Annotated in this window: 231 protein-coding genes, 1 tRNA gene, 1 other RNA gene and 1 other annotated feature (1 of these 234 only partly in view); of the genes, 79 read left to right on the forward strand and 154 right to left on the reverse strand. The window is 49.5% G+C overall.

The window, feature by feature from the left end; genetic code table 11:
- The 3 genes from ACFSUF_RS12365 to ACFSUF_RS12375 form a co-directional block, all read right to left on the reverse strand.
- On the reverse strand, window positions 1–31 hold the start of the coding sequence (locus tag ACFSUF_RS12365; protein ID WP_377603220.1) for a 7-carboxy-7-deazaguanine synthase QueE. Its footprint begins 689 nt before the window's first position; only the first 31 of its 720 coding nucleotides appear in the window; its start codon is at window positions 29–31; the stop codon falls past the left edge of the window.
- A 79-nt stretch (window positions 32–110) separates the two neighbouring features.
- On the reverse strand, window positions 111–377 hold the full coding sequence (locus tag ACFSUF_RS12370) for a hypothetical protein (RefSeq protein WP_377603221.1): 267 nt from the start codon (window positions 375–377) through the stop codon (window positions 111–113).
- A gap of 116 nt (window positions 378–493) precedes the next feature.
- A complete protein-coding gene (locus tag ACFSUF_RS12375; protein WP_377603222.1) occupies window positions 494–1,948 on the reverse strand; it encodes a hypothetical protein in 1,455 nt (484 codons plus the stop codon).
- Between the two features lie 125 nt (window positions 1,949–2,073).
- On the opposite strand from ACFSUF_RS12375, the gene ACFSUF_RS12380 reads away from it, so the two are divergent.
- Complete coding sequence (locus ACFSUF_RS12380; RefSeq protein ID WP_377603223.1) at window positions 2,074–2,166, forward strand: YjcZ family sporulation protein; 93 nt, start codon at window positions 2,074–2,076, stop codon at window positions 2,164–2,166.
- A gap of 65 nt (window positions 2,167–2,231) precedes the next feature.
- Here the strand turns inward: ACFSUF_RS12380 and ACFSUF_RS12385 are convergent, their stop codons facing one another.
- The 3 genes from ACFSUF_RS12385 to ACFSUF_RS12395 are packed head-to-tail and all read right to left on the reverse strand — an operon-like array spanning window position 2,232 to window position 5,323.
- Window positions 2,232–3,026, reverse strand: coding sequence for a Cof-type HAD-IIB family hydrolase (locus ACFSUF_RS12385; RefSeq protein ID WP_377603224.1), 795 nt, complete (start codon window positions 3,024–3,026; stop codon window positions 2,232–2,234).
- Window positions 3,027–3,059: 33 nt separating this feature from the next.
- Window positions 3,060–3,800 (reverse strand): pseudouridine synthase, encoded by a 741-nt coding sequence (locus tag ACFSUF_RS12390; protein ID WP_377603225.1) that lies wholly within the window; start codon window positions 3,798–3,800, stop codon window positions 3,060–3,062.
- A 2-nt stretch (window positions 3,801–3,802) separates the two neighbouring features.
- A complete protein-coding gene (locus ACFSUF_RS12395; RefSeq protein ID WP_377603226.1) occupies window positions 3,803–5,323 on the reverse strand; it encodes an RsmF rRNA methyltransferase first C-terminal domain-containing protein in 1,521 nt (506 codons plus the stop codon).
- A 141-nt stretch (window positions 5,324–5,464) separates the two neighbouring features.
- Between ACFSUF_RS12395 and ACFSUF_RS12400 the strand changes: the two genes are divergently transcribed.
- On the forward strand, window positions 5,465–5,953 hold the full coding sequence (locus ACFSUF_RS12400; RefSeq protein WP_377603227.1) for a thioredoxin family protein: 489 nt from the start codon (window positions 5,465–5,467) through the stop codon (window positions 5,951–5,953).
- A 3-nt stretch (window positions 5,954–5,956) separates the two neighbouring features.
- The gene (locus ACFSUF_RS12405; protein ID WP_377603228.1) at window positions 5,957–6,424 is read left to right on the forward strand and encodes a PCYCGC motif-containing (lipo)protein; all 468 of its coding nucleotides are present in this window, start codon (window positions 5,957–5,959) and stop codon (window positions 6,422–6,424) included.
- Between the two features lie 45 nt (window positions 6,425–6,469).
- On the opposite strand, the gene ACFSUF_RS12410 is transcribed toward ACFSUF_RS12405, so the two are convergent.
- The 3 genes from ACFSUF_RS12410 to ACFSUF_RS12420 are packed head-to-tail and all read right to left on the reverse strand — an operon-like array spanning window position 6,470 to window position 8,784.
- Window positions 6,470–6,862 carry a DUF309 domain-containing protein gene (locus ACFSUF_RS12410; protein WP_377603229.1) on the reverse strand — a complete coding sequence of 131 codons (393 nt, stop codon included), beginning with the start codon at window positions 6,860–6,862 and terminating at the stop codon, window positions 6,470–6,472.
- On the reverse strand, window positions 6,862–7,662 hold the full coding sequence (locus tag ACFSUF_RS12415; RefSeq protein WP_377603230.1) for a GTP pyrophosphokinase: 801 nt from the start codon (window positions 7,660–7,662) through the stop codon (window positions 6,862–6,864). Before ACFSUF_RS12415 ends, ACFSUF_RS12410 begins: the two co-directional genes overlap by 1 nt.
- Window positions 7,663–7,692: 30 nt before the next feature.
- On the reverse strand, window positions 7,693–8,784 hold the full coding sequence (locus ACFSUF_RS12420; protein WP_377603231.1) for a quinone-dependent dihydroorotate dehydrogenase: 1,092 nt from the start codon (window positions 8,782–8,784) through the stop codon (window positions 7,693–7,695).
- A gap of 160 nt (window positions 8,785–8,944) precedes the next feature.
- Between ACFSUF_RS12420 and ACFSUF_RS12425 the strand changes: the two genes are divergently transcribed.
- Window positions 8,945–9,079, forward strand: a complete 135-nt coding sequence (locus ACFSUF_RS12425; RefSeq protein WP_377603232.1) for a hypothetical protein — start codon at window positions 8,945–8,947, stop codon at window positions 9,077–9,079.
- A gap of 80 nt (window positions 9,080–9,159) precedes the next feature.
- On the opposite strand, the gene ACFSUF_RS12430 is transcribed toward ACFSUF_RS12425, so the two are convergent.
- The 4 genes from ACFSUF_RS12430 to ACFSUF_RS12445 form a co-directional block, all read right to left on the reverse strand.
- Window positions 9,160–10,755, reverse strand: a complete 1,596-nt coding sequence (locus ACFSUF_RS12430) for a stalk domain-containing protein (RefSeq protein ID WP_377603233.1) — start codon at window positions 10,753–10,755, stop codon at window positions 9,160–9,162.
- Window positions 10,756–10,798: 43 nt separating this feature from the next.
- Complete coding sequence (locus ACFSUF_RS12435; protein WP_377603867.1) at window positions 10,799–12,547, reverse strand: FecR domain-containing protein; 1,749 nt, start codon at window positions 12,545–12,547, stop codon at window positions 10,799–10,801.
- Window positions 12,548–12,766: 219 nt separating this feature from the next.
- The gene (locus ACFSUF_RS12440; protein WP_377603234.1) at window positions 12,767–13,009 is read right to left on the reverse strand and encodes a ferredoxin; all 243 of its coding nucleotides are present in this window, start codon (window positions 13,007–13,009) and stop codon (window positions 12,767–12,769) included.
- A gap of 140 nt (window positions 13,010–13,149) precedes the next feature.
- Window positions 13,150–14,442, reverse strand: a complete 1,293-nt coding sequence (locus tag ACFSUF_RS12445) for a DNA polymerase IV (RefSeq protein WP_377603235.1) — start codon at window positions 14,440–14,442, stop codon at window positions 13,150–13,152.
- Window positions 14,443–14,605: 163 nt separating this feature from the next.
- On the opposite strand from ACFSUF_RS12445, the gene cimA reads away from it, so the two are divergent.
- Window positions 14,606–16,222 carry a citramalate synthase gene (cimA, locus tag ACFSUF_RS12450; protein ID WP_377603236.1) on the forward strand — a complete coding sequence of 539 codons (1,617 nt, stop codon included), beginning with the start codon at window positions 14,606–14,608 and terminating at the stop codon, window positions 16,220–16,222.
- Window positions 16,223–16,269: 47 nt separating this feature from the next.
- Here cimA and ACFSUF_RS12455 read toward each other — a convergent pair whose 3' ends face one another.
- Window positions 16,270–16,803: a redoxin domain-containing protein gene (locus ACFSUF_RS12455; RefSeq protein WP_377603237.1), complete on the reverse strand. Its 534-nt coding sequence runs from the start codon at window positions 16,801–16,803 to the stop codon at window positions 16,270–16,272.
- 178 nt (window positions 16,804–16,981) lie between these two features.
- Here ACFSUF_RS12455 and ACFSUF_RS12460 point away from each other — a divergent pair, with 178 nt between their 5' ends.
- Entirely contained in the window at window positions 16,982–18,286 is a 1,305-nt protein-coding gene (locus tag ACFSUF_RS12460; protein ID WP_377603238.1) for an MFS transporter, read from the forward strand.
- Between the two features lie 36 nt (window positions 18,287–18,322).
- Here the strand turns inward: ACFSUF_RS12460 and ACFSUF_RS12465 are convergent, their stop codons facing one another.
- From ACFSUF_RS12465 to ACFSUF_RS12475, 3 genes are read right to left on the reverse strand one after another with little or no spacing between them, the layout of a single operon-like run.
- The gene (locus ACFSUF_RS12465; RefSeq protein ID WP_377603239.1) at window positions 18,323–19,057 is read right to left on the reverse strand and encodes an exonuclease domain-containing protein; all 735 of its coding nucleotides are present in this window, start codon (window positions 19,055–19,057) and stop codon (window positions 18,323–18,325) included.
- A complete protein-coding gene (locus ACFSUF_RS12470; RefSeq protein WP_377603240.1) occupies window positions 19,054–20,142 on the reverse strand; it encodes a DUF294 nucleotidyltransferase-like domain-containing protein in 1,089 nt (362 codons plus the stop codon). The genes ACFSUF_RS12465 and ACFSUF_RS12470 overlap by 4 nt, the downstream gene beginning before the upstream one ends.
- Window positions 20,143–20,188: 46 nt before the next feature.
- Window positions 20,189–21,538 (reverse strand): ammonium transporter, encoded by a 1,350-nt coding sequence (locus ACFSUF_RS12475; protein WP_377603241.1) that lies wholly within the window; start codon window positions 21,536–21,538, stop codon window positions 20,189–20,191.
- A gap of 317 nt (window positions 21,539–21,855) precedes the next feature.
- Between ACFSUF_RS12475 and ACFSUF_RS12480 the strand changes: the two genes are divergently transcribed.
- On the forward strand, window positions 21,856–22,290 hold the full coding sequence (locus ACFSUF_RS12480) for a MerR family transcriptional regulator (RefSeq protein ID WP_377603242.1): 435 nt from the start codon (window positions 21,856–21,858) through the stop codon (window positions 22,288–22,290).
- A gap of 60 nt (window positions 22,291–22,350) precedes the next feature.
- Window positions 22,351–23,049: a zinc metallopeptidase gene (locus ACFSUF_RS12485; protein WP_377603243.1), complete on the forward strand. Its 699-nt coding sequence runs from the start codon at window positions 22,351–22,353 to the stop codon at window positions 23,047–23,049.
- A gap of 108 nt (window positions 23,050–23,157) precedes the next feature.
- Here ACFSUF_RS12485 and ACFSUF_RS12490 read toward each other — a convergent pair whose 3' ends face one another.
- Window positions 23,158–24,063, reverse strand: a complete 906-nt coding sequence (locus ACFSUF_RS12490) for a LysR family transcriptional regulator (RefSeq protein WP_377603244.1) — start codon at window positions 24,061–24,063, stop codon at window positions 23,158–23,160.
- Between the two features lie 114 nt (window positions 24,064–24,177).
- Between ACFSUF_RS12490 and tpx the strand changes: the two genes are divergently transcribed.
- A complete protein-coding gene (tpx, locus tag ACFSUF_RS12495; protein ID WP_377603245.1) occupies window positions 24,178–24,696 on the forward strand; it encodes a thiol peroxidase in 519 nt (172 codons plus the stop codon).
- A 135-nt stretch (window positions 24,697–24,831) separates the two neighbouring features.
- Here tpx and ACFSUF_RS12500 read toward each other — a convergent pair whose 3' ends face one another.
- The 3 genes from ACFSUF_RS12500 to ACFSUF_RS12510 all read right to left on the reverse strand — a co-directional run bounded on the left by ACFSUF_RS12500 (window position 24,832) and on the right by ACFSUF_RS12510 (window position 26,383).
- Complete coding sequence (locus ACFSUF_RS12500) at window positions 24,832–25,221, reverse strand: DUF1499 domain-containing protein (RefSeq protein ID WP_377603246.1); 390 nt, start codon at window positions 25,219–25,221, stop codon at window positions 24,832–24,834.
- A gap of 160 nt (window positions 25,222–25,381) precedes the next feature.
- Window positions 25,382–25,565: non-coding RNA, 6S RNA (gene ssrS / locus ACFSUF_RS12505), on the reverse strand.
- A gap of 38 nt (window positions 25,566–25,603) precedes the next feature.
- Window positions 25,604–26,383 carry a YesL family protein gene (locus ACFSUF_RS12510; protein ID WP_377603869.1) on the reverse strand — a complete coding sequence of 260 codons (780 nt, stop codon included), beginning with the start codon at window positions 26,381–26,383 and terminating at the stop codon, window positions 25,604–25,606.
- A gap of 188 nt (window positions 26,384–26,571) precedes the next feature.
- Here ACFSUF_RS12510 and ACFSUF_RS12515 point away from each other — a divergent pair, with 188 nt between their 5' ends.
- Complete coding sequence (locus ACFSUF_RS12515; RefSeq protein ID WP_377603247.1) at window positions 26,572–26,667, forward strand: YjcZ family sporulation protein; 96 nt, start codon at window positions 26,572–26,574, stop codon at window positions 26,665–26,667.
- A 157-nt stretch (window positions 26,668–26,824) separates the two neighbouring features.
- Here ACFSUF_RS12515 and ACFSUF_RS12520 read toward each other — a convergent pair whose 3' ends face one another.
- Window positions 26,825–28,384: a DEAD/DEAH box helicase gene (locus ACFSUF_RS12520; RefSeq protein WP_377603248.1), complete on the reverse strand. Its 1,560-nt coding sequence runs from the start codon at window positions 28,382–28,384 to the stop codon at window positions 26,825–26,827.
- A gap of 350 nt (window positions 28,385–28,734) precedes the next feature.
- Between ACFSUF_RS12520 and ACFSUF_RS12525 the strand changes: the two genes are divergently transcribed.
- Together ACFSUF_RS12525 and ACFSUF_RS12530 are read left to right on the forward strand one after the other, a co-directional pair.
- A complete protein-coding gene (locus tag ACFSUF_RS12525) occupies window positions 28,735–29,550 on the forward strand; it encodes a YitT family protein (RefSeq protein ID WP_377603249.1) in 816 nt (271 codons plus the stop codon).
- A 170-nt stretch (window positions 29,551–29,720) separates the two neighbouring features.
- The gene (locus ACFSUF_RS12530; protein WP_377603250.1) at window positions 29,721–29,924 is read left to right on the forward strand and encodes a hypothetical protein; all 204 of its coding nucleotides are present in this window, start codon (window positions 29,721–29,723) and stop codon (window positions 29,922–29,924) included.
- A gap of 66 nt (window positions 29,925–29,990) precedes the next feature.
- Here ACFSUF_RS12530 and ACFSUF_RS12535 read toward each other — a convergent pair whose 3' ends face one another.
- Window positions 29,991–31,148, reverse strand: a complete 1,158-nt coding sequence (locus ACFSUF_RS12535) for an MFS transporter (RefSeq protein WP_377603251.1) — start codon at window positions 31,146–31,148, stop codon at window positions 29,991–29,993.
- Between the two features lie 172 nt (window positions 31,149–31,320).
- Here ACFSUF_RS12535 and ACFSUF_RS12540 point away from each other — a divergent pair, with 172 nt between their 5' ends.
- Together ACFSUF_RS12540 and ACFSUF_RS12545 are read left to right on the forward strand one after the other, a co-directional pair.
- Window positions 31,321–32,475 carry a putative glycoside hydrolase gene (locus ACFSUF_RS12540; RefSeq protein WP_377603252.1) on the forward strand — a complete coding sequence of 385 codons (1,155 nt, stop codon included), beginning with the start codon at window positions 31,321–31,323 and terminating at the stop codon, window positions 32,473–32,475.
- 18 nt (window positions 32,476–32,493) lie between these two features.
- A complete protein-coding gene (locus tag ACFSUF_RS12545; RefSeq protein ID WP_377603253.1) occupies window positions 32,494–32,751 on the forward strand; it encodes a DUF2164 domain-containing protein in 258 nt (85 codons plus the stop codon).
- A 78-nt stretch (window positions 32,752–32,829) separates the two neighbouring features.
- Here ACFSUF_RS12545 and ACFSUF_RS12550 read toward each other — a convergent pair whose 3' ends face one another.
- The 5 genes from ACFSUF_RS12550 to ACFSUF_RS12570 form a co-directional block, all read right to left on the reverse strand.
- Window positions 32,830–33,357: an NADPH-dependent FMN reductase gene (locus tag ACFSUF_RS12550; protein WP_377603254.1), complete on the reverse strand. Its 528-nt coding sequence runs from the start codon at window positions 33,355–33,357 to the stop codon at window positions 32,830–32,832.
- A gap of 93 nt (window positions 33,358–33,450) precedes the next feature.
- A complete protein-coding gene (locus tag ACFSUF_RS12555) occupies window positions 33,451–33,657 on the reverse strand; it encodes a DUF3906 family protein (RefSeq protein ID WP_377603255.1) in 207 nt (68 codons plus the stop codon).
- An 83-nt stretch (window positions 33,658–33,740) separates the two neighbouring features.
- On the reverse strand, window positions 33,741–34,709 hold the full coding sequence (pfkA, locus tag ACFSUF_RS12560; protein WP_377603256.1) for a 6-phosphofructokinase: 969 nt from the start codon (window positions 34,707–34,709) through the stop codon (window positions 33,741–33,743).
- A gap of 52 nt (window positions 34,710–34,761) precedes the next feature.
- Window positions 34,762–35,787 carry a tetraprenyl-beta-curcumene synthase family protein gene (locus ACFSUF_RS12565; RefSeq protein WP_377603872.1) on the reverse strand — a complete coding sequence of 342 codons (1,026 nt, stop codon included), beginning with the start codon at window positions 35,785–35,787 and terminating at the stop codon, window positions 34,762–34,764.
- Window positions 35,788–35,903: 116 nt separating this feature from the next.
- Complete coding sequence (locus tag ACFSUF_RS12570; protein WP_377603257.1) at window positions 35,904–36,218, reverse strand: hypothetical protein; 315 nt, start codon at window positions 36,216–36,218, stop codon at window positions 35,904–35,906.
- Window positions 36,219–36,382: 164 nt separating this feature from the next.
- Between ACFSUF_RS12570 and ACFSUF_RS12575 the strand changes: the two genes are divergently transcribed.
- Window positions 36,383–37,030: a nitroreductase family protein gene (locus ACFSUF_RS12575; protein ID WP_377603258.1), complete on the forward strand. Its 648-nt coding sequence runs from the start codon at window positions 36,383–36,385 to the stop codon at window positions 37,028–37,030.
- A 57-nt stretch (window positions 37,031–37,087) separates the two neighbouring features.
- On the opposite strand, the gene ACFSUF_RS12580 is transcribed toward ACFSUF_RS12575, so the two are convergent.
- From ACFSUF_RS12580 to ACFSUF_RS12590, 3 genes are all read right to left on the reverse strand, one after another.
- Window positions 37,088–38,194 carry a toxic anion resistance protein gene (locus ACFSUF_RS12580; RefSeq protein WP_377603875.1) on the reverse strand — a complete coding sequence of 369 codons (1,107 nt, stop codon included), beginning with the start codon at window positions 38,192–38,194 and terminating at the stop codon, window positions 37,088–37,090.
- 207 nt (window positions 38,195–38,401) lie between these two features.
- Entirely contained in the window at window positions 38,402–38,599 is a 198-nt protein-coding gene (locus ACFSUF_RS12585; protein WP_377603259.1) for a cold shock domain-containing protein, read from the reverse strand.
- 82 nt (window positions 38,600–38,681) lie between these two features.
- Window positions 38,682–39,437: a class I SAM-dependent methyltransferase gene (locus tag ACFSUF_RS12590; protein ID WP_377603260.1), complete on the reverse strand. Its 756-nt coding sequence runs from the start codon at window positions 39,435–39,437 to the stop codon at window positions 38,682–38,684.
- 169 nt (window positions 39,438–39,606) lie between these two features.
- On the opposite strand from ACFSUF_RS12590, the gene ACFSUF_RS12595 reads away from it, so the two are divergent.
- Window positions 39,607–39,840, forward strand: a complete 234-nt coding sequence (locus tag ACFSUF_RS12595; RefSeq protein ID WP_377603261.1) for a hypothetical protein — start codon at window positions 39,607–39,609, stop codon at window positions 39,838–39,840.
- Window positions 39,841–39,902: 62 nt separating this feature from the next.
- Here ACFSUF_RS12595 and ACFSUF_RS12600 read toward each other — a convergent pair whose 3' ends face one another.
- On the reverse strand, window positions 39,903–40,043 hold the full coding sequence (locus ACFSUF_RS12600) for a hypothetical protein (RefSeq protein ID WP_377603262.1): 141 nt from the start codon (window positions 40,041–40,043) through the stop codon (window positions 39,903–39,905).
- A gap of 98 nt (window positions 40,044–40,141) precedes the next feature.
- Here ACFSUF_RS12600 and ACFSUF_RS12605 point away from each other — a divergent pair, with 98 nt between their 5' ends.
- On the forward strand, window positions 40,142–40,348 hold the full coding sequence (locus ACFSUF_RS12605; RefSeq protein ID WP_377603263.1) for a hypothetical protein: 207 nt from the start codon (window positions 40,142–40,144) through the stop codon (window positions 40,346–40,348).
- Between the two features lie 231 nt (window positions 40,349–40,579).
- On the forward strand, window positions 40,580–42,370 hold the full coding sequence (pepF, locus tag ACFSUF_RS12610; protein WP_377603264.1) for an oligoendopeptidase F: 1,791 nt from the start codon (window positions 40,580–40,582) through the stop codon (window positions 42,368–42,370).
- Between the two features lie 66 nt (window positions 42,371–42,436).
- Here pepF and ACFSUF_RS12615 read toward each other — a convergent pair whose 3' ends face one another.
- Window positions 42,437–42,949, reverse strand: a complete 513-nt coding sequence (locus ACFSUF_RS12615; protein WP_377603265.1) for a GNAT family N-acetyltransferase — start codon at window positions 42,947–42,949, stop codon at window positions 42,437–42,439.
- Between the two features lie 115 nt (window positions 42,950–43,064).
- On the opposite strand from ACFSUF_RS12615, the gene ACFSUF_RS12620 reads away from it, so the two are divergent.
- The 5 genes from ACFSUF_RS12620 (at window position 43,065) to ACFSUF_RS12640 (ending at window position 46,387) form a co-directional block, all read left to right on the forward strand.
- Window positions 43,065–43,829 carry an HAD family hydrolase gene (locus ACFSUF_RS12620; protein WP_377603266.1) on the forward strand — a complete coding sequence of 255 codons (765 nt, stop codon included), beginning with the start codon at window positions 43,065–43,067 and terminating at the stop codon, window positions 43,827–43,829.
- 5 nt (window positions 43,830–43,834) lie between these two features.
- Window positions 43,835–44,161: a LapA family protein gene (locus ACFSUF_RS12625; protein WP_377603267.1), complete on the forward strand. Its 327-nt coding sequence runs from the start codon at window positions 43,835–43,837 to the stop codon at window positions 44,159–44,161.
- Window positions 44,162–44,167: 6 nt separating this feature from the next.
- A complete protein-coding gene (locus ACFSUF_RS12630) occupies window positions 44,168–45,208 on the forward strand; it encodes a M42 family metallopeptidase (protein WP_377603268.1) in 1,041 nt (346 codons plus the stop codon).
- Between the two features lie 106 nt (window positions 45,209–45,314).
- Window positions 45,315–46,058 carry a hypothetical protein gene (locus tag ACFSUF_RS12635; protein ID WP_377603269.1) on the forward strand — a complete coding sequence of 248 codons (744 nt, stop codon included), beginning with the start codon at window positions 45,315–45,317 and terminating at the stop codon, window positions 46,056–46,058.
- A gap of 116 nt (window positions 46,059–46,174) precedes the next feature.
- Window positions 46,175–46,387, forward strand: coding sequence for a hypothetical protein (locus tag ACFSUF_RS12640; RefSeq protein WP_377603270.1), 213 nt, complete (start codon window positions 46,175–46,177; stop codon window positions 46,385–46,387).
- Between the two features lie 30 nt (window positions 46,388–46,417).
- On the opposite strand, the gene ACFSUF_RS12645 is transcribed toward ACFSUF_RS12640, so the two are convergent.
- The 5 genes from ACFSUF_RS12645 to ACFSUF_RS12665 all read right to left on the reverse strand — a co-directional run bounded on the left by ACFSUF_RS12645 (window position 46,418) and on the right by ACFSUF_RS12665 (window position 60,186).
- Window positions 46,418–53,350, reverse strand: a complete 6,933-nt coding sequence (locus tag ACFSUF_RS12645) for a pullulanase (protein ID WP_377603271.1) — start codon at window positions 53,348–53,350, stop codon at window positions 46,418–46,420.
- A 510-nt stretch (window positions 53,351–53,860) separates the two neighbouring features.
- A complete protein-coding gene (locus ACFSUF_RS12650) occupies window positions 53,861–55,822 on the reverse strand; it encodes an ABC-F family ATP-binding cassette domain-containing protein (protein WP_377603272.1) in 1,962 nt (653 codons plus the stop codon).
- A 44-nt stretch (window positions 55,823–55,866) separates the two neighbouring features.
- Entirely contained in the window at window positions 55,867–59,466 is a 3,600-nt protein-coding gene (locus ACFSUF_RS12655; protein ID WP_377603273.1) for a chemotaxis protein CheB, read from the reverse strand.
- A 58-nt stretch (window positions 59,467–59,524) separates the two neighbouring features.
- Window positions 59,525–59,884, reverse strand: a complete 360-nt coding sequence (locus ACFSUF_RS12660) for a hypothetical protein (protein ID WP_377603274.1) — start codon at window positions 59,882–59,884, stop codon at window positions 59,525–59,527.
- Window positions 59,881–60,186, reverse strand: coding sequence for an antibiotic biosynthesis monooxygenase family protein (locus tag ACFSUF_RS12665; protein ID WP_377603275.1), 306 nt, complete (start codon window positions 60,184–60,186; stop codon window positions 59,881–59,883). Before ACFSUF_RS12665 ends, ACFSUF_RS12660 begins: the two co-directional genes overlap by 4 nt.
- Window positions 60,187–60,350: 164 nt before the next feature.
- Here ACFSUF_RS12665 and ACFSUF_RS12670 point away from each other — a divergent pair, with 164 nt between their 5' ends.
- Both ACFSUF_RS12670 and ACFSUF_RS12675 read left to right on the forward strand, forming a co-directional pair.
- Window positions 60,351–61,010 carry a cobalamin B12-binding domain-containing protein gene (locus ACFSUF_RS12670; protein WP_377603276.1) on the forward strand — a complete coding sequence of 220 codons (660 nt, stop codon included), beginning with the start codon at window positions 60,351–60,353 and terminating at the stop codon, window positions 61,008–61,010.
- 4 nt (window positions 61,011–61,014) lie between these two features.
- Window positions 61,015–61,656: a hypothetical protein gene (locus ACFSUF_RS12675; protein WP_377603277.1), complete on the forward strand. Its 642-nt coding sequence runs from the start codon at window positions 61,015–61,017 to the stop codon at window positions 61,654–61,656.
- An 18-nt stretch (window positions 61,657–61,674) separates the two neighbouring features.
- Here ACFSUF_RS12675 and ACFSUF_RS12680 read toward each other — a convergent pair whose 3' ends face one another.
- From ACFSUF_RS12680 to ACFSUF_RS12690, 3 genes are all read right to left on the reverse strand, one after another.
- Window positions 61,675–62,247 (reverse strand): TetR/AcrR family transcriptional regulator, encoded by a 573-nt coding sequence (locus ACFSUF_RS12680; protein ID WP_377603278.1) that lies wholly within the window; start codon window positions 62,245–62,247, stop codon window positions 61,675–61,677.
- Window positions 62,248–62,295: 48 nt separating this feature from the next.
- Complete coding sequence (locus ACFSUF_RS12685; RefSeq protein WP_377603279.1) at window positions 62,296–65,346, reverse strand: efflux RND transporter permease subunit; 3,051 nt, start codon at window positions 65,344–65,346, stop codon at window positions 62,296–62,298.
- A gap of 158 nt (window positions 65,347–65,504) precedes the next feature.
- Window positions 65,505–66,290 carry a DUF92 domain-containing protein gene (locus ACFSUF_RS12690; protein WP_377603280.1) on the reverse strand — a complete coding sequence of 262 codons (786 nt, stop codon included), beginning with the start codon at window positions 66,288–66,290 and terminating at the stop codon, window positions 65,505–65,507.
- 130 nt (window positions 66,291–66,420) lie between these two features.
- Here ACFSUF_RS12690 and ACFSUF_RS12695 point away from each other — a divergent pair, with 130 nt between their 5' ends.
- On the forward strand, window positions 66,421–67,578 hold the full coding sequence (locus tag ACFSUF_RS12695; RefSeq protein WP_377603281.1) for an HD domain-containing phosphohydrolase: 1,158 nt from the start codon (window positions 66,421–66,423) through the stop codon (window positions 67,576–67,578).
- On the opposite strand, the gene ACFSUF_RS12700 is transcribed toward ACFSUF_RS12695, so the two are convergent.
- From ACFSUF_RS12700 to argS, 8 genes are all read right to left on the reverse strand, one after another.
- Window positions 67,562–68,200, reverse strand: coding sequence for a fumarylacetoacetate hydrolase family protein (locus ACFSUF_RS12700; protein WP_377603282.1), 639 nt, complete (start codon window positions 68,198–68,200; stop codon window positions 67,562–67,564). The two genes, ACFSUF_RS12695 and ACFSUF_RS12700, sit on opposite strands and share 17 nt — an antisense overlap.
- 52 nt (window positions 68,201–68,252) lie before the next feature.
- Window positions 68,253–68,984, reverse strand: a complete 732-nt coding sequence (locus ACFSUF_RS12705) for a glycerophosphodiester phosphodiesterase (RefSeq protein WP_377603283.1) — start codon at window positions 68,982–68,984, stop codon at window positions 68,253–68,255.
- 25 nt (window positions 68,985–69,009) lie between these two features.
- Complete coding sequence (locus ACFSUF_RS12710; protein WP_377603284.1) at window positions 69,010–70,353, reverse strand: CapA family protein; 1,344 nt, start codon at window positions 70,351–70,353, stop codon at window positions 69,010–69,012.
- Between the two features lie 157 nt (window positions 70,354–70,510).
- Window positions 70,511–71,332 (reverse strand): spore coat protein, encoded by an 822-nt coding sequence (locus ACFSUF_RS12715; RefSeq protein WP_377603285.1) that lies wholly within the window; start codon window positions 71,330–71,332, stop codon window positions 70,511–70,513.
- Between the two features lie 111 nt (window positions 71,333–71,443).
- Window positions 71,444–72,910: a protoporphyrinogen oxidase gene (gene hemG / locus ACFSUF_RS12720; protein ID WP_377603286.1), complete on the reverse strand. Its 1,467-nt coding sequence runs from the start codon at window positions 72,908–72,910 to the stop codon at window positions 71,444–71,446.
- A 1-nt stretch (window position 72,911) separates the two neighbouring features.
- Window positions 72,912–73,853: a ferrochelatase gene (gene hemH / locus ACFSUF_RS12725; RefSeq protein ID WP_377603287.1), complete on the reverse strand. Its 942-nt coding sequence runs from the start codon at window positions 73,851–73,853 to the stop codon at window positions 72,912–72,914.
- Window positions 73,854–73,895: 42 nt separating this feature from the next.
- On the reverse strand, window positions 73,896–74,948 hold the full coding sequence (gene hemE, locus ACFSUF_RS12730) for a uroporphyrinogen decarboxylase (protein ID WP_377603288.1): 1,053 nt from the start codon (window positions 74,946–74,948) through the stop codon (window positions 73,896–73,898).
- Between the two features lie 140 nt (window positions 74,949–75,088).
- Complete coding sequence (argS, locus tag ACFSUF_RS12735; protein ID WP_377603289.1) at window positions 75,089–76,792, reverse strand: arginine--tRNA ligase; 1,704 nt, start codon at window positions 76,790–76,792, stop codon at window positions 75,089–75,091.
- A gap of 64 nt (window positions 76,793–76,856) precedes the next feature.
- Window positions 76,857–77,087: a binding site (T-box leader), on the reverse strand.
- A gap of 79 nt (window positions 77,088–77,166) precedes the next feature.
- Between argS and ACFSUF_RS12740 the strand changes: the two genes are divergently transcribed.
- The 3 genes from ACFSUF_RS12740 (at window position 77,167) to ACFSUF_RS12750 (ending at window position 80,125) form a co-directional block, all read left to right on the forward strand.
- Window positions 77,167–78,357 (forward strand): MFS transporter, encoded by a 1,191-nt coding sequence (locus ACFSUF_RS12740; RefSeq protein WP_377603290.1) that lies wholly within the window; start codon window positions 77,167–77,169, stop codon window positions 78,355–78,357.
- 79 nt (window positions 78,358–78,436) lie between these two features.
- On the forward strand, window positions 78,437–79,651 hold the full coding sequence (locus tag ACFSUF_RS12745) for an MFS transporter (protein ID WP_377603291.1): 1,215 nt from the start codon (window positions 78,437–78,439) through the stop codon (window positions 79,649–79,651).
- Window positions 79,652–79,786: 135 nt separating this feature from the next.
- Window positions 79,787–80,125, forward strand: a complete 339-nt coding sequence (locus ACFSUF_RS12750; RefSeq protein WP_377603292.1) for a L,D-transpeptidase — start codon at window positions 79,787–79,789, stop codon at window positions 80,123–80,125.
- Between the two features lie 10 nt (window positions 80,126–80,135).
- On the opposite strand, the gene ACFSUF_RS12755 is transcribed toward ACFSUF_RS12750, so the two are convergent.
- A complete protein-coding gene (locus tag ACFSUF_RS12755) occupies window positions 80,136–80,768 on the reverse strand; it encodes an O-methyltransferase (protein ID WP_377603293.1) in 633 nt (210 codons plus the stop codon).
- Between the two features lie 126 nt (window positions 80,769–80,894).
- On the opposite strand from ACFSUF_RS12755, the gene ACFSUF_RS12760 reads away from it, so the two are divergent.
- Window positions 80,895–82,055 (forward strand): THUMP domain-containing class I SAM-dependent RNA methyltransferase, encoded by a 1,161-nt coding sequence (locus ACFSUF_RS12760; protein ID WP_377603294.1) that lies wholly within the window; start codon window positions 80,895–80,897, stop codon window positions 82,053–82,055.
- 655 nt (window positions 82,056–82,710) lie between these two features.
- Entirely contained in the window at window positions 82,711–84,690 is a 1,980-nt protein-coding gene (locus ACFSUF_RS12765; RefSeq protein WP_377603295.1) for an LTA synthase family protein, read from the forward strand.
- 45 nt (window positions 84,691–84,735) lie between these two features.
- Here ACFSUF_RS12765 and ACFSUF_RS12770 read toward each other — a convergent pair whose 3' ends face one another.
- The 4 genes from ACFSUF_RS12770 to ACFSUF_RS12785 all read right to left on the reverse strand — a co-directional run bounded on the left by ACFSUF_RS12770 (window position 84,736) and on the right by ACFSUF_RS12785 (window position 90,042).
- Complete coding sequence (locus ACFSUF_RS12770; RefSeq protein WP_377603296.1) at window positions 84,736–85,566, reverse strand: carbohydrate ABC transporter permease; 831 nt, start codon at window positions 85,564–85,566, stop codon at window positions 84,736–84,738.
- 12 nt (window positions 85,567–85,578) lie between these two features.
- Window positions 85,579–86,478, reverse strand: coding sequence for a carbohydrate ABC transporter permease (locus ACFSUF_RS12775; RefSeq protein ID WP_377603297.1), 900 nt, complete (start codon window positions 86,476–86,478; stop codon window positions 85,579–85,581).
- A gap of 73 nt (window positions 86,479–86,551) precedes the next feature.
- Window positions 86,552–87,889: an ABC transporter substrate-binding protein gene (locus ACFSUF_RS12780; protein WP_377603298.1), complete on the reverse strand. Its 1,338-nt coding sequence runs from the start codon at window positions 87,887–87,889 to the stop codon at window positions 86,552–86,554.
- Between the two features lie 26 nt (window positions 87,890–87,915).
- On the reverse strand, window positions 87,916–90,042 hold the full coding sequence (locus tag ACFSUF_RS12785) for an amylo-alpha-1,6-glucosidase (protein WP_377603878.1): 2,127 nt from the start codon (window positions 90,040–90,042) through the stop codon (window positions 87,916–87,918).
- A 287-nt stretch (window positions 90,043–90,329) separates the two neighbouring features.
- Here ACFSUF_RS12785 and ACFSUF_RS12790 point away from each other — a divergent pair, with 287 nt between their 5' ends.
- On the forward strand, window positions 90,330–91,346 hold the full coding sequence (locus ACFSUF_RS12790) for a LacI family DNA-binding transcriptional regulator (RefSeq protein WP_377603299.1): 1,017 nt from the start codon (window positions 90,330–90,332) through the stop codon (window positions 91,344–91,346).
- 76 nt (window positions 91,347–91,422) lie between these two features.
- Here the strand turns inward: ACFSUF_RS12790 and ACFSUF_RS12795 are convergent, their stop codons facing one another.
- A complete protein-coding gene (locus ACFSUF_RS12795; protein ID WP_377603300.1) occupies window positions 91,423–92,250 on the reverse strand; it encodes a DUF2935 domain-containing protein in 828 nt (275 codons plus the stop codon).
- 155 nt (window positions 92,251–92,405) lie between these two features.
- Between ACFSUF_RS12795 and ACFSUF_RS12800 the strand changes: the two genes are divergently transcribed.
- Window positions 92,406–93,305, forward strand: a complete 900-nt coding sequence (locus tag ACFSUF_RS12800; RefSeq protein WP_377603301.1) for an alpha/beta hydrolase — start codon at window positions 92,406–92,408, stop codon at window positions 93,303–93,305.
- Between the two features lie 136 nt (window positions 93,306–93,441).
- Here ACFSUF_RS12800 and ACFSUF_RS12805 read toward each other — a convergent pair whose 3' ends face one another.
- The 5 genes from ACFSUF_RS12805 to racE form a co-directional block, all read right to left on the reverse strand.
- Complete coding sequence (locus ACFSUF_RS12805; RefSeq protein ID WP_377603302.1) at window positions 93,442–93,669, reverse strand: DUF1450 domain-containing protein; 228 nt, start codon at window positions 93,667–93,669, stop codon at window positions 93,442–93,444.
- 27 nt (window positions 93,670–93,696) lie between these two features.
- Window positions 93,697–93,999 (reverse strand): HesB/IscA family protein, encoded by a 303-nt coding sequence (locus tag ACFSUF_RS12810; RefSeq protein ID WP_377603303.1) that lies wholly within the window; start codon window positions 93,997–93,999, stop codon window positions 93,697–93,699.
- A 68-nt stretch (window positions 94,000–94,067) separates the two neighbouring features.
- Window positions 94,068–94,304: a hypothetical protein gene (locus tag ACFSUF_RS12815; protein WP_377603304.1), complete on the reverse strand. Its 237-nt coding sequence runs from the start codon at window positions 94,302–94,304 to the stop codon at window positions 94,068–94,070.
- 135 nt (window positions 94,305–94,439) lie between these two features.
- The gene (locus tag ACFSUF_RS12820) at window positions 94,440–95,333 is read right to left on the reverse strand and encodes a M14 family metallopeptidase (RefSeq protein WP_377603305.1); all 894 of its coding nucleotides are present in this window, start codon (window positions 95,331–95,333) and stop codon (window positions 94,440–94,442) included.
- Window positions 95,334–95,544: 211 nt separating this feature from the next.
- Entirely contained in the window at window positions 95,545–96,354 is an 810-nt protein-coding gene (gene racE, locus ACFSUF_RS12825) for a glutamate racemase (RefSeq protein ID WP_377603306.1), read from the reverse strand.
- Between the two features lie 263 nt (window positions 96,355–96,617).
- Here racE and ACFSUF_RS12830 point away from each other — a divergent pair, with 263 nt between their 5' ends.
- Together ACFSUF_RS12830 and ACFSUF_RS12835 are read left to right on the forward strand one after the other, a co-directional pair.
- Window positions 96,618–96,803 (forward strand): hypothetical protein, encoded by a 186-nt coding sequence (locus ACFSUF_RS12830; protein WP_377603307.1) that lies wholly within the window; start codon window positions 96,618–96,620, stop codon window positions 96,801–96,803.
- A gap of 57 nt (window positions 96,804–96,860) precedes the next feature.
- Window positions 96,861–97,739, forward strand: a complete 879-nt coding sequence (locus ACFSUF_RS12835; RefSeq protein ID WP_377603308.1) for an SDR family oxidoreductase — start codon at window positions 96,861–96,863, stop codon at window positions 97,737–97,739.
- Between the two features lie 73 nt (window positions 97,740–97,812).
- Here ACFSUF_RS12835 and melA read toward each other — a convergent pair whose 3' ends face one another.
- A complete protein-coding gene (melA, locus tag ACFSUF_RS12840) occupies window positions 97,813–99,111 on the reverse strand; it encodes an alpha-glucosidase/alpha-galactosidase (protein WP_377603309.1) in 1,299 nt (432 codons plus the stop codon).
- 143 nt (window positions 99,112–99,254) lie between these two features.
- Between melA and ACFSUF_RS12845 the strand changes: the two genes are divergently transcribed.
- Complete coding sequence (locus ACFSUF_RS12845) at window positions 99,255–100,118, forward strand: AraC family transcriptional regulator (protein WP_377603310.1); 864 nt, start codon at window positions 99,255–99,257, stop codon at window positions 100,116–100,118.
- 27 nt (window positions 100,119–100,145) lie between these two features.
- Here the strand turns inward: ACFSUF_RS12845 and ACFSUF_RS12850 are convergent, their stop codons facing one another.
- Entirely contained in the window at window positions 100,146–100,565 is a 420-nt protein-coding gene (locus ACFSUF_RS12850) for a hypothetical protein (protein ID WP_377603311.1), read from the reverse strand.
- Window positions 100,566–100,699: 134 nt separating this feature from the next.
- Here ACFSUF_RS12850 and ACFSUF_RS12855 point away from each other — a divergent pair, with 134 nt between their 5' ends.
- Complete coding sequence (locus tag ACFSUF_RS12855; protein WP_377603312.1) at window positions 100,700–101,344, forward strand: LytTR family transcriptional regulator DNA-binding domain-containing protein; 645 nt, start codon at window positions 100,700–100,702, stop codon at window positions 101,342–101,344.
- Here the strand turns inward: ACFSUF_RS12855 and ACFSUF_RS12860 are convergent.
- The 4 genes from ACFSUF_RS12860 to ACFSUF_RS12875 form a co-directional block, all read right to left on the reverse strand.
- The gene (locus ACFSUF_RS12860) at window positions 101,341–101,976 is read right to left on the reverse strand and encodes a hypothetical protein (RefSeq protein WP_377603313.1); all 636 of its coding nucleotides are present in this window, start codon (window positions 101,974–101,976) and stop codon (window positions 101,341–101,343) included. The two genes, ACFSUF_RS12855 and ACFSUF_RS12860, sit on opposite strands and share 4 nt — an antisense overlap.
- A gap of 1 nt (window position 101,977) precedes the next feature.
- On the reverse strand, window positions 101,978–102,568 hold the full coding sequence (locus ACFSUF_RS12865) for a hypothetical protein (protein WP_377603314.1): 591 nt from the start codon (window positions 102,566–102,568) through the stop codon (window positions 101,978–101,980).
- Between the two features lie 124 nt (window positions 102,569–102,692).
- Window positions 102,693–103,322, reverse strand: a complete 630-nt coding sequence (locus ACFSUF_RS12870; RefSeq protein ID WP_377603315.1) for a hypothetical protein — start codon at window positions 103,320–103,322, stop codon at window positions 102,693–102,695.
- A gap of 634 nt (window positions 103,323–103,956) precedes the next feature.
- Window positions 103,957–104,544: a CPBP family intramembrane glutamic endopeptidase gene (locus ACFSUF_RS12875; RefSeq protein WP_377603316.1), complete on the reverse strand. Its 588-nt coding sequence runs from the start codon at window positions 104,542–104,544 to the stop codon at window positions 103,957–103,959.
- A 231-nt stretch (window positions 104,545–104,775) separates the two neighbouring features.
- On the opposite strand from ACFSUF_RS12875, the gene ACFSUF_RS12880 reads away from it, so the two are divergent.
- The 5 genes from ACFSUF_RS12880 (at window position 104,776) to ACFSUF_RS12900 (ending at window position 109,320) form a co-directional block, all read left to right on the forward strand.
- Window positions 104,776–105,468 carry a hypothetical protein gene (locus ACFSUF_RS12880; RefSeq protein WP_377603317.1) on the forward strand — a complete coding sequence of 231 codons (693 nt, stop codon included), beginning with the start codon at window positions 104,776–104,778 and terminating at the stop codon, window positions 105,466–105,468.
- Window positions 105,465–106,016, forward strand: a complete 552-nt coding sequence (locus ACFSUF_RS12885) for an accessory gene regulator B family protein (RefSeq protein ID WP_377603318.1) — start codon at window positions 105,465–105,467, stop codon at window positions 106,014–106,016. The genes ACFSUF_RS12880 and ACFSUF_RS12885 overlap by 4 nt, the downstream gene beginning before the upstream one ends.
- A 3-nt stretch (window positions 106,017–106,019) precedes the next feature.
- Window positions 106,020–106,151 carry a cyclic lactone autoinducer peptide gene (locus ACFSUF_RS12890; protein WP_377603319.1) on the forward strand — a complete coding sequence of 44 codons (132 nt, stop codon included), beginning with the start codon at window positions 106,020–106,022 and terminating at the stop codon, window positions 106,149–106,151.
- A gap of 66 nt (window positions 106,152–106,217) precedes the next feature.
- Complete coding sequence (locus ACFSUF_RS12895; protein ID WP_377603320.1) at window positions 106,218–108,029, forward strand: putative bifunctional diguanylate cyclase/phosphodiesterase; 1,812 nt, start codon at window positions 106,218–106,220, stop codon at window positions 108,027–108,029.
- Between the two features lie 112 nt (window positions 108,030–108,141).
- Window positions 108,142–109,320 carry a phosphodiester glycosidase family protein gene (locus ACFSUF_RS12900; protein WP_377603321.1) on the forward strand — a complete coding sequence of 393 codons (1,179 nt, stop codon included), beginning with the start codon at window positions 108,142–108,144 and terminating at the stop codon, window positions 109,318–109,320.
- A gap of 70 nt (window positions 109,321–109,390) precedes the next feature.
- Here ACFSUF_RS12900 and ACFSUF_RS12905 read toward each other — a convergent pair whose 3' ends face one another.
- The 5 genes from ACFSUF_RS12905 to ACFSUF_RS12925 all read right to left on the reverse strand — a co-directional run bounded on the left by ACFSUF_RS12905 (window position 109,391) and on the right by ACFSUF_RS12925 (window position 112,002).
- Window positions 109,391–109,744 (reverse strand): YtxH domain-containing protein, encoded by a 354-nt coding sequence (locus ACFSUF_RS12905; RefSeq protein ID WP_377603322.1) that lies wholly within the window; start codon window positions 109,742–109,744, stop codon window positions 109,391–109,393.
- Entirely contained in the window at window positions 109,737–110,225 is a 489-nt protein-coding gene (locus ACFSUF_RS12910) for a DUF948 domain-containing protein (protein ID WP_377603323.1), read from the reverse strand. The genes ACFSUF_RS12905 and ACFSUF_RS12910 overlap by 8 nt, the downstream gene beginning before the upstream one ends.
- A 147-nt stretch (window positions 110,226–110,372) precedes the next feature.
- The gene (locus ACFSUF_RS12915) at window positions 110,373–111,011 is read right to left on the reverse strand and encodes a helix-turn-helix transcriptional regulator (RefSeq protein WP_377603324.1); all 639 of its coding nucleotides are present in this window, start codon (window positions 111,009–111,011) and stop codon (window positions 110,373–110,375) included.
- Between the two features lie 107 nt (window positions 111,012–111,118).
- Window positions 111,119–111,544, reverse strand: coding sequence for a DUF86 domain-containing protein (locus ACFSUF_RS12920; protein WP_377603325.1), 426 nt, complete (start codon window positions 111,542–111,544; stop codon window positions 111,119–111,121).
- A gap of 170 nt (window positions 111,545–111,714) precedes the next feature.
- Window positions 111,715–112,002, reverse strand: coding sequence for a Dabb family protein (locus ACFSUF_RS12925; protein ID WP_377603326.1), 288 nt, complete (start codon window positions 112,000–112,002; stop codon window positions 111,715–111,717).
- 87 nt (window positions 112,003–112,089) lie between these two features.
- Between ACFSUF_RS12925 and ACFSUF_RS12930 the strand changes: the two genes are divergently transcribed.
- Entirely contained in the window at window positions 112,090–112,353 is a 264-nt protein-coding gene (locus ACFSUF_RS12930; RefSeq protein ID WP_377603327.1) for a hypothetical protein, read from the forward strand.
- Between the two features lie 52 nt (window positions 112,354–112,405).
- Here ACFSUF_RS12930 and ACFSUF_RS12935 read toward each other — a convergent pair whose 3' ends face one another.
- Window positions 112,406–112,780 (reverse strand): cytochrome C oxidase subunit II, encoded by a 375-nt coding sequence (locus ACFSUF_RS12935; protein WP_377603328.1) that lies wholly within the window; start codon window positions 112,778–112,780, stop codon window positions 112,406–112,408.
- A gap of 332 nt (window positions 112,781–113,112) precedes the next feature.
- On the opposite strand from ACFSUF_RS12935, the gene ACFSUF_RS12940 reads away from it, so the two are divergent.
- Entirely contained in the window at window positions 113,113–114,267 is a 1,155-nt protein-coding gene (locus tag ACFSUF_RS12940; protein ID WP_377603329.1) for a mandelate racemase/muconate lactonizing enzyme family protein, read from the forward strand.
- A 103-nt stretch (window positions 114,268–114,370) separates the two neighbouring features.
- Here ACFSUF_RS12940 and msrA read toward each other — a convergent pair whose 3' ends face one another.
- The 3 genes from msrA to ACFSUF_RS12955 form a co-directional block, all read right to left on the reverse strand.
- Window positions 114,371–114,922, reverse strand: a complete 552-nt coding sequence (gene msrA / locus ACFSUF_RS12945) for a peptide-methionine (S)-S-oxide reductase MsrA (RefSeq protein WP_377603330.1) — start codon at window positions 114,920–114,922, stop codon at window positions 114,371–114,373.
- A 105-nt stretch (window positions 114,923–115,027) separates the two neighbouring features.
- Window positions 115,028–116,020 carry a phytanoyl-CoA dioxygenase family protein gene (locus tag ACFSUF_RS12950; protein WP_377603331.1) on the reverse strand — a complete coding sequence of 331 codons (993 nt, stop codon included), beginning with the start codon at window positions 116,018–116,020 and terminating at the stop codon, window positions 115,028–115,030.
- A 119-nt stretch (window positions 116,021–116,139) separates the two neighbouring features.
- Window positions 116,140–117,030 (reverse strand): AraC family transcriptional regulator, encoded by an 891-nt coding sequence (locus tag ACFSUF_RS12955; RefSeq protein ID WP_377603332.1) that lies wholly within the window; start codon window positions 117,028–117,030, stop codon window positions 116,140–116,142.
- A 147-nt stretch (window positions 117,031–117,177) separates the two neighbouring features.
- Between ACFSUF_RS12955 and ACFSUF_RS12960 the strand changes: the two genes are divergently transcribed.
- Both ACFSUF_RS12960 and ACFSUF_RS12965 read left to right on the forward strand, forming a co-directional pair.
- Window positions 117,178–117,250, forward strand: a tRNA-Ala gene (locus tag ACFSUF_RS12960).
- A gap of 1,260 nt (window positions 117,251–118,510) precedes the next feature.
- Window positions 118,511–118,714 carry a DUF1259 domain-containing protein gene (locus tag ACFSUF_RS12965; RefSeq protein ID WP_377603881.1) on the forward strand — a complete coding sequence of 68 codons (204 nt, stop codon included), beginning with the start codon at window positions 118,511–118,513 and terminating at the stop codon, window positions 118,712–118,714.
- Window positions 118,715–118,796: 82 nt separating this feature from the next.
- Here the strand turns inward: ACFSUF_RS12965 and ACFSUF_RS12970 are convergent, their stop codons facing one another.
- The 9 genes from ACFSUF_RS12970 to nrdR all read right to left on the reverse strand — a co-directional run bounded on the left by ACFSUF_RS12970 (window position 118,797) and on the right by nrdR (window position 126,784).
- Window positions 118,797–119,684 (reverse strand): LysR family transcriptional regulator, encoded by an 888-nt coding sequence (locus ACFSUF_RS12970; RefSeq protein ID WP_377603333.1) that lies wholly within the window; start codon window positions 119,682–119,684, stop codon window positions 118,797–118,799.
- A gap of 182 nt (window positions 119,685–119,866) precedes the next feature.
- Window positions 119,867–120,763, reverse strand: coding sequence for a LysR family transcriptional regulator (locus tag ACFSUF_RS12975; protein WP_377603334.1), 897 nt, complete (start codon window positions 120,761–120,763; stop codon window positions 119,867–119,869).
- A gap of 3 nt (window positions 120,764–120,766) precedes the next feature.
- Entirely contained in the window at window positions 120,767–120,892 is a 126-nt protein-coding gene (locus ACFSUF_RS12980; protein ID WP_377603335.1) for a hypothetical protein, read from the reverse strand.
- 57 nt (window positions 120,893–120,949) lie between these two features.
- Window positions 120,950–121,609 (reverse strand): type 1 glutamine amidotransferase domain-containing protein, encoded by a 660-nt coding sequence (locus ACFSUF_RS12985; protein WP_377603336.1) that lies wholly within the window; start codon window positions 121,607–121,609, stop codon window positions 120,950–120,952.
- A gap of 338 nt (window positions 121,610–121,947) precedes the next feature.
- The gene (locus tag ACFSUF_RS12990; protein ID WP_377603337.1) at window positions 121,948–122,721 is read right to left on the reverse strand and encodes an SDR family oxidoreductase; all 774 of its coding nucleotides are present in this window, start codon (window positions 122,719–122,721) and stop codon (window positions 121,948–121,950) included.
- Window positions 122,722–122,727: 6 nt separating this feature from the next.
- Window positions 122,728–124,050, reverse strand: coding sequence for a glucuronate isomerase (locus ACFSUF_RS12995; protein ID WP_377603338.1), 1,323 nt, complete (start codon window positions 124,048–124,050; stop codon window positions 122,728–122,730).
- On the reverse strand, window positions 124,044–125,132 hold the full coding sequence (gene uxuA / locus ACFSUF_RS13000; RefSeq protein WP_377603339.1) for a mannonate dehydratase: 1,089 nt from the start codon (window positions 125,130–125,132) through the stop codon (window positions 124,044–124,046). The genes ACFSUF_RS12995 and uxuA overlap by 7 nt, the downstream gene beginning before the upstream one ends.
- A 205-nt stretch (window positions 125,133–125,337) precedes the next feature.
- The gene (locus ACFSUF_RS13005; RefSeq protein ID WP_377603340.1) at window positions 125,338–126,018 is read right to left on the reverse strand and encodes a glycoside hydrolase family 73 protein; all 681 of its coding nucleotides are present in this window, start codon (window positions 126,016–126,018) and stop codon (window positions 125,338–125,340) included.
- Between the two features lie 289 nt (window positions 126,019–126,307).
- Complete coding sequence (nrdR, locus tag ACFSUF_RS13010) at window positions 126,308–126,784, reverse strand: transcriptional regulator NrdR (RefSeq protein ID WP_377603341.1); 477 nt, start codon at window positions 126,782–126,784, stop codon at window positions 126,308–126,310.
- A 111-nt stretch (window positions 126,785–126,895) separates the two neighbouring features.
- Here nrdR and ACFSUF_RS13015 point away from each other — a divergent pair, with 111 nt between their 5' ends.
- Window positions 126,896–127,117: a small, acid-soluble spore protein, alpha/beta type gene (locus ACFSUF_RS13015; RefSeq protein WP_377603342.1), complete on the forward strand. Its 222-nt coding sequence runs from the start codon at window positions 126,896–126,898 to the stop codon at window positions 127,115–127,117.
- A gap of 68 nt (window positions 127,118–127,185) precedes the next feature.
- On the opposite strand, the gene ACFSUF_RS13020 is transcribed toward ACFSUF_RS13015, so the two are convergent.
- From ACFSUF_RS13020 to polA, 5 genes are all read right to left on the reverse strand, one after another.
- On the reverse strand, window positions 127,186–127,773 hold the full coding sequence (locus ACFSUF_RS13020; protein WP_377603343.1) for a lytic transglycosylase domain-containing protein: 588 nt from the start codon (window positions 127,771–127,773) through the stop codon (window positions 127,186–127,188).
- A 4-nt stretch (window positions 127,774–127,777) separates the two neighbouring features.
- On the reverse strand, window positions 127,778–128,374 hold the full coding sequence (gene coaE, locus ACFSUF_RS13025; protein WP_377603344.1) for a dephospho-CoA kinase: 597 nt from the start codon (window positions 128,372–128,374) through the stop codon (window positions 127,778–127,780).
- A 17-nt stretch (window positions 128,375–128,391) separates the two neighbouring features.
- Complete coding sequence (gene ytaF, locus ACFSUF_RS13030; RefSeq protein WP_377603345.1) at window positions 128,392–129,075, reverse strand: sporulation membrane protein YtaF; 684 nt, start codon at window positions 129,073–129,075, stop codon at window positions 128,392–128,394.
- Window positions 129,076–129,174: 99 nt separating this feature from the next.
- On the reverse strand, window positions 129,175–130,026 hold the full coding sequence (mutM, locus tag ACFSUF_RS13035; RefSeq protein WP_377603346.1) for a DNA-formamidopyrimidine glycosylase: 852 nt from the start codon (window positions 130,024–130,026) through the stop codon (window positions 129,175–129,177).
- 56 nt (window positions 130,027–130,082) lie between these two features.
- The gene (gene polA / locus ACFSUF_RS13040) at window positions 130,083–132,734 is read right to left on the reverse strand and encodes a DNA polymerase I (RefSeq protein WP_377603347.1); all 2,652 of its coding nucleotides are present in this window, start codon (window positions 132,732–132,734) and stop codon (window positions 130,083–130,085) included.
- Between the two features lie 76 nt (window positions 132,735–132,810).
- Between polA and ACFSUF_RS13045 the strand changes: the two genes are divergently transcribed.
- A complete protein-coding gene (locus tag ACFSUF_RS13045) occupies window positions 132,811–133,572 on the forward strand; it encodes an HAD family hydrolase (protein WP_377603348.1) in 762 nt (253 codons plus the stop codon).
- A gap of 71 nt (window positions 133,573–133,643) precedes the next feature.
- On the opposite strand, the gene phoU is transcribed toward ACFSUF_RS13045, so the two are convergent.
- The 5 genes from phoU to ACFSUF_RS13070 form a co-directional block, all read right to left on the reverse strand.
- Complete coding sequence (gene phoU / locus ACFSUF_RS13050) at window positions 133,644–134,306, reverse strand: phosphate signaling complex protein PhoU (RefSeq protein ID WP_377603349.1); 663 nt, start codon at window positions 134,304–134,306, stop codon at window positions 133,644–133,646.
- A 23-nt stretch (window positions 134,307–134,329) separates the two neighbouring features.
- Complete coding sequence (gene pstB / locus ACFSUF_RS13055) at window positions 134,330–135,082, reverse strand: phosphate ABC transporter ATP-binding protein PstB (protein WP_377603350.1); 753 nt, start codon at window positions 135,080–135,082, stop codon at window positions 134,330–134,332.
- 39 nt (window positions 135,083–135,121) lie between these two features.
- Complete coding sequence (gene pstA / locus ACFSUF_RS13060; RefSeq protein ID WP_377603351.1) at window positions 135,122–135,988, reverse strand: phosphate ABC transporter permease PstA; 867 nt, start codon at window positions 135,986–135,988, stop codon at window positions 135,122–135,124.
- Window positions 135,988–136,905, reverse strand: coding sequence for a phosphate ABC transporter permease subunit PstC (gene pstC / locus ACFSUF_RS13065; RefSeq protein ID WP_377603352.1), 918 nt, complete (start codon window positions 136,903–136,905; stop codon window positions 135,988–135,990). The genes pstA and pstC overlap by 1 nt, the downstream gene beginning before the upstream one ends.
- Before the next feature lie 112 nt (window positions 136,906–137,017).
- Window positions 137,018–138,013 carry a PstS family phosphate ABC transporter substrate-binding protein gene (locus ACFSUF_RS13070; protein ID WP_377603353.1) on the reverse strand — a complete coding sequence of 332 codons (996 nt, stop codon included), beginning with the start codon at window positions 138,011–138,013 and terminating at the stop codon, window positions 137,018–137,020.
- 282 nt (window positions 138,014–138,295) lie between these two features.
- On the opposite strand from ACFSUF_RS13070, the gene ACFSUF_RS13075 reads away from it, so the two are divergent.
- Entirely contained in the window at window positions 138,296–140,050 is a 1,755-nt protein-coding gene (locus tag ACFSUF_RS13075) for a methyl-accepting chemotaxis protein (RefSeq protein WP_377603354.1), read from the forward strand.
- A gap of 88 nt (window positions 140,051–140,138) precedes the next feature.
- Here ACFSUF_RS13075 and ACFSUF_RS13080 read toward each other — a convergent pair whose 3' ends face one another.
- The 5 genes from ACFSUF_RS13080 to ACFSUF_RS13100 all read right to left on the reverse strand — a co-directional run bounded on the left by ACFSUF_RS13080 (window position 140,139) and on the right by ACFSUF_RS13100 (window position 142,624).
- Window positions 140,139–140,291 (reverse strand): hypothetical protein, encoded by a 153-nt coding sequence (locus ACFSUF_RS13080; protein ID WP_377603355.1) that lies wholly within the window; start codon window positions 140,289–140,291, stop codon window positions 140,139–140,141.
- Window positions 140,292–140,412: 121 nt separating this feature from the next.
- Complete coding sequence (locus tag ACFSUF_RS13085; RefSeq protein ID WP_377603356.1) at window positions 140,413–141,000, reverse strand: peroxiredoxin; 588 nt, start codon at window positions 140,998–141,000, stop codon at window positions 140,413–140,415.
- Window positions 141,001–141,034: 34 nt separating this feature from the next.
- On the reverse strand, window positions 141,035–141,280 hold the full coding sequence (locus tag ACFSUF_RS13090; RefSeq protein ID WP_377603357.1) for a glutaredoxin family protein: 246 nt from the start codon (window positions 141,278–141,280) through the stop codon (window positions 141,035–141,037).
- A gap of 23 nt (window positions 141,281–141,303) precedes the next feature.
- Window positions 141,304–142,263 (reverse strand): thioredoxin-disulfide reductase, encoded by a 960-nt coding sequence (gene trxB / locus ACFSUF_RS13095; RefSeq protein WP_377603358.1) that lies wholly within the window; start codon window positions 142,261–142,263, stop codon window positions 141,304–141,306.
- A gap of 124 nt (window positions 142,264–142,387) precedes the next feature.
- Window positions 142,388–142,624, reverse strand: a complete 237-nt coding sequence (locus ACFSUF_RS13100; RefSeq protein WP_377603359.1) for a hypothetical protein — start codon at window positions 142,622–142,624, stop codon at window positions 142,388–142,390.
- A gap of 173 nt (window positions 142,625–142,797) precedes the next feature.
- Here ACFSUF_RS13100 and ACFSUF_RS13105 point away from each other — a divergent pair, with 173 nt between their 5' ends.
- Window positions 142,798–143,679, forward strand: coding sequence for an AraC family transcriptional regulator (locus ACFSUF_RS13105; RefSeq protein ID WP_377603360.1), 882 nt, complete (start codon window positions 142,798–142,800; stop codon window positions 143,677–143,679).
- A gap of 25 nt (window positions 143,680–143,704) precedes the next feature.
- On the opposite strand, the gene ACFSUF_RS13110 is transcribed toward ACFSUF_RS13105, so the two are convergent.
- The 9 genes from ACFSUF_RS13110 to ACFSUF_RS13150 all read right to left on the reverse strand — a co-directional run bounded on the left by ACFSUF_RS13110 (window position 143,705) and on the right by ACFSUF_RS13150 (window position 151,835).
- On the reverse strand, window positions 143,705–144,349 hold the full coding sequence (locus ACFSUF_RS13110; RefSeq protein WP_377603361.1) for a DUF2306 domain-containing protein: 645 nt from the start codon (window positions 144,347–144,349) through the stop codon (window positions 143,705–143,707).
- An 88-nt stretch (window positions 144,350–144,437) separates the two neighbouring features.
- Window positions 144,438–145,217 carry an HAD-IIA family hydrolase gene (locus tag ACFSUF_RS13115; RefSeq protein ID WP_377603362.1) on the reverse strand — a complete coding sequence of 260 codons (780 nt, stop codon included), beginning with the start codon at window positions 145,215–145,217 and terminating at the stop codon, window positions 144,438–144,440.
- A gap of 12 nt (window positions 145,218–145,229) precedes the next feature.
- The gene (locus ACFSUF_RS13120; RefSeq protein WP_377603363.1) at window positions 145,230–147,887 is read right to left on the reverse strand and encodes a PAS domain S-box protein; all 2,658 of its coding nucleotides are present in this window, start codon (window positions 147,885–147,887) and stop codon (window positions 145,230–145,232) included.
- A 123-nt stretch (window positions 147,888–148,010) separates the two neighbouring features.
- Window positions 148,011–148,172 carry a hypothetical protein gene (locus ACFSUF_RS13125; protein WP_377603364.1) on the reverse strand — a complete coding sequence of 54 codons (162 nt, stop codon included), beginning with the start codon at window positions 148,170–148,172 and terminating at the stop codon, window positions 148,011–148,013.
- Window positions 148,173–148,211: 39 nt separating this feature from the next.
- Entirely contained in the window at window positions 148,212–148,436 is a 225-nt protein-coding gene (locus ACFSUF_RS13130; protein ID WP_377603365.1) for a hypothetical protein, read from the reverse strand.
- A gap of 110 nt (window positions 148,437–148,546) precedes the next feature.
- Complete coding sequence (locus ACFSUF_RS13135) at window positions 148,547–148,924, reverse strand: hypothetical protein (RefSeq protein WP_377603366.1); 378 nt, start codon at window positions 148,922–148,924, stop codon at window positions 148,547–148,549.
- Between the two features lie 22 nt (window positions 148,925–148,946).
- Window positions 148,947–150,206 carry an MFS transporter gene (locus tag ACFSUF_RS13140; RefSeq protein ID WP_377603367.1) on the reverse strand — a complete coding sequence of 420 codons (1,260 nt, stop codon included), beginning with the start codon at window positions 150,204–150,206 and terminating at the stop codon, window positions 148,947–148,949.
- Between the two features lie 327 nt (window positions 150,207–150,533).
- Window positions 150,534–151,007, reverse strand: a complete 474-nt coding sequence (locus tag ACFSUF_RS13145; protein WP_377603368.1) for a cupin domain-containing protein — start codon at window positions 151,005–151,007, stop codon at window positions 150,534–150,536.
- 234 nt (window positions 151,008–151,241) lie between these two features.
- Window positions 151,242–151,835: a TetR/AcrR family transcriptional regulator gene (locus ACFSUF_RS13150; protein ID WP_377603369.1), complete on the reverse strand. Its 594-nt coding sequence runs from the start codon at window positions 151,833–151,835 to the stop codon at window positions 151,242–151,244.
- Window positions 151,836–151,997: 162 nt separating this feature from the next.
- On the opposite strand from ACFSUF_RS13150, the gene ACFSUF_RS13155 reads away from it, so the two are divergent.
- A complete protein-coding gene (locus ACFSUF_RS13155; protein WP_377603370.1) occupies window positions 151,998–152,750 on the forward strand; it encodes an SDR family NAD(P)-dependent oxidoreductase in 753 nt (250 codons plus the stop codon).
- 163 nt (window positions 152,751–152,913) lie between these two features.
- A complete protein-coding gene (locus ACFSUF_RS13160; protein WP_377603371.1) occupies window positions 152,914–154,089 on the forward strand; it encodes an MFS transporter in 1,176 nt (391 codons plus the stop codon).
- A 241-nt stretch (window positions 154,090–154,330) separates the two neighbouring features.
- Here ACFSUF_RS13160 and bshB2 read toward each other — a convergent pair whose 3' ends face one another.
- From bshB2 to ACFSUF_RS13185, 5 genes are all read right to left on the reverse strand, one after another.
- Window positions 154,331–154,987, reverse strand: coding sequence for a bacillithiol biosynthesis deacetylase BshB2 (bshB2, locus tag ACFSUF_RS13165; RefSeq protein ID WP_377603372.1), 657 nt, complete (start codon window positions 154,985–154,987; stop codon window positions 154,331–154,333).
- A gap of 25 nt (window positions 154,988–155,012) precedes the next feature.
- Complete coding sequence (locus tag ACFSUF_RS13170; RefSeq protein ID WP_377603373.1) at window positions 155,013–155,360, reverse strand: YojF family protein; 348 nt, start codon at window positions 155,358–155,360, stop codon at window positions 155,013–155,015.
- Window positions 155,361–155,364: 4 nt separating this feature from the next.
- Window positions 155,365–155,580: a helix-turn-helix domain-containing protein gene (locus ACFSUF_RS13175; protein ID WP_377603374.1), complete on the reverse strand. Its 216-nt coding sequence runs from the start codon at window positions 155,578–155,580 to the stop codon at window positions 155,365–155,367.
- Between the two features lie 67 nt (window positions 155,581–155,647).
- Complete coding sequence (locus ACFSUF_RS13180; RefSeq protein WP_377603375.1) at window positions 155,648–156,235, reverse strand: M15 family metallopeptidase; 588 nt, start codon at window positions 156,233–156,235, stop codon at window positions 155,648–155,650.
- A 110-nt stretch (window positions 156,236–156,345) separates the two neighbouring features.
- Window positions 156,346–157,539 carry an MFS transporter gene (locus ACFSUF_RS13185; RefSeq protein ID WP_377603376.1) on the reverse strand — a complete coding sequence of 398 codons (1,194 nt, stop codon included), beginning with the start codon at window positions 157,537–157,539 and terminating at the stop codon, window positions 156,346–156,348.
- A gap of 214 nt (window positions 157,540–157,753) precedes the next feature.
- Between ACFSUF_RS13185 and ACFSUF_RS13190 the strand changes: the two genes are divergently transcribed.
- Window positions 157,754–158,932, forward strand: coding sequence for a NupC/NupG family nucleoside CNT transporter (locus ACFSUF_RS13190; RefSeq protein ID WP_377603377.1), 1,179 nt, complete (start codon window positions 157,754–157,756; stop codon window positions 158,930–158,932).
- A 12-nt stretch (window positions 158,933–158,944) separates the two neighbouring features.
- Here ACFSUF_RS13190 and ACFSUF_RS13195 read toward each other — a convergent pair whose 3' ends face one another.
- Window positions 158,945–159,412 carry a hypothetical protein gene (locus tag ACFSUF_RS13195; protein ID WP_377603378.1) on the reverse strand — a complete coding sequence of 156 codons (468 nt, stop codon included), beginning with the start codon at window positions 159,410–159,412 and terminating at the stop codon, window positions 158,945–158,947.
- 180 nt (window positions 159,413–159,592) lie between these two features.
- Here ACFSUF_RS13195 and ACFSUF_RS13200 point away from each other — a divergent pair, with 180 nt between their 5' ends.
- The 3 genes from ACFSUF_RS13200 to ACFSUF_RS13210 all read left to right on the forward strand — a co-directional run bounded on the left by ACFSUF_RS13200 (window position 159,593) and on the right by ACFSUF_RS13210 (window position 162,942).
- Window positions 159,593–161,128: an FAD-dependent oxidoreductase gene (locus tag ACFSUF_RS13200; RefSeq protein WP_377603379.1), complete on the forward strand. Its 1,536-nt coding sequence runs from the start codon at window positions 159,593–159,595 to the stop codon at window positions 161,126–161,128.
- Window positions 161,129–161,305: 177 nt separating this feature from the next.
- The gene (locus tag ACFSUF_RS13205; protein WP_377603380.1) at window positions 161,306–161,905 is read left to right on the forward strand and encodes an ANTAR domain-containing response regulator; all 600 of its coding nucleotides are present in this window, start codon (window positions 161,306–161,308) and stop codon (window positions 161,903–161,905) included.
- Window positions 161,902–162,942, forward strand: a complete 1,041-nt coding sequence (locus ACFSUF_RS13210) for an anthranilate phosphoribosyltransferase (RefSeq protein ID WP_377603381.1) — start codon at window positions 161,902–161,904, stop codon at window positions 162,940–162,942. Before ACFSUF_RS13205 ends, ACFSUF_RS13210 begins: the two co-directional genes overlap by 4 nt.
- On the opposite strand, the gene ACFSUF_RS13215 is transcribed toward ACFSUF_RS13210, so the two are convergent.
- Window positions 162,911–163,039 carry a hypothetical protein gene (locus ACFSUF_RS13215; RefSeq protein WP_377603382.1) on the reverse strand — a complete coding sequence of 43 codons (129 nt, stop codon included), beginning with the start codon at window positions 163,037–163,039 and terminating at the stop codon, window positions 162,911–162,913. The two genes, ACFSUF_RS13210 and ACFSUF_RS13215, sit on opposite strands and share 32 nt — an antisense overlap.
- 150 nt (window positions 163,040–163,189) lie before the next feature.
- Between ACFSUF_RS13215 and ACFSUF_RS13220 the strand changes: the two genes are divergently transcribed.
- The gene (locus tag ACFSUF_RS13220; protein ID WP_377603383.1) at window positions 163,190–163,846 is read left to right on the forward strand and encodes a deoxynucleoside kinase; all 657 of its coding nucleotides are present in this window, start codon (window positions 163,190–163,192) and stop codon (window positions 163,844–163,846) included.
- An 81-nt stretch (window positions 163,847–163,927) separates the two neighbouring features.
- On the opposite strand, the gene ACFSUF_RS13225 is transcribed toward ACFSUF_RS13220, so the two are convergent.
- Window positions 163,928–165,037 (reverse strand): MBL fold metallo-hydrolase, encoded by a 1,110-nt coding sequence (locus tag ACFSUF_RS13225; protein WP_377603384.1) that lies wholly within the window; start codon window positions 165,035–165,037, stop codon window positions 163,928–163,930.
- Window positions 165,038–165,319: 282 nt separating this feature from the next.
- Between ACFSUF_RS13225 and ACFSUF_RS13230 the strand changes: the two genes are divergently transcribed.
- Both ACFSUF_RS13230 and ACFSUF_RS13235 read left to right on the forward strand, forming a co-directional pair.
- Complete coding sequence (locus tag ACFSUF_RS13230) at window positions 165,320–166,456, forward strand: N-acetylmuramoyl-L-alanine amidase (protein ID WP_377603385.1); 1,137 nt, start codon at window positions 165,320–165,322, stop codon at window positions 166,454–166,456.
- A 68-nt stretch (window positions 166,457–166,524) separates the two neighbouring features.
- Window positions 166,525–167,391, forward strand: a complete 867-nt coding sequence (locus ACFSUF_RS13235; RefSeq protein ID WP_377603386.1) for a copper amine oxidase N-terminal domain-containing protein — start codon at window positions 166,525–166,527, stop codon at window positions 167,389–167,391.
- Between the two features lie 87 nt (window positions 167,392–167,478).
- Here the strand turns inward: ACFSUF_RS13235 and rlmN are convergent, their stop codons facing one another.
- Both rlmN and ACFSUF_RS13245 read right to left on the reverse strand, forming a co-directional pair.
- Window positions 167,479–168,543, reverse strand: coding sequence for a 23S rRNA (adenine(2503)-C(2))-methyltransferase RlmN (gene rlmN / locus ACFSUF_RS13240; RefSeq protein ID WP_377603387.1), 1,065 nt, complete (start codon window positions 168,541–168,543; stop codon window positions 167,479–167,481).
- An 89-nt stretch (window positions 168,544–168,632) separates the two neighbouring features.
- Complete coding sequence (locus tag ACFSUF_RS13245) at window positions 168,633–169,574, reverse strand: helix-turn-helix domain-containing protein (protein WP_377603388.1); 942 nt, start codon at window positions 169,572–169,574, stop codon at window positions 168,633–168,635.
- 148 nt (window positions 169,575–169,722) lie between these two features.
- On the opposite strand from ACFSUF_RS13245, the gene ACFSUF_RS13250 reads away from it, so the two are divergent.
- Window positions 169,723–170,559: a phytanoyl-CoA dioxygenase family protein gene (locus ACFSUF_RS13250; RefSeq protein WP_377603389.1), complete on the forward strand. Its 837-nt coding sequence runs from the start codon at window positions 169,723–169,725 to the stop codon at window positions 170,557–170,559.
- A 107-nt stretch (window positions 170,560–170,666) separates the two neighbouring features.
- Here ACFSUF_RS13250 and ACFSUF_RS13255 read toward each other — a convergent pair whose 3' ends face one another.
- From ACFSUF_RS13255 to ACFSUF_RS13270, 4 genes are read right to left on the reverse strand one after another with little or no spacing between them, the layout of a single operon-like run.
- The gene (locus ACFSUF_RS13255; RefSeq protein WP_377603390.1) at window positions 170,667–171,317 is read right to left on the reverse strand and encodes an amino acid ABC transporter permease; all 651 of its coding nucleotides are present in this window, start codon (window positions 171,315–171,317) and stop codon (window positions 170,667–170,669) included.
- Window positions 171,318–171,331: 14 nt separating this feature from the next.
- Complete coding sequence (locus tag ACFSUF_RS13260) at window positions 171,332–171,985, reverse strand: amino acid ABC transporter permease (RefSeq protein WP_377603391.1); 654 nt, start codon at window positions 171,983–171,985, stop codon at window positions 171,332–171,334.
- A gap of 32 nt (window positions 171,986–172,017) precedes the next feature.
- Complete coding sequence (locus tag ACFSUF_RS13265; protein ID WP_377603392.1) at window positions 172,018–172,890, reverse strand: transporter substrate-binding domain-containing protein; 873 nt, start codon at window positions 172,888–172,890, stop codon at window positions 172,018–172,020.
- A gap of 39 nt (window positions 172,891–172,929) precedes the next feature.
- Entirely contained in the window at window positions 172,930–173,658 is a 729-nt protein-coding gene (locus ACFSUF_RS13270) for an amino acid ABC transporter ATP-binding protein (protein WP_377603393.1), read from the reverse strand.
- 171 nt (window positions 173,659–173,829) lie between these two features.
- On the opposite strand from ACFSUF_RS13270, the gene ACFSUF_RS13275 reads away from it, so the two are divergent.
- Window positions 173,830–174,726 carry a YitT family protein gene (locus ACFSUF_RS13275; RefSeq protein ID WP_377603394.1) on the forward strand — a complete coding sequence of 299 codons (897 nt, stop codon included), beginning with the start codon at window positions 173,830–173,832 and terminating at the stop codon, window positions 174,724–174,726.
- A gap of 178 nt (window positions 174,727–174,904) precedes the next feature.
- Here ACFSUF_RS13275 and ACFSUF_RS13280 read toward each other — a convergent pair whose 3' ends face one another.
- The 4 genes from ACFSUF_RS13280 to ACFSUF_RS13295 form a co-directional block, all read right to left on the reverse strand.
- Window positions 174,905–175,138, reverse strand: coding sequence for a hypothetical protein (locus ACFSUF_RS13280; RefSeq protein WP_377603395.1), 234 nt, complete (start codon window positions 175,136–175,138; stop codon window positions 174,905–174,907).
- A 78-nt stretch (window positions 175,139–175,216) separates the two neighbouring features.
- Window positions 175,217–175,780: a hypothetical protein gene (locus ACFSUF_RS13285; protein ID WP_377603396.1), complete on the reverse strand. Its 564-nt coding sequence runs from the start codon at window positions 175,778–175,780 to the stop codon at window positions 175,217–175,219.
- A 152-nt stretch (window positions 175,781–175,932) separates the two neighbouring features.
- Window positions 175,933–177,459, reverse strand: a complete 1,527-nt coding sequence (locus ACFSUF_RS13290) for a glycoside hydrolase family 76 protein (protein ID WP_377603397.1) — start codon at window positions 177,457–177,459, stop codon at window positions 175,933–175,935.
- A gap of 246 nt (window positions 177,460–177,705) precedes the next feature.
- Window positions 177,706–178,545: a phytanoyl-CoA dioxygenase family protein gene (locus tag ACFSUF_RS13295; protein ID WP_377603398.1), complete on the reverse strand. Its 840-nt coding sequence runs from the start codon at window positions 178,543–178,545 to the stop codon at window positions 177,706–177,708.
- 147 nt (window positions 178,546–178,692) lie between these two features.
- On the opposite strand from ACFSUF_RS13295, the gene ACFSUF_RS13300 reads away from it, so the two are divergent.
- The gene (locus ACFSUF_RS13300; protein ID WP_377603399.1) at window positions 178,693–179,544 is read left to right on the forward strand and encodes a helix-turn-helix domain-containing protein; all 852 of its coding nucleotides are present in this window, start codon (window positions 178,693–178,695) and stop codon (window positions 179,542–179,544) included.
- Between the two features lie 13 nt (window positions 179,545–179,557).
- Here the strand turns inward: ACFSUF_RS13300 and ACFSUF_RS13305 are convergent, their stop codons facing one another.
- Entirely contained in the window at window positions 179,558–180,088 is a 531-nt protein-coding gene (locus ACFSUF_RS13305) for a dihydrofolate reductase family protein (RefSeq protein WP_377603400.1), read from the reverse strand.
- A gap of 68 nt (window positions 180,089–180,156) precedes the next feature.
- Here ACFSUF_RS13305 and ACFSUF_RS13310 point away from each other — a divergent pair, with 68 nt between their 5' ends.
- Window positions 180,157–181,068, forward strand: a complete 912-nt coding sequence (locus ACFSUF_RS13310) for a helix-turn-helix transcriptional regulator (RefSeq protein WP_377603401.1) — start codon at window positions 180,157–180,159, stop codon at window positions 181,066–181,068.
- A gap of 97 nt (window positions 181,069–181,165) precedes the next feature.
- Here ACFSUF_RS13310 and ACFSUF_RS13315 read toward each other — a convergent pair whose 3' ends face one another.
- The 3 genes from ACFSUF_RS13315 to ACFSUF_RS13325 form a co-directional block, all read right to left on the reverse strand.
- Complete coding sequence (locus ACFSUF_RS13315) at window positions 181,166–182,263, reverse strand: threonine aldolase family protein (protein WP_377603402.1); 1,098 nt, start codon at window positions 182,261–182,263, stop codon at window positions 181,166–181,168.
- Between the two features lie 102 nt (window positions 182,264–182,365).
- Window positions 182,366–184,249 (reverse strand): molecular chaperone HtpG, encoded by a 1,884-nt coding sequence (gene htpG, locus ACFSUF_RS13320; protein ID WP_377603403.1) that lies wholly within the window; start codon window positions 184,247–184,249, stop codon window positions 182,366–182,368.
- Window positions 184,250–184,366: 117 nt separating this feature from the next.
- Entirely contained in the window at window positions 184,367–185,401 is a 1,035-nt protein-coding gene (locus ACFSUF_RS13325) for a Gfo/Idh/MocA family protein (protein ID WP_377603404.1), read from the reverse strand.
- Window positions 185,402–185,609: 208 nt separating this feature from the next.
- Here ACFSUF_RS13325 and ACFSUF_RS13330 point away from each other — a divergent pair, with 208 nt between their 5' ends.
- Window positions 185,610–186,503 (forward strand): helix-turn-helix transcriptional regulator, encoded by an 894-nt coding sequence (locus ACFSUF_RS13330; RefSeq protein ID WP_377603405.1) that lies wholly within the window; start codon window positions 185,610–185,612, stop codon window positions 186,501–186,503.
- Between the two features lie 23 nt (window positions 186,504–186,526).
- On the opposite strand, the gene ACFSUF_RS13335 is transcribed toward ACFSUF_RS13330, so the two are convergent.
- The 5 genes from ACFSUF_RS13335 to ACFSUF_RS13355 form a co-directional block, all read right to left on the reverse strand.
- Window positions 186,527–187,192 carry a FusB/FusC family EF-G-binding protein gene (locus ACFSUF_RS13335; RefSeq protein WP_377603406.1) on the reverse strand — a complete coding sequence of 222 codons (666 nt, stop codon included), beginning with the start codon at window positions 187,190–187,192 and terminating at the stop codon, window positions 186,527–186,529.
- Window positions 187,193–187,400: 208 nt separating this feature from the next.
- The gene (locus ACFSUF_RS13340; protein ID WP_377603407.1) at window positions 187,401–188,243 is read right to left on the reverse strand and encodes a hypothetical protein; all 843 of its coding nucleotides are present in this window, start codon (window positions 188,241–188,243) and stop codon (window positions 187,401–187,403) included.
- A 19-nt stretch (window positions 188,244–188,262) separates the two neighbouring features.
- Entirely contained in the window at window positions 188,263–190,506 is a 2,244-nt protein-coding gene (locus ACFSUF_RS13345) for a heavy metal translocating P-type ATPase (RefSeq protein WP_377603408.1), read from the reverse strand.
- 25 nt (window positions 190,507–190,531) lie between these two features.
- Window positions 190,532–190,735, reverse strand: a complete 204-nt coding sequence (locus ACFSUF_RS13350) for a copper ion binding protein (RefSeq protein ID WP_377603409.1) — start codon at window positions 190,733–190,735, stop codon at window positions 190,532–190,534.
- A gap of 215 nt (window positions 190,736–190,950) precedes the next feature.
- Window positions 190,951–193,512, reverse strand: coding sequence for a beta-mannosidase (locus ACFSUF_RS13355; RefSeq protein WP_377603410.1), 2,562 nt, complete (start codon window positions 193,510–193,512; stop codon window positions 190,951–190,953).
- A 158-nt stretch (window positions 193,513–193,670) separates the two neighbouring features.
- Between ACFSUF_RS13355 and ACFSUF_RS13360 the strand changes: the two genes are divergently transcribed.
- Entirely contained in the window at window positions 193,671–194,309 is a 639-nt protein-coding gene (locus ACFSUF_RS13360; protein WP_377603411.1) for a hypothetical protein, read from the forward strand.
- A gap of 107 nt (window positions 194,310–194,416) precedes the next feature.
- Here the strand turns inward: ACFSUF_RS13360 and ACFSUF_RS13365 are convergent, their stop codons facing one another.
- Entirely contained in the window at window positions 194,417–194,725 is a 309-nt protein-coding gene (locus tag ACFSUF_RS13365; protein WP_377603412.1) for a hypothetical protein, read from the reverse strand.
- A gap of 151 nt (window positions 194,726–194,876) precedes the next feature.
- Window positions 194,877–195,257 (reverse strand): large-conductance mechanosensitive channel protein MscL, encoded by a 381-nt coding sequence (gene mscL, locus ACFSUF_RS13370; protein WP_377603413.1) that lies wholly within the window; start codon window positions 195,255–195,257, stop codon window positions 194,877–194,879.
- 166 nt (window positions 195,258–195,423) lie between these two features.
- Here mscL and ACFSUF_RS13375 point away from each other — a divergent pair, with 166 nt between their 5' ends.
- From ACFSUF_RS13375 to ACFSUF_RS13390, 4 genes are read left to right on the forward strand one after another with little or no spacing between them, the layout of a single operon-like run.
- On the forward strand, window positions 195,424–196,959 hold the full coding sequence (locus ACFSUF_RS13375) for a spore germination protein (RefSeq protein WP_377603414.1): 1,536 nt from the start codon (window positions 195,424–195,426) through the stop codon (window positions 196,957–196,959).
- Window positions 196,956–198,140, forward strand: a complete 1,185-nt coding sequence (locus tag ACFSUF_RS13380; protein WP_377603415.1) for a Ger(x)C family spore germination protein — start codon at window positions 196,956–196,958, stop codon at window positions 198,138–198,140. Before ACFSUF_RS13375 ends, ACFSUF_RS13380 begins: the two co-directional genes overlap by 4 nt.
- A gap of 39 nt (window positions 198,141–198,179) precedes the next feature.
- Entirely contained in the window at window positions 198,180–198,425 is a 246-nt protein-coding gene (locus ACFSUF_RS13385) for a hypothetical protein (RefSeq protein ID WP_377603416.1), read from the forward strand.
- Between the two features lie 2 nt (window positions 198,426–198,427).
- Window positions 198,428–199,537, forward strand: a complete 1,110-nt coding sequence (locus ACFSUF_RS13390) for a GerAB/ArcD/ProY family transporter (protein WP_377603417.1) — start codon at window positions 198,428–198,430, stop codon at window positions 199,535–199,537.
- Between the two features lie 147 nt (window positions 199,538–199,684).
- On the opposite strand, the gene ACFSUF_RS13395 is transcribed toward ACFSUF_RS13390, so the two are convergent.
- Window positions 199,685–200,545, reverse strand: a complete 861-nt coding sequence (locus ACFSUF_RS13395) for a phytanoyl-CoA dioxygenase family protein (RefSeq protein ID WP_377603418.1) — start codon at window positions 200,543–200,545, stop codon at window positions 199,685–199,687.
- A gap of 117 nt (window positions 200,546–200,662) precedes the next feature.
- On the opposite strand from ACFSUF_RS13395, the gene ACFSUF_RS13400 reads away from it, so the two are divergent.
- The gene (locus ACFSUF_RS13400; RefSeq protein WP_377603419.1) at window positions 200,663–201,424 is read left to right on the forward strand and encodes a helix-turn-helix transcriptional regulator; all 762 of its coding nucleotides are present in this window, start codon (window positions 200,663–200,665) and stop codon (window positions 201,422–201,424) included.
- Between the two features lie 64 nt (window positions 201,425–201,488).
- Here ACFSUF_RS13400 and ACFSUF_RS13405 read toward each other — a convergent pair whose 3' ends face one another.
- From ACFSUF_RS13405 to ACFSUF_RS13425, 5 genes are all read right to left on the reverse strand, one after another.
- A complete protein-coding gene (locus tag ACFSUF_RS13405; protein WP_377603420.1) occupies window positions 201,489–202,877 on the reverse strand; it encodes an MFS transporter in 1,389 nt (462 codons plus the stop codon).
- 87 nt (window positions 202,878–202,964) lie between these two features.
- Entirely contained in the window at window positions 202,965–203,540 is a 576-nt protein-coding gene (locus ACFSUF_RS13410; RefSeq protein WP_377603421.1) for a TetR/AcrR family transcriptional regulator, read from the reverse strand.
- Window positions 203,541–203,751: 211 nt separating this feature from the next.
- Entirely contained in the window at window positions 203,752–204,564 is an 813-nt protein-coding gene (locus ACFSUF_RS13415; RefSeq protein ID WP_377603422.1) for an SDR family NAD(P)-dependent oxidoreductase, read from the reverse strand.
- A 71-nt stretch (window positions 204,565–204,635) separates the two neighbouring features.
- Window positions 204,636–205,214 carry a TetR/AcrR family transcriptional regulator gene (locus ACFSUF_RS13420; RefSeq protein ID WP_377603423.1) on the reverse strand — a complete coding sequence of 193 codons (579 nt, stop codon included), beginning with the start codon at window positions 205,212–205,214 and terminating at the stop codon, window positions 204,636–204,638.
- A gap of 389 nt (window positions 205,215–205,603) precedes the next feature.
- On the reverse strand, window positions 205,604–206,899 hold the full coding sequence (locus ACFSUF_RS13425) for a M14 family metallopeptidase (RefSeq protein WP_377603424.1): 1,296 nt from the start codon (window positions 206,897–206,899) through the stop codon (window positions 205,604–205,606).
- A gap of 127 nt (window positions 206,900–207,026) precedes the next feature.
- On the opposite strand from ACFSUF_RS13425, the gene ACFSUF_RS13430 reads away from it, so the two are divergent.
- Complete coding sequence (locus ACFSUF_RS13430; RefSeq protein ID WP_377603425.1) at window positions 207,027–208,535, forward strand: methyl-accepting chemotaxis protein; 1,509 nt, start codon at window positions 207,027–207,029, stop codon at window positions 208,533–208,535.
- Between the two features lie 92 nt (window positions 208,536–208,627).
- Here the strand turns inward: ACFSUF_RS13430 and ACFSUF_RS13435 are convergent, their stop codons facing one another.
- The 5 genes from ACFSUF_RS13435 to ACFSUF_RS13455 all read right to left on the reverse strand — a co-directional run bounded on the left by ACFSUF_RS13435 (window position 208,628) and on the right by ACFSUF_RS13455 (window position 214,535).
- Window positions 208,628–209,251, reverse strand: coding sequence for a GyrI-like domain-containing protein (locus ACFSUF_RS13435; RefSeq protein ID WP_377603426.1), 624 nt, complete (start codon window positions 209,249–209,251; stop codon window positions 208,628–208,630).
- Between the two features lie 616 nt (window positions 209,252–209,867).
- Window positions 209,868–210,374: an NUDIX domain-containing protein gene (locus tag ACFSUF_RS13440; RefSeq protein ID WP_377603427.1), complete on the reverse strand. Its 507-nt coding sequence runs from the start codon at window positions 210,372–210,374 to the stop codon at window positions 209,868–209,870.
- 863 nt (window positions 210,375–211,237) lie between these two features.
- Complete coding sequence (gene msrB, locus ACFSUF_RS13445) at window positions 211,238–211,708, reverse strand: peptide-methionine (R)-S-oxide reductase MsrB (protein WP_377603428.1); 471 nt, start codon at window positions 211,706–211,708, stop codon at window positions 211,238–211,240.
- Window positions 211,709–212,824: 1,116 nt separating this feature from the next.
- The gene (locus ACFSUF_RS13450) at window positions 212,825–213,400 is read right to left on the reverse strand and encodes a histidine phosphatase family protein (protein ID WP_377603429.1); all 576 of its coding nucleotides are present in this window, start codon (window positions 213,398–213,400) and stop codon (window positions 212,825–212,827) included.
- Between the two features lie 292 nt (window positions 213,401–213,692).
- Window positions 213,693–214,535 (reverse strand): helix-turn-helix transcriptional regulator, encoded by an 843-nt coding sequence (locus ACFSUF_RS13455; RefSeq protein ID WP_377603430.1) that lies wholly within the window; start codon window positions 214,533–214,535, stop codon window positions 213,693–213,695.
- Window positions 214,536–214,681: 146 nt separating this feature from the next.
- Here ACFSUF_RS13455 and fabF point away from each other — a divergent pair, with 146 nt between their 5' ends.
- The gene (fabF, locus tag ACFSUF_RS13460; protein ID WP_377603883.1) at window positions 214,682–215,920 is read left to right on the forward strand and encodes a beta-ketoacyl-ACP synthase II; all 1,239 of its coding nucleotides are present in this window, start codon (window positions 214,682–214,684) and stop codon (window positions 215,918–215,920) included.
- Window positions 215,921–216,003: 83 nt separating this feature from the next.
- Here fabF and ACFSUF_RS13465 read toward each other — a convergent pair whose 3' ends face one another.
- From ACFSUF_RS13465 to ACFSUF_RS13475, 3 genes are all read right to left on the reverse strand, one after another.
- On the reverse strand, window positions 216,004–216,606 hold the full coding sequence (locus tag ACFSUF_RS13465; protein WP_377603431.1) for a YjgB family protein: 603 nt from the start codon (window positions 216,604–216,606) through the stop codon (window positions 216,004–216,006).
- Between the two features lie 329 nt (window positions 216,607–216,935).
- Complete coding sequence (locus tag ACFSUF_RS13470) at window positions 216,936–217,106, reverse strand: hypothetical protein (RefSeq protein WP_377603432.1); 171 nt, start codon at window positions 217,104–217,106, stop codon at window positions 216,936–216,938.
- A 219-nt stretch (window positions 217,107–217,325) separates the two neighbouring features.
- Entirely contained in the window at window positions 217,326–217,907 is a 582-nt protein-coding gene (locus tag ACFSUF_RS13475) for an NAD(P)H-dependent oxidoreductase (protein ID WP_377603433.1), read from the reverse strand.
- A gap of 174 nt (window positions 217,908–218,081) precedes the next feature.
- On the opposite strand from ACFSUF_RS13475, the gene ACFSUF_RS13480 reads away from it, so the two are divergent.
- Complete coding sequence (locus tag ACFSUF_RS13480; protein ID WP_377603434.1) at window positions 218,082–219,098, forward strand: AraC family transcriptional regulator; 1,017 nt, start codon at window positions 218,082–218,084, stop codon at window positions 219,096–219,098.
- A 266-nt stretch (window positions 219,099–219,364) separates the two neighbouring features.
- Here ACFSUF_RS13480 and ACFSUF_RS13485 read toward each other — a convergent pair whose 3' ends face one another.
- On the reverse strand, window positions 219,365–219,856 hold the full coding sequence (locus ACFSUF_RS13485) for an Rrf2 family transcriptional regulator (RefSeq protein ID WP_377603435.1): 492 nt from the start codon (window positions 219,854–219,856) through the stop codon (window positions 219,365–219,367).
- A 181-nt stretch (window positions 219,857–220,037) separates the two neighbouring features.
- Between ACFSUF_RS13485 and ACFSUF_RS13490 the strand changes: the two genes are divergently transcribed.
- Window positions 220,038–220,697 (forward strand): FMN-dependent NADH-azoreductase, encoded by a 660-nt coding sequence (locus ACFSUF_RS13490; protein ID WP_377603436.1) that lies wholly within the window; start codon window positions 220,038–220,040, stop codon window positions 220,695–220,697.
- 164 nt (window positions 220,698–220,861) lie between these two features.
- Here the strand turns inward: ACFSUF_RS13490 and ACFSUF_RS13495 are convergent, their stop codons facing one another.
- Both ACFSUF_RS13495 and ACFSUF_RS13500 read right to left on the reverse strand, forming a co-directional pair.
- Complete coding sequence (locus ACFSUF_RS13495; protein WP_377603885.1) at window positions 220,862–221,212, reverse strand: carbohydrate ABC transporter permease; 351 nt, start codon at window positions 221,210–221,212, stop codon at window positions 220,862–220,864.
- Window positions 221,213–221,215: 3 nt separating this feature from the next.
- Window positions 221,216–221,533: a hypothetical protein gene (locus ACFSUF_RS13500; RefSeq protein ID WP_377603437.1), complete on the reverse strand. Its 318-nt coding sequence runs from the start codon at window positions 221,531–221,533 to the stop codon at window positions 221,216–221,218.
- Window positions 221,534–221,720: 187 nt separating this feature from the next.
- On the opposite strand from ACFSUF_RS13500, the gene ACFSUF_RS13505 reads away from it, so the two are divergent.
- From ACFSUF_RS13505 to ACFSUF_RS13525, 5 genes are all read left to right on the forward strand, one after another.
- A complete protein-coding gene (locus ACFSUF_RS13505; protein ID WP_377603438.1) occupies window positions 221,721–222,398 on the forward strand; it encodes a FadR/GntR family transcriptional regulator in 678 nt (225 codons plus the stop codon).
- A 133-nt stretch (window positions 222,399–222,531) separates the two neighbouring features.
- Window positions 222,532–223,854: an ABC transporter substrate-binding protein gene (locus tag ACFSUF_RS13510; RefSeq protein WP_377603439.1), complete on the forward strand. Its 1,323-nt coding sequence runs from the start codon at window positions 222,532–222,534 to the stop codon at window positions 223,852–223,854.
- 78 nt (window positions 223,855–223,932) lie between these two features.
- A complete protein-coding gene (locus tag ACFSUF_RS13515) occupies window positions 223,933–224,814 on the forward strand; it encodes a carbohydrate ABC transporter permease (RefSeq protein WP_377603440.1) in 882 nt (293 codons plus the stop codon).
- On the forward strand, window positions 224,815–225,642 hold the full coding sequence (locus ACFSUF_RS13520; protein WP_377603441.1) for a carbohydrate ABC transporter permease: 828 nt from the start codon (window positions 224,815–224,817) through the stop codon (window positions 225,640–225,642). It begins immediately after the preceding gene.
- Window positions 225,643–225,676: 34 nt separating this feature from the next.
- Window positions 225,677–226,840 carry a trans-sulfuration enzyme family protein gene (locus ACFSUF_RS13525; RefSeq protein ID WP_377603442.1) on the forward strand — a complete coding sequence of 388 codons (1,164 nt, stop codon included), beginning with the start codon at window positions 225,677–225,679 and terminating at the stop codon, window positions 226,838–226,840.
- The last annotated feature ends 715 nt before the right edge of the window (window positions 226,841–227,555 follow it).

The following is a 227,555-nucleotide window of genomic DNA, read 5'->3' on the forward strand; positions in this document are numbered from 1 at the left end:
CGGAAAGGTGTTGCTGCTCCAATTGTTCCATGTTACACCTCATATCTATAAATACAATACCGTTCATTATATCACGAGACGGATACCGGAGAGAAGCGGTCAACCGGCTTTTATGGTTTTGTGGGCTTTCTGACAAAATGAAGATTCAATTCAATCTCCTGCAGCCTGTCATTTTCCTGCTTCAGCCGCTCTTCAATTTGGGCCGTTAAATGTTCCATCTCCAGGCTTACATCTGTTGGTATTTCCGCTTCCTTCAGTGATTTTACTATGTATAACAACAGTTGGATTGTTTCTTCCATCATGCCGCGCTTATTCCCTTCCAGCACGACTTCCGACAAAAAAACAACATGGCGGAGCTGTTCCTGAGTAACCTGCATGGCATCCCCTTCTTTCCTTCTTCCATTATCGGAGTTTTTGTCGAAATATGGAAGTGTAAATTTACACGGATAGAAAGGAAGGGCCCTCCAAATGGAAGGGCCCGTCTGCCGGCCTGTTAATGATAGTCCACTTCAAACATAACTTCATCAATCGGTTCGTCGTTATACATCATGGTAATGTTGACGGAATCATAATCTCTTTCCTTATCGAGCTCCTGCATCAGCATAGTAGCAATAAATTCGCGGTCATCCCCGTTTCCGGGTTCCCGGAAATCAATGAAGCCTGTGATCTGTTGGGTGCTGATGTCCATAGTTGCCGTACCGATCGGAAGGCCCCCGTAACTTTGCTGATAAATTTCGTAGGTCAGCACATCACCGTCATCACGGGCCATAACTACAGTGTAGTCCTCTTCATCGATCTCAGCCTCGTCATCGGCGTACATAGCGGTCAGTTCATCATCTTCATCGTCCGCATAATAGTCGAGGTCATCGTCCGAATCTCCGATGGTGTAGATTTCTTCCACTTCCTCGTCATCATCATCGTCCGCATAATATGCATAGTCATCGTCATCGTCATCGTCCGCATAATAGAAATCATCGTCATCATCCACATCGTCATCGTCTGCATAATACACGATGATTTCCTCGTCATCATCATCATCCGCGTAATATTCCAACCCGTATTCGTCATCATCGTCTTCGTCATCGTCCAATGCCAAATCCGATATGGTTTCCTGGGCATCCAGCAAATCCTTATGCGTCAATTCTATCGTGTCGATCAGTTCGCCTTCAAATTCTACATCCAATACGAACGTATCGATTTCATTCTCATCAAAATCGGATACGATGAGATCTGCCACCGCATCGATTTCCTCTTCCTCTGGAGGGTACATCCAATTGATTTCGCCTGACACGTCGCTTCCGTAAATTGTCATGAACGCTTCAGCAACGAGAACCTGTGTATCGGAATACACATGGTACTCCACCTGATTCCGGCTTTCTCCTACAATGACGAGTTCAAAATAAACCTCTTCCACGTCGGAATCCTCAGCGTCGTAAGCATACATGTCATCATAATCCGCATCTTCATCTTCATCGTCAAAATAGAGCTCTTCCGTAAGAGCGGCATCATCATCGTCTTCATCGACCCAACGGGAGATCTCGCCGATATTTCTGTCCGTCGCAATAACATGGTCATATCGGCTGTAAGTTACAAGCACATCGCACTCGTCCACATTCAGAGCATCAATCAGGGATTGAACGTAATGCTGGGTAAATTCAATGACAGCTTCCTTTTCCCTTGCAGACATGGACTCTTTATCGAGCTGAATCGATCCGGAAATACGGTCCCCTTCGCGGTATACCAACGTTAATGTGCCGGCATAGCGGCCGTTCAGTACGACATCGTTTACTTCTCCGCCTGAAGTCCTCAGGTCCGGCCTAAGCGAAATATTGAGCATGAATGCGCCTCCCGTCAACTTTGGTGTTGTGCTTTTACTGTAGTAGGTTGTCGCAAGTCCAAGCAAAATATCCATAGCGCCTAAATGTCCGTCATGGGTACAAACGTCCATTACATCAACTTCCAATGCGCATATACTGCAACATACCGGGTGAGCCACCCAGGATCACATGAAACTTAGCCGGAGCAAACAACAGCCCTTTCACCCGGAACTTCACTTCAAAGGGAGGAATTAGAATGTCTGCAGCAGGTTACGGCTTTACTTCTACAGGCGTTATTCTGGTTTTATTCATCCTGTTAGTCATCGTTGCCCGCACTTTCATGTACTAATCGGCACCAATGCAGCGTAAAGAACCGGTTCCGCACGGAACCGGTTCTTTTTCTCATGGTATTGTTCAGTTGAATTGCATATATTTCTCAATCGCTTTGTGCACACCATCCTCATTGTTGGAGGAAGTGACCGCATCGGCCGCAGCTTTAACGGCATCCGGTGAGTTATCCATGGCGATGCCCATTCCTGCAAATTGAATCATCTCGATGTCATTATAATAATTGCCAATGGCAATCACTTCTTCTGAAGAGATGTTTCTCGTACCGGCCAGTGCCTTCAAGGCGCTGCCTTTATTAGCATGGGAATGCATCACATCAATAAAGGCATCACCACTCCGGATAATCCGAAGTTCCGTAGACAACAGCGCCCATTCTTTTTCAATCCGGTCGATGATGTCTCTGGCCGCAAAGCAAGTGAATTTGACAATTGGCGTCTCCAGAGCAAGAACATCCGCGACTACTTTAGGGGTTATATAAAACTGGGCATACATATCCTGTGCTTCCGGTGTCATTTGTTCCACATACATCTCGAATGCCGTGTTTACGTCAAACTGTATTTGATGGTCTCTGCAGTATCGGATTAACGGTTCAATCTCGGCTACGTTATAGGAAAATTCATGGATCACGCTGCGGTCGGCTGAAGCCACCGTCGCGGCACCGTTATGCGTTATCAGCGTACCCGATAAACCCAGCTTTTCCATCACGGGCAGCGTGCTGACCGGACTGCGGCCGGTGCAAAGCACAATGCCGCAGCCTTCCTCGTACACCTTCCGAATCGTGTTCTTTGTATTTTCCGTCAGTTGATGATCATCCGTGAGCAGCGTTCCATCCACGTCAAGCGCAATTAAACGGTATGGCATCTCTATTAACTCCTATCTGTTCCAGCTATAGTTTTATCCTGTATGTTTAATAAGCAATTCCAATTCATCGGCCGTCAATTCCCGATAACTTCCAGTCGGAAGCTGCTGATCCAATGAGAGCGGACCCATGGAAAGCCGTTTAAGAAAGATAACGGTCTTGCCAACGGCTTGAAACATCCGCTTCACCTGATGAAACTTACCTTCTCTAATCGTAAGTTCTATTTCGGAAACCGGCGAGTCACCGTCTTCGGCACGCAATATCGACAAGTCCGCAGGCATTGTCTGATACCCGTCGTCCAGTGTTACTCCTGCGGCAAACGCTTCCCCATCCTCCTCAGTAACGAAGCCCGATATTCTGGCATAGTAGGTTTTGGGAACATGTTTTCTGGGAGAAAGCAGGTTATGAGCCAGCTTGCCGTCGTTCGTCAGCAGCAGCAGCCCTTCCGTATCCTTGTCAAGCCTTCCTACGGGAAAGGGCTCGAAATGCCTGTAGCCGTCGCTCAGCAAATCAATAACCGTCCGGTCACGATGATCTTCCGTCGCTGAAACTACGCCTTGCGGCTTATTCATCATCAAATATATAAATTCCCGATATTTCACTTCTTCCCCGTTGACCTGAATAAGATCGTTTACCGGATCTATTTTCATGCCGGGATCTTTGACCTTTTGGCCATTCACGTTCAGTACGCCCTGTTTCGCCAATTTGCGGATATCGCTTCTGGATCCGATTCCCATATGCGACAGGATTTTATCCAATCGTTCCGTCTTTGCCATCTCTACGTCCACCTCCACCCTGCAGGATACTCATTTTTCAGCATACCGTCCCTCCATTTGCCCCATCCCAAGGGAAACCCGTCAACGCACACAAGACAATAGCCTTTGGTCCAACCCTCCTCATCCGGTTTAGGGTCCAGCGCGGTAAGAATAAGGCTAGCCGATATCTCCAGCGTTTCCCCTTTCAAATAACGGATAGCTTCCGGTTCTGTGGAAGGAAGGTCCACCCTTCTAACCGCCTCGTCCGCTTTCAGTCCGAGAGCCAAAGGATGAGAAGGCTCAAAGCGGTTCTTTTTTAGCGTTCCGATAAACCATCCGGGCCTGATCACCTTAAGCGTGTCCAGCCGGGGGACGCCCGGCGGCTGCAGGTACACATGGCTGCCGTATTTCATCAGCTTCCCCGGAAGAGGCCGGGTGAGGGTGAGCCGCATGAAGCGCTCCACCTGCTCCGCTTCCTCGCGGGTCAGCTCCGTCTCATCGGCGGCCTGCTTCCAGCCGCCGCCTCCCTTGCGCCCGCGCGGCTGCGCCCGCGCCCGGCGCAGCGCCCCGCCTGCGTCCTCATCCGCAGGCGCCGCCTCCCCCGTGCTCCCGCTATGCTCGAGCACGGCAAAGAAATGGCCCTCCCCCTGCATCAGGTGGGGCCAGATGCGGCCTGCGGCCGCCACCTGCGCCGCGCTCTCGGGCGTGTAGCGCCCGCTTGGCGCGAGCCAGTCCGCCCGGCCCGGGGCTAGGCCGAGGCTCGCGGGGATCACCGCCACCCTGAAGTCCGGGTGGCCGCTCAAAAACTCCGCAATCATACCTTCGTTCTCTTCCGGAGAGAACGTGCATGTCGAGTACACGATGCGGCCCCCAGGGGCCAACAGGGCCGCCGCATGGGCTAGAATGTCGCGCTGCATCAGCACGCATTTCTCGACGGAATGCTTCTCCCACTGCTTGGCCATTTCCTCGTCCTTACGGAACATGCCTTCGCCCGAGCAGGGAGCGTCAATCAGGATTTTATCAAAAAACGAAGGGAACGACCTCACCAGCGAAGCAGGCCACTCATTCAGAACGATCGCATTGCTGACTCCGGCCAGTTCGAGATTTTTCGCAAGCGCCTTGACCCGTTCTCCTGCATTATCATTGGCCGCAAGTAGTCCAAGTCCTTGAAGCTTTGAGGCGATTTGCGTAGATTTGCCGCCGGGAGCCGCACACAAATCCAAAACCCGGTCCCCGGGAACGACGCCCAGCAGCTCCACGGGCATCATAGCGCTCGGTTCCTGTATGTAATATAGCCCTGCATGGTAGTAGGGATGTTTGCCGGGTCGATCTTCTTCCTGATAGTAGAAACCTTCAGGGGCCCAGGGAATCGGGCTGAGCGTAAACGGGTTGTATTTGCTGAATGCAGCCAGGCTCACTTTATTCGTATTCACCCGGAGCCCGTAATAACGCGGCTTCTCATAGGAAGCCATAAATGCGGGGTATTCTTCTCCCAGCAGCTGTTGCATTTTATCCAGAAACGCTTCCGGCAGTACCGAACTCATAGCAGCTACACGCTCTTTTCTTAGCCTTACTTCTGTCACAATCCAAGGCGGTTTCTATAGAATTATAGACATAAGATGCAAGTTTGGACAAGGATGTAGTATAATTTATCATATTCTATTTTACTGTATAAGGGGTGTCTTATGAAGAAAATCAGTATCTTTGTGGGTCTTATTATGGCTCTTCTCGTTTTGATTTATTTTCTTAACAATACGACAGCGAACAATGCGTACGGCATCAGCTCCAGCAAACTGCACGCAGAGACTCGCGAACAATTAAAAGATCCGAATTACCAGAATATTATCAAACCCGCGGATCTCGAAAGCAAAATCGCCAGCGGCGACGGGGTATTCGTTTACTTCTACTCCTCCGCCTGCCCGCACTGCAAACGTACCACACCGGTGCTGAATCCCATCGCAGAAGAAGTCGGCGTGGAGCTCGAACAATTCAATCTGCTGGAATTTGACGGCGGATGGCTGAAATACAATATTGAAGGAACACCGACCCTCGTATACTATAAAGGCGGCAAGGAAGTAGATCGTCTGGCGGACGGAATCCGCGAAGAGGGTGCTACGGCGGGGAACACTGAGGAAGATTTCCGGAATTTCCTTACCAAGCATAAAGGGGAGTAATCGATGATCCGAAGAAGGAATCTGTTTTGGATAGCGTTGCTGACGTTTTGCCTGTTCAGTGTCATCATAACGGCATGCGGCAAAGAGGATTCTTCCGCCTCGGGCCAGCATACGAGCCACAACTCGCATGAGACTCTGGTTGAGACCGCATCCGCTAAAGAGCTTCCGGATTTCCTGAGCAAGTATACCCCGCGTACCCGCGAACTTTATGCCAAAGCGGACGAACACGAGGAACTGCTCAAAATGCTGAACTGTTACTGCGGATGCATGGATTATGCAGAAGATGCTCATACGTCTTTATACAGATGCTACATTCAAGGCAAGCAGGACGGAAAGATTACCTGGACTGACCACGCAACACAATGCGGCATCTGCACGAACGAAGTGAAAGATGCAGTCGATATGAAGAACAAAGGGATGTCCAACGAGGACATCGTGAAAGCGATCGATAAAGCTTATAAGGGAATTTAACAAGAAAGCCCCGGACCTAGTGTCCGGGGCTTCGCTTTACGTTGTTTATGCTCGGATCAGCTCTTCCAGCAAAGGATCCGTGATTCGTATCGTTACCTCATATGGAGCCAGGGAGGTTTGTTCCTCAGCCGCCTGTTGTAAACGCATCAGGTATGCTTCGATATCCGACCGGAAGCGAGCCAAGTGAATGCCAAGAATGAGATCAGGATAAAGCCTCAGTTTCGACAATGCTGCCTCCAGGAGCTTAACAGCTCCCCCGTAATTGCCGTTGTCGTGGTGATATAGGCCTACCGCAGCCTGCAGCAACCCCTGAAACAGAGGATTCCGCCCTTCTTCCAGCCAAAGCTCTTCCATCAGATCATGACAGGTATAATAATCCCGTTCTAAATTGAAGCAGCGCAGAAAGCCGATATACAGCCGGTCATAGCCGCCGTCCATCAATTTCCGCCTTTTTTGGCTCTCTGGATCGAGGCTTGGATCTCCCTGTGGACCTCTTTAATTTCGTAGACGTTGTTCTCCTCCCAAGCTTCGTTAAACCGCATTTGAAACTGGACGGCTTCCCTCACCCGGTGGAAGAAATACAACTCCTGAATCCCGTTCAGCACCTTATGGACAATGATCGAACTGTCTTCAAAGCTCTTCTGGGCTTCAACGATGTCCTCACGGATATTTGACATTTCCTTATCCAGAATGAAAGCCGCCTGGGCAGCGTTTCTTAACCGGACCCGCACTTCTTCCGGAAGCTGTTCCTTGTATTTATAGTTCAGAGAATGTTCGATCGTCGCCCAGAAATTCATTGCGAGCGTACGAATCTGAATCTCGGCCAGCACCTTCTTAAGTCCGATCGCCGTCTGAACAGGATATTCCACGATAATATGAAACGAGCGGTAACCGCTGTCTTTAAAATTAGTGATATAGTCCTTCTCATACTTTACGATGAGATCCTGCCGCAGCCGGATTAAATCAGCCACCCTATGAATATCCTCTACGAACTGGCACATAATCCGGATGCCTGCAATATCCTCGATTCCGGTTTCGATCTGTTCCATCGGTACTGATAAACGTTTGGATTTCTCCAGGATGCTGGATATTTTCTTAACCCGCCCTGTAACAAATTCAATGGGAGCGTACTCGTCCCGGGATCTAAGTTCAGAGCGCAGTGTTTTGAATTTTACTTTCAGTTCCTCTACTGCTTGTTCGTAAGGCTGCAGAAATTTCCCCCAGTCCCTAACATCCATTAGCCCCCGCCTCCTTGTTGAATAAGCTTCTTACTCGGTTCCTACCGCTTCGCTTATATGTTTGAAACCGTCTCTCCGCAGCAGCTCCCGCAGGCCTGCATGGATTTCGCGGTTGATACCCGGCCCTTTATAAATCAAGGCTGTGTATATTTCTATCATCGAAGCGCCTGCCTTAATCTTGTCATAGGCATCCTGAGCGTTAAATATACCTCCGGAGCCGATAATCGGCAGCTTTCCGCCTGTTTGCTTATAGATTTTCTTGACCATCGCCGTCGATTTCTCGAACAACGGCCTTCCGCTTAACCCTCCGGCTTCCTTCGCGTGACGATGCTTGAGCCCTTCCCGGTCCAGCGTCGTATTGGTAGCGATAATGCCCGAAACCCCGCTTTTGCTGATCGTATCCGTGATCATTTCCAGTTCGTGATCGTTCAAGTCCGGCGCGATTTTCACCAGAACCGGTTTGACCTTTCCGCCTGCTGTGGCGTGTTGAATCAACATTTCGTCCGTGACCGCAGCAAGCAGCGATTTTAATTCCTGCCCATGCTGAAGGCTTCTTAGATCCGGTGTATTCGGCGAGCTTATATTTACCACAAAAAAGTCCCCGTGTCGGTAGAGTGCCCGGATGCATTTCCGGTAATCCGATTCGGCCTCTTCATTCGGCGTATTTTTGTTTTTGCCGATATTGACGGCTATAGGAATGCTGCGTTTCGAAACCTTCTGCAAATGAAGGGCCATCGTTTCCGCACCCACGTTATTAAACCCCATTCGATTGATTAAACCCTCATCCTCCGGCAGGCGGAACAGCCTTGGTTTCTCATTTCCTGCCTGTGCAACCGGCGTAATGGTGCCAACTTCCGCGAATCCGAAGCCGATGGAAGAGAACCCGGGTACGGCTTCCCCGTTTTTATCCAGCCCTGCTGCCAAACCGATCACATTGGGAAAGTGCAGCCCCCATAAATCCATGCTTAACTCCGGTGTTTCCTTCACTCCATACATAGATTCCAGTAAGGGCAGCATTCCAGGCCATCCGGCCGTCCGCCGCATCCCGTTCACGATCAGATGATGCGCCTTTTCCGGGTCCATTCGAAATAATACAGGTTTTGCTACATTTGTGTACAGCATACTCGACTCTCCACTTCTCAGGAATTGACTCTACCCTTCAGTTTATCGTTTTCAGCCGTAAAAGGGAAGTGTACGGGAGCGGAAACTCCTATGGAAAACGATGAATAAAGCGGTTACAATATAAGTATAGTCTATTGATTCCTATGTAGGGGGAATGTCCGTGTCGAAGCGAAAACCGCCTGTGATCCAGCATAGAAAGAAAGAGGAAGTCAACCGAAAAGCATTATTCTGGAGCCTGCTCAGCATGGGAGTTTTTGTAATCGCGGTAACAGTGCTGCTGGTTTTAGACAAATAACATCGATTCCGCCCGAAACGGAAATAACCCGGTTCTTCCAAATGGAAGCCCGGGTTTTTCATGTTATAGCTGCCTCGCCTTTACTTTAGAACAATACGGTCTCTTAAAATCACTGCCTGATAAGCCGCATTCCACTGCACATCCATATGAACGGCTTCAGCGAAAAATCTAACAGGAACGAATGTTGTTCCATTCTTCGCAAACGGTGCGGCATCGGTCGTTACGGTTTTCGCTTTTCCATTTTCCGTTACGCTCACTTGGGTGCTTCCCAGCTTCAGTTCAATGCTCGAAGTTCCTTTGCTTAACAGGACCTCACCGATTTTGCCATAGGAGACTTTGTATCCCAGAGCCTCGGTCACAGCGCGCAAAGGGATCATGACTCTGGAGCGGACGCTAATAGGGTTGGCATTCTTCCCTATTGCCTTCTGCCCGTATAATACTTTCAGCGGACCGCCCTTAGCAGTTCCCTCAGGGAATTGATAGGGGGCCAATTTCCGGATTTTATGATTGGATGAGTCCGCGATATAAATAACACCGTTGGGACCGGCCGCAACATCCGCAGGACGATCGAGCAGAGCATAAGCCGCAACACCGTCTGCTTCCCCGCGCTCCGCGTCCATGCTTCCAGCTAGAGTGTAAACTTGTCCGTTAAACAAATAACGTACCGCATGATTAAGCATATCGGCTATAAGCAGCCCGCCTTCCGATGTAAGGGCAATACCTGCAGGCCTGTCGAATTTGGCTTGCGGAGCTTTGCCATTGATATAATCTCCTGCAGCATAAAGCTCGTTAGGATTATAGGCAGTACCTTGCAACCCGGCTCCCCCGCCTGCAACGGTAGAGACCGTACCCGCCTTTAGGTCGATATATCGGATCCTCTGATTTCCCGAATCGCTGACATATAAGTTTCCTTTTCCATCGAGGGCAACGGAAGTAGGCTCATTAAACTTGGCGTGCTGCAGCGGTCCGTCCTTGAAGTCCCCTGCAGGGGCTGCTTCCCCGGGAAAGACCTCTACCAGCCTGTCCGATGCTGCATTTAAAGTAGTGACCTTGCCGTTTCTATCGATTTTTCGGATCAGATGATTCAGCGTATCGGCCACGTACAGTATTCCGTCCGGAGCCGCGGCCACATCAGAAGGGTGATGAAAGCCGGCTTCTTTGCCCGCTCCATCCTGCGAACCGAAAACTCCGCTGCCCGCTATGGTACTTACATTTCCATTCCTGTCGATTTTGCGGATTGAATGATTATCATTGTCGGCCACGTAATAATTCCCAAGACCGTCAGCTGAAATGCCTAGAGGCCCATTAAAGAAAGCCTCGTTAGCCGGGCCGTCCCATAATCCGCCCACCGGTAGGTTTTCTGCATCTTTGTTAATATAATTTCCGGCAAGGGTTAACACCTTCCCCCCCTGAATGCGTCGGATTTGCTGGTTCTTCGTATCTGCAATCAGCAGCGTTCCGTCGCTTGCCAATTCCACACCGGACGGCATCCGAAAAGCGGCCTCCATTGCGGGCCCATCCTTTTCGGAAAAATCTCCGCTCCCTGCCGCCGTCGTTACCTCATACATCGCCCGCTGCTTCAAGATCGTACTTTTCTGTCCGGCAGCATCAGCGGCAGCCGTCCCGCCCAACGTAAGCACAGCCGCCAAAACCGGCATCGTAACTTGTTTCCACATAGCTTACTCCCCTTATTTCCCCAAAATGTACAATCTGTTCTATTTATTTATCCAGCGAAAATAAACTTCCGTCGCCTTTTACTGCCTTCGCCTCTACCTCTATATTAATATTAGTCAAATCTGCGGAAGCTTTCATCGGGATTACCGCAAGCACCTGTTCAGAATTTACCGATACGCCCTGTACATTGCCATAATGAGAAATGACGTAAACGAATTCGTTCCGCGCCTCGTTAGCCGACGTTCCTTTCACTTCTTTAAAGCTTTCTACGCTTCTGTCTTTATTGAAAATAGTGCCTGTGCCAAGTTCAGCACCCGCTTGAGCATCGAGTCCGATACCGGGTCCATAGGAGAGGTGAAGTTCCAAGCCGTACAAATCCGTAATGCGGTCAAGAAGCACACTGACTGTAAACGATTCACCCGCTTTGACCGAACTCTTGGAAGGGACGGCCTTTACAATACCCTTTCCGGAAGGAGGATTCGAATTCCCGCTTCCGCTGTTCCCGTTGCTGGGATTCCCTTGGTTATTTTTCTTATTTTCCTTAAACTTTGCCTTCTCGGATTCGGTTAATTGAGCTAAAAATCTCTCCTGGGCATTTTTCAGCTCCGCTTCCAGTTTGGCCCGGTTGGCTTCTTCTAAAGTTTTCTGGGACTCTATCAACTGACGAAGCAGGCGCTCCAGCCTCTCGCGGTTTTCTTTAATCAACTGCTCCTCGTCCAGATAAGCAGGCTTTTCTTTCTTAATCGCTTCTCTCTCTTTCTCCAGCGCCTTATCCAAACCGGCTTGCGGATCCAGCGGTTTCACTTTCGTTACATCGATTTTTTGGGCGGGATTGCCGATTGATTTATTTGCCTCTTCAATCAGCTTGTCCAGTAAATTTTTCTCTATTTTTTTCTGGTTCAAAGCTTCTTTGGCTGCATTACCGATCAGATTGTTCAAATTAGCAGCAATGTTAGACAAGTCATCCTGGCTTGCAAAAACCAAAGCGCTCTTCTCTTCGAGCTTCTTGCCGCCTTGTTCCAGTGTCCGCATCATCTGCTCTATGAAAGCTTCATTCTCTTTTTGAATCGAGGCTGCATTGCTGATCATCGCCTTAATGACATCGGGAGAGCTGTTTCCTATCAATTGGCCGATATTCACCACTTCTACTCTGGCTTCGATCGGACCGGTCCCTGTTCTAGTATCTAACTGGATTTGCTGAGCAGGGTATAAATGTACCGTATTCGATTGCTGTGCATTGCCGGCGCCCGTGCTGATGTTTTGAATGGATGTGCTCTTGACTACCCCCGACATGACAACAGTTGAAACCACGCCGGTCATTGGATTCACCACAACGACAAAATGCGTTCCCCGCACGCCCATTACTGCCGTCGGCGTTTCAATTTGAAACTCGTCATCTCCGTTCAGCTTCGAAACCGAACTGTATACTGATCCTGATATAAGTTTCAGCTTGGATTTCTTGCCTCCGGCGGCTGAATTTTTCAAATCCGACACATAGAATGAACTGTTTTCCGCAAATGTCATCACATCTCCGGTTCTATCGCCAATCTGAAGCGTCAAGCTTGATTTGGCGCCTACCGAGACCTGATCCCCTTGATTCAGCGTCATATTCCGGAAAGCGGAGAAGCCCCGGCTGCCTCCCGCTTTCTTAACTTTCACCGTTCCTGACAACTCCACGATCTTCGCCGCTCTGCTTGTCTTGGCTTCCGCAGCCGGCAGGAGCGTCATGCTCAACATATGTAACAGCAATACCGCTGCAAGCAGCAGCGAGTACGGTCTCGTCCACACCTTCATTCCCACGTTGGTTTACCCCTTCCAATATGTACCTTTCTAGTACTTTCTTCCTCCTATTTTAGATGGCAGATAGGCATTAAGCAATTGGAAGATTGGTAAAATTTTATTATTTTTGACATGGTTATGAGCTGTTTCACCAAATTTCTCCGAGGAGTAAGGAAACCAAGCACAAAAAAAGCCCCCCGTTCCTAAGAACAAGAGGCTTTCCTATATTCGCAATTAACCTTCTTTGTTGAAAGCAGTGTCCGCGATCTTGATAGAATCCGTTGGGCATCCGTCCGCTGCATCCTGCATATCATCGTACAGGTCTTCCGGAATTTCTGTATTTCCGCGGTTCGCATCGGCGCTGTAAATCACTTCAGCCAACCCTTCATCGTCGTAATCGTAAATGTCAGGTGCAGTAGCGCCGCAAGCTCCGCAAGCGATGCATGTGTCTTTCTCTACCCAAGTATACTTAGCCATTATAACAAACCTCCATCGATATGAGCTCAAATGATTAAAACATGCTATCTACAATATAATACATACGCTTTGAAAGTTCAAACGATAACTGTTCTCGTTACACGTTCCGGCCGTTAGTATTTTACCCATCCTTCCCCGCGCTACTCCTCGCTTTCCTTTCTCAATTTCAAATGGTCCATCTGCAGGGAAGTCCCGCGTACACGATGGTTCCGGATCAACGCGGACGGATCGTCTCCGAGCATTCCTGCCGTCAGTACGGCGCTTTCTCCGAACTTATCCCGCAGAAGATCGAGGGTCCGGTTCAATTCCGCTTTCTTCGGTGCCGCTTCATAATTGAATAGATCCAGCTGAATGGCCGCTTCCTCCCTGGCCGTCAGATTTTGAAGAGTGATCCCCAGCAGCCTGATCGGCTTATGGTGCCGCCAATGAAGCTCGAACAGCCTGCAAGCTTCTTTATAGATAACTCCTGCATCCTCGGTGGGCACCTCCAGCGTGGAAGAACGGGTAATCGTTTGCATATCCGGATTCCGGATCGTGATTTGGACTGTCGCCGCTACCAGCTCTTGTTTTCTAAGCCTTCTGGCGACCTGATCCGCAACGTTCAAAAACACCCTGTTCACATCGGCCGTCTCCGTAATATTTTGAGGCAGCGTTGTTGTATGTCCAATGGATTTGCTTTGTTCCCTGTCGGTATTCACCGGTGTGTCGTCCAACCCGTTGGCTGCCCGCTTCAACCAGGAACCGGTTACGCCGAACTCCCTGATCAGCATCCCTTCATCCGCCTTCGCCAATTCGCCCAGGTTATGGATACGTAGATGCTTCAGCTTTTCTGCCGTTTTGCCCCCGATTCCGTACATCGTGGAACAAGGCTTGTCCCAAAGAAGCGATGGAACGTCCCGGATGCGTAGTACGGTTATGCCGCTTGGCTTTTTCATATCGGACCCCATCTTGGCCAGCAGTTTATTCGGACCGATTCCGATCGAGCAGGGCAATCCCAATTCATTCAAGATCCGCTTCTGGATCGTTTCAGCTATCTCCAAAGGCGTGCCGAACTGCTTCGATCCTGTAATATCGACATAGCATTCATCGATGGACGACGCCTCCATGACGGGAGAATATTGATAGATTATATCCATAAAAGCATGCGAGTATCTTCTATATAAATGAAAATCCGGCTGCAGGAGAATTAACCCCGGAACTATTTTCAGCGCTTTCCCCACTTGCATGCCGGTCGTAATGCCAAGCCTCCGCGCAGCATAAGATGAAGTAACGATAATTCCTTTGCGCAGCTCCACGCTACCGGCAACTGCCAACGCCTTGCCGCGGTATTTATCCGGTTCTTCCGCTTCATGCACCGAACAGTAGAATGCATTCATGTCCACGTGGAGGATCACCCTCCCTTTGGAGGGGTAATACTCGTGCACCTTTTTCATACCATGTCCCTTCCAGTACTATTCTTCACTCTCTAGCATACGACTTTGCCGGGATAAGGGTCAATGCCCGTTCCGTCCTGCCAAAAAAGTTGTCTACAACGCTTTACATCGGTGATATAATAATGAATTATATTTGGACGCTTCTAGTTAAGGAGGACATAACATGACGACGCAGATCTCAATCTTCGACACGACCTTGCGCGACGGGACCCAAAGCGAAGGCATCAGCTTGTCCGCTGAAGATAAAATCAAGATTGCACAGAAACTTGACCAGCTGGGTGTTCATTATATTGAAGGCGGCATCCCCGGCAGCAATACGAAGGACATCGAGTTTTTTCAGCGGGCCAAGCAGTTGAACCTGAAGGCCAAGATTACTGCATTCGGCTTTACCCGCCGTAAAGATTCCGTGGCGGAGCACGACCCGAATCTTCACCGCATTCTGGAATCAGGCGCAGCAGCAGCGGCGATTGTCGGCAAGTCGTGGGACTTTCATGTTCACACTGCCCTCCAAACGTCACTTGAAGAAAATCTGGCCATGATCTATGACTCCATACGATATTTAAAGCAGCAGGGCATAGAAGCGATTTTCGATGCGGAGCATTTTTTCGACGGTTACAAGAATAACCCTGAGTATGCTTTAGCTGTGTTGAAGAAGACGGCGGAAGCCGGAGCAGACTGGATTACGCTTTGCGATACGAACGGCGGCACACTGCCCGGCGAAGTGCATGACATCGTTACAAGGGTAGTTCAGGAAATCCAAAGCCCGATTGGAATTCACACTCACAATGACTGCGAATTAGCAGTTGCCAATTCACTGGCTGCCGTCAACGCAGGTGCGCGCCAAGTGCAAGGCACGATCAACGGCTATGGCGAGCGCTGCGGAAACGCGAACCTTTGCTCGATCATTCCGAACCTGCAGGTGAAACAGAATTATAGCTGCATCAGCGACGAGCAGCTAACGCTATTAACCGGCTCTGCCCGATACATCAGTGAAATTGCCAACGTTCATATGCCTGTCTTCCAACCCTATGTCGGAAATGCCGCTTTCGCTCACAAAGGCGGAATCCATGTATCAGCCATTATGAAAGATGCCAAAACCTATGAACATATCCGGCCCGAATTAGTCGGCAACAAACAACGGGTGCTTGTCTCTGAACTTGCAGGCCAAAGCAACGTAATGCTGAAAGCGCAGGAACTGAACCTGGATATGAATTCGAACAGCGAGAAGACCAAGGAAATTATCGACCGGATCAAGAGTTTGGAGCATCACGGATACCAGTTTGAGGGCGCTGACGCCTCATTGGAACTTTTACTTAGAGATGCGTTCGGGCAAACGGAAGAAATTTTCACACTGGAGTCGTTCAAGCTTTTCGTCGAGAAGAACGCCAATCAGGCTGTCGTTTCGGAAGCTTTCGTAAAAATCAAAGTCGGCGAAGAAAAGATCTATACTGCTGCCGAGGGCAACGGTCCTGTAAACGCGTTGGACAACGCCCTGCGGAAAGCTCTCGTCCAATATTATCCGAATATTATGAATATGCATCTGGCTGACTATAAAGTGCGTGTAATCGATGAAAAAGACGCAACGGCAGCGAAAGTACGCGTGCTGATCGAATCGGCCAATACAGACCATTCGTGGAGTACCGTCGGCGTATCTCCAAACTTGATTGAAGCCAGCTGGGAAGCCTTGGTGGATTCTATCCGTTACGCGCTTCTGGGCCAAGTGAAGCAGGAAATTGCTGCCGAGCCGACCTTCGGCAAGATCGGCATTATCAATCATTAACAAATAAGCCGCTCATCCCATGAGCGGCTTCTTCTTATTCATTGAGGTTATCGAGACCATCGGCTGATCTGTTTCTTCAGTTCTTTCGGATCGACCGCCCCGTAAATGACTTCCCGGATAATCCCTTCCTGATCGATCAAATAACTGGTCGGAAATGCCATAATGCTGTATAAATCGGATACTTTACCCTGGGGATCAAGGAAGGACGGAAACGTAAAGCCATACTGTTTTACGAACGCAACTGCGTCTTCCTGTTTGTCGGACATGGTGCTGTTTACAGCATAGACATCAAGCCGGTCCTGATTCTGATCGTAAAATGCTTTCAGCTCAGGCGCTTCCTCCTTGCAAGGACCGCACCAGGAAGCCCAGAAATTCAATAGCAGCATTTTATCCCGGGTTCCCCCTACTTGATAAGACCCTCCATCCATACTCTTCAGGGAGAAGCTTGGCGCCATATGATTCTTCTTCGGTGCCTGCTCCATAGTTACTGCAGAAGCTTCCTTGGAAGCGTTGAATTGATATCCGATTAATCCCGCTACAATGAAAGCTGCCGTAATTACGATCCATTTCCTGTAATTCATCACTTGTCTGCGCCACCTTTGTTCCATCTATCGTTATTATAACCCTTCTGCAATAGTTTTACCAAGCGAAGCGTATCCACTACTCACCTTACTTAGACTGGCAGGTTTTGAAAGGTATGACTCCCCTATGTCCCGGGCATCTTATCGGTAACAATGATTAACGGAGGAGCCATTCCCTATGGAGCATACCAAGAATAAGAAGCTTTTGGACATCTCATTCGAAAGTGAAATGGACTTCCATGACGAAAAGGATGAGAAAAAGTCTTCCGGCAGCAAAGGAAAGTCTTCCGGTAAAGGACTTCTATGGCAATTTATCGCTATCGCCTCCATTCCTCTTGTTATGGTGCTTGGCAATTCCATGCTTGTGCCTATTTTGCCCGATTTGGAACGGGAGCTGGGGGTCAGCCAGTTTCAAAGCAGCCTGGTTATTACCTTATTTTCGGTGACGGCAGGACTGTTTATACCGATTGCAGGTTATTTGTCTGACAGGTTCAGCCGGAAAGCCGTCATTATCCCTTCCCTCATTGTTTATGGGGCGGCAGGAATCCTTGCAGGTTTCGGGGCGGTATGGAATTCCTACACCATCCTGATCATAGCGAGAGCGGTTCAAGGGTTGGGGGCGGCAGGCACGGCTCCGATTGCGATGGCGCTAGTCGGGGATCTATATAAAGGCGGTACGGAAAGTAAAGCACTGGGACTTACTGAAGCCTCTAACGGGACAGGGAAGGTTCTAAGTCCGATTATCGGTTCTCTGTTCGCCATGATTGTCTGGTACGCCCCATTTTTTGCCTTTCCGGTATTCTGTGTTCTTTCCCTTTTAGCCGTTATCTTTATCATTAAAGAACCGAAAAAAGAAAAACCGATGACCGGCCTGAAGAAATATTTGCATACGATCGGGGATATTTTTCAAAAGAATGGCAAATGGCTCGTCCCGTCCTTTTTCGCCGGTTCCCTCGCCTTGTTTATATTGTTTGGCGTGCTGTTTTACCTGTCGGATATTCTGGAAAAAGATCCTTACAACATTGACGGTGTCCTTAAAGGGGCGATTCTGGCGATCCCGCTTCTGGGTCTCGTGGTCACATCGTATACTACCGGAAGTATCATCAAAAAGAACGGCATACTGATGCGCAAGCTGATGAACATTGGCTTGGTAATCATGAGCGTGTCATTGGCTCTTACGATTTTCTTTCTGGACAGGATCTATATTTTCATTGGGCTCCTCACGTTAAGCAGTGTCGGCACAGGCCTGTTAGTTCCTTGTCTGAACACCATGATCACCGGCTCTGTGTCCAAAGGGGAACGCGGGATGATTACATCCCTTTACAGCTCTCTCCGCTTTCTCGGAGTGGCCGCCGGGCCTCCTTTATTCGGCTGGATGATGGAAAAATCACACAAGTTGATTTTTATCTCCGTATCCATCTTATCTGCCGTCACCCTGGCCTTGGTATTTTTTCTAATTAAGCCGGACAAAAAAGTAAGCTGACCGTTTCGGTCAGCTTTTGTCATGTGCGGTATATTATTAGTGCCTGCTTAAGTAAGCATACAAATCACCTAGTGTCGCCACTTGGCGAGATTCGATTTCTCCCATAAACTTCACCCATAACCGGGCTGTCATCAAGGCATCTTCCAAAGCTTGATGCCTTACCGTTACAGGTATCCGGTAGCTTTCAAGCAATTCGTCCAACCCGTAGGAAGGTCTCTTAGGATCCAGCCATTTGGCGATCATCATCGTATCGAGCAGCCTGTGGGTTAAGTTTACTTTCGAGGTTTTCCATAAGGCCGCATTGAGAAATTGTTTATCGTGACCGCTGGCATGGGCTACTAAGAGCCTTTTATCGATAAACTCCATGAAATTATGAAGGACCTCCATCAGTTCGGGAGCACTCTCCGCCATCTCATTCGTAATCCCCGTAAGTAACTCGATGTGTTCAGGCACTCTCCTTTTCGGGTTGACAAGGCTGTAAAACGTCTTATTCTCCTGAATTTGGCTTCCGAGTACAACCACCCCTCCGAAGGACAAAATTTCGTCGCCGCTGTTCGGATAAAATCCGGTTGTCTCCAGATCAAAAACGACAATTTCCAATTCTTTGAGCGGTAGGTCGTACAGTGAGTGTTTGCGCTGCTCTTTCATCATAGAGCGGATGAATGCCATCTGCTGCGCATTGCGGGGATTGTACATGGATGTTATTGCAGGTGTAAGGCCGCCCATTTTGTATAAGTTCCATAGCCCGCCTGTACGCTTGTCATTGCTCATCTGGACCCACCGCCCTTCGCGGCAAAGGCTGCTGCGGTTTTTTGAACTGTGCGCTGTAACCCTTTGCCGTCCCGGAGCGAAGAACGCAGCCGTTCCGTCACCTCTTTAGTCAACAGCTTAACCTTCAGCTTTCCGCTTGTTGTAAACATCCCTGATTCAAGCTTATGGGACGCCGTTGATCTCAGCATCATAATAAATACGAAGGACTCTGCCCAGCGCTCCAGAGTTTCCGCCTGCAGGCTGCCTTTGCGCTTTAACTCCGCGAGCCTGGCTAATGTGGATGTCTCGGTGATACCTGAACAGACAGATAACAGCCTGATCCCGTTGACAAAAGGAATGTAAGCTCCATATTTAATATCGATGCTGCCGGCATCTTCACCGTATTGTTCCTTCAGAAAATTGCCGAATACACCAAGCAAAATTTTGTGCCGAAGCGTGTTGTTCAGCATAGATTCGGCAACCTGCGGTGTGTTCCTGAACGTTTCAGCATAAAATTGTGCGGCTTGTTCCGCAATTTCCGGATTGCCGTAAACGCATCGCGCATCCGCTACGATCAGCAAATGCCTGATCTGCTCCCAGGTGCCGGCTGTCATCCAGCTGTAAATCATTTGGTTCCACTCGGTGATGCTCTTGCGCCATTGTGCATTCATGGCAGTCACATTGCCCTCGCAAGGAGGATACCCCACTGTTTGGAGATTAAAGACGATCAGATCGGATAAAGCTTCAAAATAACTGGAGGCCGTTTCCGCAGTTTCAACGCTCGGATCAGCGTAGATTAAACCGTTGTCCTGATCACTCCATAACGTCTGCTCCCTCCTGCCTCCGCTGCCAAACAAGACGAACGCGTAGGAAACAGGAGGAGGACCCATCCCGTCGCCGGCCAAACGCTGCTCCGACAATTGAATAGTCCTCCTGATCAAGGCATCGTGTATCAAATTTATCTCTTGGACATAAGTTTCATTCTGAGATTCCGGAACCGGAGGACCACACCGTTCATGAAACTTATCACGAACGGCACGAAGCTCCTTGACATCCCTTGAGTGACGAATACTGTCCAGCACATGCGTTATGATCTCTGCTTGCATGGGCCTCCCCCCGCAATATGAAGCTATAATAGAGTGCTGCTTTCTATTATGCCGTAATCGTTCCTTCTTTCTTCATTTGTTCCGGATAACCGTATGCGCCATGTTCACTCAAATCCAGACCGATGATTTCTTCCTCTTCCGTTACGCGAAGGCCGTTCAGCGCCTTAATTACACCAAGAAGTACGAAGGACACTGCAAATGCGAAAGCACCGCAGGCAACAATACTTAATGCTTGAACACCCAACTGTTCAAAGCCGCCGCCGTACAACAATCCGGCTTTTCCGATACCTACCTTCTCCACCAGATCAGGTGTTGCAAAGAATCCATTCGCCAGCGTTCCCCAGATTCCTGCCGCTCCGTGGACGGAAAGCGCATAAATCGGATCGTCGACCTTGATTTTCTCAAAAAACTTGGTGCTTCCGAATACGAGCAGTCCGGCAACTAAACCAATCACAATGGCTGCCCAAGGATCTACATAGGCACAAGATGCAGTTATTGCTACCAGACCGGCAAGAGCGCCGTTCAGCATTGTAGAAATATCGGCCTTACCCATGACTACCCAGGAGATCAGCAGCGCGGCTACAGCGCCGCCTGCGGCGCCAAGCTGGGTATTAAATGCTACAAAACCGAAGAATCCGTCCCCAACGGACACCGTGGAACCTGCGTTGAATCCGAACCAGCCGACCCACAATAAAAGTACCGAGAGAGCTGTGTACACTTGGTTGTGTCCTAAAATTTCATTGGCAGAGCCGTCTCTGTTAAATTTGCCGATCCGAGGCTTGAGCAGGATCGTTGCAGCCAGAGCTGCAGCGGCCCCCGTCAAGTGAACGACAGTGGATCCTGCAAAGTCCTGGGCACCGTCCTTGGCAAGCCAGCCGTCCGCGTTCCAAATCCAGTGTGCAATCACAGGGTAAACTATAGAGGAGAACAGGATTGCAAAAATCAAATAAACCGACAGCTTCGCTCTTTCAGCGAATCCTCCCCAGGCAATGGAGAGAGAAACGCCTGCGAAAGCAAGTTGGAATAAGAAAAATACGGAGCTTCCATACATACCCTCAATAGTAAAAGAAGGATTAAAGAAGAAGTCCGCCAATCCCAAAATCGGGTTGCCGCCGCTGCCGAAGGCGATTCCATACCCTACCGCCCAGAAAATCAGGGAACATAGTCCAAACGTAAAGATCGTTTTACCTGCCACATGTCCTGCGTTCTTCATTCGGGTAGAACCGGTTTCCAATAGAATAAATCCGCCCTGCATCAAAATGACCAGAATAGCCCCAAGCATAACCCATACCGAATCCAGACCGATCGTCGTTGCCGGAGCAGGGTCTTCCGCGAATGCCAGCGTCGGGAACATAAGCAGCATTGCACCTAAAGCGATTAATGATTTCTTTACCATTTCAACCACTCCCCTTAAATAATGTCATATAATATAACATTACGTGATAAACTTAATGTCATTATAGTCTGTTATTCCTATTTTGACAATATATATTTGTGTAAATATTCATAAAAAACGTAGGTTACTTGTCTTCTTGTATAAGATAATTCGTTTTTCAGATGCACATGTCACTATAGTTAACGTACATTCGGCATAACTTCCCCGACTTAGGTCTGTTTCAAAGCATTACGTTTGACTGTATAGTTTAGATTGAAGTATCATTATTTTAGTTATGACGGGCATTTATCGCACAACAAGTAAAGAGGTGAGCTGAAGTGAGCCAATTATACCGGATCGGAGAACTCGCCCGACTCTCCGAAGTCAGCCAGAGAACGATCGATTACTACACGACACTGGGGCTTATCCAGCCGGAGAAACGTTCAGATAAGAACTACCGGCTTTACAGCGACGAGACACTGACTCGGCTAAAACGTATTGAGATGATGAAAAAAGAGAAGTATACGTTAGAAGAAATAAGAACTTCTTTGCGCAGTTGGAACAAAGTATCCAATGAAGAAGCGTTAGCGGAGAGGTTTACCGCTCTGCAGATGCATATGCAACAGCTGGAGCGTGAAGTCAAGGAACTTAGTCCGATCATCGAGAAGTTGAAACCAAATCAGCTTCAGAACGTATTTAAGAATTTAACACCGCAAAGCGCAGCCGTTATCGAGTCACTGCTGCTGCTTCTTGGCAAGGGGCCGCTGATGTAAGCTCTTATGACACAACTCCCCGGCCAGCGGGCATATTTCATTCAACGGAGGGAGAATTGTATGTTTTATCCATACGGGTTTCATTTTATGGACTTCTTCATTTTCGCCGCTTTCGGCTTATCGATTTGGGCCCAGTTTCGTGTGAAGGGCACCTTTAACAAATGGTCCCAGGTACCTGTCTCTACCGGTTTGACAGGCTACGAAGCAGCCAGAAGAATGCTGGATGCCAACGGACTCCGGGATGTACCGATTGAACCGGTGCGGGGAAGGCTTACTGATCACTACGATCCGATTCACCGCGTTGTCCGTCTATCCGAACCGGTCTATTATGAACAGTCCATTGCTGCGGTTTCCGTAGCCTGCCATGAGATCGGCCATGCCATTCAGCACAAGATGAGCTATCCTATGCTGACGCTGCGTCACAGGATGTTCCCGGCCGTGAGCTTCGCATCCGGGACGGCACCGTTTTTAATCATTGCCGGTCTTATTTTTCAACAGTTTAACTTCCTGCTTGGCCTGGGAATCATCTTCTTCTCGGCAGCCGTCCTGTTTCAAGTCGTTACGCTTCCCGTGGAGTTTAACGCCAGCAGCAGGGCCCGGAACCAGATGATCGCAGAAGGTTTCATCAGCAACGATGAAGAGCGGGGGGCAGCCAAGGTTCTGAATGCCGCCGCACTTACCTATGTTGCGGCAGCGTTGATCTCTGTCCTTGAGCTTCTGAAATATATCCTCATTTTCACAGGCCGGAACGAAGACTAAAAGGAAAAGGGGTTGAGCCCGAATGGCTCAACCCCTCTCTTATATAAGAAGATACTTCAACCGCTAAACGAAGCCGCTCATCCCCAGAGGTCTCGTGCAGCGGTTCTTTTATTTGCCTTTCCCGATGGAACCGGCAAAATAGCTCAGTAAAAATTTATAAAATACTTCCGCCACCAGCGGAAGCTCTTCATTGGAGCGCCGAATCAGCCCGATGGTCCGTGTTACATCCGGTTCACTTACTTTGACTTTCACCGGCTGAAGCAAGCTTGTCTCGAACAAAGCCATCCCGGGAAGCAGGCTTACGCCCATCCCCGCCGCCACCAGTCCGCGGATCGTATCCGTTTCTTCTCCTTCAAAACCGATCGACGGGGTGAATCCCGCTTTCAAACATGCATTCCAAACGATCGGCCTTAGAGAATACCCTTCTCTGAAGAGTACAAAGGACTCGTCCTTCAGCTCTGCCAGTTTAATGGACTCACAACCCGACAGCGGATGATTAGGCGGGAGAATGGCGTACAGCTCTTCTGTGAGCAACGGTTCGCTTATAACCTGATCGTGCTTCTCCGGACTTGGCGAAATAAAGGCCAAGTCCACTTCTCCTTCAGCCACATCCTTAATCAAAGAGTTATACATCCCCTGCTTGAACCGGAATTTAACATTCGGATGCTCTTTACGGAATTGGGAGACTACAGAAGGAATCAGTTGAATACCTAGGCTATGGGGGAAGCCTAGCCGGATTTCCCCAAGTTCGGGATCCAGAAACTCATGAACTTCATTTACAGCCCGATGTAAATCGCCCAGAATCGTTTCCACCCTGGCCAGAAACAGCTTCCCTACAGAAGTCAGCTGAAGGTTCCTTCCTTTCTGCAGAAACAAATTCACGCCCAGCTCCTCTTCCAGCTGATGAATCTGCCTGGAGACCGCCGATTGTGCCACATGCAGCTCTTCCGCCGCCTGTGTTACATGCTGCTTCCGCGCCACTTTTACAAAATACTGAAGCTGTCTTAACTCCACCTGAATCTCTCCGTTTCCGCATCAAGTTCCGCATTGGACAATGTTGAATTTAAACGTTTATAATGAGTACGTTGGTAAACTTAACCTTACCTAATTTAAAGGAGGAACATAATCATGTCCCAAGAACGTACTGGCGCAGCCACATTCAAGAGCAACCCGATCACCCTGATTGGTCCCGAAATCAAAGTAGGAGATAAAGCTCCTGATTTCCATGTCAACAAGAACCTGCTTGAGGAAGTAACGCTGGCTACATACGCTAACAAAATTAAACTGATCAGTGTTGTTCCTTCCCTGGATACCGGCGTATGCGATATGCAGACCCGCCGATTCAACGAAGAAGCGGCTAACTTGGGAGACAACGTAGTAGTTCTTACGATTTCCGTGGATCTGCCGTTTGCACAAGCCCGCTGGTGCGGAGCTGCCGGAGTGGACAAACTTGTAACTCTGTCCGACTACAAGACGAAATCCTTCGGTACGGCATATGGCGTACTGATCAAGGAATTCCAACTGGACATGAGGTCTATCTTCGTAGTGGATGCTAACGATGTTGTCCAATACGTAGAATACTTACCGGAAATGACAGAACACCCTAACTATGATCAAGCGATTGCCGCTGTGAAAGCACTGCTGTAATCCGGACATCTCATATCGCATAACCGCATGACAAAAGCGAGGAAGGACTCCCCTTCTCTCGCTTTTTGGGTTGCTGACCTATTTCATCGAAGCCAGGCATCTTAGTGCCTGTAGGATGCGGCTCACAGCCAGTCCTTATTCAGATGCTTTATAATCCTTTAATTTCCTGTCTAAAGCCGAATGGATGTCAAGAATGGTCCGGTAATTTGATCCCAAGTCCCCCAGCGAACCGCGGGAAGCGGAATAAACATCAATTGCCGACTTATTAGGGTTAATTTTCACAAGCGTCAAAGTAATGTCCTGAATCCGTCCCGTAAAGGTCTTCTTCTCCAGTACGATCTCTCCAACGCTCTTCACTTCGTGCAAAACTTTATATCCGGGCATCTTCTTAACGGCGGAAAGTACTTCCTCCCAGAAGTCGTCGGCTGCCATCCGGTAATATCTTGTCTTCAGCAGCGGATCCTTGGCTTTCTCTCCTGTCTGCTCATGGCTGCGGATTAATCCGGTTAATACTCTCTTTAACAAAAGTGTTGTACCCCCTATTCAAGTCCGTTGCTACTTTGTGTTATACACTATCTTACCATTGTTGTTCCTGAAAGATCAATAAGGGCCGTGAACTTGTCTGCTTTTGCAGGTTAATCCTTATAAACAAAAAAAGACCCGTAAAGGGTCTGTTTATGTAATAATGGGTCCCGCTTATGCCGTCCGGTTCCTGTGTTTCAGAACCCGCTCTCGCAGGTGGGTGTCCTCAGCAGCGTTTTTGAAGTCCCCGTTCGTGGGGCAGTTCAGCCGCGCTGTCTTATTGAACTCCCGTGAAACAGTCATTGGTTCAAAACAACTGAGAACCGTTACGTACATCGCAGGATGATGTTTCTTATTATAGTGATTTTGCCGGCCAAAGGCAAGTTTAAGAATTTTCCTTGGTTTCCACTGCTTCCGAAGCCTTTCGTTCCTCTTCTGCTGCTTCTTCCGCGGCAAGCGCCTCTTGTTCCAGCTTTAACTGGGATTTAGTGAAGATCCGGTGGAACTGAAAGAAGGACATATAGGCAATGATACTGCCCATAAAGAACGGAATGAGAAACGTGAACCGGAAGAAGCTGATGTAAAGAACGAACAGATTTACAACCAGTAGCAGAACTGTAGTAACAGGACGCCCGATCGTGATCAGCAGCGCATTCTTCAGCACCTGCAAAAACTTCATATGAAAATGTACCATCACGGAAAAGAAATGAAACATAGAAGCAAATAAGAAAGCGGACAAAGCAATAAACAGATAACCTACCAGCTGGAAGCTGCCGTTCTGCCCTTGATAAAAAACGAAGTTGACATAAAATACGACACTGATCAGCGTATAGACCAACCCGCCCAGAAAGCTTTGCTTGTAATTTTCTTTATATCCGCGGAAAAATGTCTTGAACAATGGCACATCTTCATCGCCTGTCACCCATTTGCGTGCCACTGTAAACATGGCCCCCGTAGCAGGGAAGAACGTCAAGGAGCCTACAATCCCGATCAGCAAATAACCGACTACAAGCCCGGACGTATCAGGAGCAGCGGCAAATCCTTGCAGGAAACCGATGACTACAAAAATAAACGGGACGGAACAGATGACCCAAAGCAAATTAATAACGGAAAGCCTCATGATCCACTCAGAGATCTTATAAAAGCCCCCCATCAAACCTCTCATTTCCACTGACGTTGCCTCCTCAAATCTATAGCGTTTACACAATTATAACCTAACTATAATATACATTCGACAAATTCTCCAGTGCCCATTTTCCCCTTGTCTGGGTAGACGTCTAATCGGTTCAGCTTTGCCGGCATATCTTATAATTGTTACCAGATATCCTATGATTACAAAGGAGGCACTCATATATGACAGCAGCAGGTTACGGCGGCTTCACTTCCACAGGAGCGATTCTGGTTCTATTCATTCTTTTGGTAATTATCAGCATGACTTTCATGTACTAATCCATCTTCAGAAGCAGTGAAAGTCAATATGACTATGAATCGAAAAAGAAAGACGAAGGACCCGGGTCCTTCGTCTTTTCGTTATTTCATTAGACTCTGTTCTGATATTTCTCCGGAATGAAACGATCTATCCGCCTAAAGGACGGCGTCAGCCGTTTCACCTTGTTTCTGCAAAATTGCTGCGGGGCTTGCGGGGACCATCGGATTTCGGACGGCTGTCTTTCGAATAGCTTCTGCCCGTTCCGCCGTCACGGCGTTCCCCTTCTTTCCAACCGCCTTCACGACGTCCGCCGGTGCGGGGGCCGGAACTTCTTTGTCCGCCGCCGGATCCGTAGGAGCTGCCGCCAAAGCGTCTGTTGCCGCCAAACTTGCTGTCGCCAAAGCGCTTCTTCTTCGCACGAAGCGGCTCTTCCGGCGTAAGCTCAACGTTCACATCTTTGCGTTCGCCTGTAAGAAGCTTCATAGCTGCAGCAAGCAGGTTCACGGAGTCATACTGTTCCAGCAATTGGATCGCAATGCCCTTAAACTCATTGGATTCCTCGTTGTTCAAAACCTCGATTAATTTCTCAGCCGTCAGCTTCTGTTTTCCTTCGATCGCTTCAGCTAAACTTGGCAAAGGCTTCTTCGTGATTTTGTGGCGCGTAATCTTTTCGATGAAATGCAGGTGATCGATCTCCCGCGGAGAAACGAACGTCCAGGCAGTACCCTCTCTCCCTGCACGGCCCGTACGACCGATCCGGTGAACATAGCTTTCCGGATCCTGCGGCAGGTCAAAGTTAATAACGTGAGACACACCGGAGACATCCAGACCGCGAGCTGCAACATCTGTCGCAACCAATACGTCAATACTGCCGTCGCGGAACTTGCGCATAACGGCATCACGCTGGTTCTGCGAAAGATCCCCGTGCAGGCCGTCAGCCGTGTAACCGCGCTTTTGCAGAGCTTCGGCCAACTCGTCAACCCGGCGCTTCGTCCGCCCGAAGATAATAGCCAATTCAGGAGCTTCCATGTCCAACAAACGGCTTAACGCATCGAATTTCTGGCGCTCGTGAATTTCCACATAAAATTGAGCAATCAAAGGCGCGCTGACTTGTTTCGGGATGACCGAAACATGCTCAGGGTTCTTCAGAAACTGATCCGCCAGCTTGCGGATGTTTGCAGGCATCGTTGCGGAGAACAACATCGTCTGGCGCTCTTCCGGAACCAGGCTCAGGATGGAAGTGATGTCTTCCATGAAGCCCATATCCAGCATTTCATCGGCTTCATCAAGGATAACCGTCTCAACGGAATCCAGCTTGATGGTCTTGCGGTTAATGTGGTCAAGCAAACGTCCCGGTGTTCCGATAATAACCTGCGGCTTCTTCTTCAGAGCGCGAATTTGTTTACCGATATCCTGTCCGCCGTAGATCGGAAGCGTACGGATTCCTTTGAACTTAGCCAGCTTCTCAATTTCTTCAGCAACCTGAATAGCCAATTCCCGCGTAGGCGCCATAATTAAAGCTACGATCTTGTCTTCGGAAGTTGAGATCTTGTTAATCAGCGGAATACCGAATGCTGCTGTCTTTCCCGTACCGGTTTGCGCTTGACCGATCAAGTCTCTTCCTGTAATTGCGACCGGAATGGACTTTGCTTGAATCGGTGTAGCTTCTTCAAAGCCCATTTCGCTGATGGATTGCATGACCTTTGGCTCCAGGCCAAGTTCACTAAATGTAATCAATAGATTTCAAACTCCTTTTCGTGAGGACGTACTCGTCCTTCTATGTCTGTACTCTTAAGTTCGACTCAGCACTTATTTTAGTATCCCTACGAACTTCATTTTTAACATGGCGGTCCGATTTCATTCCAGCCTTGAACCACCCAAAAAAACAAATTCCTCTGCCCGGAGGAAAAATTTAGCCGCCCTTAAGAATATCCAACATATTATATCACAATGTTCACCATGATTGCCAACTTTATGCGGGAAATAGGCAATCCTCATCAGAAAAGCTGTTTTCCTTCGTCCCTTTTGCCTATATAATGAATGATGTTGTCAGAACAAACCATACTACTTACTGAGGTGACTATCGTTTGAAACAGGTTTGGAACATACTGATTCTTGCCCTTGGGGCGGCTTTTATCGCTGCCGGGTTTAACCTATTCCTGATTCCGCTAAGCTTGCTCAGCGGGGGAATATCCGGTATCTCAATGCTTATCGGTTACTTTTTCGGCGGGAACATCGGTTTTATCTATTTGCTTCTGAATATACCTATCGCTATTTGGGGTTACTTCGTCCTTGGAAAGCGCTTTGTCGGCTACAGCGCAGTTTCCATTCTGGTTACGACCTGGTTCATGCAGATTTTGCCTACTTCCGGCGTTCCTTCCGATCAATTGCTGGGTGCCGTATTCGGCGGCGTATTAATCGGGATCGGCACAGGAATTTCTTTACGGGTTGGCGGATCCAGCGGCGGCTTTGATATCGTAGGGGCCATTTTCACCAGAAACCGGGATTTCCCCCTAGGTTCACTGCTGTTCGCGTTGAACGGCCTGGTAATCTTGGCGCTCGGGTTTAAAGAGAATTGGGATCTCGCGCTATTCTCTATGATTTCTATCTTTGTGACGGGAAAAATTATCGATATCATACATATTAAGCACGTTAAAGTTACCGCCATGATCGTTACCAGCCAGACCGATACCCTGCTCGATAAGCTGATGAAGCTTAATAGAGGGGTTACGATTATAAGAACCCGAGGGGGCTACACGCACTTGGACCGCGAAATGCTGATGACCGTCACGACCCGGTACGAATTAGTGGAACTTCAGAGGATCATTAAGGAAACCGATCCTAAGGCTTTTGTTAACATCGTTGAAACCGTTGCTGTATGGGGAGAATTCCGGCGTACCTAGAGCTCACCTTGTCCGGTTACACACCCATGTATTTATTGATCTAGATATGCTATAATGATTCCGAAAGTCCCGTTCCTCCGAAAATTTCATACAGTTCTGGTCGACCCCGGTTTACCTGGTTTCACGGAAAGGATGCTTTTTCTGATACGAATACAAATTCGATTGGAAGGGTGATTTTTGTGGAAATGGAAACAGTGAAGTTATCCAGTATTGTAGAGAAATTAACACCCGAGATGTATCCTTACTTGACGCAGGAGGAGCTCAATTCCTACATCGTTCTGCGGGATGGACTTGGGGTATTGCAGAAGCAGGATGCACTGGAGATTATCCAGTACAGTATTTGTGAACAACAGAAAGACGCCTTGATCCATTAAGGCGTCTTTTTTTATTTCGCTGTTCATGCCTTGGAATGAGAAGGATACTTAACAACTTGAAATTACTTACTCCTGAACACTTTGGTTGTACTTTGAAGCCCTAGTGTACAAAAACATCGCACAGGCGGCAGCGGCCAGGACAGCTCCAAATAAATACATGCCTGTTCCTCCATACTCTCCGCGAATCCAACCGCCTACAGAGCCGCCCGTGATGCCGGCAAGCCCCAGGAATACCGCAGCCAGAAAGGACTGCCCTGTTGACCGCAGATGCTCCGGAACAAGGCGAACCGCATAGCTGACGGCAGTGACCCAAAATACTCCGAATGTAAAAGCAGCGGTGCATTGAAGGAACATCAGTGCGGCCGGATCGGTCACATACGCATAAACGACCCAGCGTATCGCATAAAGACCAGCAGCAATGCCCAGAACAGCAAGCTCGTTTAACCTGTGCATGTACCTGCCGAGAATGGCGAACGCCGGAACTTCGCCGAAGGCAGCAATCGCCCAAGCCCAGCCTACCATCGTTTCCGAAGCGCCAAGCGAGCTTAGGTGAAGACCATATAAACTGTCATTCATCCGGTGAGGAATCATCAACAGGAATACCATCAGCAGGAAAATCAGAAAGCTGCGGTTGGAGAAAATCGACCGAACCGAACGGAGCGTGACCGGGCTTCCGGCAGCCGGAACGTCTTTCACCATAAATAAGAAGACAAACGCTGGAATCCATACAGCCCAGTAAATATATTTAATGTTTTGAATTCCGCCGATCTGGTCCAAAATATACGGGGAAAGGATGGCAACAGCCGTAAAGCCGATCGACCCCCACATACGTATAGAGCCGTAAGAAATGTTAGCTCTCACTGCAGAACTGATCGTCAGGCCGTCCAGCAGCGGCGAGGAAGGCATCATGAAGAAATAAAGCAGCAGTGAGCATACAAAAGAAACTGCAAAACTTTGAGCCGTAAATAAAACGATGCTTGATAACAGGGTAAAGCTCCATAGCAGAAATACAATTTTTTTTACCGTCTGCAGCCTGTCGCTTATATAACCCCACATCGGCTGGGCAAATACGGCGACGAACGGACCGATCATCATAAGAAGGCCTACTTGAAAGGAATCATAGCCCTGTTCGGCAAAATAAAGCGGCAAAAACGGAAGCAAGACCGCCTGCATCGCATAGTAACTGAAAATAAGTGCACGTAGCTTAACGATTTGATTATTCATCTCCGGGTCTCTTTTCTCTTTGTAGTAGTCCATTTCTATCGTTACATATGGTAACCCAGTTACCCGGAAAACACAAAAGGAATTTAAATTATTTCCCGGGCTATGACTCTGGATTAGAGTCCATTATAATGGGGTAAGAGGCAATAGGCTCAACTTGGGAGGAGTTTACATCATGGATTTTTTATTGGCAGCTATGTTATTACTTGGGAACCACGGAAATACCGAACACGACCTTACAACGGAAAAACTGCTGCTGGCATCCCTTCATCAGCAATCCGCTGCCCGCCCTGTTTCAGCTTCCGGAAGCACACAACCGACAGCGGTAAAAACAGATCCTCAGAAAGACGCTCCTGTCGTTAAGGGCGTCTATGCAACTGCCCACAGTGTGGCAGGCTCCAGAATGCAATCGCTACTGAAACTTCTGGACCAGACCGAACTGAATGCGATGGTCATCGATATTAAAGACGATTGGGGTTACGTTACATACAACAGCCAAAATCCGCAGATAACCGGCAAAGGCACTACCAAACCGATTATTAAGGATATTAAAAAACTGATGTCCACCCTAGAGCAGCACAAAATCTACCCGATCGCCCGGATTGTAGTCTTCAAAGATTCCGTATTGGCCAAACAGAAGCCGAACCTTTCCTTCGTAAAGAAAGACGGCACCGTCTGGAAGAACGGAAAAGGCGACAGCTTTGTGAACCCTTATGTAAAAGAAGTATGGGATTATAACATCGCCATTGCCAAGGAATCGGCCAAAGCAGGATTTAAAGAAATCCAGTTTGATTATGTCAGGTTTCCGGAAGGTTTTGAGAAAAAAGCGGACTCTTTAACCTTCTTTAAAGACCAGCGCAAACGTACCGAAGCAGTAGAGCAATTCGTTAAGTATGCCAGAGAGCAGCTTAATCCTCTGGGCGTAAGAGTGTCCGTCGATATATTCGGTTATGCCGCCTCTGTTCCGGCTGCGGAAGGCATCGGCCAAGATTTTCTGAAAATCTCCAAAAATGTGGACGTCATCTGCCCTATGATCTATCCTTCGCATTATACTGAGGGATGGTTTGGAGCGAAAGTACCGGATGCCGCACCCTACAAAACCATTGACGGCGCGACGAAAGATACCCATAAAAAGCTGGCCTCTATAGGTTCCATGAAGCCGGTAATCCGTCCTTGGATTCAGGATTTCACGGCCAGTTGGGTACCAGGGCATATCAAATACGGAAAAAAGGAAGTGGACGCGCAAATCAAAGCACTCCACGACAACGGTGTCGAAGAATTCCTGCTTTGGAATTCCGGCAACCGGTATACTGCAAATGCGGAATATTAAGAAACGCGAGGGCCTGAAATGAAAGGATTGAAGCTCCCAAAGGAACAAAAATTGCAACTCGTTATGAAGCTGCAAATCTATATGCAGGAACAATTGGACCAGGAGATTGGGGCATTACCTGCTGAACTGCTGCTTGACTTTGTTCTCCAAGAATGTGCACCACACGCATATAATCAGGCTATCGAGGATGCCGCTTCGCTCGTGACGGACCGCATGTCAGCAATGGAAGAAGATTTATTTGCCCTAAAACAGCAGATTAAACTGGCTCAAAGGTAAACCGCCGAGAATCTTACCTACGATAAGAGGCTGTCACCCCGGGATACTACATTCCGGGAAGACAGCCTCTTTCTATTGTTACAGTTTCTGAGCCATATTCAAAAAATACGTTACCGCGCGTAATACTCTTTGCTTCACTTTGTCATTAGCAGGCTCTCCATCCGGCCCGAACTCCTGGTCGGCTCCTCCGATGGAAATCCATTCCGGGCAGTTGATACCATGAAGATTACGAACGACCGCCTGAATTTGAAGCAGTGAGGATGTCCCTACGGCTCCGCCTGCAGAACTTACCGCGAGAACTGCTTTGCTGTCGAACTGCTCCGCGCTCACGAAATCAAGCGCATTCTTCAACACGCCAGTCATACCGCCGTGGTATTCAGGAGTTCCAAGCACGATTGCATCCGCCTCTTTCAACAGATTGCGAAGATGAATCACTTGTTCGTGATCCGATGGTTCATCATTACTGTAGAAAGGGACAGGAGTTGCTTGAAGATTGAACAGATCAGCCTCATGGCCATGATCGCGGATTGTTTGGGCAATAAATTGCATTAATTTCGCAGTGGAAGACTCTTTTCGGGCGGCGCCGGACAATAACGCTATTTTCATTTCATCACACTCCGGTATAAGATGATTGCTGTCTAACTTAATATACATAATAGTATGTAAAGTTTAATCAGTCAACCCTTATTCTGGAAATGTTTATTTTACGGTTTCAATGACATAACCGGAGCCTTTTTCGATCCGTTTCTTTTCAACAATAGCGACACTTTTCATTTCCGGTGTGGCAATATAATACTTCGCGGATACAGGCTCTATATAATCGAACGCCTTCTCATCATTCTCGGCGACCACGATGAGGTAAATCATCTGATCGGGTAACTCCACTTCCAATTTATACAAGTACATTATTCTTCCTCCTTTCCCCAAATGAAAAGCCCCGTCCCTTCTTCCGGAAGGAAGCAAGGTCCGGGACCGTTATCGTCCGTTTCTTATTGGGATAATCTCAAAGCCAGATCATACATTTCCCTGTTGAAAGGTTTCTTCGTGTTTACTACTTTATCGATATCCGTCGCTACCAATTCTCCATTGACAATGCCCAGCGCTTTGCCGGAATCGCCTGCCATTAGCTGGCGGACTGCGAAATCACCCAGGCGGCTGGCAAGAATCCGGTCGTTATGTGTTGGAGATCCACCGCGCTGAATGTGGCCAAGGACCGTCACACGTGGCTCAATGCCGTTACGCTCTGTAATTTGGCGGGAAATATCCTCACCGCTGCCTACGCCTTCAGCAACTACGATAATACTGTGGCGTTTCCCGTGCTGGAAGTTGTCGGACATGCGAGCCGCGACGTCATCCAAATCATAAGGAACTTCCGGCACCAAAATAGCTTCAGCCCCGCTTGCAAGCCCCGCAAACAAAGCGATGTCGCCGCAGTGGCGTCCCATTACTTCCACAACGGAAGAACGTTCATGGGATGTCATCGTATCGCGAAGCTTGTTGATCGCATCCACAACGATGCTCACTGCCGTATCGAAACCGATCGTGTAATCCGTGAACGGAATGTCGTTATCTATGGTTCCCGGCAGCCCCATTGTTCGGATTCCGAGCTTGGACAATTTATTTGCACCTTGGTAGGAACCGTCTCCGCCAATGACTACCAGCCCGTCGATTCCGCGTTTACGCAGGTTCTCCGCACCTAGCTGCTGCCCTTCCGGCGTCAAAAACTCTTTGCAGCGTGCCGTTTGCAAAATGGTTCCGCCGCGCTGAATAATATCACCAACACTGCGCAAATCCATCGGACGAATATCGTCCTTGATCAAACCTTGATATCCCCTTTGAACAGCGTAAACTTCCAAGCCGTGAAACAATGCGCTCCGCACTACTGCGCGTACCGCCGCGTTCATCCCTTGGGAGTCCCCCCCGCTGGTTAATACTGCTATTGATTTGACTGCTGCCATCTGATTTCCTCCTAGAAATAAAACTTAGCTTTCTCTATAGGTTGTTTCCGGTTTACCCTGTCTTTCGGATCCACATGCTGTTTACCCAGAAAAATAGCCTGGACATAGGACTGTTCTTCATCAGTTTGCGGGTTACGGCCTTTACTTCGGCTTGTCCGTTCACTTTGGGATCCGATAAATATAAGGCCAGTAAGCCTTCAATAATCATCCGGTGAAATGCCGGGCAATGCAGCCGGGTAATATCCTCTCGGGCTTGTTCCACGATAACGGCGATGCGTTCAGCCGTTGCTTCCCGGCTATCGTAGTAATTGCAGAAGTTCAGATCCCCTCCTGCAATATCCTCTTCCTGGTCAATTAGATAATCCAGAAGAATGTGGAGTCCGCATACATGCGGGAAGTAGGCACTACGGATATTTGCCGCTTTATCAGCTGTCATTCCTGGAACGGCCGCCTCCTGAAATAACGTAAACATCCCCAGCGTGGAACCCGTGGCGGCCGCGAACTCGTTCCAGCTTAACTGCGGATAATTATTACGGTGCCGCTCCCACCAGCGGAGCAGCTCTTCCTCCCGGAGATCATGCCGGATGTGCTTGTATACTTGAAGATCGCAGTAATAGCTCACCAATTCGATGACCTGTTCTTTAACGGCGGCATAGGAAGGGAGTTTAGCACAGCAGTCTCTGCAAGTCTGTACCAGTGCCCTTAGATAGCCCCCGTCATCCTTCTCGCTGCGGAATTCATAATAATCCTGCAATGGCAGTTCCGGTGTGACTGCATCCAGCATGGATTGATGCAGCCTGCGAAAATCGTCCGCGTCCAAGGATGTGCTCCGGTCGCACAGATTATCCAGATAATCGCTGATCGTCTGCAAAGCAACGATCAGCGGGATTAATACATGCCTCATGCCAAGGTTAGCCGCTGCATAAACCGCGCCCCCTTGGCAGTGGAATTCCTTATCTGCAATACTCGCCAGCGCCTGTCTCCTTAGTTCCTCGTCCGGAATTAGGCCCGCTTTGGCTCTCCAACCGTTCAGTTCCGTCCGGACCTCAGGAAGTATATATTTATAGACTCGGTACATTAAACGTATCGGGCCTTGGGGTACACTGTGATTAGTAGTTGTCTCCAACCTTCCGGCCTCCAAGTATGTCGTCCTGACTATTATATAATAGGATGGAGCCTACGTAAAATTCCAGTTTATCCGTGCATGCGGCTTTGGACTTCCTGATTCACCCTGTACCACAAATGAAGATCATTAATACGGCTCGCCAAGTCCGCTATTTCCCAATTCAACTCGCAGGACCGGGTAAAATCCGCCTCGTCATAAAGCTGGTTCTGTCTCGCAATGATACACTGTTCCAATTCCATAATACGGCTCGGTATACGCCCGCGGATATCCTCCCATTCAGCAAGTATGCTGTGGCGTTCCGTTTCGCTGTACTCTTCCCATTCCATATCTAATACGGGCAGACGGATTCCCATCCGCTCGTTCCAGATAAAACGGTAATTCATAGCTGAACCGCCTCTGATCCTTTAAGAATTCCATATGTTAATGTACCATCTTAAACGCTCTAAATCCAGCATTTTAGTCAACTCCTGCTTGGCATTCCATCCAAGGGGGGTTATAATTAGCATTAGCTATTAGTACCAAGTAATAAAACAAAGGACGGTACCTTATGGATTACTTAGAATTAAAGCAAGTGATACACGAACGCCGCAGTGTGCGCAAGTTTACAGACCAGGAAGTTACCGTAGAACAAATCCGTGAAATTATCGATTGTGCGCGCTACGCTCCGAGCGATACCAATTCCCAGACATGGGAGTTTATTGCGGTCGTCAACAAAGAGAAGATCAAGGAAATCGAAGCCATCACATGGGAGCAGCTCCATCTTCGCGCAGCACAAGCGGAAGAGAATGGACTGAACAAGGAAGCACGCCTGCTCACCAAATCGTTCGGACCTTATGCTACAGCCTTCTCCCAAGCGCCAGCTCTCATTATCTGTCTGGCCACTCCTTACCAGTCCAAGTTCCGGGAAAGAATTTTTGACCCGATTGCGCTGGTAGATAACGAAGTTTGGAGGGAAGAAGGCATCAAGAGTTCCTGCCTTGCAGCTCAGAATCTCATGTTGGCCGCCCACAGCATGGGACTCGGCACTTGCCCGATGACAGGACCTGTACTGCTTGCCGAACACCAGCTGAAAGAGTATTTGAATATTGGAGAAGACCGCCAGGTGAATATGGTGATCTCGCTAGGTTATCCGTCCGAAACACCGGGAAAGCTGCCGCGTAAAGAGATCGATGAGATCTTAACCGTAATCAATTAAATAGATGGCACCAAAAAAAGACAGCTCCCAGAGCTGTCTTTTCATGATTAACACGCGTTATTTCCCTGCCAGTTCCCCGATTTTATTCTTCAATTCAGCCTCAAGCCGGGCAATATCCGTTTCCGCCTGTTTCCGTTGGGCGCTTCCTTCCTTTTGAATCCGGATGGTGTCTTCCAAGGTGGCAATCAGGTTGGCATGCACTCGTTTCAGCGTATCCACCTCAACTACCCCCTTCTCATTTTCGCGGACGATGTCGGCATTGTTCGATTTCAACAGCTCCGAATTTTGTAGCAGCAGCTCATTGGTTGCGTTGGTAACCTCGCGCTGCAATTCAAGGGCTTTGCCCTGTCTGAAGAGCGAAACGGCTATTGCAATCTGATTTTTCCAAAGGGGAATGGTTGTCAATATCGAGCTTTGAATCTTCTCGGCAAGCATCTGGTTGTTATTCTGGATCAGCCGAAGCTGAGGAGCCGTCTGGATCGCGATGGTCCTGCTTACGATGAGTTCATGCACTTTTTTCTCAAATCTTCCCGTACATTGGATCATATCACTCAGTTCCTGAGCCTTTACCGGGTCTGTTGTATTCGACGCCTCCTGCTGCAGCTCCGGAATTACCCGCTCTTTCAGCTCCTGAAGCTTCAACTGGCCCGCCGCTATGTATAGTGCCAGCTGTTTGAAATGAGCCACGTTCTTCTTATAAAACGTATCCAGCATGACGTTATCCTTCATCAACTGCATCCTCGCCTCATCCAATCGGGCGGTGATCTCTTCCAATTGTACGCCTACCTTTTGATATTGGGCCAGCACCCTCTTTGCACGGTCGAATAAGGTACCGAAAACCGGCAGCTTGGAGGCAAATCCCTTCTTGGAAGATAATGTCTCTATGTTTACTTCTTTAATCTTCAGCATAAGTTCGGACAGCATTTGTCCGGCATATCCGCCGTCCTTAGTTCGGATATAGGAAAGAACCTGATCGGAAAAGGAGGAAATTTCCTCTTGCGTTTCATACCCGAAGACGGCCACAGACGCGCTGTCCATAATATCGAGATGGGCAGCAAGTGTCTGCGCCTGAGCGCGTTCTTCCTCCGTAAGGGTTTGCAGCCATGCCTGATCGTCTGCCGGCCGCGGTGCCCCCGTATGTTCTTTGGCGATATCGGAATCCATTGTCACGCTACATCCCTCCGTTCCCTGTGTAACCGTTAGTACGTTTTTGCGGCAAACAGGTTCCCTTTTCCATATCATGACGGATTTTGGAAGGATTGTAAACGATGGATATAAAGAAAAAGCAGCCCCTAGGGGCTGCTTCTCGTACACGATTTCAATGCTATGGCACTATTTATAAGTTAGAAAGTCTCCGATTGGAGCCTGATCTTATAATTTAGTTACGTTAGCTGCTTGAGGACCGCGGTTTCCTTCAGTGATTTCGAACTCAACTTCTTGACCTTCGTCAAGAGTCTTGAATCCTTCGCCTTGGATTGCGGAGAAGTGAACGAATACATCTTCGCCACCGTCAACAGAGATGAAACCGTAGCCTTTTTCTGCGTTAAACCATTTAACTGTACCTTTCAAGTGAACAACCTCCTAAAAATATCGTCTATAGACGAGTAACAAAATTATACTACAAGCCCGACGCCATATCAACCTGTATATTTCAAAACCGTTTTATTTTGGATATACAGAGATACTGATCAGACCCCGGAATAAAAGGCAAACGGGACATTCTTTGCTGAACGCTGACGCCGTCACGATTTACTTCCTGTAATACTATACCCAGATCAGGGTAAGGTTGAAACAATAAATTTACTAATGGATATATTTTTAAATCGCCGCCCCTCCGGCAAACCCTCAACAGCTCTTTCAGGGCCTGGCGGTGAAACTCCGCATCTAGCTGGGTACCGTATAAAAATAAAAAATGGCTGCACAGCACCAAATCGAAACTTTCATCTTCAAACGGCAGCGTCGGAAGCGAAGCCGCAATATAGCGGTCAGGCCGATGTTGAAAATCATCTGCAAACCGTTCTAAAGCAAGCTCCCTTCTATCCTTGTGCATGCTTGGATTCCCATAGAATGTCCAATCGAATTGGCCCGCCGTACGTTCAATTTTGGCAGTTGAGACTTTGATCTCCTCCCGGCCTCTTAGCACCAACTCCTGTGCCGTTCCGCCATACAGCGGGTCGGCCGCCACGCTGCGTACCCCTCTCTGACACGCTTCAGCCGTAAAGGAAGAGGCGCCAGCCGCTATGTCCAACACATCGGCGCCTTGCAACGCGCTTTCGTCGAGATCGAACATTCTCACATACTCATCATAAGATCTGCAGGTCATTGCGTATCCTGCCTGTTCGTACCCGATAGGTGATCCCATCATCTTGGATTGAGGTTCCAGTCCGTCTTCGTTCCTGTGATTCATCTCATCTCTCCTCTTCTATTCTCAGCTCGGCTCTCGTGATCCGCAAATAAGTTGCCACTTGCGGCTTCCCCTAATTTTACCACGGCTATTGCTTTCCGGCACCCCATCCGATATCATTTTTAGGAAAAGCTATCATTGTAGTAATTTGCAGCGAATGGAGTGACATCTTATGTTCAAAAAGCACCTTATTTATAAAAAAGATAACTGGAATATGCTGACCGTAGAGGTCCAGGGCAAAACGCTTATTCTCCGCGAAATCTCCGATCAATGGGGCGAAGAAGCCCACACGTTCATTTCCCGGCCCGAAATGATGCACTGGGCGAATAACCGGTTCAAGCGGGAACAGTTCGCAGGCAACGAAGAGGAATACGAAGCCATTATGGCGGCGTTTAAGGAAGTTTAACCGCAGCGCAAGAAGGCTGTCCCCCTCGGGACAGCCTTCTTCTTGAAACGGACGCTGCTTCGTTAATTGGACGGGCGGCTCGGTTCATGAAAGCCTGATTCGCTCGGCGATTTGGTATTGGCTTTGCTTTTGGAAGCATTGTTCGAAAGATCTGCCGCGCTTTGATTAGCCTGCTGCATCGACTGATTTTTGCCTTTGCTCATACGTACACCCCCTGTGGACATGATCCGGTTAGGATTGCCGCCCGCACTTCTTTCCATTCTCAAACGCAGCCTATTCTAAAATAAATGGAGCTGAACCTATGTTCTCCGAAACGAATTTGATTTTTATTATCGTCGCTTTCGCCTTTGCCGCCGTGCTGATCATGAGCCGGAATTCGATCGCGCCTCCATTCCGCCGGGGATTGGCCCTAATTGCGCTGGTCATGGTGGTATTTGCTTTTTTTCTTATCGTTTACAGCTTTCTTCATCTAGGCGATCAGCCCCAATCCCTTGAACAGCTATACTGAGGATAGGATCGAATGTTTCAACTTGGTTTTCTTTTCCTGAATCCTTATAATTGAATTGTGGTAAATGACGGGAGGAAAGGCCATACTAGGAAAAAATCGACAGTCAGGAGCGTTCCGGCCATGCGATGGATTCCTATACTTATGGCCGCAGGTCTGCTAAGCAGCCTTCTTCTTCCGGGACCCGCGGCATCACAGCACCAGAAACCCAAAACCCCAATCAGGAGGGATACGATGAGTCAAGTGGCCAAACGAACCGAGGTACCGGCGGAGCATCAATGGAAGCTGGAGGATTTATTCGAAAGCCAGGAAGCCTGGGACAAAGAATATCAGACGGTTAAAGAGCAATCGAAGCAAATCGCGGAATTCCAAGGGAAGCTGACGGATGCCGGAGCCGTAAAACAATGCTTTGAAATGGAAGACCAACTCTCCTTACATACGGAACGGCTATATGTGTATGCCAACATGAGGCATCATGAAGACACGGCGGAGCCTAAGTATCAGGCGTTATCCGATAAAGCCAACAAATTAAGCGTCGAAGTGAATGAATCCCTATCTTTTATTACGCCTGAAATTTTGTCCTTATCCGACGACAAGCTTTCCTCCTTCATCGCGGACCCTGAGCTGGCAAAGTTTAAAAAGACGTTGGAAGAAATGCGCCGCCAAAAGCCCCACGTGCTGTCCAAAAACGAGGAAGCCCTTCTCGCTCAAGCCGGTACGATCGCTCAGGCGCCGGGGAAAATTTTTAACCTATTGAATAATGCGGATCTGAAGTTCCCTAAGGTGAAGAATGAAAAAGGCGAAGAAACTGAGCTGACTCACGGCAGTTACATCCAGTTTTTGGAGAGCAAAAACCGGGAAGTAAGGAAGAACGCCTTTGAAGCGGTATATGCCACTTACAGCAAACAGAAGAACACGCTGGCCGCAACATTGAGCGCGAATGTGAATAAGAACGTATTCTATGCCAAGGCCCGCAAGTACCCGTCCGTTCTGGAAATGTCCCTGTTCGGCGACAATATTCCTAAGGAAGTGTACACGAACCTGATTGACACGATCCATGAGTATCTTCCTTTGATGCACCGTTATATGAATCTCCGGAAGAAACTGCTGAAAGTGGATGAACTGCATATGTACGATCTGTTTGCGCCTTTGGTGGAAGAGTTCGATATGGACATTCCTTATGAAGAGGCCAAAAAGAAAGTGTCGGAAAGCTTGAAGCCGCTTGGCGGGGATTATTTGAAAGTGCTTCAGGAAGGCTTCGACAACCGGTGGATCGACATTTACGAGAATGAAGGCAAGCGGAGCGGCGCATACAGCTGGGGCGCTTATGGCACCCATCCGTACGTTCTTTTGAACCATAACGATAACTTGAACTCCATGTTTACACTTACGCATGAAATGGGCCACGCGCTGCATTCCTACTACTCGGATACCACCCAGGATTACCGGGATGCGCAGTATACAATTTTCTTGGCAGAGGTAGCTTCTACGCTGAATGAAGCCTTGCTAATGGATTATTTATTGAAGCGGACCGAAGATCCGAAGGAAAAAATGTACCTATTGACGTACTATGCAGATCAGTTCCGTACGACCGTGTTCCGCCAGACGATGTTCGCCGAGTTTGAGAAGATCATTCACGAGAAAGCGGAAGCCGGCGAATCCTTAACTCCTCAGGAGCTGTCCAAAGTGTACTATGACCTGAACCTGCAATACTATGGGGATGACATGGTTGTTGACAAGGACATCGAGATGGAATGGGCACGAATCCCGCATTTCTACAACAGTTTCTATGTATTTAAATACGCTACCGGCTTTTCGGCGGCAACCAGCTTCTCCAAGCAGATTCTGGAGGAAGGCAAGCCGGCCGTCGACCGGTACTTAGGCTTCCTGAAAAGCGGCGGCAGCGACTATTCCATCAATATCCTCAAAAAAGCCGGCGTAGATATGTCTTCTCCTCAACCGGTGAAGGATGCGATGAGCGTATTCAAAGATTTGATCGAGCAGATGGAGCAATTGACGAAATAACCCTGTGACGATAAAAGCCGTTCCCCTTTGTAAAACTGGGGAACGGCTTTTTTGGGTGATAGGTGGTTACGGCTGCACTCTTTTGCCCAATATGATCAGGTCTCTCTCGATTCCGTCCAGCTCCGCGATTTGAGGCATATGCGCCCAAGTTTCGAACCCGTATTTACGGAATAGGCGCAGGCTTGGCTCGTTATGTCCGAAGATAAAGCCGAGCAGCGTCTTGAGACCGAGTTTAGGACACGCTGCAAAAGCTTGTTCCATCAGGATCTTCCCAATCCCCTTGCCCCTGTATTGCTCATGGACATAAATGCTGACCTCCGCGGTTCCATTGTAAGCGGGCCGGCCATAAAAGGACTGGAAGCTGAGCCAGCCGCAAATTACGCCTTCGGAACGCATTACCCATAAAGGGCGGAAGTCCGGCGAATGCTCATGAAACCATTTCATGCGGCTCTCCACACTCACAGGCTCCGTATCGGCCGTTACCATTCTTCCGGCTACCGTAGAATTGTAAATCTCCACAATAGCTGGCATGTCCGTTTCAGCGGCATCAGTGATCTCATAAGGGAACAGTTCTTTCATGTCAGGACTCCTTTTGCTTCGGCGATGATTTATCCGTTTTATTGTCGGGGTTACTTCTGATAAGATGATACTATGGAACATTGGAGAATGGAAAGACCGGAAAGGAAAAAGTGCTATGAATAAGGGCGTCAGGGCCATTCCATGGAAGCTGCTGGTTTTGGATATGGACGGTACTTTATTGAATGGGGCCGGTCGTATTTCCGAGCAAAATCAAATGTGGATCGAACATGCACGGCGTGCCGGAATGGAAATTGCCTTAGCGAGCGGGCGTCATATCCATTATGTGAAAGAGGCGGCGGAGCAGCTGCGGATTACATTTCCCATAGTGACGAATAACGGTTGTGAAGTATGGGATCCAAGCGGGGAACTGATCCGCCGGACCGGAATGAGCAGCGGGCAGATCGAATGGCTGTATCGGCTTGCCCTGGAACAACATATGCCGTTTCGCGTCTATGCGGCGGACGCCGATTTCGAAAGCAATGTGTTTCATGAAGCCTTGTTGGATCAGCATTCCTGGCTGATGTTTATGTTTCGGATCCGGGAAGAAACAGGTAAGCTTACCCTATGGGAAAAGCTCCTGGCTAAAGGCGGATTTGAGCTTAGCATGGCAAGCCCGTCCAAACTGGATGTCAATCCGGCCGGAATCAGTAAAGGACATGCCGTAGAAGCGATTTGCCGCGCTCGGGGGATTCCTTTGAAACAGGTTGCCGCTATAGGGGACGGCTTGAATGACGAGTCGCTGCTTCGCCGGGCCGGCTTAGGGATCGCTATGGGGAATGCGGTAGATGAAGTGAAAGCTGCGGCAGACTGGGTTACGGCTGATTGTGACAGCGATGGCGTAGCTAAAGCTATACAATACATTTTAGCTCAGGGGGAGTAAAATTTATGAAAACGCAATGGCTGCTGATTTCCGTACTGCTGTTCGCTCTGATCATCGCTGCGTTCGCCGTAATGAACGTCGAACCGGTAAGGATCCAATATGCTTTCGGTGAAGCGCAAATCCCATTGATCCTGGTGATCCTTGGGTCTGCTCTGCTCGGCGGGCTAACGGTAGGGTTTTTCGGCATCGTAAAACAGTATAAACTGCAGCGCCGGATCCGGGAGCTTACCACTCAATTGAATCAACAAAAGCCGTTGGAAGACAGCGGGGATTCCGTGCCCAAAGAGACAGTACAACAAGGAACACTTATAGAGAAGAAACAAGGAGAATAATTACTTATGAAAAACCGAATTGATGCTGAATATGTAAAACAAATGCTGCAAACGATCCTGTCGATTCCAAGCCCCAGCGGGTTTACCCATCAAGTGATGGAAGCTGTTTCTAAGGAAGTTCGGCGGCTTGGTTACCCGTATGAATCCATTCCAAAAGGCGGCGGTATCATTACCGTTCAAGGGAAATCAGATGAAAAAGTGATCGGACTGTCGGCCCATGTCGACACCTTGGGCGCTATGGTCCGCGCGGTGAAGGATAACGGCACGCTGCGTCTCACCCCGGTCGGCGGGTATATGATGCACTCCATAGAGAACGAGTATTGCCGGATACATACGAGGGACGGGCGGACATATACGGGGACGATTCTTACGACCCGCCCATCCGTCCATGTTTATACCGATGCCCGGGACTTTAAACGGGAAGAAGCCCATATGGAAGTGCGGATCGATGAAAAAGTAGACTCAAAAGCCGATGTACTGGCACTTGGCATCGCCGCGGGCGATTTCATTTCGTTCGACCCCCGGACACAGCTGCTGGAGAACGGCTATGTGAAATCCCGCCATCTGGATGACAAAGCCAGTGTTGCCGCTTTGTTCGGTTTACTGGAGCTGTTCCGCAGGGAGAACATCATTCCGGAATACACGTTGAAGCTGCTGATTTCCAATTACGAAGAAGTTGGTCACGGCTCGGCTTACATTCCAGGCGACATTTCCGAATTTATAGCCGTCGATATGGGCGCTATGGGTGACGATCTTACCTGCACGGAGCTGGATGTGTCTATCTGCGCGAAGGACTCCTCCGGTCCTTACGATTATGAGATGACATCGAAAATGATTGAACTGGCGAAAAGAGACGGTATTTCCTTTGCTGTCGACATCTATCCGCATTATGGCTCGGATGCGTCTGCTGCGCTCCATGGAGGAAGCAATATTAAAGCTGCGCTGATCGGTCCGGGCGTGCATGCGTCCCATGGCATGGAGCGTACGCATATGGATGCGATCCTGGGCACCACAGCGCTGCTGGCCGCTTATGTTACTACGGCATAGAGACGGAGATTCGCCGTCTACCGGCAAAGGCACGTTGGGGTGGGCGGTCCGCCGTGTTGGAGCAGCTCCTTCAAGGCGGACCGCCCTAGTGTTGGGGGCCGCGGCGGTGCTGATCGCCGCCTTGGCCTTTAGTCTGCCCGGCTTCCGGACCGGGGAGCCGGCTCCGCCCTTCCCGGATCCTCCCACGGCGTACACGTACCGGGAGGTCCGGGCCTCTAACGGCGTCGTCCTTCATACGATGAAGACGTCGCCTCGTAATGTCCGCCTGGAGGCCGTCAGCACCAACGTCCTGGAGACGCGGCGGTACGGCATCAATGGCGGGTTCTTTTATAACGGCGATCTGCTTTCGATCGCCGTGCAGAATGACCGCCCCGTGACGCGTGAGCGGGGCGCTTTCGGGTCCGGCTGGACGAACGTCAAGTACAGCCGGGGGACCCTGGTTTGGGACGGGGCGGCGCGCGCCTGGTCCGTCCAGCAGGCCGCCTCGGCCGGGGAGCTTGCGGTCAGCGACCGCAGCGAGTATTGGGCCCAGGGCGGCATTTCTATGAGCCTGCGCGATGAAGCGCGATGGGCGGAGCAGGCCGCGAAGGAGGCGATGCCGTTCGCGGCGGACCGCAGAATGCGGACTGGGCTTGTGTACAACACGGGCTTGAACGTGTGGTTCATCGTCTCCCCGGTGCCTTGTACGGCGGCCGAATTCCGCTCCGCGATTCTAGAGACGGTCGGGTCGGGGACGCTCGTCGACGGCATTTTCCTCGACGGCGACGGGTCCTCCCAAATGCAGTGCACCGAGGTGCAGCTGCCTGGGGATTCTCGCAGTGTCTATCAAATGCTGACGTTGATTAATTAACAGTAATGGTAAAGCCCTTTCGCTTCCCGACGGGAGACGAAAGGGCTTTGTTTATGTTCCTTATGTTGGGGAATGCTGATACAAACCCCAATTGACTAGGAAAGGAAGACTGCAAAGTGAACCAACAACAGGACCCGAAAAAACAGCTGGAGCTTGCGCAAGCCAAAGATTCAACCGATGAAGGGCGGAACGGCGCCATGATGACCAAGGACTCTTGGAATCAAGACGGAAACCCTGCTGCCGCTCACGACCCCTTCGGTCCGGAAATGAATCAGGAAGCTCCGCCCACAGTGAACGGAAAGCCGTCATCATCGGGTTTGGGCTCTTGATCACTTTAGAGACAGACCTCTTGTTACTTTTTACTTCATGGACATTAGGTTGTTTGCAACAACAGCGATTTCCGCACGAGTGGCTAAGCCTTTCGGCGAGAACTCGTTCCAGCTTCCGCTCATCAGCTTCAATGCAGCGGCTGCTTCCACTTTCTCTTTAGCCCAGGCGCTTACTTGTTTCATGTCGCTGAAGGCTGCTGCGGCTTGCGATGCTTTCTTGCCAGTTCTCAGCTCATAAGCACGGACAACCATGACAGCGATCTCCTCGCGGGTCAACCACGCAGCCGGAGCAAAACGGTCAGCAGATACGCCTTGGACCAGACCCGCTGCATAAGCTGCTGATACCGTGGAAGTGAACCATTTGCCCGGCGCAGCGTCTGTGAACGGATGGCTTCCTTGGCTCTTCAGTGCAAGCGCTCTTGCCAGCACAGATGCGAATTCAGCACGGGTTACTTGACGGTCCGGCGCAAATGAACTGCCGGAAACTCCAGTCATAACATGCTTTGCCGCAGCGGAGCTTACGGCCCCGAACGCCCAGTGTGCTTCTGGCACATCTGCAAATGTTTGGCTGAACTCCAGTACGGCATACTTGCTAAAATGGGTAACCGATGCTTCCATTCCCTTTTCTGTCAGCTTGCCGGCTATATACTCCAGCTGTCCATTGTCAGCAACATAGTAAACCCCTAACAAATGACGTTTCACGTTACCTTGAACCGGAAGGTTCAAGATGATCGGTTGAGCGAACGTTGTAATCATGTTTGCCTTACCGTCTTTATCCACTACTTCCAGAGTAAAATCGTAAACGCCGCCTGCTGCTTTCACCTGCTGGGACGTTAGCGAACCGTTGGCTTTCTCCAACAGTGCCTTAACCTCAGCTGTTTTTAATGATTCTGCGTTGAAACGCAATTCTGCCCCTTGCGGGTTCGACGCGGCGATGATTTTCTGTACTTCTTTCAGCACATCCACCGGCAAGGTTGCTGTCAATTCGCCAAGCTTAATGCTTATTTCTTTGGTACCGCCCGCAAGCTTGCCGACTAGATCCGTTGGAATCGCAACGCCTTTGCTGTTGCCTTCCAATACGATGCTGCCGTCTGCTTTTGGCTTCAAATCATTTTCGCTTATTTGCTTTGGTTTATCTTTAGTGTCCGTACTAGGAATCGGTTGAGTTCCTGGGTCTGGCTGAATGGCTTGCTCTTTGCTCAAAATAACCGTTCCGCCATCGTTCATACCTGGCAGCTCTACCGCTGCTTTTTGATCACTTGATACAGTATACGTTTTGCCGCTGTATTGATCGATAAGCTTACTTCCGGCTTCAAAACTTACAGGCACTGTGATTTGCATAGCTTCAGGTTTCACGCTGATCATAGTAACCACGTTCTGTCCCTGATATTCTTTATTGAAAGCTAAGAAGCCTTCTTGATCTGATCCGGCAAGCTTCGTTCTGGTTCCTTTGGAAAACACCTTTGAGAACTTTGCGCGGATTTGCAGCAGTTTTGCATAATGATCATGAAGCGATTTCTCTGTTTCCAGCTGATTCCAAGGCATATCGGAGCGATTTTCGCTGAATTCGCCTTTGCCCATATCCCGGGCATTCGGGCCCGACCGGCCAAGCTCTTCACCATAGTAAATAACCGGCTGCCCTTTGGCTGTAATTTGCAAAGCCGCGGCTGCTTTCAGCTTTCCTTTATCGCCATTGACATAGTTGGATAGGAATCCATCTTCATCATGACTGCTTAAAAATTGTCCAAACGTCCGCGTATTATCCATTTTGGATTCGCGGTGCTGCAAATAGGCATCGACCTCTTCAATCCGTCCTTCCACGAAAGCTTTCGCACGGTTTTTAAACTCGAAGTCCAGCAAACTATCCATTTGACCGCTTTGCAATGTGCCTCCGTCTCCATTCACGCTTGCACCGAAGTACTCACCGATCAGTTTAAAGTCCGGATTGATCTCAGTCAGAGCGTTTTTGAACGCTTTCCATGTGGTGCTGTCTACATGTTTCACTGTATCAACTCGGAAATAATCGATCGTATCACCTCTTGTCGTTTTTGCACGGCTTAGCCAATCTGTTTGCCATTTTACAATTTGTTCGCGTACTGCCGGAATTTCTGTCTTCAAATCCGGAAGCTGTGCCAGTTCTCCTTTTACCGGATCCGTATCCGAAGTTACACCTTCAGTCCGAAGCATATCTTTAAAACGGTCTTTATCCTCCTGTGTGATGCCCGGTCTGTTATCCTCCGGCTTCAACCCGTAGCCTGTATGGTTTAGAACGACATCGACCATGATTTTCATGCCTTTGTCATGTGCCTTGTCGATCAATTCCTTAAAGGTATTCAGATCCCCGAGATGCTCGTCAAGCTGTGTAAAGTCCTTAGCCCAGTAGCCATGATAACCGTATTGCTTGCCTCCGAAATCAACGCCTTTGTTAAAATCGATATTGTCCACAATCGGAGTGATCCATAGCGTATTTACGCCCAGTTGCTGCAAATAGTCAAGTTTGTCGATCAGTCCTTTGAAATCTCCGCCATGGTAGGCTTCTAAGTGGGACTTATCCACGTTCCGATTGTTATTTGGATCCCCATCAAGGAATCGGTCAGTCAAGGCGAAATAAATGCGGGCTTCATCCCAGTCAAAGTCATTGCCTTCCGATACCTGCTGTGCTTTCACCAGGACCTGGGCTGAAGACTTGTGGGAATTGCCGTATTGGTCAATCAATGTGATTCCAATGGTTTTAGAGCCTGCTGTTACACTGTCTTTGACAGCAATCGTCTGTTTCATCAGATGCGTGTCGAACGGCACGCTGGCCGGGCCGCCTAGAGCAGTTAGATCCAGGGAACCGAATTTATACTGGACTTCATCCTCCGAGTGGGCAGTCACCGTTAGCACTGCATTTTCATCGGACGAAATCGCCCCCGGATTCGTTGCGGAAGTGATGCTTACTTTCGGTTTGAAATAAGTGACTTCCGATTTCCCGTTTTCCGTATGTTTAGGGTCGGAAATTTCCGTTGTCACCCCGTCCTTAGTAATGACAAACGAATACGGATACGTCCCGTTTTCCAAATCCGACACGGAAAAAGTAAACCATTCCTTAGCTGCATCAAATGTCATTTCATGAGTTTCGTTACCGATGTTCAACTTTACAGAGGAGATACGTTCCCATTCTCCCGATTTGAATAACGCATCATCGCGGTACATGAAGTGAATAGTACCGTCCTTAAGCTCCGGACCGGTAACGCTTGGAATGATATCAATCTCATTCACCATGCTGGTTACATTCACTTTAGTGATGGCCTCGCCTGGAGTCAACGGAACACTCCGGTCATTCGGTATATCCTGCTTAGCCGTATCCCAGTTTGTGCCTTTACGCAATACAAATCCCATGTTGGTTGCGTTTTTTGCAATTTCAATCCATACTGACGCTTTGCCGTTTTCAAACGTTGTGAAATCGATCTGGTCGTTTTTGACCCCTGTATTCCACACCCATAGATTCCAGTCCTTGTAGTCTCCGTCAGGACGGATATAGTTGAACTGGATGTAACGCTTCTGATCCACTGCTTCCTTAGTAACAGTTACGTTTACAGTTGCAGTCTTGCCGCCGTAAGTTACAGTAATTAATGCTGTGCCTTCACTTACAGCCTGCACTAAGCCTCCTGCAGTAACTTTGGCCACTTCAGGCTTATCCGATACATAGCTCGCTTGCCGGGTTACCGTGGCTTTGCTGTTATCGTCATATAAAGCGGTAGCTGCCGTTTGATGTGAAGTTCCTTCTTGCAGGGTATAACTTGCTTTATCCAACTGAATCGAAGATAAAACAGCTGCCGGCGCTTCGGTATTAATAATGACAGCCGTAAGCGGATCCAACGTAATGGAATTTGACGTTAAATCGAATCCCGATTTAGTTTGAACTTCCGTAGCTCCGGCTTCGTCGTTATCAGCCAATACTTTACCGGAAGTCAGATCTTCCGAGAGCCCGAGCGTTCTTTCCTCATCATCGCCGTTTACGAATACGTAATAATAGCCGGTACCGTCAGTAGCTTTATTCCGATAAGCAATGACATTGTCAGTTGATTTTAAACCCGGCGAAGATACCATAACTACGTTGGAGTCTACCAAGTCTTTATCGCCTAATCGGAACGCATTTGTGGATTTTCTTAGTGCAGCCAATCCGGATGTATAGGCTTTTGTCACATGATTGACAGGGTAGTTCACTTCGTCCGTTGCTTTTTTCCAATCAAACATATTAACGGCATCCGAAGAATCATAGGAATCATGAATAAAATAACCGAATGTATTCCCTTGGGTATCCTTCATTTCAGTATACTTCTGCCCCGGAACGCCCTGCCCTTTCCATTGCTTCGTGCGCCCGTATTCTTGACCAGCGTGAAGGAAAGCTGTTCCTTGGGAAGTAAAAATCAAAGTGTTACCCAAACGGATGCGTTTATGGATTTCAAGATCATTCGCAGGTAGGGAAGGATCTTTCTTGATGGACTGGGCAATTACGTCGTATAGAGGCAAGTTGTCATGTGCCTCGATATATTGCACCATATCTCCCGGATCATCGGCTGGTGTGTTGCCCGGCTGACCTTTGATATTTTTTAGAATCGTGTTCAGGTCCCTTTCTCCTCCAGTGATAAACCTAGGCTCGCCTTCGGATCCAAAACCTGATTTCAACTCGTTTCTAATTTCGTCAGAGAAGACACCTACGTTGTCGGTCTGGTCCATCCAGTCCTGGTCTGCCCCCTTACCGGCTAACGCAGGATCCGAAGCAGCACCGCCGAAAGTTCTCCAGCCTTCGCCAATGAACAAAGCCTTAGGATTCTCTGCCGCTGCGGCATCATAGGCTTTTTGTACAGCGTCATAAGTGGCATCGCCCATCATGTCAAAGCGCATACCGTCGATCTTATATTCGTTGAACCAATATTTCACCGAATCAACCATCAGCTTTTGGGCCATATTGTGGCTGGTAGCCAAGTTGTTGCCGAAGCCGCCGATATTGTTCCCGTTAGCATCCTGGAATGCATAATAATTCGGTACGATGTCGTTCAGGAAATCGGCTTTGGCCATGTGCGTGTAAACTACGTCCAAGACAACGCCCATTCCTGCATCATGAATCGCTTTAATCAGCTCTTTCAGCTCTTTGATTCTAAGCTGAGGATCTTTAGGATTTAGTGAGTAAGCTCCATCCGGCGAAAAATAACTGTGCGGATCATAGCCCCAATTATATTCGTTGCCGCCGGCAGAATATTGAAGTTCCCGTGTTCCGGCTTTGGTTTCGTCCCCATAGTACCATGCCATCACCGGCAAGAGCTGAACATGCGTTACTCCCAGCGATTTAATGTAATCCAGCTTGTGTTTAAACGCGCTATATGAACCCCATCTGTCTCCGCCAAGATCTCCCTCGATGGAGGGATCTGATGTGAAGTCACGAATATGGGCTTCCCAAATCACAGCATCTTCACGCTGCACATACCCGTCAATAGCAGCATAAGTAAGTCCCGGTACAGCCGTGTCATGTAAATCTACAATTGCGGCTTTCCCTACGTTATCACCATCAGGTCCCGTTTCCCCTTTGGTATTGACGGTAAAGGCAGCCATCGACTTGGCATACGGGTCTAATACTTTGCGGGTTACACCGTCATTTGTTACTTCGTACTGATAGAAGTATCCCTTTAGATCGGTAATGCTGTTGTTTACTTGGCCAGGAGCGATCTCAGCCGACCATACCCCTTTTTCACCTTTCACTAGTTCTGCACTGTACAGCTTAGAGGATGAATCCGTTTTATCGTAAACATTAGCAATAACGGAAGTCGCTTTGGGTGCCCACAGTTTTAGAGTAACACTGCCGCCGCTATGGTAAGTCGCCCCCAGGTCATCTCCTTCGTAAGTGTAAAGCTCATCCACCATTCTCCAGCCGGAGGATGCTGTTACTGTTCTACCTAAATAGGATACAGTCAAAGGAAGCTTATCAAGCTGGAACGGTTGTGTAACCAGCTCCACACTTGTAGCGCTTTTTATTGAAGCAGTTACCACCGTGATTGCGGTACCTGTCTGGTCCTTAACTGAGATAGCGCTTTTCAATTCATCGGCGGTTAAGCCGTCGGTCATTGTAAAACTTAGCAACAATTTCGTTTCAGAGAGAGCCTCAGCAGATAACATCCCTGTAGGTTGTTCTCTAAAAGGGGATACATATACGGCCGGGTCCCCCTGCTTAATCCATAACTGATTGTATCGGTCCAGCAAACTGAATTTACGGTCCGCTTCCTTGTCTCCATCCCCAAGTTCACGGTTAACAACAAAGAAACCGATTTTTTTAGCAGCATCCTTTAACGGGATGTCAACATACGCGCCGTAAGAGTCTACTTGACCCTCAGGGAACGGAGTTCCCTGAGGCCAAGGAGAAGAAGGTGCCGCTACGTCTTCCCAATTCCAGACTCCGTAAGGTGCGTAATTGCCATCTGCACGCTGATAATGAATGCGGACAGTATTGGGCGCGATCGTCACGGGTTCATAAGGAGTAACTTTATCCGAAGCTTGTTGAATCCAAAGCTCATTCGTTTCTGCTGTAGGGATGGTGTAGTTCTTGTCTCCGCCGTCCTTGTCTCCACTTGTCCGGTTCACAACCAGGAAGTTAATGCCTTTGGCCCCGGATTTCACAGGTACATCCAGGTATGTGCCATAACTGTCGGTTTGCCCGGAGACAAACGGCATAGCGCCTGTGGGCCAGCCTGCGGAAGGAGAAGTCACATCTCCCCATAACCACAGACCCAGCCCATCATAGTCTGAGGCCGTCCTCTTATAATGGATCCGGATATGACCATCCGGTACAGGGCTTATGGCATTCATACTAGCTAGATTAGAATTTTCTGCTCGAATCGTAGACGGATAACCGCCGAAAAACGACATGACGAGAGCAATGACCATCAGTAAGGAAAGCCATTTTTTGCTCTTTAAAGCCATTTGCATGAAGTAACCTCCTAATAAGAAATTAGAAATGTGCAAACGGTTTCATAAATTAAGAGAACCCGCTCACCTTAACGAATCAAAAAGACACCAAAAAACCCCGCAAATTTCTAATGAAATCTACGAGGTTGTACCTTACCAGGAAGGTAGCATTGCCTTTAGGTTATAAGAATGTAAGCGTTTGCCATTTCTAATCAAAGTTTACTGGCTAACTACTTTTAAAGCAAATCATCTTTCTGCTGATTTTAACTAAAAACGATCCGAAATGATGGTTTTTCTTCTTTTTTCTTACTGTATCTCTTTAAGATGCAACCGTTTGCATGAACAAGAAAAACGCTTGTCAACCTTGCGAAATAAGGCTGCTCTGATTCGTTACATTTTCTAAACACCGATTTTGAGCGAAATAGCGTGTCTGGAGTTCGTCAGCGCCGCAATCTGCATGAGCAAAGGAGACAGGGAGCTACTTTACGGCCCCTTAGAATGAAAAACCGGACACCCTAGGTGTCCGGTCCCTTACTTTCGCTTCGACTCCTCAATCTGCTCAGCCAGCTCGTTCAAATACGTCCAGCGTTCCATTAGATGGTCCAGCCGCTCCTCTGCTGCCTTCTGCTCTGCAATCAGCTCCTGCAGACGGACCGAGTCGCTACCGGCTTCGTTCATCTGTTCCGCCAGCATCGCAAGACGAGACTCCGCGGCGGCGATATCATCGTCGATTGTTTCAAACTCCCGCTGTTCTTTGTAGGAGAACTTCAAGGCCTTCTCGCGCTCCGGCCGTGTATCGGACGTACCGGCTGCTCCCTCCGCGGTCGCTTTCCCGTTGCATTGAGAACCGGCAGCCGCTGGGGACGAGCTTGCGGATACACTATCCGACAGCCCGAGCTGTTTCCGGTATTCCTGATAATCGGAATAATCACCTACATGCGGTACAATACGGCCTCCGCCTTCAAAAGCAAAAATCTTGTCCACCGTCCGGTCCAGGAAATAACGGTCATGGGATACGGTAACGCACATACCCGGAAATTCGTCCAGATACTGTTCAAGAACCGTCAATGTCTGAATATCCAAGTCATTCGTAGGCTCGTCCAGAAGCAGCACATTCGGCGCCCCCATCAACACCCTTAACAGGAAGAGCCTCCGTTTCTCGCCGCCAGACAGTTTGGAAATCGGCGTCCACTGGGCTGTCGGCGGGAATAGAAACCGCTCCAACATCTGGGAAGCCGTAATAGCTTCTCCCTCCGCCGTATAGATCACTTCAGCGCCTTCCTTGATGTATTCGATGACCCGAAGGCTTTCATCCATTTCCGCGCTTTCCTGAGAGAAGTAGCCCAGCTTCACGGTAGCTCCAAGCTCGACTTGTCCGCTGTCAGGCACAATCCGCCCGGCAATCATGTTTAACAAGGTGGATTTCCCGCTCCCGTTAGGCCCTATAATACCGATCCGGTCATTTCTGACAGCCGTGTAGCTAAAGTCGTCAACCAACTTCCGGCCTTCGTACGACTTGCTGATATGCCCGATCTCCATAATCTTCTTGCCAAGCCTGCTGGACCCCACGGAAATATCCACTTCATCGTTCCGGAAATCAGGATTGGCATCCGACAGCTTCTCAAAACGCTCAATACGCGCCTTTTGTTTCGTTGTCCTCGCCTTTGCTCCCCTGCGGATCCATTCCAGCTCCGAACGCAGCAGATTCTGCCGCTTCTTCTCCGACGCCTGCTCACGCTCCTCCCGCTCTGCCTTGAGCTCAAGAAAGCGGCTGTAATTCGCCGCATAGCTGTACAGCTGCCCCTTATCTAGTTCAAGAATCCGGTTTACGACCCGGTCCAGGAAGTACCGGTCGTGGGTGATCATCAGTAATGCGCCCTTGCGTTTATTTAAATACTGTTCCAGCCAATCAACCGTATCGTTGTCGATGTGGTTCGTCGGCTCATCAAGGATGAGAAGCTCACAAGGCTGAATCAATGCGCTGGCGAGTGCAATCCGCTTTCGTTGACCGCCGGAGAGAGTCCCTACCTTCCTGTCAAAGAAGTCGATGCCAAGACGCGTCAATATCATCTTCGCTTCGCTCTCCAATTGCCAGGCGTCCTGCGAGTCCATATCCTGACTTAACCGGATCAGCTTGCTCTGCAGCCCCTCATCTTCAGGAGACAGCTGTAATTTCTCCAATGTTTCCTGATAATCCCGCAGTGTCCGCATAACCGGCGACTCGCCGCTGTAAATTTGCTGCAATACGGTTGCTTCCGGGTCGAACTCCGGATTTTGTGGCAGATAACGAATGCGTACGCCGCTTCCCGCCGATATTTTGCCCGAGTCAGCGGGCTCGATCCCGCTGACTGCTTTCAAAAACGAGGACTTTCCGGTACCGTTTACGCCGATGAGCCCGATTTTATCGTTCTCGTCGATGCCTAACGTGATTTGGTCGAACAGTACCTTTTCACCGTAGCTCTTCGATAGCTGTTCAATGGATAGAATATTCATTCTGCAACCCCTCATTCTCTCTTTCCTTGCTGCCCTTTACCGCATCATACAAAAGTCGGCAAAAAGATACTTACGGTAGTACCTTCGTTCTCTATGCTGTTTACGGTGATTGTACCCTGATGATTTTCAATAATTTTGTAGCTGACCATTAGGCCGAGTCCTGTCCCCTTATTCTTCGTCGAATAAAAAGGTTCACCGAGCTTTGCGATTAACGCCTTGGGAATGCCGCTGCCTTGATCGGTAATCTCCACCACTACGCCTTCTTGGTTGACTGCGCTGACCCTAACTGTTACTTTCCCGCCCTTTTTCATTGATTCGATGGCATTTTTCAGTACATTCAGAAAAACTTGCTTCAACTGATTTTCCACGCAATGGATCTCCGGAAGGATGTCATCGTAACAGGTCTCAATCTCCACATTGTTCATAATAGCCTGTGTCGCAACCAACATAATGACATCTTCGATGATCGGCGTGATCTCCCTGCTGTTGAACGCAAGGGCCTGCGGTTTGGCAAGAATCAGCAGCTCGCTGACGATCAGTTCGATGCGCTCCAGCTCTGCCGCCATAATCGAAATATAACTGTCGCTGTGCTTTCCGGAGGAAATCAGCTTCGTAAATCCCTTCAGCGCCGTGAGCGGGTTTCGGATTTCATGCGCAATGCCTGCGGCCATCTGGCCTAAAGCGGACAGCATTTCCGATTTTCGGAGAAGTTCCTCGGCATGCTTCTGATCGGTAATATCTTCAGACATGCGCAAATAGTGGATCGTCTCGCCTTTTTTATTCTTGATAGGGAGCATCTTTACAGATTCCCAGTACAGTCTTCCGTCCTTATGCCTGCTCTCGAATTCACCGGTCCAGTCTCCGCCGGCAAGCAGCGAATCTTTCATTTCTTTAAATTTGTTGCTGCCATTCTCCTCGCCGCCGATAAGGAAATGGACGTTCTTGCCCAAGACTTCATCTTGAACATAACCCGTAAGCTGCATAAACGTAGGATTTACATATTCAATCCGGCCGTCCGTATCCGTTATGACAATCGTGCCCGGACTCTGTTGAATCGCATAGGATAGCTTGACCAGCTCCTCATTGACTGTCTTCAGTTCCGTAATATCCACGAACGTCATAACGATGCCCTTAATCTGGTGGTCAAATGTACGATAGGGCAGAATCCGCATGCTGTACCACTTGCCGGTCTTGCTTTGAATCTCCCTTTCCAAAGGCACCAGGGTTTTCAGAACTTTCCGGCAGTCTTTCAGCAAATGCTCATACTTGAAATTATGCGAAAGATGACTGATCGGCCGGCCGTAATCCACATCCATTAAATGAATTTCGCTTGTAATGGCAGGCGTATACCGTCGAATACACATATTCGTATCCAGAAAGATCGTTCCGATCTTCGTGCTGTTTAGGAAGTTGTCCATATCGTTATTCAGATCGGTCAGTTCCTGAATCTTGTATTGAAACTCTGTGTTGACGGTTACTAGTTCCTCATTCACCGATTGAAGTTCTTCGTTCGTGCTTTGCAGTTCTTCATTGGCAGCTACCAATTCTTCGTTGGTAGCTTGCAGCTCCTCATTGGAAGTCTCCAGCTCTTCTACTGTCGCCTGCAGCTTCTCTTCCGCCTTGCGGAGTTCCTCTTCAAGCTCGATCATCCGCTGGTTCAACTGGTTGTCCACATCAAAATCGGCACCACCTGTTAGGGCAGCAGCGTTAACTTTTACGGACTCTTCCAAAGAAACCAGAATGAGCTGCTCGTACGCTTTACTATTCAAAGAGAATGGTTTAATCGTCATATTTAACGGCGCTGCCTCAGGCTCAGACTCCCGTTTCAGGCCGTAGTATGTGATAGGAAGCTTATCCTTCCGAACTTTCTGGGCAGCTGTAGTGATGGCTACGGCCAACTGGGAATCCAGCATTTTGTATATATTCCAGCTGGGTCTCCCTTTGGATACATTCAGGAAAGAACTTACCGAACCGCTCATATGGACAATGTCATGGTTCTCGTCGATGACCAGGCAGGGTTCCATATGTTCGTCCACAAAAGTCATGTAAATATCATCCGTTTTCTTGTTATCCGGCAGATCCGACTTAGCCGAAGTGTTTGATGTTACATGGGGTACGACCATACTCGAATGGTTCGGACCCAGCATCCCGGAGTATTTCCCGTTCGTTTCCCTTTGCTGAAAAATATTCCACTTGCGGTCAAACGGAGCAAAATGGCTCGTAAAACGCCCGATCGTCTCGCTTGGCCCCAAAAATAGAAAACCGTCCTGGTTCAACGCGAAGTGGAACATGGAGATGATCTTTTTCTGCATTTCGGACTGCAGATAGATCAGCATATTCCGGCAGGTAATCAGGTCCAAGTTGCTGAACGGAGGATCTTTCGTAATATTGTGGGGAGCGAACACGATCATTTTCCGGATTTCTTTACGGATCATAAATGTATCGCCGTCACGCGTAAAATAGTTCTCCAGCCGCTCTGGAGGAACAGACTTCGAAATGGTTTCCGGATAGATGCCCTGAGCTGCAAAATCAATAGAGTCCTTTTCCAAATCTGTCGCAAAAATCTTAATCGGATTCGTGTAGCCGTGCAAATCCATGTATTCCCGGAACAGTATGGCAATAGAATAGGCCTCTTCACCTGTGGAACATGCGGCAACCCATACCCGGATCTCAGCATCCGGCTGCTTGGTCTCGCAGATCCTGCTGATCACTTTATCATGCAGCAGCTCAAAAGCTTGCGGGTCCCTGAAAAAATGGGTGACGCCGATCAGCAGATCTTTCCGCAGCTGGTACAGCTCGTTGGTACTTTGTTCTAAGTATTCAACGTATTTTTCAATATCCGCAATATTGCTGAGCTGCATCCTGCGCTCGATTCTGCGGAAAATGCTGTTCTTTTTGTAAAATGAAAAATCAATGCCGCTAACCTGAAGAATCATCCTGTAAATTTTGTCGATCCAAGGTTCCATGGAAGAATCAAATACGAGATGTTCCTCCCCTTCTTCATGCAAAGGGCCTTCGAAGCCCTTTATCTTTACCAGCTCTTCAGCAATCTCCTTAGGATTCAGAACATAATCCGCCGAACCCGTTAACACCGCACTGCGCGGCATGCCGTCAAATTTGGCACTCTGCTCATCCTGCACGAAAACAATGCCCCCAGCCTTCTTAATATCGTGAATCCCTTTCGAACCGTCACTGCCCGTCCCGGAAAGAATGACCGCAATGGCTTTATCGCCAATATCACCCGCCAGGGAACGGAGGAAAATATCAATGGATAGATGCAGGCCGGTGTTAGGAAGCTTCTCGGTTAATTTCAGCAGGCCTGATGAAATCGTCATAATCTGCTTAGGCGGGATCATGTAGACACGATTGGCTTCTACTTTCATGCCGTCTTCCGCTTGGACGATCGACATGCCCGTGTGCTTTGAAAGCAGTTCAACCATAAAACTTTTATAATGTGGAGATAAGTGCTGTACGATGACAAAGCCCATTCCGCTGTCTTTCGGCAGGTAGTCCAGTAAAGCGCCCAACGCCTCCAGACCACCGGCGGATGCCCCTATCCCTACAATGTGCGTCGGCTCTATGAAATGAGAGGCTCCGGTACGGTTCTGCTTCCCACCACCTGTTGGATTCGTTGGTTTGGCCATAGTACCTTCTCCCTCCTTTAAGGGCATTCTCGCACATTAGGTTTCTGCAGGAACGCCGTTATTGCTTTTGAAGAACAGAAATGGCTTGCTCAACCGCTTCCAGATAGAAGGCGCGTTCCTCTTTCTCCCACGTTTCCATCGAAGGGATTACGGCTCGGATCATATTGAAATTGTCGATCAGCAGACTGGTAGACATCCCCCTTGAGGTAAGGATTCCGTTTAACCAGACCGCATATTGGGTCATGATTTCGAAGTTTCGCAGCATATAGGCGGTTTCCAGATGTTTAAAATGGTGCATGTTGTCTTCTTTCGTCCGCTCCACGCCCCGTTCGCCGTATCTGGTCAGCAAGTCAGGGTATTTATCATAAATTTCTTTCACAATTTTCTCTACGGCAGGCTGGAACTTTGCCTCATTCATTCAGCAACCACCTTATATTTACGCACCTTCGGCACAATGCCGGCAAGTTCCTGGTCAGGATACTCTTTTTCCAGCTCATGTACTCTTTTAAAGTCATTACTGGTTACCCACGCCATATAATGTTCTTTGGAGTCCCATGTCATCTGTACGGTTAATTCTTCTGGCTTATTCTCATTCTGCAACAGCTGAAAAGCCCGGAATCCTTCCCATTTGTCTACCAGACGCGACCGCTTCCGGTAAATCCCTATGACCTCTTCCGCCTTATCTGCCGGGACTTCAACGATGGAATGCACGATATACATTAGCCATACTCCCTTACATTTTCATTATATATATTCTGGAGCTATACACCTAGCAGATATTTCTAAAATTGAGAGATTTCGAGGCACCCAACCTGTTCATGTTGTCCATTATAGTATAGAATAAAATAATATCGTTGACAAAAGCGATGGAACTGAGGTGCACCATGAAACTGGAAGCTGAACGTTTCGCCGAACAATTGCTCAGCGGCAATCAGTCCGAAGCGTGGGCTATGATTGCCGGTCTGCATGCGGCAGGCAAGAACAGCTTGTACATCTATGACCGGGTTATAACCTCCGCGTTAAGATATATTGGTGAGCTGTGGGAGCAGAATCAGATCACCGTAGCAGACGAACACTTGGCTACAGCAACCTGTGACCTGATTATTCTTCAATATTCAGCTTTTCTTAATCATACTCCTACTCAAGCCAAGAAAGCGATGATGCTTTGTATAGAGGGAGAACAGCACGATGTAGGCTTGAAGCTGGCCGCGCAGATGTTTAAAGAAGCCGGCTGGGAAACACGATTCTACGGCGCGAATCTCCCGCTCGAACATATCTTAACAAGCGCCATACAATGGCAGCCTCATGTAATCGGCTTATCGGTATCGATCGTTTACCATTTGCCGAGATTATCCGCATATATAACCACGTTCGAGAAAATGTACCATCATCCTACGGTAATGGTTGGAGGCCGTTTAACGGAAACTTATGATTTGCGCTCTTACGGATCGGAGAATACCCTGTTTATGAGAAACCTGTTCGAGATTCAGCAATGGATTTCGGAACACGGGAATACCCAAACGATGCGGAATGTGACGGGGTGATGAGATGAACTGGGATATGCCTAACCTTCCCGTCCCGTATTTCAAGGTCAATCGGTCTTTAGATATTATCAGCCGTTCGGCGCTGGCTAACACCACTTTTGTGGATGCCGTAAATTTGCTGGACATAGCTGACGAAGGGTCCTTTATTAAGCTAATGGAGTTTATAAGACCCGATAAATCTCAAGTTAAGCTCGAGGTAACGCTGAAAACGCGTTTGTCCCCCCTTCAGCTTTATGATCTCGTTCAGAAATGGGATACCAGCGGATATGGACATGTCGTCTGTATAGAGAAATCCAACCAGATGAACGAGGTACAGAATGCTATTAGAAATCTTCAGGAAAGTTTCGAGGCTGCCTCGAGCCAGGGGATGAGCCCCTCCCGCCGCTGGAGCGTTCATTCGCTGCCGCAGAAACGGAAGGAACAGCGGGAGTACACCCTCACAGCCGTTGCAGATTCCGGGACAGAACCGGTGCTCCGGGATGTCTTGAGCCAATTAGGCACAGTCAAGGACATGATGAAGCTGTTAAGACCTAGTTTACTGGAAATCGGGAAAGATCAGTACGCAGACATTATCCTCGAACAAACCGAGCAGTCTTTATATCAAATCAGAGACTTGCTTGCCAGACAGAAAAGGGATGAGCTATAAGCTCATCCCTTTTTTAATTCAATAGGAACCCCGGCAGCCGTTGAGAAACAGGTTGACGGTGAACTCCACGCGATCCTGCAGCTCCTCCTTGCCAAACCCTTCAGCAAACAAAATATCCATTTTGTAGGCTTCGAGGATGCCGGATAATGCTTTGGCCAAGTACAGGGGTTTCTTTAATCCTTCCTGTTCCATCACATCCGAAACAATCTTCATATAGTCCGAAAGAAATTCAGTTAACATGTCCATCATGCCCGGATCGTTATTGCCGCTGTTGAAAAATACCCGCTCATACTTTCTGCGTACGAAGAAGTACTCCATATGATGCTTCGCGATGCAGCTAAGCTTCTCCCGGAACGTAAAGCTACCGCTAAGCTCCGTACGCAAGCCATCCAGGAAGATCGCAAAATCGCGCCTGGACATGGCAAGAAACATCTCTTCCTTCGAACTGAAATACAGGTATAGCGTTCCTTTTGCTATTCCGGCTTCTTCTGCGATTTCCGCCATCTTGGTTTCGTAAAAACCTTTGGTGCCGAAAACACGGTAAGCCGCATCCAGAATAGCGTTCCACTTCTCTTCATGGGGCACACTCATCCGCATGCGGCCTCCTTCATCTGTTCATGTAGCTAATGTAAGAAAAAATTATACGCTCAAACCGCCGGACTTTGCAAGCTTTTGTTCTTTCCGGTGTTCGCGGTTAAAAGCAATCTCATAGATGACAGGCAGGAACACAACCGTCAGTAAAGTAGAAGTCGTTAGTCCCCCCACGACAACCAGTGCAAGACCTCTTGAAATCAAGCCGCCTTCCGGCGTACTGAACGCCAGCGGCAGCAGGGCCGCTATGGTAGCCAATGCCGTCATGAGAATCGGGCGAAGGCGCGTTTTTCCGGATTCAATGATCGCTTCTCGGATCGGCAGTCCCGCCGCCCGGTTCTGGTTGATGCGGTCTACCAATACGATGGCATTGGTTACGACGATACCGATCAGCATCAGGAATCCGATCATCGCGCTCATCGACATCGGTTCTTTGGCGATGATCAGTAAAATCAGCGAACCGATCGGCACAAACAGCAATGATGTCAATATAACGAAAGGCAGCCTTGCTTTGCCGAAGAAGACCAGCATCGTCAAGTATACGAGTCCGATCGCAATCCCCATTGCGACTAACAGGTCTTGAATCGTTTGCGCTGTTTCGTCGCTGCCTCCGCCGCCTTCTAAGGATACGCCGGAAGGAAGATCCAGCTTCTCCACCTCGCTGATGACTTGAGCGGTTACACCGCTAACATCATTGCCGGCCACTTCAGCGGAGACTCTAGCATAGACACGCTCATTCAGCTTCTGAATGGAGGTAACTACCTCGCCTTGTACAACTTCAGCTACATCTTTAAGCTTCACAGGCCCGGCCTTACCGAACAGCGTCAAATTCTCCAGTTCTTCCTTGCCGCTCAGCGGACGGTCATAGCTAAGCCGAATATCCTGTTCGGTTCCGTCAAGCACATACTGGCCCACACTAACCGGTTTCGTCTGGTCTGTAATCAGGCCCAGCACCATAAAGGACGACAAACCTTTCTCCTTCATTTGCTCCGGTTTCAGTTGAACCGTCCATTGGAGCTGTTTTTCCTGCATATTGTTTTTCACGTTTTTAATATCCGTACGCTTCAGCATAAGCTCTTCAACTTGCTTTGAAGCTTTCTCGAGCTCCGTTAAATTATTGGAATACAGGTCCACATCGACGTTATTGTTCGTAGGAGGGCCCCCTGTAGACAATTCGGATACCTTTACGATACTGCCGGGTGCCTGGGCATCGAGTACTCCTTGGATTATGGAAGACACGTCTTTCAGAGCATCCTGCATCTCCACATCTTCGGCCAGTTCAAGGAAATAGGTAGCTTTATTCGTAGATGTCGTTCCCGTCTGGTAGTCGTAATTCCCGATGGACGTAAACACTTTCGGATATTGCTGTTTGGCGCCGTCCAGCAGCTGCTCTAGCTGCAGGGATACGTCATTCGTTGTTTCCAGCGATGTGGCTGCAGGCAGTTCAATATTCGCCTGAACCAGTTTTTGCTTCTCATTCGGGAGAAAAACAAACCCCAGGTTTGACACAGCCAGCAGGCCGAAGGAGCCTACAAGCAGGGCAAATGCTAGAACCACCGTGATTACCTTATGGCGAAGAGCACTGCGCACAAGCTTCTCGTACCATTTTACGTAAAACGGTTCTTTCTCGTGATCATCACCCAGCTTCCGGAAGGAGGAACGGGCAAGGATCGGGATAAGTGTAATCGCTACTACAAGAGAAGCAAGCAAAGCTACAACGATGGTTAGAGCAAACGGAAGGAAAAAGGCGCCGGTAATCCCGCCAACCAGACCGAGAGGAAGGAACACCACGACAGTCGTAATCGTGGATGACAAAATCGCGCTCATCATCTCTTTGGTACCTTCCATGGTCAGTTTGCTGCGATCGCCTGCCGGGTCTTGTTTGATTTTCCTGAAAATATTTTCAATAACAATGATACTGTCATCCACAACACGCCCGACGGAAACCGCCATACCTGCTAAGCTCATCACGTTAAGCGTAAGTCCCCACCATTTGATAAAGATGGCCGCGATCAGCAAAGACAGCGGTATGGAGAGAACGGCAATGATCGTAGCACGGAAATTCCGGAGGAAAATCAGTACAGCCAAAGATGCAAATAATGCGCCGAACAAGCCTTTGGATATGAGCTCATTGATGGAGGATTTGATGCCTTCCGCCTGGTCGAAGCTCATGACGTACTCCATCTTGTCTTTATGTTTGTCAAGGACTTCGATGACGCCGTCAGCCACCTCTACTGTGTTGGCATCCTGCTTTTTGTTGATCAGCAAGGATATGCTCGGCTTCAGGTTGTAACGCGAAATGGCAGTCGTCTGTTCTACGGTTTTCACTTCAGCAAATCCGCTTAACGCGACTTCTTTACCGGTGACAGGGGAAGTAACTGTTACTTTCTTAAGGTCTTCCAGTTTCGTCAATTTCTGATCCACACGGATCGGCACAACGATCGTCTGGTCTTGAACTGTTCCGGCCGGGAATGAGAAATACGATTCCTGAACAGCTTTTTTCACAGCATCCAAAGATAAGCCATACTGCCGGGCTTTCGTCTTATCAACGATAATCTCCAGGTATTTCTCCGGCAATCCGGACAGCGCCACACTATTGATGCCCTTTACCTTATCGAGTTCAGGCTTTAACGTCTCCTTCACCCATGCTTCAAAATCCGGATTGTCCTTGGCGAACAATGCCGCATTCACAATCGGGATCGCCCCAAAGCTGAAACGATCGACTTTGGTTTGCACGCCTTCGGGCAATCCCGCATCCTTGACTGCTTCGTTGACGGATGGGGTGATTTTGTCCATATCGCTTCCAATCGGGAAGGACAATTGGACCCGTGAGACGCTGTCGCCAGACTGGGAGGTCATGCTGTCCAGCCCTTCTATGCCCTTCAGCTTCTCCTCCAGCTTCCTGGTAATCTGTTCGTTGACATCCTCGGAAGAAGCGCCTGGATACACCGCTGTCACGGACAGCTGCGGAAATTCAATGTCCGGAAGCAAATCCGATTTGAGCGAGGAAAAAGAATACGCCCCCAACCCGATCAGCAATACCGAAATAATGAGTACCGCGATTGAGTTTTTCAAACTAAAACGTGTTAGAAACTGCATTCGGTTCTCTCCTCCACCATGTTTATAAAAAGCCTTAGATGTGCTTTCCAGCACAAACCGCAATTATGACTGACCGGTAAGTCATTTTAGTATAAGACTTTGTACAATGTTTGTAAAGTGTTTTGGAAAGGAGTACGGGGGCGCGCAACCCCCGCAGCCTAGAATATGGCGGCGAGCAATAGAGCCGCCAAGGCACCCGACGCCGAGCAGACGAAGTTGACGGCGTCGTTGTTCATCCGCGCCGACCCGCGCACCAGCGCCGTCGGCTGCCCGCAGTGGCGAGCTCGCTCGAGCTCCTCGCCGCATACCCGGCAGGCGTACATCGCCTGCACGGTTGCGCCGAGCAGCGAGTCGGCGAGCGAGCCGGCCAGGCCCGCCAGGCCGCCCAGCGCGGCCAGCGGGAGCAGCTCTCCGCCGCCCAGCACCGCAGCGGCGGCGCCGATGAACAGGCCGCCGGCGAAGCTTGCGGCCGTCCCGGGCAGCGACACGGCGCCGGATGTGCCCTTGGGCACACGGCGGCCGGTACGGATGGATCGCGGTTCCCCGCGGCCGAGCCCGCCCACCTCGGTAGCCCAGGTATCCGCCGTCACCGCAGCCATCGCGCCCACAAACATGGCAAACCAGTAATCATGCGGTGCAACGGCATTCGCAATACACAGGGCGAGACCCAGTCCTCCGTTTGCAAGAACCTGTCCCGCATCCCGCCTGTCGGTCTTTTCGTAGCGCTCTTCACTGGCGGCTTTTCTCTGCTTTTTAAACTTGGACAATAGGGAAGAAGAAACGAAGAAAGCAATCAAAGTGCCATACCAGGCAGCATTCCCCAATCCGAACATCAATGTCCCCATCACAACGGCAGCGGCGAAACCCGACAGCGACAACGACTTGAACCGGTAAGCGGCCCCCGCAATGAAGAAGCTTCCGGCGATTCCGTAAAGCCAAAGCATGTTACCCCTCCCCACTTATCCTAAAATGTAAAACTTTCTGCTTCAGCTAGCAGGATTCGACAGCATAATCAAAGAATAGGTATTTTAACCTAATTTTCAGGAGCGACTGCAGACTCAAGGAGTGAACCTCTTGCATACGGAATACGAATTTTCCGAAGTCAAATGGAAAGAAGATTTAAGTCCGGAACAGCTTTTAAAAGTGATATTCAACTATACTGCCAAAATTGCCAATGAACGAGTGCTGGACAATGTACTGATTCTTATGGCTAACATGGGCCGCGACATGATCGTATCGGACCGCTGCGCCGTATGGCTGATCGACAAAGCCCGCAACGAGCTCTTTACGACCGTAGCGCACGGCGTCAAGGAAATCAGGATTCCGTTCGGATCCGGTGTGGTGGGCCACTCCATCTGCTCAGGGGAGCCGCTGTTTATTGACGACGCTTATCACGATCCCCGCCACAATTCGGAGAATGACGAACGAACCGGGTACCGTACCAAATCCATCATCACCGTCCCCTTTCGCAACAATGAAGGAGAAATCATCGGAGCCTACCAGGCGGTCAACAAATTGACCCCGGCCGGCGTTTTTTCCGCAAAAGACCTGGAACACCTCCAGCTGGCCGCCTCCTATTCGGGCAAGTCACTGGAATCCGTTATGCTGCATGAGGAAATTGTGGAAACACAGAAAGAAATCATTTTTACAATGGGCGAAATCGGGGAAAGCCGTTCCAAGGAGACAGGAAACCATGTGAAACGCGTTGCCGAATACTCTTATATTCTGGCCTTGGGTTTAGGGATGAGCGAAGAGGAAGCGGCTCTGCTTCGCACGGCCTCTCCAATGCATGACATCGGGAAAGTGGCTATACCGGACTCCGTGCTCAAAAAACCGGGAAAACTGACCGAAGAAGAGTTTCAGATTATGAAAAACCATACGCAAATCGGCTATAACCTGCTGCGCAATTCAAACCGGCAAATCCTGAAAACCGCGGCTGTCGTAGCTTCCCAACACCATGAAAAATGGAACGGGAGAGGCTACCCGAACGGGCTCAAAGGTGAAGAAATTCACATATACGGCCGCATTACGGCAATTGCCGATGTGTTCGATGCGCTGGGCAGTGACCGGGTCTACAAAAAAGCGTGGGAGCTGTACCGCATTCTCAACTTATTCCATGAGGAACGGGGGCTGCACTTCGACCCCCGCGTAGTAGATGTGTTTATGGAACAGCTGCCGCGTATCATCGAGGTCCGCGACAGGCTGTCGGACGAAATCAGCGAAGAACAATAACGGCTTCGCCTAACGTCCGCTCTCCCCACTTCAGTGCAATCCGGTCGCCGCCTGCGACCGGTCCCACCCCTGAAGGCGTACCTGTATAAATGAGATCTCCCTCTCCCAGTCCGTAATGCTCATCAATAAACCGGATAACCGTTTCCAGCGAAAATATCATATCCCGCACGTTCCCCCGCTGGGTCTCCACCCCGTTCTTTTCCAGAACAAAATCCGTTTCCGACAACTCCTGTTCCCCCGGAAAAGGCAAGAACTCCGTTAACGCGGCTGAATTGCGGAATCCTTTGGCCGCCAGCCAAGGGTGCCCTTTCTTTTTGAGCTCATTCTGGACATCCCGCAATGTGAAATCGATCCCCAGCGCAATCCCGTCCACAAGGTCATGCAAGGACGCCCCATCGAAATAGGGCCTGAAAATGCGAACGACCAGTTCCCCTTCAAAATGAACCTCTCCCGCTTTCCCGGTCAACACCAGTTCGGATCCGTCCAGCTGCACCGCAGCGTGCGTCGGTTTAGTGAAAATCATCGGCGCATCCGGCACAGCATTGCCCAGCTCGGCAGCATGAAGGCGGTAATTACGTCCTACACAATAAATGTTGCGAATGTTGCGAATCTCATTTCCCATCCGTCTCGTCCCCTAATCTGTTGTTTATATGGAGTTTAATTCTATGTCCTGCTCATCCGTTCGGGAGCATCACCTGCTTGAACCGGTCAGGCTCATTTGTGCAGATGATGATCTCCGGATGCATTTTCGTTACTCTGTATAGATCCCTTACTTCATTGACCGTCCAGGCCATCACTGTAAACCCGGAACGGATCGCTTCCTCTGCGAACTCCGCCGTGAGCACTTTATAAGAAATGGAAAGAAAATCGGCCCCGTACTCTCTAAGCCTCTGCAGCAGGTCGGAAGGACGCGAATCGATAATCAGTCCGGTAGGCATCTCCGGATGAATACGTCTTACTTCTCTAATTGTCTTCACATCAAAAGAAGTGATAACCGTATCGCATTCCATCCCATGCGCCAAAATCAGCTCCGCCACCTTGCTCTCTATACCCGGATACAGCCCTGCCCTATTCTTCAGCTCAATATTCAGCTTACACCTGCCTTTGGCGAGAGTCAGCACTTCCTCCAAGGTGGGAACCCGCTCACCGGCAAATTCCCGGCTGTACCAGCTGCCGGCATCCAATGCGCGGATGTCTGCAAGCGTCTTATCTTTCACTCTGCCCCGTCCGTTCGTAGTGCGGTTGACTGTGAAATCATGTATGACAACGGGTACCCCGTCTTTCGTCAGCTGGACATCCAGCTCCATCCAGTCCACGTAATATTCTCCGAGCGCCAGGCGCATTGCCGCCAATGTATTCTCAGGCGCTTTGCCCGACCATCCGCGGTGTGCTGCACAAGAATTCATAGAGTTCCGCCTCCGTATTCATGGTTTATTCGGCATGTACCTTTCCGTCTGTTCCAATCGAAGCGCCGATCGATAATCCGGAAATCCGGCGAAGCAAGGCGGCTCCCTCCGCCGCAGCCATCGGTTTAGGCTGTCCCCCTTTGGTCAGCACAGGCACCATCTCGAGGCTGCACTTGCCTTCTGCACTGCATTCGGCTTCCAAAATAGCGGAGTCCCATGTTTTCGGATTCGAGTTTGTAGTAAAAATAAAATTGCCTAAGCTGTATGCGATCCATTTGCCTTTATAGAGCTCCACCCCCTGGAGCACATGAGGGTGCCCGCCGACCACCAGATCGGCTCCGGCGTCGATATACGCTCTTGCCAGCTCCGTTTGTTCTTTGACAGGCCGGTCCTGTCTCTCTTTACCCCAGTGAACGACGACTACCACCAGATCGGCCGCCTTCTTTGCGGCTTGAATTTCCGCCGCAGGGCGCGTTACATCATAAGTTTCCGCTACGCCCGGCGAGGAAGGACCGGCTTTCCATGAGCCGTCGGGAACGACTCTGCTCAAGCCGACGAACGCCACTTTGATCCCGTTTTTGGTTACGATCACAGGTTTATAGGCTTCGTCGGCATTTTTACCCGCCCCGATCCTCAGGAAACCCGCCTTGTCCGCAAATTTCATCGTATCCAGCAATCCTCGGGTTCCGTGGTCCATAATATGGTTATTCGCCAGATTCAGCACATCAAAACCAGCTTCTTTCAAGGCAGGGAGCGTCTCGGGTGCACTCTTGAACACATAGCTCTTCGACTGCGGCTCCTCATGTTCGGTTACCGGCGTCTCCAGGTTGCCCACGGTAAGGTCTGCCTGTTCGAAGTAAGTGGAAACATACCGGTACGGATAATCATAGCCGTCTTTCTTCATTCTTTCGCCCACGCTGGCTGCCAGCAGAATATCGCCGACAAAATTCATATGTATTGTTGAATCGCCGCTCTGCGGTTCGGGGGGATTTCCCTCTACAGCTGTACCGCCTGAACCGGAGTTTCCGTTACTTCCTGTATCTTCGCTGCCGGAAACTGCATCAGGCTGCTCGGCATGGTCGGTTCCTGTTTCACCGGAAGGCTTCTCATTTCCCGCAGCCTCTCCCTGCGAATTGGCTGGATCCGAATGTTCTTTACCCGGGGATCCAGCTTGATCCGCCGCCTGTTCTGTTGCTGAAGCAACGGGCTTGTCGCTTGAATTGCCTGTTCCGCCTGTGAAATTCCAAATCGTATAACCTAGCACTCCGGCTGAAAGCAGCAGAATGCCGTTGATCATGATCATTCTGCGCAGCCGGCCGCTCTTCTTGCGCCGCTGCCTGCGCCTTGTTTCCGCTCTGCTTTCTCTCATGCTGCACTCCTTTAATCTTCTAAGTATATGGGTTTACATCTTTTCCATTATACCATTAAGAAGAAAAGACTGTCGCCGTCTGTTCTGCGCAAACGCAAAACATCCGTCCCTGCGCAGGAAGGCAGAGACGGATGTTTTGGATAAAAACGCTTTTTGATTAGTGATTTTTAGGCTGCGATTGAATTTGATTCTGGGTGTTGAGAACCTGCTGGTTCAACAAGGCATGATCTACCGCTTCCACCATGCCCGGGGAGCCGCCTCTTAAGAACGAGTCCCGGGATTGTTGAATTCGTTCGTTAATTGTCGGAGGACGGCTGTTGGAACCCATGTTGGACATGCCGGACATCCCTTGGGAATATCCTTGCGCTGCTGAATAGCCGCTTTGGCCCTGGTTCTGGCCTTGAGTTTGAGCAGTTCCTGACATCATCCCCGCCTGGTTAGAAGGCTGGAATGTGTGCAGGTACGTTTTTGCCGTATGGTCTTTCATAGTCGGAACCTGGTACTGGCCCTGTTCGTTCATGAACAGAAATACCTCATAAGCTTGATCGGTACACTGTACTGCCCCGTTCACCAGCATTTGGCGAAGGTTCGGATCCGCGCATTCCAGGGCTTTGGCCATATGGTTTTTGGCGGAATTTTTGTGGCAGGACAGCATGGCCGCCAAAATTTGCTGATCGTTAAACTCCGCTCCGCCCTGCGGACTTACCGGTGAAGGCTGATTCAGGCCATATTGGATTTGCTGCACCGGCGTTTCTGTGACATGATGCATTTTATTGCTTGTCTGCGGCTCAACGTAGTCGTGCGTATAGTTGACCAGCTGATCGTATGAAACCATGGCGGACTGCAGGTGACGATCGATCATCTGGCTCACTTGCGGGGACTGGGCCTGTGTAGCGTAAAGGCCGAAGTGATTCATCATATTGACTTTTTCATTCAAAATTTCATGGACTTCCAATGTTTCATGAGCGCCGAACGGCATAAAAAAACAACTCCCTTGTCTTTAGATCTGAATCTTAAGCACAAAGGATACTGTTTCCTGTTCTGGTGAAAAATATGCGGTGTTTGCCGGGCGAAAAGGATGCTGCCGGGACTACCGTCCTGCCGTGAAAGCTACCGCGTCGCGAGCGGCCGTCCGGCCCATGTGCACGCAGTCGGGCAGGCCGACCCCCTCGTAGGCGGCGCCGGCCGTAAAGACGCCCGGCAGCTGCGCGGCAACGCCTTCGCGAACCTGCCGGATCAGTTCGGGATGCCCGACCGGATATTGGGGCATCGACTTCGGCAGCCGCGTAATCTCGTGGAACAGGGGCTCGGCATCGATGCCCATCAGGTCGCGCACGTCGCGGCGCACTTTGGCGAGAATCGACGCATCGTCCTCGTCGACGATCGCCTCTTCGCCGGAACGTCCGACATAGCAGCGCAGCAGCACTTTGTCGGACGGGCTCGAGTGCAGCCACTTGGACGATGTCCAAGTGCAGGCCGTGATCGTGCGCCCTTCGCTGCGCGGCACGACAAACCCTGAGCCGTCCAGCGGATGGGCGATTTGCGACCGCTCGAACGCCAAGACCACATTGGCCACGGATACATAGTTGATCCGTGTCAGCTCGCGGGCTGCCGGCACTTCGGCCAGCAGCTCCGCTTGGGCGGCCGCCGGCGTCGTCACGATGACGCGGTCGGCCTGCAGCGCTTCGCCTGTGCTCAGGCGAAGCTCATACCCGTCTGAACTGCGGCGGAGCGACTCCACGCCGCAGTTCAGACGGACGTCCGCCGACGCAGCCAGCGAGGCCGCGAGGGCGTCAATCAGGGTGTTCAGACCTCCCTTGTAGGTCAGGAACACCGAGTTTTTCGCCGCCGCCGGAAGCTGGGCGTCCGGCGCGGCTGTGTCGCCGGGGACGCTGCGCTGCGGCGCCCCGGGCTTCTTGCGGCTGGCCATCATCCCGCGGATGAGGCTGCCGTGCTCTTGCTCGAGCGCGCGGAACTGCGGGAACGTCGCCGCCAGGCTCAGGTTGCGCGGGTCCCCCGCATAAATGCCTGCCAGCAGCGGCTCCGCCATGTACTCGCGCACCTCGCTCCCCAGACGCCGCTCGAGGAAATGCCCGAGCGACTCATCTCCCGGTTCCTTCTTAGCCGGAAGGAACCAGTCCAGGGCCGCTCTCATCTTGCCCTTGGTCGAGATTAGACCTGTGGTCAAAAACGGCTTGAACTGCGTAGGAATACCGAGCACCAGTCCCGGCGGCATCCGGTGCAGCTTCCCTGCACGCAGGATGTAACTCTTCTTCGCTGCCGGATTGGTTGGAGTCAGCTCGCCCTCCAGTCCGAGATCGCGGGCAAGCTCCACCATCGGCAGCTTCCGGGCCAGAAAGGAATCCGGTCCCCGTTCAATGACGAAACCGTCCCGGGTCAGCGTATTAATTCTGCCGCCCAGCCGTCCCCCTTGCTCCAGTAAGGTGACCTGGGCATCGATTCCCTGTTCCCGGGCATACTTCTGTGCATAAAATGCCGCGCTCAAGCCGGTTACGCCTCCGCCGATAACAGCGATCCGGATTCGTTGGCCGCCCATGTTACACGCCTTCTTTCCACTTGCTTACTACAACGTCCGCCAATGTTTCCATATAGCGCGGGTCTGTGTTCAGGCTCGGCGTACGCTCTAGATGCAATCCAAGCTCACGGGCCACATTCTGTGCTTCAATATCCAGATCGTACAGCACTTCCAGATGATCCGACACAAAACCGATCGGGCATACGAGCACATTGCGTACCCCTTCGTCTTTCAACGCTTTTAAGGTATCCAGAATATCCGGTCCCAGCCATGGCATTGCCGTCTGTCCGGCGCTCTGCCAGGAAAACTGCCAGCTGCTAATCCCCGCTTTTGCCGCTATGGCCTCGGAAGTTTCCATCATTTGCTGCGGATACGGATCCCGCATTTCCAGAATTTTCTCAGGCAGGCTGTGCGCAGAGAACAGGACACGAACCGGGTTTGCTTCGCGGTCGGGAAACTTCTCCAGCATGTTTACGACCCGCTCCGTCAGAGCTTCAATCAGGGAAGGATGCAGATGATAACTTTTCACATAAGAAATCGGAAGTCCAACGGAATCCGCCGTCTCCTGCGCACGTTTCATATAACCGCCTACGCTCATCACGGAATAATGCGGAGCCAGCACAACGCCAACCGCCTGCCGGATGCCGTCCTCAGCCATTTGGCGCACACCGTCTTCCACATATGGCGCCGCATGCTTCAAACCTTGATAGCAGACGAATTCGTGCTCGGGATATAACCGGTTCAGCGTTTCTTCCAGCGCCTGCACTTGTCTGTTCGTATTTTCACGCAGCGGGAAAAACCCGCCGACAATCGCCTCATAACGGTCAGTCAGTTCTTTCAGCTGCTCGGGGCTTGGCGGGCTGCCTCTGCGGATATGCGTATAATAAGCCTCAACCTGATCCAGGCTTTCGGGTGTTCCATAAGACATGACTAGTACGCCTATTTTCTGTTTCTGATGATCCATCAGCAAAACCTTCTTTCTACTCTATCAAGGTTACGTTGCAGCTCAGGCACGCGCTTTGGAAAGAACGGAGGAAGAGTACTCATGAATATATGAGGTCAAGTCTCTCAGCTTATCAAGGGATGCTTCCGGGAACAGGCCGTGTCCGAGGTTAAACACGAACCCCGGGCGCTCCATACCTTGATCCATAATCTCCTTGGCATACTTCTCAATGACGGACATCGGCCCCATTAATACCGTTGGATCCAGATTGCCCTGAACGGCAAACTTATCTCCTACCCTGCGTCTGCCTTCTGCGATGGATACTCTCCAGTCCAGCCCGATAACGTCCGCTTTCAGATCGTGCAAGGCCGGAAGCAGTTCGCCGGAAGAGACGCCCGGGAAGTAGATTTTCGGCTGATCCAGATCGGAGATGCCTTCAAAAATCCGTTGAATAGTAGGCAGCACAAACGTCCGGAAATCCGCCGGCGAAAGGGCTCCTACCCAGCTGTCGAACAACTGGACGGCCTTCGCTCCCGCACCGATCTGGGCGCGCAGGTAAGTCGTTACCATATCGCCAAGCTTCGCCATCAGCGAATGCCACAGTTCCGGTTCGCTGTACATCATTTCTTTTGTGCGCAAATAATTTTTGGAAGGACGGCCTTCAATCAGGTAACTGGCAATGGTAAATGGCGCGCCGGCAAACGTGATTAATGGACGGTCCAGTTCGCGGTCGAGGATCCGGATCGTTTCCATAATATGCGGAAGATCCCCTTCTACGTCGATCGGGCGAAGGCGTTCCACATCCGCTGCGGTCCGAATCGGGTTGTGAATAACCGGACCGATATTTTTGACAATATCAAAATCAATACCGATAGAAGCCACCGGATTCATAATATCGGAATATAAAATAGCTGCGTCCACATCCAGCTTCTTCACCGGCATTAAGGTAACTTCTGCTGCCAGCTCGGGTTGTTTGCAGATCTCCAGCAGCGAATAGTTTTCTTTAATTTTGCGGTAATCCGGGTCATAACGGCCCGCTTGCCGCATATACCAAACCGGCAGCCTGTCAACTTCCTGTTTACGGCAGGCACGGATAAAATCGTCACGATAGTTCATAGTAGAGCAGCTCCTTGTTTCTCGCAATTTCTGATACCTAACATTATGCCCTTTTTGAAAGGGGGAAACAACTGAGCGAATTTTTATAGTTTGACAAATGTTTGACAGTTCACAGCAGATCCGTTGCGGCTTTCCGTCTTCTACATACGGGCAGGCGTTTTCAATCCCAGCAAATCCATGCCATGTGCAAGCACATGAGCTGTGGCCCGGACCAAAAGAAGCTTCGTTTCCTTCTCCGCCTCAAGTTCGGACAGAATCCGCTCGTTTGCATAGAATCTATTGAACGCATGGGCTGTGTCGATAAGATATTTGGCTAAAAGAGAAGGATCGTTCGTTTCTACGGCCCGTTCGATTTGGTCCGGGTAGTAATGCAGCGTCTTCAGCAAGTGCCATGTGTGATCGCCAGCCAAATAAGCAGGGTCCGCAGCCATATCTCCCGCGCCGGCTCCATGTCCCTCCTTTTCCAAAAGACTCCGGGTCCGCACATACGTATACTGAAGATAGGGTCCCGTTTCCCCGTCGAAGTTCAGGGCGTCTTGCATGGAGAAATCAATCTCGTTCAACCTGTAATTTTTCAGGTCGGCAAAAATGATCGCACCGATCCCGATGGCCTCCGCCGTTTCCGCCTTGTTTTCTAGATCCGGGCGTTTGTGTTCCAATATTTCAAGGGCATGCTGAACCGCTTCTTTAAGTACATCTTCCAGAAAAATAACTCTTCCGCGGCGTGTCGACATCTTTTTCCCTTCGAATTTCATCAGCCCGAACGCGACATGGCGGCAGTCCCGCGCCCAAGTATGTCCCATCCGCTTTAATACTTCAAATACTTGTGTAAAATGAAGAGATTGCTCAGAGCCCACTACATAAAGCAGCAAATCTCCTTTCATCGTCTCGCGGCGGTAGATGGCCGTGGCCAGATCCCGGGCAGGGTAGATTGTCGTTCCGTCCGATTTCAAAATAAGGCATGGCGGGATATTCTCCCTAAGCCTGACTACCATCGCCCCGTCGCTTTCCTCCAGCAGCTGTTTGTCTTTAAGATTCTGGATGACGGCACCTATTTTGTCATTATAGAAGCTTTCTCCCAGGTATTCGTCAAACTCTACCCCGAGCACTTTGTACATCCTCTTAAATTCCTCGAGACTAAGGTCAACAAAGAAACGCCACAACTGCACAGCTTCTTCATCTCCTTGCTCCAGGCGCCGGAACCAATCCCTCGCTTCCGCTTCAAGAGTGGGGTCATGGTCCGCTTCTTCGTGAAATTTGACATAAAGATCGAGACAATCCTGAATCGTATAGCTTGTAAGGCGTTTCGGATCTCCCCACCGTTGATAGGCTGTAATTTGTTTGCCAAACTGCGTCCCCCAGTCTCCCAGATGGTTTACCCGGACCGCATCATACCCCGCAGCAGTATACAACCTGTACAGCGCGTTCCCGATCATCGTGGACCGGAGATGGCCGATGCCAAACGGTTTGGCGATGTTGGGCGAGGACATATCAATAATGACTCTGCGGCCTTGGCCGGACTGGGAAGACCCGAAGCCCTCCTCGTTCACTCTATGGACCCATTGGGCGGTAAAAGCTTGCCTGTTCAGTCTGAAATTAACATACCCTCCCGCTGTGTCCGCTTTGATTTGGGCATCATTCCAAGCTTCGGCGATCTGCGAAGCGATTAGCTGCGGCGGTTTTTTAAGCTGTTTCGCCAATGAAAAACAAGGGAGCGCCGCATCCCCGAAACCGGTATCCTGCGGCACCTCCAGCAACCGTGCCGTTTCCTCCTGCGTGAAGCCGATAAGGCCGGCCAGTTTTTCAGCAATGGTTTCCAGGACATCTCTGCTTACATATTTCATTTCAATGCCTCCTCTGTTTCATATCAGAACCGCCATCCATCAACAAAAAAAGCCCTCGTCTCAAAAAAGAGACGAGAGCTGTTCCCGCGGTACCACTCTTTGTGATGAACGTATCATGCCGGTAAGAGCAGAACGTTCATCCGCTTAAACGATAACGGTGTCGGCCGGACCGTCCTACTAAGTTCAGACGGCCATCTCCCGGGTGCGGTTCCCTGCGCGGCTCGGGCCGGCTTCCACTCTTCCCGGCTCGCTGTTCCGAATCCATCGCAAGTACTCTCCCGTTCAGCAACGATTCATGATAAGGTTAGGGTACATCATATCACATCATTTTTCCAATAACAACCATATCTATACCTTATTGAGGAGACCTGACTATGGCCCGAAAACATCATCTGCTCTTTATTTTCGTGACGCTGATGTATTGGATTTCCCTTTATATTTATGTGCCGATTCTTTCGCCTTACCTGGAATCTATGCACATATCCTACTTTTACGTTGGTATTGTGCTTGGAAGCTACGGCTTTATGCAGATTCTGATTCGGCTGCCGTTAGGGATCTTATCCGACCGGATGCGCGTGAGGAAGCCCTATATTCTTCTTGGAATGATTACAGTTACACTCAGTTGTATCCTGTTTGCGGCGGGCGCTGATCCCGGCTGGGCACTCGCCGGCAGGGCCATGTCCGGTGTGGCCGCATCGTCCTGGGTTGCCTTCACTGTACTGTATGCGGGCTACTTCGCCAAAGAGCAGACCACACACGCGATGGGAACGATCTCCTTCTTAACGGTAGCAGGCCAATGCGCCGGCATGGTCGCAAGCGGATGGCTGGCCGGTTCCTACGGTTGGAACGCAGCCTTCTGGACAGGAGCTGTCATTGGCCTGATCGGTCTGGCAGCCGCCTTTGGCATTTACGAGCCCCGTGAAGGAGTATACCGGGAACCGATTCGGGCACGCGATCTGACACTAGTCATGAAGGAGCCGGCGCTGCTGAAAGCTTCCGTGCTTTCCATTCTTGCGCACATTGTCCTTTTTGTTACGATGTTCGGCTTTACGCCTTCTTATGCTCTTGGATTGGGTGCTTCCAAAAACGATCTCAGTCTCGTTTCATTCGCGTTCATGGTCCCCCATGCCCTTGCTTCCCTGTATACGGGAAGATGGCTGGCGCCCCGCTTCGGGGTATGGAGAGTACTCCTTATCGGATTTGCCTTAAGCAGCATCTGCACTCTTGCCATCCCATTCACGCGTACGCTCGGTACCCTGATGTTGACGCAGGCTTTGAATGGCTTTGCCCAAGGGCTGCATCTGCCTTTGTTAATGGCATTGGCTATCCGAACAGTCGATCAGGAACAGCGGGCTACCGCTATGGGGTTCTATCAAGCCGTATATGCGCTCGGGATGTTCGGCGGCCCGTTCATTGCCGGCTGGATCAATGAAAGCTTTTCCTTGGCGGGAGGCTTCTATTTTGCCGCCATAGCAGCAACGGCAGCAGTACTTCTCGGCTTCCTATGGAGACGGAGCGGCGCTGCTCCGGAACAGCTCCCCAAGGCAGGTAAGGCTTCCTTCTGATTATTGGGTAAGATCAGGTTATGCTATACTTTAATCTGAACTAACGGACCGGACGACCCAAAGAAAGAAGGATTTGCACATGGCACAATGGAAACTGAACTTGGCTGTATTATGGATCGGCTTGTTTCTGGTAATGGGCGGCATGACGATGATCATCCCTTTCCTGCCGCTGTATCTGCAGGAATTAGGGCTTCATAATAAAGAGGAAATTACGTTTTGGGCGGGAATTATTTTTGCCGGAAATTTTGTGACGTCCTTCCTGTTTCAGCCTCTATGGGGGAAATTATCGGATAAATACGGCCGCAAGGTGATGCTGCTCCGCTCTGGATTCGGCATGGCTATTGTCATGACGCTGATGGGTTTCGCGATGAATGCGTGGCATCTGTTATTTCTCCGCTTGATCAACGGTACGATTTCAGGGTTTAACCCCGCGGCCGTTTCCCTGATGGCTGCTTCCACTCCCAAAGAACACCGGGGGTTTGTGATGGGAACGCTCCAGTCCGGTGCTGTGGCGGGTACGATACTCGGGCCCTTCATCGGAGGCGTGGTGGCGAATGCAGTCGGTTACAGGCCAATCTTTTATATTACGGGAGCTTGTATTTTTGCAGCTTCGCTTCTAGCTATGCTGATCGTCAAAGAAGAATTCAGCCGGGAAGAAGCGAAGGAACATGTTCCGATCTCCGTGTTTCAAGGCTGGCAGGAACTGAAACAAATCCCGCAGCTCCCGGCTTTGTTCGCAGTGACCGTATTGCTTCAATTTTCCATGCAGAACTCGATGCCGCTTGTGCCTTTGTTTGTTCAGGAGCTGCACAGCAACCCTGCGGACGTAGCCTTTTATGCCGGCCTTGTAGGGTCGATGCCCGGTATGTCCAATATGATCGCTTCCCCCCTTCTGGGAAAAGTAAGCGACAAACTCGGCGCGGAAAAGGTGTTAACCCTATCCCTCGTTGGGGCGGCCGTGTTCTTTATCCCGCAGGCGTTCATCGGCACGGTCTGGCAGTTGATGCTTGCCCGATTCCTCTTGGGCATCTGTATGGGAGGCATGCTCCCTTCCATCAATGCGTTGATCGGCAAGTTCACGCCAAAAGGAATGGACAGCCGCGCCTACAGTTTCAACAGCAGCGCAATGAGCCTTGGGAATATGGCCGGCCCGGTAGTGGGCGGGCTGCTGGCGGGTTTCATGGGAATCCGGGGAATTTTTCTGATTTCGGCTGTTTTACTGTTGTTGAACGTGCTATGGGTGTGGAGCACGCTCGTCCGCGGACGAAAGGTGAACAGGAGCTCCCCATCATAAAATAAAATAAATAACCCCCTTCGAAGGGCTCTCTGTGAGCCCTTCGAAGGGGGTTATTGCCTATAAGAGTAACCCTTCCATTTCAGGGCGGATATACATAAGTAACCGCAGCGAATAGGAAGGGAGTCCATCATCATGCCAAAATACAGGATTATCGTGGATTTATCCGACCGCAGACTGTATCTGCTGGACGGAAATATCGTGAAAAGAGCTTTTCCCGTCGGGGTCGGTAAAATACTTAGTGCAACACCGACAGGCGAATATACGATCATCAATAAAGCCCCTAACCCGGGAGGGCCTTACGGCGTGTTCTGGATGGGGCTTTCCCGCAAAGGGTACGGGATCCACGGCACGAACAATCCGTCCTCCATCGGCAAACAGGTATCCAAAGGATGTATCCGGATGTACAACGAAGATGTAACAGCTCTGTCTAAACTGGTCACAATCGGAACCCGGGTGACGATCAGACAATAAAGCCTGCAGGTTATTTCACTCTTGCAAGCGCCAAACCGTCATATGCCGGCAGAATCGTGCTGTCCAGGCGTGGATCTTGAGCCATCCGCTCGTTAAACAGCCGCATTGCCTGCACCGAAGGCCCCTGCTTACCCGGATCGGTCGTACGTCCTCTCAGCAGTACATTGTCCCCGGCGATGACCGCTCCCGGGTTAGACAGTTTGATTGCCCATTCCAGATAATTCGGGTAGTTCTCTTTATCCGCATCGATAAAAAAGAAATCAAACCGCGCGCCTTCCTTTTCCAGCTGCTCCAGACTAGGAAGCGCTTCTCCTACTCTGTACTCCACCTTGTCCCCAAGACCCGCTGCATCCAAATTCGCCTGCGCTGCATCTGCGTAAGGCTGGAGCAGTTCCAAAGAGACGAGCTTGCCGCCTTCGCCGAGCCCTCGCGCCAGGCAAATGCCGCTGTATCCTCCGAGCGCACCGATTTCAAGCACCCGTTTCGATCCTGTCATTTTCACAAGCATCGTCAAAAGCCGCCCGTATCCAGGAGCGATCGAAATTTCAGGCATTCCTAAATCTCTTATTCCTTGGGCAGTCCGTTCTAATTCCTCATCCGGTTTATAAACCGATTCCACATAGTCTTCCGGGGATAAAGTCATCCTATGAATCAACCTCCGTTTGTAACAGTCATTAGTTTCACCTATACTTGATTGTATGATTTCCTTATCCGATAAACAAGTAAACGGCTGCCGCCGACAAGTCTATAATTGGAGTGAATACATAACATGTCAACGTTACAATTAATTGCAACTGCGCCGATGGGGCTTGAAGCCGTGGTTGCCCGCGAGCTCAAGGAGCTGGGGTACGAAGATGTGCGCACTGAGAACGGCCGCGTTACCTTTTCCGGAACCGTACATGATATCGCCCGCGCGAATTTATGGCTGCGTACCTCGGACCGTGTGCTGATCAAAATGGGCGAGTTTCCTGCAACCACCTTTGACGAGCTCTTCGAAGGGGTAAAGGCTATGCCATGGGCGGACTGGATTCCGGAAGACGGGGAATTCCCTGTAGAAGGCAGGTCTCATAAGTCCCAATTGTCCAGCGTGCCTGCCTGTCAGGGGATCGTAAAGAAGGCAGTAGTCGAGAAACTGAAAATGGCTTACGGGACCGAGTGGTTTCAGGAGGACGGCCCCCGTTATGTCATCGAGGTGTGGCTGCTGAACGATATAGCCATGATTACTTTGGATACGACCGGGCCCGGCCTCCACAAGCGCGGATATCGCAGACTCGTAACGGAAGCTCCGCTGAAGGAAACAATGGCTGCTGCCATGGTACAGCTTAGCCGCTGGGGGCCGCACCGCCCATTGTACGACCCGTTCTGCGGATCGGGCACCATCCTGGTCGAAGCCGCGATGATCGCATGGAACATAGCCCCAGGGTTGCGGCGCCGTTTCAATGCAGACCGCTGGCCCGCCATCCCGGAGCAGATATGGGAAGATGCACGGGAGGAAGCGTTTGATGCAGTGACGGACGACATCCCGTTGGAAATTGCCGGCTCGGATATCGATCCGTCCGCGATTGAAGTAGCGATGGCGGCTGCCAAAAGCGCCGGCTTAGCCAAAGAGATCAAGCTGCAGACTCTGCCGGTGTCCAAAATCCGCCCTGAAGGCAAATTCGGATGCATCATTACGAACCCTCCTTACGGAGAGCGTTTGGGGACGGAATCGGAAATGATCAAAGCCGTCCGCGATTTCGGAAAATCGGCGTTGTATCTGGATTCCTGGTCGTTTTTCGCCCTTTCGCCGAACAAGGAATTTGAACAGGATTTCGGGAAAAGAGCGGACAAGAAACGGAAATTGTTTAACGGGCGTATTGAGTGTAACCTGTACCAATTCCTCGGTCCGCTGCCTCCCCGCCCTGCGCGTACCGATTCAAGCACACAATAAGTCACGGCGGAGAAATTTAAACCAAGGGCTAAGCGGGTTTTCCCGTTAGTTCCTTGGTTTTTTTAGCATCCATGGCCGCAAGGGACCGGACCTGGAGCAGCCCCTGTATTCGCCTCTGCCACCAGGTGCAGCACAATATTGAGGGTGTCTCACCGACCGTTTTCGGCTATGGGGACTCCCTCCTTTGTTTATTAAGTAATTAGTGAGCTGGTATGGAATAACCCCATAGTTACCGTGCATACCGCCATCTTTGGTAATGAATTACTTTATTACGCTGTCTAATTTCCTTATTTGTGGCCATATGCCGGTCACCATGCGCACATACGACCCTGAATTTCCATAATTCGTACATGTCATGTCACCATATGGTAATTCATGGATGATTACAAACAGATTGGCTAAAAAATGGTAAAAATAAGGAAAACTCGCGGCGTATTAGCGAAATTGGTTACCAAAACCTAGTGGAATTGACGTGAAATTTGATAAATCGCATACAGTTCGCCTAACTCAGTTAGCGAATGGATGGTGAAAGTTCCCTATCAGGCCAGCTCTTCTTAATGCACGCTTTGATACTTGCCGTTAAATGTTTTATTATTAAGACATTGTAAATAGATAGACTAACCCGTTCGTGGTGGAATTAGAAAGGATTCAACTTATGCAATCGAACTTTACCTATACAGGTGCGGAAGAGCGCAGCCGTTTCGTGCGGGCGGTGAGCAAAATCCGTATTGCGGATTACCTGATCTTTATCGTACTTCTGTTCTGGAAGATCATTTTATTCGATGCTTTCATTAATGTCCCGCAGGTGAAAATGGGCCCGTTGGACTGGCTGATCGGCTTGGGATCGATTCTTCTCCTGTCGTTCTGGGTATTCTTCCTCCCGCTGGCTGGCCGGATTCTTGCCCTATTCTTTCTGAATTTGGCCGTTTCCGTTCTGTTTTTCTCTGACCTTGTGTACTTCCGGTACTTTCAAGATTTCATTTCGATCCCCGTGTTGATGCAATCGAAGCAGGTTGGAGAGCTTGGCGGCACGATCGAAACAATCGTTTATATGAAAGACATCTTTTTCTTCGTGGATCTGGTGCTGCTTATCCCGCTGGGCATCTACGCATACAGGCGTCTAAAACAAAGCGCCTCTTACGGGGCCCAGCGCCCTTTCCCTCGGCGTTTGCTTAGGAAAGTCGCGGCTAATCTCATCATCTTCACCATCGGCTATGCCTGCGTTTTCGCTCCCGTCCACGTGGCCACAAGCACCTGGGCAAAAGGGCTGTTTACCGGCAACTGGTGGAACGTGGCTACCTACAATGTCACGGGTTTGCTTGGTTTTCACGGGCTGGATGTGTACCGCTTCCTGGATACCAAGGTTCTATCCAAAGAGCAGGGTTTAACCGAGAAACAATTATCAGATATCCGGGCATGGTTCTCCAACCATGAAAGGCAGCTCGGACCTGACAACCCCATGTTCGCTAAGTACAAAGGGAAAAATATCATTGTCGTCCAGGCCGAAGCGCTGCAAAACTTCATGATCGGGAAATCGATCGGCGGTAAAGAAATCACGCCGAATATGAATGCATTGCTGAAAGAAACGTTGTACTTCAGCAATTATTATCATCAGACCGGTCAAGGACGTACTTCGGACGCGGATTTCCTATCCAACTGCTCTATGCATCCTCTGCCTACGGGGTCGGTCTTTACGAGGTTTCCCAGCCATACCTACGACTGTCTTCCGCAGCAGCTGAAATCCGCGGGGTATTCAACCGCCGTTTTTCACGCATATGAACCAAGCTTCTGGAACAGATACACGATGTACCCGAAGATGGGATATGACCGCTTCTACAGCAAGCAGGATTTTCAAACTGCAGAAAAGATAGGCTGGTCCATCGGCGACGAGCCGTTCCTGCTGCAGTCGGCCGACTACATGAAACAGATGAAGCAGCCCTTCTACTCCTTTTTAATTACATTGTCGAGCCATCATCCTTTTGCTATACCGAAGGATAAACAGGAACTTGATACCGGAGAATTCGAGGGGACCGTGTTCGGCAACTACCTGCAGTCCGTTCATTACGTCGATCAGTCGGTGGGCGCTTTCGTGGCCAAGCTGAAGCAAGACGGATTATGGGATAATTCCATCTTCCTTCTGTATGGGGATCATGATAATTCCATTACCGATCAGGTGCCGCTTGAGAAATTTTTAGGGCGGGAACTTACGGATGTAGAGTTCCAGAAGCTTCGCGGACAAGTTCCCATGATCCTGCACCTTCCCGGAGATCAGCCGACCGGCGAGTATAAAGAAGTCGCGGGCCAATCGGATATGACGCCGACGCTGCTTAACTTACTTGGCCTTTCGTCTCAGGGCAAATTCTTTATGGGGAATAACCTGTTCGGAACCTCACCGGAGCGATTGATTGTATTCCGGAACCACTCGTTCACGGACGGAAGCATCTATTACTATGCTACCGCGGATCAGATGTTCGAGACCGGGACTTGTACAGATTACGCCACAGGGGAAACTGTGGATCTGGCTAGGTGCAAGCCGGGATATGACGAGGCAGACAAACGCTTAAACTTGTCGGATCAAATCATCATCCACGATGCGATAACAGCCATACGCCATCCCGACAAACAAAAAAGGTAAGCCAGGATAACATCCGGCTTACCTTTTTCATCTATTAAACCGCTCTTATTTACTGCCCGTAAACGTAATCCCCTTAATAAAGAACTTATTAAAATAAGCGTAAATCAACAACGCCGGCAGCGTAAAAATCATTGATGCCGCCATAATATAATTCCAGTAGCTGATATACTGCCCTTTAAACGTGTTCAGGCCCAATGTGAGCGTAAACATCGATTTATCGGACACGAACATCAGAGGCTTCAGAAATTCGTTCCAGGCTCCCATGAATACAAAAATCGTTTGTGCGGCCAGCGCTGGAGCGGCCAAAGGAAGCGCAATCCGGAAGAACGTGCCGAACCGGCTTAAACCGTCCATTTCGGAAGCTTCCTCCAGTTCCTTCGGGAAGTTGATGAAGAACTGCCTCATCATGAACGTAAAGGTGGCATTGGCCATCAATGGAAGCGTCAAGGCTCCGTACGTATTCAGTAAATTCAGGTCCTTCATAATCAGGTAGGCCGGTACGATCGTCAATTGGCCCGGAATCATCTGGATCGCAAGTATGAGGAAGAACATCACTTTATTGCCGAAAAAGTCGATCCTAGCCAAGGCATACCCGGCCATCGAGTTGAACAAAATGTTACACACCGTAGCTACAACGGCGATAAACACACTGTTGAACAGCCAGCGGGAAAACAAAGGTTCTTTCACAAACACGTACAGGTAATTATCGAATGTAAAATGTTTAGGGATGAAGTGGATTCCGCCTGCTACAATTTCCTCCAGCGTTTTGAACGAGGAAGACAAAGCCCATAGAAACGGAGCGACCGTAATGCACGAATAGAGGAAGAGCAGTGCGTAGACGATCCACTTGGCCCATGGTTTCCCTGACGTTGGCATCTTCTCTCCTCCTTAGTTCAATTTTTCTTCCGAAAATAATTTTCTTTGAATCAGCGTTACGAGCATAATTACGACAGCGAGCATAACTGCAAGTGCGGAAGCATAGCCCATATCGAGATTTTTAAACGCATACTGGTAAATCAGCAGGGCCACTGTAAGTGTCGAGTTGTTAGGTCCGCCCGAACCTGCCGAGAAAATATACGATTGGTCAAACAGCTGGAAGGTTCCGATAATACCCATGATCACTGTAAAAAAGGTTGCCGGCTTCAGCAGCGGAAGCGTTATGGAGAAAAACCTTCTCCACCAGCCCGCGCCTTCGAGCATAGCCGACTCATGGAGAGCATCCGGAATATCCTGCAGAGCGGCAAGAAATACCACCATAAAGAACGGAGCCGTAGACCAGACGTTCATCATCATGATCCCTTTTAACGCCACCGCAGGGTCTCCGAGCCAGTTGTAAGTGGGCAATCCAAGCTTGCCCAGAATTTCGTTCAACAGCCCGTTGGAGTTATATATCCACATGAAGATCAATGTGAGTACTGCGGAAGAGGTAACAGTGGGCATGAAAAAAACAACGCGGAACATATTTTTGAATTTAAGCTTCGCATTCAATATGGAGGCTAGAGCCAGAGCCAACACCGTCTGGGCCGGTACGACCAGCAGCACGAAAGAAGCCGTATTCTTTAACGCAATCCAGGCCCGCTCATCATGCGCCATCCTTGTGAAGTTATCGAATCCGATAAACTTATAGCTGACTCCGCCAAGTAGATTTACTTTGTGAAACGATAAATACAAGGAGCTGAATACGGGTAAAAACAGGAAAGTGCCGACCAGCAAAATCGTCGGAAGCAGGAAAAGGTAGCCTGCTGCCGTATTGCGCAGCGCACGTTTCCAAGATGACTTCGGTTTCATCCTTTATCCTCCCTCGAGTCAGATTCGACCCAATGAGAAGAAGGGAGGAAGCTCCTCCCTCCTTTTCATCTGCTTATTGTGCCGCTGCGATTTCATTGTTCGCTGTCTTTTGCGCCTTTTCCATCGCATCTTTCAGAGGGGTTTTGCCTAAGAATGCATCCAGGAATTGGTTGTTAAAGTTTGTATTGATGATTGGGAGATTCACGCCGTCCTGCCAAGGAGTGGCGTAGGAACCGCCTGTTACAAGCGCCGAGCGGACCGGATCCTTATCGAAACCGAGTTCAGCGGCAACAGACTTCCGTGTAGGCAGGGCGAACCCTTTGCTGGTCCATGTTTTCATACCTTCTTTGCCCGTCAGATAGGACAACAGGGTCCATGCCGCTTCTTTCTGTTTGGAAGCTTTGTTCATGACATAAGCAACAGTGAAAGCCATCGTGCCCTTTTTCCCGTTTACTGTAGGAAGCTCCGCTGTACCATAATCCAAAGTTTTGAAATTGTTTTGCAGGTAAGGGATAGCCCAGTTTCCTTCAAATACGATCGAAGCTTTGCCTTGGCCGAACATCTCGCCGCCCCATCCTGCTCCTACTTCTTTAGGTTCTGCGGAGGATTTATCTACGTTGTGCATATCTACTACCAGTTGCAAGCCTTTCAGGGCTTGTTCAGAGGCGAATGATGCCTTACCTTCCTGATCGGTAATCAATCCTTCGAAGGCTTTGGCCATAAACATCTGGCGCGGAAGTTCGGGAGCTACGCCGAAGCCTGCGCGAACCAGTTTGCCGCCTTCCCTCTTGGTCAATTTTTTCGCAGCTTCCTGCAGTTCTTCCCAAGTTGCAGGGGGATTGGCAATGCCGGCATCCGCGAAATCTTTTTTGTTATAGAACATGGCCAGGGTCGAAAAATCTTTAGGGAATCCGTACGTTTTGCCGTCCACTTTAAACGCGTCAAGCAGCGGCTGCTCGAAGTCGTTGACATCGAATTCAGGAGTCACATACCCGTCAAGCGGTTCGATGACATCTTTTGCAATCAGGGCGGGAGCTTCGAAAGCATCCAGGTAGAACACATCCGGGGCTTCACCGCCGATCAGCCTTGTTTTGATTACGTCCATGTACTGGTCCGCAATGACTTCATAGTTGACTTTAATGTTAGGATATTTCTTACTGAATTCAGCCAGTGTCTGATTTAACAGCTCCTGTTCTTCGGGAGAAGAACCCCAGCCGGCCAGTGTAACGGTTACCGGTTCCTCACTCTTTGTTTCTTCTGTTGGTGCATTTGTTCCCGCATCGGTATTGGTAGATCCCGCCGTATTATTTTTGCCTGCGCTGCTGTTATTGCCGTTTCCTCCGGAACATCCTGCAAGAGCCAACACGGATACCATCATAAGGGTAATCAATATAAGTCCTGTCTTTTTCATTCCCCTAAAACCTCCCTTAATCATTGTCATTTATATGAGACAGCGGACAGCATCTCTGGAAAGGAAACGGCAAACCCTGTCGTATTGGACAAAATCTCCGTCTTTGGGCTGCTGCCGTCCCCTTCCCTCGTAATCCGCAAACTCAACGAGCCTTTGCCTGCTTTGATTCCGTTCACAATCAATTCGTTCATTCCAGTCAGCAGCATGGGACGAAGTGAAATCGTACGCTCCATCGCATCGGGACGAATGCCGAGCAGAGCCTGCAGGAATACTACCGGCGTTGCTGCCGCCCATGCCTGCGGCGAGCAGGCGACGGGGTACGGTACGGGGTAGTTCAGCCCTGCCTCATAGCCGCAAAACAGCTCGGGCAGGCGGTGCGCCTCAAAATGGACAGCGGCTTGCATCAGGCCGTCCATCACCATCCTGCTCTCCTCGGCATAGCCGGAGGAACTGAGCCCCATCAAACACAACGAGTTATCGTGCGGCCAAACGCTGCCATTGTGATAACTCATCGGATTGTATCCGGCGGAACCGGTGCTCATCGTCCGGATACCGTAGCCGCTGAACAAATCCGGCGCGGTAAGCCGCTTGGCTACGGCATCGGCGCGCTCCGGCGGGAGAATCCCCGACATTAGAAGATGACCCGGATTAGATGTGACGGAACGGACTTGGCGTTTCTCACGATCCAGGGCGATGGCATAGTACTGCTCCTCCTCCATCCAGAACTCCCGGTTAAACCGGACCTGGAGAACCTTGGTGCTCTGCTCCAGCTCCTCAGCCCATTCCAAATGCCCCATTTTGCGAAGGATCGGGGCGAGCCTGGTTTTTGCCTGGTATACATATCCCTGTACTTCAGACAGAGCAATTGGAGCCCGCGCATAGTCCCCGTTTGCGTGTACGATGGAATCCCCGGAATCTTTCCAGCCCTGATTAGCGATCCCTTTGGAAGATTTCTGATAATACTCGACAAACTGATCCTGATCCTCGTCACCGAACCGTTCGATCCAGGCCAAAGCGTTCTTCAAATTAGGCAAAAGCCGATGGATCAGCTCCTCATCCGCCGTCCAATGGTAATACTCTGCTGCGAGCAGAAGAAAAAGCGGAGTAGCGTCAACGGTTCCATAGTAAGGGGTAAAAGGAATCGCCTTCGTTGCTGCTAATTCGCCGGAACGAAGTTCATGCATGATTTTGCCCGGTTGCTCATCTCTCCACTCGTCTTCCTGTGTGCCTTGGAATGCAGCCATGGTTAGCAGTGTTCCTTTGGCAATTTCGGGGTTGAGGCTCAGCATCTGCAGCGCAGCAATCAGACTATCCCGTCCGAAAGGAACGGCGAACCAGGGAAGCCCGGCCACCGGGAACATGCCGTACCCCACATCGGTGAGCAGAACGCGCAAGTCCTGTTTTCCCCGTTCCCATAGGCTGTTAAACAGGGGGACATCCGTCGCGGCCTCGGTACATTCGCTATTCCAGGCAGCAGCACCTTCCGTGAGCTTAGCAAGAGCCTCCTCTTTAGGGATTATAGGCTTGCTCTCACCGCCAATTCCGGGACTTACGAAGAAGGAGATCTCCTTATACTCTTTCGGGTGAAGGGTCAGCGTAAAATCGACCTTTCCGTCTTTACTCCGGCGTGCCTCCTGCGAATCCCACTGTATTTTGGTCGTCCTCTTGAGTCCGTCCGCTCCGAGATAACCGAGCGTGAAGCTGCACGGCTCATGCACGGTAGGAATTCTGTCCCCCGTCTTGCCGCCGTGATATCCCCTGACAACGAACATATCGGCAAAATCCGCATCAAACATCACGCTGAACTCAAACGTAACGGCTTTCGGATAGTAGTTCGTAAGCCGGCAGGTTTCGTAAAGCACCCCTTGATAGATGAAGCGCTTCCTTATGACTTCGACGGACTCCCTCCATAACAACAGATTCCCGTCCTGTTCCATGTGCGGATTGGTCAGACGGAACGTAAGAACGTCATGGTCATCTGCAGGCGAAGAAAGCAGGATCAGCTTCTTTCCGTTTAACTCTGTTTCCAGCCTGGATAGGAATCGGGTATCCTTCGTATACAAACCATGACCTGCGCTCTGGCCTTTGGGAATATCCCCGCTCTTCTCCGTCATGAGGAACAAATCATTTTCTTTAATTACTCGGTAATCCATCATGCACCTCAAATCTTCTGTTGAAACAGCTTGTATCATAGCTGCGGTTGTCCGAAACGTTTTGGAAAAAGGATAAAAAGAAAATTTGCCCCAAAATCGTATGTATGTAAGCAGGAAGGAGGGCAAAACAGAGGTTTCCGAAACGTTTTCGTTGAACTTGACCTCATTATAGAGCACGATGTAAGCATTTTCAAGCACTTTTTTTATAACAAAATTATCCCATTGCCGTTCCTGTGGATATCCTTTACAATGATGTAAAGCCTGAAAACGTTTCGGAGGAATCCTTTTTGATTACAATAAAAGATATTGCCAAGAGCGCCGGTGTTTCGATCACTACGGTATCCCGTGCCTTAAACGGCTATGATGATGTAAACGAAAATACAAGAAGAAAAATTAAAGAGATTGCCGATCAGTTAGGCTACAGCCCGAATATGGCCGCCAGGTCCCTGATCTCCAAAAAAACGAAGACGCTCGGACTTCTCCTGTCTAATGTGACCCGCGACAGTTCCAAGGATAACATCGCTTTTGAAGTGCTATGCGGTATGAATGACCGTGCCGGCGAGCTTAATTACGATCTGGTCCTATTCAGCACAACCCCGCAGAAGCAGAAGATGAAATCCTATAAGTCGCTATGCCAGGAAAGAGGCGTGGACGGCGTGATTATTATGGGCATCCGGCTGGACGACCCTTATCTGGAGGAAATCGTTGCTTCCCCCATCCCTTGTGTGCTGATTGATATCCCCCTGAAGGGAAAGAATGTCGGGTACGTGACTTCAGATAATATCGGGGGTTCCACTGCGGCCGTGAAGCAGCTGATTGACAGCGGCCATCGGAACATCGGCATGATCAACGGCCATTCGCAAGCGGATGTCAGCATACAGCGGCTGGAAGGGTTTAAGCGGGCGCTGGACGCTGCAGGCATTCCTTTCAATCCGTCCTATGTCATGGACGGCTCCTTCTCGGAGAACGGTGCCAAAGATGCTGCTTACCGGATGGTTTCCCAGCATCCGGAGGTGACCGCGCTGTTCTGCGCCAGCGATCTGATGGCTCTAGGCGTACTGCAGGCATTAAAGAGCCTGGGAAAATCCGTTCCCGGTGATATGTCGGTCATAGGATTCGATAACATCAGTGTTAGTTCCTACTGCTCGCCAACCTTGTCCACCGTCAACCAAAACAAATATGAAATCGGTTATCAAGCCGCTCAAATGCTCATCGATCTGCTGGAAGGCCGAAACGTATCCCGGCATTTGATGCTTTCGACAGAACTGATCCTGCGTGAAAGCACTGGCAGATGGATGAAATAAGTTAAAAGCTGATCCCTGTGACTGTGGTGGGATCAGCTTTTTTTTTGAATCTCAAGAATGTAAGATGTTATACCTTTTACACTTCCACCCGTGGCGCCGTCGGATCACACCCCGGGCTGCTTACTTCCGACACTTGGGACAGCTTCATCAGATAATAACATTCCTCCCGTGCCATATGGTCCGGAAGCAGCGGATTCAGACGGCCGAGGGCTTCCTTCGTAAGCCGCATCTCTTCAATTTCCGAAAGGAATTCCCGAAATAACAGCATCTCCAGCTCTACTTCCTTATTAAATCTGGATAAGGCAGGAAATTGCTGCAGATTGGTCCGCATGTACCCCGCCAGCTCAACAGCTTTCAGATAGTACTGCTGAAATTGCTTTTCAAACTGCATGCTTTTGTTGATTAGAGGCTTCTCCACCGGGTCTAATTCCTGTGCAACGGCGGCTGCATGGCCGGTTGCGTCCGTCAGCCACAACAAATGATGATGAACCGCCTCAAATACGGGCGGAAGCTCCCCGGCCAGGAGATGATACAGAACCCTTAAAAACTCATCCAGCTCGTTTACCATGTGGTTGATGAAAGTGGGCGGAAGACCGATATCAATCTTGCCCGCCAAATGCTCACGCAGCAATTCGAGCTTGAACTCCCGAAACTCCATAGTAAGCTGGTTGACAGTTTGATTGAAAACCGGAAACCGGGCATTTTCAATTCCGTTTCTGGCATCCTCCAAATACTGATCGTAAGATTCCATAAACCGTTTGGCTTTCTCAATCCTTGCCGTTTCTTTCGGAGACAACGCGTTATAAATGAACCTTGCATGATCCCCTAACACCTGCAGCCAAAACTTGTGCTCGAACAGCGCCTGCTCCCGATAGGATGCTCCCGCCGGTTGTTGTTGTACCATAATCGCCCTCCTTAACTAGTTCCTGCCTGTTTGAGTATATGTTAGCTGCAGCCGGAATCTTCCTCAAAGTACTTTGGATTACAGGCAGAATATGATAAGGTTACGTATAGCGATATATCAACATCAACATAGCACTCAACCAAGGAGATCAGGAAATGACTGTACTACTTACCGTACTTGCCGTACTGCTGCTTGCGGCACTGCTTCTTTTAGCTGCGTTCTGGGGCCTGTCGGCCAAAGCCCAGACTCCCAAGCGCAGGCCGATTGAAAGGGTTCCGGATATGCCTTATGAAGACATCACCTTTCCAAGCCATGGTTCCACGCTCAAAGGGTGGTTCGTCCCTTCCCGCACATCAACCCCTGACGGGGCGAAACAGCCGGTGATCATCATCGCCCACGGCTGGAACTCGAACCGCTCCCGCGTGCTTCGCTACGCCCGTCCGCTGTATGATGCGGGCTATGCCCTGCTTCTGTACGACGCCAGAAGCCATGGCGAAAGCGACGGCATTCCCGCTCCGTCCGGCATGGCCTTCCGTGACGATCTCGTCTCCGCCGTCGACTACCTGACCCGGCGCCCCGACATCGATCCGGAACGGATCGGGGCGCTGGGCCACTCGCTCGGCGGCTTCGGCACCGTCGCCGCGCTGTGGGACGAGCACCGGCTCCGGGCCGTGGTCACCGACTCGATGCCTGTTCGCATTGAAACCATGATCTACTCGGAGCTGTCCCGCCTGCGGCTCCCGAAATTCCCGCTCGCTTATATCATCCCGAAAATTTGGTTGCGGCGCAGCCGCATTGACCGGAACAAGGCCGCAGAGTTCGATCTGATCGGCGCCATAAAGCGCAGGCAAGGAAGCGTTCCTGTCCTGCATGTACATTCGCGCAATGACGATTACATCCCGTCTGCAGAGCTGGACTACCTGGCTTCCCACCGTTTGGCAGGGGCGGAGCATTTGTATGTCCAGGCACCCGGGCATAGTTCATCGGAAACAGACCCGCAATTTTGGAACCGGGTACTGCGCTTTTTTAACGAACATTTGTGCCCGGTTACGTGAAACTTCACGCATGCCGGCGGCCTTGGCATGATCAACCGATGTTCACTTACACAACGGTACGGTGCTCCTTTCGCGATGGAAGGGCCCCCTTAAATACACAAAAGAGCAGGTCCACAAGGACCTGCTCTTCTTGTATTTAACGTTTCTTGATAAATTTCGCAGCTTTCTCGATCACTTCGTCTTCCGTCGGCGCTGTTACATACCTGCCGTTAATGAAGACGAAGGCGTACCGTGCGCAGGGGCCGCAATAGGACTTGCAGGCCACCTTAATCTCCGCTTCGGGCGCCAGCTTCTGAAGCTTCGGCAGCGCCGTCTTCACTTTCATATGCTTGCATTTATCGCAAATGCGTATATCGTTGGCCATGGTGCAGCTTCCCTTCTTGCGCGGGGCTTAGTGATCCCCGTGGTTGCCTTTGGAAGGGTTTGTAATGGCAAAGCCTTCTTCCGGCAAATAGAAATAATCGATTTTCACGCCGTCCAGCATAGGCTCGTCCTTGCTCAGAACAACGTCGATCCCCTTATCCGTTGAAACGACTACATCGTTTTCCGTAGGCTCGTCCAAGTCCATACCATAGTGAGCATGGTCCCCATGAGATTGGGTAATCAAAACGCGAAGTTTCAAGTGCTTGTTTTCTTCCTTTTCCAATTCGCGCTGAATTACTTTTGCCGCATTGCGTGTAATTTTCACTTGCATATCAGCCACTCCTGTCTAAATCGTCAATATGCTATATTCTAACCGATCAACGGCCTTTGTGCAAAAAATTACAACCGGTACTTCCGCTCCATCCGTTCTGTAAACCAGTTCATAAGGAACATCGTCACTGCAATATCGTCGATCGGCAGAAAAGGAAGCACATCGGGCATAACCCAGTATACTAGGGCCGGCACGGCAAAAAGCAGCTTTTCTTTCAAGGGAATAGCAGGAGAAGAAGCCAGCTTCACCGTTCTGCGAAGAACATGTCCCCACTGCCTTAACGACAACAGCTTTCTGAGTTTCATTCTCATACACCTCTTTATCAGGATTTTGTATTGATGAACCAAAGGAAAAAAGCACCCTGTCCGCCAAGGTGCTGCTCGGGCTTGGAATTGATTATACAGCCCTCCGTTCCGAATGTACACCGCCTAAAGACGGGGCTATGGTTCAAGCGCCCTAAGCATAAGACCCAGCACCTCGTCATAAATGGGGTCAAACTGTTCGATCGGCAGCGGATTGGATCCATAACCCGCTTCTACCGTAAAGCCGGGACGGCGATACTTCTGAATGAACCAGTCTTTAAAGCCTGCGTCGCTGTCCGATAACGAAACGGGCTGATAGCCGCTTGCCAATGCGAATTCCTTTACAAGCGGTGCCGATTCCGGCGGTTCCAGCCCTCTGTAATTCCAGTAGATTTCCTTGCCTTGCGTATGGAAAGCAAACACGCGGTCGAACCGGTGAGCGTCGGTGAACGCCTCCATTGCTTTGGCCTCGGGCTCCGTAAGCGGCGCTGTTCCGCCATAATCCCGCGGTCCCGGCTTGTTGACCGCCCGCCGGGCACACTCCGCTTCCCAATTCGCAGGAAACTGGTCATTTAAATCTACCCCGTTCGCATTGGCTTTCCATCCGGAAAAATCGGTTGAACCGTTGTTCCAGGCCAGCAGTTGATGGAAGCGGGGATGATCGAACGGCAAGCCGCGCACCGCAAGTTCAACACCGTCCGGATTCACCATAGGCACGATGAAAAGCGTACTCTCTTTAGTCAAACGAACAGCAGGCACACCCTCCAAATGCTGGCCTGATTGAACCCCCTCGGCGTAATCTTCTGCAAACTTCATTAGCAGAAGCGTTGTAATCCATTCATTAGCATGAAAGGATCCGTTAAATTGAACCTTCAGCGGTCCCTCTCCTATGCTAACGGCCGGGATCGGCCTTCCCAGTGCGCTGTGTCCTATCGTTTCCACTTTCATAAAAGCATATCGTCTCGTCAGACGTCTCAGGTCCAACATACATTCCTGATATCCGTATGGCCGGTCGGTCCGGATGAGTCCCATCGTCAATCCCCTTTCAAAGAGGTCTTCCTATTATAGTATGCGCGAGTTAGACAATGGTTGAGTACCTATTCCTTTGGGACAAATTGCTGCCTGGTATTCCGGGCTGTGACACTGCGCCGTCCTTTTCTGAAAGGATGCAGTTACCTTTTATGTAAATAAAAACCCCGCAACCTTCAGGTCACGGGGCCGAACTTATTCAATAGTCACTTTATTAACTAATGCTTGGCGACTGCCAGACAACGGGTTGAAGCAGAATGTGATCGCCCAGCCAGTCTTGAGCGATTTTTCGGAACATGCCCGGTTCCCCGCTGCAGAAGAACTGGTGTATCGGCGTTTCATCCGAGCGAGCCAGCTGATTGGACTGATACAAAATGGTGCTGATTTCCCTGGCCGTTTCATCAGCCGAAGATATAAGCGCAACTTCCGGACCCATGACTTCAGAGATCGTTTCTGTAAGAAACGGATAATGCGTACACCCGAGGATCAGACAGTCCATCGCATTATCTTTGAGATCATAAAGAGCACGCTCTACTACTTTATACGTGTGCGATGTACGAAACTGGCCTTTCTCCACCAACGGCACAAAATCCGGACAAGCGCGGCTGACCACCTGAAGCTGCGGAGCAATTTGCTTAAGCGCATGCTCGTAAGCACCGCTGCGAATGGTCCCGTCTGTCCCGATCACACCGACAATCCCTGTCTTGGTTGCTTTTATCGCTGCTCTTGCTCCAGGATGAATGACACCGACTACGGGAATGTTTACTCTGGAACGGATATCTTCAAGGGCAACGGCGGTAGCCGTGTTGCAGGCAATAACAATCATTTTGGGCGAGAACTGGATCAGGTAATCCACGATCTGCCGTGTAAAACTTACAACATCTTCTGATGGACGCGGTCCGTATGGAGTTCGGGCGGTGTCGCCGAAATAGATGATTTTCTCCTGCGGGAGCTGCCTCATTACTTCTTTTACGACAGTCAGACCGCCCACGCCGGAATCCAGTATTGCAATAGCTTGCTGCACGAACACACCGCTTCCTTTGCATGGTATTAGGTATAAGGTCTCTTTCTTCACTACATTTTAAAATATGAACTTCAAGTAGCAAAGGTACCAGGGCAGGTGCCCCGTTTCCTCCTATTTCCGGCCTTTCCAATGCCCGGCCTAGGATAGGAACTCTACTATTCTAAATCTTCGTTCCGCGCAAAGCAAGTTTGACGAGGCTGATTCACAACGGAAGCATTCGGCTAAATAGGAAGTGAAACCTTATCTGGCGGGAGGTGTAAACAATGCCTTGGCGTAAGGGGGATTATCCCGAATCTATGAAAAACATGGAGGAACGGGTCCGCATGAAAGCCGTGGATATTGCCAATGCCCTGCTGAAGGAAGGGTATGAGGAAGGACAAGCGATCGCAATTGCTACGGCACAAGCCAAAAAGTGGAATCAGGATCACCCTGAAACAAGTCCCACATAATTCAGCAAAAAGGAACGCAACCTAAACGGGGAAAATTAGGAAGGAGTGTTAACTAACATGAGTTCATCCAACAATTCCAGTTCCAGTACCCAAACGCTGCCTCCGCAGCATCAGGAGCGGCAGCCGGGGCTTCAAAGCGACATGACACCAAAGCCGGATGCTATTTCTGAAAAATATAAGGGCAGCGGAAAGCTGCAGGGGAAAGTAGCCCTGATTACCGGCGGAGACAGCGGAATCGGCCGTTCTGCAGCCGTATGCTATGCTGCAGAGGGAGCGAATGTAGCTGTTGTGTACCTGGATGAAAACGGGGACGCGGAAGAGACCAAGCGATTGATTGAAGCAGAGGGCGCCAAATGCCTGTTACTTGCCGGCGATATCGGAGATGAGCAGTTCTGTAAGCAAGCTGTCCAAAAGACAGTAGATGAATTCGGAAAGCTGGACATTCTGGTCAACAATGCAGCGGAGCAGCATCCGCAGAAGAGCATTGAAGACATTACTCAAGATCAGCTTGAGAAAACATTCCGTACGAACATCTTCTCCATGTTTTATCTTACCAAGGCTGCACTGCCTCATTTGAAGGAAGGTTCCAGCATAATCAATACCACTTCCATCACAGCTTATAAAGGCAGTCCGCAGCTGCTCGATTATTCTTCGACGAAAGGCGCGATTGTAGCCTTTACGCGCTCCTTATCCGGATCCCTGATCGAACGGGGAATCCGTGTCAACGGGATCGCACCCGGCCCGATCTGGACGCCGCTCATCCCTTCGACCTTCGATGAGAAGCAGGTATCGGAATTCGGCGGCACTACGCCGATGAAGCGTCCGGGACGCCCGGAGGAACTTGGACCCGCTTACGTGTTCCTCGCTTCCAGCGACTCGTCCTACATGGCCGGACAGATTCTGCACATTAACGGCGGCGAGATCGTAAACGGGTAACGCCCGCCGTAAACATGGGAAAGCCATCGAACCTCCCTTCCGGGAATTCCGATGGCTTTCTTCTTGTGCCGTCTTATTTGTACGCCGGCAGCCAGCTTCCGTGCGCCTCGATCAGCTCGTCGCACAGCGAAACGATATCGTCCATCGACAACTCGGCCGCCGTATGCGGATCCAGCATCGCTGCATGATAAATATGCTCTTTCTTGCCCGTAATCGCCGCCTCAATCGTCAGCAGCTGAGTATTAATGTTGGTACGGTTCAAAGCGGCCAGCTGAGGAGGCAGATCGCCTACATAAGTCGGCGTCACGCCGCTTGCGTCAACAAGGCATGGCACCTCAACGCAGGCTTCTTTCGGAAGGTTGGTAATCAAGCCAGTATTCATGACGTTGCCGCCGATTTTGAAAGGCTGATTTGTCTCAATCGCTTCAAAGATATAAGATGCATACTCATGCGTGCGTTTATGCTCCAGATTGCGGTCGTTAACCAGCTCGTCGCGCATTTTCTTCCAGCCTTCGATTTGATCGATACAGCGGCGCGGGTATTCATCCAAAGGAATGTTGAAGCGTTCGATCAGCTCCGGATAGTTCTTTTTGATGAAATACGGGTGGTACTCTGCGTTATGTTCGGAAGACTCCGTAATATAATAGCCGAATTTCAGCATCATCTCGAAGCGGACCATATCATGGTGCTTCTCCTTCTGCTTCTCTGCAGCGCGGCGCTTAATTTCAGGGTACAGATCCTGCCCGTTCTTCGTCACTTCGAGCAGCCAGGCCATATGATTGATACCTGCAATCTTCCACTGCACACCAGCCGGATCCAGTCCCAAATTTTTGAACATATCAGGCACGCAGGCTTGAACGCTGTGGCATAGTCCGACAGTTTTCACGCCGCCGTAGGTATTCATCACATTGGTAAGGACCGCCATCGGATTCGTGTAGTTCAGGAACAAAGCGCCCGGAGCCACTTCCTGAATGTCGCGTGCAAAATCCAGCATCACCGGAATCGTACGCAAGTTACGGAAAATGCCCCCGATTCCTACCGTATCTGCAATGGTCTGACGCAGGCCGTAGCGTTTAGGAATTTCGAAATCGGTGATGGTACATGGGTCATATCCGCCTACCTGAATCGCGTTTACTACATACTTGGCTCCACGAAGTGCTTCTTTGCGGTTGTCATAGGAACGGACCGTGCAGGTGCTGCCTGAAGTGTGTTTAATATTGTTCAGCATAAGTTCTGAGTCGCGCAGACGCTCAGCATCGATATCGAAGATTGCAATCTCAAAACCTTGCAAAGCAGGTGTCTGCATACAGTCACCCAGCAGGTTTTTGGCAAAAACTGTACTTCCGGCACCTAAAAATGTAATTTTGGACATTACGCATCCTCCCGGTTCATCTAAGGTTAAACGCTTACTTTTCTCATCCTCATAGTAACAGCCCAAAACCATTTGAGATATGGAGGAAAACATGTTATATATGGAGAAATGTAGTTAAATTTAACGGGAGAGGAATTGAGGTTTTGGCAGATCACGGTCATATTCAGGATACGTTTGCGTCCAACCCGTCCCCTTCCCAAGGGGAGCTCAGCGTCCTGTTCAGCGGCTGGGCGCAAACCGAGCCCTCACATAAATTCGGGCCGGTTGTCCATGATTACATCATTGTGCACCTTGTAATGTCGGGTAAAGGGATCTTTCATAATCTCGGTAAGGATTATGCATTGTCCGCGGGCGACAGCTTTTTCATTTTGCCGGGTGATCTTGTCTATTATCAGGCGGATTACGACGATCCCTGGAAATATACCTGGATTGCCTTTCGGGGGGCGGCAGCGGAGGAACTTCTGCTAGGAATGGATATAAGTGTTCACCGGCCGGTCGTAACAGCGCGGAACCTTAGAAAAATGCAGTTATACTTCACACGGATCATCCACACGCTTCAGCAAGGCGGAAATTATACGGATTTGGAGGCGGGCGGGTATCTGAGGCTGCTGCTGGGAGAATACGGAGCGAGCAACGGAAATTCCCCGCAGGGAGCGGTTCCTCCGGCTACGATGATTCAACAACAGGTCGAACAAGCTATCCGTTGGATCACACTTCAGTATTACCAGCCTATCTCGATTGAGAACATGGCTAAGACGCTCGGCTATCACCGCACCCACTTGTCCAAAATGTTCAAACAATACACCGGGCTATCACCTATGAATTACTTGCTGAAAGTGCGCATGGAGCGTGCCCAAAAGCTGCTTGGGGAAAGACTGACCATCGATCAGGTCGCATCTTCCGTAGGCTTCACGGACCCGCTGTATTTTTCCAAGCAGTTCAAAAAATGGAACGGATGCTCCCCTTCGGAATACCGTGCCTCCTTGCAGGGTTCCGGCAAAAAATAAACGCCATCTTCCCAAGAAGATGACGTTCTATTGTTCTTCGGGGGGCATCCAGCCCTCCGGCCGGACGGAAGGTACCCATAACGTACCGTTCTCCTCAACGATTCCGTATTGTCCGTACCCTTCCAGATCCACAATCCATGCAAGGTGTTTACGCATTAGAAGAGACGGGACATTCGCGCTTTCATATACAGGTGCCGTAGACTTATACACCAAGCCGGACCAGCCGTATTGATAACCATTGAACTCGATCGGATAAGGTGAAGCATTGACTACCCAGGTGCCAAAATGCCGCTGAGGGTCCGTATACCATTGCATGTCGGAACGCAGCGGCAGGCCTGGAGCCAGGTATGGATATCCTTTGTACACATGATTCGGGCTGTCCCAATGAGAAGAATCTGCAGTCCTTCCCTTAGCCTTCTGTAAGTTGAACGGTATGATTGTGGCCAAAGTAGACACCTTCCCGCATTATTGTTAAAATGTTTAAGCACCTCTATTGTAAACTCCGGTTTACAGAACGTCAATTCATTTAGCTAGATTACCATTTTTGTGGTAAAGTAGATAGTAAGAGGAGGTCGTAAATAATGGAAACATTAGGTAACTTTCTGGAACATTTAAGAGGCTCGATGTCTCTTCGCGAAGCGGCTAAGCGCTGCGGCCTTAGCCACGTGTATATCCGCGATTTGGAGAAGAACAAGAGCAACGCTAAGAACGGTGATTACATCAAGCCTTCCCCCGACACCTTGAAGAAGCTGTCAGAAGCTTATAATTATCCATACGAGCATTTAATGATCAAAGCAGGGTATATCAAGGAGGAACAAGCCTCCCTCTTCAATAAGCCGCTGGTCCAGATGGACCTGCAGGATGTATGCTACATTGAAGTGGACGACGATTACGTCACCTTCCATACGCTTGATAAGAAATACAAGAATAAGATCGATTCTCTGGCTGAATTCGGTGAGTTTCTGGAGACTTTGGATGATTCGGGCTTCATAAAGACCGACCGCCATCTATATGCCAATGTGTACCGGGTCGTAGAAGAGAATGAGAAAGACGGACTTCTCTACTTTGACCGGGATCATAAATTGTATGTGACGATCTCCTTGATTAAACAAAAGAAATACCGCAACCTGATCACCCGATCGATTGCGGTAAATAATGACCAAACAGTGGAACTTCATATCAGACCTGCTAAGCGCAGCTTGATCCGCGTGTTCTCGCTGGACTAATCCTCCAGCTCTTTCACGTAATAGAGCCTAAACAGTACGCTTAGGATCATGCTTGTACTGAACAGGACGGCCAGGATATTCTTTTGACCGGCTTCGGAAGTAACATACAAAGCTCCGATCACGGCGATTACCCCAGCCAGCGCAAGGGAAATGAACATTCCTTTGAAGCTGGCTGTTTTTATATCCGGCCGCCCCATCTTCTTATGCTGCGGGATGAAGGAGAAACCCAGCCGGAACTTGAGGAAAAACCAGGCAATGGCCAAATCGAATACAATAATCGCAGAAACTTGAGCAATTGTGTTCACTACTTGAATGCCTAAAACCTTCTCATAATACCAATCCGTGAACAAATCCGGCAACCCTGATAAGAAAAAACCCGTTACAGCCATTAACGCCGCATATCCTACATTTACTTTAAAGAAGACCATTAGTAGAACCGTGTAACATACGACTTGTAAAATCGTTAGAAACGAGAAAGCGTGATAATGTATTAAAGTTGATACGGGCGCCATTGTCAACGCTGCCAATCCGACCTGCCATTTCAAACTGCCGACTTTAAACCTGAAAATGGTCAGCGTCATAATTAGCGTGGCGGTCCACAAGCCTATGTAGCAGATTAAGTAGAGCAGCATGTTAGTCCTCCATTTCTTTTACGTAGTAGAGTCGGAACATGATGCTTAAGATTAAGCAGATGGAGAATAAAAGTAGCAATAAATAAATCTGACCTGCTTCCGATGTAACAAATAAAGCTCCAATAAGTGCAACAACACAAGCTACCAGTATTGATACTACAAGCTTTTGATTATTTGCTTCATTAACTTGAAACCCCTGGGAGTTGCTTCTCTGAGGGATAAAAGTAAATCCTATTCGAAAACGTTTAAAAAGAATAATAACTAAAATATTAAAAATAAAGACTGCTGCTCGTTGTACAACGTCGTTTACCACCTGTATTCCAAGAATTCGCTCATAATACCAATCCACAAATAAATCAGGCATGCTTGACAAGAAGAAACCACTTACTGCCATCATAGCTGCGTATCCGATATTCACTTTAATTACTAGCCATATTAGAAAAGTAAAAGCTAGGATCTGCAATATAGCGAGGAACGAGTAGGCCTTATAATGTATTAAAGTCGAAATAGGCGCTAAAGTTAGTCCAGCACTGAATATTTGCCATTTGAGTTTACTTGTGTTGAAACGAAACATCGTTAACGTCATGATCATTAGAGATATCCAAATTATCAGGTAGGTTATTAGTTGGAAAAGCAATGTAATTAATTCCCTTCTATATTCTTAGTCCAAGTCCCTATACTAAGAACTGAATTATTATCAACCTAGCTATAGTAAGTTAATCTTCCATGTCTTTGACATAGTAGAGCCGAAACATGACGCTTAAAATTAAACACAAGGCAACTAGGACCGCCAAGACATATATTTGTCCTGCTTCTGAAGTTACAAAGATGGTACCAATAATAATTACAAAAATTGTAATTCCTATTAAAATAAGAATCCCTTTATTATCGCTTCTTAACTCTAAAGCATTGCTTTTATGTTCAGGTACGAAGGAAAAACCCAGTCTAAATTTTCTAAATATAAATATAACCAGCAAATTAAATAACAAAATGGCTACACGCTGAACATCTGCATTCACAACCTGAATATCCAACACTGCTTCATAGAACCAATCTGTTAATACGTCAGGGATCACTGACAGTATATATCCGGTACATGCCATAAGTAGTGCATATCCAATATTCACTTTTAAAAAAAGCCAGAGTAGAATCACATAACATGAAATTTGTAAGATACCAAGAAAAGAATAAGCCTGAAATTGTATCAAAGTGGAAATTGGCGCTAAGGTTAATCCTGTTAAAACAATCTGAATTTTGTACTTCTCAATCCTAAATCTAAAAATGACTAAGGTCATTAGGATCATTGCAGTCCACAATACTAAGTAACCCACCAGATAGACAAGCAAAGTAATTTATCCCTCACTTTTAATCTTCTAAATCTTTGATATAAAACAGACGAAGAAGTATGCTCATGAAAAAAATACTAAGAAAATAACAAAAAGTAAATACATTTCCCCTCTTTCCGTTGTAACAAGACCTCCCAAAAACGATATTACGATAGCACACAGCAACATTAAAAAGATTTTAATATTTGGTTTTTTAATATTTAAGGGAGAAGCAGATTTGTGAGCTGGGATAAAAGAGAAGCCTAAACGCAGCTTTTTTAATTAGAATAATAACAATAATGTCATACAAGATTATTACGCTAAATTGTACAGGTAAGAATACTTCAACTCTTCCCAATACCTTTCATAGTACCAGTCAACCAATAATTCTGGAGGGCAGCTGAAGAAGATACCAATAATAGCCATTAAACTTGAGTACAATATATTTACGCGAAAGTATAATATGATTACAGCAATAAGCACGAGTAATAGTAATACAGTTATGTAAGAGTATGCATAATAGTGGATGAACGTCGATATTGGGGCTATAGTTGCTCCAGCAAGAGCTATTTTTTGTGCATTATCTTTTAACTCAAATTCACGTACCACATTATTATATAATCAGGTACATTATAATCCTCCAATTATTTACCTTCTATGTTCTTAATGAAGCTATTAATATAACAACAAAATTTAATAACAAATGAGAGATATACAACGGAACAATAGACTTGAATTTATCATAGACCCAGCAATAAAGTATACCGGATAGAAAAAGGCCTAGGATAACCCTTAGGTCAAAATGTAAGCCTGCGAATAGCAGGGAACTTAGGATAGCGCCACTCCAGAATCCCCATTTGCGTCTAATATTCAAAAAAATAATTTTCCTAAAAATCACTTCCTCTATTAACGGAGAAATCACTATCGCATAAAAAGGGATAATAGGGTAAAGATGGAGGATTGATAATATACTGTGGGATCCCCCAAGTAAAATAATAAAAAAAGCATTAGTAAATCCCTGTATTATAATGCAATATTTCAATAAAAATAAGGTCCATTTATTAATTTTCGGAAAGTCCGATACTAAAATTAAATAATTATATTGTCTTATATCATTCCTATATAAATAAACCAAAATTACTAAAAAAATAGGCGGGATTAATATCAGCAAAAATTTATTATCATTATTAATTGTTACAAAATATAGGAAAAGAAATAATATTATTAACAATGTATTTTTCAATAAGATAAGCTCCCAAATAGATGTTTTTCGTTAAATTGTACCACAATTCGACAATTACCACTTGTTACATTTAAATAAGTATATTAAACTACTGATTAAACACACACTAGGGTACAAAGGTCAAGATTACATAAAAATCCAGGTATAAATAGGTCTTTACTACTATAGTAGGCGACCCATTTTTTGTCATAAAATATTACATAAGCCCTTCATACGAAAGGATTAATATTTATGCACTCTCTTCTAACTAGCTTATTAAAAATAGTCACATCTTCTATTGAACTATCCACTGCATTAATGCTCACCTTTTCAATATTTCGTATTCCATTGAGATTCAATTATTTAAAAATTCTTTTAATTGGTACATGCCTATCTGTTGTTTCTTTTTATTTAAGGGATTATGTTAATTTAAGAGATTATGCATATATTACCGTACTTGTTTGCGAGCTTATTTTAATATTAATAGTATTTAAACTACCATTTTTATATTCACTACTCATATGTATTATAGGTTTCTTGGCAGGTTCCGTTATTGAGTATGGCGTCGCTCTAGCTATGATTGGTATGAAAATTTCTAGCTTTGAAGAAATCGATAAACAATTATTACACCAGAGTCTGCTTTTTATCATAACATCTCTTGTTATGTTAATGTTACATTTGTTTCTTCAATATAAGAAGCTTGGGTTTATGTTTATGCTTCGACGCTTTCAATTACAAAATGCCTTACAAGGCTATAACTTCATCCTGGCAAGTATATTATTAATTGCAATTATAACTTTACAGGTAGTTTCGATAACAATAAAGACTCTTTCTTATCATTTTTATGTGTTATTAATGATGACTATCTTATTATTAATTGGAATAGTAATTTCTTATAAACAAAATAAGAAAATGTTAACTGAGAAGTTTGAAAGAAAATTATGAATTTTATTGATAGGACTTCTTTACTAATAACAAAGTTTATTAGAGAAAACTATCCAGAAGGCGGATCAGAAACTGCATTAAATTATTCTGTTACACTATTGTTGAATACTATCATTTCTACCATATGTATAGTTACATTTGGAGCAATCACAGGAAACCAAAAGGAAACATTTTCTGTTCTCTTCATTTTCATTATAATAAGATATATCAGTGGTGGTGCTCATTTCTTTAGCTCGCTATCTTGTTGTATTGCATCCATTTTAATATTGTCTGCCATCCCTCTAATTAAATTAGACTTTTGGTATTACGGTCTTACTTTAAATACAATATCACTCTTAGTTTTTCTGGTTAAAGCTCCAAATAATTTGGAGAACCATAGTTCTATAAAAAGTAAGTATTACATTATATTGAAAATTATAGCTTCACTAATAATTATTTCTAATTTTGCAATTCAATCCTCAACACTATCATTAGTGTTTAGTGTGCAGGCTTTCTTTATAACCAGATATGCAACTGTAGCTATAAGTTTCTTGAAAGGAGAAAGGTAAATTATGAAAAGAGTTGTTGCGAAGTACTTAAGCATAATTCTTATGGCAATAGGTTCTTTTTTCTTATTTACTAATTCCTTTTTCTATTATCGACCGGAAACACCAACCGAGCTATTAAAAAATAAAAATACATAACTCATTTCTCAGCTGCCAAGACTTTAGTGGCAGCTTTTATCCATTCATTTACGGAGCTGATGAAACTTGCAACGAATCCCCGTAACTCGTGACGGCAGAAGAGGTTCCGAAGTACTTCTGATCGATTCAGCCGATGTCGTGAAGATTGAAATGTACCGCGACCGGGATTATTTGATCCATACCAAGACCCAGCAGTTTTATCTCGATACGTCATTCGACAGTCTGGAAGAATGGTTGTTTGAAGACGGATTTCGTATGCTCGACAGCACCAACATTGTAAATATGAACCATGTAAAGGAATATGATTCCCGCAAAGGTGTCGTGTACCTAGGGGATCGCGACAGCAAGGAAACCAAGACGGCTTCCGCTGCCCGCATTCAAAAGGAACATATCGAAAAAGTTCTGCAAATGCTCCAGATCAGCAACGATGCAGTACCCGAAGGCCAGTCGGATTTTGATCCGGTAGCTTATATCAGTTCCTTAGTGTCCGAAAACGAACACTCTCAATTTCTCCGCTCCTACGCCACGATCCAAGCAGTGGCCGCTAAGAAGAAGGCCGAAGAAAAGATTCTTCACATGGCATACCATGATTCTTTAACAGATTTGCCGAACCGCTTGTTATTTCAGAAGAAACTGGGTCAGCAATTTGAGAAAGTGAAAGAGTCCGGCAAGCTGCTTGCTGTTATTTTTATAGACTTGGACCGTTTTAAGATTGTCAATGATACGCTGGGTCACTATGTCGGGGATGAATTGCTGAAGTATGTCGCAGCCAAGTTAAAGGCCTATATTGGCCCGGAAGATATGGTCTGCCGATTTAGCGGGGATGAATTTATTTTGCTGCTGTCGGACTTTGTTCATATTGATGAAGTTAAGAATTTTGCCAAAGGTCTCTCCGATTTGTTCAACGAACCTTTTCTTTACTTGGAACAGGAATTATATATCGCGGCCAGCACGGGCATCAGTATTTACCCTTACGACGGGCAGGATGCGGATACGCTCATCAAAAATGCAGACACCGCCATGTACCGGGCCAAAGAAAAAGGCGGCAACACCTTCCAGATGTATTTCCGGGAGATGAACCACCGTTCTTTAGAACAGCTGAACCTGGAAAACCAGCTTCGTAAAGCATTGGACAAAAATGAAATCACACTTTTCTATCAACCGCTCGTTGATCTGCAAACCGGAAGTATCACCGGGATGGAAGCGTTGGTCCGCTGGAAGCATCCGCAAGGAATGATCTCTCCGGCAGACTTCATTCCTTTGGCTGAGGAAACCGGGCTGATTCTACCGATAGGAAATTGGGTACTTCGTGAATCGTGTATCCAGAACAAGAAGTGGCAGGATGCCGGCTATCCGGATCTTACGGTATCGGTAAATATCTCGGTGAATCAGTTTCACCAGCCTGGTTTCGTGAAATATGTCCAACAGACGCTTACCGAAACCGGCCTGGACCCGCATCGCTTGTGCCTGGAAATCACCGAAAATGTCGCTATGAAGAACGTCACTTACATTATGGACACGATGAATAAACTGAAGCAGATGGGTGTTCAGATTTCCATTGACGATTTTGGAACAGGGTACTCTTCACTCAGCTATTTAAAGAGATTCGATGTGGATACATTAAAAATCGATCAGTCGTTCATCCGGGAACTGTCCGGAGATGAAGACAATATGGCGATTGTCACTGCCTTGATTGCCATGTCCAAGCAGCTGAAAATCAAAACGCTCGCCGAAGGCGTTGAGACGCAAGATCAGCTCAACTTCCTGATCGAACAAGGCTGTGACGGAATTCAAGGATTTATTTTCAGCCGACCGGTTCCGCCTGAGCAGTTTGAAGAACTGATGCGCAGCCAACACCATCTGTCTAAAGTATTGTAAACAACCTGCTGGAGAAAAGTTCCTCGAAACTTTTCTCTTTTTTTATGCGTCTTACGGTAAAGCACTCTTTATAGACTCAAGCGACTTAATGTTAGAAGGGAAACTACTATAAATGAGCACTAATCCAACCTTACAGACTACAGCTACCCATGTCCGCGGCAAGCGCAAGAAAAGAAAATCCGGAAATCCGTTCCTCCGGTTTGTGAAATGGACATTTTGGACTTTGCTGTCTTTAGGCATCGCTTCTTCTTTGTTTGCCGCCTGGTTCTTCCTGACGCCCTCCGGTTCAGAGTTCCGCTACTTGGCTGCGGACACTTTGATCACAACCCAGCACAGAGTTTGGGCTAAATATCTGATCGGTGAAGAGGGATTAAGCAACAGAGTCAAGGAATATGCCGATATCATGGACCAAATGGGCGAAGAAAAAGATACGCATGTCATTGAAACCCCTGCCGTTGCTGAACCCGATGTAAAACCGATCGAGATTAAACCGATCTCAGGTGACGGTTACAAAGGATATATGGTCTTTATTAAAGACCCCAAATCCATCCGATTAGTCGTCCCTGCCAAACCCGGGAAAGGCGAGAAAGTGTCCAGTATGGTTAAGCGAACCGGAGCACTGCTCGGCATTAACGCAGGCGGATTTGCGGACCCGAATTGGAAAGGCAACGGCTTCGTTCCCATCGGCCTTGTTATTTCCAACGGAGAGATTTTCTTTAACAGCAGCGGCCGGGAGAAGCCAGCACAAATCGTGGGTATGGATCAGAACGGCAAAATGATTGCCGGCAAATATACACCGAAAGAACTGCTGGATATGGGCATTAAAGAAGGCGTTACGTTTCAGCCCCGCTTGATTGTAAACGGAAAAGGGCTTGTCCGAAATGCCGCCGACGGCTGGGGAATCGCCCCGCGGACCGTCATGGCTCAGAAAGCCGACGGCACCATCATCTTTGTCATTATCGACGGACGTAAGCCTGCCTACAGCGTAGGCACGAATTTATATGAAATACAGAACCTGCTTCTTGATGAAGGTGCGGTCATTGCCGCCAATCTCGACGGCGGCTCCTCAACCGTATTGGTTGAAGGCGAAGGGATGAAGGACATCCCTACGGAAGTGTCAGAAGGCAGCAGCACCCTGGAATATCCGCACATTGTCAACCGTCCTTCCAGCGAGCACGGAGAACGCTATCTGCCGAGCGCCTTCCTGGTATTTGAACATCCGGATGAAGTCGAAGTACTCAACGTTTGGAAGAACGCTACAAAGGATGATCTGGATCCGTCCAAATGGTAAGTAAGCATCTATACCCTCTCCGGAGCAAAATGAAACACGGGCCTCCTTGGCCCGTGTTTTTCTTTACGAACTAATTCGATTGCTCCTCATCCGAAAGTTCCTCAGCCCGCGTAACAGCAACCTCAGACTCACTGTCCTGGCCGGAACGCCTCCAAGAACGGACTTCCTCAGCTGCTTGAGATACAGCTTGTTTGCTGCGGTCCACCCACTCTGAAGCCGTAGTACTGATTTCCTTGGCAATCGATTGTGTTTTTTGGCTTACGTTCCCTGCCACTTCTCTCGTCTTCTCTGCAGCTTGATTGTACGAATCAGCGATATCCGAGCGAAGTTCCTTCCCTGCTTTCGGTGCGAACAGCAGTGCCGTCACGGAACCGATAATGCCTCCTACCAGTGTGCCTACCAAAAATGTTTTGCGTTTAGACATGTGTCTTCTCTCCCTTGGTTACAGGCCCTTCCTCCTCAGAAGCAGCAGTGTGCTTATCGGGCGGACTTCCTCCATCTGACCTGTTCAACCAGACCATGGCTGCACTGCGTACGATGTCCGACCATTCGGCTGCACGAGAGGTTGGACGCGCTCCGCTTCTTCCCGTGAAGAATCCGGCCAACTCATGACTGAACTGTCTGGCTGCCAACGCGGTTTGTTCCAACAGCTGCCCTGTATGCTCCACCGAATGGAAAAAACCGTCGAGCGCCTTCAGCTTCCGATTCGTATCCGAGGTGACATGCTTTGCTTCCTTCAACACCTGCTGCGCTTGACCGCTTACCGCTTCCAGCTGCCTCATGGCACTTTTCATTTCAGAATCCAACCGGATCAGCGTCCGCTGGAATACGAACAGTACCCGGAGCGTATACAGCATGACGATGATAAAGATGGCTGCACTGCAAACCCATAACCAGGTGGTCATCGGGAGTCCTCCTTTCCGTCTGCTCTTCTGGGTGAATGCCCATTTTTCTTACTGACAGTAAATGCAGCAGCGGGAGCTTTTGACACATGCAAACGAAAAAAAAAAGAACCTCAGCGTATACTGAGATCCCTTCATCTGTTCAAAAAGTTATTCTGCCGCGTTTTGCTGGATCACATAAGTGCATTTCATTCCGCCCTTGGCCAGGCACTCCGTCCGCTCAACCGGTACACCGAGCAAATCCTTAAACAGCTGCAGCTCGCACTGGCAGGCCTGCTCAAAACGGTTGGCTACATTCGCGATCGGACAGTTATGCTCCAGCAGCTCAAAACCGCCATCCGGCACTTCCTTCCAACTGACCATGTAACCGCCGTTATTTTGAATCTCGGCCAGTTCCGCTACACGGGCGCGCAGCGGGAGTCCATCCATGCGTCCTTCATATTTGCGCAAAAGCTTCTCTTTTCGTCTCTGAAACAATTTTGTTACCGTAGCCCCGCCGTCCTCTGCTTCCAAATCCTCCAGCAGGTCCAAAGTCAGCCCGTAGTAGTTCTTCGGAAACAGCTCATCGGAAGCAGGCGTGAGCATGTATTGGTTCGTCGGACGCCCCATGGCCTGCCTTATTACCGTGGAGGCCACTAACCCGTCCCGCTCCAGTGTATTTATATGACGGCGCACCGCCATCTCCGTAATCGCCAGTTCTTTAGCAAGATCGTTCACCGTTAAAGAACCCTTTGTCTTCAACAAAGTCAAAATTACTTTGCGAGTAGATGTATCCTGCAATCCGTTCATCAGATCATCACCTTATGTGCCTTAATGATCCTATTGTACTGGATTGCATGGGATAAGTAAATTAGTAAACATGTATGTATACTAATTAGCTGCCGAAAAAGTCAAGACTACGCCAGCTCCCGGTCCATATAAGACCTTACGGCTTCCGAAAATGCCCTAAGCACTCCGGGAACCACTGGAAGCAGCGGATGGCGCTCTACTCTCTCCCACTCAAAAAAAGACTGAACCAGCGGCTTCCTCAGCTTCACCAATTCGTACAAAACCGCATGAACTTCCGCCGGGAAGACGCCCTCTCCCTGCAGAATATCCAAAATATCTTCATAACTGCTGGGATCCCGCATAATAAATCCGTCGATCATATAACTCCCTACATCCGTAACAGCCTCAATGGCCAAATGGAGCGTCCGCTCCTGGGCGAAGTGTTCCAATACTGTGAATGGGCCTTCCCTCCGATTCAGTTCCTCCATTGCCTCAGCTACGGCAGGCAGAAAATCCAGCCTTCTCTCGATTTGTTCCCGGTTCACGTAATACACGGCGCTGCCCTCCAAGCAAATCTCTATTTATTTCTTCTTCCGTCCCCGTCGCTTAAGGATCGGGATCATGATGACAAATGCAATAATGAACACCAGAACGAACGTCATAGTCTCGTAAACGTCCTGCATATCTTTAGGATTATCCATAACGGTGTGTACGCAGCCCCTCTTTAAGATTCGTAATCCACGGAAACGGAAGCTTCGCGCACTTCGGTCATATGCTTTATAACTTCTTGATGAACAGGGTGTACCTGGTAAGCGTTCAAGTCTTCCAGCGAATCGAACTTGGTTACTAAAGCGAGATCGTAGGACCTTTCCGTATGCAGCACGTCAGCACCTACTTCGATCGATTTCAACTGGGGAATTTTACCTTCCATGTTCAGCAGCACTTGACGGGTAACTTCGACAGCTTCGGGGCTGCGGTCCTTCAATTTGAAACATACGATATGTGTAATCATGCCAATCTCTCCTCCATCAGGTATACAATTTTTGGGCACCGCACATTCTATAAGTACTGCATCCATCATACTACAAGGAGCTTTCTTATGCCAAAAAGATACCGGTACACGATCCTGTTCACCTTATTCGGCGTACTTCTGTGCCTTATTAATCTGTCCGGATACGATCCGCACAATTTGCTGTTCTTCAACCTCAGCGTTCCTATGTGGATCATCGAAGCTTTTTATGATACGCATAAAGTCAGCTTAACTATCTTCTATATCACTACAATTCTGTCTTACACGGTCATGGGTGCGGTGATCGACTACTTCATTCAGGTTGGACGCAGCCGTTCAACTGACGGAACATAGATGTAAGAATAAAAAGCCCGCAATGCATGCATTGCGGGCTTCTTCGGCTATATTACTCGACGATCAGAACCGATTTCATTTCCAAATGGCCTTCGCCGCACATCACGCTGCAAACAAGAGGATATGTACCCGGTTTGTCGAACGTAATTTCCTGTTCCAGCTTGTCGCCTTCCAGCTTCACGTTCAGCCCTTGAATTTCAACACCATGTTTACCGCGCTTGTTCTGCAGTTTCACAATCTTCTTGTCGCCGGCCTTCACCCTGTATTCCTTCTGGTCGAATTCGAAGTTAGAAGCCACAATCTTAAGCGTGTTAGCCGCTTCTTCGGGACTTTCCGCTTCTTCGGACTTCGGTAAGCCTAAGGTCATTAATCCAATACTGAACAGTACTAATACCGAAAGTATTGTTGCTAAGATCCACTTGTGCATCTGCGTCTTGTCCTCCTCGTCAACATCCAATAGTTTCATTTTACCTAAAAATGCGCTTTCCCCACAACAATATTATTATGACAAAAAATTGAACAATAAGAAAGCTTTCACCGTATTTTCATAGTTGAGGCACCCAAATTCAGTTCTACGTAAGAAAAAAAGGCAAAAGTAAGAAGGGACTTCTGTGAAATTCCCTAAAATTACAGGAGCCTGTCAATACATGGACACATTTAGCTGCGTTTTGGGCGGGTGTTATCGGGCTAGTTATTTGCATAAACCTCTCTACCGGGGATAACAATATCCCTTATTTCGGAAAACGGGAGGGCCTTTTCATGCGGATTGAGCGTGTAGTAACGTATCCCTTGTTATATCGGCTCGGGGAGCCATACGGGGATGCCAACGGGCTAAAAAAGTTCAGGACTGCTTACATGATCCGTGTTATTACCGACGAAGGGCTGGAGGGCTGGGGGGAATGCTCCGGCTGGCTGCCTTCGCTGGATCAATGCTTCAAGGAAAGTATCATTCCCTATTTAACCGGCCGCAGCGTTTACGAGCGTGCCAAGCATTCCAATAAGATCGCCGGGTGGGAGCGGCGGGCCGCGGCTTGTGTCGATATGGCGCTGACGGAAATTGCCGCCAAACAGGCAGGGCTCCACATTACCGATCTTTGGGGCGGCCTGCTGAGGGAATCGGTTCCGGTGTATGCTTCCTTTCAGTCGTACAGCAGCCATGAGGACTGGATGCAGCGTTCGTGGAAAACGGTGGAGAAAGCTATGGAGCAAGGATTCTACGCTGCAAAAGTGAAAGTAGGCGGCAAGACGATCCGGGAGGACCAGAGGCATATCAGCCGCCTGCTGGACATGATGAAAGAGCTGAACCAGGACGCCAGTACCTCTGTACAGCACGCGGGCTTGGCGCTGGACGCCAATCAGAGTTATGATGCGGCGGCAGCGCGGGAATGGACCAGGCAGCTCCGCGCCTGGGACGATGTGTTGTGGTTTGAGGAGCCGATGCCTATCCGGGAGCCGGAGGAATACCGTTACCTCCGGTCGGTCTTGCCGGTGCCGGTCGCCGGCGGTGAGAATATCCAGGATGTGCATCGGTTTCTGCCGATGCTCTACTCGCATGCGCTGGATCTGGCTCAGCCGGATCCGATGCATCTCGGGGGGTTGGAGCCGTACCGCGATGTGCTCAGAGCGGCGCGGCATCTCGGTGTGCGCGTGTCGCCGCACACGTTCGACGGCGCTTTGGCACGGCTGTATGCGCTGTTTGCGCAGGCGTGCCTGGAGCCGTGGAGCAAGATGGCCGGCAGCGGTATCGAGCCGGTCGAATGGGACGTGACCGACAACCCGCTGAACGGGTTGGTCGGTTTGCAGCCGGTAAACGGGCAGGTTCGTATCCCCGGGGGACCGGGAATCGGGGTTGAAATGGATACGGACTTACTCGCCAAGTACCGTTGGGACGGGAGTTCTTATGGTGTGGAATAACAGCATAAAGAAAAAAGCCGTTCGGCACCTCGGGACTTTGTACATTCCCGGGCATGCTGAACGGCTTTTTGGAGTTCGCGCATTGTAGTTTGATGAATATCAGTTAATGTGCCGCCTCTTCGCCCCAATGTTTCTCAATAAAAGCACCCCGGCCTGACCCGCGGCGGTAGGACTGGTAGTGCGTCGGGTTTTTGCGGTGATACCCTTGATGGTACTCTTCCGCAGCATAGAACGGGGATGCAGGTTTAATTTCGGTTACGATCGGCGCATTGAATTTGCCGCTGTCCTGCAGATCCTTTTTGGATGCTTCGGCTTGCTTGTGCTGTTCTTCATTGTGATAGAAAATTGCCGTCTTATACGATTGGCCCCTGTCATGGAACTGGCCGCCCGGATCGGTTGGGTCAATTTGCTGCCAATAGAGTTCCAGCAGTTTCGTGTATGGGAAGAGCTCCGGGTCAAACGTGATTTGGACCGCTTCATAATGTCCTGTTGTTTCGGAACAGACCTCTTTGTAAGTCGGATTAACGGTTGTACCGCCGGTGTAGCCGGAGACGACACTGATGATGCCCGGCATTTCCTCAAAAGGCTGAACCATACACCAGAAGCAGCCTCCTGCAAACGTGGCTTTTTGATAGTTATTGTTAGTTTCGCTCATGGGACATCCCTCCTGTTTATCATTATACCCAACAAGGAGGGGTTTTGCATGCACGGCGGGAAGACAGCTGCGCCTTGGGATGAGCGGTTTTGATTTATGGGTGCTTTATTCTTTTTTCGTTACCGCCATCGGCATCATCATTCCGTTCTCCATCCCCATCATTCGAAGGGTTCCTCCTGCTTCCTCCGGAGAGGAGAGCGTCACCTCAGTACCAAACTTCGGTGCAGCGAACGGCAGGTGCGTGCTGCCTCTGGCCAGAATATGCAAATGATTCGCAGAATCCCCTTCATAGGGACCATCGTGATCCCAAGGCACCCATGAACGTCCGTTGCAGTAATGGCATACGTAGGAACGGCGGTAACGGTCTTGCGTCTTGTTGGGGTAGGAACGATGGAACAGATGCGAATGGAAAAAGAGGATGTCCCCCGGCTTCATCGGCACGGGCACAGCTGGAGGGTATTGGGCAACGACCTGGGAAAGTGTATTGACCTCATCGTCTATATGGCTGACATTCTCAACGCTTCGCAAATCGCCGAAAACACCGTCCGCATGAATGCTGGGGCTTTGGTGGACCGGCGGATATACTGGTTCGTGGTTCGAACCCGGAACCACCCAAAGACAGCCGTTCTCCTCATCCACTTCTTCCAGAGCCATCCAGGCCCCGATCAGCGTGTCCGGATGCGTTTGGATATAGTAAGCGTCCTGGTGCCAGCCCTGCCCGCCTTTGCCGGGCGGGTTGAAAAACAACATGGATTGAAGCGCATACAAATCCGGGCCTACAAGCGCCTCAAGAACATCGAGCACTCGCGGGTGAAGCATCGCCCATTCGGCAACCTGTTCTCGTCTGGACAGCATATGAACCCGGGTTTGCGCTTCGAATTCCGCCTTCAGGGGATCCTTCTCTCCCGCAGCCGTCTTTGGTGCCTTGTCCCCGGCAAGCCGTAAGGACTCAGCCCATTCGTATAATGCGGCTATGTCTTCTTTTGATAATAACCCTTCTATTTTCACAAAACCGTCGCGATGATACTGCTTATATTGTTCCACACTGACCAGATATCGGTCTTCCCTGGTGACTGCCTTAGGAAAATACGCCGGCATCGTTCGGTCCCTCCCTAATTTCAATTGAGATCTACATTCTATTTTCACTGAAACGGGAGTTTCCCGCCATGGAGAGAACCCGGGTATTGATGTGTTTTTTTGATATATGGCGCCCTATTTTACGTTGGTATTTCTTCAACTTGGACAATCCGGTTCATTGGATAGGGAAGCTCCAATCCTTCCAGTGTCGCTGTGTTGCGCAGGAGCGGATCAGCGTATTTGTTCCGGAATTCGGTTGGATTGAGCGCCCTCCATTGTTTGAATGTTTTGGAAAAATGATGTTCATCGGCAAACCCGGTTTCGAATGCGATTCTTTTGATCGTCCAAGTTTCTGCAAGAAGCAGCTGTTCCGCTCTCCGGATTCGCCGCTCCACCAGCGCCTTGCGAGGTGTCATTCCATAGACCTCGGCAAATTTCCTGCTAAAATGCTCATGGGTCCATCCCGTTTCTTTCGCTACCTGCTCGATCGTAAGCGGTTCAAGAAGATGCCTGTCCATGAAAGCGACCGCCTTGGCGATGGCTGCCGGCAGGCGATTCGGCTGTATCGATACACTGTTTTCGTTTAGTGCCGCCCATTCTTCGATTACTGCAAGCAAAAGCACTGACAGCCTCCGGTTTCTAGACGGCGCTTGGGGCTGATGAGCGAGTTGGAGCATTTGAGTGAAAAGTCCATGAATGAGGCTGTGCTGCGTCACGGGCAACAGTGTGGGCTGAGTGAGCAATACGCCATACCTGGCATCTTCCGGGCATAGGCGGCTGAAATCAAAATGTGCAAACAGATGCCTCACAGGAGCCGACGGGTCAAATCGGTATGTATGGCTCTCGCCTGGCTTGGTGATGATCAAGGAGGGCTGGTCCATACGGTAGGTAACTCCCTCAACGATATACTCGGTCCTGTTCGCCGAAGGAAAATACACCAGTTCATAATCCGGAATGCTTCGCGTCTCCAACACAAATCCCGGTTTAATAATCACATCTCCGATCGTACGAAGCTGCGGTAATGATTCCAATTTGTTTATTCCCTCCCCTATTCGCTGCTGTTCGTCGTTCTTTTATTATAGGGGTTTCCGGCTGATGCCGGGTAGTTGTTATGAGTGAAAAATGCTCTTGCCTCGTCCCCACATTTCATGTATAATCTTATCTTGTCGGGACAATACGGGGCCTTAGCTCAGCTGGGAGAGCGCATCGCTGGCAGCGATGAGGTCAGGGGTTCGATCCCCCTAGGCTCCATAATTAAAGAAAAACCATCCTTCGGGATGGTTTTTCTTTTTGGAGTCTCCTAGGGGGCGAACCCGGGGTTCAGTCCGCGCGCAGGCAGCATATGAAGTCACTTCCTCGAATCTGCTTCCAGCGAACGAGCACGGCGTCTGAATCTACCGACCGTTGTTGTCTTCTTCGAGTATGCCTCGTCAGCCAGTTTAATCAGGATTCATACATCCCCCTAGGCTCCATAATTAAAGAAAAACCATCCTTCGGGATGGTTTTTCTTTTTGGAGTCTCCTAGGGGGCGACCCGGGGTTCAGTCCGCGCGCAGGCAGCATATGAAGTCACTTCCTCGAATCTGCTTCCAGCGAACGAGCACGGCGTCTGAATCTACCGACCGTTGTTGTCTTCCTCGAGTATGCTTCGGCAGCCAGTCCAATCAAGGATTCATACATCCCCCTAGGCTCCATCAAGAGCAACAGCCATCCTTTAAGGTGGCTGTTGTTCTTGATGCTGGTTTGTGTAGCTGACCCCTGACGGAGCTGTTCAGCCAGTCTACAGACATTGCACCCTTGTCTAATTTAATTTTCGTATTTATCTACCCCATAGTGGGTACAATTTACTTTGGGTCCAAATTCACCTTAGGAGGCGTTTCTGATGTTGCGTAAGAATCCAAGAGTTTCTCGTGCAGCAATTGCCGGTGTGAGCATACTTGGTATTGCAGCGACTACAGCATTTTCTTGGCGCATCCTTAGTAAATTGGGTTCTCGTTAACAAAAAGTTGACCCCATTCCCCGAGTGGGGTCAGCTTCAGATTAAAGTGGAGGTTCCTCTAAGCATGAAATGTATCAACTGTGAAAATATAAAAAGAATAAAAGGATCGAAACACATATGTTACATATGCAATATTCTTAATAGTCCGAAATCCATTAAACGTTTCCCTACAGCCTAACTTTAACTCCACTTACTAAGCTTTAAATAGACTGAACGTCGATGTCATATAACTTTATCAAAATTAGCACCTCTTTCCATAAACTACTAACATCTTGATAGATGGAGGGATAAGTTTAAGGCAGTTAGCCCGCTTTGTCGACGCTTTGCTACTATTCTAAGAGCACAGCCAATGGTTATTAATGGGGTTTGTACAGCTTCTTCTGTAAGGAATAACATCCGACCGCTTATATTAGGGAAAAGATCAAAATCTTTTCTTGCCATTCCCCAGGCATTTTCATCGGTAGAGATGGAAGAGCGCTCTGTTTAGGGGAAACTGTTATTTTAACAGCGGAAATAAATCCTTTTATTTCCCGGCTGCGCAGACATGGCATTAAAGTAACGTCACTACACAACCACTGGCTATTCACGAACCCTAATCTTTGGTATATTCATTTTGAAAAGAATGACCGTCCATTGAATTTTGCTCGAGATGTACGAGATGCCTTGAATGTCTTGACCACAAGAATTTTAAGCCCTACGGTTTACAAAAAAAAATGATGTAAGGCGCAAGCAATCCCAAGCCATTAGGATTGCTTTTTTTTCTGACCTCTGCCGCTTAGGGAGCCACCTCTGAACATGCTTACATTGTCTGTTTTGATATCGTCCCAAAATATTCAACAACAACCTCACGGAAGTCCAGAGCGGCTCGCGATATATACCTGCTCCTATGAGATAGTAAAGCTATCTCCCGTACAAATTCGTCATTCTCTATTTGGAGAAATGTAATGTGATCACTTGAATAACTTGCAGTGCTTGGAATGAAGGCTATACCAAGTTCAGCTTCCACGAGAATGCTTAGCCGTGCCGGTTCATCCCCTTCATATACGTATTTAGGGACAAATCCAGCCGATTCGCATACGGAGTCCACTAAATCACGAGTTCCGTAGCCTTTCTTTACACCGACAAACCATTCATCCCTTAGCTCTGCCAACGATACGCTGCTTCGGTCTGCCAGGCGATGCCCTTTTGGAACAGCAACAAGAATCGGGTCAACGAACACGATTTCACATTCAATATCTTCCCCTTGGACAGGAGGTGACGACAAGCAGAAATCAACCTCTCCTCTGTGTAAAAGGTTAACCATTTCATGCGTGCTCAGCATCTGCACATGGAATTGGATGTAGGGCCTTTTTTTTCGAAACTCCCGAAGGATTTGGGGTAATGTGCTTGCAGTGGTCACAGCCAATTCGAGTGTGCCATGTTCCGGGTTGGATAAATCGCTAAGCTCCTGCTTCCCCTGTTCCAATTCAAACAAAGCCCTTTCTGCACGGCGAAGGAATCTTCTGCCGAACTCATTCAATCGCAGCTTCCTCCCTATTCGATCGAATAAAGGGACCCCTAAATCCTCTTCCAAGCGTTGAATCGTTTTGCTAAGTGATGACTGAGTAACGTGCAGACTTCGTGCCGCTTCCGTCACATGTTCCATTCGAGCTACCCTGAGAAAATATTGCAATTGCAGAAGTTCCATTTCGCACCCCATTCATTCCTTCAAGTCAATGGAATCATAACATAAAATGCGTTGAAGTAAATAACAGTCTTCCGATACAATGACTTCAAAACATTTAGGGGGACCAAAAATGAATTCTTATATGACATCAAGGTACCTGGGGACCATTTTATCTTCATTGCTACTAGGCACCATCTAAATGATCAAAACATAAGGCTGCTTAACCCCATATTGGTGTATTGCAATGACTCAAGCAGTTTTGCTAACACGGGGCTTTCTCTCTTCTCCAATTTGTACGCTGCGTAGATGGTGTTTTCCACATAGAGTTCCGGAAACACTACTTGGCATCTTTGGTTGCGGACAGAGTCTTCAATAAGATAGGAAGGCAAAATACTGATTCCCATTCCATGCTCCACGCCCGCCAAAATTCCCCTTAAGTCAGGAATGACATGGGTTGCTTGCAGCTCCGGCCGCTTGCCGAAGTGCTCACGCCAAAATCGCCGGATAATGGGCAGCTCCAGTCCGTAACTTAACCAATCACGTGAGGTCAGCCATCCTTCTATCCCGCTTAGCCCGTCCACATCTACCTCACACCCCGGCGGCGCCGTAACCACGAACCGTTCGGTTTCTAGCCTCGTATATTCAATCCCGGAGATCTGCGGACTCTGCGTGGTAATGATGACATCAAGCTCATCCTTTTGGAGCTCTTCCAGCAGAAATTCGGCGATCCCGAAGCGAACGATAAATCGAAGCTCCATCCCGCTCAGCCTCGGGGCAGCCGCAAATGTGAAATACTCCACCGGCGAACCGATACGTACTACAGGAGCTGCTCCTTCCGGTGAGGCATGCCGAATTTCCAAAGATGCACTCTCCAGGCTTTCGATCAACGGCACAATCCTGGTGTAGAGATCTTTGCCTTTGTCCGTTGGTATCATTTTGCGCGGTGCTCGAATAAACAACCGTTCCCCCACTTCCGCCTCCAAAGCAGCCAAATGCTGGCTCATGGCAGGCTGAGTCATGATGCGGGCCTGGGCTGCCGCTGAAACGGAACGATGCTTATAAATGCTGATAAAGCTCCGGTACCATTCAAAATCGATCATAAGTTATAAATCCAGTTTGCGCAGACGGTGTACTTCCCGAGTCTCCAGAAGAGGCTCGATCGATTGGCGGTAAGCTGGTTCTTTTCCGTTTTTCGCTCTCAGGATGACCATCATGGTGATAGCTGACATTAAACTCACTCCTTGTTGTAATCTTCAAGTTGTTGCATTCCCTGTTACCTCAAGCCTTCAGCCTAATAGTCTAATGACTTCTTTCGCAACGCTTTCGGTCGATTGAGGATTTTGTCCGGTAACCAGATTTCCGTCCACTTGCACGTTGTCCGTCCAGTTCGGTGCAGTAACTACGTTGGCTCCCAGTTCCCGCAACCGGGTTTCCAGCAAGAACGGCATATATTGATCCAACTTCGTTTCTCGCTCTTCGTCGTCGGTAAAGGCCGCTACAGTTTTGCCGGCTACCAATGCGGATCCGTCGGATAGTGTAACGCCAACCAGGCCTGCTGGGCCGTGGCATACGGCAGCAACGATTTTGCCCGATTCGTACACGCTTCGGATCATGGCTTGCAGCTTAGCATTGTCCGGCAAATCGAACATGGTGCCATGTCCGCCCGGCAGGAAAATGGCATCATACGAGTCGATGTTTTCCACTTGATCCAATCTGATCGTATTCTTCAGCTCTTTTGCCGTATCCAACATCTCTTGGGATGCGCCTTCCAAGCTGCGGTCGTCAATTGGAGCCTGTCCGCCCAATGGGCTTGCTACCGTTACTTCATAGCCCTTTTTCATAAATTCCAAATAGGCTTCGCCAAACTCGGACAGCCATAGGCCGGTACCTTTATCGTCGTTCATTTTATCAGCTGTAGTAACAACCATTACTATACGTTTTGTCATGGTGAATTCCTCCTGAGTTTTACATAATGAAATATAATCTCCAAAACCTAATGTCACCTTGCCATTTGGGGTTCATGCATCAGCGCGCTGAAATATTTCTGAGGGATGACAGGTTCATCCGCTTTCACATGTGGTCGGTTAAGACGTGATTTATCTTACACCCGTTCAACACTATAAACAAATAATGAAATAGGCAAACTGCTATAAAAATTTTTATGAAAACTCATATGGAAAAACCACGGATCTCGCGGAGTTTCCAATGCAGCCGCTTTCTGTCCCAGGGATCAGACAGCAAAAAACCGGCACCTTGTGAAGAAGTGCCGGTTTCTTTATTCATATCAAATCGTCATAGCCCCAAAGCCGCCATCCACGCGTATGAGCGCTCCTGTGACGAAGCTTGATGCGGCTTCCGAAGCAAGCCAGACCACGGTTCCCTGCATTTCTTCCGGTGTTCCGAAACGCTTCATCGGCGTGTGGTTCATGATCGACTCCACCCGCTCTTTGGAAAGAATCGCCCGGTTCTGCTCCGCCGGAATAAAGCCGGGAATAATAGCGTTGACCCGGACACCTTGCGGAGCCAGTTCTCTAGCGAGAAACTGGGTCACGCTGTTTACACCCGCTTTCGAGGCGGAATACGTGAATACTCTGGATAACGGTGGCTGCGAGGATACGGAAGAGATGTTAATGATGCTTCCGCCTCTTCCCGATTCCGCCATATATTTCCCGAAAACTTGGCAGGCGAGCACTGTTCCCTTCAAGTTTACATCCATGATGCGGTCCCATTCTTCCATCTCTAAGTCGAAGAAAGGGGTCGCACTGTTTACTCCGGCGCAGTTCAACAGGATGTCCACCGACGGCGACCATTGCGCAATTTGCTGCAGGGCTGTTTCCAGCTGCGCCTTATCGGTGGTGTCTGCCTGAAATAGGCGGCAGTTCCCCTCTTGAAGCAGATCTGTACAGGTTTCAGCCGCCTTTTCCGTATTCCTGGCGACAAGCGCCAGTCCCGCTCCGTGCTGCTGCAGCGCTTTCGCCATGGAACTGCCCAAGGTGCTGCCTGCGCCGATGATGACCGCGGTTTTTCCGGTCAAGTCAAACATAGGGGGTGTCTTCATTCACATTCACCTCACTTTCGTCTTAGCAGCGTTCTGTCTTACGACGGCGAAACGCCCGCCGAACCATTCGTTCAAGTCCCGGACAATGTCCTCCTCGGAAAGAAGCCAGCCGCTTTCGTACACTCGTTTATATTTCGATACCAGCACTTCGCTGATGACCGTACGGGAATGCTCCCATTTGTTAATTAGCTGCTCCAGTACGCGGCAGTCGGAATGCTGCGGAATGTAGCTGAACCCAAGAAGCTCCGTCCGGAAACGGGTCAGCTCTTGAATCATGGATTCCGTATGCAAAAACCACCAGCAGCCGAATAGCGTAATGTTCCTGAACTTCCGGGAAAGCACAGTCAGCTCATGCTGATTTTCCCGTGCAAGTACAGTAATGAGCAGCTGTAAATCGGGATGCGAGACAGCAACGGCTTCGAGCAGCTGCAGGTCCGCTTTCATACTCATGTCCCCCGCCAGCTTCAGAGAAGGATTCACTTGGCGCCGCACGCCGATCATCAGCCCGAGAGGCAAGCCCAGCTCCAAACAAACCGGAATAACAGCTTCCTCCAGCATCGCCGTCAAATGATCCCTGCCACCGAACCGGACGTCACCCGGCAGAGACGCCGCGATATATAAAGCTCCGACCTTCGCGCTCCATTCCTTCAGAAATCTGCGTACTTCCCCGCTGACACCGTCATTCCATTCCCCTTCAACCTGGTAGCCCATCGCAGCTAATTCCGCAGATGCAACCGTCCAGTTCAAAAGCAGCGCGTCAATCCGCAAAGCCCCTAGAAACCGGGTATCGGTGTTCCCCTGATGAAGCCAAACTTCCCGTTCGCTCCGGTCGAGCGGATCGTTCGTCATGACAACTTCTTTTACCCGAGCCGCAGCCAGCACCTTATCGATCTGCTCCGAAGCCGTTCTGTTCTTCCAAGCTTCACGGTAGATGTTGATGTCGCGGGAACTTGTATCGAGCCCAAGCCGGCGGAAAGCGGTCAGAACTCCGGAAGCCGCTTCACTTACAGGCGACCGTTTCACAAACAGCTCCTGCCAGATGAGTTCCGCCTGCTGCTGTTTAGAGTACTTCCAGAAATCGTCATAGGAAAGTTCCGAGTAGCGGAAATACTCCGCCGTCAAATAGTGATAAATTAATAGTTCATCTACACCCCAGAGCAGCTGCTCCTTGAAATCGGCTGAAAACAGATGCGTGTGCATATCGGTAACCGGCAGTTCTTTGGCGGCCAGTGACACGGTCCGCTCTACGTCCTCCCATTTCCTCAACGGCGTTCCCGACGGCTCGTTGATCACGAGTTGAGCCGATCTTACATTGGTATCAGTCAGCATTCGGCACCCTCCTTAACTTGTGAACCCTGTTCTGCGGCAGCGCGATCCGCTTGAATTCCTTGCCACAAACCGTTCAAGTAGACAGCCCCCAGCGCACGGTCAAAAAGACCATATCCGGGACGTCCCTGCTCCCCCCAAATCATCCGCCCATGATCGGGACGAAGCGGCCCGTCGAAGCCGATATCAGCCAATGCCCGCATCACTTCCGCCATATCGAGTGAACCGTCCGAGGATAAGTGGGAACTCTCTTGAAAAGAGCGGAAACCGGTATGTTTGATGTTGCGGGTGTGAGCAAAATGGATCCGGCCCTCTCCGCCGACCTTCCGGATAATACGCGCCAAGTCGTTATCAGGATCGGCTCCCAACGAACCCGAACAAAAGGTGATTCCGTTCGCAGGGCTGTCCACTAATCTCAAAAACCTTTCATAAGCTTGTTCCCCGGTAATAATCCGCGGCAGCCCGAATATAGGCCAAGGCGGGTCATCCGGATGGATCGCCAATTTCACGCCGGCAGCCTCCGCAGCGGGTACAATCCGTTCCAAAAAGTACTGCAGATGCTCCCAAAGCCGCTGCTCTGTCACATCCCGATAGGCTTCGATCAGCTGTTTCATCTCATCACGGGTGTAACTCTGATCCCACCCCGGCAGGCTCAAATCCCCGGTCAGCGGGTTCATCTGCTGCATCACCGCTTCTTCATAGATCAGGGTATTGGACCCGTCAGGCAGTTCAAATGCCAGATCGGTCCGGGTCCAGTCAAACACCGGCATAAAGTTATAGCACAACACCGGAATGCCCGCTTCTCCCAAGTGGGTAATGGTTTTGCAGTAATTTTCTATGTAGCGGTCTCTTTCTGGCTTACCCAATTTGATATCTTCATGCACAGGGACGCTTTCAATTACAGCCAGCTCAAGCCCATACGAACGAATCCGCTCCTGCAGGTCCTGAATTTTCTCCAATGGCCATACTTCCCCGGGCACCACATCATATATAGCGCTTACAATTCCCTTAACACCGGGAATCTGTCTTATGCGGTCCAAAGTAACCGGATCGCTTTCTCCATACCAGCGAAACGTAAGTTTCATAAGTTCCCCTTTCCTTATTCCGTAATGTATATTGTCACTTACCGAATTGGCTTTATTGTAACATAGCAAATCAGGCAGTTCGCCGGCCCTGAAAGCAGAACGTAACTACAATCAAGGAATAGGTGCGAATGGCTGTTTATAGTCAAAATAACTTTTGCAAAAAAAGAAACGATCTTTCTCTCGGAGAGAAGATCGTTTCGTTGAATTACAACAGTCCTTTGCGGTCAAGTACGGTTAACAGACGGTAAAACGTCAGGCTTCCTTCTTCCGAGCTGATAAGTTTCGTTTTCAGCGCCTTGGCGACAGACGGCTTCGCCCATACCGGAACCTCAGGTACCGTTTCAGAGGCCTCCAGCTTCTCTATCCTAGCCGACAGTGCTTCGATTGTTGCTTTAAGTTCCTCCAACACGCGATCCACCTCCTCGTCATATTGGGTCAACCCGTATATCGCTATCAAATTTTGCAGTTTCGCCGGATAATTAGGATCGGTAGCATACCCCGCCGCATATAACGCCTGTGTTTGAGCTACCGGCGTTTCTGCCGCACGGACACCCTCATACCGCGGAATTTGAAACAATAAATCCTGATCCCTGAATCCGTCTTCTATTGTGTTGTAAACCCGAAAGTTAGCAGTCACGTTATCATGTCTAATGCCGTTATATACTTCCCAGGTCTTTGTGGATATGGTGCTCCCATCCCAATAAGGAGTGGGTTTCCCCCGGCCGGCCTTATAACCGACGAGGTTGTTCCAGCTGTGAAGAGTCGCGCCCGTTTCGAGGAGCGCTTGAGCTATTCTCACGGAAGGGAATATGGGAGAGCCCTCCAAGCGAAGCTTTACCGCTATGGGTGCCACAGTATCTATAAACTCCTGCTGTCTGGCTGCCATTCATTACACCTCCATGACCGGATGACATTTTGCGGAGACAAAGCCTCACGTTATCATCATATTCATTACCGGTTAGCGCCGCTTGAGAAGGATGTCCTTATTTTACCGCCTGCACGGCCTAAAAATGAAATAAACCTCTATCGAGTGTTTTCGAAGCTGAGCGACCGCGTTGAAATGTAGGTTTATTCACCAATCAGAAAGCCTGTTTTCGGTCCCAAAACTTATAACTTTCTTATGTGAAAAAAAACCAGCGGACATCTTTGCGGAAGCAAAAACGCGCGGGGTAAAGTTAAGGTTTCCCGGGATCAGTGAGGTTCTTCCCGAGAAGATTGTTCAGTTCTTTCATAAACATGTCAATATCTTTAAACTGCCGATAGACGGAGGCAAAACGGACATAAGCTACTTCATCTACAGGATACAACTGGGCCATCACCAGCTCTCCGATTTCGCGGCTGTCCACTTCGGCATGGGCCGTATTCCTCAATTCTTTCTCCACTTCCGATGCGATGACTTCCAGCCGCTCCACTGATACAGGCCTTTTCTCACAGGCACGTATCAGGCCGCGCAGCATTTTATCCCTGGAGAACTCTTCGCGGCTTCCGTCTTTCTTAATGACAATCAGCGGCGTCTCTTCTATCGTCTCAAACGTTGTGAACCGGCGTTGGCATTTCTCGCATTCTCTGCGGCGCCGGATGGACTTATTCTCATTTGCCGGTCTTGAATCGAGCACTTTGGTACCGGAATTATCGCAATACGGACATTTCATTATGGGTGTAGGCTCCCCTCAATTGTAGCTTCGCATTCCCAACCGTTCCCTGATTTGAAGTATGGCTATCCGAACATAATAGTACTACTAAAGGAGAAGGAGGTGAATACAATGGGATCAGGATCAAGAAGCAATAATACACTGGTAGTTCCTCAAGCGAACCAGGCATTGGATCAATTGAAACTGGAGATTGCTCAAGAGCTGGGCATTCAAGTGCCGCAAGACGGTTACTACGGTAACATGGCTACTCGCGATACAGGCGCCATCGGGGGTCATATTACCCGTCGTCTGGTAGAAATCGCTCAACAACAACTAGCCGGACAATTTAAATAATATATCCCTTCAACTTCATAAGGAGCCGGAACGCCGCGAAAGCGGGTTCCGGCTTCTCCATTTCGTGTTTAAGAAGGAGTGCCCGAATAAATTTTCTTATACTTATTATAATAATAAACGACGCGCTGTACATAGTGTCTCGTTTCGCCGAACGGGATCAGGTCCAAGGTTTCGTAGGTTCCGTCCCACCGGTTTTGGGACAGCCATTTCTTGACGTTTCCGGGTCCGGCATTATAGGCTGCGATGACAGCAATCTTATTGTTATCGAATTGATCGTACAATGAGCGGATATACCATGCTCCAACTTCGATGTTCACATCAGCCCTGTTTCCCAGCTGAGTCATCGTATATTTGGAGTAGTCAGCACGCTCGATAATCCATTTGGCGGTATCGGGCATAATCTGCATAATGCCTACTGCGCCTTTAGCGGACTGTGTATCGGTCTTGTAGTTGCTCTCAACCCGGATGATCGCGGCTATGAGATAGGGATCCACCTTATAATTCCGGGAACTGACTAGAATATCCTCCTTATAGTGGATCGGATAGACCCACCGGTCCAGCCAGCTTGTCCCAACGAACAGTATCCACAATGCGGCCAGCAGAACTACAGCCGCAGCTCCAATCCCCGCCGTCCATACGGCTGTTCCAGAACGCATAAAATTATACCAAACCCTTCTCAGACCAGAATCGGCTCACTTGTTCCGCCGTCTGCTCCAGATTTCCGCTGTTGTCTATCCATATATCGGCTTTTAGCCGCTTTTCTTCAATATCCATTTGGGAGTTTAACCGGTTCTCAGCCTGCTCGGAACTTAACTTGTCCCGTTTCATAAGCCTGTCCTTCTGGATGTGCCGGGGAACGTAAACAACAAGTACTTCCTCGAACATTCCCTGTAAACCGGATTCATATAACAAAGGTACATCTACGACAACCAGCTGCTCCGGATGAGTACGCTCCCTCTCTTCCATTCTGGAACGCATTAAAGCCCGGATCGGGGGGTGCAGCAGCCCGTCCAAATCTTTGCGTGCCTGACTGTCGGCAAAGATGATCTCCCCTAATTTCTTGCGGTGCAGCGAGCCGTCAGGCTGCAGAATGCCAGGCCCGAACCGCTCCGCTACCTTCTCCAGTACCGGGCTGCCGGGCAGCACTACTTCTCTTGCAATTACATCTGCATCAATTACAAAGGCGCCGCGCTCCGCAAGGAGCGCAGTCACCGTGCTTTTTCCTGTGGCAATGCCGCCGGTAAGACCTATATTCATAAGTTGACAGCAGCTCCTTACATCATTTTAACTAAGCCCATGATCATTAATATGCATCCAGGCAGGAAAGAAATGCGCCTGATCCAGGGACGACCCGCAAAAATAAATCCGACCCGCAATCCCAAATAAATAAATGCCCCGCTTGCCAAGGCGATTAGAGACGCTGTCAACATAGGATTATACCCTATTAACGCAGCGCCGATACCCGCACCGAACGCATCCAGCGATAAGGCAATACCAAGGAGCATCGCTTCCGATGCCGAGATATTGCCGGAACGGTCCAAGTCGGCTGCAGAAGGCTTTCTCAATATCTGAATAATGATTCCCATTCGTTTCAACTCAATGTACAGCACGGTCTGTTTCGAGAGATCTTCCTTTTGCGCGGGCGGTGTCTCTTCGGAAGACGCCGCTGCGGAAGGCTCATCGCTCTTCTGAAAGTACATTTGAAGCAGCGACCAGATGCCCATACCGATCAGGATGAGAGCTCCGATGTCCCGGGCAATGACCGGAGAAATGAAACGGAGCAGTACCGCTCCGATCTGCATAGAACCGAAAATAATCAGGCCGGAACACATTGCTATAATAGCGATTGAAAGCAGCGGGATACGGATTTTGCGCAATCCGTACATAACGCCTACGCCGAATCCGTCCAAACTTACGGCAAAGGCAAGCAGCAGCAGCGATACAATAGGCGGTAACATGGGAGTCCTCCTTCTTTCGACGGTAACCCTTTGCCTACCTAGTGTATGGGTGTGTGTTTGCCTAAGTGCAAGTCCGGGAAGAAACCCGCCTGCTGCCGTTTAGTCCTTTCGCGCGCGCTTGTGTTTCAATGGCTGGCATTGTGCGCAGTAGTGAGTTCCCCGTCCGCCGACAACCGTTTTCTCGATGACGCTGCCGCACTGGTAACAGGCTTCCGATTTCCGGCCGTACACTTTCAGCTGATGCTGAAACATGCCCATCTCGCCTTGGCCGTTCACATACGATTTAATGGAGGAACCTCCGGCTTCCACAGCCTCGCTCAGCGTGGTGATAATAGCCTGGTATAACCGTTCTGTTTCCGCCTTCTTCAAAGAGCCTGCTTCCCTCTCAGGATGAATTCCGGCCAGATGCAGCGCCTCATCCACATAGATGTTGCCAATGCCCACGATATGCTCCTGATTCAGCAGGAATGGCTTAATCTTGGTCGTTCGCCCGCGTAGCTTTGCCGCGAAAGCTTCGTAAGTAAATTCTTCCCCCAACGGCTCGAGTCCCAGCTTGTGCAGAGGCGGCAGCAGAAACTCCTCGCCGGGCGTAAACAGATGCATAGTACCGAACTGGCGCACATCTTTGTACCGCAGCTCAGTGCCGTCCGTAAAATGAAACACGACATGGGTATGCTTTTCCAGCGGTTCCCCTGCCGGATACACTCCATAGCGCCCTTCCATTCTCAAATGCGATACGAGCACAGTCGAATCCAGGACAATCCGCAGAAACTTGCCCCTGCGCTCTACATTCCGGATGGTTTGGCCCTGCAGGATCGCATCGAATAATTCCGCTTCGGCAGGACGCTGCAGAATGCGCGGCAGATGGACGGTTACGCTTTCGATTGTTTTGCCTTTCACCAATTGATTCAACGTTCGGCGCACGGTTTCGACCTCCGGCAATTCCGGCATAGCGGCATCCCTCCTCTATTTCACAATGATTTTATCATGGCTTGGATTTTCAGCGTTTATTTGGCTTCCTGCCAATTTTGCCCATAACTTACATCGGCTTTAAGCGGTACATTCAACTCCAGCGCTTTTTCCATTTCCTCCGGCACCAGCTTCTTCATCAGCTCAAGCTCCTCCTCAGGCACTTCAAACACCAGTTCATCATGAACTTGAAGAAGCATCCGGCTGCGCAGCTTCTCTTGACGAAGACGCTCCGCAACCCGTACCATAGCAAGCTTGATAATGTCTGCAGCCGTTCCCTGTATAGGGGTATTCATAGCCGTACGCTCGGCAAAAGAGCGGATATTGAAGTTGGACGCTTTAATTTCGGGCAAGTAGCGGCGGCGTTCCAGCAGTGTTTTTACATATCCGTCGTTCCGCGCTTGCTTAACGATCTCGTCCATATACCTGCGGACGCCCTGGAACACCTCGAAGTATTGCTCAATAAATTTACCGGCATCCTTCCGGGTGATATTCAAGTTCTGGGATAACCCGTATTCGCTGATACCGTAAACAATTCCGAAGTTAACGGCTTTGGCCGAGCGCCGCATATTCGCATCCACTTCGGATTCCGAAACGCCGAAGACGTCCATCGCCGTTTTTGTATGAATATCCATATTCTCCGTAAAAGCTTCCATCAGGTTCTTATCCTGGGAAATGTGCGCCAATACCCTTAGTTCAATCTGTGAATAGTCCGCCGCCAGAATGAGCCATCCTTCTTCCGAAGGCGTGAACACTTTACGGATTTTACGGCCTTCTTCCAGCCGGATCGGAATGTTCTGCAAATTCGGGAACTGCGAGCTTAACCGGCCGGTTGCTGCAATCGTCTGCCGGTAGTACGTATGGATTTTTCCTGTTTCCGGGCGCACCTCTTTGAGCAGCCCTTCGACGTAAGTAGACTGCAGCTTTGCGAGGGTGCGGTATAACAGGATCTGGCGTACGATTTCATGGTAAGGCTCCAGCTTTTCCAGTACTTCCGCATCCGTGGAATAGCCGGTTTTTGTTTTCTTGATGACCGGCAAATCCAGCTTTTCGAACAGAATTTCGCCCATCTGGCGGGGGGAATTGATATTAAACGGGCCGCCGGCCAGTTCATAAATCCGGTTCTGCAGACTTTCTATATTCGCCGAGAGCTCTTCCCCGTATTTCTTCAAACCCTCCACGTCCACACGGATCCCTTTCAGCTCCATATCGGCCAGCAGTTTGGATAAAGGCAGCTCCAGGTCATAGAAAAGGCGGTTCATCTCGTTCTTTTCCAGTTCGCGCCGCTGAATCTCGGCGAGCTTATGAGCCGTTGCCGCTTTACGCCCGATATGCTCTGCCAGCAATCCGAGCTCAGGCAGACGATATTTTGCTCCTTTGCCATAGACGGACTCGTCCGAACCTACGGCAGGCAGGCCGTATTTCCGCGCCTGCTCGCTCATCTCGTAGTTCGTCTCCGTCGGATCCAGCAAATAAGCCGCCAGTTGCGTGTCGAAGCCGACTCCTGCGAGTGTGATCCCCTTCCAGGCAAGGACTACCTCCGCATAGTGGGCATCAAAAATCGTCTTCGCTCTGGTTTCGTCGGCAAACCACTCTTGGAGAAACCGGGCCTTACCGGACAACAGTGTCTCCGCCGAAATATAATAGGCTTGTCCATCCCCTGTATGGAATCCGGCCCCAATCAGTGACGCCGTATGCGGATTCTCGCCATACGCTTCCACGTGGACAGAGGTGACACGTTCAAGCTGCGGACGGAATTCCTCCAGTCCTTCTTCCCCTACGACATGAATCTGCAGCTCTTCTTTCTCCACCTCGTTCACAGGAGCGCTTTGCGGCAAATCCAGCCTTTCGAGCAAAGATTTAAATTCCAGTTTCCGGAACATTTCGGACAACGTTTCGGGCTGGTAACCTTCGTAACGGATCGCATTCCAGTCCGCTTCCATCGGCACTTCCCGATGAATCGTGGCCAGCCGCTTGCTCATTCGTGCATCTTCGGCATGATCGCGGATCTTATCCTTCATCTTGCCTTTCATATCTTCCACGTGCTCCAAAACCTGCTCTACACTGCCGTACTCATGCAGCAGCTTAAGCGCCGTCTTTTCCCCTACACCGGGGATGCCCGGGATATTATCCGATGTATCGCCCATCAACCCTTTCAGATCAATAATCTGATCGGGCGTCAAGCCGTATTTCTCCTGAATGAAAGCCGGATCGTACAGTTCTACCTCGCTGATGCCTTTACGGGTCAAGGCAATGGTAACCTGCTCTGAGGCAAGCTGCAGCATATCTTTATCGCCGGTGACCACGACGACCTGCTTCTTTTGCTCGTCTGCGATCCGTGTCATTGTTCCGATAATATCATCGGCCTCGTAGCCTTCCAGCTGGTACTGGGAAATGCCGAAGGCACGAAGCAAGTCCTTGATAACCGGGAATTGTTCCGACAATTCGGAAGGTGTTTTTTCACGGCCGCCCTTGTATTCCTGATACCCCTCATGGCGGAACGTCACTTTGCCCGCGTCGAAAGCAACGAGGAAATGGGTAGGCTTTTGTTCATCTATCAGTCTCAGGAGCATCGTCGTAAAACCGTACACCGCGTTCGTATGCAAGCCGCTCGAATTGCTCAGAGGCGGTAAAGCAAAGAAAGCGCGGTAGGCAATGCTGTTGCCGTCGATTAAAACTAATTTCTCCATAGCGCACCTCACATTTGACATATAGTTTCATCATAGCATAGTAGTGACAAGTAACGAAAGGAACGGAGGCTTTGCCATGCCCAAGAATCATGAACTCCCCCGGAAATTTGTATTAGAGGACAAAAAAGTGCTGCTGTTCGACCTGAACGGCACCTTGCAGGATGAGGAAGCGACCGGGCGTGCCTGCCTGAAGGAGGTATTCTCGGAATGGACCGGACGGTGGCTGGATGAGCAGGGCTCCCAGCTTGATCTGCTGTGGTCCGGCTTCCAGAACGCCCGGGCCAAGCACGTCCGGGAAGAACCGGGCCAGCGGCTTCAGCTGGCCCTCCTCGGCGCGGTCCAGGCCGCGCAGCTTCCGCTGCCGAACATGGACGGCATCGTCAAGCACATGGCCGCGCGCTACCGCAAGCTGCGCGCGGAAACGGCTTTGCCGCACGACGGCATGCCGGAAGTGCTGGCCCGCCTGGCCGGCCGCTACACGCTGGCCTGCGTGAGCAACGGCACCCGCGCGCGAACGGCGCAGCGTCTCCAGCTGCTGCAGCTGGAGACGCTGTTCCCGCCGGAGCGGCGGTTCGACGCGGAGACGCTGCGGGCGCGCAAGCCGCTGCGGCGATTTTTCGCGCAGGCGCTGCGGAGCCTGCGCGTGGAGCCGCACGAGGCCGTCGTCATCGGCGACTCGTGGCGCCGCGACGCGGCGGGGGCGGCGGCGTGCGGAATCGACGCCGTATGGCTCAACGTTCGCCGCGCCAAAAAGCCTTCCCAGCCGCTGACGCGGGGGAAGGCTGTCATTGCGGAGGCGGAGTCGGCCGGGGCGCTGGCACGCCTGTTGGGCCTCTAGAAAAACCAGAAAAAAGGGCTGTCCTAAAAGGTGTGAGATGATACCCACCTTTCGGGACAGCCCGCTGTCTTTTATGCATTCAAGTCAGGACGTTTTCCTTTGACAAGATAAACGACATTCTCGCCGATATTCGTCGCATGATCCGCCATCCGTTCCAAGTACCGGCTGACAAAGCACAGAAGCATCACCTGATTGATATCGCCTGGCTTATCAGACATGTACACGAACAATTCTCTTAAGATTTGGCTGTGCAAATGATCGACCTCATCGTCCATTTTAGCCATCTTGTAAGCGAGATCGACATCCTCCTCAACATAGGAAGTAATGGCGTCCGTAGTCATCAGCTGGGCGATTTCCGCCATCCTCGGGATGTCCACCAGCGGCTTGATCAGGCTTTGGTTGCCGATGCGCAGCGTGACTTTGGCGATATCCACGGCAAGGTCAGCCATCCGCTCCAAATCGCTTGCCATCCGGAAAGCAATAATGATCCGCCTTAAATCTTTAGCGACCGGCTGCTGTGTAGCAATCAGCGTCGTACCCATATGCTCAATCTTTTCTTCATACTGGTTAATGTCATGATCATGCTCGATGACTTGGCGGGCAAGGTCCAGGTCCGAATCCTTCAAGGATTTCACGGAGTCCAGAATAGCTTTCTCCACTTCCTCCCCCATATTCATCAGTTCCTGCCGAAGCTCTTTCAGCCTTAAGTCAAACTGTTCCCTGTTTGTTGGCATGGCGGGAATCCCCCCTTCTAAGGTTAACCGAATCGGCCTGTAATGTAATCTTCCGTTCTTTGATCCTCCGGATTGGAGAACAGCTTCACCGTGTCGGCAAACTCGATGACTTCCCCGTTCAGGAAGAAGGCGGTTTGGCCCGAAACGCGGGCAGCCTGCTGCATATTGTGCGTAACGATAACAATGGTGTAATCTTTCTTCAGTTCCTGGATTAACTCTTCTATTTTCAGAGTTGAGATCGGATCCAGCGCTGAAGTTGGCTCATCCATCAGGAGAATTTCCGGATTCACCGCAAGGGCCCGCGCAATGCACAGCCGCTGCTGCTGCCCGCCGGACAGGCCGTAGGCGGATTTCTTCAAATAATCCTTTACTTCCTCCCATAATGCGGAGCCACGGAGGCTCTTCTCCACAATCTCATCCAATTCGGACTTGTTGGTAATTCCGTGGATTCGCGGACCGTAGGCTACATTATCATAGATGGACTTTGGGAAAGGGTTTGGCTGTTGAAACACCATTCCAATGTTCTTGCGAAGCAATTCTACATTCACGTCAGGATCATAGATGTTCGTGCCATTGATGTTGATTTTGCCGTCGATCCGTACGCCTTTGATCATATCGTTCATGCGGTTCAACGTACGAAGCAAGGTCGATTTCCCGCAGCCGGAAGGCCCGATAAACGCTGTAATCGACTTTTCCGGAATCGACATGTTAACCTGTTTCAGGGCATGAAACTCCGTATAATACAAATTCAAATTTTGAATCTCAACGATAGACATCCCGAAGTCCCCCTAGAATAAGACAAAATAGATAACAGCTTACTTTCTTTGATATTTGTTTCTAAGAAAAATAGCCAGTGCGTTCATAGTAAGCAATAGAATCAGCAGCAAAATAATACCGGCCGCCGCGACATTCTGGAACTCTTCCTTAGGCTGATTGGACCAGCTGAAGATTTGGATCGGCAGCACGGTAAACGGGCTGAAGATGGAGTTCGGCAGAAATGCAATATAAGAAACGGCCCCGATCATAACCAGCGGTGCGGTCTCTCCGATCGCGCGGGACAAAGACAGGATCGCTCCCGTTAAAATGCCGGGAAGTGCGGAAGGCAGCACGACTCTCACCACCGTCGTCCACCGGTTTCCGCCAAGGGCGTAGGATGCATGCCTCAAATTCATCGGGACGGCTTTAATAGCTTCCTGTGACGCAACGATAATGATAGGAAGCACCAGAAGCGTCATCGTCAACCCGCCGGCCAGAATGCTCCGCCCAAAGTCGAAGTACCTCACAAAAATAGTTAAGCCCAGCAATCCGTATACGATCGAAGGGACACCGGCCAAATTGGAGATGTTGATCTGGACCACCCGGCTGAACCAGTTGTTTTTAGCGTACTCCTCCAAATAGATAGCCGTCGACACCCCGATAATAAATGTAAGCGGCGTTACGATCAGCATCAGCCACAAGGTCCCTACCAGGGCTGTCTTAATCCCTGCTTTCGCAGGAAAGCGGGAAGAGTTGCTGGTTAGAAACTGCCAGTCCAGATAACCGGCCCCTTTACGCAATACGTCAAAAAGCAGCAAAGCAAGAGCAATAATCCCGATCAGTGTACAGAGGAAGAACAGCACATGAACCATCTTGTTCGTTGTTCTGCGCTGCTGAATCCGGCGCGTCTCTTTGGAATGTGCCATTAATAAACCTCCCTGAACTTTCTCGAGATATACCCCGCTAGAATATTCATAAGCAATGTGATGACAAACAGCACCAAACCTACGGCGTAGATGGTCTGATATTCTACCGATCCTGCCCTGACGTCACCAGAAGCTACGGATACAATGTAGGCGGTAAGCGTCTCGATACTGTCGAGCGGATTTAACGACATCCGCGGCTGAAGCCCTGCTGCCAGCGTAACGATCATGGTTTCGCCTACCGCCCTGGACAAGCCCAGCACGAAAGAGGCTACAATCCCTGAGAACGCGGCGGGGACGACGATTTTGACGGATGTTTCCAGTTTGGTGGAGCCTAGAGCGTAAGCCCCGTTTCTTAACGAAGCAGGCACGGAGGCCATAGCATCTTCACTTAAAGAAGAAATCATAGGGATAATCATAATACCCACTACAATTCCCGCACTGAGCGCATTGAATATTTCCGTTTGCGGAATAATCGTCTGCAAAATCGGAGTGACAAAGGTCAAAGCGAAAAATCCGTACACGATCGTTGGAATTCCTGCAAGAACTTCAAGAATCGGTTTTACAATCGCACGCACCCGGTTCGGGGCATATTCACTCAAATAAATCGCGCTTCCTAAGCCGATAGGAAGTGCTACGATACTTGCAATGACCGTAATCATCAGTGTTCCGGTGACCAGCGGCAGCACCCCGAAGCTCTTCTCCGAGAACAGCGGCGTCCACTCGGTACCTGTCAAAAAGTCCAAGATGGGAACATGCCTGAAAAATCCTGCGGATTCCGTCAGCAGGATCACTACGATCCCAATTGTAGTTAGAACGGAAATCCCCGCGAACAAAGCGAGAACGATCGGCATAATGAAATCCATGGAAAAGTACGATTTTCTCTTTTTCAGATCGACTTTGGAGTTGGAACGCGGCATAAACGACACCCCTGACTGCAATGTTTATTGGTTACAAATCGATAACCGTGGCCCCTGCTCCTGCACGAGCTGGATAGCCACGGTTCATCGCTTGCATTTACTTTACTTCCATTTATTTCAACTGGTCAAGGTTCTTCTGATAGTCTTCGGCAGGAAGCTTAATATATCCTACTTCTTCAACCAGAGTTTGACCTTCTTCGCTGTTATAGTATTTCAAGAAAGCCGCAATTTCCGGTTTAGCCAAAGCGCTCTTCAAAGGGTAGATGAAGATCGGTCTGGACAATGGCTTGTAGGAGCCGTCACGGATCGTGTCCACCGAAGGAGCAACCGCCGGGGCATTTGCATCGGCTTTAATACTCACGGCTGTAAGCTTCTCTTGGTTCTCTTCGTAGTAAGCGAATCCGAAATAACCCATTGCGTTCTTATCGCCCGCTACGCCTGTGACGAGGACATTGTCATCTTCAGACGGAGTGTAATCTGTGCGGGATTCGTTCTTCTTCCCGTTGATTTCTTCTGTGAAATATTCGAACGTACCGGAAGAAGTACCTGGTCCGTACAGCTTGATCGGTTCTTTAGGCCAGTCAGCGCGAACATCGCTCCACAGCTTTACCGTGCTGTCTTTTTGCCAAATTTTCTTAAGCTCGTCTACTGTAATCTCTTTAGCCCAAGTGTTCTCTTTATTTACAACAACCGTGATTCCGTCAAGTGCGATCGGCATCTCAACGACTTCCTGGTTTTTCGCTTTCAGATCAGCAACCTCTTCGTCTTTCACGTGGCGGGATGCATCGGCGATATCGATTTCACCGTTAATAATTTTTTTGAAACCGGTAGAAGTTCCGCCTTCCCCGACAGTTACATTCACGCCGTTGTTTACCGCCATGAACTCCTCAGCTACAGCTTGTGTAATCGGAAATACAGTAGAAGAACCGTCAATGCGGATTTCGCCTTTCAGATCAGCTGCTTGTTCCGTTCCCGTATTATTTCCACCTGCTGCCGTATTGCCTCCAGCCGTGTTGCTTCCCCCGTTGTTACCGCAAGCCGCAAGCGTGAACGCCAGTACTGTTGACGCCAGGACGATGGATCCTTTACGCAAAACGTTAGTAAACAAATTGATCACTCCTATTTTTCTGTTTAATTTGTAACACAGTTGTAATCTTACCGCTTGTTTGTTTTCGCTATTTAAAAGTTTTGTAAAGCCTATGTAAAATCGTGTCGGACTTTTCTCAACACTACCGGACTACGCTGTAAGAATACAAACATGATTCGACAAAAATTTACCTAACTTTAACAAATCTGAAGATTGTATTTAATATGTACATCTTATACTTGTCCTACTCGCAATCAGTCAGAACATACAAAATACATAGCAAGGTTATTGGGGGAGAAAGGGATGCAAGGAGTTGTTGGTTTAGTTGCTTCATTTAAAGCGAGGCTGATCTGGAGTTTTATTCTGATTGTCGGCATTGTGGCAGGCGCCTCCTATTTACAGATTCAGGAGGTCAGGGCGATCAAGCAGCAGCTGGCCGGGCAGAACCGGGAAACGGCCAAGAAGATACAGGCTCTGGAGCTGAAACAGAACCTGCAGGTGCTGTTCAATATTTCAACGAATCTAATTTCCACACAAAATCTGGACTTGGAGCAGGACTTCCGGGATAACACCGAGGCGTTTCAACGCAGTGTCCAGCAGTTATCCGGCAGCGCGGCGACCCCGAAACAGAGGAAGCTTGTACCGAAACTGAATACGGTCTCCCAAGAATTCATAGCTAATTTTGATAAGGCCGTCGCCATGCTGAAAGACGAAAGCTCGGATCCGCTGGCCGTGATTGATGAAATGAACGCCGCAGGCGAACGGACGAAGGCACACAGAGAGTATATGTTTCAGATCGTCGATGAATTTTACCGGTCTTTCTCGGCAACAGCCTCGGCGGCTGTCGCCAAATCGGATCAACTATTGGATTCCACTGTGGGAGCTACCACGACAACTTCGGTTATCGTTCTTATAGTCTGTACAGCTGTGGCCGTGTTGCTTATCGCTTCATTCACCAGGCCGATCGGCAGACTTCAGGATGCCGTGAAACAGGTTGCCGCCGGTGATTTTACAGTAAAGCTGTATTCGTCTTCGCAGGATGAGCTGGGGATATTAAGCCGGGATGTCGATCATATGATTGGCCAGGTCAACAAAATGATGGGGGCCGCCCATGCCATCGCCTCTTCTTTATCTGCCGCTTCGGACCGCTTCCGCAGCTTTTCTACGACTACGGCTGCCGCTAATGAAGAGATTATCCGGGCTATCGATGAGATCTCGCGCGGCGCGGGCGAGCAGGCCTCCCATACCGAACAAAGCGCAGAACTTATCGTAGGCATGCAGCAGGAGATTGACCTCATCACACGTTACACGGATCAAATGAAGCAGATGAGCATAGCTGCGAATGAAACTACCCGCAGCGGATCGGAAGCGGTGGGCTCGCTTACGCGGTCCGCACAGCAAACCGACGCCGTATTGGCCGAAGTGTTCCAATCGCTTGAAGCCCTCGGCGCTTCCTCCGTACGTATTGAACAAATCGTAAATACCATAACGGACATTTCCAACAGGACGAATATCCTTTCTTTAAACGCAGCTATTGAAGCCGCAAGAGCGGGCGTTCACGGAAACGGGTTTGCAGTCATCGCAGAAGAAGTCCGACAACTGTCCGGGCAGACGAAGGAATCTTCCGCTGCGGTTTCCCTCATTATCAGATCGTTATTGGAACAGCTTGGCGGCCTTCAGTCCCAAATGTCCGAAGCAAGGAACCGCTTTCAAGCTCAGACCGGGAAAGTAAGTGAAACTATGCTTGCGTTCCAATCCATACATGCTTCCATAGAGACGTTATCGTCGCAAATGGATCGGATCGGGCATCAGGTCGCTGAAGCCAAGGAAAAGAACGGCAAGTTGACTATTTCCGTTCAATATGTTGCTTCCATCGCTGAGGAAACGGCGGCCGGAGTAGAGGAAGTCAACTCCGCGTCGATTCAGCAGGATGAAGCCATCCGCAGTATTGCCGGACAGGCAGAAGAAATCAACAGCTTGTCCGCGCGTTTGTTCGCCGAATTGAGCAAGTTTCGGATCGCCGGGAATAGCGCGGAAAAGGAACGTAAAAGTCTCTAAAATTGAATCTTCGCAGACAAATGGAAAGGGGCTGTCCATGAAGGTAAAAAGTTACCTTTATGAGCAGCCCCTTGGTGTTATGCGAGAATCAGTCTTTTTCGGGATTTTGGGATTGTCGGGTTTTCCACTCTTCTGCCTGAGGTTCAATATCCTGCCCCTTCTTCAACTTTTCCTCTTGTTCTTTGGAGTTGTTTTTACGATCCTCCTGGTTTCTTGCCTGAGCCCCGGTTTGTTGTGTCATGATGTTCATCCTCCTTGAAAGTGGTATGTAAGTACATACCCCAATCGGGAAGGCCGCAAACAATACGAAGCCCGCCCTGCCTGCGTAGGCTCGGACGGGCTTGATATGTTGGAACAGCAGCTTACAATGTCTTCTGTCCCGGTCTCCAGTTGGCAGGGCATAAGCCTCCGGCCTGAAGCGCTTGAAGGATACGCAAAGTCTCATCAACGCTGCGGCCTACGTTCATATCGGTCACCACTTGGTAACGAAGGATGCCTTCCGGGTCAATGATGAACAGCCCGCGGTGAGCCGCTCCGGATTCTTCATCCAGAATGCCGTAAGCTTCGGCCGTTTCTTTATGAATATCGGATGCCATCGGATACTTGATTTCACCGATGCCCCCCTGGTCTCTTGGCGCTTTGGTCCAAGCACGGTGCGTATGCACGCTGTCGACAGAAGCTCCGACGATTTCACAGTCCAGTTCGCGGAACTGCTCATATGCATCGCTGAATGCCATAATTTCCGTCGGGCAGACAAACGTAAAGTCGAACGGCCAGAAGAATAAAATGAGCCATCTGCCGCGGTAATCCTCTAAGGCTACCGTTTCTTCCAGCGTCTCCATGTTACGGGTAGACAGCATTCGAAACGAAGGTGCCGGACGGCCGATTTTCGCGGCGGATGCCGGAGTCTGTCCTTTTTCTAGTAAAAGTGTATTTTCAGTTGTACTCATATCGTATAGCTCTCCTCTCCATGTACCGATGATATCAGGATGTCAGCGCAGCAAGCGCCTTGTTCAGCTGTGTCTGGTTGAAGCCAAGGATTTTCGTCTCGCCGATCACCGTCACGGGAACCGAACGCATGCCTGTGTTCCATAGTTCTTCCGCAAATTTCTCGTCAGTGTCGATATTGCGCTCTTCGAACGCTACATTATTTTCTTTCAAATAATGTTTGAGCTGCCCGCAGTAATGGCAGTGCGTGCTGGAATAAACGATAACTTGTTCTTGGGACATTGAGAATCTCTCCTTCTTTTGTTTTAGACAGTGACGCTCTCTCTATGAGCCGCTTCAACTTCCTCAAGGTAACGTTCGCAGTCCAATGCGGCCATACATCCGCTGCCGGCAGCCGTAATAGCTTGGCGGTACTTATTGTCCTGAACATCGCCGCAGGCAAATACGCCCGGGATATTCGTTTGGGAAGTGCCTGGATTCACAACGATATATCCGTGATCATCCGTAGTGACCTGCCCGCCAAGGAAACCTGTGTTCGGCGTATGTCCGATGGCGATGAAGATCCCATCCGCTTCGAGCACTTCTTCTTCGCCTGTGTCGTTGCGGCGCACTTTCAGACCGGTCACACCTTTCTCTCCTGCTATTACTTCAAGCGGCGTGTATCCCAGGCTCCAGGAGATTTTGCCGTTGCCGCGGGCACGGTCTTGCATGACCTTGGAAGCACGAAGCTCCGTACGGCGGTTTACGATGCGGACTTCCGAAGCAAAGCGGGTCAAGAAATTCGCTTCTTCCATAGCGGAGTCCCCGCCTCCTACGACGATGATCTTTTTGCCGCGGAAGAAGAAACCGTCGCAAGTGGCGCAGGTGCTGACGCCCCGTCCGACATTATCCTTCTCCCCCTCAATTCCAAGGTACTTCGCGGAAGCACCGGTCGAGATAATCACGGATTCCGCAATCAGCTCTCCGATTCCTTCTACGGAAAGCTTGAACGGCCGCTCGGACAGATCGATCGAATTCACCCAGCCCGTCTTGAATTCCGCACCGAACCGTTCCGCTTGTTTCCGCATATTATCCATCAGTTCCGTGCCCATGATTCCATCGGGGAAACCGGGGAAGTTCTCTACCTCCGTTGTCGTGGTCAGCTGTCCGCCAGGCTGAGGCCCCTCGATAATGAGCGGATTCATATTTGCCCGCGCCAGATAGATAGCTGCCGTCAATCCGGCAGGTCCTGTGCCGATAATAATAGATTTATAGTTGTTGTTCATGTTCCTTCACCTTGCCTTTTTGTTTTGGTTTTTTATTATAAAAAAATCATACCAGCCATGCCAAAACGCTGCATGAAGGTATGATGAAGGAAAGATGAAGGTTTCATGAAGAAGGATCGGGCGGTTAGTCCTCAAAGCCGGTGTGATATTTTCGCTCGCTGGAAGAACGGTGTTTGGTCCCTTCTTTGTCTTTTTCCTCTTCCTGCTCCAGCTTCAAGTCTTCTAAAGGAATCGGGTCCACATGCTGCTCGCTCTGAAACAGGTCGTGCAAACTCGGCTTGTCCGAAGGCAGCTGCTCCGGATTGTCGCGCTTCCCTTGTTTCGGGGGCAGGGAGTCTGTCTTTTTGCCGGATTCAGTCATAGATACACTCTCCTTTTGGGGTTGTACTCTGTTTATACCTTCCTGCCGGACAGTTCAAACGGGTTTCTGCTTCATATAGATAGAAAATCAAAGCGGTTCCTATGGTAAAATAAGCATAAAAAAAATATACCCGGTACACTTGTAAGCATGTTCGGGAAGGATGAGGCTTAGCTATGAAACGGCATATCGAAATATCAACGGGCGACGGTTTCTTCGAGCCCGGCATACCTGTTTATCTTAACCGTGTGCGGGAATCTTTCAGCATGTATGAACATGCTCATGATTTTGTGGAAATCACATATGTTTGCGAAGGCGCCGGCATGCATTATATAGGACATGATACGGTCCAGGTCAGCCGGGGAGATCTGTTCTTCCTTCCCATCGGCGTCTCGCATGTGTTCCGGCCTGTCTCGCCGAGGAACGACCGTCCGCTGGTCGTATATAACTGCCTGTTCCCCTCGGAAGTGTTGGCTGAGCTTACCCGTTTCTACGGCATGGAACCGGCCATTGCAAGGCTCTATGAGCAGTTAGGTGCCGAACAGCGCTGGCTGAAAGTACATGACCGGCAGGAAGAAGCGCATCGGCTTTTTGGAAGTATGTTCCAGGAGTATACGTTAAGGAGTCCGGGCTTTATGCCGGTGTTGTATGCGGATATTGTAAAGCTTCTTGTATGGATGTACCGGAGATGGAACAGGGCCGGTGAGCCTGGGTCTCTGCCCGCATCTGCGCAGCTGGAGGAACTGTTGTGGACCATCCGCAGAGACTGTCATCTGCAGTATTCCGTTTCGGAGGTTTCCTCCACCTTGAACGTTGGGGATAGGCAGTTTACCCGTTTGTTCCGCAAAGCGGCAGGAATGAGTTTTTTGGAATATGTCCAGAATGCGAGGATTGAGCGAAGTATGGACCTGTTAACCTCCACTGTACTCACCGTAAGGGAGATTGCACTGCAGACAGGGTACCAGGATATTAAATTTTTCAACCGTTTATTCAAAAAGAAAACAGGCCTCAGCCCTACCCAGTTCAGGAAACAGGCACTGGGCCATGCCTCGGTGTAGACAGTCGTCGGGACGATAGGTGCGCTTACAGACTTTTACGCCTGAGACGGATCAGCCACTGGGCCGCCAGCAGGTTTACGGCTATACTTCCATAGATGCCTGCCGTATAGGAAACATAATAATCTAGTCCAAAGCCTTGATGTGCAATCCGGTGAACGGCATGAATAATGAAGTTCGTGTAACAGAACATGTAGCTGCGCAGCATCCAGTCCCCATGTTCCCGGACGTTTCCCCGCCGGATCGCAAGCACCGCCAGCAGCGTGAAAACAAACCATATGATATTTATTGCATTGAAGGCAATGCTGTTAATTTTTCCACCTGTCGCATAGGGAGCCATATACCCGGAGCTCAGGTTAACGATAACGGTGGATAGCACATACAGATAGCCGTTCCAGCGGTGAAGCTTGCGGAAACGGTCGGCCCGCAGCAGGGTAAGGGCTGCCGTCCCCGCTGCCATCGCGGCAGCTGCCGCGATGACATGCACATGCATGACGGTAAGCCATACCGGGAGGCGGAGTTCCCGCTTCAGTCCGGTTTTGCGGCTGAGAAACTCCTTCGCTTCGGGGTTGGATATCAAGTTTTCGTAGACCGAATACATTAAAAAAACCGACACTGTAAGCCAGATCAATAATACGGCTGTGCGTCGGAAAAAGGGCGTGTTTCCGCTCATTTGCCGGCTCCCGTTCTACATAAGTTGAAAGTGTTGGTTCCGTCTTGTTGTCGGCCGGTCATCGGGAACGCCGAATCTCCGTGCTCAGCTATAACGATAACAGAACTTGAATCGACTCCAGCACATAATCCGGCTTCCACTCGCTGGCAGCCGCATCCTCCCGCGTGCTCGAGCCGGTCAGCACGAGCGCCGTGCCCATCCCGGCCATCTTGCCGAGGCCGATGTCCGAAGGCAGACTGTCGCCGACGACAAGGCACCGCTCCGGCGGCAGCCCCAGCACGGCAAGCGCCGCCTCGGCCATCAAGCGCGACGGCTTGCCGATAACGACATCCGGCTCCTTGCCGGTCGAGTACGCGATCGCGCCGATCATGCCGGCGACATCAATCGAGTCCCCGGCGTCGCCGGGAAACATCCGGTCGCCGTTCGTGGCAATGATGCCGGCGCCGTGCCTAACCGCGCGAAATGCCTCGTTCAACTCGGCGTACGTCAGCGTCTCATGCAGCGTGATGACAAGCCACGCCGCCTCTTCCGGCTTCGGAGCCAGCGGCACGCCGTGCGCCGCCAACTCCTCCGCCAGTCCCTGCTCACCGAGGATCCACACGGCTTCGCCCGGATGGCGTTCCCGGAGGTACATGCCCGTCACCGTGGAGGTGAGCAGAATTTCTTCGGGACGGATATCCAGTCCCATCCCGGTCAGCTTCTCGTGGCACATGCGCCGGGAAATATTCCCCCGGTTGCTTAGGAACACAAGGCGCTTTCCCTGATCTTTCAATCCGTGCAGGGCCGTATTCGCCCCTTCGATCATCTGCTTTCCCCGATAGACGGTCCCGTCCAGATCAATTACGTACCCGTCATACTGCTCCAACATTGCTGTTCCTCCCTACTCCGTTCCAAGGTCCATGTATACCGCCCCGCGTACCGGCTGAAACTGGCGAATCAGTTCAGCAATCCGGTCGCTCTTCACAGGTTTGCTGAGATATTCGTCCATCCCGCTTGCCAAATACTTCTCCTTGTCGCCTTTCAGCGCATTAGCGGTAACTGCAACTATATAAGGACAACTTCCCACCGGAAGTGCGTCCTTAATGGCTTTCGCCGCCTCCACTCCGCCCATCTTCGGCATCTGGATATCCATAAATATCAGGTCGAACCTGGCTGCCAGAGCGGCGCTCACAGCTTCCTCGCCGTTCTCCGCCACGGTCACCTCATGCCCCATTTTTTGCAGCATTTTCGTCAGCACGATCTGATTGATTTCATTATCTTCCGCAATCAGGATGCGGAGCCTTTGATTCCTGTCAACGAGCGGCTGAAGCGAGTTTTCTTCCGGTCCCACCGCCGGCGCTTCTTCCGCCTGGAAACAAGCGGTAAAGACAAAGGTGGCCCCAGGCCCCCTCGCGCTTTCGACCCAAATATCCCCGTTCATCAGCTCCACCAGCTTTTTGCTGATGGCAAGTCCGAGGCCGGTCCCTTCCGTTTTGCGCGTCATAAAGTTATCCAATTGGTAAAAAGGTTCAAACAGCCGGTTCAGCTTCGAGTCCGGAATCCCGACTCCAGTGTCCTTCACCGTAAATTGGAGCGAAAGCGGCTGATCGGTTCCGGCCGCAGGCTGAACTGTAACCAGAATGCTTCCATTATCCGTATATTTCACGGCATTGCCAAGCAGATTGATCAGCACCTGCTTCAATTTCTGCGGATCGCCGATCAGCCGTGCAGGTATCCCTCCGGCAATCTCCGCCTTCATGTCGACTTTCTTGTCCATCGCCTGAGGCGTCATCACATCCAGAGTCTCCGCAATCAGCTGATGCAGGTCGAACGGCTGGGTATGCAGCTCTGTTTTCCCGGCTTCAATTTTGGAAAAATCCAGAATATCATTGATCAGATTGAGCAAGGTATTTCCGCTTTTACTGATAATCTCTACGTATTCTTTCTGCTGTTCATCGAGTTCCGTCGTGTGAAGCAGAAGGTCCGTCATCCCGATGACACCGTTCATCGGCGTGCGGATCTCATGGCTCATCATGGCCAAAAAGTCGCTTTTGGCCTGATTCGTCCGTTCAGCCGCTTCTTTGGCTACCATAAGCTTCTTCTGTTCGGTAATATCTTTGGCAATAATATAGTAACCTACATATTCCGAATGAATGATGATCGGCGCAATCGTCGTAAGAATATCGGCCGTATGGCCGTCCCGGTGCGTAATCTGGTCCGTAACCCTTTCTGACAAATCATCGGACCCGCATTCAGACAGGATTCGTTTAAGATGATCTACTCCCGTAAATTTGGAGAAATGCATTCCGACCATGTCTTTAATGCAGACACCCGTTAATTTCTCCGCCTTGTCATTGGCATTCAGAATGTTCCCTTCCAAATCCAAAGAGAACACCGCGTCATGATTGTATTTCTTCAGCGAAGTATAGCGCTCTATCGTTTCTTGCAGCTTAAACTCGACGATTTTGCGTTCGGTAATATCCTGAACGGTCCCGCTGATCCTGTAAGGGCTTCCATTCCCGTCCATCGATGGAATTCCACGAATATGCAAAAACGCAGTTGATCCGTCCGGTTTGCCGCTGCGGAGCTCCAGGCTGATAGAACGGCCTAGATAAGCCTCGCGGATCTGAGCCGCAATCTTCATCCGGTCGCTTTCCGTAAACTGCAAAAAGATGTCCTCAGGGTTTAGCGCCCCCTCCTGCTTTTCCATATTCAGAATGTGATACACCTGCTCCGAGACAGTGAATGTGCCTTCCTTTACATCCCACTCCCAGCTTCCGAGCAATGCGATCCGCTGTGCTTCAGCAAGCCCTTCCTCATGCTTCTTGCGTTCCGTGACATCCCTGCCGATACCTAAAATAAGTTCAAGCTCGCCTTGGCTGTTTCTTACCAGTTTCAGGGTGGTTTCAATCCACTTATAATACCCTTCTTTATGCCGTACCCGGTATGTAAACCTGGCTTGATCCGACAAGCTGCAATCCAACGCTTTGGCCAGATCGTCAGGATGGTACAGATCGGAATTCATCGTTCCTATAATATCCTCCGGATTGTATCCAAGCACATCCGCGATAGAGGGCGAACAGTACCGGACAATGCCGTCCGGCGTAATATAAGAGATCATATCTGCCGCGTTTTCCACAATCATTTGATACATGGCTTCCACCTCAAGCAGATGCTGCTCTCTCTCCTTCGGTTCCGTAATGTCACACATATGAAAAATATAATGGAGAGGTTCTCCCTCATGATTCTTTACTGCCGACATATGCACCGCAGCCCAAATGATCCGGCCGTCGGCATGCAGACAGCGGATCTCCGCGGAGGACTTCGCCAGGTTTCCGGACTTTAGTTGTTCCAACTCCCTCTCTTCCTTCATCACATCCTTAGGATGAATGAACTTGAAGCAGGATTCTTGAAGCAGCTCTTCCTCCCTGTATCCCAATAACTCGCAGAGAGCCCGGTTAACTTTTATCCAAGAACCGGTAAGGGATACGATCGCTATTGCTATAGGCGCATGCTCATACGCTTGTTCTAAAAGTTTAACATGATCCAGCTGCTGCATGCTCTGCTCCTCCAGTCGTGAACTCTACTATAATGTTAGTATACAGAATTGTACCGGTTAGAAAATAGGAGGACGGGGAAAAAAGGCTGCCATCGGCAGCCTTCCGGCGGCAATAGACAGCCTTTAGATCCTGTTTTTCGCTTCCGCCTCCAGCTTCTGCTGCTTAGCCCTTGTGTGCTCGGTTTCCCCGATGATGAAGCCGGGACGTTCATGAGGCTGCAGGTCCTCCAGCTTCGATCTTGGATTGCCGTCTGTTTCTTTTATTGTCCTTCGGTTGTCAGTCACGCGGTATAACCTCCCTTTCACGGGTGTTAGTATATGCATTTACTGTGACTTTAAGCCGGGAAACCTGGATTCCAGAAGGTCTGCAAACTCATCGTAAGCACGATGTAACTCGGAAATCGTGAGCAGTTCCGGTGCGTTGGCGCGTTCTTCTTCCGTATGCATGCTCAATATCCCCTGAAGCCCTTCCCTATTTTTCACAACGTCCTGATACGTCTCATTTAATTTTTCTATGACAACGCCGATCAGCATCTGATATTGTTCCAATGGTTCCACCTCATTTTTACCCAAATCATAGCACAGCTTACCACTTTGAAACTGAAAAATTATTTCCTTGCCTGGGACGACTCCTGTCTAGCTGCAGCGCCGCCGTTCTTCTATGGATGCAATCGTGCTCTTTCCGTTTCTTTTCGCTTATTGAGGCTTAGTTTAATATAAACGTTCGTTAGATCATTCCGCGGATTGTCGAGCAGCAGTTTTTCATTATTGAGATGGATATGCTCGATCCCCCAGCTATGAAAGTTAAGTTTCCCGTTATACTCCAATCCTTCCAGTGACAAATCCCCCGCGTATTGAAAAATGCCCTTTTCGTCCTGAAGCAGTAAATCCAGCCTTTTCGAGCTGATATGTACACTAAGGAGAAGCTGTTCGGACATCGTGATCAGCATCGTGCCTGCTTTCACCCCAAGGCCCAATTTGTGCCAGTGCCCGGACACGGACTCCGCCAGCGTGTAATCTTCCGGAAAATCATTCATCTTTATTCCTCCTTACCGGCTGTTATGCCTCCAATGCCCCTGTCTCATTTCCTGCGGGATGATCGGTTTGGTCCGGATCGGTTCCTTTCGTTTCTTTGGCAAAAAAGAGCACTGCCATTGCCCCGATCACTATGGCAATGAAAAAGATCAGGAAAATCGAGGTTACCGGAATGTTCCCGGCTACCAGCAATCCTACCAAATATGGACCGATGATGCCACCGATCCGCCCGAAGGAAGCCGCCATCCCTACACCTGTCGATCGGACTTCAGTCGGGTAGAGCTCAGGGGTATAGGCATACATCCCTCCCCAGGCGCCGAGATTAAAAAAGGACAGGCAAATTCCGGCTGCCATCAGCATCCCGTGAGAGTCCGCATTGCCGAACCACAGCGCGCTTACCGCCGTAAGCAGCAAGTAGGTCACCAGCACGAATTTTCGCCCAAGCTTCTCGATAAAATAAGCCGCGGTAAAATAGCCCGGCAGCTGGGCCAGCGTCATGATGAGTACATACTGAAAGCTTTTGACCAGAGTAAAACCTTTCAATACCATGACGGAAGGGAGCCATAAAAACATCCCGTAATAGGAAAACACAACGGTAAACCAAAGGATCCACAGCGTGATGGTTGACTTCCGATACGCAGGCGACCATATAGAGGCAGCTCTTTCACGGAACGACAGCTTTGGATTGCGCTTTCCTGTAAATTTGGGCGGATCTTGGATAGCGCGCCTTAAATATAAAGCGTAGAGTGCGGGGACAGCCCCAATGGCAAATGCGGCACGCCAGCCGAAGACGGGAATGACAAAATAGGCGATCAAAGCAGCAACGATCCAGCCCGCTGCCCAGAAGCTCTCCAGCAGGACCACGGCACGCCCCCTATCCTGCGGCGGAACGGATTCGGACACGAGGGTGGAAGCCACGGGCAGCTCACCTCCCAAGCCAAATCCGGAAATAAACCGGAGCAGGCATAGAACGGCAAAGCCGGTGACTAGTGCGGACAAGCCGCTCGCTGCCGAGAAAATCAGAAGCGTCCATAGCAGGACGGCACGGCGGCCGTAACGGTCGGCCATGGAGCCGGCCACCGCCGCGCCTACAGCCATGCCAACAGAGTTAATGGCAGTGAACAGGCCGATCTGCTGAGCCTGCAAATTCCAGTCCACTGCTAAAGCCGCGGCGATAAACGAAACGATGCCGATATCCATCGCGTCGAACATCCAGCTGAGTCCGGCGCTTAGCAGAAGCTTCCTCTGTTTCGGCTCCCGCCATAATGCAGTTGAGTTTGCCATCTTGTTCAATCTCCTTCCCTAAAAGATTGTCTTGATAAATGCAGCCATGTCCAGCCTGCTTGTCATGTTAAATGCTAATGTGCTAACTTACCCTAGGTTTGTGAGCTTCTAACCATATTTTGCTTCCTGCAGGGGATTGTATCCGTTATACGAACAAAATGTTATAAAACAACCCCGGCACCTGAAAGGTACCGGGGTTGTGTGCTGCAGCATGTGCTTACCAACGCAATCTATAGCTTAGCATTATCGCCGATTACAAGCCCAAAACATGGAGTATCCGCGCCGTTTTACTCCAAGCAGCGTCCTATCCGAAAATCAATCTATTTGTTAGTTATTAGTAAGCGGTCCTACGATGAAAGTTTTATACTTTGTTGTCACAAGTTCAACAACTTCTTCTTTTGATTTCCCGATCACATCTGTGAACATATTTTCAATACCTGAAGGTGTGTACATGATCGACATACGCAATGTTGAGTCGGTTAAATTGACAAAACCATGAGCCACGCCTCGTGGAGCGACGATGACATCACCTGCTGCTGCATCGAATTCTTTGCCGTCTAAATGGATATGGGCAACTCCTTCAATAATGTGTATAATTTCATCCGCTTCTTCATGGTAGTGTATGAATGTTCCTTTTCCTGGACCCTCAACAAGATCAAGGAACGTATATTCTCCATTTACATCTTCGCCCTTTACACGAATGCTCACATCTTCTCCTGGAAACACAGTGATCCATTCACGCTCAGCATATCGGTGCACAATTGCTTTACGTTCATTTGGTGCTGATTGATGATTTGTCATGTTGTTACCCTCCAAATGTATTTATAGAATGCTGAATTCACACTAATCAAATGAATGTGTAAATCTTTATTCGTAAACATAATAGAGTAACGAATGATTTTAGAGAAGTAGACACATTTTTGTTACCAGGTTACTTAAAGTATACTTTTCATTCTCTTCTCACTTGAGGACAGAAAATTTTCACCTTGAAAAGCCCTCGAATTCCAGGGGGCTTCAGCATACCGTTTTAGCAAATCAATGAATAGAGATTTTGGCATCTGCCTGCCGCCTGCTCACCAACTTAATTAGTTGATCTTGAATATAGGATGGTGAATGTTCAAAACCACTTTCTATCCAGTGGAAAACAAGTCCTAATACAGCATGAAGATTGTAAATTGTAAATAATTCATGGTCGATTCCATCGTCAGGATATACGATCTCTTCCATCGATATACGTTTTAAAGATGTAAACATCTTATTCTTAATATCTGGAAGCACGTCGCTGTTCAACAAGAGGGTATAGACGGAGGCGTTCTTTGTAACGTGCTCAACGATTAGGACCGAATTTGCCGGTATTTCGTTAATACGGAATACTTCTGCTTTTTCATACGGCGCACGAAATGATTGGATTAAGTCTTGAATTAAATCGTTAATAATCTCATCAAGTAATGCTTCTTGGCTTTCAAAATTTGAATAAAAGGTTCCACGATTAAAATTCGCATGATTAACAATCTCCGTTATGGATATGTTGCGGAAAGGTTTTTTTGACATCAGATGTAACAAAGATTCTTTTAAAGCAATCCTGCTTCTTTTGACACGGCGATCTGTTTTTATGATTTTTTCGGACAAGTTTCTCATCTCCTTCTTCTATTAATAAACAAACTCAAACCGTTTGCATGTTAACATACAAAATCGATTTTTTTGCTGATTGTAGTAAATTTCTTGTCACTATATAGTTTTATTATGCACATGACCATCAAGTGCAAATTCATAATTCGGAGTGATAACAACATGAACGACTTAAAAGGTAAAGTTGCTCTGGTAACAGGTGCCTCACAAGGAATCGGTGCTGGAATTGCACGGACCATGGGAAAAGCAGGAGCGAAGATTGTAGTCAACCATTTAAACTCTCCAGTAGAGGCCCAAAAGGTAGTAGATGATATCAAATCCGCCGGAGGTCAGGCGATTCATGTTCATGCAGATGTAACTAAATCTGATGAGATTGCCGCGATGTTCGATTATGCCGAGAAACACTTTGGGCTGGTTGACGTTATTGTAAATAATGCAGGCGTTTATGAATTTGGCAAGGTGGAGGATTTAACAATCGAGCAAATCCGCTTTCAATTCGACATCAACGTTACCGGCCCGCTGCTAGTCATCGGGGAAGCCGTACGTCGTCTAGGCGATCATGGCGGCAGCATAGTAAATATTGGCTCAACAGCAACACAAATCATAGAAGCAGAAAAAGTTGTCTACAGCTCGACGAAAAGTGCCGTAGATACGATTACCAAAGTACTTTCTAAAGAACTAGGTCCTCGCAATATTCGAGTTAACTCAGTAAATCCAGGCGGAACTGAAACTGAGGGAGGACATAAACACGGTTTAATGGGCAGCCCTTATATTATTGATCTTATCAATCGTACACCGCTCGGTCGTATTGGTCAGCCGGAGGATATTGGACTCGTTGCCACTTTCCTTGCATCTGATGACGCCAGGTGGTTAACGGGAGAAGTTCTTCTTGTTTCTGGAGGTTTACGGCCGTAATGTTTTTGCAATGCTGCATTTACAACACTCTTCCAGCAGCATATCTTCATGTATGATATAAGGTTCTTGTCTAATCCAATGACAAGAACCTTCTCATATTCCCGATGTGCAGATAATTAGTATATGGAAAATTCAGGATATACCGTAGAAAGAAGGCTAGTTTATGAAACGGAGTTTTATCATCACTTTATTGTCCTTGGCACTGGTGACCACCCTGGCTCCTATGCTGGCTGCACCCGCTGTCAAGCTTCTCGTTGTCGAGTTTCCTGATACAAGTCTGACACTGATTCAGCTAATTGTTACGTTATCATCCTTATTTATATTGCCAACCTTAACCATAGTCGGTTTTTTATCCAAAAGGTTCGCCAAGAAAGATCTGTTGATCACTGGACTCGTCTTATATTTAATCGGTGGAGTCATACCGGCCTTTTTGAATGATGTAACATGGATCCTTGTTTTTCGGGCAATTCTCGGGTTAGGTATCGGATTGATCATACCTGTCCAAAATACCATTGTTGCCGAGTACTTTAAAGGAAATGATCGTTTCAGGTTTAATGGGTACATTTCCTCCGTAAGCGGAATCGGCGGAGCGGTGTTCATTTCCCTAGGCGGAATCTTAGCAACTCTTGGTTGGAGAGGTGTATTCTTCACTTATTCTTATGCCCTTATCATCCTTATTCTAATCGTACTTTACATCCCGAGGTCGAAACCGGTTAGAACCGAGGAAGTAAAGAATACGGCAAAGGCAGGACTGTTGCCTTTGAAAACCCTGCTTTATGGTTTAGCCAGCGCAGGTTTATTAATTCTCTACTATACAGTACCTACCAATCTGGCTTTATTTATTACAGACAATCAATTTGGAGATTCATCAGTAGTGGGCTATGTAACCGCTCTTTCCCTGTTTGCCGTGTTTATTTCAGGAATGATGCTTACATCGCTTAAGCGGTGGTTAAAGAAGGCATTGGTACCTGTTATTTTATTCATTTTTGCAGGATCCTATCTGTTGTTACACGAAGCACAGTCCATATGGATGATTGCCGTGAGCGTCTTCATTATCGGGTTTGCTAATGGAACGATCTTCCCGATATTGATAAACAAGACTTCGGAAAGCGTATCCTTAGATCGTGTAACCTCTGCCATGTCGCTGCTGTTCAGTTTGACCTTTATCGGCCAATTCAGTTCTCCGCTCGTGATGAACAGCATTAGAGCAATATTCAATTTCGACTCATTGCGTGACACATTCTTCTTCATGGCGATAGTGTTGTTGATCTCGGCCATTATTTCTTTGTTAGTCGTTATGAAACCAAAGTTGAAGCAAGCAGAGCAAGCCAATGGTTGATTCATATGCAAACGTGCTGATATGAACTTGACTCGAAATTAGCAGTCGGAATGTCTTCTTTTCTGTGAGGCTGTCCCTAAAGTAGCATAAAATCTACTCGAGGGACGCCTCTTTTTTATAACTCCGTTTTTCATAAATAGGATGTTTACAAAATCGAGAAAAAGGGGCGCCCCTCAGTCATTTATTGAGACTTTGGGACAGCCCCTTATGTGCTGCGGCCATATGCTTAACCAAAAACTCCCTATTCAAACCGGTATGTCCAAAATCTCTCCGTCCCGAAGCGCTCCTGAATCTCTTCATTGGACAGCTTGTTGCTGCCCAGCAGCTCCACGGCCTGAAACTGGGAGCGGTGGGCTTTGATCGCTTCCATCTTGTTCGCTAAGAAAGGTTTCACATCTACCCTCACATCGGGCTTCCCGATGGCCGACTCCAGGTTTTTGGCAAAAGCCATGCAATATACTGCAGGTCTGCCTTCCGCCGGCCTGGTGCCGATAGTGCGAATAACAGCTTCTCCCGTGGCATCGTGGTCGGGGTGAACGCTGTAGCCCGGATAAAAAGTATACACGATATCAGGTTTCAGCTCATCCAGCAGTGCGCTGATGGCCGTATCCAATACGTCGTAGGGTTCGAATTCGATCGTTTTGTCGTGGAATCCCATCATTCGTAAATCCTGAATGCCGATGGCGCGGCAGGATGCCTCCAGCTCAAGGCGGCGGATTTCGGGCAGGGTTACACGGTTGGCAAACGGCGGAATGCCCATATTCCTTCCCATTTCACCTAAGGTCAAGCAGGCATAGGTGACATGTGCTCCTTCCTGGACCGCTTTGGCCAGCGTGCCGGACAGGCCGAACGCTTCATCATCCGGGTGCGGTAAAATTACCAATATGTTTTGACTCATTCCAACCTACCTCCAACACTTCTGTTTATATAAAAGGCGTACGGCTCAACTGCAGCGCGACAACTAGTTTTCCCTGCCCGTCATGGCCTGCAAGCAATAGCCTCTCCGTTTCGGTCTCTTCATAATGGGTCAACCCCTCGGAGTAAACCCAGCCATGATCGGTCTTCAAACCGACGCGAAACGGTCCTTGACCGGCAATCACCGCATGGTGATACGTAATCCGTGCATTGGATATGAACGTCGCTGCCGGATGTTTCGAACTGTCCAAATGGGAAGCATATGCCCCTGTGGTCATTTCGAGATGCAGATACAGCGTTTCGTCCTGTAAAGACTGCAGACGCTGTTGAATGTAGTGCGCTTCTATTTTTTGCATCCTACTATCCTCCGTTATGTAATTCATACAATTCCTCTACCCTGCAGTCCAAAATCAGGGAGATGTTCACAGCCGCCTTCAACGGCATGATTCTCTTATTGCCGATATAGTCCTCAAGCCGTTCAGGCTTCAGCTGAAGTGCTCCGGCCAACTGTCCCAAACTCATGCCTGAAGCCTGTATGCGCTCTTTCAGCAGGCACCGTCCCAATTCCACTTTCAAGCTTTACCCTCCCGGCTGAATGGTGTTAGTTCACCTACATCATAGCCAAAAAACCCGCAATTTATCGTCAGGACCCCTCGCTGGCTGCATTCGTGCCGTTTGATGCCTTTACCAATTCGCTGTATTTGCCCCGCTGCAATTCGCCAATCGAGTAACCGAATGTCATTTGCAAGTGAGGATAGTCCTTGAATTCGGGCCAGTCCCCTCCCCATTCAAAACCGAGCTTTTTGGCAATCCCGACAACTTCCATCCAGTCCTTAGCTCCATTCCCGTTGCCGTCGGTGTTCATTTCCCACGTGACTCCGCCGTCTTTCGTTCGCAATGCAAAATCCAGGGCAAGCCCGTAATTATGATAGGATTCCCCGCCCCTGGCTTTAGTAACAACCGCTCCCTCAGCGGACCTGCCCTGGGCATAGAGCGCATCCTGTTCCTCAAAACTGCGGAAGCCGTCCGTGATGACGATCCGGATCCCTTTCGCTTCGGCCAGCTGAACGAGCTCGCTTTTCTTTTGAATTAAGACGGGATGCAGCGCTGTTATATCCGGTTGTACGCGAGGTTCAGCAATATGTATGTCAAATGGCAGCCTTTCGCTGTCCTTCCACAACCATAGGAAAAGAACTGCTGCGACGGCCAGCGCGTAAAGTAACTTTTTCACAACATCCGGGGCTCCTCTATCAGTCTATGATGTCCTTATATCATACTACGAATTGCTAGATTCGCAAAAAAAAGGACCGGCAGCCTCCCTCCGCCGGTCTGTCCGTGCCCTCATACTCCCGCGTTCATTTGCCTTGTGTCGGTGCGGTCCTTGCTGCCTGCCATAAATAGTGCCGTGCCGATCAGTGCGCATAAACACGCCCCGAACAATAACGCCTCCAAAGGAACGGTCTCTGACAAGCCCGTGCTGATCAGCGGACCGATGGTGCCCCGGATACCGAACAGCATCAGATGAAGCCCGAAGACGACCGCTTCCCTGCCCGGCGCAATCCGGAACACAAAGGCCAATATGCCGATATCCCAGATCGCATCGCCGACTCCCTGAACTGCGCTTCCGATGATGACGGCCGGGTAATTAAAGAACACCCCATAGAGCAGAGGAATGAGTGTGTAAGCCGCCAATCCGTAAACCAGGGTATGTTTCGGCGAGAAACGGTCAATGACCCAGCCTACTACAAAATAGGACACCAGCAGGGAACTGAAATAAGCCATCCTTGCCCATCCGATCTCCACATTGCTTAACCCGAGCCGTTCTACCTGAATAATTTGGTATAACGGGTTGGCTAAAATATTCGCAAATCCGGCGAAAGTCGTTGCAGTGAAGAAAACGGCCAAACCCGGGTGCTGCCGGATCACCTGCCACTGCTCCTTTAACGAAGACCTCTTGGTTACTGCAGGCTGAGCCGCGGGCCGCTCGTCTTCTTTCAATCTTGTAAAGATGAGAATCGATAACATTCCCGTAAGCCCTGCAGCCAGCAGCGGCCCGGACGGGCCGCCGAAGTCGGTCCAGATGCCCACCAGAAAGGATAACGGAATCATGAGCGCGCTCATGGCGATCCGGACATAACTCATCAGCCGCCCCCGCAGATCAGCCGGATAAATCCGTGTAATCAGAGCTGCATAGGCCGGAGCCTGTATCCCCATCAGCAGATGAAATAACAACGCCGTCGCTACATACACCCATGGTGCGCCGAAGAAAGCAGGCAATACCAGCAGCAGCCTCCCGATCAGATTCGGCACAATCACAAACGGTTTGGGCGTAGTCCGCTCGATCCAGCCTGCCCAAAGCGGTGAAAACAAGAGCCCGATCGCCGGCGCCGCCGCGAGCAGCCCTACCTGGATATTGGAAGCGCCTTGCTGAATCGCCATCGGAACATAAAACTGGTTAAACACGACATTAAATAAACTGAACGTAACAGCCGCAATGAAATCGGTTCTGAAATTAAACCACGACGTATAATTCATACGCAGCCCCATACGGGGAAAATGCCTCCACTTGCTGGACTCCATAGACTTGATGACTACCCTTCATTGGTAAAATAATTTGAATGTTCTACTGTATTCGCCGGGAATACAAAAATCTCCTGTTCCGGTTCCATATGAATTCGTGTGGTAATATCCGTAAAACTTGGGAACATTACAACCTAAATTCACTATGCCGTTACAGGAGATTGATTCCATGACCTACTTTATCGCCCTCGTTGGCCTGCTTGCCGTATTTCTTCTGGCCTACTCCGCCAGCAATAACCGGAAGGATATCCGGTACCGCCCTCTTGTCGTCATGCTTGCCCTCCAGCTGGTCCTTGCCTTTTTACTTCTGAACACGCGTGTTGGCGAAGCGGTCATCGGTTCGTTCGCAACCGCATTCTCTTATTTATTGGGGTATGCGGCAGAAGGCATTAATTTTGTTTTCGGCGGGCTTGCCAATGAAGGGCAGTCCCCTTTCTTTATCGGTGTACTTCTGCCTATTGTGTTCATCTCGGCCCTGATCGGGATTCTTCAATATACCCGCATCCTGCCGTTTATTATTCAATATATAGGGCTTGTGCTCAGTAAGGTCAACGGCATGGGCCGGCTGGAATCCTATAATGCGGTTGCTTCTGCGGTTCTGGGACAGTCCGAGGTTTTCATCTCGGTCAAGAAGCAGATCGGCTTCCTCCCGCGGCACCGGCTGTATACGCTGTGCGCGTCAGCCATGTCAACCGTATCCATGTCGATCGTTGGGGCTTATATGACGATGATCCAGCCGAAATACGTAGTTGCGGCCCTCGTACTGAACCTGTTCGGCGGCTTTATGATCGCTTCGGTCATTAATCCTTACCGGGTTAGCAGCGAAGAGGACCTTCTCGAGGTTCAAGCCGATGAAACCCAGTCCTTCTTCGAGATGTTGGGCGAATACATTCTCGACGGGTTTAAAGTTGCCGTTATCGTTGCCGCGATGCTGATCGGATTTGTTGCCCTGATCGCGATGATTAACGGATTGTTCAACTTGGCCTTCGGCATAACGTTCCAGGAACTGCTCGGTTATGTATTCGCGCCGTTCGCATTTCTTATGGGCATTCCTTGGAAGGAAGCGGTCGAAGCAGGAAGCATTATGGCTACGAAGCTGGTGTCTAACGAATTTGTAGCCATGCTCAACTTGGCCGATCATAAAGACCTGACATCCAAAACCGTAGGAATCATCTCCGTCTTTCTGGTCTCTTTCGCGAACTTCTCCTCGATCGGGATCATCGCCGGTGCTGTCAAAGGCCTCCATGAAAGCCAGGGAAACGTGGTTGCAAGGTTCGGCTTGAGGCTGCTGTACGGGGCAACGCTGGTCAGCGTGCTGTCAGCAACGGTAGCCGGGTTATTTTTGTAAAAGTGTTATGGATCAGGCATGAATGCTGCTGACGCTTCTCAAACCGGACTTCCAGGTAAGCCGGTCTTCTTCTACCTGAACAAACACGGGACGGGACAACGTTTCTATAATAAAGACGGGTTTATCGGACAGAAGCGTCCTCGGCAGCCGGAGGCTGGATTGATTCAAATAAGTTTCATGGTACCCGGTGGCGACCGGGGTGAACACCTGGAGCTTCATCCTTCCGTATACTCGGTAAATGGAGGCTTCTTCGGTCTGCACCGCCCGCTCCCACTCCATAAAGTCAACTTGGTTTACCATCAACAGATGCCTTCTCTCCTGCATATCGGTAAAGCCCACTTCCGCCTGGTTCCAGTGGTGTGCCGCAAGCAGTTCTTTTGCCCGGATCAGTGCCAGTTTCCTGTGGTCCGCTTTTACCAAAGTGCTGACTTCCGCTTCGTAGATGCCTTTTGCAGTAAAGTTCAGGTTCGTTGTTAGCATGCCATTACCCCTTTTTCATCCTGGTAGTTTCGTAATTCCTTAACTGATTATACGGACTCCGGTTTACGAAGTATGTCAGTTCTTGCGCCGATACCTTAACATTTTACGACAAACGGATTTTCGAGTAAGAAATTAAAGATTTGGGCATATTAGGAAAAAAGTGATTAAAGGAGATTCTGCATGTCAACAGACCCGATCGAAACATTCCCTCAATTTCCGCAATCCTATTGGCTCGATTCACAAGAAATCCCCGAATTTCCTGAATTGACATCCGACCTCGAAGTGGATGTCGCCATCGTGGGAGCCGGGATCACAGGACTGACAACAGCTTATCTTCTCACGCAAAAAGGCCTCAAAGTAGCCGTGCTGAATGCCGGCCGGATTCTTCATGGGACCACGGGGCATACGACAGCCAAAATCACCGCCCAGCACGGGCTTATCTATGATGAGTACCGCTCGCATTTCGGCAAGGAAAAAGCCCGGCATTATTATGAAGCTAATCAGGAAGCGCTTGATTTCATTAGAAATACAATCCAGGAACATAATATCGACTGCCAGTTCCTTGAACAGGATGCCTATGTGTATACGCAGGACGAAAATTACATAAGGAAATTGGAAGCGGAAGCGGATGCCTATTCCGAATTAGGCATTCAAGGGCGTTTTGAGCAGAGCACTCCGCTGCCTTTTAGTGTGAAAGGAGCTGTAGTTATGGAACGGCAGGCCCAGTTCAATCCGGTCCCGTTCCTGACTCACCTGGTGAAGCATATCGTTAAAAACGACGGCCACATCTTCGAAAATACAACGGTCAACGGTGTAGAGAAAAGCGGATCCCCTACGGTTACCACACAAAACGGACGCAAGGTCCATTGTAAGTATGCAGTATCTGCCTCACATTTTCCGTTCAATGATCGCAATGGCTTTTATTTTGCCAGGCTGCATACGGAGCGTTCCTATGCGTTAGCCGCCAAAACCTCCAAGCCCTATCCCGGAGGGATGTATATCAATGCGGAGTCACCGGCGAGGTCCCTGCGTTCCGTTCTCATCAACGGGGAGCCTATGGTGATCTTCAGCGGGGAAGGACATAAAACGGGCCAGGGAATTTGTACGTTCCGGCATTTTGAGGCATTGGAGAAGTTCGGATCGGAAACGTTCGGTATCGAAAACATTCCCTATCGCTGGTCGGCGCAAGACGTGTTCACTTTGGACAATCTGCCTTATATCGGACAGGAGCTGCAGGGACATCCGAACATATTGGTAGCAACGGGTTACCGCAAGTGGGGCATGACGACAAGCGTGGTTGCGGCTATTTTGAATACAAAGCTGATTACAGGCGAAGACAGTCCGTACCGCGAGCTGTTCGATCCCCACCGGTTTCATGCGGATCCGGACATCAAAACGTTCATTGCCCAAAATACCGATGTTGCGAAACATCTGGTTGCCGGAAAGCTGGAGTTTGCCCAGAAGCACACGGATGAAATAGACAATGACGAGGGAGCTGTTGTGCGGATCAAAGGCAAACGGGCCGGAGCGTACCGGGATCCGAACGGCGTACTTCACCTGGTTGATACGACCTGTACTCATATGGGCTGCGAAGTGGAATGGAACGGCGCAGAGCGGACCTGGGACTGTCCGTGCCACGGTTCTCGGTATAATTACGAGGGAGATGTCATCGAAGGCCCTGCCAAGAAGGCGCTCGGCAAAGTGGACGCTCCGTAAAGCGATTGGAAGCCCTCATCCGGCAGAAGAAGACCGGATGAGGGCTTCTTTATGTTAATATTAATAACATCAATTTTGAGTATCGACAAAAATTCATCCCCATGTTATATTCTGTGTTAGGTAAGTTAACATTAAAGTGAAATTAACCGAGAAAGTCATGTTACGGGGGTGATTGCCTTGCTTCATTCACTGCTCCTCATCGACGATTTCCGCCACCTTAGAGGGCCGCATTTGCCTTCTCCCGCTGAAAAGCTGCTCCCTTTAGGCTTGAGGGTAGAAACAGCCGATCCTGCGCAGCTGGAACATCGGCTGGCTGCAGCTGATGCTTTACTTCTGTCCGTTCCGCCGGATCAGGTATCCCGCTGCCGGAGGCTGACGGCTCCGATCCGTCAGGTTCCCCTGATCTGGTGGTGCGACGACCTCACCTTTCCAGGTGACGGCTGCAAAATGGACCAGGACATCGATGGGATGTTAAGCCCGCATATGAACGCTTCGGATATACACTGTTCGCTGATGCTGGCTTTTCAACTGCACATCCAAAGAAGAGACTGGCAGATCGAACGAGAACAGCTTCTTGCCAAGATGGAAGAGAGAAAATGGATTGAACAGGCCAAACGGATCCTGAGCGAAATCAAGCAAATTTCCGAGGCGGAAGCCTATGATTTTCTTCGAAAGCAGGCTATGAATGAGAGAAAGAGGATGGTAGATGTATCTACATCCATTGTGAAGGTGTATGAGCTGCTTCAAGGTAACGAAAAGAGAGGGCGATCCAGATGATTACATTACTGAAAGAAGTCGGCCGGGGCAAGCGCGGTGCACGGGACCTTACCTTCGAAGAGGCGCTGTATGCCGCTGAGATGATTCTGTCAGGGAAGTCTACGCCTGCGCAGACGGGTGCTTTCCTGGTTGCCGAACGGATCAAGATGGAATCCATTGAGGAAATCTCTGCTTTTGTAATAGCTTGCAAGGAACGCAGCCTGGCCTTTCCGGCACACGGCGGCATCGATTGTGCGGGTCCTTATGACGGACGAACTCGCTCCTTTCTGGCTACCCTTCCCACAGCTTTCGTCCTCGCTTCCTGCGGTCTCCCTGCCACGCTCCACGCCAGCCCGTCTCTGCCTCCGAAGTGGGGAATCACCCTGATTGACGTTTGGGACGCTCTCGGCATACCGGCCGGCGCCCTGTCTTATGAGAGTCTGACTACAGCCGCTGCAGCCAGCCAATTCCTGTTCGTTCCATCGGAGCGCTGGTGTCAGCCGCTTGCCGGCCTTAGAGGATTGAGAGAGGAACTGGGACTGCGCACCGTATTTAATTCCGCTGAAAAGCTGCTTCGCTTTTCGGATGCGCCCTATATGGCAGCAGGTGTGTTCCACGGTACCGTGTTTGAGAAAATGGCATCCCTCATTCAGCGGTTAGGAGTGAAACGGGGACTCATTGTCCAAGGGATGGAAGGTTCGGAAGATCTCAGTGTGGAGAAGCGCACCCGCACTTATCTGGTTCAAGGAAGCCAAGCCGAGTTGTATGTTGTGGACCCGGAACATTACGAACTGCAGACTGAGTTTCCGGAAATGGAATGGACTGCGGACCGGCAGGCGGACATGATGATGGCCGTCCTGGAAGGGACGGCACCGCTGCCATATTGGAATCAGGTGATCCTGAACAGTGCGGTCAGGCTTTGGATTGCGGAAAAGGTATCTTCTGTGGAAGAGGGAATCTACCTGTCCAAATATCAGCTGGAACATGGGCTCCCCCTAAAACAATTTCAAATGTGGAAAAAAACGGTTATGGCATCTGTCCCTTCTGAAGCCCGATGACGGCGCCGGCATGGCAGGCCGGCCCGGCGTCCCAGCCGGCGCTGCGTTTGCCCTGCTTCCGCGGAACTCCCGCTGCCGGCCCTGCTCTTCCTCCCATTTCGATCCCGGCTAACAAATCCCCTTATCAAACCGGCCAAAACATGATAGACTACATAAGCCAAATTTTAATTGACAGACACCGGACGAGGCAGCATAACAGTTACTTCTAGAGGCTTATCAGGTGGGGTTAGAAGGAGAAAGGGGAACAATGGCTTTGATAGTTGTAGGTGGAATGATTGGGCTGGGCAAAACTTCCGTAGCCAATTTACTGGGGAGGGAGCTCGGGTCGGATGTATTTTATGAAGAAGTGGATGAGAACCCGATCCTGCCTTTATTTTATACAGCTTCGGCGGAAGAAATAGAGAAGAAGAGATATCCTTTTTTGCTGCAACTGTTTTTTCTGGATAAAAGGTTTCGCGCCATCAAGCAGGCACTGGTCAGCCCTCGCAATATTTTGGACCGGAGCATTTATGAGGACTGGTATTTCGCTAAAGTCAATAAGGAACTTGGACGCATTACAGATCTGGAGTTCTCGGTATATGAAAGCCTTGCCGACAACATGATGGAAGAGCTCCAGGAGCTGCCTAAGAAATCACCGGACCTAATGGTGTACCTGAAAGCATCGTTTGACACGGTCCTGTACCGGATCGGGCTGCGGGGACGCGAATTCGAGCAGGATGAGGATCTCATCGATTACTATTATAAACTTTGGTCCGGTTACGACGAGTGGGTGATGAATCACTATCACGCTTCGGACGTGCTGATCGTGGATATGGACCAAACCGATATCATCAACAACCCGGAAGATGCAAGCCGACTGGTCGAGACGATCAAAGTGAAGCTGCATGAGCTGGGTTTGGAATAAAATCGGGGCAGCCCATCAAGGTATGATTCACCTTGATGGACTGCCCCTTTCCATTTTTTACTGTTTGCGCTCTCCGGCACTCTACCGTATCCCCCGCCACCATGCTGTCGCAGGATAAACGCCTGTGCCGACCGGAATAGTTTCCCCTATTTCCGGAGTCGCCGCCGGCACGCCTGCCTCTCCGGCCGCCTTCGTCACCCGCTCGGCCGGGTCCACCCAATCATGCAGCGCCAGCGTGAAGGCGCCCCAATGGATCGGAACCAGTATGCCGCCCTGTACCTCCCTATGTGCCCGCACGGTTTCCTCCGGCAACATATGGATGTCGGCCCAGCGCGGGTCGTACTGCCCGCATTCCATCATGGCCGCGTCAAACGGGCCGTATTTGCGGCCGATCTCAGCAAAATGGCTGCCATACCCGCTGTCGCCGCTGCAAAACAGCTTAACGGCACTCCCCTGGATTACCCACGAGCACCATAACGAACGGCCCCGGTCAAACAGCCCCCGTCCCGAGAAATGCCTTGCCGGCGTACATACCAGCCGCAGCCCCTGAAACTCCAGCTCCTCCCACCAGTCGTGCTCGGTGATGAGTTCCGGGCGAACTCCCCAGCGTTCCAGATGGGCCGCCACTCCCAAAGGAACGATAAACCGCCCCACCCGGTCTTTCAGCTTTCGGACGGTGCTGTAGTCCAGATGATCGTAATGGTCATGCGTAAAGAGCACCGCATCGACCTGCGGCAGCTCCTCCACCTCGGCCGGGAGCTCCTTACTGTACCTTTTGCTCCCGATCCATGCAAAGGGTGACGCCGCCGGGCCGAACATCGGATCCACCAGCAGCGTCACGCCTTCTACGCGAAGCAGCAGAGCCGAATGACCGAACCAGGTGATGGACGAGGCATGTTTACGCCAGACATCCGGATCCAGCCTCCTTACCGGAAGGGGCACAGCCGGCTTTACGTTCGGATTTCCCTTCATATAATCGCGGAGGAGCGATTTCGTATTGCCCCAGTTTGCCTGAAAAGGGACGGATGGCGAAGCATTCCGGAACTGCTTCCCTTGAAACTGGGCCGACTGCCTGTACCGTTTCTTTTGCCCTGCGGATGATCTGCCGCCAAACGGCGGGTAGTAAAGTAGAAATAAAATCGCTGCCAGAACCAATCCGACAGCAGCTGTCCAACCCACGTAGCCAACCACTGTGTTAACTCCTTTTCGCTTCGGACGGCGCCGGAAATTCTCTTGGTTTACCCGAACGGGCGAACACGTACGTGTTCATCATAAATTCCCTGATTTTACATGTCAAATGTCCCGAAACGGGTCTATTCCTGCGTCCCCTGCCCCACAATGAAATCGCCTTGTCCTGATTGCCCCGCCGTTCGGCAGTGTCGAAAGTAACATTTTTCCTGAGAGGAATAACTTTTTGGAATAAATTGCGTCTATACCTATGTTACTTTACTGAGTCTACAGAGGTGAGCATGCTTGAAAAAGTGGATGAAATGCCTGCATCTGGGGCTTGCGGCGGTGTTGTCCGGACTGCTGCTGCCATCGGTTCCTGATCTCGAGGCGGCATCGGCCTATAAGGCTACAGTATACGCGGACACATTGAACGTACGAAGCGAGCCTTCTTCTGAAGCCCGGATCGTGGGCAGCTTAAAGAGCGGTACGGAAGTTACCGTATCAAAAGAACAGTATGGCTGGCTGTACATCCGGCGCGGGACCTTGGAAGGCTGGACGGCAGGGTATTATTTGCAAAAAACAGGCGGCAGCGCAACAAAAAATACGGATTCCGTCAAAACCGCAGCAGTGCAGTCTACCGCGATGATCGACGCCAACGGCCTGCGGATTCGGAAAGGGCCCGGAAAAGGCAATGAAGTGCTTGGATCCCTCAACCGGGGAGACAACGTTACTGTGCTGGATCGAAGCGGGGATTGGCTGCGTATCGAAACGGAAGACGGAACTGCAGGGTGGGTTGCATCGCAGTATGTACAAGCTGCCGGCAGCGGCGGCAATATACAGACCGCCAGCAGCTCGGAAGCTTCCTCCAGCGGTTCGCCCCGCAGCCGGAATGGAAGCATCCGCGGCAAAGTCATTGTTGTGGACGCAGGACACGGGGGTACGGATCCAGGGATGATTGGAACGACGTACGGCACCGTAGAGAAAGATTTGAATCTCGATACAGCCAAGTATGTAAAGGACGAGCTTACGGCGATGGGTGCCAAGGTCATCATGACGCGAACCAAAGACAGCGAAAAGCCTGGCCTGCAGGCCAGGGTCCAGGTCAGCACCGAGATGCAGGCGGACGCGTTCGTCAGCATTCATTATAATTCTTCGCCCAAGCAGGCTAGCGGAATTCTGACCTTTTACTACACTGAGACTGATGATCTGAAGTTAGCGAGAGCCGTGGAGCAACGTCTGGGTGAGGGCATCGGCCTCAAAAGCAACGGGGTCTCCTTTGGCGACTACCACATTCTCCGGGAGAACCCCACGCCGGCGACACTGGTGGAACTTGGATTTCTTTCGAACCCGAAAGATGAAGATGCCGTACGCACCTCTTCTTATCAGCGCAAAGCGGCTAAGGCCATTGCCAAAGGTCTCCGGGATTATTTCGAATCCTAAGCCAATTGCCATGAATTATCATTGTCTTCATTTCTTAATCCATCCATAATCTATCGCGGAGGTGTAACATGAAAAGAAAATTTTTTACAGCAGCGCTGGCCTTCATGATGGCATTTGCGGTTGTGCCGGGATCCCTGTCCGCCGCAGCTAAGCCGATACAGGTCACCGTTCAGGATGAGCCGGTCGCTTATGATCAGCCCCCTGTAGTACAACAAGGACGTGTGCTGGTGCCTTTCCGCCAGACCGTGGAAAGCATGGGCATCGAAGTTGTGTGGGATGCCAAAAAGCAGCAAATTACGGCCACGTACGGAGCAAAGAAAGTCGTGTTAACTATCAACAGCCTGTATGCCGCGGTAAATGGAGCCAAACGGAAGCTGGACGTGCCGCCGCAGGTGATCAAAAGCCGCACATTGATTCCGCTGCGCTTTTTGTCCGAAGCTTTCGGAGCAAAAGTAATTTGGGACGCAAAGACGCACAAGGTGAAGATTACGATTTATGAAGCACTACATACGCATTATTCGAAGGTGGATACGGGCGGGAATATATTGGAAACCTATCCTTCCGAAGCGGCATTCCAGGCGAAACTGGATAACCTGGGGGAAGATGAAGAGTTTATGCAGACCGTGCTGTGGAATAATCTGATGGATCCGAATTCGCATGGCGTCACATCCACCAGCTATTCCATCCGGAAGGTTGACGGCACATATCGGTTCCTGACATTGAATACCGATACGGATCTGGAGAAAGAAAACAATGAAAGCTTCGCCTACGGCAGCGGTATTCTGGATGTTTACGACCTGGAGACCGGAGAACCTCTGGATGAATTTGAAGGTCCGTTGGAAAAGGTCGCCTTCAGTGAAAACTTGAAGTTCACCACTTGGATGGTGCTTCGCGACGCGGGCCTTCTGCCGGCTGAAGAGGAAAAAACAGCTTAATACATCATAACCTTTACACCAAAAAAAGCTGCCGGCATCCTGCCGGCAGCTTTCGTGGTTTTCTATACTTGCTTGCCTTCCCCCGACTTAAGCGTTCGCCTTAATCTGCTTGCTTCTCAGCTGGCCGCAGGCGGCATCGATGTCCGAGCCGTGCTCCATCCGCACGCTGCAGCTGACGCCCTGCTTCTTCAGCGTATCGAAGAACGCACGCACGGATTCCTGCTCCGTCCGCTGGTACTGGCTGTGCTCATCCACCGGATTATATGGGATGAGATTCACGTTCACCATCGGCCGGCGGTCACCGATCAGCTCCGCCAGTTCGAGCGCATGCTCCTTGCGGTCGTTGACATCTTTCAGCAAGATGTACTCCAGCGTCAACCGCCGGTTCGTCCGTTCGAGGTAATAATCGATCGCATCCATCAGCTGGGCAATAAGAATGGCTTTATTGATTTTCATAATGCGCGTGCGCAGCTCATCATTAGGCGCATGCAGCGAAATCGCCAGGTTCGTCTGCAGATCGTCGTCCGCGAACTCCTTGATCTTGGATGCCAGGCCGCTTGTGGAGACCGTAATATGGCGGGCCCCGATCGCCAACCCTTTGTGATCTTTGACCACCCGGATGAAGTTCGCCATATGCTCGTAATTATCGAACGGCTCGCCGATTCCCATTACGACGATGTGGCTGACCCGTTCCCCCTTGCCTGCAGCATCCAGATGAAGCTGTACGTTCATGATTTGCTCCACGATCTCCCCTGCAGTCAAATCGCGGCTCTTCGCCAGCAGCCCGCTCGCGCAGAAGCTGCAGCCGATGTTGCAGCCCACCTGCGTGGTCACACAGACCGACAGGCCGAATTTGTGGCGCATCATCACCGTTTCAATCAGGTTCCCGTCCTGCAGGCGAAACAGAAACTTCACGGTGCCGTCCACCGACTCCTGCTTCGTGTGCTCCTCCAGTGTCTGTATGGAGAAATGCTCCGCCAGAAGATGCAGCGTATCCTGATTCACGCCCGTCATTTCTGAAAAATCCGTAACTCTTGTTCTATATAACCACTCCCACACCTGTACGGCGCGGGACTTCTTATGTCCTTGTTCCATCAGCCATGCCGCCAGCTGATCCTGGGTCAATCCATAGACGGAAGGTTTGTAAGTCATGCTCGCTTATCCTCTTTCCCTTGTAAACATCGTTTCTTCCTCCCATTGTCCCAAAAATAAGCTGTGAACACAAGTGGAGCGGCCTGCATCTATTGCAAGTCATCCACATATACGTGGGCTTGGCCTTTGTCCGGGCGCTTAGGTTCCACGGTCACTCTCTTGAATTTTTCCTTATAGGACCCGGGCGTCATCCCGACTTTGGCTTTAAACAGCTTGGCAAAATGGTACTGGTCCGCAAACCCGCAATAGCCGGCGATCGTCTCCAGGGTAAGCTCGCTGCCCGCAAGCAGTTCCTGCGCATGTTCGATTCTTAGATTCAGCAAATATTGATGGGGCGGAACGCCGAAGTCCCGCTTGAAGACGGCGCGAAACCGGGAAGGAGAAAGTCCGGCACGCCGGGCCATGGTCTCAATGGATACCTGCTCGTTTAACCGCAGGGAGAGATAGGAAGGAACCCACTGAAGCCCTCCCCCGGAGGGCTGGGTTTCTCTCTCGCTTGGCTGGTGCTGCTCCATAATGGTGAGCATGAGCTCCATAGCGATCTGTTGAGCGCGGAGCTGAGCCAGTTCCCCCGGTTCCAGCCAGCAGCCCACCATCCGCAGAAACCGTTCCCGGAACCGCTCCGGCTGTAAAGGCCGAAAGGCAGCCGGCAGCTCTATCCCAAGCTGCTCCTTCACGGTGGGCTGCAGTAAATGCCGATATTCCGACAGATCGATCTGACCGGGACGCGTGGGAAAGCTTTCCTGTCTTCGTTCGTTGTAGAACAGGTCGAAATGAATGAAAGGCGTGACCGTATCCGTCAGCCCTTCCAAATAAACAATTTGCCCCGGCTGAACAAGGAAGTAATCGCCGGACGACAGGTGATAGGGTGTGCCGTCGATTTTAAACAGGCACTTCCCGCTTTGAACATAGATGAGCAAATAATCCAGCAGCCTTTTCTCCGGACCGATCCAGGGAGTGCGTACCGCAAAATCCCCTTCCCTTAGGTACGGAAGCATCGGTTGAAAATACCCGGGATTCGGTTCCGTCATCCGCACGTCTCCCACTCTTTCTTATTGAAATTTATACGCAGTCATTTTTGATAAAAATGCAATCAATTTCAACATATATACCTTGTATTATATATATTATCTTAAACTTACATCATCACTTTTGACAAACGAAAGGAGAAATATAATCATGAGTCAGGATCAGGCAACAAGCTTCGGACCAGTGCTGGAGGGGGATTATGTATTGACGGCCGAACAGGTCGCCTCTTATCAGAAAAACGGCCATATTCTTCTCCGTCAGGCAGCGAATGAGGAGGAAATCAGTCTCTTTCAACCGGCCATCGAAGAGACGGTCCGCGAAGCTGCTATGGGACTAAAGCCGCTGGAAGAACGGGATACGTACGGCAAGGCTTTTATACAGATATGCAACCTTTGGAAAATGAATCCTGTCGTTGCCCGCTTTGTGCTTGCGCGCCGTTTCGCTAAAATCGCCGCGGAATTGATGGGCGTGGACGGTGTGCGCATCTATCATGATCAAGCCCTGTTCAAAGAACCGGGCGGAGGGCACACCCCATGGCATCAGGATCAGATTTACTGGCCGCTGGATACGGACAAAACGATCACGATGTGGATGCCGCTAGTTCCTGTACCGGAAGAGATCGGATCGATGACGTTTGTCGATGAATCCCATTTGAACGGATTCATCAGCCGTGAGCTGATCTCCGATGAATCTCACCGGACGCTCAAGGAGTATATCGAGAAAAAAGGACTGCAGCAGGTGCAATACGGCGCTCTTGCCGCAGGGGACGCTACGTTCCACGCCGGCTGGACGCTGCACAGCGCTCCGGGCAACCCGACGCCGAATACGCGTCAAGTGATGACGGTCATTTACTACGCAGACGGAACTAAAGCGCTGGAGCCGGACAGCAACGCGCGCCGCAACGACCTTTCCGCTTGGCTTCCGGGCGTGCAGCCTGGCGAGCCTGCCGCCACCGAATTGAATCCTCTCTTGTATAAGCACGGCTAACCGACCGGAAGTTCGTAACAAACAGCATCAGACTATACTTTCTTATATGCTAAAAAAAGCCGGATCCTTAAGGATTCGGCTTTCTTTTTAGGAATAGAACCCGCCTCTTAAATCCGCCGCGCCTCCATCCTTCTGGCAACGACCGACAGCGTGTAATTCACACTGAAATATAGGACGGCTACAAGCAGCAGCACCGGGAACACAAACCGGGAGTCCGGTCCCATGACGATGTTCGCGTTATGCATGAGTTCGGCCAGCGAGATGATCACCGCAAGCGAGGTATCCTTCAGCAGGGAGATGAACTGCGAGACGATCGGCGGAACCATGCGCCGGAGTCCGATCGGCAGCACAATATGCCGCAGCGTCTGTACATAAGACATCCCGGAGGAGCGTGACGCCTCGACGAGGCCTTGTTCTACCGAGTTCAACCCGCTGCGTACGATTTCAGAGATCATCGCGGCCTCGAACACCGTTAAAGCAACGATCGCCGCCCAGAAGGGGCTGAAACTGATCCCCAGCTCCGGCAGGCCAAAGCGTGTGAAGAAAATTAGCAGCAGCAAAGGCAGATTGCGTATGGTCTCCACGGCCGCGCCAATCAGCGGAGACAAAACAGGAATACCGGCATACCTTAACACACCCAATACACAGCCAAGAAGAAAACTAAAGATGATTGCCAGCAAAGCCAGCCATAGCGTTAAACCGAACCCCTGCATAAGAAACTTCAGATTATCCGGCGAATAAGCACCGATAAAATCCATGCCGCCCCTCCCCCCTAACCGCTGCGCGCGAGCCTGCGCTCCAGGCTGCGGGAAGCCCAGCTCAGCGGGATCGTGAGCACTAAGTAGAATAAAGCGACAAACGCATAACTGCTGACCGTATCGTAGGTGTCGGAGTTGACGATATCACCGAAATACATCAGATCCAGACCCGCTACGACGCCAAGAATCGATGAATTTTTTACCAGGTTCAAAAACTGGTTGCTGATCGGCGGAATAACGATTTTGATCGCCTGCGGCAGGACGACATGCCGCATCGTCTGACCATAACTTAACCCCGAGGCACGAGCGGCTTCCGTCTGGCCGGAAGGCACAGCCTGAATGCCGGCCCGGATAGCTTCGGCAATATAAGCTGACGTATAGATCATTAATCCCAGCGTACCGGATATAAATCCGTTTAATACCAGTCCCGCAGCGGGCAGTCCCAGAAAGAACAGATACACTACCAGCAGCAGCGGAATGTTACGGAAAAACTCCACATAAGCCGCCCCGAAAGCATTGAGTCCTTTCCATGGGGAAATGCGGCAAACCGCAATCAGCGTCCCAAGTACGAAACTGCCCGCTAGTGCCAGCAGACTGGAGAGGACGGTGTTGCGGAATCCTTCCAGATAACTGTCCCAATTGTCAATTAGTATACTTGTATCAATCAATCCGCAACCCCCCGTTCGCACCGCTTGCGGCTTTACTCCGCAGCAGGCTTCTCCCCGATCCATTTCTCATAGATGGTATCGTACTCACCGCTCGACTTTAGTTCCTTCAGAAACCCGTTCACGTACTCCACTAAAGCCTGCTCTCCCTTTTTCATGGCAATTCCGTAAGGTTCATCCGTAAAAATATCACCAGCCAACACATAATTCGGATCCTGCTTAGTCATGCCGAACAAGATCGCGTTATCTGTAGTCAGCACCTCGCCTTGGCCGGCTTTGAGCGCTGTGAACGCCTCCTGGTAATTTTGATACTGCTGCACTCTCAGCCCGGGCACTTTGTCTTCAATATTCTTAATCGAAGTTGCGCCTTTCACGCCCAGCACTTTCGTATCCTTGGTTACATCTTCTAAGCCTTTAATCGGACTTCCTTTCTTAACCAGCAGGGATTGGCCCGCTTTAAAATATACATCGGAGAAATCCACTTCCTTTTTGCGTTTCTCGGAAATGGTCATCGTTGCGATAATGAGGTCAATTTCGCCGTTATTCAGCATCGGGATGCGCGTCTGTGACGTCACTTCCTTCAGCTCCAGCTTGCTCTCGTCGCCGAACAGCTTTTTGGCCAGCGCCTTGGCGATGTCGATATCAAACCCCTCTACATCACCGGTACCGGGATCTTTCAGCCCGAACAGCTTCGTGTCGAACTTTACGCCCGCCACCAGCTTGCCGCGTTTCTTTATGTCCGCCAGCACACCTTCATCCGCAGCGCTGCCGGAACTGCTGTTTACATTGCCTTTGCCGTTCCCATTCCCCGCGCTGCCCGTGTCTCCATTACTGTTTCCGCATGCGGTCAAAATCAGAAGCAGTGCCGCCAGTAAGATGCTCGCCCCTCTAAGTTTCCATTTTCTCATGTAACCCTCTCCTTTTCTGTGCAAAATGAGAAGCTGACCTTAATGGCGGATCAGCCGGCTTAAAAACACCCGGGCCCGCTCCGCCTCCGGCTGCGCAAAAAAACGCTCAGGTTCAGCCTGCTCCACGATCCGTCCTTCGTCCATAAAGATCACCCTGTCGGCAACCTCCTTGGCGAAGCCCATTTCGTGGGTAACTACCACCATGGTCATCCCTTCCAGCGCCAACGTCTTCATGACATCCAGCACCTCCCCGATCATCTCGGGATCCAGCGCCGAGGTCGGCTCGTCGAACAGCATTATTTTCGGCTTCATCGCCAGTCCCCGCGCAATCGCCACCCGCTGCTGCTGGCCTCCGGACAGCTCGGAAGGGTAACGGTCCGCTTTTTCCCCGATGCCGACCTTTTCCAGATACATCATGGCTGTTTCCCTTGCTTCCTTCGGCGGAACTCCAAGTGCTTTGACGGGAGCAAGTGTGATGTTGTCGATCACTTTCATGTGCGGATACAGGTTGAAATGCTGAAACACCATGCCAATGTCCCGGCGCACCCGGTTTATATCCGTGGTTTTAGCGGTAAGGCTGCTGCCGTTGACAATGAGTTCCCCCTCCGAGATGGTTTCCAGCCTGTTTATGCAGCGGAGCAATGTGCTTTTGCCGGACCCGGACGGACCGACGACGACCACGACCTCCCCGGAGCCCACCTCCATATTGATTTCTTTTAGCACGTGAAATGTGCCATAATACTTATGTACGTTGCGGAAAGTGATCAATTGCCGCCCTCCTTTGGTCAACCTGCAGACTTTTAAACTAATACCCAATAATAGCCACTGTTTAACATATTCCGTATCTTTTTGTATAAAATGATTCCTCAGCATGAAATGTATGGGTACATTGGACCCGATTTCATGGTAAACTAATCGGAAAAGGGGGAGGACTGATCTATGACCGAATCAACCGTAAACCAAGCCAAACCGCACCATACGCACAAGAAACTGTCTAAAGAGAAATTCCTCAAAAGAGCCATTCTCATGTTCTTGGGATCGGCATTCGTCGCCGTTGGGCTTGAAATTTTTCTTGTACCGAACAATATTATCGACGGAGGCATTGTCGGGATCTCCATCATGGCTTCCGCTTTAGCCGAACTTCCCATAGGACTTTTCCTTATCTTGCTGAATCTTCCGTTTTTGGTCCTCGGCTATAAACAAATCGGCAAAACGTTCGCTCTTTCCACGTTATTTTCCGTTTTGATCATGTCTATAGGCACGACTCTGCTTCACCCTGTGGCTCCACTGACTATTGATCCTCTGCTTGCGGCTGTATTTGGCGGAGTAATCCTGGGGATCGGGGTCGGGATGGTAATCCGCTCCGGCGGATCTTTGGACGGTACCGAGATCGTAGCCATTCTGATCAACAAGAAGACCCCATTTTCGGTAGGCGAGATCGTGATGTTTTTTAATCTGTTTATTTTGGCCAGCGCCGGATTTGTGTTCGGATGGGACCGTGCCATGTACTCGTTGATTGCCTATTATATTGCTTTCAAGATGATCGATATTACCATCGAAGGACTCGACCAGTCCAAATCCGTGTGGGTCATCAGTGATAATTTCCGCGATATCGGCGACGCCATATCGGACCGTCTCGGCCGGAGTGTGACCTACCTGAACGGGGAGGGAGGATTTGCCGGAGGAGATAAGAAGGTCATCTTCTGTGTCATCACAAGGCTTGAGGAAGCGAAAATGAAATCCATTGTCGATGAAATCGATCCGGGTGCTTTCCTCGCTATTGGCAACATCCATGATGTGAAGGGCGGCCGGTTTAAGAAGAAGGACATCCACTAAAGATGCGTTTCAAGGTTGATATTTATTTTTATTAAAAATTGGAAAGACCGAAAAAACCGCTTGATTCTGCGGGTTTCTCGGTCTTTTTTTTTGGTGGAACGAAACGACTGTTCCGCCCATGGGCGGAGCCAGCCGTTTCACCTTGTTCAACCTTATGAATGGTGCTAGGTAGCTGCAGTTAGCTTTGCTGGCGAAAATGCCGGGCGTGTATAGTTCTGTTTATAGGGAGTAATTTCTTATAAGTCAGCAGCTGCACGGCTACATTGGCCTGAATCTCTGTAATGTTCAGCAAGGAAGCGATTTGGGGAAGATCGATGATTTCCGAATGCTGCCCCTGAATCACAGCCAGAACTTTACGTTCGATTTGCCCCAGACTGGTTGAAGGAAAGAGAAGGTTGCTCCTGTCGTTCATGATGTGACCCTCCAACAAGCAGATATAGTAACCTCTAGATGAATATATTAACCTGCAGGGGGCCGTTTGAAACGCATGTTAAGAAAGTCTGATGTTCAGTCTTGCAGCTACGCCGGCAGGATTCGATTGAGTCCGGTCCCCCCCGAAATTAAACGCGATGATCACAATATCGTTCACGCCTCTCCGCAGAAAACGCCTAATATTGAACGTCCGGCCTACGGTAAAATTAGACGGGGTATTCTGCGGGTTGTCGAACTGGACAATAAATCCGTTGATGAGAATGACAGCATAGTTATCAACGGACAGGAACAAGCTTCCGCTGAGGATCGATCTCCTTGCCGACAGAGTGAATCTTCTGGAGATAATACAGTTACTGCCGCTCAGATTCCGCGCACCCCATACATAACGCGCTCCTTCCACCGCAACCCATGCGGGATCGCGGTCAATGGCCTGCGCATTGGACCAAGTATTATCCGTGCCGATAACCACTCTTTGCTGGCTGATAGTTACCGGAGCTTTGCCGGTAAGATATTTGCTTGCGTGCGCCCGGTAAAGGGACATCACTTGTCCGGTAGACAGACCTGCACTCATGGGACGGCGGATTATTTTCTTCGGTATTGCTGCGCTGCGTCTTTTTAACATGCGAATCTCTCCCTTTTCTATCAATTTGTTGTTGCATGATATCATATGACAAAAAGAGAGAGTTGCTTGGATTAGAAACTATGAATCTATGAAACTTAGTACATTTGACATAAGAAAACCGCTGCCTCCGATGGCAGCGGTTTTCTTGTGTTCTACAGCCCTGTAATTTGGTCTAAGTTCAACCAGTTCGTATTCCCTTTGCTGCTGTCGTAACCAATCACGATGGAGTTGTATCCGGCGTTCAGATTTACGTTCAGCGTCACGGTCCCCCATGTACCCCATCCTCCGGTACTTGCGAAACTTTGATTAGCTGCAACCACCGTGCCGTTAACAGAAATGTATCGGCTTGCATTGCCTGCTCCCGCCGCATACCGGATCGTCAAGGTTTTTGTCGAGGCGGAATTCTGGTTCACATGGAACGTGACATTCGTTCCGCTGCTGTTCCAACCTGCAAGGTAACCGCGCCCGTTAAATCCGGACTGGCTGCTCTCCGTACCAATTCCGTTCTTGATGGCGTTCTCCGCTTCATAAACACCGTTCCCCGCAATATTGCCGGTGTAGTTGTCTGCCGGCGTAAACTGCAGGATGGAGGCACCGGCTGCAGCGGCAAGGCTCTGGATATAACCGGACCCTGTCGGAGCCGTCCAGTCGCTGCCGATCACGTTATCCGAAGTGCGGCGGTGATTGAAAGCTTGGGTCGCATTTTGCTGAAGGAAGTTAAGGTACGTGCTGTTATTGGTTTGCTTGCGTAAATTGTTGAGGTTTCTGGCGAAAAGCATCTTGAACCCGCCGCCGTCATTTTCCCCTTCATACATCAATGTGTTGGATAGAGTCAATTTGCTGATTCCATAGTTGGCCGCGTTATTGGCATCCGTCAGGTAGGAAGCGGTCCCCGTATCCTGATACAGTGCCAGAGCCGCCCCCATAAACGTTCCGTAATTGTAGGTGAAATCCCAATCAATGACGGTGCCGCTGCCCGATCCTTCTACATGGTCATTGATTTTGCTGCCGGAAACAAGCCTGGATTTCATCCAGTTGTAGATAGTGGTCGCTTTTGTTAAGTAATTGGCATCATTAGTGGCTTTTTTCAGTTTCATCGCCGTCATAACCATAGGAGCGTTGGTTGCGATATTTTTCTGAGGGGATGAGCCGTCCCGCTTCCACCAAATGCCTCCGCCATATGTGCTGTCATAGAAGTTATAAATCTGGTCGAATAGGAACGAAGCGCGATTACGATATTCCGCTGTGCCTGTAATCTCATATGCTCTCATGCAGGCCAGTGCCCACCAGCCGAGATCGTCGTTAAATGCGTTATCCATCATATTCGGATATTTATTGTTGAAGCCTGTATAGATGTCATCGATCATTGTCCGGTATGTAGAGCTCCCCGTGCGTTCGTAAGCATCCATCACGGTTTCCCACAATTGGGCTTCCCACCAGAAGTCTGTGTACAAACCGCCGTTCGGACCATGTGCATGCGTATGGATTTGATGATCGCTGTTCGTGTAAAAATATTTTGCCGAAGAATCATAAAAGGTGTTGATCAGTCCGTTCATGGCCGTATCCGCGTTGCTGCTCGTAAATGCATGCGCTTTCTGTTCCCCCGTAAAAGGTACCAGGACACTCGCCGCCAATACCATTGTCAAAAGCATTTTCCCGCTTCGCTTAACCGCTCTCATTATATGCACTCCTTTTATAAAGTGAATAGCAAACGCTTCTGCCTGACCTGGTGAGGTACCGTCAAACATAGATCGCAGAGTAGGGCAGATACACCTCCTAAGCAGCGCACAAATGATATATCATTATAAACTGAAGCGCTTACAAACATTATATTGTCCCATTTATTATATGTCAATATACTAACTTTAAAATTCGATGGAACGTAAAAACGACCGCAGAAACGATCGGTCGTTTGAATAAAAAAATTATTTGCGGTTGAACAGAAGCGGGAAATACTCTCCTGTAAACAGTTGGCCGTCTTTAGGTCTCGGGCCCAGCAGGCGAACATTGTCATGGCGCTGCACTCCCGCCCTGTAAGCGGTTCCTCCCGGCATTAAATGGGCCACTATCGACAGCCTGGGGTCATGAGTCTTATTTGCTCCGGAACCGTGGAACGTTAGGCCGTGATGGAAACTTGCCTGTCCCGCTTTGAGAATGCACGGTTCCTCGACCCACTCATGCCCGGCGGAATACTTCTCCTTTAATTGTTCCATATCCTGATTGAAGAAGGAGTCGCTGTCCGGAATCAGTCCCCATTTATGGGAACCTAAAATCGTCATCATACCGCCGTTCGTCAAATCCGTATCCTGCAATGCGATCCAGACCGTGATCATGTTCGGATTGTTGGAGCACTGCCAATATCCGTAATCCTGATGCCAGCCTACGTTGCCGTCCGCGGAGGCTTTGTCCCCGATGCCCGGCTTATAAATCACCTGGTCGTGCCACAGCCGGATTTCATCCGTACCCAGCAGGTCAGCGGCCAACTCCCCGATGAAAGGATCTGTCACCACACGGTGGACCTCATCATTCACCCACCAGCCGTTATCGATCTTTCTCAACGCATCCGGGTTGGAACTAAGCCTGAAGTGATTCATGGTATAACCGTCCCCGTCGTAGTCGCCGGACCAGAGCCGTTCGTGCGCTTCTCTCAGCTTGGCGATCTGCTCGTCGCTAATCAGTTTCGGGCTGATCCAGTACCCGTCACGGTCAAACTTCTGCCTATCCTGTTCTTTGATTTGATATGTGCGGTCAGCTTGCACTTTCATTTGCCATTCCTCCTGTGAAAGTAAACTGGATATTGCTTTGCTTCTGTCTTCAGTTTAGCTCCCGCCATAACATTTGACGTTCCGTTCCTTATGAAGTAGGATGAGAAACATATTGGGAATATAGAAACAAAGCGAGGAGGTGCTCCTGTGCGCTGGACCTATAACACAGAACTTGGCGAAGAAGCGGTGCCCAATGTGCCTGAGTTTGTCATGGCAGGTTCGGATGATATCCGTAAAGCCCTTAGACTGGATCTGCATGCACATCCGGGCTGCTATGAGTTCGTTCTAGTGGAACGAGGTCAGGCCCGTTGGGAGTTGGACGGCCGGCTGTATGACACACAGGCAGGAGATGTGTTCCATTCCCGGCCCGGGGAGCAGCACCGCGGAGGGTTTAATATCATTGAACCTTGCAAGTTTTGGTGGCTCATCATCCGGGAACCTTCTGACGGGCCTTGGCTTCAACTTCAGCATCAGGAGATCCGATTGTTTAGGGAAGCTATGGAAAGCTTACCGCGGGTGATTCGTACCGGCCCGTTACCGTCGGATACCTTTCGTAAACTGCAAAAATGTCTTGTCAAAGAAAGCCCTTACCGGAGCATAGCCCTCCGCCAAACGCTGCTGGACCTGCTGCTTCAATTGATTCAGCCCTTAACGGGTAACCAGTCCCTCGCAGAAGATTTAATGGCTCAGTTTGACCGCATCATTCAGAGTCTGAAGCAAAATCCGGCATGGAGACCTTCCGTACAGGAATTGGCCTCCTCAGCAGGAGTAAGCGAGTCGCATTTCTACCGGACTTTTCAAGAGTATACCGGGGAACCGCCGATCACGTTTATCGAACGGAGCCGGATTCAGTATGCAGGCAGCCAACTAAGCGGCGGCCGGGATTCCGTCACCCAAATTGCGTTCAGGTTAGGCTACCAAACCTCGCAGCATTTTGCGACAGCTTTCAAGCGATACACCGGGATGACGCCTACACAGTGGAGGAAGAGCCGCTTTTAGGCTTATCCTCCATCTATGATTTACGTATATAAGTAGCTGCTGCTATACTTCCCATCTTCTTCAAGTCCGTAAGAGTATACCACTCGCTGGCCGAGCCTTCAGGAAACAGGGGAATTCCTTCGCCTAACACATGGGGGACCGTATAGATTTGAAGCTCATCCAACAGCTTATGTTCGAGAAATGCCTGCAGTAAGAGTCCTCCACCCACCAACCACACATGGCCTTCGGAGGCCGCTTTCAGTCTTGGGATAAGGTCCTCCACCGGTTCGTCTGTAAACGTCACATCCGGGTCGTCCGGCATTTGCTTCCGCGTATAAACATAACAAGGTTTGCCTTTATAATGAAACTCACCCGGGAACCTCTTTACTGCATCATATGTGCCCCGTCCCATTACAACGGTTCCTACCGATTCGTAGAACTTCGCATATCCGTTATCCCCGTCTCCTTCAACTTCATCGAGCCAATCCACTGCACCGTCAAGCCTTGCTATAAAACCGTCCATGCTGACAGCAATATATAGAATCACTTTGTTCTCCTTCATCATGCTCGCTCCCTTCTGAACCTTATGATACACTATAACTATGACAAAAATTGACGTAGTTAGGTGATAAAATGGCTAACGAACGCCGAATCGCCATGATGAAAATCATCGATTCCCGCAAGAAATTTACTGCACGCGAGCTCGCCGAACGATTTCAGGTGTCCATACGCACGATTCAGCGGGACTTAGATTACCTGCAGTCCATCGGATTTCCGCTTTATACGGAAGTCGGACCCCAAGGGGGATACCGCGCTCTGCCCAACCGAATCCTCCCTCCGCTGCAGCTAAACCCGTCTGAGGCACTAGGGCTGTTTCTCATGCTGCAATTTCTGGAACAATTATCGGACTTCCCTTATTCAGGCATCCGCCATCATTTGGCTGACCAATATTATGCTTCCCTGCCTGGTGATATCCGCGAGCGGATCGATCAAATGAGAGCGCATGTTGCCTTCCGTCAGCCGTTTAAGGCTCCTCCCTCCCCCTTTACTACGCCCATACTTGAGGCTGCTATGCAGAAACAGGCGGTCTCCTTCACCTATCGGGGCGCAGGCGGGTTAACTGAGAACGAAGCTTACCCTTTCGGGCTGTATTACGAAAACGGCCGCTGGTACATGCCTGCCCGCAAGAGCGGCAGCATCCGGCTTTACCGGGCAGACCGGATTCAACGACTTGAACAGCTCCCGGACAAGGATGACGGCGTGCCTTCTTTACAACAATGGCTGAACTCCCGGGATAACCGCCCTGACTGTACGGTCGTGCTCCGATTTACTGATTTCGGCAGAAGGCTGGCAGAGTCTGACCCGCTCTACGGCCAGTTGGAACACCCGGTATGGACCGGCAATGTTCCGGAGGAGGAATTCCCCTTTCATGCCCGGCAGCTGCTGAGATTCGGACCGGAAGTGAAAGTAGAGCAGCCTGAGGCATTGCAATTGATGGTCAAGGAACTTTTAGCGCAAAGTCTGCAGCAGTATAGCAGGCGATAGAGTAAGAAATTGTTAAGACCTGGTTTTCAGCACATCGAATGTAGAGACATATAGAAAAGCCGTGCTGGCCCGATAAGTACCCGCACGGCAATTTCTTTTACACCGCCTTTTCCATTGCCTCATGTAACTTACGGAACGCTTCATAAAGCCGTTCTTTCGGAACAGCTGTGTACCTGTCTCCAATGGATACTTCAAAATAACAGCTTGACGGGGTTACCTCCCACAGCCTAGTGGTAAACCCGATGCCCGTCTCTTCGTTTATGCGCAGCAACAGGGGCTCCAACGTCTCTTTCGTCCCTTTTAGATGAACATGAAACATGTTGGACACCGGAATCTGAGGCACAGTCGAGACTCCATGGCATTGGTTAAACATCGCTGCCAGTTCTTTGGCTCCCTCGTAATAAGTTCCCATCCTGGCTACCCGTTCGTCGAAATAATATTCACTGCTCAAAATATAGGGATATAAGCTGATCAGATCGCCGCCGTGGCGCCTTTTCCACACTTTTGACTGTTTCGTAAATGTTTCATCCCCGGCCAGAATAGCTCCGGCGACACCACCCACGCCCTTGTACATCGAGACATAGACGCTATCAAAAAGAGAGCATACTTCCGCAGCGGTCTTGCCATAGTAAGGAAGGATCTCGTACAGCCTCGCCCCATCCATGTGGATGCGGATCTTCCGCTTGCGGCAATAAGTCGAGATCGCTTCCAGCTCCTCGTAGTCCGGCAGCTGGCCGCCGATTTCACGCTGCGGCAGCTCCAGCAGGAGGCAGGCTGTGTCTTCAGGCAGCGACTTCACGTCTTCCAGTGTAATCAGCCTATCCTTATCCGCTAAGAGAACCGGCTCAATCCCATGAAGCTCTTTCAGTCCGTCTTCCTCATGAATCTCAAGATGGCACAGCGGATGGTATGCTGCTTTCCGGCTCCCTTTCTCATCGCACCAGATTCGTAAAGCAATTTGCTGCGCCATGGTGCCGCTGGGGAAGAATACCGCCGAGGGTTTGCCTAAATAAGAAGCGAGCTTGCTCTCAAATTGGCTTATAACGCGGCCTGTTCCGTAAATATCGCTTTCCGTCTCCGGATCCCATGCGGCTAACGCTTTGGTCAAGACTTCAATAGTTCTGGGGCTGTGCCCGGTCAGGGGGTGCGCACTGTTGTTATATGCTTCAAGTAAAGTTTTTGAAGTGCCTGTCAATCCAATCTCATCCTTTCTTTACGTCCGTTGCTCTGAGTCTATTCTATCTTACGCGGCAAGCAAAAAACACCTGCCCGAATCGAGCAGGTGCTTCTTAGATGCTTACACCATGATTTTGCAAATATCGTTCGTAAATTCCACCGGATCCTGAACCGGCAGCCCTTCGATCAGCAGCGCCTGATTGAACAACAGGTTCGTATAAAGCGCCAGTTTCCCTTGATCTTTCCGGTCGAAAGCGTCCTTCAAGGATTGGAACACCGCATGCTGTGCATTGATTTCCAGTACCTTGTCCGCTTTTATTTCCTGTCCGTTCGGCATGGCTTTCAGGATTTTTTCCATTTCAATCGTGAGGTCGCCTTCCGAAGACAGGCACACCGGATGCGACTTCAGGCGTTTGGAAACCCGTACGGCCTTGACCTTATCGGCAAGGATCGACTTCATTTCCTCAAACAGCGCTTGATTGCCGCTCTCTTCGGCCTCGTCCTTCTTCTCGTCCGCTTCCGAATCGATGCCGAGGTCGCCGCTGGAGACGGATTTGAATTCTTTATCCTTGTATTTCATGATCATCTTGATGGCAAATTCGTCGATGTCATCCGTGAAATACAGAATCTCGTATCCTTTATCCAGTACCAGTTCTGTCTGAGGCAGCTTCTCGAGGCGCTCGATCGACTCTCCGGAAGCATAGTAAATATACTTCTGGTCTTCCGGCATTCTCGACACATACTCATCCAAGGTAACCAGTTTCTTTTCTTTCGAGGAAGAGAACAGAAGCAGATCCTGGAGCAGGTCTTTATTTGCGCCGTAGTCATTGTACACTCCGAATTTCAGCTGACGGCCGAATGACTTGTAGAACTGCTCGTACTTCTCCCGCTCGTCTTTCAGAAGGCTGAGCAGCTGGCTCTTGATTTTGGTACGGATATTTTTGGCGATCAGGCTCAACTGGCGGTCGTGCTGCAGCAGTTCCCGGGAAATGTTCAGGGATAAATCTTCAGAGTCGACCATCCCCTTCACAAAGCTGAAATAATCCGGCAGCAGATCTGCGCATTTGTTCATGATGAGTACACCGTTGGAGTAAAGCTCTAAACCTTTTTCATACTCTTTAGAATAATAGTCGAATGGCGTATGTTCCGGAATATAAAGAATAGCATTATATACGACCGCGCCGTCCGCACTGATGTGGATATGCTTAAGCGGCTTATCGAAACCGTAACGTTTCTCCATATAGAACTGATCATAGTCTTCCTGGGTCAACTCGCTTTTGTTTTTGCGCCAAATCGGAATCCGGCTGTTGATCGTCTGCTCTTCCTTAATCTCTTCAAATTCGCCTTCGCTGCCTTCTTTCGGCTTGGAAGTCGTCATCTCCATCTTGATCGGATAGCGGATGAAATCGGAATATTTCTTAATGATCGCTCTTAAGCGGTATTGCTCGAGATACTCGTCATACTGCTCGTCTTCCGTGTTCTCCTTGATCTTCAGGATAATCTCGGTACCGACCGATTCCTTCTCCGCCGGCTCGATCGTATACCCGTCCGCACCCTCGGACTTCCACCGGAAAGCATCGCTGCTTCCCAGCGCCCGGCTGATCACAGTGACCTCATCGGCCACCATGAATGCGGAATAGAAACCTACGCCGAATTGACCGATAATGTTATGGCCGTCTTTTAGTTCATTTTCATTTTTGAAGGCAAAAGAGCCGCTCTTCGCAATGACCCCCAGGTTGTTCTCCAGTTCCTCCTGTGTCATCCCGATACCAGTATCCGTCAGCGTCAGTGTGCGGCTGGCCTTATCCGCGGTGATTCGAATGTAGTAATCGTCCTGGTTAAACACCATTTGATCGTCAGTTAACGCTCTGTAGTAAATTTTGTCGATGGCATCGCTTGCATTGGAAATCAGTTCTCTTAGGAAAATTTCCTTCTGGGTATAAATAGAGTGGATCATCAGGTCCAGCAGCCGCTTGGACTCCGCCTGAAACGGTTTCTTTGCCATAGGTAGTGCTCCTTTCAACTCTTGTCTATCACAAATTTTAGCACTCTTGCAAATAGAGTGCTACCACTTCTTTGTATATAGCATAGAGCGAAATCGGCTGTCAACTAGGATAAGAAACTATAGCAGCTCCGATATCTGGATTTTCCGGCCAGCCTCTGCGCTCATAATCGCACCGAACACCATCGCCATGCTCAGCAGGTTGTCGCGGCAATCCGTCTCGGCTCGTCGGCCTTCGTTCAAGGCAGCAAACATTTCCTCTAGGCACCCTTCGTGCTGCGTGAAAGCGGGTGCTTGGGGTTCCGTCCCCACAGTTACGAAATCCCTGATGAATTTCCCCTCTTGGCTGCCGGGCGCCACAACTTCCGCATAGGGAGCCTTCCGGCCGTCCCAGACAGCAGTTCCCTTCTCTCCGTTAACCCTCCACTCGGCTTCCCAAGAAGTCTGCACTCCTTCAGCGCACCACGATCCGCGATAACAGAACACGGAACCGTCCGACATTTCAAAAATACAGATGGCCGATGCATTCCCCGCATACCAGGAACCCGGAGGGTTGAATTCATGGCAGTATACTGAAACCGGATCAGCCTGCAAAATTTTGCGGGCCTGGTCAAACGTATGGATGGCCATATCCAGCAGCAGAGGATTGTCCATGGCATCGCGAAAGCCACCGAAATGCGCTCCGATAAAGAAATCCGCACCCGCGTAGCCGACTTTCCCGATCGTTCCGGACTGTACAAGCCCGGCAAGTGCCGTCAATTCGGGAATATACCGGCGGTTCTGCATGACGGCATGCATCCTGCCCGTCTCTTCGCTTACCCGCACCACATGCTTGCACTGTTCCAGCGTTTCCGCGAGCGGTTTTTCCGAAAACACATCACAGCCGAGACTCATGGCCGTAGTGCCCACCTCATGATGGCTGGCCGGAATGGTGACATCGAACACCAGTGCAGCTCCGGACTTCTGAACCGCTTCCGCCAGGTCCGTATACACACCGCACTGCAACCCGTATTGTTCGGCCATTGCTTTGGCCGCTTCCAAGCGGATATCTACCAGTCCGACAATTTCGGTATCGCTCCGTCCCAGCGCATAGGCTACCCATCTGTTGGCCATACCGCCGCATCCGGCTACTACAATTCTATGTTTGCTCATCATACCCATCCTCCCGATTCATCCCTATTTCGCTTAAACCTTATCATTGCTTAGCATTCCAAAATTGAGGTATTATGAAGTTATAAACCCATTATACCGAGGTATTAAAGCGGTTTCTCTACCCAAAATTGCGCTTATTTATCCTTAAATTGCCCGACTCATCTTCAGGTGAACGGAGAGGGCTTGAGGCCATCCAGGAGGAATTATAGGTATGACTTATCCGATCGAACTGCGCGAACAAACACCCCCATGGGACAGCAGCTACCCGATCCGTTTCTACAGAAACAAGGGAGAGAGCCTCCGCAAAGACGAATGTATACTTGGTTTGCACTGGCATGAACATTTTGAATTGATTGATATGATCCGCGGACACGGTGTCTTTCACATCGACAGCCGCCCTTATGAAGCAGAGCCTGGAGATCTGCTTCTGGTTCCAAAAGGCGGCCTCCACGTCGGATATGCTATGGAAGACGGTCCGGTAGAATATATTGCTGCCGTATTCAATGCTTCACTCCTGCGGCTGCCCTACGCAGATCCGGTTCACGAGAGATATATGGCTCCTGTGCTGGATGGGAGGGTACGGCTGCCGGTGAAGTTTCCCGTATCGGACGAAGCCACGGACTCGTACCGCCGGCACATCCGGGAAGCAACTCATGAATTTGAAAAACAAAGCCCTGCCTATCAGCTGCTGGTCAAGCATCACCTGGAGCTGTTGTTCACCCTGCTGGCCAGAGAGTATCTGCCTTCAAAACTTCTGGATACCCCGGCTGTAAACCGGAATCACGAAACCTTCAAGCCGCTGCTTGAGCGGATTGCGGAATCCGGGCAAGGCAAAGAGCCGCTGTCCATGAAAGAAGCGGCGCGTATGGTGAATCTCAGTCCGTATCACTTTTGCAAAACGTTCAAGAAAGTAACCGGGCGGACCTACGTCGATTTTATAAACTGGAGCCGTGTCAATGAAGCGGATCTGCTGCTTCGTGACAGCGGCATGACCGTATCCGAGATCGCCGAGCGGATCGGATGCGGGAATGCGAACTATTTTACGAAAATGTACGTGAAATACAAAGGCGTCAGCCCATCGCAGGCCCGCAAATCCAAGCTGTAACTGCGGTAGAGTTGATATAGATATCACCCCGTAACTCCGGCCAGAAATTTCTCCAGAGCGTCCAGTTCGGTAATTTTGGTATTGCATTCCTTACTATCCGCACAAATATATTGGCCGACTGCTTTATAATAGTCCGGTATGGACGACCTTCGCACCTTGGATTCCGCGGTATATAGTACGGTTTCTCCCATACGGTTGCAAAATGCGCATATCCCCTTCCTGTTGTCCGCAGTGAAGCGGCCTTCGACCGATATCATGCGCGGCTCTGCTTCTTCCGTATTTATGCCGGGATACACGAGGAACATCCGGTTCGTCGCCACGTCAGTCCAGCCGAGATAAGTCAGCGCCTTCCCTTTTACAGCGTCAAGATCCGGAAGGCGAAGCTTTTTCACTTTAGGGAACATCGATTTGATCTGTTTTTCGCTTAGCTCGGGAAAAGGGATGCGGTATTGGCCCAATTCGCTTAAATAGGACTCGAGCTGCTCCGGCTCCTTCAAGTCCCCCATTCGTTCCACTAGCATCATTTGCCCCCTGTCCGCTCCCGAACAGACTTCCGCAGATTTGCTGATCGCGTTCGACCGGGCCGCCTCGATCACTTTGCGGTCGCTCGATGTACGCAGGGCGGACAACAGCACTTTTGCCTGTTTGGCAATCAGATTATATTGGTGATTATGTAAAAAAGGTTCCATCTGGAGCCCTCCCTTTCAAACTATGTTTTAAAATCTACGCTGTCGCCATGATATCATAACCATAGGCGCCGCCCTTCATCAATATAGAAGTTGATTATACTCATTTTGCCCATCATAAAAACGCCGGCCAAGGTAAACCGGCATATATTTTCTGATATTTCAAGAAAAAACCGTTCGCTGCATTATTATGCTGCGGACGGTTTTTAGTTTATGGAACATCAACGACGAAGGGTACGATATACACTTTCCCGTTATGCTGAAATTGTCCCCATATCTTGTAGATGCCGCTCTTAGGGAACGTGGTCGCGAACTTTGCTTCCGGCCCCGTTGTATTCTCATCGGCCGGATGAACGTGGAGGTACTGCTCCGTGTCCTGCGACAAAATCACTACATGACCGACCGCCCCCAAATACGGTTCTAAATCTTTGACAGGCTCGTTGGTTGCGGCATCAGTCAAATAGAACTTCAGCACCGTTTCCATACCCGCCGTCGGCTTCTCCATCGTTAACGTTATCTGTTTGCCGTTAATTTCTTTAGCAAGAACTTTATCGGGTTGCAATTTTGAGCCGGCAGCATGCTTGCCTTCCACAGTCACCCAGTGGGACAGGGTCATGGCAGACATGCCCGAAGGGATAAAATCCGCAATCAGCTTATACTCTCCTCCATTAGGAAAATTCAGCTGAACTGCAAATGTGCCGTCCCCTTTATACTCCGGATGCACATGGTTAAAATATGACAAATCCTTGCTGACTACGATGAGATGCATCTTTTTTTCATGATTGATATCATAGTCATCCATCGGCTTACCCTGACTGTCTTCTAACCGGACGGATATTTCCGTCTCTTCCCCGGAGCGTACAAAAGTATCTCCACCATCGGCGCCGCCCGGCGTCCATACGGCTTTCACCTGCTCAGCCGCCTGGTTCCCGGGACCCGCGTGCTCTTCGTGGCTGCTTTCATGTTCGTGATGTCCTTTTCCCGATTTGTCAGGTTTGCTGCAGGCAGTGAGCAGCAGCGTACACACAATAAACAATGTGATCCACTTCTTCATAAGCTCCTCCTTCTCAGCTTTACAGCTTGACGCGCTGGAGTCTCAGCGCATTCAGTACGACGGATACCGAACTTAACGCCATAGCAGCGCCGGCCAGCCAAGGAGCCAGAAGTCCCGCTGCCGCGATGGGAATGCCAAGCGCGTTATACGCCAGCGCCCAAAACAGATTCTGACGGATATTCGCCATGGTCTTACGGCTGATAACTACCGAGTCGGCAATCCCGTTCAAGTCCCCGCGCATCAGCGTCACATCCGCTGCTTCCATCGCCACATCGGTTCCAGTTCCTACCGCGATGCCGACATCCGCTGTAGCCAGGGCTGGTGCATCATTAATGCCGTCACCGACCATCGCGGTGATACGGCCGGCCTGCTGCAGCTTTCTCACTTCCGCTGCTTTGCCGTCAGGCAGCACTTCAGCAAGCACGCGCTCGATTCCAACCTGCATCGCTATGGCCTCGGCCGTCCGCCGGTTGTCACCGGTCATCATGATGACTTCCATATTCATTGATTTCAGGCGGTCGACCGCTGCTTTCGAAGTTTCCCTTACAGTGTCGGCAACCGCAACCAGCCCAGCATAGCGGCCGTCCACTGCGATCAGCATGGCCGTCTTTCCTTCGTTCTCAAGCTGTTCCATTTCCCGAACCGCAGTCTCGTACGGAATATGCAGTTGCCGCATGAATGCGCGCGTTCCCGCAGCCACCTGCTTTCCGTTCACAACGGCGCGAATGCCGTACCCGGGAACCGCCTCGAATTGTTCCGCAGAGCCAATCTCATATCCTTTCGAACGGGCTCCCTCGACGATCGCTTCAGCCAAAGGATGCTCGGATGACTTCTCGGCTGCGGCCGCCAGAGACAGAAGCTCCTCTTCCTTTACATAATCAGGGGCGGGGATCACGTCCGTCAGCTCAGGCTTCCCTTTCGTAACCGTTCCGGTTTTATCCACAACAACAGTCTGCACCCGCTGCATACTCTCCAGATGCTCCCCGCCTTTGAAGAGAATACCTAATTCTGCGGCCCGCCCGGATCCGGCCATGATGGAGGTCGGCGTTGCCAAGCCGAGCGCGCACGGGCAGGCAATGACGAGCACTGCAATCGCTTTTTCCAACGCTGAAGCTGCATTGCCAGGCTCCATGCCAATAATCCAGACGAGAAACGTTACAACAGCAAGGCCGATTACAATCGGTACAAAAATACCGGATATCCGGTCTGCGACCCGCTGGATCGGCGCCTTGGAACCCTGCGCTTCTTCCACTACCTTAATAATTTGCGCCAAAGCAGTGTCTTTGCCCACTTTGACCGCTTTCATCGTGAAGCTGCCGTGTTTATTGATGGTTGCTCCGATAACGGAGTCACCGGCTTGTTTGCCGACCGGAAGGCTTTCGCCTGTCAGCATCGATTCATCCACGGAAGAAATGCCTTCTACAACCGTGCCGTCGACCGGTATTTTTTCACCCGGCTTCACGGCAATCAAGTCGCCCTTAACCACCTGCTCGATCGGAAGCTGCAACTCCTGACCGTCCCGGATAACCAGTGCAGTCTTAGCTCTCAGGCTCATCAGCTTCTTGATCGCTTCCGACGTACGGCCTTTAGCCAGCATTTCGAACAGTTTGCCTAGAAGAATTAACGTGATAAGGATGGCGCTCGTTTCAAAATAGAGCGAGGGCATATGATGCCCTCCTCCGTCAAAGGACCAGCGAAGCGTGAGAAATACACTGTAGAAATAAGCGGCCGACGTTCCTAGGGCTACCAGAACATCCATGTTGGCGCTTTGATTGCGCAGCGCCTTGTAGGCGCCGATGTAAAACTGCCGTCCGATGACGAATTGTACCGGTGTGGCCAACGCCAACTGAAACCATGGATTCATCAACAGCCTGGGCAGATAAATCCAAGACGTAAAGGAGAAGTGCCCGACCATGGCCCACAGCAAAGGTAAGGACAGCAGCGCCGAGACAAGAAGCTTCCGCTTCTGGGCAGTGATTTCCTTCCTCTTATGCTCAGCCTTCTGCGAACGGTCTTCCGCTTTCAGCTTTGCCCCGTAGCCCAGCCGGTCAACCTTGCTTATCATCTCTTCGACGCCGGTCTCGCCCCCGTTAAACTCAACATGCGCTGTTTCCAGAGCGAGATTCACGGTAGCGCGGCTGACGCCGGGCATCTTATTCAGCCCCTTCTCAATCCGGGCTGCGCAGGCCGCACAGGTCATGCCCGTGATATCCAGATCAGCGCTTTCTTTCACAGTGCCGTAGCCCATAGTTTCCTGCCCCATGGCCGAGTCCCCCCTTCAGTCGATATTACTCCGCTACGTCGTAGCCTTGTTCTTCAATGGCCTCTTTGATAGCCTCCACGGTGATGCCGTTCTCGTCGTAGTCCACAGTCACGCTGCCTCCGGCCAGATCTACTTTTGCCTCCGCACCGAGTTCTTTTACCGCTTTCTCAACAGATTGAACGCAATGCCCGCAGGACATGCCTTGTACTTGCAGTTTCAATGTTTTCATTACTTATCACTCCTATAAAATTAGTTTCTTTCTAAGTGTAGCCATTGGATAAGGATTTACACTAAAATGAGATTCATCTGCTTCCTGCTACCTTTTCAATTTAACATACCCCCCTACCCTATGTCAAAAGAAAAATGATGTGATCACAACGAAAGTTTCAGACAGCAAAATGCCCTTAATGAGGAATACTCATTAAAGGCATAAGCTGAAACCTGTTATTTTGTTACAAAGTCAGCCATGGAACGAACCTCGACCGCCGCCGGGGAACCAGGCACGAAGAAATTCGCGGAGGTGCTCTCCTCCGGCGTTCTTCGTCTAATAAATTGTACCGTTACAGGCACTCCCGGCAGCAGATCAAAGAAGTTATCGGAGAACATCCCTTCCTCCTCAGCAGTAAGCCATACCTGTTTGGCCAAAACATCGGTTTCCAGGGTAAATAGTCCGCTTCGCTCTTCTTTTATTGTAATAGCCGGGGTTTTCAGTTCGATCTGCTTTGCCGGCACAAAATAGTGGAACAAGCTGGCGGCGGCCGATCCCCCGTTCTGCTCCCATTCCGCAACAAGTACGCTCCTGCCGGCCGGATACGCTTGTAACAAATCTTCAGTCTTCACTGTGTGCACCAATTGCGCCGTATTAACGCCTGCTTCCGCAGGTACAGACCACCGGTTCAGAAGGATCCCCGAGAAATCGTATAAAGTCAGGCTAAGTGTCCCGGAAAGGGCCTCAAGCCTGTCGGATACTATATAAAACTCCAGCTGACCTTCCTTCGTATCGTCAACAGAAAGAAGAACATCCGCAAAGCTGCGCGCCGCATAGTACTGCAGAGCTTTCCACCTGCCATAGTAATCCATGCCCGCCCAGGATGCCACAGGCCAGCAGTCGTTCATCTGCCAGTACAAAGATCCCATACAGAACGGCATGCGCCGGCGGTGCGCCTCGATGGCCGTTTTCATCGCTTCGGCCTGCAGCACCTGGCTCATGTACAAGAAGGACGGAAAATCTTTCGGCTCCGGCAGGTACATATCCATATATTCCTTAATCAGCTGATTGCCGCGGTTGTTTCGTTGATGGCTAAGCATTACGTCCGATTCCAGCTCCATATCGTTCTCAGATGCATATTTCAGCACCGACCGGTGTTCGGGAAAAGACTGAAATCCGTACTCGCTCATGAAGCGTCCGATATGTATGTTGTAATTAGAGAATGGTTCTACGTTATGCCATACGCCCCAATAGTGGATATCGCCTTCCGTGGAAGAGTTAAATGCGTGCTGATCCTTGTTACCTTTCACAGCCTGCATAGGGGAAGAAGGCCAATACTCCGCTTTCGGGGAGTGAGCTGCCAGTTCCTCAGGAAGAACCCGGTGAAAAATAGCTTCATAATCAGCCCAGATGCGGTTCCGGATTTCTTCGGAATACTGTTGTTTCCAGCCCCAGCCTGCCTGTTCGTCATAGTGGGACCAGGCCGTGTCCATTTCATTATTGCCGCACCACAGCGCGATGGACGGGTGTTTCCGGAGACGCCGCACGTTATCCCTGGCCTCCGCCCGGATGCTTTCAAGGAAACCTTCATCGCCAGGATACATGCTGCAGGCAAACATAAAATCCTGCCATACCAACATCCCGTACTCGTCGCAAAGATCGTAAAACACACTTTCCTCATATATGCCCCCGCCCCACACGCGGAGCATGTTCATGTTGGACTTCGCGGCGCTGGCTATCTCATGTTCATAACGCTCCCGGGTAACTTCCGTCACGAAACTGTCGTTCGGAATATGATTGGCTCCTTTGGCGAATACCGGAACCCCGTTGACCTCGATATAAAATGAAGTTCCTTCCCGGTCCGGCTCTCTTACGAGACGGACGGACCGAAGCCCCGTTCGGACCGAGGACTTCACAATTTGGCCGCTTGCCGTACTATAAGCTGCCGTAAACGTGTATAAGGAGGCTTCGCCCAGCCCGCGCGGCCACCACAGTTGGGGATGTTCGATTGTGCACGGCACCTCGATCACGTTCAAACCGGGCTTGACCGCGGCTTGCCGCTCCCATTGAAAATCGCCCGCAGACAGTTGTAAAGTGCCGGCGAACTCGCTGTCCGCCTCGATTTCGACGACAGCGGTCGCAATGGCCTGTTCCGCAGTCACATCATCCTGCCGGATATAAAGGTCCTTGATCCGCAGACCGCTCCATGCCTCCAGCCGTACTTCCCGCCAAATTCCGCTTGTGACGAAACGCGGGCCCCAGTCCCAGCCGTAATGGAAGGGTGCTTTTCTGGCGAAGACGCTGACTTTACGGTCGCCAAGTCCTCCGTGCTCCGATTGGTCGTTTGTCGCAGGCAGCGCATATCCCAATTTCTCCAGCTTCGGCAAATCCTCCATGATCGGGGAGCGGAAGCGGATGGACAGCCGGTTGCCGGCAGGACGAAGGAGCGAACGGACATCGACGCTCCAAGTCCGGAACATATTGTCTGCTGCAAGAACCGGCTTATCGTTCAGCACCACATCCGCATACGTATCCAGTCCGTCGAAGATAAGCTCAATCTGCGTCTGGGCAAGCATATCGCCGGATACATCGAATACGGATTCATATTCCCAGTCCTGCTTGTCGATCCATTGTAAATCACGCTCGTTTGTTCCATAGAATGGATCTGGAATGATGCCGTTTGTCAACAAATCCGTATGTACGCAGCCGGGTACCCGGGCCGGAAGCCATTCCTGTTCTTTTGCCGATTTGAACCGCCAGTCGGATAAAGCCATGTTTATACCTTTGTTCATATCCATCCCCCTCGACTATATTAGTATAATTTTATACTAATTTTAGCTTTCTTCTATAACAGATATTGGCGATATTATATGTGAATTAGCTGCGGCAAAGTTACATTGATGCTGAAAAAGGGTATCTTCCTGTAGATGCAAAACTAACAGCTGAGGTGATGACAATGTCGGCATTGGAACAAATTCTGGATATAACCACCCGGTATGAGATGATGGAACAAGAGGTTGAACAGAGGACTGGAGAGTTGTTTGGCCGGCTCAGGGCTATATATGAGGAACAGCTGCAGGCAGCAACCCGTACCAATCCGAAAGCGGTAGAGATTGCGGCCCAGGCCGGAGAAAGCCGGTTCGATTTTCGGATTAAACATAACAGCTACACGCTTTTTATCGTAGATGGGGTGCATTTTGTGAAAAAGCCGGATCAAATCAACGATACCCTGGGTGCTGCAGACAGTCCGATTCAGGAAATTGTCGAAGATGCCGATGCCCAAAAGTACTTGGCCGGCTGTATCGCGCTTACGATGAGGATCCAAAATCAGTATGTAACTTTGCTGCGGATTTTCGTCAACTGCAGCGGCGGAGTGTCTTATGAGCTGGGGATCGGGCGAAAGCGCAAACTCGAGTTTCTGGAGCCGGAGCAGAAGAACAACCTGCAGGAACTTTTATTCCACGAACCGATTCGCGAAAGCCTGCTCAACCCGACGACATGCTGGAAGCCGTTGGAGGATATCCAGTTCGTCGACAGCATTCGCGACTTGACCTCGGACAACGAACAGATCGGATTTGTACAGCCTGAGGAATAAGGGCATTCTCGTAGAAAGTGCGGCCAAGTACTTTATAGCCACTTAAAATTTATACTTTCGTAACTATCAAAAAAGACGCCATACGGCGTCTCTTTTCATTCGCTTTCTCACTCTTTGTCCTCGCCGTCCCCTTTAACAAACCGATCGTAGGCTGCATACCGGCCGTCCACTTCCTTAGCCAGTTCCCTGTACCGTCTTGTTTCCTCGACAATCGGATCGATTTTCGCCTGCACCCGGATTTCCGTCCGGGACAACAGCCTTTTGCGGGCCAGTTCGCTTACATCCGCCGGCTCCATCTCCCCCTCCATAAGCTGTTCGGCTAAACTCATTTCCTGAGCAAGATCAGCATTTTTCTCCTTATCCTGTTTTAGCTCCGGGGCGATGCTTTTGTCCTGCCCACGTTCCTTATCCTGCATATCGGTTCCCTCCTTTACATCGTATATACAAAGCTTACCCAGTCCTTGCCATTCTAAGTAACCTCATAGTCCGCAGCAGCGCATCAGATAAGCTAAAACAGGGTTAGACGGCAGCATTTGCCGTTAACCCTGTTGTTATTTTTCATTATCGTTACTTCAGCCGATCCTTCAACACATCCCGGATTTCGCTTAGCAGCAGCTCTTCTTTGCTCACTTTTGGCGCTTCGGGCACGGCTGCTTCTTCTTTCTTTTTCTTTCTGACAATCAGCTTCATCACAAAGAATATGCTCCCCGCCACCAGCAGAAAATCCACCACGGATTGAATGAAGCTGCCGTATTTGAGCTCAGCTTCGCCTACTTTTACAGCAAGCTCTGAGAAATTGACACCTCCAACCAAAATCCCTAACAAAGGCGTCAGCAAGTCATTAACCAGGGAAGTCACAATTTTGCCGAAAGCCGCTCCAATGATAACCCCGATAGCCAGATCCAGCACATTTCCTTTTAGCGCAAATGCTTTAAACTCTTTCCACATCTCTCGTTCCTCGATCCCCTTGAAGATTTATTCGATGAGACTAGTATAGCATTCCTTTCCAATGCAGAACATCCGAAAAACCTCCTCACCTGCCCTTCCGTAATAATTCCCCCTCTCTATGGTAAAAATAGAAAAAAATAACGGGTATGGACAAGGGGATGATCATTTGCAATGGCTTTTTAAGCTGCTTAAGACAGAGCGGACCCCAAATCGGGACCAAAAAGCCCAGGTGCAGCCACCTCATGCTCCCTTGTTTTCTCCTGAACTTCGAGAGAAAACAGAGCGGCTCAAAGCGCGTATGGGAGACAGTTCGGATCTGGTCACCCGCGGCCTTACCGTTCAATGGCCTCCTGAGCGGATGATGCATATCGAATTTCACTATGTGGACGGTCTGGTTGACAGCGACTTAGTACAAAAACTTCTGATCGGATCCGTCATGGACCGGAAACCGCCTGCCAACCAGCCGGATGCGGATCCATTACAGCTCCTGTCCGATTACATCATCAATGCGGGACAGCTGGAAACCGTGAACAATGAAGAGGATGCCCTGTTTCGTCTGGTGAGCGGTCAAGTGCTTTGTTTTGTTGACACTATCGCTCCAGGCCTTGCTATCGCTTTACCCGGCATGGAAGACCGGGGCGTGAGCGAATCAAAGGCCCAGACGGTTGTACGGGGACCGCAGGATGCTTTTACGGAAACGCTGCGTACCAATACGTCCCTTGTCCGGCGCAGAATTAAAGACCCGAGAATGCGGGTGGTAGAACTTTCTGTCGGGACGGTAACAAAGACTAACGTCGCTTTACTGTACATCCGGGGCGTTGCGGACGAGCAGATGGTCGAGAAGGTACTAGAATCCATCCGTTCGATTCCTTTGGAAAGCGTATTGGAGGGCCAGTATGTTGAGGAGTTTATTCGAGATCCCAGAGGGTCGCTGTTTCCAACCGTTCTGAATACGGAAAGGCCCGACTCTGTATCCGCGGCCCTGGTCGAAGGCCGGATCGCGATCATTGTGGACGGTACCCCGTTTGTACTGATTGTGCCTGCCCTGTTTCTCGATTTCATCCAGTCTGCCGAAGACTATTACCAGCCTTATATATACAGCAACTTTATAAGGATGATCCGGATTCTGACCCTTTTTGGTTCCATGCTGGCGCCTTCATTTTATATCGCCGTTACAACCTTTCATCAGGATTTGCTGCCCAGCCAATTGTTGTTTAGTTTGGCTGCCCAGCGCGAAGGGGTTCCGTTCCCTGCTTTTATTGAGGCGCTGCTTATGGAAGTTACGTTCGAGATTCTCAGGGAAGCCGGAATCCGGATGCCGCGGACGATCGGCCAGGCCGTCTCTATCGTGGGAACGCTTGTCATCGGGCAAGCGGCCGTCGAAGCGGGGATTGTTTCCGCAGCCATGGTCATTGTTGTCGCCATTACCGCGATTACCAGCTTCGTGATGCCTTCTTACAATCTGTCGATCGCGATCCGGCTGAGCCGTTTTTTGTTCATGGCGGCGGCGGCATCATTCGGGATCTACGGAATCGTCATCGGCTTGCTTATTTTAATTACTCATCTATGCAGCCTGCGGTCACAAGGCATACCTTATATGGCACCGTACGCACCCAAGAATAAGAAGGAAACGACGGACGCCTTATTCCGGATTCCCTTTTCTTCCAAAAACCGCCAAAATCCAAAAGGGGGATTGAAATGAGACGCTTGCTCTGCATTACTCTTTCCCTGTTTCTTCTCACTGTGACGTTATCCGGCTGCTGGAGCAGGAGAGAATTGAACGAGTTGTCCATGGCTGTTGCCGCCGGCATTGATAAAGTTGGGGACGAATACGAATTAACCTACCAGGTTATCGATCCTTCCCAGATGTCTAAAGCAGGAAGTTCCGACAGGTCGCCTACCATACTTAATACCGAGAAAGAGAAAACGCTGTATGAGGCATCCCGGAAAATGACCACAAAGGCACCGCGTGTGTTCTATCCTTCCCACCTCAGACTGCTGATCATCAGCGAGAGACTGGCCAAAGAAGGCATTAAGAAGCCGCTTGACATCATGATGCGGAATTACGGTCTCCGGCCTGATTTTTTCGTCGTCATCTCCAGAGGACAGAGTGTCCGGGACCTGATGGGACTGGTAACGCCATTCGAACTCATTCCGGGCATTGAAATGCGCAGATCTTTAAAAGTGTCCGAGGATACTTGGGCACCGACAGCGGCTGTAAAAATACTGGAATTAATGCAGGTGATGAATGATCCGGGCCAGGAGCCCGTATTAACAGGTCTGGAGCTGCTTGGAGACATTGAAAGAGGGAAAACAGCGGAGAACGTGAAGCAGCCTACCACCTTGGGCGAATACCAGTACAATGGACTGGCTGTTATGAAGAATGACAAAATTCTCGGCTGGATCGGCGAAAAGGACAGCAAAGCCTTCAATTATATAACCAACAAAGTAAGAACGACAGTCGGCAGTGTCAGCTGCCCGAATAAAAGCAAACATCTATGGGTTGCTGAAGTAACGAAGTCACATTCTGCTCTTCAGCCCTCCATCAAACACGGCTCTCCGGCAATGACCATCCAAATGAGGATCGAAGTTAACGTAGGCTCTTACGAATGTGAAGACGATATAACGAAAGAACGGACGATTCGGGAGTTGGAGAAAGAAGGCCGCAAAGCGCTGAGTGACATTTTAACCCACGGAGTTCATACTGTGCAGCAGAAGTATGGTGTCGATATTTTCGGTTTCGGAAGCGCGGTTCACAGAAAATACCCGAAGCAATGGAAAGTATGGGGCAAAGATTGGAACCGGCACTTTAAAGACATGCCGGTTGAAGTCTTGTGCGACTACCACATCCGCCGCACCGGACAGATCACAAACACTTTATAAACGTATGGTTTGTAAGTTTGTAAGTCGGGAGGGCATGTGATGACACTCTTTTTTTTAGCGGCGGCCTTTGGCCTGTACTCCATCGGAAAAGACGGGGTACTGTTATGGAAGGGAAAATCCTGGATGGATTTGATGAAATATGCGGTTTTGCTCGCTTTGTCCTTGAGCCTGGCGTGGTACCAAGGCAGCGGGCGTTCCTTGCCGAATCCGGTGGATGCCATTAATCAGGGTTTTGGCCCGATCAGCAAACAACTTAACTTGCTTCTGGGGGGCAAAGGAGAATGAACATGAGCAACAAGGTAACCTCCCGTCAGGCTGTAAGATGGCTAATACTATACTACTGGGGCAGCGCCATCCTCTTTCTTCCGGCCGGGCTTGCCATAGAGTCGAAGCAGGACGCCTGGATGGCCGTCATTCTTGGCGTTGGGCTGCAGCTGATCTGCATTCCTTTACTTATTGCCTTATCCAGACGGATGAAAGGCCGGACATTCCCGGTCTTCATGGAACATATCCTCGGCAGGACAGCTGCGAGAATGTTTGTATTTGCCTTTACGTTGTGTTTCCCTTTTCTCATAATGTGCTTCACGCTCCGCAATTTAGGTGATTTTATCGTTTCATCCATCCTGGTAGGAACCCCGCTCGAAGCGGTTCATTTTCTAGTGCTAATGGCCTCCGTTTATGGCGTTGCCCGAGGAGCAGACATTATTGGCAAATCTGTGGAGCTGATCTACCCAGTTGTCTGGACCCTGATTCTGATCCTGATAATCTCAGTGCTGCCGAATTACGAATGGAACTCCCTGCTCCCTATGCTGGAACATGGTCCGCTGCCCGTCGTCCGGGCTTCGCTCTTGCTGTTTGCTTTCCCTTATATGGAGGCCGTCCTACTAACAGGACATCTCTTGAAAGACCCTGCGGAAATAAAGGGAGTATTTGTAAAAAGCACGTTATTAAGCGGCATTGGGTTTCTCCTAGCTACCATAGCGAGTATTACGGTCCTTCATGCCGATATTACGGCCCAAACGATGTATCCCAGCTATTTGGTAGCCCGGACCGTTTCCATTGCCGACTTTTATGAAAGGATAGAGATTCTACTTAGCATCATTTGGTTAGTAACGATCTATTTCCGGTTAACCTTGCTGCTGGAGGTCTCGAATACATGCTTGACCTATGCATTGAACATGAAGAAGCCCCATACCCTATTAATTCCACTGTCCATCATTACTTTGGTGATGGCGAATGTCGTTTGGCCGAACTCAACATACCTGACTGAGTTTTTAGGGGTGTGGCCGTCTTATGCGATGGTGTTTGGCCTGGGGGTTCCGGCAGCCCTGCTGTTGGTGGCATTAATTCGGAAGAAGCGCAAAGCTCCAGCCAAAAACGAACCTGTAAACCGGTAAGATGATGCAGGCGCCCTTTAGATCGTTCTATTTGAACGGTTGCACGTTTTATACAAAAAGAAAATGCCGGGCTTACCGCCCGGCTTTAATCATAATTAATACAAATTAACGTTTGTGATATCAACCTCGTTTGCTTCTTGTCCAGCGTTAGGAATTCCGCCCGTTCATCCGCCTCGCGAACTCTCCCAGCTGATTCCAGGCTGAGCCGTACGACATGTCACCGCCGCGGTTTGGCAAAGTGACTATCCCCACATCACACCGGACAATGCCTTTGCTCGTGCCGCTTATCATTAACCCTGTATCGTCAAAGAGAGCGTCTGCAAGCTGATGCGCGTCAGCGGCTCTGTAAGAGAATACCAGCCCTCTGCGCGGGCGGCCGGACAGATTAGCTCCAGATCCATGTAACGTTAAAGCATGATGGATGCTTATCCCGCCCGCCCGAGGAGTAATGTTCACTACGTCGTCCGGATCAGCGGGATGTTCCCAGTACCTGCTTTCCTGGCATTCAGCTGTAAACAAGCCGTCCTTCTCATGATCCAGAATCCCCAGCTTGTGGCTTCCTTTGACCATCTGCATACAACCGTTTTCCAGGGTAGCATCATCGAGCATCACCATGACCGACAGCAGGTCCGTGTTCGTATGCGGATAAAAAGCAAAATCCTGATGCCAAGGGAACACGCCGGTTCCTTTTGTAGCCGGTTTTGTCGCAAGTTTCGAATGCTGCAGCTGGATATCCGGCCCAAGCAGAGGCTTGATGCGTTCTACGATGGCCGGATGTGTTGCCAGAGCAAGAAATTCGGGATGCAAGGACGTGATGCCGAGCGAATGGACTGTTTTCGTTTCAAAGTCTTTTCCAGGCCTGAGCGCCGTAACCTTCGGATGCTCGCATGCCTCCCGTAAAGCATCTATTATGCTTGGGTCGAATACATCGTCAATAACAAGAAAGCCGTTTTCCCCATACTGCTCCATCTCTTGACTGCTCAATCCAAATTGCTTGGTTTCGTTCATCCCTGTCCACTCCCTGTTTGGAATTTCTCTTACAACTTCATCATAAGGGTGACAAGGATCTTCTGCTATAATAGACTAGGGAAAAAATATCATATTTCAGGGAATTGGGGAATTTGGATGAAGGGAATTATGGAGTTTTTTTATTACAATTCTTACAAATCCGGAACTTACGTGGACTTTCACCAGCACAGCTGTTTCGAATTAGTATACTATGTATCGGGGAAAGGTGCTATGAACCTGGATGGCAGGGAGTTAAGGTACTCACCCGGAAGCATGACACTGACAAGACCGAATTTCATGCACGACGAACGCCACACGGAGGCGACGGATGTAATGTTCTTCGGGTTCCAATACGATGATGAACCGGTCCATCTGGGCAACGGATTATTGGAAGACACGGAAAACCGCGAGGTGCACACGCTGATTGAACTCATGAAACATGAGCTGTTGGACCGTAAAGCCCATTATGACATTCGTGTAAATCTCCTGTTAAATGAAGTGATCCTCTTACTGGGGCGCCTGACTGGGAACGAGAAGACTGCGGCTCCTCCTCCCGAGAAACTGTTTTATGCCAGGCGTTACCTGGATGAGAACTTTGCTCAGCCAATAAATTTAAGGACACTAGCCGAGCTGTCCGGTTACAGCGAAGATCATTTCCGTTCCCTTTTCAAGCTGAAAACGGGGTTATCCCCTTACCAATATGTTATAAGCAAGCGTCTGGATGCCGCAAGGCAGCTACTCCTTCATTCTGCGTCAACCGTTAGTACGATTGGAATGGAATGCGGATTTTCCACTTCCTCGCAGTTTATTGAGATGTTCAGACGGCATTACGGACAGACACCCCTGCAGTTCCGAAAAGCCAAACAGGCCGAAAATTAACCGTTGCAAACGTACGGTTAACTTTCAGCCTATCTGTACTGCTTTGCTAAGCAGCGTTCTTCTGTCAACCCGCGTTCACGGTGACGGCGTCCTTCTCCCTGCTCTTTGCATGCCTGCGGTAAAGGAACACGCAAGCGATAGTGAGTACGGCTACGAAAACCATCCCCCAAATGATATTATCGAATGCACGCACTTGCGGTAAAGCATGCTGCCAGACAAGCGCCGTGCCCGAAAGAGCGACACCGAAGGCTCCGCTGAAAAATTGCAGCAGCTGGAATAGTCCCATACCTGAACCGATAAACTCCTTGGGCAGCAAGCGTGACATTTCGTTCGAAACAGCGCTGGATAGAGCGGTAAAACTGACGGTCGTAAACACATAGACAATGGCAATGGCGTAGTAAGAATAAATGGCTGTCAGTGCCATCAAAACGATCGAGACCAACAGCAGCCATGGAACATACCGGAGAATCACACCATTGCCGTAGCGGTCGATAATGCGGCCTACCCGATTCGACACGAACATGGCCATCAGCGCGCCCGGAAACAGAACCAGTCCGGACATGCCCGGAGCCAGTCCGTAGACACGGGAGAGCATTTGCGGTGCAACGAACAAGAAGCTGAAATTGATCAAATACGCGCCGATCCCGATGGCACCCAAAGACATGTAGGCCTGGTTGCGAAACAAGCTCGGCTGTACGAAGGGGTTAGCTGCCGTACGGATCCGAAGCGCGAACAGGATCAAAGCAAGCACCCCGATAAATAGAGCCAGCAAGCTTTTGGTTGTCAGGAACAGCAGCAGCCCTGTCGTTCCTGCACCGACAAGCAGAGCACCGATGAAGTCAAACGTGCCGCTGGATGCCGTTTCCCTAGGCAGCGTCAGCAGAAATACCGGTATAATAAGCAAAATAATTCCGGTAATGACAAATAGAAAATGCCATCCCAAATATTGTACTACGGATCCGCCGATGACAGGTCCAAGTCCCAGCCCTAAAGAGCTTGCGGACAACAGGGTCGACATCGCCCGGCCGCGCCGGGACAAGGGGATATAACGCGTGAGGAGGACGATACCAAGGGAAGGTATCGCACCCGCTCCCGCAGCTTGTATCAGCCTCGCGACGAGCAGCAGAGCGAAGCCGTTGCTAAACATACCGAGAATAGAGCCTATACCGACCGATAACAGCGCTGCGGTGAACAACCTTCGAATGGGCACAAAATCGGATAGCCTGCTATAGGTAATCGAAGACATGGCGAACATAATGGAGTAGCCGGTCACGATCCACGACACTGTGGACGGGCTCAGCGAGAATTGTTCGGCCACCTTAGGAAGCGCCAAATTGAACATCATCGTGTTCATAACGACAAGAACGATTGTAATTCCTAGGCTAAGGGAAACTGTCTTTTCCTTAAAAACCCACTGCGTGCCCTTATTAGAGACACCGGTACTGTTACCCATGCTTATGGAACCTCCCTGTAAATATGAATATATTTTGTTCATTTATGAGAATGGTCATTCTATTTTGCCGAAAAAAATTGCATCGCCCTAAACTTCAAGCAATGCCAAAGCGGTTTCCGCGATCCGGTGCAGCTTCTTTTGGTCAGCCGAGGTTCGGACAAGCACACGCAGCCCAAGCATCGTACTGTGAAGATGTGCCGCTAATTCGCCTGCGTCCCGCATGTTTGTAAACTCCCCGTTTTCCTGGCCTTTCCGGATCAGATCGGTTATCAGCCCTTCCGTTCGTTCAAAGCTCTCCCTTGCTTTAGCATCCACTTCCGGATCCCGCAGCGCAAGCTCTACAGACATGTTTACCACCAAACAGCCTGGAGGCTTATCCTCCATACCGTCAATGATGAAATCGAACAGAGTACGCAAGCCTTGTCTAGCACTAGGGGCATTGATAATTTTCTCCAACCGGCCGCTTACAAAATTCCTGTATACTTCTACCGCTTGCAGAAACAATTGATGCTTATCCCCGAACGTGTCGTATAAGCTTCTGCGGTGAATCCCCAGATGTTCGACCAGGTCATTAATCGATGTCTTCTCATAGCCTTGTTGCCAGAACAACTTCATCGCTTTTAACAGAACTTCATTGACGTCAAATTCCTTAGGTCTGGGCATAGGGCTGTACCCCCTTCCATGGTACAGTTATATCATAACGAGAACGATCGGTAAACAACTAAACGTTGTCAAAAAGGTGTCAAGCCATAAATCCAGAACCGGAAACAAATAGTAAAGAACAAACAGCCGACGATTGGGGTCAACTGTTTGTTCCTCCTTGCTCCTTGCTCCTTGCTCCTTGCTCATTTCAAGTTAAAACGTCCTCAGCTGATTAATCTGCTTCCGCTGAACGCTCGAACCAATGGTTCAGCTCTTCCAACCGGCCTTTGTATGCTTCACGAATCGTATAGGCAGCTTGGGAACCAACGGCCAAACGAAGAGGTGCATTATCGCTTTTTAGAACGGAAATGATCAATTTAACTGCTTTTGCCGGATCGCCGATGTTGATGCTCGAAATCCCCTTCTCATACGCCTCATACATTTGAACATATTCCTGCTTCCTTTCGGTTTGTTCCAGGGAAGTGCCCAAAAATTCTGTCGCGAACACGCTAGGCTCTACAATGGTTGTTTTGATGCCAAAGCTGGCAAATTCCTTAGCAAATGCTTCGGAGAAACCTTCTACTGCGAACTTGGAAGCCGAATAGATGCTGTATGGAGGCATGGACCAAGTACCAAAGAAGGATGACAAATTCACATAATGACCCGATCCTTGGCGTTTGAATACAGGCAATGTTGCTTTGATTACATCCAACACACCAAACACGTTAACGTCGAACTGCTTCCGGATTTGCTCATCTGTATATTCTTCGAGCATGCCGAACAGGCCGTAACCGGCGTTGTTTACCACGACATCGATTTTGCCGAATACGTCAACGGCTTCTTGTACAGCGGATTGAATCTGCTCTTTATTGGTAACGTCCAGGGCAGCAAGGTGAACGCGATCCGGAGCCAGTGCTTTAAAATCTTGAATGGCATCCAATTTCCGCGCCGTTGCTACTACTTTGTCTCCTGCCTGGACCAGCTGCTCCACAAAGTGCCGGCCAAACCCTGTTGATGTTCCTGTAATAAACCATACTTTACTCATAGTGTTCAGTCTCCTTTGTTATATTTTGAGAACAATCATTCTCATATTGACAAAAAAATGTCCAGCCCTGCTTACTTATAAAGCAACAGAAGTGCTGTATCTGCAATGCGGTGCAGCTTGCTCCGATCAGCCGAAGTGCGGGCGAGTACACGCAAACCAATCATCGTGGTGTGAAGATTCTCTGCTAGTTCCTCTGTGCCCAAGGAATTGGAAAACTCTCCGCTTTCCTGCCCCTTACGGATCAGTTCCGCAAGCAGCCTCTCCAGCTCTTCAAAGCTTTCTCCCGCATGCGCATCAGCTTCCTGATCGCGGAGGGCAAGCTCGACAGCCATATTCACAAACAGGCAACCCGGAGGCTTGTTTTCGTAACCTTCAATCATGAAGTCAAACAAAAAGCGCAGAGCTTGTTTGGAACTGCCGGCGTCAGCGATCCCTCTTTCAAATTGCCCTTCCAGAAAATTTTTATACGCTTCTACCGCTTGAAGAAATAATTGATGCTTATCCCCGAACGTGTCGTATAAACTTCTGCGGTGAATGCCAAGATGTTCAACCAGGTCATTGATCGAGGTTTTTTCATAGCCTTGCTCCCAGAATAACTGCATTGCTTTCAGCAGGACTTCATTGACATCAAATTCCTTCGTTCTGGGCATCAGCTGCTCAACTCCCTCCCGTGTACTAGTTATATCATAATGAGAACGATCAGTAAAGAATAAATTTTACCGATCATTCTCATATTGGTCGACCCTTCCTTTTGGAATGAAATCTTTATACTTATTGTTAGTGTTAGTATTTCTTTCTCCAATTATTAAACTAATTCCCCCATAGGTAAAAGACTCCTTGCATAGCTTCTCTCAGCCCTCCGCGAGTCAACTGCTGGTTTTCATGATGTGAAATATTTCTTTTTGTTATTTAAAACGACTTACCGGAACGACACCGGGACAATACCGGGTGCGAAAAGACCAGCTTTAAGTTCGAGTTCGAACAAAATGCTGGCCTTGTTTTCCCTTATTGTTTTATCAAAAGTCATTCTAGCCAATGATTACTCTTCATACTGCAACAACCCCCGATATGCCAGCACGCCGCGCAGCGCCAGTTCGAAGTCATCGGCAGCCTTTCGGCGCCACTTCGTTTCGGTCGGGTAGAACATCTCACTATACCGATTGCGTACGATCTGCTCCGTCGTTTCATTGGAGGCTCCGTACCAATGCAGCCGGTTCTCGTCCACCGTGTTACGAAGCGACTGGATAGAGCCCACCGTGCCGTCGCCCAGCGTACCGAACTCGAAGCAGGTGGAATACAGCTGCTTTTCAGGATACTCTGTCTTCTTAAGGTGGTAGAAGTACTCGCTGATATCGCCGCTGGCTGCGTAGAATTCCTCCGAGTCCGGCGTGAACACCAGCGGATACCGGAACGCTTTGACTGCCTCCTGCTCCGTCATCGTCTCGCTCATCGTTGTAAAAATGCTCATCTGATACCGGGGGCCATAGCCCGTATGCACGTCTATATGTGTAATGTTCTCGTACGGACTTTCAAGTACTTCGCGGAACAGCCCCTTGATGTACGCCGTAGACGGTTCGTCCCGTTCTCCGCCGTAGTAGACCCCGCGCGGGCTGCGGTATTGTCCGGTCAGCAAAGCGTCCGCAATAACGCCCACTCCCTGAGGCACGGCATTAGCTGCGAATTTCGCATAGAAGCCCAGCTCATGATGCGGCGCATAACCCAACGGGCCGTCACTTTCCAAGAACGATTGCACCTTCGGATAATCCTTGTTAACATCGCGGTCGAAGCTTCCCCAATCCGGAACGAAATTACGATTGAGATCGACATTATTCTCGTTATACCGGCGCTGGTGCTTCATGCCCCAAGGGTTCACGCCGTGCACTAGCAGAATTCCGGTGGTCTCGGGATTCAGCTCGCTCGCATGCTGCTTCACCAGCAGATCCAGCATGGCCGAACCGACGAACCCTTCTACGCCGTGAACGCCTGTCGTAATCAGCAGCAGGTTCTTCTTAACGCCGTTCGGCTCCGCGTGAATGCTGTCCGTGTACAGCCCCGGCTCGCCGCCGATCGCTTTGGATATCAGGCTGACCTTCTTCCACCGCTGCATCAGTGTCTCCTTATAGGTAAGAAAGCGGGACCTGGAGCTATCGTAATCTGTCGGATATGCCGCCAGCACATCGTCGCTGTGCTCCACCCGATTCGGCTTTGACAGCTGCAACAGAGCGACCGGCGCAGCAAGTTCCGCCAGCAGCAGCACGATGAAAAGAAAGAGCAGCACACGGGTTGTTTTGCGTCGTAATAGGCGTTGAGCATTTGAGGGTAAAGATAATTTCATGAAATTCCTCCGGTGATGTATGATTGGGTACCTCCCTTTATTCGACAAAATCTACATAGATTATTAGAGCCTACCGATATAAATTAGTAGGAAAGTTTTACGATAATTTGACAAAGTGAGGTTCAACATGGTTAACGGAGCATTCTTGCGGGAGAATGGGGAAGCGGTAAGCCGCACCCTGTACAAAATGTTTGTCGTCGCGTCCATCGTCATGATGTGCAACAGTGTATTTCAGATCGCTCTGTTCGGGGTGCCTAAACTTAATTTCATGGGCATTGCCTATCAGCTGCTTTTTCTGTTATTCCTGATTCCAGCGCTGTACTACCGGTTCGGCTCCAATAAAGAGCGGTTCAAGCCGCTGTCAGTAGCGAGTTTGATGATTTTTGCGTTGCTGCTTCATACCGATTCATGGGTAAATGTGCCGTTCATCTGGCTGTTTCCAATCGGTCTTGCGAGTCTGTACGCGGATTACAAGCTAATCCGGCGCACATTCTACTTCACCTTGCCGCTGCTGGTTCTGTCGCAGTTTACGCACTACTACTTTGCGGCCCCAATGCGAATTGAGTCCTCGCTGAACCGATCTGTGCTTACTGCGATCTACTATGGAGCGCAGTTCCTGTTTATCGGCTTCATCTTTATTAATAGTACGCGCCGGTCGAGTCTTATGCTCCAGCAGAGTCAACAGCTGACGGAGCAAATGGGCAGCGTGCTGGATACGATTCAATCCGCCTCCGATCAATTGAACGGCAATGTGATGGATTTGAACCGGAGCATCCAGTCGGCGGATCGTACAGTGTCGACCATTCACGGTTCGGCGGGTACGATCTCAGAGGAATCGCATCAGTTCCTGTCATCGATTCGGGGCGTAGAAGAAGATATCGGCGCGATTGTGAATGTCATGGGCGAAGCCTCAGCCAAAACGAAAAGTGCAGGCCAATATACACTCGAAGTGGTTCGTATGGCGGATCGGAACAAGGAAGAGCTGCTGGCCACGATGGAACGGATGGGAGAACTGCAGCAGGCGTCGGGTCAATCGGGAGAAGCGGTGAACGAACTGGCTTCCAAAATCGAGCAAATCCAGATTATTTTGAACGGTATCCTAGATATTGCCGGGCAGACGAATCTGCTGGCGCTGAACGCGTCCATTGAAGCCGCTCGCGCTGGGGATCAGGGGCGGGGCTTCGCAGTTGTCGCAGGCGAGGTGCGCAAGCTGGCTGAGCAGACGGAGCGCTCGTCGAATCACATTCAGGAGCTGCTCACCGAGGTGGCTGTCACGAAGGAGCATGTCATCACCTCGCTCCGCAGCTCGGACGACATGATCCAGAACACAGTGCAGTCTATCCAGTCCAGTGCGTCGGATTACGGCAAGCTCGTCGATATGCAATACGAGATGAGCCGGATGCTGCAGGAGATGAACGACGCGGTCTTCCGGCTTGCGGAAGACGGACGGGCCTCCGCCTCCGCCGTCGCTTCGCTGCGCGAAACCCATGCGGGCAACATGCGGGAGCTGTCCGCGATGGCGGAAAGGATGCGCGAAGTGACTGACTCGTTCGGACAGATGGGCGCAGCTGTGCAGCTGGTGAGCGAACGGTCGGACGCCTTGGCCTCGCTCCGCACCAAGAGCGAAGCGAAGTAGCTGGCGGGCACTTAGAAACAGCGGCAGTCTTGGACAAAAAGATATCGTCCGAGACTGCCGCTGTTTTAATCAACTAACGTATATCCAGATTTTCAGGCTTTGTTTACAGGGAATCTTAGCACCGTCTTCATCTTTGACGGCTCCGTCTTTCGGGGGTCCGATAAATAAATTTCTCTATGAATTTTGCTTGATCGGATGATTCCATGTTCCGTACAAAAAGCCTCCATTTGCGCAAAACTTTCCGGCTCATTGTCAAAGCTTCCCCTATGCATCATTTGACAACTCAATCCATCTTCCACATGCTCAAACCGAACTTTCTCAAGGAACGGGTTTTGTTTTTTCCTTTTCACCTGTTCCAAAAATCGGACGAACCCTTCTTCAGTCAAAAAATCGGGCTGGCGTATCATGATCGTATACTTAAAATTGTTCTTGTCTGTCGCGGGTTTTGACCGGTCAAGCAAGTCCCATTCGCCCTCAAGCGGAAAAACCGTATATTCATAATATCCAACAGGTACATCTTCACTTTTGTAGGACATCCGCACCGCATAACTCATGCTGTACAATGCTTCTACTGCTTTGGCAAATTCTTCGCCGTTAGGATCCCCTGATCCGCTGACCATAAAGAAAGGCATCCTTGGCACTTGCACAATTTCAGGCTTCGTTTTTGGCATATAAAGCTGCTTGTAATCTTTTTTATAATCTACCTTTTTGGTCAAGACGGTGTCTCCTTTTTTGAGTATAAATAGATAACCGGGTTAACCCCCGCTAGTTTCATAACCTAAACTCCTCACTGTGGCAGCCTTAATTCAACTATGGATCGATAGGTATAATCATTTATCTCCATACTTAAACTGTCAAGAACATTATGATAAGATAATGTATTTTCATATGTTTGTTTCCCTTCACAGATTTAGACAACTGTATCGCTAATAATCTTCACAAATCCGTTTTTGAAGGCGGTATTGATGACGTTCCATATGCTCTGATTCGTGGTTTCGCCAAACAGATGCCACGTATCCGCTGTGGCGTCGTAAACCAAAGATTTAGGGTAGCCAACGAGCATTTTCCGAAGGAAAGGCGTTAGTTCGTGAATATATGTCGAATCGTTTGATCGTTTTTCCCTTTTTGTCTAAAAAATCATATTGTCCAATTTTGTAATAGGAACCAAGAGTGTCGATGTTATACATCCAGGAGTACTCGGCTGGTTCTTCATGGCAAACTCCCTAGTTCCTCGGGATTACTTGTATGGAATACCATTCTTTCGGCATTATACATAACTACCCGTTAGTTGAGTAAAGGCTGTTGATCAATTGATCTGAAACCTCCACCGTGTTACAAGCAATCGTTTTCCGGTACCGTAAACAACTTACTTTGTTGAATATCGTGTTCTTCAACATAATTACGATACTTATTGCCGTTGTGGTAATCAACAATGTCTTGAATAATTTCTGGGTAGAGTTGAATCGAATGTAATTCCGAAATCGGTATCCATTTTACGGCCGTTTGATTGGAGTCTGGCTTTTGCGGGAGTTGGGGGGTTGATCCTGCTTTCAGTTCGCATTTAAATGTAATACCGACAGAGTGTCTGTTGCCATAAATGAAGTTGTTTTTAGCGGGTTGATATTCATAAACAAATGCAACTGATCCGACTTCCACATCGACGCATGCTTCTTCTTTTGCTTCCCTCTTAACAGCTTCAACAAAAGTTTCGCCTGGTTCAAGACCACCTGCGGGAAGATTGTAATGCACACCGTCATCATCGTCGTTTTTATATTCAATAAGCAAAATGGCCTCATCCTGAATGATCAAAGCACAAGCACGAAGCCGTATCTGTTCCACCCAGTCACTTCCTTCGACTTTAAGTAATCTATCATGGAGTATTATACATTACCTATTGCCTCAAGAAGAGATTTATTGAGCAAAACTGCACGTTAGTTGAATAAAGGCTGATGATCAATCGGAACTGCAGTTTTACTGTGTTATTTCGCTATCGTTCCCCGTTAGCGTAGCCTGAGGAACGGAATACATATATATGGATACTGCAGCAAAATATTCGAATACAATGTGCAGCAATCTGTCAGGAATGAGATACTTTTCTTTTTCTTCTCACTCGATAAATGAGCAAAGATTATAACCGTTCCTTGCAAAATATACCTTTATTGACATGCCCTGCTCCTAGGCATACATCCAATCTAAGCTTTAACTCTGGGCATAAACTAGGTATAAATCTAGTTTCAATAAGGAGTGAACCTCGAATATGGGATATATGCCTACCTACGCCTTGAATCCCCTCGGCCTTCAAAATTGTTTATATCGTTTCACGTATATGTGGCTTAGAAACGGAGATAATTTCTGGTTTTTTTTGACGACTGTCGGGGAATCAAGAGCCTTTGGCTACAGGTTTTTCGGAGGAAGATGGAATCAATATTCGATTGCATTAAGAGATATTGCTTCCTTCAATTGTTCTCCAATTCCAACTCTTTATTAAACACTGGGCCGTTCCTTATAATAAGTAGTCCCGAATATCGTACACGCTTTAAGATCAACTCCCGCATTGCAGACTCTCCCCAAAAAACGCCAATCCCATGGATTAGCGTTTTTTTCGTAAAATTAATCTGATCAATTTTCACAAAATATACGGGGAACGATTACAAGCAAAATGTAAAGCACCTATGGTATTTTTGCATACTGGGCTCCATACATTAATCCTTAAAATGCTTTAGATATTCACCATACCCGTTTTTTTCTAGATCCGCTTTCGGAATAAACCTCAAGGCGGCAGAATTTATACAGAATCGCTGTCCCGTTGGCCCAGGTCCGTCATTGAACACGTCACCCAGGATGGAGTCGGAATCCTTGCCTCTGGCTTGGGTTCCAAGAAAGAGAGCTTTATTTTTCAACACGACGTCGCCCTCGTCCAAGGACTTCGAGAAACTCGGCCAGCCCGTGCCCGCATCGTATTTGTCCCGGGAGCTGAACAACGGCTTTCCGGAAATGATATCAACATAAATGCCTTCTTCTTCGTTATTCCAATACTCATTGTTAAACGGCTGCTCGTCGGCGCCATGCTGTGTGACTCTATATTGAAGCGGGGTGAGTTCCTTGAGCTTCTCCTCTTTGTTAAAGTCTTTATTGGCAGCTTTGTTCGGATCTTCCTTTGATTTAAAAAACACCGTACGTCCACTCCTTCGTTCATTTTCTATTCCATATCTTTTGTATAACAGCTCCTCGAATGGAGAACAACTCGCTAAGTTAGTAAATATCCGTCATTCGACAAACGACAGTTTTTATAGGCTGGATTTTTAGTATATCCTCCCGTATATCCGGTTACACAATAGATAGCCATCTAGTTTTCTCAAACGTTTCTTCGTGTGCCAGAAGCAGCCACCCCCGAACATAGCCATCTCAGTCTTGTTAAACGACGGTATATATAAAACGCAGCTACAAAAGCAATCACGAATCAGCGTTCGAACTGTATCTGCGGTTTGTTACTTGTATTGTATTGTAGCAAGCAGAGAACGACTGCAAAACTGCGGGAAGTCATGTCTTTACACAAGAGAAGGCAACACTATTGTCCGCTAAAAAAATGAAATTTTTCAGTTCTATGCTAAAAGTCATGCCACCACACTGAATTTACAAAAGAGCATTTCCATAATTGTTGATTTAAATATCGCCGAGCGAAGCTAAATATCCCCTCTTTTCATAATTTCTGATAATACCCTCCAAAGCCGCATGCATAATTATGCATTATTAATTTTTGTTCCCAGCTACCCATGTTTAGTTACAAAAAAGCCTCGATCAATGCTGATCGAGGCTGACTCTTAACTAGCTCTACACTGCTTTTTGAATACTGTGCCAGGTCGTTTTTGCAGACAACGTAGGGAGATAGGTACCGGCGAAAATAAATTCCATTTGCGTTTCTTCTGACATGTGTCTTAATATTTTAAACAATTCCAAACTTCAAATATTCCTGAGGTCGACACTCCGCCTCTGGATGACGTCGTCTCAGTAACTCGGGATGGTGCGTTCGTTCTGTCCAACACCGATACGGCCGATCCATGAGCCGTTGCGTCAGCTTGCCCGGAGTCGAGCCACCGCCATTACCTCTAACGTCAATAACGAGCGCAGTGGCAACGCGTACTATAACAAAATCCCTTTTATATTGCAGTGGGATTTTAAATAACACTCAATATTTCTATTGCTATGCTGCTAGTTTGTTGAGCGGATCGCGTTGCAACGAAAACAAGCGATGGAACGGTTCCATCGCCCTGGTATCTTTCCCAGTTAGCTTAATCCAAATCCTCATTCCACAGTCTTATTACTTCTTTTAATTCTAAATTTTCAAAACGTAATTTATAAATATCTGGTTTCTTTAATTGATTTAAAAAATCCAAACCATAACTTGAATCAAAATAATTCATCATCAAAGTCATTACAAGTCCATGTGTTCCAATAGCTATTTTTTTCCCTGAGTGTTCTTTTAATATGTTTTTTATCACTGATATCGATCTATTCTGGCAATCAGAATTAGACTCCCCACCCGGTAAAGAATAATCAAAATCATAAAATTTCTCTCTAATAACTGACATTAGCTCAGCATCTTCAATAATTTCTCCAGCAAAACACCTTTCCCTGAGACCTTCAAATGTTTTGATATCTAATCCTAAGTATTGTGCCAATCCCTCAATACTCAGGATTGCTCGGTTATACGGGCTAGATATAGCAACATCTATTCCTTCTTCTTTAAGAATTTCTGTAACTTTTTCAACATCGCCCTTGCCCTTAGTGGTGAGTCCTCTTGTTCTTTCGGTTCCTTCAGTGTATGGTGATTCAGCATGCCTAACCATATAGATGATGGTCTTCATATAATCCTCCTTGAAATGCTTACTTATTATATTACTTTGATTTCACATAACGTGATATTGACGAAGTTCGTGAATATTCGTCTCAAAAAGTATTTGCGAAGTCATTCAGCTATCCTGCCCTTTATCTTAACGAGGCGGCACCGACCCGTTCGGGCAGATGGGTGAAGCTGGCATCTGGTGAGCGAACGGCCGGACGCCCTGGCTTCGCTTGAGAATATGTACATAATAACAGCGGCAGTCCTAGACAGGAAGACAGGGTCCCAGACTTGCCGCTGTTCAATATTAGATCATATTAAGATGTCCGATGCATCAGCTTCTGCAGTTTGGATTCCGTAGAGGATTCCGGAGCCGGCGTGTAGATGCTGCAGCGCAAATCGACATCACCTTGCAGTTGAAGAGAGGTTAGATGAAACAGCATCTTGCCTGCTTTGGAATGTCGGAATTCGATGAGTACCTCGGGGGCGGTTTTCACTTCGCTCTGTTCCCAGAATGTTTGAAAATCAGGGTGAAGATCTGCCATCTCCCGAAGAAATTCATCATACCATGGATCTTCCACATACTGCCCGTAATAAGCTCTGAAAATGGCAAGAAACCCTCCCACGAAATGCTCCCAATTTCCGGCCAAACGCTGCAGTTCTTTGCGCGAAAATAACAGCCGGATCATGTTTCTCTGGTCGGGAGGAACATGATCAAAATCAAGAAACACATGGGAAGCCGCCTTATTCCATCCAATAATGTTATATCTCCTATCGGTAATGATAGTTGGACAGAATTGGAGTTCGTCCATAATCTTACGTAACGGGGGGCTGATTTCTGTCTGCTCCTCCGGCAGTACAGCGGGGACCGGAGAAGTTTCTAAAGCTAGACTATGAAGATACTTTCTCTCATCCATAGTCAGCTGCAAGGCGAAAGCGATACAATCAAGAACAGAACTGGACATCCGGATATCCCTCCCCTGTTCAAGCCATGTATACCAGGTAGTGCTCACCCCTGCCAATTGAGCCACTTCCTCCCTTCGTAATCCGGGAGTCCTTCTGCGCATACCTGAAGCTAATCCTACGTCCTCCGGTCGAAGCTTGTCCCTCTTCGCTTTTAAAAACACCGATAACACCTGTAACCTTGCTTCCCTATCCATATTCCCGCCCCCCATCCAGTAGCTAGATTGATACATAAGTCCTTTATCATGGTAGTTATTATACTATGATAAAGGATAACTTGTAATAGGATATAATAAATGGCATCATCTTTATAAATATTGATATAAAGGAGTCATTTACAATGATGGAACGCGTTGTTATTACAGGTATGGGAGTCGTTTCCCCTTTGGGAAACAACATAGACAACTTTTGGAATGGGCTGATACAAGGGAAATCAGGCATTGCAAAAATCGTATCTTTCGACCCGTCCGAATATAAATCGCAAATCGCCGGAGAAGTAAAAGATTTTAACGGGGAGCTTCTATTCGGGCGCAAGGAAGCGAAGCGGATGGAGCGCTTCTGCCAGTTTGCCCTAGCGGCTGCGGAACAGGCTTTTGCCGATTCGGGGCTTTCGCCGGAGCAGACCAACCTGGAGCGTATGGGAGTCATTGTCGGTTCAGGTGTCGGTGGGATTCAGCTTCTGATCGACCAGGGGGGCGTTCTTTCAAACCGCGGTCCGGATCGGGTCAGCCCCTCGCTTGTACCCATGATGATTTCCAATATGGCTGCAGCCATAATAAGTATGAAATACGGCGCACTTGGATCAACCATGTCTCCGGTTACTGCCTGCTCTATTGGCAACACCTCCATCGGTGAAGCATTTCGTGCAATCCGGCATGGATATTTGGACACCGCTATTGCAGGCGGTACGGAAGCAGCAATTAGCGGTATTTCTTTAGCCAGCTTCGGAAACGCTACGGCGCTCTCCACACGCAATAGCGAGCCTGCCCAAGCGAGCCGTCCTTTTGATGCCAATAGAGATGGATTTGTCATGTCAGAAGGAGCCGGGATCCTGATCTTGGAATCACTCTCGCATGCAAAGAAACGGAATGCCCGGATTTATGCGGAAGTAATCGGATACGGAGCAAGCTCGGACGCTTATCATATGGTGGCTACCCATCCGGAAGGAACGGGCGCTTATCAGGCGATGAACATGGCATTGAGTGACGCGGGAATCAGGACCGATGAGGTTGATGTCATCAGTGCACACGCAACAAGCACCATTGTAGGCGACCGCTCGGAAACAAAAGCGATAAAAAAACTGTTTGGGTCCGACGCCTACCGCATTCCTGTAACGGCAAATAAATCAATGACAGGCCATCTGCTCGGCGCGTCCAGCGCAGTGGAAGCTATTGCGCTTATTAAGACATTGGAGACCGGCCTTATTCCGCCTACCATCAATCAGGAACAGCAGGATCCCGAGTGCGATCTGGACTATGTTCCCAATCATGTCCGGGAAGGAAATATAGAAATTGGAATCTCCAATTCCTTTGGTTTCGGCGGGCATAACGCCGTTATCGCATTGCGCTCTTATCGCGGATGAAGTTGATACGGCGTACTGCTTAAATATATAACATACGTATAAAAAAGGAGCTGTCGCGGACAGCTCCTTTTCATGGAAATCTTTTATTTAGCCGCTTGGGGCGAGTAGACATTAATATGATCTATATGGGCGACATGACCTTTTACAACGGAAGAAGGACCTACAAATTTGAGCTGATAGGCTCCTGCTGTGTAAACATATATTTTATCGTTGCCGGTGAACCGGACTTCTTTAGGCATGCCAAGCGTAGCAATTACCGAAGTAAAAGTCAGCGATTTGATGCCAACGGACGTATCGATGCTTTGGCCCAAATCACGCAAGTCGTATAGAGTTCCTTTGGAGTTTACGCCGATGGCATAGGCTCCCGCACCCATCCCGAAGTTGTAATTCTCATAATGCGCTCCGGTACCGCTGCCGGTTGTCGGCTTACCCCAAAACTTATGGATACTTGTAAGTGTTGATTTCCCGGAAATCCAAGGGGCTCCCGGTACTTTCCCCTGCTTGGCCAGGCCATAAATTTTCTTAATATAAGCGCTGCCCGTTTCAGCCTTAGACTGCACTGCAGCCGGGCTTTGGCTTGCTGCCTTTACCTGTACCGCGGAGACCATAGTGCCGGCAGCCAGGACCGCTGTCAGAGCCGCAATAGTCCATTTTGAAAACTTATTTGTTTTTTCTGTTGTTAACATGATGACTCACCTCTTCAGTAGTAGTTTCTGTTTCCCCTTACTCATCATAGAACTTTTCCGTGATGTACAAGTTACAAAAAAGTAAAGGAGCTCTTTACCAAAGAAGCGGCTCGCAGGAAACAAATTGTCCGCGGGCATGTTGTTTTCCAAAATCGGAGGACTATATTAAAAAATTTGCCGAACTCCCTCTTCAAAATATATTACTTCCCCAAAAATAATTAGCGTTCACCCCATTGAGTGAACGCCTAGCTACTTCATACTTTATCAGCTACATCAAAACTTTATTAGTTACTCATCACTTTATGACGAGAAGAGCAGTCTGCAATTACTCAAACTTGATTTTTGGGGATACCATTTAAACTTGGGACGTAATCAGCGGCCTTGCTGCTCGAAAGCGTTTGCGATTCTTCAGTGAAATTATCGTTATTCTGCTGATTGTTTTTCTTATCTGCTCGGTTATCTTCGCGGTCATACTTAGGATCGGCGTCATTTTTGGGCATAGCGTTCACCTCCATCTCATAATTAGTATGAGATGGAGGCTTGCATTTTATTCCAGTTGTGTAAACTAACTCAAAGAAGTGTAGGCAGCCGTGGACGAAAAAATAAAGTCCTAGACTTTATGAGCTGGTAGTGCCTATTTTGACTGCAATATCCGACCTCTACCGGGGAAGGCGGGCAGCAGGCGCGATATTTTTGCCCCTTAGAGCAACAGCAATAATTTAGGACAACTTCTCCCCGAGCCGCTTCACTTTATCCAGCCATTTGCCGCGCAGCTCAGTTGACGACGGCTTAACCGGGCCAATCTCGGTAACGCGAACGGGCGTTATTCCGCAAAATTGCAAAATATTGCGTTTCATCACGTTATGCCCGGCACGCTTATAGATCCATCGGTTATACCAGGACGGGGTGTCCATCGTGACGATCAAGTGTGCGGATTTGCCGGTTAGAAGCTTATCCCAAAGATTGGAGTTTTCACGGTATTTGAAGGCAAAACCCGGCAAAAAGACACGGTCGATAAAGCCTTTTAATAGGGCCGGCATCGCGCCCCACCAAGTCGGATAGATGAATACAAGGTGGTCTGCCCAGCGGATAAGCTGCTGAGCCTCGATTAAATCCTTTTCGAGCTCGGTCCTCTTGCGGTAACCAAATTTTAAGTTCGGATCAAAATCGAGCTTGCTTACATCGATTTTTTGAATGTGGACGCTATTAGCCGAAGCGCCTTTCGCATAAGCATCAGATAAGGCCGAGCAAAAGCTTTTTGAATCAGGATGTCCGTTAATAACGAGTATTTTTGATTTCATCGTTAAGTTCCTCCTCGAATGAAAACGCCATGTCTTAGAATTGCTGTCCATAATGGCGGTTTGCGATATAATATAGTGGCGTAGCCCTACAATTAGATTAAAACGAATACCAATATAAATGAATGATCAATGGCGCAAAAAGGGTTGCTGATTCACGCAAAGGAGGAATCGGGCTTGAATAACCAAGGGGTCGCCATCTCGATGGTCTATCCGATTATGAAGACTATCGTCCACAAAGGATACGATACCGAGCATTTTTGCAGCTATGCTTCGTTGGACGCCAGTCTGCTGCAGGATGTGGAAGCCCGCATTACGGGAGAGGAATTGGAGCGTTTAATGCTCGCAGCCGCTGCTTACACGGAAGACGACTATTTTGGCTTACAGCAAGGACAGATCATGGAGTTCGCCGATTTGGGCATTCTCGGTTATGTCATGATGCATTCCAAAACAATTGCCGAATCGCTAGCCGCCTATCAACGGTATAACGTAATTCTATGCAGCGGGTTCAATCTGGACTGGGAAGTGGAAGGGGACGAAGTCCTTATCCGGTTGTTCTTGCAGCATAACGGGCGGATGTCGCGTCATTGCGTGGAGGATATGGCGAGCTCGCTATACCGGTTGATGGGGAGACTTAGCAACCAGCGGATTCTCATAAATGAGGTTCTGTTTTCGCATGAAGCTCCTGCAGATACCGAGCCTTATCGGTCTGTATTCGGGAGAGTTCCCCTGTTCGGCGCGCATAGTAATGTTCTGCGCATGAGCAAGGATGTGTTATCCTATCCCGTTATGTATTCGGACTCCAAGCTGCTGGGCGTGTTTGAGAACATTGCGAAGGAAACCATGGAGGAGCTGATGCCTGCAAATTCGTTTTCCGAGCAGGTTATGCGGTGGATGAAGCAATGCGTACCGACTTTCTTTCCGACATTGCAGCAAACGGCAGAAGAGTTCGGAACTAGCACAAGAACGGTCCAGAATAAGTTAAAGGAAGAAAACATGACCTATAACGGTCTTTCTATCCGCGTTCGCAAGGAACTTGCTATGGGCTATTTAAGAAAATGGGAGTATTCGGTTGGCGAGATTGCTTATGCCATGCATTTTTCAGAACCAAGCGCCTTTCAGAACGCGTTTAAAAAGTGGACGGGGATCACGCCGGGACAATATCGGGCTAATCTCTTGAAAGTCAATGCCTGAGTATCTGAGGCACACGTAAAAAACGTCAGCTTCAAAAAAAAAGTGTTAGATTTGGTTGTATACAGAAACAGCGGCAGCCTTGGACTGAAAATAAAGTCCTAGACTGCCGCTGTTTGATTGAACTAACGTTCCCTGTTAGCGTAACAAGACTACCGCACAATCCTCGGCAGCCTCGTGGTATAATCCAGATTCATTTTGTTCTTAGGGCAAGAGTCGGGATGGCGAACCTTGGGACTAATTTCGCATTAGGTCAGCTTGAATTTTATTTATAAATAGTTTTGACTACCCATTCGTACTTTCTCAGGCAAAACACGATCCAGCTCCCTAATTAACCAAGCAAGAGTTTTTTTACGTAAAGCCTCACGCATATGCTCTTCTGCTTCTAGCATTGCCAAGTTAATTGTACATATTGGATTGCTTTGAGTACATGACGTATATGCTTCATCATCTCTATACTTTAAACTCGTTTTTAGTATATTTTTACATTGATAAATAGGTTTCTTCCCTTCAACCGCTTCAATTACATCCCAAAACGAAATCTCTTCGGGAGGTTTAGCTAATTTATATCCACCCTTTACACCAGGTGAAGAAGTTACAATACCAGACTTGGACAATTTACCGAAAACTTTCGAGAGATACGTTTCCGAAAGCCCTTGGACTTCTGAAAGGTCTTTTATTCCTATGCTTTCCTCTTCTGGTATGTCTATTAAATAAACAAGGCTGTGCAATGCATATTCAACCATTATGCTGTACGACATATAAATCACCTGCTTTCATGTAAAGAACATACAATTACATAATATAGCACCCATTACATTTTGTGAACTTACATAAATTCCCAGGTTATATAAATTGACATGCCACTGGGGTGGATATATTATAGACTATGTTAATCGTCGATTAAGTAAGTCTACAATAAAAACTTAGGAGGAACTATACATGGGAAAGTTACTTATCATCAATGCACACCCGGATTTTGATTCTAAATCCTCTGCAAGTCTAGATGTGTTTAATTACTTTCTAAACGTATACAAAGAGAAGCATTCCAAAGACGAGGTCATTGAACAAATCAATCTATACGACGAAGAAGTACCCTTGTTAGATAAAACTGTACTTAGCGCATGGTCGAAACAAGCGGAAGGCAAAGAATTAACAAGTCAAGAAAAAAAAGTAACAGATCGCATGAGTGAGCTATTAAAACAATTCAAAAGTGCTAGTAAGTATGTCATTGTATTCCCAATGCATAACTTTAGTATCCCCACAAAACTAAAAGATTATATCGATAATGTTTTGATTGCAAGGGAAACGTTTAGATATCTAGAGGCTCCATTGAGTAACGGAAGAGCATCCGTCGGACTACTCGATGATGGAAGAAGCGTAGTTACAATTCAAGCGAGTGGATCAATTTACACCAATAATGACTTTTATACCGAACTGGAGTACTCAAATAAATTTTTGAAGTCCATCTTTTATTTAATGGGAATCGAAGATTTTGAAGCAGTTCGAATCCAGGGAACTGCATTCTTGGACAGAAATGAAGTATTACAAAAAGCATATAAAGAAGCTGAAGAGCAAGCTTCAAAATTAGCAGCTAAATAAGAAATTTGTCAGCCGATCTGTTTGATCGGCTGTTTTCCATTCATTTGGGATACGGTTCTCCGCGTTAGTCCGAGTCGTTAATCCTGTCGTTTCCAACCCATTGTATCCAATCCCGCAAAAGGTAATTCCGGTTCAATTTATTTGACCATCGTCCGATTTTCCAATTACCCTTTAACCGCACCCGCCGTGATTCCAGAAACGATTTTGTCCTGGAGCATCATATACGCTGCCACGCTGGGAATAATCGCAATGACGATCGCAGACAACAGATAAGAATACCGGGTTGAAAAGTTTCCCTGGAACCGCATTATTCCGAGTTGAATGGGTTTAAATTGTTCGTCACTGATAAAGATTAGACTAAAAAGTAAATCGTTCCACGAGCCGAGAAAATTAAAAATCGTTATCGTCGCAAGCGGTGGAGCCAAAAGCGGAAAAATGATTTTCCAAAAGGCTTTGGGCAATGTACATCCGTCCATAACAGCAGATTCTTCCATTTCCTTGGGAATGCCTTGAATAAATCAGGAAAGAACGAAAACGGAAAATGGGATTGCGAATGCGACAAAGATGACGATCATGGTGAGTCTCGGGTAGTTGAGGCCAAGTTTTGACACGGTGATGTAAAGTGGCACCAGAGTGGAATGAACGGGTACCATCAGGCCCAGCAAGAAAAATCCAAGCGTCCGTTTGCTAAGCTTCCATTTCAGCCGCACGATCGCGTAAGATGCTATCGAACAAATGAAGATGGTGATAACGACACTGAGTAAGGAGTAATACAAGCTGTTAGAAAAGTATCTGCCGACCTCGTATTGACTCCACACTTGAAAATAAACGTTCAAGTCCCATTTTCCCGGGAGACCCCAAGGGTTCACATGTTCCTGACCAAGCTTAGTTTGAAAATCGTTTTAATCCAAATGCGGCGGAATGTGACACAGTTCACCCCGTATCGTTCATTGACACCACCAGCCGTTTTCCCTATCATGAAAACATAACTCAGGCGATAAGTTGGAAAGGGGGCTCGCAGTATTGGGCAAGATTCGCAAGGTTAACGTCCACGAGCTGGTTGCAAAAGAGATTCAGTCCTATATCGAGGACAAAGCGCTTCAGGAAGGGGACAAATTGCCTTCCATGGAGGAGATGGTCCGCATGTTCGGCGTCGGCCGCTCGTCGCTCCGCGAAGCGATCCGATATCTCGAAGCGGTTGACATCGTCAGGGTCGAGAACGGCAAGGGCATCTATGTCCGGGATGTCCACAGCTTCCGATTCACGGGCAAAGTTAAGATTGAGAATGAGAAGCGTTTCCTGCTGAATGTACTGGATGTGAGGCGCGCCCTGGAAGGCAAGGCGGTCGTACTCGCCGCCGGACGGGCGACACCGAAGCAAATCGAGGATCTGACGCAATGCCTCGACGAATACCGCGCACTGAAGGAGGCGGGCAAGGACACCTCGCAGATCGATCTGGCCTTCCACCGTCTTGTGATCAAAGCGTCCGGCAACGCCATTCTAGAGAGCGTGCTTCAGTCGATTTCCGGCTTGTACGAGAAGTTTTTCAACGAACCGCTGGGCGACGAGCGCCTGTTCGATGAGACGTATCCGTTCCACATCACCATTTACGAAGCGATCGCCGATCACGATCCGAAACGCGCGGAGCAGGAATTCAACCGTATGATGGATTCGATCGAAGAGATCATCAAATTGTATTGAGCTCCGCAGCCGCTCGCTCATTTTTTTTCATTTTTTTTCATTTTAACCCTCTTGACAGAGATGAATGCGCTTTCTATAATCAACCTATCAGACAGGATGACTGGCTGATACATTGATATGGGGGGAAATGACTTTGCGGAAAATCGTTACGATTCTACTCTCTATGATCCTTCTTGCCGGCCTGCTAGCCGCATGCGGCGACGGCGGCACGAACACGAAGAGCGAAGGAACCGGCACCAAAGCTTCCGGCGAGAAAGTCAAGCTTCGCATGGTAGAGAGCTTGACCAGTCCGAAAAGGACCGAACTCATTAAACAGGCAATCGAATCGTTTGAAGAGCAAAACCCGAATATTACGATCGAACTAGTCTCGCCGCCCTTCGATCAGGCGGACAACAAAATCCGGACGATGCTATCGGCCAAGCAGGACGTCGACATTCTTGAGGTGCGCGACCTGACTGTAGCGGAGTTCGTTAACAACGGCTACATCGAACCGCTCGACGCCTTAGTCGATTCCTGGTCCGACAAAGGGACGCTGAGTCCGGTCGCCCGGTCGGTCGGCACCGTCGACGACAAGCTCTTTTTCATCGCCAACGGCTTGTACCAGCGTCAAATGTTCTATCGGAAAGACTGGTTCGACGCGAAGGGACTGCAACCGCCAACAACCTGGCAGGAGCTGTACGAGACGGGCAAGACGCTGACCGATCCTGCAGCCAACCGGTTCGGCTTCTCCTTCCGCGGCGGGCCGGGCTCCAACGGCAATACGGACGCTATGATTCTCTCTTACAACGGGGACAATGTAAATCTGGAAGACTCCATGTTCCTGAAGGACGGCAAGACGGTCTTCTCCTCCCCGGAGGCTAAGCAGGCCACGGAGCTGTATATGAAGATCTACAAGGAGACTTCGCCGCCGGACTCTATCAACTGGGGCTTTCAGGAGCAGGTGCAGGCTTTCACCTCCGGCGTAACGGCAATTCTGCTGCAGGACCCGGATGTCATCCAGACGCTGGAAACAGGAATGGACAAGAACACATGGGCGACGGCGCCGATGCCGAAGGGTCCCGGCGGGAAAGCGCTGATCTCCGCGGGCGGCGCCGGCTGGGGTATCACGTCGTTCTCGAAGAACAAGGACGCGGCGTTCAAGCTAATTTCCTTCCTGTCCAGTCCGCAGCAAAATATCGAATTTTCGAAGAAGTTCGGCCTCATTCCGATTCACTCTTCGGCGTCCGAGGATCCGTTCTTTCAATCGGGCCCATACAAGACACTGCTTGATATGAGCAACAAGCCCGACGATTTCGTCAACTATAAGCCGCCGTTCACCTATCCGGGAACCGGCAAGTGGGGCGAGATCAGCTCCAGCTCGCAGCAGAGCTACCTGCTCGGCAAGCTGAGTCTGGACGACCTTCTCAAGCAATGGGATCAATATTGGACCGACCAAAAGAGCCAAGTGAGCAAATAACCGGCAATCCGTTGGAACATCGTGATGGGCGGAATCCGCTGTCCATCACGATTTTCATTCCAAGAAGGTGGTGCATAAATGTCTAACCGGAGGCTGTTCATTACACTAAGTCTGGTCCCTGCGCTGCTGCTGGTACTGGTATTCACGTGCTACCCGTTCCTAAAAGGGATCGTCATGGCATTTCAGGACTACAGACTGTTCGACCTGACGAATGTGCGGTTTGTGGGCCTCGACAACTTCGAGACGGCCTTCCAGGATCCCAAGTTCAAGGGCGCCCTGAAGAACAGCGCCTATTGGGTCTTCTTCTCGCTCGTCTTCCAGTTCCTGATCGGCTTCACGCTTGCCATGACGCTGAGGAAGCCGTTTCGCGGACGCGGCGTCTACCAGGGCTTCGTGTTCTACTCCTGGGCGCTTTCCGGATTCCTTATCGGTATGATCTGGAAGTGGCTTTTCAACTCCCAGCTCGGGCCAATCAACGATCTCCTGCTGCGAACCGGCCTCATTGACCAGCGCATTGGCTTCCTATCCGATCCCGACTGGGCGATGGTGTCCGTCGTCGTAGCCAACATCTGGTACGGCATCGCGTTCTTCGCGATCATGCTCCTCGCGGCGCTGCAATCCGTTCCGGGCGAGCTTTACGAGGCCGCTGACATTGATGGCGCTGGCGGCGTACGCAAGCTGCTGAATGTGACGCTGCCCTACATCATGCCAACAATCATCGCGACGACGCTGCTGCGGGCGATCTGGATTTTCAACGACCCGACCATTATTTACGGCCTGACGAACGGCGGTCCAGCGGGAAGCACCCACGTCCTCGCCTCCTATATGCTGGACAAAATTATTTACGCCGGCGAATATGGTGCTGCGTCGGCCGTCGGCGTGATGATGATTGTCATTCTGCTGCTATACACCCTGTTCTATCTTTCGGTTACGAGGTCAAGCAAGGCGGAGGATTTTTAAATGAAGAAACGAATACTCTTCGGACTCAAGCTGCTGTTTCTGTCGCTCCATTTCATCGTCATGGTTTTCCCACTGTACTGGATCGTCATGACGTCGTTCAAGCCGCAGAAAGACATTTTTACATTCCCGCTTCACTACTGGCCTAAACGGTTCTCGTTGCAGAATTATATCGATATTTTCCGCATCTCCAAGTTCCATATCTATATCGCCAACAGTCTGCTGATCTCCGTTGTCGCGGCCCTCATCGTCATCGTCATTGCGATTCTAAGCGCTTATGTGATGGCACGCTTTTCCTTCCGCGGCCACAAGCAGATTCTGATGGCATTCTTCGCCACGCAGATGCTGCCCGGCTTCGTCTCTCTGGCGCCGCTCTATCTGCTTATGTCGGATTTGCACCTTATCAACAACCGGATGTCGCTGGTGCTGATGTACACGGTCGGACTGATCCCGTTCTCGGCGATCATGCTTAGGGGGTTCTTCCAGCGGATTCCCTCGAGTCTTGAGGAGGCTGCCATGATTGACGGCTGCTCCCGTCTCTCCGCGCTCGGACGGGTTATCATTCCGGTCATGCTTCCCGGCATCGCTTCAACGTTCATATTCGCATTCGTCCAGAACTGGAACGAGCTGTTCCTGGCCGTCATGTTCATCGATTCCGAGCCGTTTAAGACGCTTCCGGTCGCCATGAACTCCTTCATTTTGAAGTTCGACGTCAACTGGGGAGCGCTGTCCGCAGGAACGGTGCTGTCTGTCATCCCAACCGTGCTGCTATTCGCGATTGCCCAGCGGTTTATTGTGGCGGGTCTTACACAAGGGGCGGAGAAGGGTTGAGCGCCATTCATTTCCAGCATCGGAGGAATACACTATGACAACTCGCACATCTCGGTCTGATTTTACGACGGTGTCTTACGACCCGATCGATACCCGCCATCACGGCTCCATTGCTGTCCCCGTTTATCAAAGCAGCCTTTTCGCCCATGAAACGTATGCACAATTCGAGGAGGCGTTCGAGGATCTGTTCCTGACGCCGGTGTACTCACGTGGCCGAAATCCAACCGTGGCGTTTCTCGAGGAGAAGCTGGCGGTACTGGAGAGCGGTGAAGCGGCACGCTGCTTCGCCTCGGGCATGGCCGCCATCACCGCGGCCATCATGTCTTGCGTGAATCAGGGCGATCACGTGCTATGCGTCAGCCAGGCTTACGGGCCGACGCGCGAATTTTTCACCTCCTATCTGACGCGTTTCGGCATAGAGACGACCTATGTCGACGGAACGTCGATGGAGGCGCTTCGGCAGGCGGTGCTGCCCAATACCGCACTGCTCTATCTGGAAAGCCCGACCACGATGCGGTTCGAAGTGCAGGATCTATCAGCCTGCACGGAGCTTGCGCGCAGCATCGGTGCCCGAACCATCATTGACAATACGTGGGCAACGCCGATTTTCCAGAAGCCCCTGGCCTTCGGCGTCGATCTCGTCGTGCATTCGCTGACCAAGTACGTGTCGGGTCATAGCGACTGCGTCGGAGGTGCGGTGATCGGCTCGAAGGAGCTTATCAACCGGCTTAGCACGAGTGAGTACATGCTCTTCGGCGGCATTATGGCGCCACAGATCGCCGCGCTACTGATCCGAGGGCTGCGCTCGCTCCCCCTTCGGATGCAGCGCCACCAGGAAACGGGTCTTCAGGTGGCAGCCCACCTGGAGCGGCAGCCGCACGTGATCCGCGTCAATCATCCCGGGCTACCGTCACACCCCCAGCATGAGCTGGCGAAGCGGCAGATGTCCGGTTACGGTAGCCTGTTCTCCTTCGTGACCGACGAGCCGATCGCGAGATTGAAGGCGTGGTCCGACCGGTTGCACTACTTTAAGATCGGCGTCAGCTGGGGCGGCTTCGAGAGTCTGATCGTTGTCAACGAAATCCCGGACGGCGAAGCGGGCGACCGGCGGATCGTCAGGCTCTACGTCGGTCTCGAGGATCCTGCCGACCTGATCGCGGACCTCGACGAAGCCTGGGCGCGGGTCCGCGATCTGTAAATCGCTGCATACGCTAAACAGCGCCTCTCCCGTGGGGCGCTGTTTTTGCGACGTGTGGCGTATTTTAACGCTTGGACGGGGAATTTCCACCCGTCATGCACAACGTTACCCATGATATTAAGCTTAATGTTCCATTACGTTTCGCAAATTTATTTAAATATAAGAGGATGTTAAAAGTATTGAAGAAGTAGATAGTTGGTAAATACAATATCCGTCCTAGACCTGTATTAGGAAAGTTAAGAATTAAGAATGTGATCGTAAGTATTGAAGGTAACATTGCAAGTAAATATTTTTCTGAGTTATTCCCATTCCAAAAATTATTCGATTTAACTCTGGGCAGTCCAAAAAATGTTGTATTACAGTCAGTACATTTATGTACATACGGAATAAAAAAGGGAGCTAATGCAATCAACGCTCAATAACCAATATCACCCATAAAAAAGTAAAAAGACAAAAATATATAAATAGAAAATAATAGTCTTGTATTAATTGAACTCATCTGTTTGATATGAATACTATGACATTTAGAACAGTTCTCCATTTCCAACCTCATCCTAATCAGAGAATAATTTATTTAAACTCATAAGGCTTTACCATTAAACTATACTGCCCGTTACTTCAATGGTCATCAAAAAGGAGCTGTCATCGCGACAGCTCCAAACTATCGTATCCGCTTACCTACTCCTCAACCTCAAATATGGAGTCAATTATTATT

It is taken from the genome of Paenibacillus gansuensis (assembly GCF_042684925.1).
Classification (GTDB): domain Bacteria; phylum Bacillota; class Bacilli; order Paenibacillales; family DY6; genus Paenibacillus_N; species Paenibacillus_N gansuensis.

Coding starts and splice junctions, on each gene's coding strand:
- ACFSUF_RS13155 (WP_377603370.1), top strand. CDS start 151,998: ATGAACGACTTAAAAGGTAAAGTTGCTCTGGTAACAGGTGCCTCACAA.
- ACFSUF_RS13115 (WP_377603362.1), bottom strand. CDS start 145,217: ATGTTGGAGCAGTATGACGGGTACGTAATTGATCTGGACGGGACCGTC.
- ACFSUF_RS13275 (WP_377603394.1), top strand. CDS start 173,830: ATGACCGAATCAACCGTAAACCAAGCCAAACCGCACCATACGCACAAG.
- ACFSUF_RS13465 (WP_377603431.1), bottom strand. CDS start 216,606: ATGTTAACAACAGAAAAAACAAATAAGTTTTCAAAATGGACTATTGCG.
- ACFSUF_RS13120 (WP_377603363.1), bottom strand. CDS start 147,887: ATGCAGCAGCTGGATCATGTTAAACTTTTAGAACAAGCGTATGAGCAT.
- pstC (WP_377603352.1), bottom strand. CDS start 136,905: ATGCCGCGTTCCAACTCCAAAGTCGATCTGAAAAAGAGAAAATCGTAC.
- ACFSUF_RS12670 (WP_377603276.1), top strand. CDS start 60,351: ATGAAACTGGAAGCTGAACGTTTCGCCGAACAATTGCTCAGCGGCAAT.
- ACFSUF_RS13080 (WP_377603355.1), bottom strand. CDS start 140,291: ATGACACAACAAACCGGGGCTCAGGCAAGAAACCAGGAGGATCGTAAA.
- ACFSUF_RS12905 (WP_377603322.1), bottom strand. CDS start 109,744: ATGTCTAAACGCAAAACATTTTTGGTAGGCACACTGGTAGGAGGCATT.
- ACFSUF_RS13235 (WP_377603386.1), top strand. CDS start 166,525: ATGAAAAGAAAATTTTTTACAGCAGCGCTGGCCTTCATGATGGCATTT.
- ACFSUF_RS13305 (WP_377603400.1), bottom strand. CDS start 180,088: ATGATGAAGGAGAACAAAGTGATTCTATATATTGCTGTCAGCATGGAC.
- ACFSUF_RS13170 (WP_377603373.1), bottom strand. CDS start 155,360: ATGCAAAAAATAGAAGCGCACTACATTCAACAGCGTCTGCAGTCTTTA.
- ACFSUF_RS13250 (WP_377603389.1), top strand. CDS start 169,723: ATGAGTCAGGATCAGGCAACAAGCTTCGGACCAGTGCTGGAGGGGGAT.
- pfkA (WP_377603256.1), bottom strand. CDS start 34,709: ATGGCAGCAGTCAAATCAATAGCAGTATTAACCAGCGGGGGGGACTCC.
- ACFSUF_RS12575 (WP_377603258.1), top strand. CDS start 36,383: ATGGATTACTTAGAATTAAAGCAAGTGATACACGAACGCCGCAGTGTG.
- ACFSUF_RS12830 (WP_377603307.1), top strand. CDS start 96,618: ATGCCTTGGCGTAAGGGGGATTATCCCGAATCTATGAAAAACATGGAG.
- ACFSUF_RS13330 (WP_377603405.1), top strand. CDS start 185,610: ATGACTTATCCGATCGAACTGCGCGAACAAACACCCCCATGGGACAGC.
- ACFSUF_RS13140 (WP_377603367.1), bottom strand. CDS start 150,206: ATGGCAAACTCAACTGCATTATGGCGGGAGCCGAAACAGAGGAAGCTT.
- ACFSUF_RS12765 (WP_377603295.1), top strand. CDS start 82,711: ATGCAATCGAACTTTACCTATACAGGTGCGGAAGAGCGCAGCCGTTTC.
- ACFSUF_RS13265 (WP_377603392.1), bottom strand. CDS start 172,890: ATGAGAAAATGGAAACTTAGAGGGGCGAGCATCTTACTGGCGGCACTG.
- ACFSUF_RS12570 (WP_377603257.1), bottom strand. CDS start 36,218: ATGAATTACCGTTTTATCTGGAACGAGCGGATGGGAATCCGTCTGCCC.
- ACFSUF_RS13105 (WP_377603360.1), top strand. CDS start 142,798: ATGAAACGGCATATCGAAATATCAACGGGCGACGGTTTCTTCGAGCCC.
- ACFSUF_RS12975 (WP_377603334.1), bottom strand. CDS start 120,763: ATGATCGATTTTGAATGGTACCGGAGCTTTATCAGCATTTATAAGCAT.
- melA (WP_377603309.1), bottom strand. CDS start 99,111: ATGTCCAAAATTACATTTTTAGGTGCCGGAAGTACAGTTTTTGCCAAA.
- ACFSUF_RS12770 (WP_377603296.1), bottom strand. CDS start 85,566: ATGCCAACGTCAGGGAAACCATGGGCCAAGTGGATCGTCTACGCACTG.
- ACFSUF_RS13395 (WP_377603418.1), bottom strand. CDS start 200,545: ATGAACGAAACCAAGCAATTTGGATTGAGCAGTCAAGAGATGGAGCAG.
- ACFSUF_RS13005 (WP_377603340.1), bottom strand. CDS start 126,018: ATGGCAGCCAGACAGCAGGAGTTTATAGATACTGTGGCACCCATAGCG.
- ACFSUF_RS12890 (WP_377603319.1), top strand. CDS start 106,020: ATGAAAAGAGTTGTTGCGAAGTACTTAAGCATAATTCTTATGGCAATA.
- ACFSUF_RS12715 (WP_377603285.1), bottom strand. CDS start 71,332: ATGCCGTTCGGCGCTCATGAAACATTGGAAGTCCATGAAATTTTGAAT.
- ACFSUF_RS12755 (WP_377603293.1), bottom strand. CDS start 80,768: ATGACTTTATCCCCGGAAGACTATGTGGAATCGGTTTATAAACCGGAT.
- ACFSUF_RS13255 (WP_377603390.1), bottom strand. CDS start 171,317: ATGGATTTTATCGGTGCTTATTCGCCGGATAATCTGAAGTTTCTTATG.
- ACFSUF_RS13185 (WP_377603376.1), bottom strand. CDS start 157,539: ATGAATTATACGTCGTGGTTTAATTTCAGAACCGATTTCATTGCGGCT.
- uxuA (WP_377603339.1), bottom strand. CDS start 125,132: ATGAAACTTACGTTTCGCTGGTATGGAGAAAGCGATCCGGTTACTTTG.
- ACFSUF_RS12655 (WP_377603273.1), bottom strand. CDS start 59,466: ATGGCCAAACCAACGAATCCAACAGGTGGTGGGAAGCAGAACCGTACC.
- ACFSUF_RS12660 (WP_377603274.1), bottom strand. CDS start 59,884: ATGAATGAGGCAAAGTTCCAGCCTGCCGTAGAGAAAATTGTGAAAGAA.
- ACFSUF_RS12855 (WP_377603312.1), top strand. CDS start 100,700: ATGGAAACATTAGGTAACTTTCTGGAACATTTAAGAGGCTCGATGTCT.
- ACFSUF_RS12935 (WP_377603328.1), bottom strand. CDS start 112,780: ATGCACAAGTGGATCTTAGCAACAATACTTTCGGTATTAGTACTGTTC.
- pepF (WP_377603264.1), top strand. CDS start 40,580: ATGAGTCAAGTGGCCAAACGAACCGAGGTACCGGCGGAGCATCAATGG.
- ACFSUF_RS13110 (WP_377603361.1), bottom strand. CDS start 144,349: ATGAGCGGAAACACGCCCTTTTTCCGACGCACAGCCGTATTATTGATC.
- ACFSUF_RS13470 (WP_377603432.1), bottom strand. CDS start 217,106: ATGCCCAAAAATGACGCCGATCCTAAGTATGACCGCGAAGATAACCGA.
- ACFSUF_RS12740 (WP_377603290.1), top strand. CDS start 77,167: ATGGCCCGAAAACATCATCTGCTCTTTATTTTCGTGACGCTGATGTAT.
- ACFSUF_RS12860 (WP_377603313.1), bottom strand. CDS start 101,976: ATGCTGCTCTACTTAATCTGCTACATAGGCTTGTGGACCGCCACGCTA.
- ACFSUF_RS13455 (WP_377603430.1), bottom strand. CDS start 214,535: ATGGATAGGGAAGCAAGGTTACAGGTGTTATCGGTGTTTTTAAAAGCG.
- ACFSUF_RS12385 (WP_377603224.1), bottom strand. CDS start 3,026: ATGCCATACCGTTTAATTGCGCTTGACGTGGATGGAACGCTGCTCACG.
- ACFSUF_RS12780 (WP_377603298.1), bottom strand. CDS start 87,889: ATGAAAAAGACAGGACTTATATTGATTACCCTTATGATGGTATCCGTG.
- hemG (WP_377603286.1), bottom strand. CDS start 72,910: ATGGGCGGCCAACGAATCCGGATCGCTGTTATCGGCGGAGGCGTAACC.
- ACFSUF_RS12630 (WP_377603268.1), top strand. CDS start 44,168: ATGAAAAACCGAATTGATGCTGAATATGTAAAACAAATGCTGCAAACG.
- ACFSUF_RS13410 (WP_377603421.1), bottom strand. CDS start 203,540: ATGCCCAGACCTAAGGAATTTGACGTCAATGAAGTTCTGTTAAAAGCG.
- ACFSUF_RS12375 (WP_377603222.1), bottom strand. CDS start 1,948: ATGGACGTTTGTACCCATGACGGACATTTAGGCGCTATGGATATTTTG.
- ACFSUF_RS12460 (WP_377603238.1), top strand. CDS start 16,982: ATGGAGCATACCAAGAATAAGAAGCTTTTGGACATCTCATTCGAAAGT.
- ACFSUF_RS13015 (WP_377603342.1), top strand. CDS start 126,896: ATGGGATCAGGATCAAGAAGCAATAATACACTGGTAGTTCCTCAAGCG.
- ACFSUF_RS13335 (WP_377603406.1), bottom strand. CDS start 187,192: ATGGAACCTTTTTTACATAATCACCAATATAATCTGATTGCCAAACAG.
- trxB (WP_377603358.1), bottom strand. CDS start 142,263: ATGAACAACAACTATAAATCTATTATTATCGGCACAGGACCTGCCGGA.
- argS (WP_377603289.1), bottom strand. CDS start 76,792: ATGAAATATGTAAGCAGAGATGTCCTGGAAACCATTGCTGAAAAACTG.
- ACFSUF_RS12915 (WP_377603324.1), bottom strand. CDS start 111,011: ATGAACGGATTGCAGGATACATCTACTCGCAAAGTAATTTTGACTTTG.
- ACFSUF_RS12535 (WP_377603251.1), bottom strand. CDS start 31,148: ATGAATAATCAAATCGTTAAGCTACGTGCACTTATTTTCAGTTACTAT.
- ACFSUF_RS12370 (WP_377603221.1), bottom strand. CDS start 377: ATGCAGGTTACTCAGGAACAGCTCCGCCATGTTGTTTTTTTGTCGGAA.
- ACFSUF_RS12750 (WP_377603292.1), top strand. CDS start 79,787: ATGCCAAAATACAGGATTATCGTGGATTTATCCGACCGCAGACTGTAT.
- ACFSUF_RS13380 (WP_377603415.1), top strand. CDS start 196,956: ATGAGACGCTTGCTCTGCATTACTCTTTCCCTGTTTCTTCTCACTGTG.
- ACFSUF_RS12775 (WP_377603297.1), bottom strand. CDS start 86,478: ATGAAACCGAAGTCATCTTGGAAACGTGCGCTGCGCAATACGGCAGCA.
- ACFSUF_RS13350 (WP_377603409.1), bottom strand. CDS start 190,735: ATGAAAACATTGAAACTGCAAGTACAAGGCATGTCCTGCGGGCATTGC.
- hemE (WP_377603288.1), bottom strand. CDS start 74,948: ATGAACTATCGTGACGATTTTATCCGTGCCTGCCGTAAACAGGAAGTT.
- ACFSUF_RS12620 (WP_377603266.1), top strand. CDS start 43,065: ATGAATAAGGGCGTCAGGGCCATTCCATGGAAGCTGCTGGTTTTGGAT.
- ACFSUF_RS13285 (WP_377603396.1), bottom strand. CDS start 175,780: ATGTTAAAAAGACGCAGCGCAGCAATACCGAAGAAAATAATCCGCCGT.
- ACFSUF_RS12615 (WP_377603265.1), bottom strand. CDS start 42,949: ATGAAAGAACTGTTCCCTTATGAGATCACTGATGCCGCTGAAACGGAC.
- ACFSUF_RS12415 (WP_377603230.1), bottom strand. CDS start 7,662: ATGGATGTTAGGGACTGGGGGAAATTTCTGCAGCCTTACGAACAAGCA.
- ACFSUF_RS12485 (WP_377603243.1), top strand. CDS start 22,351: ATGTTTTATCCATACGGGTTTCATTTTATGGACTTCTTCATTTTCGCC.
- ACFSUF_RS13485 (WP_377603435.1), bottom strand. CDS start 219,856: ATGTCGTACAGCATAATGGTTGAATATGCATTGCACAGCCTTGTTTAT.
- ACFSUF_RS12555 (WP_377603255.1), bottom strand. CDS start 33,657: ATGTACTTGTATAAATTGGAAGTGGAGTTACCCGATCAGATGATTTAC.
- bshB2 (WP_377603372.1), bottom strand. CDS start 154,987: ATGAGTCAAAACATATTGGTAATTTTACCGCACCCGGATGATGAAGCG.
- ACFSUF_RS12405 (WP_377603228.1), top strand. CDS start 5,957: ATGATCCGAAGAAGGAATCTGTTTTGGATAGCGTTGCTGACGTTTTGC.
- ACFSUF_RS12580 (WP_377603875.1), bottom strand. CDS start 38,194: ATGGATTCCGATATCGCCAAAGAACATACGGGGGCACCGCGGCCGGCA.
- ACFSUF_RS13020 (WP_377603343.1), bottom strand. CDS start 127,773: ATGCGTTCTGGAACAGCCGTATGGACGGCGGGGATTGGAGCTGCGGCT.
- msrA (WP_377603330.1), bottom strand. CDS start 114,922: ATGAGCGAAACTAACAATAACTATCAAAAAGCCACGTTTGCAGGAGGC.
- ACFSUF_RS12925 (WP_377603326.1), bottom strand. CDS start 112,002: ATGATTACACATATCGTATGTTTCAAATTGAAGGACCGCAGCCCCGAA.
- ACFSUF_RS12785 (WP_377603878.1), bottom strand. CDS start 90,042: ATGGATTACCGAGTAATTAAAGAAAATGATTTGTTCCTCATGACGGAG.
- hemH (WP_377603287.1), bottom strand. CDS start 73,853: ATGGATCATCAGAAACAGAAAATAGGCGTACTAGTCATGTCTTATGGA.
- ACFSUF_RS12510 (WP_377603869.1), bottom strand. CDS start 26,383: ATGAGAGGTTTGATGGGGGGCTTTTATAAGATCTCTGAGTGGATCATG.
- ACFSUF_RS13415 (WP_377603422.1), bottom strand. CDS start 204,564: ATGAGTAAAGTATGGTTTATTACAGGAACATCAACAGGGTTTGGCCGG.
- ACFSUF_RS13355 (WP_377603410.1), bottom strand. CDS start 193,512: ATGGATATGAACAAAGGTATAAACATGGCTTTATCCGACTGGCGGTTC.
- ACFSUF_RS13075 (WP_377603354.1), top strand. CDS start 138,296: ATGCAAGGAGTTGTTGGTTTAGTTGCTTCATTTAAAGCGAGGCTGATC.
- ACFSUF_RS12550 (WP_377603254.1), bottom strand. CDS start 33,357: ATGAAAATAGCGTTATTGTCCGGCGCCGCCCGAAAAGAGTCTTCCACT.
- ACFSUF_RS13345 (WP_377603408.1), bottom strand. CDS start 190,506: ATGGGGCAGGAAACTATGGGCTACGGCACTGTGAAAGAAAGCGCTGAT.
- htpG (WP_377603403.1), bottom strand. CDS start 184,249: ATGGCAAAGAAACCGTTTCAGGCGGAGTCCAAGCGGCTGCTGGACCTG.
- ACFSUF_RS12410 (WP_377603229.1), bottom strand. CDS start 6,862: ATGGACGGCGGCTATGACCGGCTGTATATCGGCTTTCTGCGCTGCTTC.
- ACFSUF_RS13425 (WP_377603424.1), bottom strand. CDS start 206,899: ATGAAATTATCTTTACCCTCAAATGCTCAACGCCTATTACGACGCAAA.
- ACFSUF_RS12650 (WP_377603272.1), bottom strand. CDS start 55,822: ATGAATATTCTATCCATTGAACAGCTATCGAAGAGCTACGGTGAAAAG.
- ACFSUF_RS12400 (WP_377603227.1), top strand. CDS start 5,465: ATGAAGAAAATCAGTATCTTTGTGGGTCTTATTATGGCTCTTCTCGTT.
- ACFSUF_RS13385 (WP_377603416.1), top strand. CDS start 198,180: ATGACACTCTTTTTTTTAGCGGCGGCCTTTGGCCTGTACTCCATCGGA.
- cimA (WP_377603236.1), top strand. CDS start 14,606: ATGACGACGCAGATCTCAATCTTCGACACGACCTTGCGCGACGGGACC.
- ACFSUF_RS13515 (WP_377603440.1), top strand. CDS start 223,933: ATGTCTAACCGGAGGCTGTTCATTACACTAAGTCTGGTCCCTGCGCTG.
- ACFSUF_RS12970 (WP_377603333.1), bottom strand. CDS start 119,684: ATGGAACTTCTGCAATTGCAATATTTTCTCAGGGTAGCTCGAATGGAA.
- mutM (WP_377603346.1), bottom strand. CDS start 130,026: ATGCCGGAATTGCCGGAGGTCGAAACCGTGCGCCGAACGTTGAATCAA.
- ACFSUF_RS13090 (WP_377603357.1), bottom strand. CDS start 141,280: ATGTCCCAAGAACAAGTTATCGTTTATTCCAGCACGCACTGCCATTAC.
- ACFSUF_RS12885 (WP_377603318.1), top strand. CDS start 105,465: ATGAATTTTATTGATAGGACTTCTTTACTAATAACAAAGTTTATTAGA.
- ACFSUF_RS12700 (WP_377603282.1), bottom strand. CDS start 68,200: ATGGGAAATGAGATTCGCAACATTCGCAACATTTATTGTGTAGGACGT.
- ACFSUF_RS12420 (WP_377603231.1), bottom strand. CDS start 8,784: ATGCTGTACACAAATGTAGCAAAACCTGTATTATTTCGAATGGACCCG.
- ACFSUF_RS12760 (WP_377603294.1), top strand. CDS start 80,895: ATGTCAACGTTACAATTAATTGCAACTGCGCCGATGGGGCTTGAAGCC.
- ACFSUF_RS12445 (WP_377603235.1), bottom strand. CDS start 14,442: ATGAAAAAGGTGCACGAGTATTACCCCTCCAAAGGGAGGGTGATCCTC.
- ACFSUF_RS13525 (WP_377603442.1), top strand. CDS start 225,677: ATGACAACTCGCACATCTCGGTCTGATTTTACGACGGTGTCTTACGAC.
- ACFSUF_RS12430 (WP_377603233.1), bottom strand. CDS start 10,755: ATGTGGAAACAAGTTACGATGCCGGTTTTGGCGGCTGTGCTTACGTTG.
- ACFSUF_RS13520 (WP_377603441.1), top strand. CDS start 224,815: ATGAAGAAACGAATACTCTTCGGACTCAAGCTGCTGTTTCTGTCGCTC.
- ACFSUF_RS13475 (WP_377603433.1), bottom strand. CDS start 217,907: ATGAAATCAAAAATACTCGTTATTAACGGACATCCTGATTCAAAAAGC.
- ACFSUF_RS12600 (WP_377603262.1), bottom strand. CDS start 40,043: ATGAGCAAAGGCAAAAATCAGTCGATGCAGCAGGCTAATCAAAGCGCG.
- ACFSUF_RS12795 (WP_377603300.1), bottom strand. CDS start 92,250: ATGGTACAACAACAACCGGCGGGAGCATCCTATCGGGAGCAGGCGCTG.
- ACFSUF_RS12820 (WP_377603305.1), bottom strand. CDS start 95,333: ATGGGACTCATCCGGACCGACCGGCCATACGGATATCAGGAATGTATG.
- ACFSUF_RS12900 (WP_377603321.1), top strand. CDS start 108,142: ATGAGCACTAATCCAACCTTACAGACTACAGCTACCCATGTCCGCGGC.
- ACFSUF_RS12815 (WP_377603304.1), bottom strand. CDS start 94,304: ATGAAACTCAGAAAGCTGTTGTCGTTAAGGCAGTGGGGACATGTTCTT.
- ACFSUF_RS12515 (WP_377603247.1), top strand. CDS start 26,572: ATGACAGCAGCAGGTTACGGCGGCTTCACTTCCACAGGAGCGATTCTG.
- ACFSUF_RS12705 (WP_377603283.1), bottom strand. CDS start 68,984: ATGAATTCTTGTGCAGCACACCGCGGATGGTCGGGCAAAGCGCCTGAG.
- ACFSUF_RS13245 (WP_377603388.1), bottom strand. CDS start 169,574: ATGACGGAACCGAATCCCGGGTATTTTCAACCGATGCTTCCGTACCTA.
- ACFSUF_RS12440 (WP_377603234.1), bottom strand. CDS start 13,009: ATGGCTAAGTATACTTGGGTAGAGAAAGACACATGCATCGCTTGCGGA.
- ACFSUF_RS12710 (WP_377603284.1), bottom strand. CDS start 70,353: ATGAGAGAAAGCAGAGCGGAAACAAGGCGCAGGCAGCGGCGCAAGAAG.
- ACFSUF_RS13280 (WP_377603395.1), bottom strand. CDS start 175,138: ATGAACGACAGGAGCAACCTTCTCTTTCCTTCAACCAGTCTGGGGCAA.
- ACFSUF_RS12395 (WP_377603226.1), bottom strand. CDS start 5,323: ATGAGTTCGGTACTGCCGGAAGCGTTTCTGGATAAAATGCAACAGCTG.
- polA (WP_377603347.1), bottom strand. CDS start 132,734: ATGGAGAAATTAGTTTTAATCGACGGCAACAGCATTGCCTACCGCGCT.
- phoU (WP_377603349.1), bottom strand. CDS start 134,306: ATGCCAACAAACAGGGAACAGTTTGACTTAAGGCTGAAAGAGCTTCGG.
- ACFSUF_RS12690 (WP_377603280.1), bottom strand. CDS start 66,290: ATGCTTTGGCTTTACGGAATCGCCGGAAGCTTCTTCATTGCGGGGGCC.
- fabF (WP_377603883.1), top strand. CDS start 214,682: ATGGAACGCGTTGTTATTACAGGTATGGGAGTCGTTTCCCCTTTGGGA.
- ACFSUF_RS12950 (WP_377603331.1), bottom strand. CDS start 116,020: ATGCCGGCGTATTTTCCTAAGGCAGTCACCAGGGAAGACCGATATCTG.
- ACFSUF_RS12995 (WP_377603338.1), bottom strand. CDS start 124,050: ATGCTGACTGATACCAATGTAAGATCGGCTCAACTCGTGATCAACGAG.
- ACFSUF_RS12470 (WP_377603240.1), bottom strand. CDS start 20,142: ATGCAAGCAGAGATCATAACGCATGTGCTGGACAGTATTCGTCACTCA.
- ACFSUF_RS12880 (WP_377603317.1), top strand. CDS start 104,776: ATGCACTCTCTTCTAACTAGCTTATTAAAAATAGTCACATCTTCTATT.
- ACFSUF_RS12910 (WP_377603323.1), bottom strand. CDS start 110,225: ATGACCACCTGGTTATGGGTTTGCAGTGCAGCCATCTTTATCATCGTC.
- ACFSUF_RS13045 (WP_377603348.1), top strand. CDS start 132,811: ATGCCCAAGAATCATGAACTCCCCCGGAAATTTGTATTAGAGGACAAA.
- ACFSUF_RS13365 (WP_377603412.1), bottom strand. CDS start 194,725: ATGCAGGATAAGGAACGTGGGCAGGACAAAAGCATCGCCCCGGAGCTA.
- ACFSUF_RS12465 (WP_377603239.1), bottom strand. CDS start 19,057: ATGAGCAATGACAAGCGTACAGGCGGGCTATGGAACTTATACAAAATG.
- mscL (WP_377603413.1), bottom strand. CDS start 195,257: ATGTGGAAAGAGTTTAAAGCATTTGCGCTAAAAGGAAATGTGCTGGAT.
- ACFSUF_RS12665 (WP_377603275.1), bottom strand. CDS start 60,186: ATGTATATCGTGCATTCCATCGTTGAAGTCCCGGCAGATAAGGCGGAA.
- ACFSUF_RS13430 (WP_377603425.1), top strand. CDS start 207,027: ATGGTTAACGGAGCATTCTTGCGGGAGAATGGGGAAGCGGTAAGCCGC.
- ACFSUF_RS12625 (WP_377603267.1), top strand. CDS start 43,835: ATGAAAACGCAATGGCTGCTGATTTCCGTACTGCTGTTCGCTCTGATC.
- ACFSUF_RS12675 (WP_377603277.1), top strand. CDS start 61,015: ATGAACTGGGATATGCCTAACCTTCCCGTCCCGTATTTCAAGGTCAAT.
- ACFSUF_RS12475 (WP_377603241.1), bottom strand. CDS start 21,538: ATGGTAAAGAAATCATTAATCGCTTTAGGTGCAATGCTGCTTATGTTC.
- coaE (WP_377603344.1), bottom strand. CDS start 128,374: ATGAATATAGGTCTTACCGGCGGCATTGCCACAGGAAAAAGCACGGTG.
- ytaF (WP_377603345.1), bottom strand. CDS start 129,075: ATGTTACCGCCTATTGTATCGCTGCTGCTGCTTGCCTTTGCCGTAAGT.
- ACFSUF_RS12645 (WP_377603271.1), bottom strand. CDS start 53,350: ATGCAAATGGCTTTAAAGAGCAAAAAATGGCTTTCCTTACTGATGGTC.
- ACFSUF_RS12865 (WP_377603314.1), bottom strand. CDS start 102,568: ATGATCATGACGTTAACGATGTTTCGTTTCAACACAAGTAAACTCAAA.
- ACFSUF_RS12545 (WP_377603253.1), top strand. CDS start 32,494: ATGAAAGGATTGAAGCTCCCAAAGGAACAAAAATTGCAACTCGTTATG.
- ACFSUF_RS13360 (WP_377603411.1), top strand. CDS start 193,671: ATGTCGGCATTGGAACAAATTCTGGATATAACCACCCGGTATGAGATG.
- ACFSUF_RS12680 (WP_377603278.1), bottom strand. CDS start 62,247: ATGAGTGTGCCCCATGAAGAGAAGTGGAACGCTATTCTGGATGCGGCT.
- ACFSUF_RS13190 (WP_377603377.1), top strand. CDS start 157,754: ATGACCTACTTTATCGCCCTCGTTGGCCTGCTTGCCGTATTTCTTCTG.
- ACFSUF_RS13325 (WP_377603404.1), bottom strand. CDS start 185,401: ATGATGAGCAAACATAGAATTGTAGTAGCCGGATGCGGCGGTATGGCC.
- ACFSUF_RS13290 (WP_377603397.1), bottom strand. CDS start 177,459: ATGAGAGCGGTTAAGCGAAGCGGGAAAATGCTTTTGACAATGGTATTG.
- pstA (WP_377603351.1), bottom strand. CDS start 135,988: ATGGCACATTCCAAAGAGACGCGCCGGATTCAGCAGCGCAGAACAACG.
- rlmN (WP_377603387.1), bottom strand. CDS start 168,543: ATGACTTACAAACCTTCCGTCTATGGATTGACCCAGGATCAGCTGGCG.
- ACFSUF_RS12540 (WP_377603252.1), top strand. CDS start 31,321: ATGGATTTTTTATTGGCAGCTATGTTATTACTTGGGAACCACGGAAAT.
- ACFSUF_RS13195 (WP_377603378.1), bottom strand. CDS start 159,412: ATGCTAACAACGAACCTGAACTTTACTGCAAAAGGCATCTACGAAGCG.
- ACFSUF_RS13310 (WP_377603401.1), top strand. CDS start 180,157: ATGGCTAACGAACGCCGAATCGCCATGATGAAAATCATCGATTCCCGC.
- pstB (WP_377603350.1), bottom strand. CDS start 135,082: ATGTCTATCGTTGAGATTCAAAATTTGAATTTGTATTATACGGAGTTT.
- ACFSUF_RS13220 (WP_377603383.1), top strand. CDS start 163,190: ATGGCTTTGATAGTTGTAGGTGGAATGATTGGGCTGGGCAAAACTTCC.
- nrdR (WP_377603341.1), bottom strand. CDS start 126,784: ATGAAATGTCCGTATTGCGATAATTCCGGTACCAAAGTGCTCGATTCA.
- ACFSUF_RS12980 (WP_377603335.1), bottom strand. CDS start 120,892: ATGTCAGCTATCACCATGATGGTCATCCTGAGAGCGAAAAACGGAAAA.
- ACFSUF_RS12380 (WP_377603223.1), top strand. CDS start 2,074: ATGTCTGCAGCAGGTTACGGCTTTACTTCTACAGGCGTTATTCTGGTT.
- ACFSUF_RS13215 (WP_377603382.1), bottom strand. CDS start 163,039: ATGGGAGGAAGAGCAGGGCCGGCAGCGGGAGTTCCGCGGAAGCAGGGC.
- ACFSUF_RS12590 (WP_377603260.1), bottom strand. CDS start 39,437: ATGAATCACAGGAACGAAGACGGACTGGAACCTCAATCCAAGATGATG.
- ACFSUF_RS12605 (WP_377603263.1), top strand. CDS start 40,142: ATGTTCTCCGAAACGAATTTGATTTTTATTATCGTCGCTTTCGCCTTT.
- ACFSUF_RS12800 (WP_377603301.1), top strand. CDS start 92,406: ATGACTGTACTACTTACCGTACTTGCCGTACTGCTGCTTGCGGCACTG.
- ACFSUF_RS12595 (WP_377603261.1), top strand. CDS start 39,607: ATGTTCAAAAAGCACCTTATTTATAAAAAAGATAACTGGAATATGCTG.
- ACFSUF_RS12455 (WP_377603237.1), bottom strand. CDS start 16,803: ATGAATTACAGGAAATGGATCGTAATTACGGCAGCTTTCATTGTAGCG.
- ACFSUF_RS12565 (WP_377603872.1), bottom strand. CDS start 35,787: ATGTACCGAGTCTATAAATATATACTTCCTGAGGTCCGGACGGAACTG.
- ACFSUF_RS13490 (WP_377603436.1), top strand. CDS start 220,038: ATGGGAAAGTTACTTATCATCAATGCACACCCGGATTTTGATTCTAAA.
- ACFSUF_RS13450 (WP_377603429.1), bottom strand. CDS start 213,400: ATGAAGACCATCATCTATATGGTTAGGCATGCTGAATCACCATACACT.
- ACFSUF_RS13160 (WP_377603371.1), top strand. CDS start 152,914: ATGAAACGGAGTTTTATCATCACTTTATTGTCCTTGGCACTGGTGACC.
- ACFSUF_RS13085 (WP_377603356.1), bottom strand. CDS start 141,000: ATGAGTACAACTGAAAATACACTTTTACTAGAAAAAGGACAGACTCCG.
- ACFSUF_RS13145 (WP_377603368.1), bottom strand. CDS start 151,007: ATGACAAATCATCAATCAGCACCAAATGAACGTAAAGCAATTGTGCAC.
- ACFSUF_RS13295 (WP_377603398.1), bottom strand. CDS start 178,545: ATGAAAGTGCAAGCTGACCGCACATATCAAATCAAAGAACAGGATAGG.
- ACFSUF_RS12985 (WP_377603336.1), bottom strand. CDS start 121,609: ATGACAAAACGTATAGTAATGGTTGTTACTACAGCTGATAAAATGAAC.
- ACFSUF_RS13420 (WP_377603423.1), bottom strand. CDS start 205,214: ATGCCCAGAACGAAGGAATTTGATGTCAATGAAGTCCTGCTGAAAGCA.
- ACFSUF_RS13100 (WP_377603359.1), bottom strand. CDS start 142,624: ATGACTGAATCCGGCAAAAAGACAGACTCCCTGCCCCCGAAACAAGGG.
- ACFSUF_RS13405 (WP_377603420.1), bottom strand. CDS start 202,877: ATGGGTAACAGTACCGGTGTCTCTAATAAGGGCACGCAGTGGGTTTTT.
- ACFSUF_RS13400 (WP_377603419.1), top strand. CDS start 200,663: ATGAAGGGAATTATGGAGTTTTTTTATTACAATTCTTACAAATCCGGA.
- ACFSUF_RS13135 (WP_377603366.1), bottom strand. CDS start 148,924: ATGAATGATTTTCCGGAAGATTACACGCTGGCGGAGTCCGTGTCCGGG.
- ACFSUF_RS12835 (WP_377603308.1), top strand. CDS start 96,861: ATGAGTTCATCCAACAATTCCAGTTCCAGTACCCAAACGCTGCCTCCG.
- tpx (WP_377603245.1), top strand. CDS start 24,178: ATGTCCCAAGAACGTACTGGCGCAGCCACATTCAAGAGCAACCCGATC.
- ACFSUF_RS12940 (WP_377603329.1), top strand. CDS start 113,113: ATGCGGATTGAGCGTGTAGTAACGTATCCCTTGTTATATCGGCTCGGG.
- ACFSUF_RS12930 (WP_377603327.1), top strand. CDS start 112,090: ATGCCAAAAAGATACCGGTACACGATCCTGTTCACCTTATTCGGCGTA.
- ACFSUF_RS12810 (WP_377603303.1), bottom strand. CDS start 93,999: ATGCAAGTGAAAATTACACGCAATGCGGCAAAAGTAATTCAGCGCGAA.
- ACFSUF_RS13390 (WP_377603417.1), top strand. CDS start 198,428: ATGAGCAACAAGGTAACCTCCCGTCAGGCTGTAAGATGGCTAATACTA.
- ACFSUF_RS12990 (WP_377603337.1), bottom strand. CDS start 122,721: ATGAAGACACCCCCTATGTTTGACTTGACCGGAAAAACCGCGGTCATC.
- ACFSUF_RS13200 (WP_377603379.1), top strand. CDS start 159,593: ATGTCAACAGACCCGATCGAAACATTCCCTCAATTTCCGCAATCCTAT.
- ACFSUF_RS12745 (WP_377603291.1), top strand. CDS start 78,437: ATGGCACAATGGAAACTGAACTTGGCTGTATTATGGATCGGCTTGTTT.
- ACFSUF_RS12390 (WP_377603225.1), bottom strand. CDS start 3,800: ATGGCAAAGACGGAACGATTGGATAAAATCCTGTCGCATATGGGAATC.
- ACFSUF_RS12805 (WP_377603302.1), bottom strand. CDS start 93,669: ATGGCCAACGATATACGCATTTGCGATAAATGCAAGCATATGAAAGTG.
- ACFSUF_RS13210 (WP_377603381.1), top strand. CDS start 161,902: ATGATTACATTACTGAAAGAAGTCGGCCGGGGCAAGCGCGGTGCACGG.
- ACFSUF_RS12435 (WP_377603867.1), bottom strand. CDS start 12,547: ATGAAGGTGTGGACGAGACCGTACTCGCTGCTGCTTGCAGCGGTATTG.
- ACFSUF_RS12685 (WP_377603279.1), bottom strand. CDS start 65,346: ATGCAGTTTCTAACACGTTTTAGTTTGAAAAACTCAATCGCGGTACTC.
- ACFSUF_RS13340 (WP_377603407.1), bottom strand. CDS start 188,243: ATGAAGAAGTGGATCACATTGTTTATTGTGTGTACGCTGCTGCTCACT.